The sequence below is a fragment of the Bacillus sp. BS3(2021) genome (assembly GCF_021043345.1).
Classification (GTDB): Bacteria; Bacillota; Bacilli; order Bacillales; family Bacillaceae; genus Bacillus; species Bacillus paralicheniformis.
In genome coordinates this window covers 1-176,984 of the sequence record NZ_JAJNDM010000009.1, presented here as the reverse complement: position 1 = coordinate 176,984, position 176,984 = coordinate 1, and the positions used below count along the sequence as shown (strand labels likewise).

Sequence of the window (176,984 nt, the reverse complement as noted above, 5' to 3'; positions counted from 1 at the left end):
AAATCGATGCAAAGGGTCGCTTCAAACATAAAAGGAATTCAAATACACAACCCTTTTGCGCCGCAAGTTCAGTTTGCTGGTGGGGGGAAACTCCCTTATAATGCTATTGAAGGCAGTAACTTTAAAGAAGAGCTTATTCGACGAATAAAGGAACTTGCTAATGTTGAGAAAGGCGATATCGGAATAAATAAAGCCACTTCCGAAAAAGTCGTTAATGCCTTGTCTAATTTCAAAAGCAGAAAAATGACATTTGGAAATCGACGGTTCTTACTAGATAAAAAAGGGATGAAGCATATTTTGGAAAGGCATCATCCTAAATATTGGGATGGATCAGTTAAAGCGACACAGTCTTTTTTCAAGAAGGATTTGTCTACAGAAGATATAGCTAACGCTATAGAATCTATTTTAAAACAAAACCGAGGAGTTTTGACTGAAAAAGACTTTAGGGGAACAACAGGTAAGCAGCAAATAACAGGAACGTATAACGGAGTAAAATATGTAGTTGGTTTTAAAAAAGGACGAATAGGTCAATTCTATCCAGTAGAGTAGGTGGAAATTTTGTTTTATATTAATACATTAATTCGCAGACCAGATAGAACAATTACTGATTTATCGATATTGAAATCTCAGCAAAATGATTATTTTGTAGATATTAAGAACATCTATGATTTAAAAAATATAGAACGTATATTGGATTTTGACTATCTTGAAGGCGCAATAATAATAAAATTTAATGATCAAATTTTGATGGATGTAACCACATGGGACTTAGTTGATGATTTGTGGGCATATTTATTAAATGTAATCGAGAATGTTTTGAGCACAGGATATGGTGAAACTTACTTTCCAGATCAGCCGTTACGTTTAAGTATGCGATCATTAGCTAATGATTTATTACTTTTTGAACTAGATGCTCCTACTCAAATTAAAGCTGCCGTACCTAAAAGAGATTTCCTTCTTGCTTTAATTGAAGGGGCGGACTATTTTTTTGAAAAAATGAATGAATCCTTTGTAAGTAACGTAGATTATAATGGTGAAATTGATATGATTGAGTCTTTGAGAAAAAAATTTCTTGCTGATATTTAAAATACACCTTCTATAAATTAGATAAGTATTTCGGTGGTTTGTCCGAAAGAAGCTGGTCATAAATGCGTATTATTGTGAAATAAATTTTGATGGGGTACAAAGGCTCTCTGGAAAGAGAGCTTTTTCTTGTGAGCTGGGGATGAGATTGATTAGATCCAAACTATGTCAAACAAAGATATGTAGTATGTGTGTTAGGAGGTAAAACAGTAATGAAGAAGAAAGATATTAATTTCCTCGAAGAGTTGCTTTATAATACAGAAAAAGACAGCACAATAAGTCGGGTAAGAAACATTGATGACCCTTTGTTGCTCCATGTTTTTGCAGCGAATTATAATTGGAATAGTGGTTTTGAAGTTCCAAAAGCAATTCTAGAGAATGAAAATTGCGATTATGGTACGGGGTTATTAATGTTCCATTATGCAGACGGTTATCGTATGCTCGAAAGCCCAGACGATGTTTCAGCATCTGCTTTAGAAGAATGGAAGGATTTTTTAATTCAAACATATCAAAACTTATAAATTTGCAGTTTAATTCTCAAAATATTTCATTCGATCCTGAAATAACAAGGGTTCATAGGTTTAAGTTGAAAAAAAATAACCCGCATATTCCCGATGCTTTACTTGATAAGTCACCAGGGGTTTTGATTGAAGTTCCAAAAATTTAATGCGTTTTTCACCTTGAACGGCAGTGCCTTTCAAGGTTTTTGAACAAATTGGAGAAACCCAGCAAGGAATAGGGCGGAATTATAGGCGTTTTGGGAAGAAGCCGGGTGAGATGTTTTAAATATGGCTACCGGAATGGTTGCTACGTCTGTCGTCGGCACTAAAGGCGCAGCTATAGAAGAGGAGGTAGCTTTATGCAAAAAGAAGAGTTTGTATCACTTTGGGTAGGCAGTATCAGTTCTCCAGAAGAATTAGAAAAGATTCTTAAAACTTCTTATACTGAAGATGGTGATTTTATTCCTTCAATATTTGCTCATAGCTTTAATATAGAAAGGTACGACGAGTCTGTTCGTGAAGCAGATTTTTATGAAGAGTCTAGTAACTCAGTAAGTCGATTATTAGAAGACTTCTCTTACGATCATACGATTATCCCCGAATTTATTTCAGTATGTGGAGAGCACCTGACAAAAAATTATAATGCGGTGGTACTCTTATATAATTTCGACTATAAAGGTGTCAAAAAGAAGGTATCTATTGGTGGCGGTGAATTTAAATTTTTAGGTTCAGTTAAATATATGTAATGAATACTCAAATTTCAATGATGATAAATGAATATATAGAAAAAGATGATTTTTTCGGAGCAGTACCCGATGAAGGTATTTCGAGGGCTGAAGAGAAATTAGGATGCAAATTTCCAAGGCAATATAAAGAGTTTGTTAAAGCATATGGCTCAGGAGGAATATGTGGAGTTGAGGTCTTAGGAGTAGAGGGAAATGGATATGCTTCAGTAGTTGATGCTACAGAAAGATTTAGAAAATTTGGTTTACCTGAGGAATACTTAGTTGTTGAAAATGTGGACGAGTTTGTTTATTGTCTCAATACTGGAGAAAATCATTGTGTAATAAGGTGGGATGACATAAGCAAAAAGGAGATTGAAAGATATTCTAGCTTTGATGATTATTTACAAGACAGTTTTCAAGAAGCAATAGATAACTGGTAAGGAAAAGCCAAGATTTAAAACTCCACCTCTAAAAAAGGCGGGGTTTTTGTTTTAGAAGGGAGACGATTAATTGTGAAAGCCCTTTTTACCTTAATGTTTCTTAAATTATTCCTCTCCTACATTGACCAAGAAACCAAATATAGGATATGCTTTGGTGAGAGACCTGTAAAAATGAGGGATTTTTGTAAGGGGGATTTTTTGAGGAATGAATAGTGGCTCCACTGTGTGGCAAAGAAATTTTTCCTTTCTGTTTGTCTCTAAAATGGTGAAAATAACCGCAGACAGCTTTGCTTTTACTTCTATTTTGTGGTTTCTCATTTTAGATGGAAAAGGGGCTGTCGGAACAGGTATGCTAATAGCTGTCACCCTTCTTCCCCAAGCTTTAATAGGACCGTTGATTTCACCTTTTATGAAACCAAAAACTCTTAAGTTCTGGATGTTCTCCGCAGATATAACAAGGGCTTCATTGATGCTGATCATTCCAATTTTTTATTTTAGTGGATTTTCACCATTATGGTTCATTATTTCACTAATGCTGATACATTCGGCAACTGGGGCTTCTTATGATCCTGCATCCATTTCCATGATTCCGCAAATTGTTAAGAATGAACTTATTCAAAAAGCTAATGCCACCATAGAATCTTCAGCCCAAATTGTAAAATTGGTCTCGTTAATGGTTTGCGGTATATTGATTGCTGTAATAGGCGCTGCTTATACAATGCTTATTATATTTCCATTTTACATCGCTTCAGCCTGTTTAGTTCTGTGTATTAAATTTAGCTTGAAAGAAGAAGGGGCTCAGGAACAGAAACCAAAAGGCGCATATTTTAAAAAGCTAAAAAGAGGTTTTGTACTTGTTCGAAATCATCATATTTTGCTTCCGCTAGCCGTATACTGCATTTTGTTGAATATCGGTTCAGCTCCTTGGGAGGCGCTTTCAGCGATCTATCTGTCAGAAGATTTAGGCGGCGGTTCGGTCATTCATTCTTTCATAAGAGTAGCAACAGCTACCGGAGCCTTTTTAATGGGGTTTATCTTAACTAAAGTAAGAGTGAACCGATATGGACTATTGTTTGTCTCCGCTGGAATTATAGAAGGAATTGCACTTTTCATAACAGGAATGAATTCAGTTTTATTACTACTTCTTCTCGCAGCATTTGTTTTGGGGGCTACCATTAGTGCCATAAACGTACCTGAACACACCATTATTCAAACCTCAGTTGCAGATGAAGATCAGCCGCAGGTATTTGCTGTTATTAGAATGATCTCTCATGTGATGGTACCATTAGGGGCTTTAATTAGCGGCTATGCAGCTGCTGCCTTTGGTGCAGGAAAAGTTATCGCTTTCGGCGGACTGATTGAAATTCTAGCTGGAATTGCGATATTAACTCTTACGAAACTAAGTAAAACCAATCGTTCAGACATGATAAGGGATAAAGAAGAAAGTTTAAAAATGTAAGAAAATTCACACGTTTAAATGCCGAATATTTCAAAATGATTAAGAAAGGGGTTTTTATTTTGGTATATAAAAGCGTAATACCTTATGATCTAGTGGCAACGAAAATGAATTATTGGTATGTAGCTCTTAAAAATGACTGGGTTGATGAAGCTGAAAAAATGAAATCTGAGGTTAAACAAGAGATCGCTATAATGGAAGAAAATCAGGATGTCCTTATATATTTTTCATTGCTTGAATTCCGTCATAAGCTGATGTTGGATTACATTTGTCCAGAAGCAGCAAAAGATATACAGGTTCATTATGAAGAGTTAAGGGAAAAGACTAAAGGCGGGAGAAATTTGAATGGTATGCTCGAATATTATTACTATTTCTTCACAGCAATGTATCATTTTAGACAGAAAGAACTTCTTCATGCTTTAGCTTACTACCAAAATGCCGAAAATCAATTGAATTCATTTGAAAGCGATGATGTTGAAAAGGCAGAATTTTATTTCAAATTGTCAGAAATTTATTACTATATGAAACAAACATATTTTTCAATGTATTATGCTAATCATGCATATAAGATTTATTTAAAACAGCCAACATATGGACAGCGTAGAGTACAATGCCAATTTTTAATGACTGGTAACTGGCTGGATAAAATGAATCCTGAAAAAGCCCTGGAGCATACCAGCAAAGCACTGTCAGATGCAAAGGAATTACAAGTTGATTATTTAATTGGTTCTTCACACTTGAATATTGGAATATGTTATAATCAACTTGAAGAACTTTACAAAGCAGAAAATCATTTTCAAATGGCTGCTGAACTTTATAAAAATGAAAAGCACAGCTTTTTGCCAAAAGCCCTCTTTAATATTTCGCACGTTAAAGCGAAACAAGAGAAGTGGATTGAAGCAGAAGATCGGTACTTTGAGGGTATGGAATGGGCTCAAAAATTTGAGGACCAAGAATTCCTTACAAAGCTGAAAATGATTTACGGGTTGTATTTATCATTTGACCTTGACACAGTTCGAGAATCCTTTGAGTTCTTCAGTGAAAAAGGTATGTATGCAGACATAGAAGAGTATGGAGTCATCACGGCAGAACTTCTACAAGGAAAAGAAATGCTACATGATTCACTTGAGTTTTACCGAAGAGTAGTTGAGGCAAGAAGACAAATACAAAGGAGTGGGACAGTACATGAAAGCTAAGTTGCTAATTTGCTCTATCCTGTTATTAGGTGCAGTTGGTTTATTGGGCACTTCTTACGATCAATCAACAAATACAGCATATCATGTTGCTGACAGGGTAGCAATTTAACTCTGAGACTGCTAAATTAATATATAGAACCTTTAAAAGAGACCAGTACGTGAAACTCACCGTGAGTTTATGGGCTGGTCTTTTTCATTTCTGAAATATCGATTAGTTTTCCGGATTTCACCAATATATTCAAGCCAGTAAAGAAGCGGCTCTCAAATATACTCCCAGCACCAGATTTGCCTCTAGAAAAAATGGGAGGATTGATGCTGAGGAATGCAATTAAAGTAAATCCTAAGTGAAAAGTGATTAAAGTTATGTCTAATCAATTGTAAAAATGTGTATTATTTTTGAATTATTTTTCAATTATACACCATTTGACAATTTTTTCATCCTTTTGGTGTTAAGCTCAAGGTGTCTATTAAATGGACAAGCATTTAATAGTTAAACAAAACGAAAAGGGGATGTGTTTATGTTTAAAAACAAACTCAAAAAAGTAGCGGGAGCGGTTGCAGTTGCTGGGGCTCTGTTGGTATCCGGATTACCTGCAAGCGCTGCGCCGGATTTAACTCCGATTCGAGACAAGTATCCAGACGCCTATCAATTCCAATGGAATGGCAACAATACTGTAACTGTTTTCTTTAGAGACAGCCAAGGTAAATCTTATCATGAAACATATACATGTGTTACGGTTATACAAGGAACTTGCTACGTGTATAAGTAAACCGTAAGACAAAATTCTGTCTCAATCGTTTGTATTCTTATTCTTCCTGAGACAGAATTTTTTTCATTAACCAAATCAGTTACTTTCACCTCTCTGTGTCCAAATCCTCTTTATTTATGCCCCTCTCGTTGATCAATGAAAACAAAGCTGGAACAGTTTTCTGCGGCACCATCAGAATATGCTTGCGCCAATATGAGTTTTTCACAGTTTACATGGGAGAGCTGAACAGCGGCCGCAGCACACCTTCAGACTGACTGGGGCCTAAGGGTCTTGGCAAGCGAATAATGTCGGAGACGCTCTCATAGCATCATTATTGAAAAATAAGTCTGTTTCATGTGGTAATCGATTGATTCCAGATATTTCTGAAGTGAGAGTGTCAATGAAATGGAACATTCCTATCAAAGTCCCGGCATTCCTGTAAGTTTTTAGCTCACCATCGTTTTTCACAAGTTATCATTCATTAATGTCTAAACGCGAGTAGATTCGTATAGTAAGACATCATGGGTTTCTTCCATGACTTTTATTTCTTGCGTAACCACTAAGCGGCTGATTTACATCATCAATAGGCAAAGCTATAAGTTTGGCAGAACCTTTCTTGCACCTAAAAACAGCCATGAACAAAGTACAAACGGCATTGTTAGGGCAGGGAGTCCATATGGCAAAAGATACGTGCTGAGGCCTGCTGTTATAGGCACTGTCAGACAAGCTGAAATGATCCCTGACAAAAATGAAAACCGGTTATGTTCACTTTTAAAAATGGCAGATACGGCCAGGATTGTTAAAATTGCATTATACCCGTAAAGACCCAATGTTATGAGAGAACGCTCTCCTCCTAAAAGGAATGCAATGATGATGGCAACTGCATTTCCGATAACTGCATAAAGTCCCAGTTTTCTTCCTGCCCAAAATACGGCTAGAAAAATTAAAATCCCGGATACTGTGTTATTCAGAAAAAATACTTGTCCAATTCCATGAAAGACCCCGTCTACTAAATTGACTCCCCCTGCTGTCTTTAGTTCCCAGTGTGTTAAATCCTGAGGTATCAGGGCAGAGCTTAATTTAACCCCATTTAATTTGTATGAAGCCAGCAATATAAACCATGTCAGGATAACAAAGGGGAATGTAAGAATTGGAACTTCGGTTCTTTTCGTAAAATGCATCATGGCGGCTGTAAAAATGGCTGCTAAGGCTGATCCAATTAAAGCGACAAGCCACATGTAAGGGCCAGTTAAGAATGATGCCAATGCCATTCCTGTTAACACAGAATTATATCCTAATAGACCCTCATTTATAATCTTTTCATCTGCCGCTCCCAATTTCCCTACTAAAGTACCGATAATAGCGGACAACAAAGCGATTATACCTAAATAATAGGAAAAAATAGTAATGGCTATAAGGATTAGAAAGCCGGTCATAACATTCTCAATCAGGATGACTTGAGAGATGCCTTTGAGAGAAGCTGTTATTAAACGGGAAAACACCCCCTCGCTTAATAAATGATGTTTGTTTTTTCGCATAATGAATATTCTCCTTTCTTTTCAAGGTTATATATCTTCAGTGTATCATATATAAATTTTTGAATATATAAATTGACATATATGTAAAAAATGATATACATTTAAAACAGAAGCAGGGGAATCAAATATATTTTCAGTTTTTTAGTTTTTGCGCTTTCAGCTCAGAATGTTAATGAACTGGCTCCCCCTTATATGAATGCTCACCGTTTGGTCGTAATAAAAATACAGGGAGGTTTTGTGATGCAACTATTACCGCGTGAAGTAGACAAGCTTATGATTGTTGTGGCAGCAGATCTTGCGAAGCGACGTAAAGAACGGGGATTAAAATTGAATCACCCGGAAGCAGTAGCCCTGATAACGTATGAAGTGTTGGAAGGAGCACGGGATGGAAAAACAGTTGCGGAGTTGATGGAATATGGAACAACCATTTTGTCGCGGGAAGATGTAATGGAAGGCATTCCGGAAATGATTGATGATATCCAGGTAGAAGCTACATTTCCAGACGGCACAAAGCTTGTAACTGTACATAGTCCAATTAAATAAAATGGATAGGAGGCTATTGAAATGGAACCGGGGCAACTATTTTTAAAAGAAACGGATATCATTTGTAATGTCGGAAGAGCGGCGTCCAAATTGAATGTAACGAATACAGGTGACCGCCCAGTTCAAGTAGGTTCACATTTTCATTTTTATGAAGCGAATGAAGCGCTTCAATTCAAACGAGAAGAAGCATTTGGAAAGCGACTAAACATTCCGGCAGGAGCAGCTGTGCGTTTTGAGCCCGGGGATGAAAAAGAAGTGGAATTAGTGCCTTACGCCGGCGAACGCCGGGTATACGGATTTAATAATAAAGTGGACGGATCATTGGAAAAAGAGGGGAACCAATCATGAGTTTCAAGATGCCAAGAAAGCAATACGCTGAAATGTACGGCCCGACTACAGGGGACTCTATTCGTCTGGCAGATACAGATTTGCTCATCGAAATTGAGAAAGACTACACGACATATGGAGATGAAGTGGTATTCGGCGGCGGTAAAGTTATTCGTGATGGAATGGGACAACACCCTTTAGTTACACGTGGAGAGGGAATAGCAGATGTTGTCATTACGAATGCTGTTGTCTTAGATTACACTGGTATTTATAAAGCGGACATTGGAATTCGTGATGGCAAAATCGCTGGAATCGGGAAAGCAGGTAATCCGCTAATCATGGACAATGTGGATATTGTGATTGGCTCTGGTACAGAAGTTATTGCTGCTGAAGGTATGATTGTAACTGCGGGCGGAATTGACACTCACGTCCATTTTATTAATCCGGAGCAAATCAGAACAGCATTAGCTTCAGGTCTTACCACCCTAATTGGAGGAGGAACAGGCCCTGCTGCAGGATCAAAGGCTACCACGGTTACACCGGGCGAGTGGCATATGCACCGAATGCTTGAAGCGGCAGAGGGCATGCCGATTAATGTTGGGTTTACAGGAAAAGGACAAGCCGCTTCAGAAGCTCCGCTGGTAGAGCAAATACGCGCCGGCGCCATTGGACTGAAAGTTCATGAGGACTGGGGCGCTACAGCTTCAGCTATCGATCATGCGCTAAGTGTGGCTGACAAATATGATGTTCAGGTTGCCCTTCACGCGGATACATTAAACGAAGGCGGATTTATGGAAAATACAATGGCAGCTATTAAAAATCGCGTCATTCATATGTACCATACAGAGGGTGCAGGGGGAGGACATGCTCCTGACTTAATTAAATCGGCCAGCTTTAACAATGTTCTGCCGTCATCTACGAACCCGACATTACCTTATACAGTCAATACGGTAGATGAGCACTTAGATATGTTAATGGTCTGTCACCACTTGAATCCATCTATTCCGGAAGATTTGGCGTTTGCTGACTCACGTATCAGACGCGAAACGATTGCAGCTGAGGATATTCTCCAGGATATGGGTGTATTCAGTATGACTAGTTCGGATGCCCAAGCGATGGGACGGATTGGAGAAGTCATTTTACGTACATGGCAAGTAGCCGATAAGATGAAAAAACAAAGAGGAACAATGGCGGGCGACAGCGAGCTTTCGGACAACAACCGCGTAAAACGTTATATTGCCAAATATACAATTAATCCTGCCATTACTCATGGTATTTCCGAATATGTCGGTTCTATCGAGAGAGGGAAGATGGCCGATCTCGTTGTCTGGAATCCAGCATTTTTCGGTGTGAAGCCTGAAATGGTGATGAAAAGCGGCTTTGTTGCAGAGAGCTTAATGGGAGATGCTAACGCCTCTATCCCGACACCGCAGCCTGTTATTTACCGCCAAATGTATGGACAGTTTGGCAAGGCGCTGTCCAGCACTTCCATTACGTTTATTTCCCAGGCAGCTTTCGATGACAAAGTGCATGAGAAGCTTGGGTTGCAAAAAATCATTCTTCCGGTTCGCGGTATTCGCAAACTAACGAAAAAAGATATGAAGCTGAATTGCGAAACTCCTGAAATAACGGTCGATCCACAAACATATGAAGTAAAAGTAAATGGCCAATTAATTACATGTGACCCTGTTGATAAGGTGCCAATGGGTCAACGATATTTCCTATTCTGAGGTGAGAGTCATGATCATTGAACAAATCGTAACAAATCTTGAAAACATGGAAAAAGAGGAAATTGAAAAACGCCATATTGAAAAAGTTTACCTTGAAAGTGCTTATTTAGTAAAACGAATCCAACGGGTGAAAACAGATCATGGCAATGAAATTGGAATACGCTTGAAAGAAGCGCGTGACCTTGTCGCTGGTGATGTTTTGTATATGGACGATAAAAATATGATCGTCATCGATGTACTGTCCGATGATTTATTAGTTATCAAACCGCGCACCTTGAATGAAATGGGAACGATCGCTCATCAATTAGGAAATCGCCACCTGCCGGCGCAGTTTGAAGAGGACGAAATGCTTGTTCAATATGATTATCTTGTAGAAGAGTTACTTCAAGACCTGCAAATTCCATATAAACGTGAAGACCGAAAAGTAAAACAGGCTTTCCGCCATATCGGTCATAGCCATGATTAATATTTTATCTTTACTCCAACTATGTGATTCAAATTTCCCTATAGGGGCTTTTAGTCATTCGTATGGTCTTGAGACCTATATTCAAGAAGATAAAGTCCATGATCAAGCAACGTTCGTACAATGGCTTCATACGTATGTAAACGAGCAGCTCATCTATTCAGATGGGTTGGCTTCCCGTCTTGTATATGAAGCTTTAGAGAACGAAGATTTACAAACAGTATGGAAATTAGATCGCATGTTGACTGTTCAAAGTTTGCCGCGTGAAACAAGAGAAGGAACCCAAAGGATGGGCGAGCGGATGTTAAATCTTATTGAATCCCTATATGATATACCCATTCTTTCAACATATCGGGAGCGTATAGATCAAAAGCAATCGTTTGGACATCCCTCCATTGTATTTACGATTGTAGGTCATCATCTTGGTGTCCCTTCATCAACGACTACACTGTACTATTTGTATTCAGCAGTCTCAAATCTTGTTCAAAATGCGGTACGGGCTGTCCCTCTAGGGCAAGTGGCAGGTCAAAAGACAATTCAAGAATTTCAGACTGTTTTAATCGAAGCAACAGAAAAAATTCAAAGTTTAAATGAAGAAGAATTCGGGATTGTTTCTCCCGGTTTAGAATTATCTCAAATGATGCACGAGCGTGTAAATATTCGTATTTTCATGTCTTAATAAAAAAGGAAGTGTTAGGTATGAAACCAATTAGGATCGGTGTAGGAGGACCTGTAGGAGCAGGGAAAACGATGTTAGTCGAAAAATTAACCCGGCATTTGCAAGATGAAATGAGTATGGCAGTTGTGACAAACGACATTTATACAAAAGAAGATGCCAAGTTTTTAATGAACAACGGGGTGCTTCCCGCAGATCGGATTATAGGTGTGGAAACAGGCGGCTGCCCTCATACGGCAATACGCGAAGACGCATCAATGAACTTTGCAGCCATTGATGAGCTAGTGAAGAAGAATCCAGACGTTGAACTTATTTTCGTTGAAAGCGGCGGAGATAATCTGGCAGCTACATTCAGCCCTGAACTTGTTGACTTTTCAATCTATATTATTGATGTGGCCCAAGGGGAGAAAATACCGCGAAAAGGCGGTCAAGGAATGATTAAATCTGATTTGTTTATCATCAATAAAACAGATTTAGCGCCTTTCGTTGGAGCAAATCTGGACGTTATGGCATCTGATACGAAGGTTTTCCGCGGAGACAAGCCGTTCGCTTTTACAAATTTAAAAACGAATGAAGGTCTTGATCAAGTCATTGACTGGATTAAGGAAAATGCACTATTAAAAGGACTGGAGTAAGATGGGGGACTGGACAGGCGTTTTGCGTTTGAGCGCTGAAGAAAAAAATGGAAAGACCATTGCGAAAAATGTGTATTTTCAGGGGGCGTATAAAGTCATGCGTCCTATTTATCATGATGAATCAGGACAAGCCTGTTATTATATTTTAAACCCCGGCGGCGGTTATTTAGACGGTGATCGCTATCAAATGAAGATTTCACTGGAGAAACAAGCAAGATTAACATTAACAACCCAGTCGGCAACTAAAATATATAAGACACCGCATACACATGCATATCAGGAAACGGAATTTAACCTTAAGGAAGGCAGTTATCTTGAGTACATTCCCGATCCGCTTATCGGCTATCAAAATGCACGGTATAAACAAAAAAATATAGTATATATTGAAAAAGGATGTACGTTCCTTTATTCAGATATTGTGACTCCTGGATGGTCTCCTAGTGGAGAAAAGTTTACCTATGAGATGCTTCAATTCATTAATGAAATCTATAAGGAAAATGAGCTGGCAGTCTATGACCATATCAAACTATGCCCAGCCAAACAAAATATAGATGGTCTGGGTTTAATGGAAGGCTATTCTCACTTAGGTTCCATGATTGTGATCAATGAACAAGTAGATCATGACCTTCTTGATCGTTTATATCAGGCCGTGGATACTCAGACAAAAGAATATAAAATAGGCATATCTTTATTGCCTGTCCCTGGGTTTTCCGTACGGGTATTAGCAAATCAAACACAGATCATCGAAAGTCTGTTTTCCGAATTTCATCATCTCCTCAACCAAGTATGGTTTAACAAAACCCCGAGTTTTTTAAGAAAATATTAACGGTTAAAAAACCAGCAACTGTTCAATTGTTGGTTTTTTTCAGATTCAAGAAGGGGCTGTATTTTGTGGAAGGTACATTATTCTCGGTTTTAATGCTGGCATTAATTTTAGGAATCAAGCATGCGATTGAACCTGACCATGTGATTGCGGTATCGACAATTGCAAGTCAAAGTAAAAAGTTATGGCAAGCTTCTTTAGCGGGCATATTTTGGGGCATTGGCCATACTGTAACATTGTTTATAGTTGGAATCATTGTCATTGTAATGAAGGGGCAAATATCAGAAAAATGGTCGATGTCCTTAGAATTTTTAGTAGGAGTCATGCTTGTTTATTTAGGGGTTAAAACGATTCTTTCTTTCAAGAATAGCCCTGTACATACGCATCAACACAAACATCTCCACACCCATCAAAGCAGCGGCGACCATAAGCGCCGCCATAAAAACGTAACGTACTTAAGATCAACATTCATCGGTTTAGTTCATGGTCTTGCAGGAAGTGGAGCCATGGTCTTATTAACGATAAGTACTGTCAAGAGTGTAGAGGAAGCGGCAATATATATTCTTATATTCGGGGCAGGAACAGTTATTGGTATGCTTTTCTTTACAACAATCATTGGAATTCCCTTTGTGCTGAGTAAGAAGCGAGGGGCAATCAGCGGAACACTAGGGATGACGACGGGTGTAATAAGTGCTGTTTTTGGTGTATACTATATGTATAACTTGGGTATTAATGAGGGTTTATTTAACCTTTGGATTTAAAAATAGTATAAAGTAACCGCCATTTAAAGATTGAGGTGAATGATATAAATACTTTAGGGTATGCCATTCTGAGCGTTCTCGGCAGAAGACCTTGTTCAGGATATGAGTTAGTTCAGTACCTGGAGGTAGTGTGGCCGGCAAAACATAGTCAAATATATCCTTTGCTAAATAAAATGGAACAAGAAGAATTTCTTGAATACGAGCATGTAGAGCAAATAGGGAAACCTGATAAAAAAATATACTCCATCACTGAAAAGGGAAAAGAAGCGTTAGAAGATTGGATCGCTGTATCTCCTTCAGATCCAATAAATAGGGACGAATTTCTTATTAAAGTATATTCGATTTGGTTGTTGAAAGAGGAAGATTCTGTAAAATTGATTCAGGATCGAATCAAAAATTTAGAAAAAACAATTGATACCCAATTGAACAAAATGGCGGAGCTAGAAAACAAGGAATCGGATAGCATGTCTAAAAACTTTGGCCGTTATATCTTGATTGATCGCAAATTCAGACTGGCTAAAGAAGAAAAAACATGGTGTCAAAAGGTTTTAAATCTAATAAAAGATAAGAAATTTAATTTTCCCTTTCTGTGTTATGTCAGTGTAGAAGGGATAAATGGAGCGTCACTGCTTATCTAGACTGAAAACGAATGTCACGTACATAAGATAAGGCGCCTCAATATAACACAGTGAGAACGCCGCATGTTCACGCCCGCGTTCACGAATGGTGCAGAAAAACGAAACGTGCCATTTTTGTTAAACAATCGAGGGAACTGCCGGACTGCCCCACAAGATGAGACAAATAAAAAACACCTTCGAGTTTGAAATCGGATCAATCTTATCCGAAATAAGACTTGGAGGTGTTTTTAAATGAGAATCGGGTTACATGGTTTGGTGATGGAAACGTGACTGAAGGAGAACTGAAGATGGTTGGTGAAAAAACATTTGCTGTTCATTGGGATGACGGAAGCTATATTGAGTACCCTAATGATCACCAAATCACGAGTAAAAAGAAGACAACACCAATATATAGATAATCCAATAATCAAATTCGTGGATAAATTAATAGAACTCATAAAAAAAGCGTTTTATGGAATTGCTGGCGTTCTTCTAGCTTTAGCAGTTATAGCAGTCCTTTTCTTACCTGGATCTGGGGGATACAAAGCTGGAGATGAAATCGAGATTCTCAGGAATATTCATGGTGCTAAGTCTATCGAGACGTTAGAGAAGAACTACGGCAGTATATCTGAATTAACAAGTGATGGAGTAAATACAATTGATATACCAAGGTATAAAAGAATAAAAATTATTAAAACCATGGATGATCGTGATTTGGCATTAATAGAAGTTTTAAGCGGGTCTTATAAGGGCACTCACTGGTGGGTAAAAAAATCATCCATTGAAAGAAAGCGTGCCGATCATAGATATTAGAATAAAATTACGAATTTAATCTGAACAAAGAGAGATGTGAACAATGGTAAATGTCTTAACTAATATCTTAAAAAATGACAGATTGGATGTATATCCGTTATTTAAAAAGTTTTGTTCCCTCAAAGAAAAAGGGTTGCGTAAGGAATCCTTTAAATCATTATCTTCCTTTATTGATGAAGCAAAGATGTGGGATGATAATGCACAACAGAATTTTGCTTGTTGGCTGTTTGCTTTATTTGAAACATCAGAAGATATTCACCATGTACTCGTTCATCCATTTGAAAAGGAACTTTTAAAGCCTTTACTTGAGAGATGGATGAAGAGTAATCCCGAAGATCCAAGACCATATAGGTGGTATGGCGTGTTTTTAAATACTGAAAAACGTGTCGATTACTTACACAATGCACTTAGACTTGGTGGCAGCAATGAACAATTATCCTTATTAACGCTAATCGATATTAATTTGAACGCCCTTTGGTATTCATTCCATCATATATCCGAAGATTTATATCTTGGCGATATTAAAGAAGATACAGCACTTCTTGCTAAGTCCCGGGAGTTAAACAACAAGGTAGAGTGTCAACAAACAAGAAAAAACAATAACGAAGCACTCAACTATTATCAAGATCTATTGAATGACTGGGTGATGTTTACAAAAGAACAATCAAAGGGATTTGTTGAATGGTGTGAACATAAGGGGAGAAACTATTATTGGGTCAAAGCTTATTATTACGAAAAATAACAATATGAAAAAGGACACAGCTAAGGAAATGCTGCAACAAGTATCCATTGACTGCACATTTTTTAATTAATTGCAAGCTTTAATTTTAAATAAACGAACTGAATAGGGTCTAAAACATTTTAAGGAGGATTATACGTGATTTGGTGGGCTAAACAAGGATGGCAGCTAATCTTAGGGTTTATTGTTGTTGCTGCGCTTTTTAGTTGACTAGAGATTCCGATTTCTGATTTTCTTGGAAAGATGTTTGGATTAGCGTTCCTTTATTAAGCTTATCGGTCGATACTAAATTTAGCAACTGCTGATGAATACAATGAAAACGGCGAACGGGTATTGTTTTCAAACTTTGGGAAGATAATTACAGCAATTTTTATGCCTGTTATAGTCTTTTATTGTATTAGCATGTTTGTTCCATATTCACTTTTAACTTTGCATTTTTTATATTGTAGCATAGAGCACACCAAGGAAAAACAAAGATGCTAAAGACTTATCCAAAGATTGATTAAGATAATGAAAAAATTGAAATATATGTAAGTTATCTGTTTCCAGTCAAATAACAAACTGGAAGAAGAGAACAAACTTGAAAAGACATCACTTTAGTTACTTTATTCTATTAACATGTCTACACACGTTAGCAGCATGTAGCCAAACAAGTAAAGAAAATGAATCGTCAGACGACCAGGAAACTGTAAGCAGAAAACAGCCTCACAATACACTTTATAATCGTAACAGTGGATGTGTCATATCCTTTTGTTTCAAACTCTTTCTCCATTAAATCACCTTCAGATATAAGTTTCGACTTTACGATGATTTAATCTTTTTGGTGCGATGAGCGCAGGGATAGGAATCATATTATTTGTTTCTCAGTTTGGCCAATAATTCTTTCCTTTGTTGTATAATGGAACCAAAACACAGGTTTCGTATGTCTTACGTTTTAGTTTCTTAAGTGCCCATTGTTTAGACGACTCGAAAATAGGTTCATACTTTGGTTTTGGCGAAAGGGGAGCCTAATAATGAAAATGGATGAGAAGAGGAAAGAGCTTCAAGAAAAATATAGGGAGGAAATGAAAAAGAAGAAAAATCACAGAACCTATACTATCGAAACAATTATTGTAATAGCAATTGTTCTGTTGTTTATTGCTTTAAATTTAATAATTGATGAATTTTAGCTCTAATAATCATTTTACGTAGAGAGGGGTTAATTTTGGTACTCAAAGAAAGAGGGCAAATAGATCAAGAATTTGGTGCTGAAGAAATCGCTGATTATTTAAGATTAAGAGGCTTTAAGCCGAAAGTAGATGTAATGCATTTTGGAGACCATTCCGGGGGAAGCATTACCTTTTGGTACAGACTCAGAAGATATTATATAGCTCTTGTTCAGTTCGATAAACCAGGAGATAAAGATCCATTAAGCAGCAAAAATGGCTTTACTCAATTAGGAATGGATTCTAAAGGACGAGCAGAAGAGATAATGATGCATTTGGTAGCATATTTTAATGGATGGTATCGTACAAATAAGGAGCCATTCCCAGAGGAAGAAGAATGGCTTAACTTATATCTTGAATACAATGAATGCGAATAAAAACCATCGTTTTATCTAGATATTAGAAAGCTTAAAGATATAATGAAAGTAAATACTCAAATCTCAATAATTAATTGTTTCATTAGATTAAAACTAATAATAATAAACAATTGTCATCCTGTTGCTAATCTGTAGTAAAAGTAATTGATCTTGATTTAATATGCGTTAATTGCCACGCATTTCATCACTTAGGATTTACTCAATCAAAAGCTAACAAAGAGAAGATGAAAGAACTGAGCTGAGCAACAGCCGCAACAATCTTCAGACTGACTGGATCCATTTTCCAAAGGACCTCATCATTCATCATTTTCTTCCGATTTAACATGTCAACCCGTTAAGCATTTACCAAAAAGGCAAATAGAAATAAAAAATTGGTTTGTCCGCACAGCCTACCTGAATACAATAAGAAATAAAGTATTTCTCGGGAAAGCGCAGGTTTCAACAAGACCTGCCCCGTCCTTCTCAAAAAACATCGGAATGCGCAGTCATGTGGGCGTCTGTCACGGCTTAAGCGCGCCATGAATAGGATATAAAGAGAGAATGGTGAGGTGAGTGTGTTGGAAAGGGCTGTTACTTATAAAAACAACGGACAAATCAATATCATACTGAACGGTCAAAAGCAGGTTTTGGCCAATTCAGAGGCTGAAGCCGAATATCAGGCCGCACTGCAAAAAAATGAAGCCAAACACAGCATTCTGAAGGAAATTGAAAGGGAAATGAACACGCTGGTCGGGATGGAGGAAATGAAGCGCAATATTAAGGAAATCTACGCCTGGATTTTCGTCAATAAAAAGCGTGAAGAACAAGGCCTTAAAGCCGGAAAACAGGCGCTACACATGATGTTCAAAGGAAACCCGGGAACCGGAAAAACGACCGTCGCCAGGCTGATCGGCAGGCTTTTTTACGAGATGAATGTTCTCTCAAAAGGCCATCTGATCGAGGCGGAGCGCGCCGATCTTGTCGGTGAGTACATCGGTCATACGGCGCAAAAAACGAGGGATTTAATCAAAAAAGCGATGGGCGGAATCCTGTTCATCGATGAAGCCTATTCCCTTGCCAGAGGTGGAGAGAAAGACTTCGGCAAGGAGGCAATCGATACATTAGTCAAACATATGGAAGATAAGCGGAACGAATTTATTTTAATCCTCGCCGGATATTCGCGGGAAATGGATCATTTTCTTTCATTAAATCCAGGCCTTCAGTCAAGGTTTCCGATCAGCATCGATTTTCCCGATTACTCAGTCAGCCAGCTGATGGACATTGCGAAACGGATGATGGCGGAAAGGGAATATCAGTTCAGCCCTGAGGCCGAGTGGAAGCTGAAAGACCATCTGATGGCCGTCAAAAGCACGGTCAGCCCCGCGAAGTTCAGCAACGGCCGCTTCGTCCGCAACCTGATCGAAAAATCCATCCGGTCGCAGGCGATGAGACTGCTGATGGGAGACTGCTATTTAAAGAATGACCTGATAACCATTAAAAGCCAGGATCTCGACTTGAAGGAAGACGCGCCGCACGTATAATGGCGCGTTCTTTTTTTATTTTCGAGGATTTCTAGCAACCGTTCCCTTCGTTTGTTATGATAGTACTGCTTATTGACTAACGTTAAGAAAGGAACATGATCATTTGAACGGACAGGAAGTCATGAAAGAGAAAGCCATATTAGTCGGATGCCAGCTTCCGCACGTATCTGATGAGCGTTTTTCATACTCGATGGAAGAGCTCGCCGCGCTGACGAAAACGGCCGATGGAACGGTTGTTTCCACGGTCACGCAGAAGCGGAACCGTGTCGATGCTGCTACATATATCGGAAAAGGAAAAGTAGATGAATTGTCGGTGCTCTGTGAAGAGCTGTCGCCCGATGTTTTAATTTTTAATGATGAATTGTCGCCGAGTCAGCTGAAAGCGCTTGTCACAACGCTTGACGTGAAAATTATCGATAGGACGCAGTTGATCCTCGATATTTTCGCCAAACGCGCGCGGACAAGGGAAGGAAAGCTGCAAATTGAGCTGGCGCAGCTGCAATACGCCCTCCCGCGGTTAAGCGGCCAGGGAATCAACCTGTCAAGGCAAGGCGGCGGAATCGGAACAAGAGGCCCAGGGGAGACAAAGCTGGAAACCGACCGGCGCCATATCAGAAACCGGATTCATGAAATCAATGTTCAGCTGTCTACCGTCATTCGCCACAGAAGCAGATACAGAGAAAGAAGAAAGAAAAACGGCGTACTGCAAATCGCGCTCGTCGGCTACACCAATGCAGGGAAATCGACATGGTTTAACAGGCTTACAGACGCCGACAGCTATGAAGAAAACCTGCTGTTTGCCACACTTGACCCGATGACCCGCAAAATGACGCTGCCGAGCGGATACAGCGTGCTGCTCTCAGATACGGTCGGGTTTATTCAGGATCTGCCGACGACTTTGATCGCGGCTTTCAGATCGACGCTCGAAGAGGTGAAAGAAGCCGATCTGATTCTTCATATGATCGATTCTTCACACGAAGACTACGAGGGCCACGAAGCGACGGTCAAGCGCCTTCTTGAAGAACTTGAAGCCGATGATATTCCCGTTTTAACCGTCTATAATAAAAGAGACCGGAAGCGGCCGGATTTCATCCCTTCTTCAGGGAGAGGTCATATCATGACGAGCGCCAAAATAGACGGAGACTTGCCGTTGTTTAAGCAGGCGGTTGAAGACTATCTGAAAAAGGAACTGCTCGTTCAGTATGACGTAAGGATTCCTGCTTCAGAAGGAAGGCTGTTGTCGAGAATCAAGTCTGAGACAATGACGAACAGCACCATTTTTGACGAAGATCGCGAAGCATATGACGTGGAAGGATATATTCTCCCTGACCAAAACATTTTGGGAGAGCTGAAGAAGTATATGTAGGAAAGGACACTGCAGAACATGTTTGAGACATTAAAACACGGAGATCTACTAAAGAAAACGGCGGTAGAGGCTGAAGCCGATATCGCTCAAATCCATAAAACAATTGATGAAATCAGTGAACGAAATGAGTGGAGGGTGCTTGAAAGCTACAGAAAGCACAAAGTATCGGATACGCATTTCACACCATCGACTGGCTACGGCTACGATGACATCGGCCGCGATACGCTGGAAAAAGTCTATGCCGACGTCTTCGGCGGTGAAGCGGCCCTTGTCAGACCGCAGATCATCTCGGGAACCCATGCGATATCAATTGCTTTATTCGGCGTTCTCCGCCCGGGGGATGAACTTCTTTACATCACAGGCAAACCGTACGATACCCTCGAAGAGATCGTCGGCGTCAGAGGTGAGGAAAACTCGGGGTCTTTGAAAGATTTCCAGGTCGGATACAGCCATGTCGAGCTGACTGAAGAAGGAGCCGTTGATTTTGACCGCGTGGCAGCTTCCGTCACACCGCAGACAAAAGTTGTCGGAATCCAGCGCTCAAAAGGATACGCAGACCGTCCGTCTTTTACAATTGGTGAGATTGAGAAGATGATTCGCTTTGTTAAAGAAGTAAACGAAAACATCATCGTTTTCGTCGACAACTGCTACGGCGAATTTGTAGAAGAGCGTGAGCCGTGCCATGTTGGAGCGGATCTGATGGCAGGCTCGCTGATTAAAAACCCGGGAGGCGGCCTCGCTAAAACAGGCGGCTATATCACCGGCAAGGAAAAATGGGTGAAAGCCTGCTCCTACAGAATGACGTCACCTGGAATCGGAAGTGAAGCCGGTGCGTCGTTGTACACCCTTCAGGAAATGTACCAGGGCTTTTTCCTTGCGCCGCATGTCGTCTCCCAGGCATTAAAAGGAGCCGTGTTCACAGCCCGCTTTCTTGAAAAGCTCGGCTTTAGGACGAATCCTTCGTGGGACAGCAAGCGGACCGATTTGATCCAGTCTGTCGAATTTTCCACCCCGGAGCAGATGATCGCGTTTTGTCAGGCCATTCAGTACGCTTCTCCTGTCAACGCCCATGTGACACCATATCCGAGCTATATGCCGGGCTATGAAGACGATGTCATTATGGCGGCCGGCACTTTTGTACAGGGAGCAAGCATTGAACTATCAGCGGATGGCCCTATAAGACCGCCTTATGTGGCATATGTCCAAGGCGGATTAACCTATTCCCATGTGAAGAATGCGATATGCAGTGCTGTGGATGCGCTCATGAAGCAGGGATTAATGTAAAGAAAATAAAGAATATTTTCATGTAAAGAATCCTTACATCATGTTGACACATTATATAACATCACATATAATAAATTTATATAAGAAAAGGAGGAAATTGAGATGAGTGATAAAATTCGCCGCTCAATGCCCTTATTTCCGATAGGTATCGTCATGCAGCTGACCGAACTGTCCGCAAGACAAATTCGGTATTATGAGGAAAATGGACTGGTATTTCCTGCAAGAAGTGAAGGGAACAGACGTTTATTTTCATTCCATGATGTAGATAAGCTGCTCGAAATTAAAGATTTGATCGAACAAGGTGTAAACATGGCGGGGATCAAACAAATTTTCGCCAAAACAGAAAACGAACAAAAAGAAGACAAACAAGACAAGCCGAAAAAAGCAGAGAAACACAACTTGTCGGATGAAGAACTGAGAAAACTGCTGAAAAACGAGCTTATCCAAGCAGGCCGTTTCCAAAGAGGGACGACATTCCGCCAGGGAGACATGTCCAGGTTTTTTCATTAATTTGTTAGCAACTGCATTGCTATATACATTTACCTTTTAGAGGAGGAGTTTTACGAATGGCAAAGTATACAAGAGACGATATTGTTAAACTAGTAAATGAGGAGAATGTAAAATATATTCGCCTTCAGTTTACAGACATTCTTGGAACGATTAAAAACGTTGAAATTCCTGTGAGCCAGCTGGAAAAAGCACTTGATAATAAGGTCATGTTCGACGGCTCTTCAATCGAAGGATTCGTCCGCATTGAAGAATCCGATATGTACTTGTACCCTGATTTAGATACATTTGTGATTTTCCCGTGGACCGCCGAAAAAGGTAAAGTAGCCCGCTTCATCTGCGATATTTATAATCCGGACGGCACGCCGTTTCAAGGCGATCCGCGCAACAACTTGAAGCGCATTTTGAAAGAAATGGAAGACATGGGCTTCTCAGATTTCAATCTTGGACCAGAGCCGGAATTCTTCCTGTTCAAGCTTGACGAAAAAGGCGAGCCTACCCTTGAACTGAACGACAAAGGCGGATACTTCGACCTTGCGCCGACTGACCTTGGCGAAAACTGCCGCCGCGACATCGTACTTGAGCTCGAAGAAATGGGTTTTGAAATCGAAGCGTCTCACCACGAAGTTGCACCTGGACAGCACGAGATCGACTTTAAATACGCTGGAGCCATCCGCGCTTGCGATGATATCCAAACGTTCAAGCTCGTCGTTAAAACAATCGCGCGCAAACACGGCCTGCACGCAACATTCATGCCAAAACCGTTGTTCGGCGTAAACGGATCAGGCATGCACTGCAATCTATCACTCTTCCGAAACGGCGCCAACGCTTTCTTTGACAAAGACACTGACCTTCAGCTGAGTGAAACGGCAAAGCAATTCATCGCCGGCATCGTCAAGCACGCAACAAGCTTTACAGCTGTGACAAACCCGACTGTCAACTCTTACAAGCGCCTAGTTCCAGGCTATGAAGCACCTTGCTATGTGGCATGGAGCGCGCAAAACAGAAGCCCATTGATCCGTATCCCGGCTTCCCGCGGCATCAGCACACGCGTAGAAGTCAGAAGCGTAGACCCTTCTGCGAACCCGTACCTTGCTTTGAGCGTACTTCTTGCAGCAGGACTTGACGGCATCAAAAACAAGCTCGAAGCACCGGCTCCGATCGACCGCAACATCTATGTGATGACAAAAGAAGAGCGCCTCGAAAACGGAATCGTCGACCTTCCTGCGACACTCGCAGACGCTCTCGAAGAATTCAAATCAAACGAAGTCATGGCCAAAGCCCTCGGCGACCATCTATTCGAACACTTCGTCGAAGCAAAAGAAATCGAATGGGATATGTTCCGCACACAAGTCCACCCTTGGGAGCGCGAGCAGTATATGTCTCAGTATTAATCTAGGAACCCCCCTGGCACCAGTGGTGCCAGGGGGGTTGAATTTTGGTCAAAAGATTGGGTGACCAAAATATGACCAAAAAAATTTGAAGTTTCAATCTAACTCCATAATCGATGAGACATAACCTTCGTAATCTTCGATTCTATCTTGGTCAAGTTTCTTACTGATATTGGGAGTAAACATCAGCTGCTTTTCTTAATATATTTCATGTCTGTACCTGAATTCCAAGAGTAAAACCACGTGTGTTAGGCGAAAAGTGTGGTCAGCTTGGAATGACGCGGCAAAAGTGACCAAATACTGATTGGAATGAATATGTTATATTTAGGGGAACAATAAGCGAAGGGGAAACTATTAAATGTTTGAGTTGGATAAGATGATAAACAAAGTAAACGGCCTTAAAGAAGAGCACGCAAAGGGAACCCTTAAGGTTATTTGCGGAAAACTGGATAATCTAAAACACGCGGGTGGTCAATATACAGAGAAAGAATTTGTTGAAGATATTCGATCAATGATTGAGGATTTTCCAGACTTGGATAATAAAGAAGAGAATAATGAATAAAAAACCCTTCTTGCAAGAAGGATTTTTTTTATAACAATACCACACCGACGACATATACGATCGATTTAGTTATAAACAATTTTTTTAAAACGGGAGGTTTTGAAAAAGCGAAATAGTAATAACTAAGGTTGATAAAGAGCCCAAAGATATCAAAGATACAATTTTTCGGTTGTTTTGCTTTTTTGGAGATTTACTTAATTCATAGATTAATGCACTCCATAAAAGTATGGATGCCAAAATAATAATACTCATATACACATAATCCTCCTTTTTATGGTTAACATTGTCATCGATTTTACCACATTTAGGATTGAGATGTCGATGAAATAAGCATCTTTATTTCATTCTTTGACTGAAGAACAAAACCGTTTGTTTTCAACTCGGACATTATAGTTCCTTCGGAGTTCTCACTATGAACACTGGCATTCACTTACTCTCTCGTATGAGTTCCTTATTGAAATGTCTTTACTTCTTTTGTTGTCGAAAATGAAATGAAAACCTATCATATCCAGAACAGAAAGAGGCATTGAAACAAAAAGGTTAACAAAATGAGGTTGCAAGCTGCAGCCTTTTTAGTTTGAAAAAAGTTAGTACAAATGGAAAGAAATCATCCAACACGCTGTTGGCCGGCATCTTTAAAGTGACAAACGCATGAAATGAAAGGAGCGGCTGTACGTCAGGTTCAGGAAACGTTGGCTGTTCTTTAGCCCTAAGAGAGCAAGGTATTGACGGCAATACGGTCAGAAAGCGGCGGGACCGTCACTGATGGTATTTACGGGTCTAAGACAAAAAATAGAAAAGTTAAATTACACAACAATTAATAGAATGAAGTATAAGCAGATAAAAATTTTGAAAGAAATCTGTTGAGTTGAAGGGAAATTAAAATTGGTCTTGAGGAATAAAAAGCTGATTTAAGAGGGAAAGAAACAATGCTGCTGAAAAACAACTATTGACATATGTAAGTAAATAGAATAAATTAATTATTGTTATAAAAAACACCTAATTTTATCATAGCACACAAGATATAAAAAGTCAATGTTTTTTTTAAAAAAGATGCTTTTGAAAGGAAGAGAGGTTATGAACTTATCTCGTTTTTTGAATTCCATTCAATTATCCCCTCAATCAAAACCTATGATGGAACTGCTTGAATTAAATGAAAAAACAAAAGAGCATGGCTTGATCTTAACACCCAGCGATATCAAAACATTAATCGTTTATAGAAATAAAGTGCTTCATGATCATGGACGTATAGAGCTGGGGATTGAAGTACTAAAGGAATTAATTGAGGTGTTTGCTGCTTCACCCTATATGGATGAGGATCATGATGTCGAAACGTTAATCGAGCTTCAGGAGATTTTTTATTATCTCAGAAATGAAACAGAAGATAAGATAGGTGACATGAAACTGATTCATCAGATGATGGAGTGTTTTAACGGACCTTCTGCGGGGTCTTTAGAGTTATTAAGAAGTAAAATGGAGGAACTCGCGGAGAGTTTCAGAAGAAATACGATGAGAAGTGAGTCTTTATATAAAGGTGATGAATAACATGGGAAAAGAAAATACTTTAAATCGCTATGATTTGGTTTCAAATTTTACGATTGATAAATCAAAGTTAAAGCAAAGCCAATTTATGTTGTCGCTTCTAAAAGAAGGCCAAAGGGTTGGAGTTATTACCAGCGAAAAAGCTTACAAGATACAGGTAGAGATTATGCAAATCCTGCAACGATTGATAGGCCAGTATACCAAAGGGGAAAGTACGTCGGTTACTACAGAAACGGCGGAAGGGATTATGGTTTCCCTCATGTATGCAATAGATGCTTATGCTCTCCATTTTGAGAAACCTGAAGAGGTTATAGTACATTTACGTTCTGATAGTATAAAAAAAATATATACCAAAGGTGTCGAATTACTTCACTGTTATTTTGAAGAAGCTAAACAATTGTATCAAGACGTAAAAAAATTAAAGTTAGATGTGCCTGTTGATGCTTATAATTTAACCATTGACGAATCGTTACCTGTATTTATGAATCATTATAATATTATTTTTGAAGCTCAAAATACGATGGCGAGCATTGACTATCCTTTAGCTATTGACAACATGGAACTGCAAGGTGTTTTTTATATTAAACAGTATTTAGAGCGACTGCTGATAGAAACGAGATTCTGTCACTTTTTTAACCATCACGATCTAATGTATATCTTGACAAACTTCGGGAGAATATGCCGCTTTAATTATCGCATAGAACTTTTTAATATTTTTGAGTTAATGATAAACAATGCTGTTTTTTCACTGCTATCCGGGGGCGAAGCCAATCAAGTCAGAATTTCTGAAGTTCAATATGACAGGTTGAGTCGGTTGTTAAGTGATTGCCATGCTGATAAAAGGGCAAACTTGATTAACGAAGCATTTGATCGGTTACAGCGGGATTTAAAGACAGATCAAACGATTACTGATTATATCAATTTGTATCGCAATGAATGTATTCAAAGGGTAAATAACGCTGCGGAAATTGATGGCTTCAAAATGTTGATCATCAGAGAAATTGAAGAGAGAGAAAAACCAATAGCGTTAATGTTAAATGAAAATGATCGCATGAGTGATATTGAAATGCGGAAATTGGTGGATTGCATCATGGAAAGAAAAAACACAGCAGAAAAAATATCGCTGATCCGCGATCATTTTGTTTCACTGCATGATTATTTGGATTTGCTAAATTCGGGATGTCTGTTTGACGACGAATATAACGCACTTTTTGCTACGTTTGGGAATTTTGAATTGGCCATTTTTGCGAAAATTGTATTTTATGAAGAATTAAGAGGGGGAATCCTCAATTTCATTGACATTGTTGCTGACTGCTCTGAAGCAAAGAGCGAGTGGGAAACATATTATATGAAATTTATTAAACAATTAGAAGATGAGCGCATTGCAACGATTGGACAGCTCATCAATGATATTGACTATGAGGAGATATCGTTTTATTAAGTTAAAGACGTTTTTATAAGTTCTTTTACAAAGGAGAGTCTAAAGAAAGACGAAGATAAATAACAGCACTCGATAAATGCAATCTAGTTATTTTTCAACACAACTTAAAAGCTTAAAGTAATTCTACTCCAACTTGCTTAGTGAATTTTACTTTTATTCTCTCTTCTTCTCCAATACTTACAACCATGAAATTTTCAACTTTCTTAATGCTAGTTACGTTTTGAAAAACACCTGTAAATACCGCGAAATCTTTATAGGTTATATCCAGGCTGCAAGTTAGTTGATAAACATCCAGCGTCAAAATTAACTTGAAGTTTTGATTATCTTTATAAGTATAAATAAATTCGCCGGCCTCTGGATCATCAGCTATACTGGCTGGCTCACTCTCAAAAAGTTCTAGTAAATCATATTCATTATATTTTATAAACATCCAACTGACTCCTTAAAATTATAGTGATATTAATGAAGTTAAAAAAACCGCAGATCTTTAACTATATCGATCATTACTGGGCAATAAGAATTTCTGATTTTCAATCGCAACTCCAAACGCTGTCTTAAGGAAATAACTCATGTATCAATCGAACTGTATCTATATATAGGTTGATATGTTATTATCTGTATATGAAATAAGGTAGCATGCTAAGCTGCCGACAAATGATTAGATTAAATGAAAGAATTCGAAGCAATGAAAAATTATCAGAAGGGGAGATTGTTATTAGATTTTTGCCGCCGGTTTTCGCGGGTATTGCTGTATTTTTAGTGACTTTTTATATTGAGTATTCTTCCAAAAATTTATCCCTGGAGAATAAACTTATACTCAATGTTGCAGCGGCAATTGTCGGGTGTATTTTGGGAATGTTTATAAGAAAAAGAAATCAATATTAAAGAGACCGATTAATAAAGTTCGGTTTCTTTCTCTATTTTAACATGCAGGGAAAATATTCTTTGGATTAATAAAGGAAGGTAATCATTTCGAATTTCGGATTAAACATAGCTAGATCATTTTTCAAATATCTCTAGTTTATAAAGGATCTTAACGAGTTGTGAGTTTGGGCATCCGAAAAAACTTCAGAAAGAGAGGGACACTTAACAAAGTGTGGGTAGTGAAATGGACAAATGTATATTTTGTGAAATCGTTAGTCAAAAAATTTCAAGTTATGAGGTTTATAAAAATGACGATGTAACAGCATTTCTTGATATAAATCCTGTTACATGTGGCCATACAATAATCATACCAAATAAGCATATTGAAAGACTCGATCATATTAACGATCCCCATCTATCTAATGAAATAATGGATTCTTTAATTAAAGTACCTCAAATATTAATTCATTCAGGTATTTGTGATGATTACACGATACTCTCAGACAACGGTCACTTTGCTCAGCAAGATATTAAGCACCTGCATTTTCATGTCATACCGAGACACATGAATGAAAAGTTTGAATTCAAATTAAACACCGACTTTACTGCAGCTGAGAAAAGTAACTTACTTTCGGTATGGAGAAAGATTACAGGGAGATGATGAGAAAAGATTGTCCTAGAATTTAAAAATGGAAAGATGATTTGATATGATCTCGTGCAGGTTTTGCTGAATTCATCATTTCGTCCAGAAATTCTTTCCTTTGTTGTATAATGGTGATGATTAACAATGGTTGCAAGGGAGTAAATTATGTTTTTAATAGCTTTTGTATTGGCGTATTTTATCAAGCAGCCGATATTAAGTATGGGGACACTTTTTCTTTTCATCTACGGATTTAGATTTTCTTCTAAAGGCATTAATGCTGAAAAATACGATTGTTATATTAATCAATATAGACTTATATTTTGCTTCGTCATCCCTTTCCTTAATTTTTATATGTACTGGACAACGATAGGAGGGAATGCGGGAGTCGGGTTTACGTTTAGTCCACTTACCCTGATGCAAAAGCTGTCTTTCTTGTCCCAAGTTATTTTGATATTATTACCCGAGATTCGCAAATTTTTATCTCGTAAAAACTTCATTCATATTGATGAAAAGAAGCAGAGATTAGCATCGGCTTTGTATCCAATTGCTTTAATCCTAACAGTTTGTATGGCATATCGTTAAGGACCGGAGCAATGGCTTTACTCTACATAAAAGTTGCATCCACTATACTTTAAAGGGGGCTATTGATGAATTTCGAGCCGGAAAAACTAAGGAAATTTCTTAATTGCGCGTCAAACCCATCAAACCCAATGGAGACAAAAGTAAAGAATTACTATGTGAATCAAGAGATTCAAGAGTTTGCATCCTTTGATATTGACTTTGAAAATGTAGACATCGCCCTGCGTATTGCCGGTATGTTGGGGAAATCCGCCACGAAATTTACGATAAATCATTTTCTTTTCCCTGATACGAACAAAATAGATTATATTCAATTTATAATTTTTGAAATTAATGATTCAGAACTATTAGCATTTTTAGAACAACTATAACAGCATTCTTGTTTGAATACAGTTCTCTTGGTGAAAATAAAGCAAGTTCTACCCGATAAACCGCAGCAATCATAATTACCTTTGGTGTTGCGAACAGCCCCTTTTGTCAAGGCAGCTTCGTGAATTCATCAGGCTCAGCCGATTAGATGGCCAATGGTCTGTGTGAAAGGACTTGGCGGAACTGCCTTCAATCAAAAAAGCACCATTACTTATACCAATCAGGAGGACAAAAAGTGTTTTTGGCAAAGATGATCGATCGTTTAGCGTTATATGATTTGCACAGGAAAAGAAGTAAAGAAAAACATTTTTCCGCTTTTTCATTGGATTCGATTGACAGGGACGAATTCTATCAAGCAAGAGCGGCTGATGTCTCCTTTACTCTTCATGAAGCGAGAAAAAACTATTTGGCTGGACATTTCAGCTATGAATCTATCATTCCATCCGGGGACCCTGTCAATGATAGTTTAAAAGGTGAGGTTTTTTTAAATAAGAATGATATAGATCAACCTAATGTTATTTTTGTACACGGCTGGCGAATGGATTCATACGACAGAATAAAAAAGATATTTCATGATCGTATGATGAACGATTTAGGCTGGAACATGTACTACTATTCTCTTCCGTATCATTTTGAAAGAGAGCCGGAACATTCGCTTTACAGCGGTGAATTGATGATAAGTGCGAATTTGAATCGTACAGTTGAATCAACAAGACAAGCTGTCGTGGATTTACGGGCGCTCATTCACTGGATCAAAGCAAATAAAACCGGTCCTGTTATTATTGTGGGCGTCAGTTTAGGCGGGTGGATGACAAATTTAATGGCTACCCTTGAGACTGAAATCGACATCGTGGTATCGATATTTTATGCGAATCGTCTTTCTTACTCGATATGGAATACCATTCCGGGTAAATTCATAAGAGAAGAATTGGAACAGCACGGTGTGACATATGAAGATTTACAAACATATTGGGAAATTACAGATCCCAGCCAAGCTGTGCCGAAAGTTAACAAAGATCACATTTTGCTGATTTCCGCCGTTCATGACCAATATGTTCACTTAGAGGATGCTGATAAGTTATGGGAGAGCTGGGGGAAACCCGAAAGACATCTCTACAATTGCGGCCATGCCGGAATTGTTCTTTGTCGTAAAAAGCTGGCATTAGATACGATTTCTTTCATCCGAAAAAAATTAAAGCAGCTTCATGAGCGATAATTTCTTTAATTTATTAAAAAGCTGGCAATTTTCAAAATGTGCGAATAGGAGGTTTTTTTATGTACTTTGTTTCCGGATTTGTTTCAATTTTGCTGGGTCTATTAACGCTGTTTTTCTTACAGGTGTTATCTGTTGCTTTTCCTCATTATATAATTGATGCAGATGGCAGTAGTGAAGCTTCGGTTTATTTTCAATCATCTGTATTGTTTTATCCTGTATTGCTTCTCATTTTAGGCGTCATCATGATTATTGTTCATTTGCGAACAAATGATAAGGGTTAATTCGAAGGAGAGTATCGAGTTTGACTGCGAAGCGAAAATGAGATGCATCATCTAAAAGAAACGGGTATATCATTGATATGAAAGCTTCTAAAAAAAGGAGAACAAAAACGATGAACTTTTGGCACAAGCGCTTTCAAGATGAGAACTATGTGTATGGAACAGAACCGAATGCGTTTTTGGCAGATTCGCAGAAAAAACTTCAATTGTCGGGTGATGCTTTAGCCATTGCAGAAGGCGAGGGGCGCAATGCGGTTTTTTTAGCAGAACAAGGGATGAACGTCACGTCATGGGATTATGCCGAGTCAGGGTTGGAGAAAACGAAAAAGCTTGCTGAAACCCGTCATGTATCGGTGAAGACGGAGCTTGTTGACTTAAATGAAGCGTCTTGGAATCAAGGGCAGTGGGACGAGATTGTATGTATTTTTGGACATTTTCCAGAAGAGCTGCGTCGAAAAACACTTCTTGGAGTAAAAGAAGCCGTGAAGCCCGGGGGATTTTTCGTGACGGAAGTGTATTCGACGCACCAAATTCCTTACAAAAGCGGCGGGCCGCAGGATCCGGAGCTTTTATATACACCGGAAGAATTTTTACAAACCTTTTCAGATTGGCGTATTGTCCACTTTTTTATGGGGGAAGTCGTTCGTCATGAAGGGGCTTGGCACAACGGCCTGTCTCATGTCATTCAATTTATTGGTCAAAAGCGCTGAATACTCCGGGGAAATATAATTTTAAAAAGGTGCCATTTATGGCGCCTTTTTTGCGTAACTTTTTTCACCGTCATCACTACTATTTTGATGAAAGCGGGGGATATGATTGAAAAACAATAATGGACTCAAGCGGCTGCTGATGTTCAGCGCAATTCTGCTTTTAATTGGCGGGGGGTATGTCAGTGCAATGATCTTCGGAAAGAAAGTGGTGTATGAAGGGGAGGGGGAAAGCGGTCTGTGGCATGCTTCGATTGAGAAATCAGGTAAAACGTCAATCGGGCCTAATTATTTTTTGAATTTATATTGGGATGGCGAGAAAGAAGATGCGAAAAGAACGATTGTGAAAACAATCACCTTATACATAGACGGCAAAAAGTATGATGACAGAGGAGAATACGATCTTTCTGAGTATACTGGAGAGGAAATGGAAGGCGGAGGCTATATGGAAGATCATATCGCAACTTTTGATTTTATGCCTGAAGAGGATGTCATCGGGCATGCGTTATCAGTCAAAGTGGAGTGGAAAACCGGAGATGAAGAGAACGCAGAAATAATGAAATTAACCAAGATTCCGTGGTATAAATGAAACGACAATCACTGAATAAGGAAGTGATTTAAAATGAATGAAATTGAGATCAGAAGGCCGCAAATTGACGACGTTGAAGAGCTGAATCAGTTTTTCAGAATCGTGGTCGAGGATACTTTTGCTAAAGAGGGGATATCCGATCTGCTTGATGATCAAGAAAGTGAAATTGAAAGTAAGAGGCAATACTTGAAAGCAGACTTAGACAGCAAAGGGAAGAGCCGGCATTTTTTTATCGCTTCAGATCAACGTCTGAATAAAATCATCGGTACAATCGAATATGGCCCTGCAAGCGAATTGATCGATATCTGTACGGATGGGGCTTTAAAGGATTTATATGAGGTAGGGACGGTATTTGTCCACCCGGATTATCAAAGACGCGGAATCGGGTCTTTGCTGTTCAACGTTATGTTTTTGACCTTTCTGAATCGGGGAGTGAAGGAATTTTGTTTGGACAGCGGTTATCCCGGTGCACAGAAAATATGGAAGAAGAAATTCGGCGAGCCTGACTATATGCTGAAGGATTATTGGGGGAAAGGATATGATCATATGATTTGGAGGAGACGGACGAAGGATATGCCGATTGATACAAGAACATCAATAACGTAATCATCCTTTATATTCCATATGCGTTTTAACGATAAAAAGAACTTTTCTTGAATTTATTTTTAAATAAATTGTTAAAGTTAAAAAAGTCCTATAAACTATAATGGAATCTTAATTTTAGGATGTGGGAGATATGTTCGACGAAAGAGAAGCGTTGCGTTTGAGACTTGAACAGCTAGGTGATGCGGAGATTCAGGTGATGCGGGAATTGCGGAAAGAACGACAAGACATTTATTCGAAGCTGCGTGAATTGGATCAGGAGAGTGATCCCGCAATTAACAAAAAATCTTCATTAATCGACTTGGCAAGCGCTGCAGCAGAGGAATTAAAACAATCCCAGATTGCCGCTGACAAACATCCGCCCATCAAAACTCCATCTCATACTATTTTCCAATCAAAAACAACCATACAGCGTGAGGCTGCCTTAAACATTTTAAGCCGCTATGAAGAGGGCTTGACAGGCATTAAGCTCAAAACTGAAATCGAGAAAGAAACCGGCTTTCCGATTAAAAACATGACAACATTTATGAAGAGCTTAATGAAACATCGCCCAGATATTAAAAAACCTGCCCGCGGCCATTATATTTTGCAAAAAGAAAAAGACCTTTGAGGTTTTCGTCATAATTCTAGATTCATATATGTCATAAATCAGAGCGGAATCTTTAAAAATTGAAACCAAACAGCACTTATATCGTATCGTGAGCTAAAATCAATGTAAGGGTGTTTTACATGTTGGATAAAAAGAAATACTTCATGATTATGGTACCGGCTTTAATTTTAGCGTTTTTATTTCAATTTTTTGTTCCCTCAGAGCAAGGGCACTTGGGGATTGTGTTTATTTTAGCAGGCGGGGTGATTTATTATCTTTGGGTGCATATAGAAAAGGACAAACAGAAAGATTGAGCGCATCCTTTGATTTGCGAATCCACTAAAAAAACGTCTATATAGACGTTTTTTTGTTATTGATATCCATTGTTAGCCAACCTGCTGGGCGGCAACCGACTGAGCCGGTAAACAAATGCTCAAGCAGCCGTTTCTCCCAGATTTTATCGATCTTTTAACTTTAAGGCGTAAGCTTTGAACTGTTAAGAGCTTTGATACTTAAGCTGTAAACGCTGAACGTTGAGCTTTGAGCTTTTATCTCAATGTTGGCACAGCGTCTCTTTGGCTGTGCAGATGAAATAAAAGGAGGGAGTCACCTTTCCCTCGGAAGGTGTTTAGTTTTATCGGTTTTCGGTTGGCTAACAATCGGCCGTTAATCGATTTTGATTTTGGTGAGTGTATTGCTCTCGGACAATGCAAAGTCAACTTCCATTTCAAAGTCCTCGATCTTTTTTGACAAGGAATCGATCTTCTCTTTTAGGTTCAGCGGATCGATGATTTTTGCTTCATTTTCAGAGAGGAAAGATTTGACGATTTCCTGGTTTTCAGCCGCTTTTACTTTGCCGTCTTTTCCGAAAAGAGTCTCCAGATGTTTGTCTAGTCTTTCTGTTACTTTTTGATTGACGCTCTCGGCCTCGTCGACTAAATCAGCGTACACTTCTTTCAGCTTATCCAAAAGCTGAATGTCGTAGCTGATGGAGGTTTTTCTTTCGATGGCTTCAGCCACAGTCATCTTGACTCTGGCCACTTCGATTTTGGTCGTCGCGTTGGATACAACAATGGCAGACTTAATGGCATTTCGCCTTTTGATTAAGGCTTCAATTGATTGATAATCGGCTTTCGCCCTAGTTTCCAAGTCTTCGGTTGTCCGAAATCCGTTCGGCAGTTTCTTTCCGATCATCAAGCCTCCGAATGTACTCTCATTTACGGCCCGCTTGATTCTTTTATCCAACATTTTGAGTTCGCTTAGTGCTCTGGTGATCGTAAGTTCCATTCTATAGCCCCTTCGTCGTTTATATATTTAAAAAAGCTCTTTATTTACTCATTAGAGTGATGATTATATCATATTGATTTTCCAAGTGTTATATTTTTTGTGCATATTTTCATATAGCATAATAGTCCAAAAAGATTCATAGAAAGCTGTAGGAGGTCTAATCGATTGTTCGATTTCATGATCACTATGCATTGCATTTCTCTTTAAAATGAACAGGGAGATCAACAAAAAAACTTTTAGCAAAAGAAAAGCTTTGCTGAGAACTTTTCCTAATTCCTATTGTTTGTCATTGCTCCGTTTCACTGCAAAATATATTGCGAGGACGGCTGCGATAAGAGAGGCAGCTCCGCATGCCAGCTTGATCAGCGGTTTCAACAATATCAACTCCATCTGTTTTCGGTATATGTGTAAAGTATAAAAGGGATTCATATCCAAAGACAGCTTATGCTTAGGATTTTAAAGAAATTTTAAGGAAATAAGTCCTGCGCCGCCCGGTTGACAATGAAAAGCCGCTCCACTAAAATGAATGATAGTCATTCATTTTTAGGGAGGTCTGCAACATGCCAAAGCAAACGTCCGGGAAATATGAAAAGATTTTGCAGGCGGCCATTGAAGTCATTTCTGAAAAGGGGCTGGATAAGGCGTCGATTTCAGATATCGTGAAAAAAGCAGGTACTGCGCAGGGAACTTTTTATCTTTATTTCTCATCCAAAAATGCATTGATTCCAGCGATCGCGGAAAATCTTCTGACACATTCTTTGGACCATATTAAGAGCAAGGTCGACGGAACCATGTCATTCTGGACCGCCTTGGACATCATGATCGATGAGACGTTTAACATGACGGAACTTCATCAGGATATTATCGTTCTTTGCTACTCAGGTCTTGCCTTTGACCATTCGATGGAAAAATGGGAGGCGATCTATCAGCCTTATTATTCCTGGCTTGAAGGACTTATTGAAAAAGCAGTTGAGAAAAACGAGGTCATTCCGGACATCAATGTGCGCTGGACGGCCAGAACGATTATCAACTTTGTCGAAAACACAGCGGAACGTTATTACATCGGGGCGGAAAAAGACGAAGAGCTCAGTGTGTTCAAAAAAGAAATATTTACTTTTCTGAAGAGAAGCATAGGAACCAAGTGAAAAATGACCGGCTGCAGCTGTTCATTTTTTATCGGCCTAAAAATGACTGACGTTCATTCACAACAGGAAGGGTGTTATCATTGAGTTGGCTCCTCGTCATTATTGCGGGTTTTTTGGAAGTGGTTTGGGCCTCAGGTCTTAAACATGCGGATTCCTTCGCCGATTGGCTGATGATCTTTGTACTGATCGCGGCAAGTTTTCTCATGCTGATACGATCTTACAGGAACATTCCGATGGCGTCGGCTTATACCGTATTTGTCGGAATCGGAACGGCCGGCACATATGTGACGGGTGTTTTTATGGGCGAACCCTTTTCAGGAGGGCAAATATTTTTTTTGATCGTGCTGTTGGGAGGCATTATTGGCATGAAAATGTTTACAAAAGAGAACAATACCCAGTCAGGGGGTGATTGATCATGCCGTGGTTATTTTTGGTGATTTCTGGAATCGAAGAGGTCATTGCCGCCATCGCTATGAAATATGTAGACGGCACAAGAAAAAAATGGCCGATTATTGTCATGGTATTGGGGTTTGCTTTGTCTTTTTTCTGCCTTTCGAAAGCCATGCAGGCACTTTCAGCCGGTGTTGCCTATGCCGTTTGGACCGGGATCGGCAGCATCGGCATTACGGCAGTCAGCTTATTTTGGTTTAAGGAGCGGATTCGCGCTCCGCAGCTCATCTCACTTGGCTTTATTATAATCGGGGTGATCGGCCTGCGCCTTACATCATCTTAAATTTTAATTTATATTGGAGGTTGCTGATATGTTCAATCAGCTTAAATTGCGTCCGCTCGAAAGAGAAGACCTTCCGTTTGTCCACCGTCTTAACAACGATGCGAAGATTATGTCGTATTGGTTTGAAGAACCGTATGAGACTTTTGTTGAGCTGCAGGATTTGTTTGACAAACACATTCATGACCAAAGCGAACGGCGCTTTATCATAGAGAAAGAGACTGAGATGATCGGATTGGTTGAGCTGGTCGAAATTGATTATATTCACAGAAGGGCGGAGTTTCAAATCATCATTGATCCAGAGCATCAAGGGAACGGGTATTCGTCAAGCGCAACGTATTTGGCGATGAACTACGCGTTTTCCGTTTTAAATTTGCACAAATTGTATTTGATCGTCGACGAAGATAATGCAAAAGCGATTCACTTGTATAAAAAGGCAGGGTTCACAATCGAGAGCGAGCTGCAGGATGAGTTTTTCGTTGACGGCTATTATCGTAACGCTATTAGAATGTGCATTTTTCAGGATGAATTTTTATCACTTAAAAAAAGCAAAAAGGAAGGCATGCAAGGATAAACAAAAGAGATGGCGCCGCCATCTCCCGCATGTTTTTTAATTTTTCACACCTAATCGATCTTTGGCTTTGTCGGGAATATCGTCTTTTTCAACCTCTTCCCACGATTTCACGCCTTTATTTTCAGAATAGAAAAGCCGTAAAAACGCGCCTGTACGAAGGTTTTTATCAGCTGTGAATTCCATTGTTTTTTCTTGACCGTCCTCATCAAAACCGGCCAGTTCATATTTGAAGACGGAGTATTCCTCGCCGTCGTCAAACTTCGACGTGTCTTCCTTCCCGTTTCCGGTAATGTGAACATAATATTCGTCTGTTCCCACACGGTTTAAGTTACATCCGCTTAATAATGCGGTAAATATGATCATCAGGCTGATCCATACGATATGCTTTTTCACAATTTCACCTCATTTATCATTCTAAGATTCATTGTCTGATAAAAAAATCGAATAACGTGACATGAACATTACACTTTTGTAAGGGATCGTTCGGCACACTCATCTTGAAACGGGAGATTAAATTTCAATATCCTTTTTATTCAATAAAGTTTATAATATGGAAAAAGGGAGGGGCGCCAATGAAAAAAATTTTATTTTTGATGTTGTTTTCAATCATGACGGCCTTCAGTTTTCATATTCAGCCTGCTGATGCCGCGGTTACAAAAGATGAGAAAAAGACGACCATGACAATGACTGAAGATCAAGTGGGATTTTTTATGGCGGACAGCACCAATGTAAATTACTACCCGACATGGCTGTATTATAAGTTTACGATTTTTAATGCAGAAGGCTGTACACTCAAGATCAAGCTGCAGAGAATCACGTTAACAGGACATGCGATCACTTTAAGCGAGAAAGAATTTACTGGAAATCATCTTCATTTAAGTGCTGCAGATAAAGTGAGCGGGACGCCGCACCGCAATCATTTCCTGGATATCACAAAAGTGTCAGGCTGCGGAGATGTTGGAATTACAGGCTTTTACGGCTTTGAGCATGAAATGCCGGACTACTCATCATAAAGAAAGCCCAGCAGAGGAGAGTCCTTTTTTCATATTAGGGCTAACATATCGGGAGAAAAAAATGAAAAAACAAACGCTGCTTTTATTGAGAGGCGCCATCCTCTTGCTCCTATGTTGTGCGGCTGGTTATGCTCTTTATCAGCATATTGCCGGAGGCCGGAATGAACAGGCAGGCACTGCCCTTCATCAGCAGGCATTACATTTTAAATTATCGACTTTAGAGGGCGGTGACATCGAACTGAAAAAATTACGGGGAAAGGCGGTACTTGTTAACTTTTGGGGGACTTTTTGTACACCGCGCAAAGAGGAGATGCCGGTCATGCAAAAAGCTTATGACCGTTTTAAAGGAGACGGTTTTGAAATCATCGCTGTCAATGTGCGTGAATCGAAAGGTGCGGTAAAGAGCTTTGTCAACCGCCATGGCTTAACTTTTCCGGTCGCTTTGGATCAATCGGCTGAAGTTTACCGTTCTTGGGAAATTTATTATTTGCCTACAAGTATATTCATTAATCGGGAAGGAAGACCAGAGCGGATGTATGTCGGAGGAATGTCTGAGCGGCAAGTTGATATGTGGATTGAAGACCTTCTTAGCGGTTCATAGAAACTCATTTAAAAGGCATAGACAAACACCTATTGTTCTTATCGTTCATAAGGTAGCTCAGGAGAGGAGCGACCTTATGTTTTTTCATATTAAAGAACTGCAGTATCATGCAAAGCCTGAAAAACCCGATCCATTATTTGCGAAAAAGCTGCAGGAAATACTGGGAGGACAGTTCGGCGAAATATCAGTAGCTCTGCAGTATCTTTTTCAAGGCTGGAGTGTCAGAGTAAACGGCAAGTACAAAGATCTGCTGATGGATACAGGAGCTGAAGAGCTCGCCCATATCGAGATGCTGGCGACGATGATCGCAAGGCTTTTGGACGGTGCGCCGGTCGGCGATCTTGAAAAAGCGGCAAAAGATCCGGTGCTCGGTGCCATTCTCGGAGGGATGAATCCGCAGCATGCCATCGTATCAGGATTAGGGGCAATGCCGGCCGACAGCGTGGGAAACCGCTGGACCGCCGATTATATTATTGCAAGCGGAAATTTGCTTGCCGACTTTCGAGCAAATTTAAACGCGGAATCACAGGGACGCCTGCAGGCTGTCCGCCTTTATGAAGAGACGACGGACCGCGGTGTCAAAGATATGCTGTCCTGGCTGATTGCAAGGGATACGATGCATCAAAACCAGTGGCTTGCGGCCATTAAAGAACTGGAAGCGAAAGAAAATGTCGTCGTCCCAAGCACGTTTCCGCGCCATCTGGAAAAAAGGGAAGTCTCCCATGTATTATTTAATTTTTCAAGAGGCAACGAGAGCGCTACAGGCAGATGGGCGAAGGGACCGAGCATGGATGGGGAAGGCGTTTTTCAGTATGTTGAACATCCTCAGCCCCTTGCGAAAAAACCGGTGCTAAAACCTGCGCCTGCATATATTCATGATACGCCGCCATCGGTTATTCAACATCCCCGGGATGACATACTGCCTCCGAATCTTTATTGATCAGCTTCTATTTGCATGATCATATTTCGGGCTTGCAGCGAATAGCCATAGTGAAGAATGGTATTTAAAGGGAGGCGCAAGCTTGAAAACTTATAAGGAGACGGCCGTTTTTGAACATAAATTTTGGCTTCAAGTTTTGGGTGATCATGCGCGTTTTATTTTGGATTCTTTGGCTGAAAGGGAAAAAGAAGATATTCAAAAGGCGAAGCAGTTCAAGCAGACGTTTGATGTTTTGCTGAAAAAAGTGAATGCTTCGCCTGATTTGTATTCATTAACGCTTGAAGCTGAAGAATATGCCCTTCAATTCAGGAAATTTAAACTCTCCATCATTAAAAGGCACCTGACAGGCGATATTAAAATTCACCTTCCTCCGACTTTTATTAACCATATGGTAAATGAACTGGAGGAGTACTTGCTTGTGCTAAAATACTTAAAAAAACGGGAAGTGCCGCCTGTTTTCCACGAGTTGCACCACCATATGCTGTGGCTGATGGATGCCGCCGGACATGCTGGAGCAATTGCCGATGACCTGGATGCGGTGGAAAAACGTTTGAAAGAGAAGAGCAGGGAGTTTGTCAAACACTTTGAACAGTTCTATATTAAATCCGTTGAATTGACGGGGTATCTCAGAGCGAATGTTGAATCTTTTCCCGCTCTCAGAAGGATGAATAAAGACGTGAAGCTTGAGATTGAGCTGTTTCGTACCTTTTTGAAAGAAGTGGAGGAGCTGGAGCTTACAGATCAGATGCTCGGTACGTTCTCCGCGCTGATGGCAGACCACATGATGAGGGAAGAATGCTATTATTTAATGAAAATCGCCGAATCGACAAATACGCAAAAACCTGCGTGCGACCCTGCGAAACCGAGGCTGCTTGAAAAGTAATGCCGACGGTTTTGCTATTTTTTTGATGAAGCCGCGAATCGATCTTGGCACCTGCGGTTTGCACAGCCTTTTTCATGCGATTATAATTCAGAATATATAGATAATCTAAAAACTGTTTGGAGGGCCTTTCTTGCATATCAGAAAATTAACAGCTTCAGATGCAGAAAACTATCTGAAGCTTTGTGAAACGATCGATGAAGAATCTGAATTCATGCTGTTTGAACCGGGTGAACGAAAGCTTCAGGCACAACGTCAAATCAAACAGATCCAATCCGGCGTGTGTGAAGTTTTTGTTTGTGCGGCTGATGACGGAAGCTTAGTCGGATATGTTGCAGCAGTCAGAGGACAGGTTCAGAGAACACGCCACCGTGCCCATATCATCATTGGCATACGCCAAACATATATTGGACAAGGTATTGGAGTAAAGCTGTTTCAGGCATTGGAAAAATGGGCCTGTGAAGAAAAGCTTCACAGACTTGAGCTGACTGTCATGACCCATCATACAGCCGCCGTGCGTTTATACAAAAAAATGGGTTTTATCATTGAAGGCACTAAAAAGCACGCTTTGAAAGTAAAAGGACAATATGTTGATGAATATGTCATGTCCAAATTAATCAACGAATAGCAAATGGAGGTTTCAAATGAAAGACGGGTGCCATCAGGCCATCGCCGCTGTCAGCTACTACAAAACAGAACGGACGATTGATTTTAACCGGCAAACCTATACAAAAAAGCATAATCAAATGTACCTGTACAACGATAAAATTTTAACGGCAAGCCGCCAGTATCGCCTTGAGCACGTCCACGATGTATCATACAGACCTTTTTCCGAGGCCGGTTTGCTTTACCTCCATACGAACCAGGGGGTATTTGCTTATGAAGTGGATGCGGACCCCGGGTATTTCATAGAGGCTTTTAAAAAACAGAAAAATCCAATTAAATAAATTACAATATATATGAAGTTTTTAGCAGTAAATGCTAGAATGAATGTTGGGAATTTTGCAAGGAAAGGAACATACGGCTACCGGCCTGTTAGGGCGATTGGCCTTGTTGACTTACCGGGCTAATGTCACTTGGCGGTGTTTATATGTCACTGCTATGCTTGATGAAAGAACGTCCGCTTAGGCTGCAAGTGTATGTTTGAGCAGAAGATTTTAAGCGTCTTTTTCCAATTTTCTTTAACATAACGAGTCCTTGACGTTCCCAGTATATCTCAATACATAGATGGTCAACTTAATTAGAGAAGTAGAGAGGACAGGACAGCTTAATGAAAAAGAAGACACAGAATACGGTTCAAAAGATCGTAGAAGCCGGATATCATCTGTTCGCCCAAAATGGATATTCGGCAACCTCTGTAGATGAAATTATGAAAGAAGCCGGATTTTCTAAAGCTACGTTTTATTTGTATTTCAAGTCAAAGGAGATGCTGTTTCTCCATATTATGAATGAGCAAATGGAAGATCGCTTTCAAACCAGCATGAATTGTTTTCGAAAAAAGACGCTGAGGGGATTGCTCGCAGGGATTGAACACTTGATTCAAACATCAAATAAAGAGCATTCGACAGCTTTGTTTTTGGAATTTATGGCAAATAGTCATAGATATCCTGAGATTCAAAGAAAAGTAGCCCTTCTGTATGAACAGTGGAGGGAGTTTTTTGTCGAACTGATCGAGCAGCTCCAGGAAGAAGGCATCGTTCAGAAACAGCTCAATCCGAAGGTGATGGCCACCACGCTGATTGCAATCTTTAACGGATACAACCATCAACACCACGCGGATCCCTCGATTAATAAACAGGAACAGCTTCAGTCCATTATTTTCTTGCTGAATCCGAAGCTGCATCTCCAGATAAAAGACAAACTATTTCATGTATGACAAGACTTCTGAAACAGCCGGCGCTGCCGACCTTGAGTCGGCGGTTTTTTGTGTTAGATCCGAATCCTGCTTCGGCAATGGAAATGCATCCGTTTAACAATTCTGTCTCATCTGTTTTAACTCGTAATAACATAAACCGTTTTAAAAAGTTGACAACAGCAAATCGTTATTATACAATTATCTCGAATTCGAGATAATTAAAAAGGATGAATACCGTGGGCAGTCAGGAAATGGAGAGATACGAAGAGGAGTTGTCTTTAAAGGCATTTATTGTGTTGTCTCGTGCACTGCAATCGATTAAAAAGCGTGTGGAAGAGGATATTAAATGTTTAGGACTAAACCCAACTGAGTTTGCTGTTCTAGAATTAGTCTATAGTAAAGGCGATCAGCCGATCCAAAAAATAGGCGAAAAAGTATTAATCGCAAGCAGCAGCATTACCTATGTTGTAGATAAATTGGAGAAGAAAAAGTTAATAGAGAGAAGACCTTGTCCTAAAGATCGCCGTATAACATACGCTGCTTTAACGAATGAAGGAACTGCACTGATGAACAATCTTTTTCCAAAACATAAAACAGCTATGAAAGGCATTTTCGGCGGCTTAGACATAAAAGAAAAGGAAGTTCTAATTGAAAAGTTAAAAAAACTTGGCTTCCATGCCCAAAGCATGTAAATTTTTTTATAATAATATCTCGAATTCGAAATATATGAATTCATGATAATGAGAAATAAATATTGAACTGGGTATTCTATTTCTGAACATGAGCTTCATGACATAACAAGATCCTGGGCTCATCGGCAGTCATCATCGTTATCAAGCAACAGAAATCTACGAAGGTTGAAAACTGCCCGGAGTCCTATAAAGAAAAAGGCAGGGATGCTTGTCCCATTGGTTTTGATCTTTTAAAGAAGGAAAAAATAAAAAGCAGAAAAACCACGGGGATTTAGAAAACCTGTAAATGAATTTGTAACGTATTTCTCATCATAAAGCTATGTTTCATGAAAGAGGAGTGAAGTGGAATGAAAAAGAAAACAAGCGGAATCCATCACATTACAGCGATTGTCGGCCATCCGCAAGAGAACGTGGATTTTTACGCTGGCGTTCTTGGTTTACGTTTAGTGAAAAAAACCGTTAATTTTGATGATCCGGGAACATACCACCTCTATTTTGGCAATGAAGGCGGGAAACCGGGAACGATTATTACATTCTTTCCTTGGGCAGGTGCCCGTCGAGGAGTCATTGGAGATGGTCAAGTGGGAGTGACTTCTTACGTCGTTCCTAAAGGCGCAATGGCTTTTTGGGAAAACAGATTAGCAAAATTCAATGTGCCTTATACAAAAATGAACCGTTTTGGAGAGGAATACTTGGAGTTCGATGATCCTCATGGTCTTCATCTGGAAATTGTCGAAAGAGAACAAGGGGAAAAGAACAGCTGGAAAGTAGGGGAAATAACACCGGACAATGCAATCAAAGGATTTGGCGGAGCAACACTGTTATCCAAACAACCCGAAAAAACGGCTGAATTATTAGTAAAGGTCATGGGACTTGAAAAAGTCGGAGAAGAAGGAGATTTTGTACGTTTTCGTTCTGCTGGTGACATAGGAAATATAATTGATTTGAAATTAACAACTATAGGAAGCGGACAAATGGGGACGGGTACAGTTCACCATATTGCCTGGAGAGCCATTGATGACAATGATCAATTGGAATGGCAAAAATATGTTGCGGAAAACGGATACCGTGTTACACCTGTGCAAGACAGAAATTATTTTAACGCGATTTATTTCAGAGAACACGGGGAAATCTTATTTGAAATTGCAACAGATCCACCAGGATTCGCCCATGATGAATCATATGAAACAATGGGAGAACAGTTAATGCTGCCAGCCCAGTATGAACACTACAGAGAGCAGTTAGAAAGAAGATTAATTCCTGTAACAGTGAAGGCGCTGGATTAATTTTTGTAAGGAAGTGATTCGATGCTGTCCATTGATCCCAATACAAAAACAGAAAGAGAGAACTACAAGTTTTTAATCGGGAGTATTATACCGAGACCTGTTGCATTTGTTACAAGTTTATCAGAGGAGGGCGTCTTAAACGGAGCTCCTTTTAGCTACTTTAATATTGTATCTTCAAATCCTCCGATGATCTCCCTTTCTATTCAACGTTTTGCAGGGAGCCAAAAGGATACAGCGAGAAACATTTTGAACAGCAAAGAATTTGTGGTCCATATCGTTGATGAACAAAACGTTGAAAAAATGAATTTAACGGCCGCCAGCCTACCACCAAGTCAAAGTGAAGTTCAGTTAGCGGAGTTAACCCCCGTTGAAAGTGTGAAAGTCTCGGTGCCGGGCGTGAAAGAAGCAAAAGTGCGTATGGAATGTGTTCTGGAGTATTCATTAGAGTTGGGAGATAAGCACTCTGACGGATGCGATTTCATGATAGGCAGAGTCGTTCAATATCATATCGAAAGCGGCATCTATGAAAATGGAAAAATCGATCCAAGAGGCCTCGGCGCCATCAGTCGTTTAGCCGGGCATGATTACGCAAAGATTGGCGAAATCTTCACCAGAAAAAGACCGAAGTAATATAACCATCCATAATATCTCGAAATTGAGATTTATTAAATTGAAATGTTTTAAGTTTATTCTAGCAAGGAATAATAATGGCAGCGAAACACTTCAAGGGGGTGGTTCTTAAAAGGTTTGCCGAAAAGAAAACAAAAAAGCAGGTGTGAAAACATGGGATTTTTAGACAAACTATTTAGAAAATCAAAGGAGCTGGATCATATGTCAAATGTAAAATTAGCTGTAGTTTTTTATAGTATGGGCGGAACAAACTATCAATTAGCCAAATGGGCTGCAGAAGGTGCAGAAGAAGCAGGTGCTGAAGTCAGAGTTTTAAAAGTACAAGAATTGGCTCCGCAATCAGCCATTGAGGGAAATGAAGTGTGGAAATCCACTGTTGATGCAACAAAGGACATTCCAGTCGTATCCTCAGAAGATATAGAGTGGGCAGATGCTATTATATTCAGTACACCAACACGCTTTGGCAATATGGCATCCCAAATGAAACAGTTTCTTGATACACAAGGCGGACTTTGGGCAAACGGAAAGACAGTAAATAAGGTTGTAAGCGCAATGTCCTCCGCTCAAAATCCACATGGTGGTCAAGAAGCAACAATCTTGTCCTTATATACTTCAATGATGCACTGGGGAGCTATTATTGCTTCTCCGGGATACACTGATCCTGTCCTCTTCGGGGCTGGCGGAAATCCATATGGAACGAGTGTTACAGTCGATCAAAACGGGAAGATGATTGAAGACGTGGAAGCTGCAGTGAAACATCAAGCTAAACGCACAGTGACAGTAGCTGAATGGGTTAAAAAGGGCAATCAACAATAATTGAAATTTAATATTTTTAAAAGAGCCAATCATTTGGCTCTTTTTTTAGTATGTGCCCAGCTGATAGTTGGTTCGGCATGCCGCTTCGTCTTCATTTGACTGCGAACACACCATGATATACGCGGCATAAAGAGTAAGATATCCGACATATCCTTTAACGATGCCATTGATTTCGCAACTGCAATGATAAAATTTTTTCTATTACATTTTAAAAAAATGAAACTTTAAGTTCATATGAACGTAAACATAAGTGAAATGATTTTATTTAGTCATACGATCAATCAACAAATGCAAAAGGGGTGAAACAAAAGTGAAAGTCATGATTGGTTCGATCATATTGCTATCCATTATAGGGTTTGGCGTATGGCTTATGTTAAGCCCGCTTTTTAAAAAAGTCGGAAGCGGGGCGAGCAAAATAAAGAAAACGCTGGAGGATGACAAAGATGAATGAAAAACAACCAAAGAAGAATAAAAACAAAACGCTGCTCGGCGGAATCATTGTCGCTGTTGCTTTAATTATCGGAGGATTCACAGCTTCCTTGTTCATCGAGAAAATTCCGAACGGATATGTCGGCGTCGTTTATTCTCCGAATGGCGGGGTGAAATCGGAAACGCTTGATCAAGGCTGGCATTTAGTCGGACTGTTTGACAAAGTCACAAGATATCCGGTGCGGATGCAGACTGTAAACAATCAGGATATTCAAGTGGCTACTTCTGACGGCAAAAACATCTCAATGGACATCGCCTACAACTATGTCGTTCAGCCTGATAAAGTCGTAGAATTGTTTAATAAATTCGGAGCGGTCGATATTGAATCAATCGAAAACAGCTACTTGAAAACAAGGCTGTGGGACGCTGCAAGAAAGTCGATTTCCAAATACTCCGTCATTGATACATACGGACAAAAATCATCTGATGCCGCCGCAGAAATCCAAAAAACATTTGCAGATGATATGAAGGGGCTCGGCTTTGTCATTGACGATTTAACACTCGGTGTGCCAAAGCCTGATAAAGCGACCCAGGAAGCGATTGACGCGCGCGTGAAGTCTTCGCAGGAACTGGAAAGAACGCAGACAGAGCTGAAGATCGCCGAAGCGGAAGCGAAAAAGAAAAAGATCGAAGCCCAAGGTATTGCCGAGTATAATGAAATTATTAAAAAATCGATGTCAGATGAAATGATCAAGTATCAATGGATCCAAAAATGGGACGGAAAAATGCCTAAAGCGACAGGATCGAATTCCCTGATCCAGATTCCGACTGATGAGAAAGGAAAATAAAACGAAAAAATCCCTTGCTAAGGGATTTTTTTCGTCTCGGTCGCCCGTATATAATAGTGTTAACAATCGCTTCTGGACAGGGGGGGAAGATGATGTTTGCTCCGGATGCCATTCTCCGTACGTGGAGAAGATTCGACGCTTTTCCGATGGAAACGCTGACAAAGGCATGGTTTTATCATCAGGGAGGGGATCAGAAACAGCGGAACGTCTCAATGATGAAGGAACACCACCAAGAGTACGGCATTGCCGGCAATTGCTTTGACCTTTCGATTTGGCTGCTGGACGAGTTTACAAAAGACGGAGTGGAAGCTTTTCCGATCGGCCGTTCGTTCAAAACAGAACGCGCGCATGCCGCAGTCATCGCGCTTGATGAAAGAGGACGGCGCTTTTTATGTGATCTGGGAGACCAATGGCTGCAGCCGATTCTGATCGACTGCGAATGTGAAGATTATACCAGTGAAAAGCTGGAAGGTTTTTTCCCGGCAGCACAAATTCAAGTCAAGCCGACAACCGGCGGAGTTAAGGTCCTTTACCATCGGCCGAACGGAAAGGTGTCAACTCAAGTCTACTCTACAGAGCCTGTTGACATGTCCGTTTTTTGGGAGGCGGCTGAATACTCGCAAGCGGCATTGAAGCCTGCGCCATTACTGGAATGCAGAATTCCGTTTCAACATGAAATTGCGCATTGGGAATTCAGCGGCTGGGACATATATCTTAGCACGAGCAAAGGATTATACAGAGAAGCGAAGCCGGACACAATCGAAGGCTGGACTGAGAAAATCCATGATGTCACCGGATACGATAAAAATGTTATCAAGAAAGCGTTGGAGATCTATCAAACCCGCGCATGATCTTAAACCTTGAAAAAAACTCATTTTATACATATCATGTGGAAAGAGGAGAGGATAAGATGAGCCATTATGACCAGCAATACAATGCAATCATTCAAAAAATTATTGAATCAGGGATCTCCGATGAAGAATATCAGGTCCGGACGAAGTGGGATTCAGACGGAACGCCGGCTCATACGCTGAGCATCATGAGCGAAAAAATGCGGTTTGACAATTCGGAAGTGCCGATTTTGACGACGAAGAAGGTGGCGTGGAAAACGGCCATCAAAGAGCTGCTTTGGATCTGGCAGCTGAAATCCAATGATGTCCAAGTTCTGAACGATATGGGGGTTCATATTTGGGATCAATGGCGGCTTGAAGACGGCACAATCGGAGCAGCCTACGGCTATCAATTAGCGAAGAAAAACAGAACGGTTAACGGGCAGAAAGCCGATCAAGTGGATTATTTGCTCCATCAGTTAAAGCATAATCCGTCTTCACGCAGGCATTTGACCATGCTGTGGAATCCCGATGACTTGGACGGCATGGCTTTGACGCCCTGCGTCTATGAGACGCAATGGTATGTGAAAGAAGGAAAGCTCTCTTTGGAAGTAAGAGCGAGAAGCAATGACATGGCGCTTGGCAACCCGTTCAATGTGTTCCAATATAACGTCTTGCAGCGCATGATCGCCCAAGTCCTCGGTTATGAACTGGGCGAATACATCTTCAATATCGGCGACTGTCACATTTATACCCGTCACATCGATAATTTAAACATTCAGATGAAACGCGAGCAATATGAAGCGCCGAAGCTGTGGATCAACCCGGACATCAAAAACTTTTATGACTTTACAATCGATGATTTTAAATTAATTGACTATAAGCACGGCGACAAGCTGACATTTGAAGTTGCCGTATAAACAGGCGGATTTTCCGCCTGTTTTTTTGTTGTGTGAATGAATCATTTTTAAAAAATACAACGATGAAAAAATTTGCATATCCGGCTGCCGCATGTTTCCTGACGGCAGCCGTGTATACGTTTAGAGCGGACGCAAAAAGCACAGGCAGTTTCACGGGTATGACCCGAGCATTTAACTTACGTTTATTTACACAATCTAAACGTCTTTTTCACAAAGAGCCCGAAAAGCAAAAACAATTCTCTCTTAATCTGTTAGTGACACCAGCATATACAAGAGGAGGTTGTTTTTGTCATGATCAAAAAATGGGCGATTCATCTGCTGTTTTCCGCATTGGTGCTGCTTGGGCTTTCGGGAGGGGCTGCATATTCTCCTCAGCATGCCGAAGGCGTTGCAAGGTATGATGACGTATTGTATTTTCCGGCATCGCGCTATCCTGAAACCGATGCTCATATAAGCGATGCGATCAAAGCGGGCCATTCAGATGTCTGCACAATTGAAAGATCTGGAGCGGATAAGCGCCGTCAGGAATCATTAAAAGGGATTCCGACTAAGCCGGGCTTTGACCGTGACGAATGGCCGATGGCCATGTGTGAAGAAGGAGGAAAAGGAGCGTCGGTCAGATATGTCAGCTCATCGGATAACCGCGGAGCCGGCTCCTGGGTCGGGAACAGGCTGAGCGATTACGCTGACGGGACGAGAATTTTGTTTATCGTTCGATAAAAGGGAGACAATGAAAAATGTTTCCTCAAGGAAACATTTTTGTTGACAAGAAAACTCGTTTGGGGGATAATGGTAATGTAAGCATATGATCAATCCCTCTGTTTCAGGCTCGCATCCTTCATTCCGTCTGGATGTGGGCCTGTTTTTTCGTGCGAAAAAAAACCGCCGACCGGCGGTTTTGCTGATGAGTCCGTTTTTTAATGAACCGTGCGGAATACGCCAATGACTTTTCCGAGAATCGTCACATTCTGGAGGATGATCGGTTCCATCGTCGGGTTTTCCGGCTGAAGGCGGATATGGGTTTCTTCCTTGAAAAACCGCTTAACAGTCGCTTCGTCGTCTTCGGTCATCGCAACGACGATATCTCCGTTGTTTGCGGTGTTCTGCTGTTTGACTATCACATAATCCTGATCAAGAATTCCGGCATCGATCATGCTTTCGCCCATGATCTCCAGCATAAAGACATGCTCATCCGGCGGCGCCAGGCGGTCTGGAAGCGGAAAGTATTCCTCAATGTTTTCGACTGCGGTAATCGGCGTACCGGCCGTCACCTTTCCGATGACCGGGACATTGACAACCTGGTTTTTCGGAATGTGAATTTCTTCCTCTGTATCGAGAATTTCGATCGCTCTCGGCTTCGTCGGATCCCTTCTGATCAATCCCTTCGTTTCAAGCCTTGCCAAGTGGCCGTGTACCGTTGAACTTGACGCCAGGCCGACCGCTTCTCCGATCTCCCTGACGGAAGGCGGATAGCCTTTGCGTTTCACTTCTTCTTTAATGAAACGCAAAATATCAAGTTGTCTTTTTGATAGCTTCGTCATTTTTTGCACCTCAAAACGTCGATTTTAGCTAGATTATAGCATGTTTTTCCTTTGAGTACAAACATAGGTTCGAAAAAAAACGATTGACAGAAACATTTGTTCGTATGTATACTGAAATCATAAAACCGAACAAACATTCTGGGGTGATGGATATGAAAAGAGAATCATTGATTTTTGTCAGTCTGTTTACTGCTGTGATCAGCTGCTGTATTCTGTTTGTGTCTTTTGCCGGTAAAATCGAAGAAAGAAAGCAATATGTTAAAATAGAAGTGCAGGAAGGCGATACATTGTGGGAGCTGGCCGACCGGATCAAAGGCGGAAAACCCGCTGACAAACAAAAATTCATCGAATGGGTCGCCGATAAAAACAATCTGCCGACCTCCGTTATTAAACCGGGCGATGTTTTGGTCCTGCCGGTAGCCAAACAGCACTCCGATCAATATCAGCTTGCAGTTGTAGAATAAATGATTGAGGGGATTTCCATGAATGCGATTATTTACACCAGGGTAAGCACTGCGAAGGAGCAGCAGGAAACCTCATTAAAACGGCAGGCTGAAGAGCTCCAGTCGCTTGCCGCCGAGCACGGGATGAACGTCGTGAACGTCATTTCCGAACAGGCGAGCGGATATGAGATGGACCGCGACGGCGTCTTCGATCTGCTCGAGGAAATCAAAACATCAGACATTGACGCAGTTTTAATACAGGATGATACGCGACTTGGAAGAGGGAATGCCAAAATTGCCCTTCTTCACTGTTTATATAAAGAAGGCGTTCAAATCTACACGCTGGCTCACCGGGGAAAACTTGAGCTTTCCGAAGCGGATTCGATGGTTTTGGAGATTGTCGGCATTGTCGAAGAATACCAGCGGAAAATACATAACCTGAAAATTAAGCGGGGAATGAAGAAGGCGGTCGAAAACGGCTACCGCCCGGAGAGGAATCTGAAACACCGCAATGAAGGCGGCGGGAGAGAGCGGATCGAAGCGCCTCTTTCAGAAATCGTCAGGCTCAGGGAGAACAAGCTGACGTTTGCGGAGATTGCAGCCGTGTTGAGAGGGTTCGGATACAGCATTTCAAAAGCAACCGTTCACCGCCGCTACCAGGAGTATAAGGACGGCCTTGCAGACTAATCTGTTGTCAAACGAAAGCGGATTTAGTAGTATGATGGATATATACCGAATCAAAGGAGTATCTTATGATTTCTAATGAAAAAATAGCCAGAATTAACGAGCTTGCCAAAAAAGCAAAGAGCGGATCTTTAACAGACGAAGAAAAAGCAGAACAGCAGAAGCTTCGCCAGGAATATCTTCAAGGCGTCCGCGCGTCTATGAAAAACACGTTGAAAACTGTGACGATTGTTGATCCTGAAGGTAATGATGTGACGCCTGAAAAGCTCAAACAGGAAAAAAGAAACCGCCGATTGCATTAATTTGGGGAATACGCCGATATCGTATTCCCTTTTTGTATATACTACAATTTAAAATGAAGGCAAAGATTCGTCATTTTTCACTGCTTTTGAGCTGAAATGGTTGTGAAAACCGATGGGTAGATTTATGATAAGAAAGTAGAGTCCATACAGGAAGGGGATCATAATGAAAACGATTGAATTAAAATCTGTCGCAACAATACGAACACTCTCCATAGACGCGATTGAAAAAGCTAAATCCGGTCACCCCGGCATGCCGATGGGGACTGCTCCGATGGCTTATGCGCTTTGGACAAAAATGATGAATGTCAGCCCTGAAAATCCGAATTGGTTTAACAGGGACCGTTTTGTGCTGTCCGCCGGACACGGATCAATGCTTCTGTACAGCATGCTTCACTTAAGCGGATATGACGTTTCAATTGAAGACCTCAAGAATTTCCGCCAATGGGGAAGCAAAACGCCTGGACATCCGGAATTCGGACATACTCCGGGTGTAGATGCGACGACAGGCCCGCTTGGCCAAGGAATCGGAATGGCTGTCGGAATGGCGCTTGCTGAACGTCACCTTGCGGAAACTTACAACCGTGACGACTATCGCGTCGTTGATCATTATACATACAGCATTTGCGGTGACGGAGACTTGATGGAGGGAATTTCATCGGAAGCGGCTTCGCTTGCGGGACATTTGAAACTCGGCCGTCTCATCGTGCTTTATGATTCAAATGACATTTCGCTTGACGGTGAATTAAACCGCTCATTCTCTGAAAATGTGAAGCAGCGTTTTGAAGCGATGAATTGGGAAGTGCTTTATGTTGAAGACGGCAATAACATTGCCGAGATTACGGCGGCCGTCGAGAAAGCGAAACAAAATGAAAAGCAGCCGACATTAATTGAAGTGAAAACAACGATCGGTTTCGGCTCTCCAAACCGCGCGGGAACATCCGGCGTTCACGGTGCTCCGCTTGGCTCAGAAGAGGCGAAATTAACGAAGGAAGCGTATGAGTGGACATACGAAGAAGATTTTCATGTCCCTTCTGAAGTGTACGAACACTTTAACGAAACAGTGAAAGAAGCGGGCAAGAAAAAAGAGGCGGAATGGAACGAGCTGTTCTCCGCATACAAGAAAGCCCACCCGGAACTTGCCGAAGAGCTTGAACTTGCGATGAAGGGCGAGCTTCCTGAAGGTTGGGATCAGAAAGTACCTGCGTATGAGAAAGGAAGCAGCCTTGCTTCGCGTGCATCCTCAGGGGAAGTATTAAACGGAATCGCACAACAAGTGCCGTTCTTCTTTGGCGGATCCGCTGACTTGGCCGGCTCCAACAAAACGACAATCAAAAACGGCGGAGATTTTTCAGCGAGAGATTACGCCGGCAGAAATATCTGGTTCGGTGTACGTGAATTTGCGATGGGAGCAGCTTTGAACGGAATGGCTCTCCACGGTGGCCTTCGCGTATTCGGCGGAACGTTCTTCGTTTTCTCCGACTATCTGAGACCTGCGATCCGTCTTGCTGCATTAATGGGGCTTCCTGTCACATATGTGTTTACACATGACAGCATTGCCGTCGGAGAAGACGGACCGACTCATGAGCCGATTGAACAGCTGGCATCACTTCGTGCGCTGCCGAACTTGTCCGTCATCAGACCTGCAGACGGAAATGAAACAGCAGCAGCCTGGAAACTGGCGCTTCAATCAAAAAGTCAGCCGACTGCGCTTGTGTTGACACGTCAAAACTTGCCGACAATCGATCAGTCTCCTGAAGCAGCTTATGAAGGCGTTGAAAAAGGTGGATATGTCGTTTCGAAAAGCCAAAACGAAAAACCGCAAGCGATCTTGCTTGCGAGCGGATCTGAAGTTGGCCTTGCGCTTGACGCACAAAGCGAGTTGAAAAAAGAAGGCATTGACGTATCCGTTGTCAGCGTTCCGTCTTGGGATCGTTTCGACAAGCAGCCGGCCGAATATAAAAACGCTGTTCTTCCAACTGATGTGACAAAGCGTCTCGCAATTGAAATGGGATCACCGCTCGGATGGGAGAGATATACCGGCACTGACGGGGACATTCTCGGAATCGACCATTTCGGTGCTTCAGCTCCCGGCGAAACGATCATGAAAGAATACGGTTTTACGCCTGCGAATGTAGTTGACCGGGTGAAAAAACTGTTAAATCGCTAATCGGGCATATGAAAGAGAATGATCTGCGGATCATTCTCTTTTTTTCATTTCGACAAAATTAGTCGCTTCTTTTATCATCATCAGACAATTATTTCTAACCCCCTTTTGTATAATAGAAAGCATATATTCTTCGATACAGGGGGATGAGACAGTGATGGAACGCCATTATTATACGTATTTGATAGAAGAGGAATTTGCCAGCCATTATTTTGGAAGAGAGTCTGTCATGTTCAAGCTGTTTTACGATTATCATTGGACGAGCCCCGATCAAAAGTCTCCATTAGCCGCCAAGCAGATCGAGTTCATTACAAAACCGATTCCCGCAGCCCATATACACAAAAGAATGAAAATGAACCTCTGCCGGGAAGACTATACACAAGTTGACTATGTATACAGATTGATTGTTCCAAAAGGAAGCGCTTCTTTTATTATCAAAGACCGACATATTGAGATTTTGGCGAAGGGTCCATTCGATGCCGAAACGGTATTCTTTGAGGTTTTGCGGAAAGTAAGTCCGTGTTTCCTTGCGATGGATTTTAATATGAAACGTTACGGCTGGCTGAACCCTGTGAAAGAAAGAAATTTTGTATAAAAAAAAGAATTTGGACTGTAAATGTTGTATAATAGCGTTTGGTTTAGTACACTTTATACGAGACAACATGAAGGAGGAAATTAAATGGATTTATGGGTTGTCATCCTAGTGGGCGTTTTAGCATTGCTCGCAGGTGTTGCACTCGGATTTTTTATTGCTCGTAAATATATGATGAACTATTTGAAAAAAAATCCGCCAATTAATGAACAAATGCTGCGCATGATGATGATGCAGATGGGTATGAAACCATCCCAGAAGAAAATTAATCAAATGATGAAAGCCATGGAAAATCAAACGAAATAATACGAATGCGATTATGACATAGAAGGAACATGGTTATAAAATAAAAAACCCGCTTCCGGGTTTTTTATTTTGATCTATGATTATTGTGTATGTCCGAGAGATAGTTTTTGGTATTCCAAAAGAAGGATATCCAGCTGCTGGCTGTGCTGAATGGTGATATGTGAAGTCATGCCGTTTGTCATGACGATTTTTAGCAGCTCTTTTCTTTTTTCCTCAATTTCATGAAGCAGATTTTCTTTCATCACAGGAATTTATCCTTTCTTCTGTAAAAATCATCTTTTTGTTGCCTACTAAATGTTATTATATCCATATATAGGTTCCTTTTCAATTCTGAAGGTGATAAGGGTAAATTGTCAAAATTGATTATATAAAGAAATTCGTGAAACCAACATCCTTTTTTGTGATATGTTAGGAAATTGAAATGTAATTGTCATATCAAATGATTTTCTTTCATAGTATTCCAAAAAATAGAAGGGAGAAAGAGATGGCTGATATCAACTATATTCTCGCTTTCGGTGCAGGGTTTCTATCGTTTATTTCGCCATGCTGCCTGCCGCTGTATCCCGCTTTTTTATCATATATTACAGGTGTCAGCATGAGTGAAATCCATTCTGACAGACTTATGTTTCAAAAAAGGAGCCTGATACATACGATCTTTTTCCTGATTGGCTTTTCGATGATCTTTGTGGCTCTCGGCTACAGCACATCGCTTGTCGGGTCCTTTTTTAAGGATTATCATCAGCTCATCAGGCAGCTTGGCGCGGTATTCATCATCTTTTTTGGATTTGTCACACTGGGGGTTTTTAAGCCTGAATTTTTAATGAAAGAAAGGCGCCTCCATTTTAAAAACAGGCCCGGCGGCCTGCTCGGTTCTGTCGGAATCGGAATGGCATTTGCCGCCGGCTGGACGCCCTGCACCGGTCCGATTCTTGCAGCGGTCATCACACTCGCCGGAACGAACCCGATGTCGGCTGTGCCTTATATGGTGCTTTATGCGCTCGGATTCAGCCTGCCGTTTCTGCTCCTGTCTTTTTTCATGACAAAGATGAAATGGCTTCGGAAGCATCAGCTCATCATCATGAAGGTCGGCGGAATTGCAATGATTGCAGTCGGAATCCTGCTGTTCTTTGACTGGATGACGAAAATCATTATCGTACTGTCAGGCCTGTTCGGCGATTTCAGAGGCTTTTAGATACCTGGCTAAGGACCGCCTTGGTTTTTTGTTATAATAGGACTTATTCACAGCAAAATTGAATAATGATGTTGGAGGGGAGTATGACAAGGGTTTTAATTGTTGATGATGCAAAATTTATGAGAGATAAAATCAGAGAAATACTTGAAACAGAAGACTTGCAAGTCGCGGGTGAAGCCGGGAACGGGGAAGAAGCTGTTTTGCTTTATCAAGAGCTGCAGCCGGACTTGGTTATCATGGATATTACAATGCCTGTGAAAAACGGGATTGAAGCTTTAAAGGACATGATCCAGCTGAACCCGAAGGTGAAAGTGATCATGTGTACGGCCATGCGGCAAAAGCGAATCGTTGTTGAAGTGATCGAAGCCGGAGCCAAGGACTTTATCGTCAAGCCTTTCGAGGAGACGAAAGTCGTCGAAGCGATTCGCCACGTGCTGGGAAATCCTTGCACCTGAAAAACCTGAACATGGTTTTTTTCTTCGTTTTGGAGTATAGTAACAAGTAGAGAAATTAGCTTTAGAAAAAGGGATGATATGTATGATGATCGTCGTTTCATCTATACTTGCCGTCGTGATGGCCGTCATTGTCATGGCTGTCAGAATCAAGTCATCTGAAAAACCGGCTACGGCCAAAAAAATTATACTGCCTCCGATTTTTATGAGCACCGGTGCTCTCATGTTTTTATTTCCGATGTTCCACGTGACCGGTGCCGAATTTTTGGAAGCTCTCACAGTGGGCATGATCTTTTCTATTTTCTTAATTAAAACCTCAAAATTTGAAATCCGCGATGATAAAATCTATATTAAACGCTCCAAATCGTTTGTGTTTATTTTAATTGCGCTGCTCGTCATCCGGATCGCGATGAAGAGCATATTAAGCACAACGATCGATTACGGCGCACTGAGCGGAATGTTTTGGATTCTGGCTTTCGGGATGATCGTTCCTTGGCGGATTGCCATGTTTTTATCGTTCAGAAAGCTTTCAAGCCAGATTGAAGCGTCAAATCACATACAGGTCAATTAAAACAAAACCTTTCCTTCTTTCAGGAAAGGTTTTGTTTATTTAAAAAGCTCTTGATAGGAAGAGTGATCAATGTTCTTTTCTTTTAAACGCTTTACGAGGAACTTATGGTCTTTTTTCGGTGTGGCCATAATATAGCCTCTGACGATTAAATCCCGGTCGATTGCACCTGCTTTTTCCTTTAATGCGAGTTCTCCGATCTTTCCGGCGATTTTCGCTTTTGCTACATCGCGAAACAGTTCGGGTACGGGAGAAACTAATTCTTCAAGCAGTTCTTTTTCTTCTTCATTCCACAAATGCCTTGTCTGTTCAATATAATAATCCTGCCAGTCCAGCTCAGATTTCCCATCTTCTTTAGGCAGCCTTTTTAAAAATTTGCGAAACATGAAAAAACCGCCGATTGACAAGAGGACGATCATGATGACGATCCAAGCGAGCATCAGCCATAAAAACCATCCTTCCAGCATCTCTCATCACTCCTTTGTCTATAACCTATTTTACATGAAGGCGTTTTAGAAGAACATAGAAAAAATAATATAAAATGGGACACCGGCCTGATCAAAAGAGGTGCTAGAACATAATCTATTGTATAGCAATTCCCTAATCGGCCATAGAGAATTGCTAGCGGATATTTGACGAACGAACGGAAAAAACCCGGATGGCAAAGTGTTTTACGCGCTGTCCGGGTTCTGCTTGTTGTGCATGTATGATATAAAAGGAATATGAAATGAAAGCGAAACTTCATCTTGGCTTGCTTCCTTATTGATTTTAACTGCAAGAATGCTGTTCTCGCATTCCGCTTCGATCTGTTTGTCATTCAAAAAGAAAGGAAGCATCAGCGATTTTTCGTAATGCTGTTCATCGGTTTTAACCGCAAGCTTGAAATCGTAGCCGGAAAACGTCATGTCAAGGTGCCGGGCATTCAAGCGGCTTAAATCTGCTTCGATTATATATTCAGTGCTCGTTTCATAAAGGTCGATCGGAAAAGTCTCATCATAGAGGAGAAAAGGGTCGTCAACAAACTGTTTCATCCATTCTTTATCAAAATCTGCGGAATCGAAACGTTTTGTATTTGTCATTTGATCATTCCTCCATACCTAGCCTTACCGTTAGATTATGCACAGCTGTGAATTCATGTGAAGGAGGCGATTCGAAGGGGGTTGCATCGCCAGAGAGGTAAAGTAAAAAACCGCGCCGTGAAAGACGCGGAAAATGTTACATATCGTGACTGGAATTATGTTTTTGTCTCGTATGGTTCCGGTTTTTAACTTTTTTGCTTCCGCTCAAAGGCTCTGGCTGCCCAGGCTGAGCTCCTTTCGGTGCGTTTTTGCGCATATCTTTGCCGTCGTTTTTATTTGTCAATGTCTTAACCTCCTAAGCCATTCATGAAGGATTTTTAATATTTATTGATTGGTCTTCCGTTTTTTGTTGTTTTGGCGTTCCGCCTCAGTGAGAATATGCTGGTCATCTTCAATATATCCCGCGCCGTTTCCTTGGCGTTTAGCATTGTTCATTCCATTGATTACATGATTTGCTTTTCGTTTGGCCAATTTCGATCACCTCAGACTGTAGTATAGCCTTAGCGGGTGTATTGTATAAAAAAATGTATTTCCAGTAAAATAAACTTTTTTCCTTATATAAGGCATTCTTATTGAATTTAATAAAAACATTGATATTTACTTATGTTTAAAATTGTTTTAAGATTAAATTGTGAGAAAATTGTGGTGAAATATGCCGATTTTTCTGGCGTATGATCTTGATCTTTAAAGGGGGATTTTGGAGAAATGGCGAATCAGCAACAAGTCGCAAAAAAAGACGCTTTTCAATCAAGAAAAACGTTTACAGTACAAGGCAAAACGTACAGCTATTATTCTTTAAAAGCATTAGAGGATCAAGGAATCGGAAACGTATCAAAACTGCCTTATTCCATTAAAGTTTTGCTCGAATCCGTTCTTCGTCAAGTAGACGGGAGAGTCATTACAAAGGAACACGTTGAAAACTTGGCAAAATGGGGCACTGCCGAATTAAAGGATATTGACGTTCCTTTCAAACCATCCCGCGTTATTTTGCAGGACTTTACCGGCGTTCCAGCCGTTGTAGACCTTGCTTCATTAAGAAAAGCGATGGCTTCAGTCGGCGGAGATCCGGATAAAATCAATCCTGAAATACCGGTAGACCTTGTCATCGACCACTCCGTACAAGTTGACAAAGCGGGTACGGAAGATGCATTGACAATTAATATGGACCTTGAATTCCAACGAAATGCAGAGCGTTACAAATTTTTAAGCTGGGCTAAGAAAGCGTTTAATAACTATCAGGCTGTTCCCCCTGCTACAGGTATTGTTCACCAGGTGAACCTTGAGTATTTGGCAAACGTTGTCCATGCTGTGGAAGAAGACGGCGAGATTGTCGCTTATCCTGACACGCTTGTCGGTACTGACTCCCATACAACGATGATCAACGGAATCGGCGTTCTCGGCTGGGGCGTCGGCGGAATTGAAGCTGAAGCGGGCATGCTCGGCCAGCCTTCATATTTCCCTGTACCTGAAGTAATCGGAGCGAAGCTTGTCGGAAAGCTGCCGAACGGCACGACGGCGACGGACTTGGCGCTTAAAGTAACACAGGTGCTGCGTAAAAAAGGCGTGGTCGGAAAGTTCGTCGAATTCTTCGGACCGGGTGTTGCAGAACTTCCGCTTGCAGACCGTGCGACAATCGCAAATATGGCTCCTGAATACGGCGCGACTTGCGGTTTCTTCCCTGTTGATGAGGAAGCATTGGAATACATGCGTTTAACAGGCCGTGATGAAGAACATATCAATGTGGTGAAAGAATATTGCCGTCAAAACGGATTGTTCTACACGCCTGATCAGGAAGATCCCGTATTTACCGATATCGTTGAAATTGACTTGTCAAAAGTTGAAGCGAATCTTTCAGGTCCGAAGCGTCCTCAGGATCTCATTCCGCTGACTGACATGAAAGAGACATTCCACAAGCATTTGGCAAGCCCTGCAGGGAACCAGGGATTCGGTTTAAACGCGAGTGAGGCTGACAAAGAAATCAAATTTAAGCTTGAAAACGGCGAAGAAGCCGTCATGAAAACGGGTGCGATCGCGATTGCGGCGATCACCAGCTGCACAAATACATCAAACCCTTATGTCTTAATCGGTGCGGGCCTTGTCGCTAAAAAAGCGGTTGAACTGGGATTGAAAGTACCGAACTATGTGAAAACATCCCTGGCTCCGGGTTCAAAAGTCGTAACAGGCTACTTAGTCAATTCAGGCCTGCTTCCATATATGCGCGAGCTTGGATTTAACATCGTCGGATACGGCTGTACGACATGTATCGGGAACTCCGGACCGCTTGCGCCTGAAATCGAAAAAGCGGTTGCCGAAAATGACCTGCTGATTACGTCTGTCCTTTCCGGAAACCGTAACTTTGAAGGCCGGATTCATCCGCTTGTCAAAGGAAACTACCTGGCGTCTCCGCCGCTTGTCGTAGCCTATGCATTGGCGGGCACGGTAGATATTGACCTGAAAAACGAACCGATCGGCGTCGGAAAAGACGGTCAAAACGTATACTTCAACGATATTTGGCCGACGATGGACGAAATCAACTCCGTCGTGAAGCAAACCGTTACTCCTGAGTTGTTCAGAAAAGAATATGAGCGCGTGTTTGATGACAATGAACGCTGGAATGCGATTGAAACAACGGATGAAGCCCTGTATAAATGGGATGAAGAATCCACTTACATTCAAAACCCGCCGTTCTTTGAAAACATGTCAGTTGAGCCTGGTACGGTTGAACCGCTTAAAGGCTTGCGCATTGTCGGCAAATTCGGAGATTCTGTCACGACAGACCATATTTCTCCTGCGGGAGCGATCGGCAAAGACACGCCAGCCGGAAAATATCTGCAGGAAAAAGGCGTTTCTCCTAGAGACTTCAACTCATATGGTTCAAGACGCGGAAACCATGAAGTCATGATGAGGGGAACATTCGCCAACATCAGAATCAAAAACCAGATCGCTCCGGGTACAGAAGGCGGTTATACAACGTATTGGCCGACCGGAGAAGTAATGTCCATCTACGATGCCTGCATGAAGTATAAAGAAGGCGGCACAGGTCTGGTCGTCATTGCCGGAAAAGACTACGGAATGGGTTCTTCCCGCGACTGGGCGGCAAAAGGAACAAATCTGCTCGGCATCAAAACCGTCATTGCAGAAAGCTTTGAAAGAATTCACAGAAGCAACCTTGTGCTGATGGGCGTTCTTCCGCTTCAATTTAAAGAGGGAGAAAACGCTGAAACGCTCGGTTTGACCGGGAAAGAAACGATTGAAGTTGACGTGAGTGAGACGGTTCGCCCGCGCGATCTCGTTCAAGTCAAGGCGATTGCCGAAGACGGCACAGTCAAGTCGTTTGAAGCTGTTGTACGCTTTGACAGCGAAGTGGAAATCGATTATTACCGTCACGGCGGAATCCTGCAAATGGTGCTCCGCAATAAAATGAAACAGTAATTGAATGAGGAGAGAAAGCCTTTAGCTTTCTCTTCTTTTTTCAGCGTGATCCTGAATTGGAGGATGCCGATGATGAAAAAATTGCTGGCTGCCGCGTTTCTTTTCGTTTTGGCCGGTCTTGCGGTATGGAACTTCACAGGGCAAAAGGAAGCCGAAATCGGCATTGCGAAAGGAGACAAGGCGCCTGATTTTACGCTTCCGTCTTTAAAGGATGGAAACGATGTATCTTTATCAGACTTTAAAGGAAAAAAAGTGCTGTTGAATTTTTGGGCCACCTGGTGTAAACCGTGTGAAATAGAAATGCCTGCAATGGAAGAACTCCAAAACGAAAATCAGGACATTGCCGTTTTGGCCGTCAACTTTACCTCTTCCGAGAAAAACGAAGAGTCGGTCAAAACGTTTGCCGAAAGGCACGGTTTACATTTCCCTATCGTCTTAGATCGAACGGGCATCAATGCGAAATACGAGATTTTTTCGTATCCGACAACATTTATTATTGATGAAAACGGAAAGATTCAGGATATCGTCCTTGGGACGATGTCGAAAAAGAATATGGAAGAAAAGCTGGGATTATAAAAAATCCCGGCTTTTTTGCTTATATCGCCCAAAAAATGGTGAAAATGAAAACAAGCTGGAGGTGATTCAACATGAAAAAAACGAAAAGGCGGACATTTGAAGAACTTGTCTTGGAAAACAAAAAGGAGCTCATGACCAACCAGGAGTTTCTTGATCGGCTGGAAGATAAGCTTGAAGAGAAATTTAAGCTGAAGTGACTTTTTAAAAATCGATTCATGTTTACGCTCCTTTTTGAGAATCCTAATGCTGAAAAGGAGGGATAGACATGCCGAGGGAACATGACAAACAGTCTAAATTTGCCCCGAGCCATCTTGGGACAAAACCGGTAGAATATAAGCGCAACAAAGGAAAAAAGATGCATGATAAATCAGGAGAAACGCCGATCATTATGCAGACAAAAGGCGAGTAAAGAAGAAAAGGAGGCAGAGACCCGCATGACACACCAAAAACATCATCCGGATGACAGATCAGACAACGTGGAGAAGCTTCAAGACATGGTGCAGAACACAATCGAAAATATCGAGGAGTCTGAGGAGCAGCTGTCTTTTGCCAACCAGGCGGAACAGGAGCAGATCCGCGAAAAAAATCAACGCCGAAATGAAAGCGTTGAGGCGATGCGCAATGAAATCCATGACGAGGCGGAAGACCGCGAAAACGGATATCATCAATAAACCAGGGCGACCTGGTTTTTTTGCATGAAGCCGTCTGTCGTGTTTTTGCCCATTCTATATGCTAAGATTGGATTATATATATTGTGAAAAGGGAGTAGAGGAATTTGTACGTCTCAAAAAAAGAAATAGAAGTCCGCTATGCCGAAACAGACCAAATGGGCGTCGTCTATCACGCCAATTATTTGATTTGGATGGAGGTTGGACGGACGGCTTTAATTAAAGAACTCGGCTTCTCTTACGCCGAAATGGAGAAAGACGGCATCCTGTCGCCTGTCGTGGATATCAATGTCCGCTACGTTAAACCTCTTCGCTACGGTGAAACCGCGACGGTACATACATGGATTGAAGAATATAACGGCTTTAAAACGGTATATGGGTATGAAATCTTCAATTCCGCTGGTGAAACCGCTGTGAAGGCCACATCGTCCCATATTTGCGTTGACGGGGACAGCTTCAAACCGGTTCAGTTCCGTAAGCTTTATCCAAAGTGGCATGAAGCTTATGAAGAGGCCAAAAAGTAATGGCATTCGGTATTAAAAGAAACGAGCTGAACGAATGGAAGCGCGCCGTTTTAAACGGCGAAGTTGCGTTCCTCACGCATTACTGGCTCGATGACAGGTATCCGGATGTCAATACCGTGACAAAAGCCGGATGCGGCAACATTGATAAGCTTGCAGAGTGGGGCAAACAGTACGGACTGAAAAAAGAGTGGATCCATAAAAGAAGCAAATTTCCTCACTTTGATTTATTGGGAGAGAAGCAGATCGAGATTTTAAAACAAGAAAAGCTCTCAGGCCATATCAAGCGTTTCAGGCTCGAATAATCCGGTGTTTTAGAGAAACCCGGATACCCTTGAAACAAGCAAGCATCGTCCTTGCTTGTTTCATCCTGATGAGCAAACATTGAAGGAGAAAAAGTCGGAACGATATCTTTAGTTTCAATGATGTCGTACCTTAGTGTTTTTCATGCCTTGATAAGGCCGCAGTCATTTTATTTTTCATAAAAATCTCCCTAAAACAAGAAGTTTTAGGGAGCAGAGTAAGCGTCTCATTGACTTTGATTGTTTAATTTGTGCATGATGTCCTGATCTATTTGCTTCTCGCTTGCTTTTTCTTTGCTGGATATGATTTCCCTTCTGTCTTCCCAATGAATAATATAATACTGACCTTTCTGCATTTTTTCCTGAGAAGAGAGTTTTAGGTTTTTGGGTTTTCCATCTTTATCATAACCCGTAACATCATAGTTATAATTTATATATGTGTATCCATCACTTGTTTTTTCTTTAACGACTTTTGGATCTGTTGTAATTTTGACGTAATAATCTTCCGTTGAATAATATCCGGAATATAAAAAATAGCCCCCGGCCAAAATCATCAGTCCTACCGTTAAAATCCCTAAAAACCATTTCATCTTTTATCACCTCGAACCCATCATATATAAAACCTCCAAACGAAACCATTGATTTATCTTACATATTCCTTTCACTGTTGTAAGCATTTAAAGTCCAAGCGCACCAAAAAAACAGCTACTTGAAGCAGGGAGAAGCATTGAGAAAAAAGAATCTGTTCACCATTAGATCTGATAAGGGTAAATTGAGGCTTTAGCATTTGAGAAAATCACTTTTCAGTTGTGGCTTGTTGCAGATAAAAGAAGGGGAGGTTTTTGCGAAATAGGGGGAAAATCGTTTTCCATTCTATCAATCGCTGTTATGCTGACTATTAAAAAGATATTTGAAGCATCAGTGCAGTGAAATTATATTTTCCAAGCAAAAAGACACCTTTTTGGTGAAGATGTCCTTCGAAAATACCCATCATAATCAATTGAGACTGCCATTTTTTAATCAATGAAAAAATTAAATGCGGTCAAAAGGATAGAAATACCCAATATAGTTCCCACGACAATGCTATGCCGTTTACGATTCATCACCACAATAGCGATATATTCACGGATCATGGCGTTCGGCCAATAATAAAAAGCGGTTTTTGAACCGATGCCATCGCTTTTCAAGCCTGCTCGTTTTGCATATAGGCTGGCACGGAACAGATGGAAATTGTTTGTTGTGAAGATGCTGTTATATTTGCCGTCTGTTAATGAGTCCATCAGTTGTTTGGAGAAAAGCATATTTTGATATGTATTTACAGAACGGTCTTCTTTCAAAGTGTGCTCTCCAGGTATCCCTTTTTTTATAGCATATCTTTGCATAGCTTCGGCTTCAGAAAGATTTTCATCAGGTCCTTGCCCGCCGGAGAAAATGATTTTAGGCGGAGAAGCAACAGCTGTCTGTTTCCAATAAAAATCGACAGCCTTATTGATCCTGCTTGCTAAAAGCGGGGGTACTGTATCGTTAATTAATCCACTCCCGAGAACGATGATGTAATCCTGATTAAGCTTCGGTCTGTTAAATTGATATAGAAAATAAGCTGTTAAGAAATTTGTTAAATGAAAAAAGAAATAGACCGTAATAAGCGATGATCCCGCAAACAATGGCTGAACATTTGGCGATAAAAAACGAGCGGGGTCAATCACGGATAATAGGAAAAATATGATAATGCCTAACCCGGAAATTAAAGTCAAACAATTAGACAATCGCCGTCCTTCTCTTTTGATAAGAATTCTCGCATTCAGAAATAACCCGATCATTAAAGCAAATAGACCAAACGTTAGGATAAAGAAAAAGATCAGCAGCGGTACAATGACGAACAGTCTGAAAAAACCGATTCCGACAACGTATGCCAGATAGTAGGATAGAACAAGAAATGAACAAAAAAATAGATTGAATAAAAAACCGTTGATGATCCTTCTTCGGTCCGTTAAATAAAAGATCAGAAAAACAGCTAGCAAAATAAAGGTTATCACACCGTAAACCATGTCAAACACCTCGATATCAATGACTCTGTATAATATGGGAAAATCCTTGCCGCTTTATTTTAGACGAACTGCATTTTAGATATACAGAATCTATACTCACTCGGTTATTCGGGAGGTGTACGCAGCGTACGGTGTGCAGCTGCCGCACACTCAGGCGAGCCAGTCTATGTGTTGGAAGGTTTTTTTCGGTACTTTAATTAAGATGAAAAATAAAAAAACTTGCAGAAAAACAAGAGTTTCTCTGCAAGCTTTATAAAATGCTCTTTTTTACTGATATTCAAAAACAGGCTCTTCCGAAGATTCGTTATAGGTGACAAGCAGATCATGGCCGTCGAAATACCATACATCGCTTTCTTCAACGAAAAACGTAATGCCGTCTTTTTCAGCGCTCACACCGATTTGCTGCGGCTCATCTTTTGAAACCCCAAGGGAGAAGCCTTTTTGAACATTGCTGCAGCCTCCGTAGCGGACAAAGAAACGAACCTGATCTCCTTCTTTTAAATCAAGCTCGTCCTTATACCATTTAAGCGCCTCTTCATTAATTTTCAAATTCACGGGCAAGCACTCCTTCATCATTTGTTTCAAAGCATGCTGAATCTATTTATAGTATATAACGATTTTGTCCGATCATGAAAATATAATGTTTTTCGGATAGGCTCATTTTTTGCCGGACATCCACTTGATTTTGGGCTCGGTTTTATCCATAATGCGTTTAATGTTCGTCCTGTGTCTGTATACGACAAACGCCGTTAGAAAGGCGACGACTGCCACCAATAAAAGATCTTTCGTAAACAGGCTGTAAACCGTTGTATACAAGCCGGTTAAAATGGAAGAAAGCGATACATATTTTGTGATATACAAAAACAGAAAGAACACCGCAATCATTGTGAGAAACAGAAAAGGCTGATAGCAAAGCAATACGCCTCCGGAAGTAGCGACAGCTTTTCCGCCTTTAAATTTGGCGAACACAGGGAACATATGCCCGATGACTGCGGCTACACCGGCCAACAAAGGGTGTACGCCGATGTGGAGGATGGTGGGCAGAAAGGCGGCGAGCGTCCCTTTCAAAATGTCCGCAGCCACCACGATGGAGCCGGCTTTCACCCCAAGTGTCCGGAATGCATTGGTGGCGCCAAGATTGCCGCTGCCGTGTTCCCTGATGTCGATTCCTTTGGCGGCCTTTCCGACAATTAAGCCGGACGGAATGCTGCCGAGTAGATAGGCTAAAAAAAATAATAAAGCAATTAACATTTCATTTCTCCTTTTTAGATGATCCCTTCTCTTTATTTTAACATGAGAGGCGCTTTTCATGACGGCTTTTCTTTAGAAGTACCGTATATATCATACAAGATAATGCGCCCTAATCATATGAAAATTTTGCTTATCGCCTTTGATTTCGTGTAAACTGAACGTAAAAGGAGTGATCGCCATGGAAAACCCTTCTAAACAGGAAATCAAAAGCATTCTTGAAAACAGTAAACGAATCGCGGTAGTCGGCCTGTCCGACAATCCTGAAAGAACATCGTACATGGTATCAAAAGCGATGCAGGACGCGGGATATGACATCATCCCTGTCAATCCGTCCATAGATGAGGCGCTGGGCGTCAAGGCTGTGGCATCATTAAAAGACATTGAAGGACATGTCGATATCGTCAATGTGTTCAGAAGATCCGAACATTTGCCCGATGTCGCAAAGGAATTCCTGGAGATAGACGCAGATGTGTTTTGGGCGCAGCAGGGGCTTGTCAACGAAGAAGCTTATCGGCTTCTGAGCGAAAAAGGCTATACGGTGATTATGGATTTGTGTATAAAAGTGGCACACGCGTTAACAAAATCGGCATAAAAAAGACAAAAATCCTTGTTTATTCAAGGGTTTTTGTCTTTTTTATGCGAGAATATGTTTGCGAATTGCTGTGAAAAACGGCTACAATAAGTCTTGGACAGTTTTTTTAAGAATGATTTTCCAATTGCTGGTGGAAAAGCCTTGTCCTCCAGGGGACGAATCGTGTAAAATGACGGCTGTGCAAAAAAACGGCTTACATTTTAACATTTTCCCGACAATGCTTGAAGCGATTGGAAAAGAATCGGATAATACTTTGCTTTACATGACAGAGTGTGTATTATTCTTTATAAGCAATGTTTGATTTTTGAAAGGGGTTTATGCATTTGGTTAAGAAACAGCAATTTGACTATAATGATGATTCCATACAGGTGCTCGAAGGCCTTGAAGCGGTCAGAAAACGCCCCGGTATGTACATCGGTTCGACAGACAGCCGGGGTCTGCACCATCTCGTATATGAAATCGTCGATAATTCCGTCGATGAAGTCCTTGCGGGCCATGGGAATCATATTATAGTAAAGATACATAAAGATAACAGCATATCGGTGCAAGACAGAGGCCGGGGAATGCCAACAGGAATGCATAAGCTGGGCAAACCGACTCCCGAAATTATTTTGACAGTGCTGCATGCCGGAGGAAAGTTCGGCCAAGGCGGCTATAAAACGAGCGGGGGGCTGCACGGCGTCGGTGCATCCGTTGTAAACGCCCTGTCTGAGTGGCTGACAGTCACAATTGAGCGGGACGGAAATGTTTACAGGCAGCGTTTTGAAAACGGCGGCAAACCGGTGACATCCCTTGATAAAATCGGAACGACCAAAAAGACCGGCACCCTGATTCATTTCAAGCCTGATCCTACGATGTTCAGCACAACGACTTTTAACTTTGAAACGCTTTCAGAGCGTCTGAGAGAATCAGCCTTTTTGTTAAAAGGATTAAAAATCGAATTGATCGATGAACGCGATCAAACAAAAGAAACGTTTTTATACGAAAACGGAATCGAAGCTTTTGTCGCTTATTTAAATGAGGAGAAAGACGCGCTTTCTGAAGTGGTCTCATTTGAAGGGGAGCACAACGGCATCGAGGTGGACTTCGCGTTTCAATTTAATGACGGCTATTCCGAAAACATCCTGTCATTCGTCAATAATGTCAGAACAAAGGACGGAGGAACCCATGAGTCCGGTGCGAAAACGGCGATGACAAGAGCATTCAACGAATATGCGAGAAAGGTGGCCCTTTTAAAAGAAAAGGACAAAAACCTTGAAGGAACGGACATCCGGGAAGGCCTGTCAGCCATCGTTTCCGTCCGGATTCCAGAAGAGCTTCTTCAATTTGAAGGACAGACAAAAGGAAAGCTCGGCACGAGTGAAGCAAGATCAGCCGTTGATGCGATCGTCTCCGAGCAGCTCGCATATTTCCTTGAAGAAAACAGGGAAACGGCAACATTGCTCGTCAAAAAAGCGATTAAAGCCTCCCAGGCAAGAGAAGCTGCGAGAAAAGCAAGAGAAGAGGCAAGAAGCGGAAAGAAAAGAAAGAAATCCGAAGCGACGCTCTCCGGCAAGCTGACGCCTGCACAATCAAGGAATCCGTCCAAAAACGAATTGTATCTCGTGGAGGGTGACTCTGCCGGAGGATCAGCAAAGCAGGGAAGAGACCGGAAATTCCAGGCTGTCCTGCCGCTCCGCGGAAAGGTTATCAATACGGAAAAAGCGAAGCTGGCCGATATTTTTAAAAATGAAGAGATCAATACGATTATTCACGCGATCGGCGGAGGGGTCGGCGCTGATTTTGACATTGAGGACATCAATTACGACAAAGTCATCATCATGACAGATGCGGATACAGACGGCGCTCATATCCAAGTGTTGCTCCTGACTTTTTTCTACCGCTATATGAAGCCGCTGATCGAGCACGGAAAAGTGTTTATCGCGTTGCCGCCGCTCTATAAAGTCAGCAAAGGGTCTGGCAAAAAAGAAATCATTGAATATGCTTGGTCTGATGAAGAAATGGACGACGTCCTCAAAAAAGTCGGAAGAGGATATACGATTCAGCGCTATAAAGGTCTCGGCGAAATGAACGCTGACCAGCTTTGGGAAACGACAATGAACCCCGAATCAAGAACGCTTGTCAGGGTTAAAATCGATGACGCAGCCCGTGTGGAAAGGCGCGTGACGACATTGATGGGCGACAAAGTTGAGCCGAGAAGAAAATGGATTGAGAAAAACGTCGCCTTCGGACTTGATGAAGAAAGCAACATTTTAGAAAACGAGAATTTATCGGTCGCTGAGGAGGTTTAAATAAATGGCACAGCCAGAGATTTATCATGATTTACCATTGGAAGACGTGATCGGCGACCGTTTCGGCCGATACAGCAAATATATTATTCAGGATCGGGCGCTCCCTGACGCCAGGGACGGCCTGAAGCCTGTTCAAAGAAGAATCCTATACGCCATGCATGCGGAAGGGAACACGCACGATAAGAATTTCCGCAAGGCCGCAAAAACGGTCGGTAATGTAATCGGGAACTATCATCCTCATGGAGACAGTTCGGTCTACGAAGCGATGGTGCGGATGAGCCAGGACTGGAAGGTTCGCAACGTGCTGGTTGAAATGCACGGTAACAACGGAAGCATCGACGGTGATCCGCCGGCTGCGATGCGTTATACAGAAGCAAGGCTCGCAGCGATCGCTTCAGAGCTTTTGCGAGATATTGACAAAGAAACGGTCGAGTTTGTGCCAAACTTTGATGATACAAGCAAGGAGCCCGTCGTCCTTCCGGCGATGTTCCCGAACCTGCTTGTCAACGGATCGACAGGGATTTCCGCCGGGTATGCGACTGACATTCCGCCGCATCATCTCGGGGAAGTGATCGATGCCGTGATAAGGCGGATTGACTCGCCGAACTGCAGTGTGGATGACCTCATGGAGCTCGTAAAAGGACCGGACTTTCCGACCGGAGGAATCATTCAGGGTAAAGAAGGCATAAAAAAAGCCTATGAAACCGGAAAAGGCAAAATCATCATCAGGGGCAAAGCCGAGATCGAAACCATCAGAGGCGGCCGCCAGCAAATTGTCATTACTGAAATTCCGTTTGAAGTCAACAAAGCGAATTTAGTGAAAAAAATGGACGAATTCAGGATTGAACGGAAGGTCGAAGGGATTTCCGAAGTCCGTGACGAGACCGACCGGACAGGACTCAGAATCGTGATTGAGCTGAAAAAAGAAGCGGATGCACAAGGTATTTTAAATTTCTTGTACAAAAACTCGGATTTGCAGATTCCGTACAACTTTAACATGGTGGCTATTCATAACAGAAGACCGATGTTGATGAATCTCACATCAATTTTGGACGCTTATATCGGCCACCAAAAAGAAGTCATCACCAACCGTTCTCAGTATGAGCTGAAAAAAGCGAAGGAAAGGCATCATATCGTAGAAGGATTGATGAAAGCACTGTCCATTTTGGATGAAGTCATTGCGACGATCCGCTCCTCCAATGACAAGCGCGATGCCAAAAACAATCTGATCGAAAAGTTCGCATTTACAGAGCCGCAGGCTGAAGCGATCGTTTCATTGCAGCTGTACAGGCTGACAAACACAGATATTACGGCTCTCCAGGAAGAAGCAAAAGAACTCGACCAGAAGATCAAAGAGCTGGAAGAGATCCTTTCCAATGACAAGAAACTCTTGAAAGTGATCAAAGACAGCTTGAAAAAGGTGAAAAAAACCTATGCCGGTCAAAGGCGCTCTGTCATCGAGGAGAAAATTGAAGAAATCAAAATCAATCTTGAAGTGATGGTGGCGTCTGAAGACGTTTATGTGACCGTGACGAAAGACGGTTATATTAAACGAACGAGCCAGCGGTCTTTTGCTGCATCAAACGGCCAGGACTTCGGCATGAAAGATACCGACCGTCTGCTCTGTCAGCTGGAAATGAATACGACAGACGTACTGCTCTTATTTACAAATAAAGGAAGCTATGTGTATTGTCCGGTTCACCAGCTTCCTGATATCAGATGGAAAGACTTAGGTCAGCACATCACGAATATCATATCGATCGACAGCGATGAATCCATCGTCAAGGCGATCCCTGTCAGAGAGTTTACCGAATCTGAATACCTGCTGTTCTTTACGAAAAACGGAATGGCGAAAAGAACTCAGCTGATGCAGTATAAAGCACAGCGCTATTCAAAAGCATTGGTCGCTCTTAACTTAAAAGGCGACGATGAAGTGGTTGATGTTCATGTAACGGACGGAACGAAAGATTTGTTTATCGCGACACATTCCGGCTACGGTCTGTGGTTCTCAGAAGATGAGGTTAGCGTCGTCGGCGCAAGGGCGGCCGGTGTCAAAGGCGTCAATTTGAAAGACGGCGACTTTGTCGCCAGCGGGCAGGTTTTAGAAGAATCGGATGTGCTTGTGCTCGTGACCCAGCGCGGATCTATTAAGCGGATGAACCGCACCGAATTTGAAAAAACGTCACGGGCGAAACGAGGGGTTCTCATGCTGAGGGAATTGAAGAAAAAACCTCACCGCATCACCGGGCTGCTCGCATGCTCATATCATGCTCAAATCACGCTTCAAACCGAAAAAGGCATCACAGAGGAGATGCTTGTCAAAGATATCAAGCTTCATGACCGGTACAGCAACGGTTCTTTCATCATCGACGAAGATGAGGCAGGGGAAGTAACGGATGTATGGATCAGCAAACATGAACGGGAGTGAAATCGACCTGCGCCCAATTCTAGGGATATCACCACATGCCTATCAAGAATAGAGCCATTCTGCAAGACAACGAAGAATGCTGCAGAAAAAGAGCATGCCAGATAAACTTTACACAGTTCACTTTTTAACGCTAGGCTACTTTCTTGTGATACAAGCTTTTTCCCGTATCGGTGAGATTTTCGCTTTCTTTTTGGAGTAAGCGTCAAATACATGAAAGTTCTCTGCTGCTTAATTGATAACAGAGTAAAACAACCCAGTCCGCGTTCACGCCTTTAGTGCACATGGACTGGGTTTTCCTTGATCACACCAAGATTATTGTACATCTAACTCTTTTACGGTTTCACCTTCAATTAACACAGGCTGATAGTAGGTTTCGTTTGGTAAATCCTTCTTTCCTTGCAATTTCTTGATGACCCAATCAGCTGCATCGTGTCCCATTTGTTCTTGAGGATGTGTCAATGTTGTTAGTTTGATATTCGCATTTTTGGCAATATACGAATTGTCCTGTCCAATAATTGACAATTTGTCCGGGACAGAAATATTAAGTTGTCTGCATACATTTGCTACTTCCAATCCTACTTCGTCGTTATAGCAAACAATTGCAGTCAACACGTCTCTCTTTTCATTTAGAAACTTCTTCAGGTTTGTGTATAGATCCAGCTTCGTCTCTGTATTGTACGAAAGCACATGCTCTGGTTGAAATCGTAATTTGGCTTCACCAAGCGCTTTTATATACCCCTTCATTCGATACTTTCCTTGTAAATCATCCATTTTTGAAATGAGACCAATTTGTGTATGTCCTTTTGATATTAATTCTTTTGTTGCGAGATAGCTGGACTGCACATCATCGAGACAAAGAAAAGGAACATCTAATTCTTCATAATAAGCATTGATCATGATGAAAGGAATATCCTGTTCCTTAAACGATAAATAGTAAGCAATATTGGGATTGTATAGATTACTTTTCGTAGGTTCAACAATTAAACCATCGACGCCAAATGACAACATCATTTCCAAAGCTTTTTTTTCTTGTTCGACATCATTATTTGTACTAGCTAATAGTAACGAATAATTAGCCTCATTCAATCTCCCTTCAATTCCGCGAATAATTGAGGGGAAAATGTAATCTGAAATGTAGGTCGTAATTACACCGATTATTTTATTATTGGAATTCCCTCCAGGTTTTGATTGATACTGGTTACTTACATAAGTGCCAGATCCTTTTTCACTTCTTAAAAACCCCTCGTTCGCCAGCTCTAAAATCGCCTTTCGAACAGTGTGCCGGCTGACTTTGTATTCTTCTTGTATGGCGGATTCAGTAGGAATTTGTTCTCCTACCCTGTAAACTCCTGAAAGGATTTTACTTTTTATATCATTAATGATGATCTTATACTTTGGTTTCATTTCACTCACTTCTTTCATAGTTGTTCGCATTCTAATTTTTTTAATTGAATGATTTGTGTGGACATATTTTATCATGGCTTTCAATGAATGAAAAGATTTCACCTTATTTTCGTGAAAATGAATAAGTAATTCTAATTTTTTTCTTTAAATTTCATGTTATACAAATACTTTTTATTATAAGCATGAAGAGAAAAAGAATAGAAATATCGTTGTGATATTTATATGAACATATTATATTATTGATTGACAAATGTACGTACAAAAAATATACTAAGTCTGTAATTAAGTTAAGCGAAAAGGGGAATGCCTTCTTTCGAATAATATTGAAATCGCTATCAGAGGGGGGATAACGTGAAAGCGAATCAAGTAAACATCAAGCAGGCGATAACTGAGGGAGAAACATCGCTTGGAATTGAATTCGGATCCACACGTATTAAAGCAGTGTTGATTGATAGCAGTTTTGAAACAATCGCATCTGGAAGTTATGAGTGGGAAAACCGCTTGGAAGATGGATTTTGGACGTACAACTTAGTAGATATTATCACTGGGTTGCAAACAGCTTATAGTGAAATGAAGAATGATGTTGAACGAAATTATGGCATCACCATTCGCAAAATCGGTTCTATTGGATTTTCTGCAATGATGCATGGATATATGGCTTTTGACAACACAGGGGAGCTGCTTGTTCCGTTTCGAACTTGGCGTAACTCAACAACCGGTGCTGCAGCAAAAGAATTAACTGATCAATTTCAATTCAATATCCCTGAACGGTGGAGTATTGCTCATTTATATCAAGCGATATTAAATGAAGAGAAACATTTGCCTCGCATTGATTATATCACCACTTTAGCTGGGTACATTCACTGGTTGCTGACTGGCAATAAAGCAATTGGCATTGGAGATGCTTCGGGCATGTTCCCAATTGATGAATCAACGCAAAATTACAATGAATCGATGCTCAAGCAGTTTGATGAACTGATTTCGAACAAAGGCTATCCTTGGAGTATAAAGGATATTCTTCCTAAAGTTTATATTTCAGGCGAGCAAGCTGGCGAATTAACCGAAATTGGCGCGAAAATTCTGGATCAGTCAAAAAATTTACAACCGGGCATTCCGGTTTGTCCGCCGGAAGGCGATGCTGGAACAGGAATGGTTGCTACGAATAGTGTGAGGAAACGCACTGGAAACATCTCAGTAGGAACTTCAGTTTTTGCCATGATTGTATTAGAGAAAGAACTTTCGAAAGTATATCCAGAAATTGATTTGGTAACAACGCCAAACGGCAGTCCGGTTGGAATGGTTCATGCGAATAACTGCTCAAGCGATTTGAATGCTTGGCTAGGGTTGTTTCGTGAATTTTTTGAGGCAATGGGACAAAAGGTTGAAATGAATAAATTATTCGAAGTGGTGTTGAATAAAGCATTGGAGGCTGACTCAGACGGCGGTGGCTTACTAAGCTACGGTTATTTCTCTGGTGAAAATATTACAGGACTAGAAAAAGGCCGGCCGTTATTTGTCCGCTCACCAGAGAGTCGTTTCGATTTAGCAAACTTCATGCGGACACACCTTTTTGCAGCTTTTGCAGCTTTGAAAATCGGAATGGATATTTTGACCAAAGAGGAAAATATTGATATTGATAGCATTTTAGCTCACGGCGGTTTATTCAAAACCCCTCTTGTCGGACAAAAAATTGTTGCAGCTGCAATGAATACGCCAGTATCAGTTATGGCAACTGCCGGAGAGGGCGGTGCGTGGGGAATGGCTATTCTTGCATCTTACATGATGAACAAAGATCAACAAGAAAGCTTAGAAGATTTCCTCGACAAAAAAGTCTTTGAAGAGGATGCCGGGCAAGAAATTTACCCTGATCAATTAGATGTTGAAGGATTTGAAGCATTTATCGAACGGTACAAAAAAGGTTTAATGATTGAGCAGGCCGCTGTGGATCATTTGATTTAATGAGTGGAGGGGTTGACGTGCTAGAACAACTGAAAGAAGAAGTGTTACAAGCAAATTTGGACTTGCCTAAATACGGACTTGTGAAATACACATGGGGAAATGCAAGTGCCATTGACCGTGAAACTGGTTTATTCGTTATCAAACCTAGTGGTGTTGATTATGAAACAATGAAAGCTAGTGATATGGTGGTTGTTGATTTAGATGGCAATATTGTTGAAGGAGAGCTGAGACCTTCATCAGATACAGCGACTCACGCGGTACTTTATAAGCATTATCCTGAAATTGGAGGAATTGTACACACTCATTCAACTTGGGCGACAATCTGGGCTCAAGCAGGCCTTGATGTTCCGGCGATGGGGACCACTCATGCAGACACATTCTATGGTTCCGTGCCATGCGCCCGATACTTGACACAAGAGGAGGTTGATCGAGGTTACGAAGTAGAAACAGGTAATGTCATTATCGAAACATTTGAAGAGCGCGGGTTAGATATTTTAGCTGTTCCCGGTGTCTTACTTCATGGTCATGGTCCATTTACTTGGGGCAAAGATGTAAAATCAGCAGTATTGAATAGTGTGGTGTTGGATGAAGTCGCGAAAATGAATTTATTTACCCGAGAATTAAATCATTTTGCAAAAGAATTACCACAATGTATTTTAGATAAACATTATTTACGAAAACACGGTAAAAATGCTTATTATGGTCAAAAGTAAAATCAATTCTATCAAACTATTCATTTAAGAAAAGAGGGTTATGATGTTAACACAAGGAAAAAAAGAATTCTGGTTTGTCGTAGGTTCACAACATCTTTATGGGGAAGAAGCGCTTGAAGAAGTCAGAGCGCACGCGCAAGCCGTGACTGATGCATTAAATGAAAGCGCTGTATTGCCATACCCGCTTGTATTGCAAGATTTAGCTGTTAGTGCAGATAAAATCACAAGCATCATGAAAGAAGTGAACTATCGTGACGAAGTTGCCGGTGTTATCACTTGGATGCATACTTTTTCACCTGCAAAAATGTGGATTCGCGGAACAAAATTATTACAAAAACCGTTACTTCATTTAGCGACACAATTTAATGAAAGTATTCCGTGGACAACGATTGACATGGACTTTATGAACCTAAACCAATCTGCTCATGGGGACCGTGAATATGGTTTTATCAATGCCCGTTTGCAAAAACAAAATAAAGTTGTCGTAGGTTATTGGGAACGCCCTGAAGTGCAACAGCAAATTGCGGAATGGATGGACGTAGCGGTTGCTTATAACGAAAGCTTCAACATCAAGGTCGCCCGATTTGGTGACAACATGCGTAACGTTGCTGTTACTGAAGGGGATAAGGTTGAAGCACAAATTCAATTTGGCTGGACAGTTGATTACTTTGGCATTGGTGATCTTGTTCAATACGTGAATGCGGTTACAGATGAAGAAATTAATCGATTGTTTGCTGAATATGCAGACCTTTATGAATTTGATTATGGTACTTACAGTCAGGAAGATTGGGAGAAGAGCGTAAAAGTACAAGCAAGCTATGAAATCGCCATTAAACGTTTCCTGGATGATGGTGGTTATAATGCCTTCACAACTAACTTTGAAGATTTATATGGGATGAAACAACTTCCGGGTCTTGCCGTCCAACGTTTGATGGCCCAAGGATATGGCTTTGCTGGTGAAGGAGATTGGAAAACTGCAGCGCTCGATCGTTTACTCAAAGTGATGAGCCGTAACCAATCAACCGGCTTTATGGAAGATTACACATATGAATTAGCTGCCGGTCAAGAATCAATCCTTCAATCACATATGCTTGAAGTTGACCCATCTTTAGCAAGCAACAAACCGAAAATTATCGTATCTCCATTAGGTATTGGTGATCGTGAAGACCCGGCACGCTTAGTGTTCGACGGAAAAGCAGGAGATGGTGTGGTTGTTTCGATGGCAGACTTTGGTACGCATTACAAACTGTTGATTAACGAAGTTTCTGCATTTGAACCAACTGTTCCGGCACCAAACCTTCCGGTGGCACGGGTGCTTTGGGAAGTGAAGCCTAACTTTCAGGATGGAGTGAAAGCGTGGCTTGAAAACGGCGGCGGTCACCATACAGTTGTTTCATTGAATTTAACAACAGACCAAATGATCACTTATGCAAAGCTGGTTGACCTGGAATATGTAGTGATTAAGTAATGCCTCTAACCTCCGAGGAGGCTCTGCTTCCTTGGAGGTGAAAAATAGGGATATCAGATATCAAAATATTCATGATTTTGTAAGCGTTATCGTTATGTTCCGGAAAAATTGAAAGCGTTTAATAATAGGCGAATAAAACCATGAGGTTTAGTGAGAAATCCCACCAATATCCTAGCATGTATTTGCAGTTTGGAAACACTTTAATGATTTCTGAAAAAGCCATCGATAATTTTGGTGGCTGGATTACACAATATAATTTCAACCTTGAGGAGGGAACTTAAATGGTTAATGAAAAGAAAATCTCAAGTGGCTTCATTTATTTTTTCGGGGCTTTTGCCGGCATTCTTTTCGGTTATGATATCGGCGTTATGACGGGTGCTTTGCCTTTTCTGCAACACGATTGGAACCTTCAAGACAACGCCGGGGTTATTGGCTGGATTACTTCTTCGGTCATGTTAGGCGCTATTTTTGGAGGCGCCCTGGCCGGACAACTTTCTGATCGTTTGGGACGTCGCAAAATGATTTTAATTTCCGCTGTCATTTTTGTTGTTGGATCCATTTTGTCAGGAATAGCACCTCATAATGGGGTACTGTTTTTAATTATTTCTCGGGTTTTATTAGGATTGGCCGTTGGTGCTGCCTCTGCATTGGTCCCGGCCTATATGTCGGAAATGGCGCCTGCACGTTTACGCGGACGGCTGTCAGGAATTAATCAAACCATGATTTGTTCTGGAATGTTGCTTTCTTACATTGTTGATTTTCTATTGAAAGATTTGCCGGAAACAATGGCATGGCGGTTGATGCTTGGTTTGGCTGCCGTACCTGCTGTGATCTTATATGTTGGAATGTTAAAGTTACCTGAATCACCTCGTTTTTTAATCAAGAACAATAAACTTGATGAAGCACGCAAGGTGTTGAGCTATATTCGCTCTAACAAAGGGGAGATTGATTCTGAAATAGCACAAATACAAGAAACTGCCAGAGAGGAAACAAAGGCAAATCAAAAAGCATCATGGGCTACACTCTTAAGTAATAAATATCGTTTTTTATTAATTGCTGGTGTGGGTGTTGCCGCTTTTCAACAATTCCAGGGTGCTAACGCAATTTTTTATTACATTCCTTTGATTGTAGAAAAAGCAACAGGGAATGCGGCAAGTTCAGCGTTGATGTGGCCGATTATTCAAGGTGTTATTCTCGTGCTAGGTTCATTGCTATTCATCATGATCGCTGATAAATTTAATCGCCGTACTTTATTAACAGTAGGCGGAACCGTTATGGGGCTGTCCTTTATTTTGCCGGCAATATTGAATATATTAATTCCTAATGCAAATCCGATGATGATGGTTGTCTTTTTAAGTATCTATGTAGCACTTTATTCATTCACGTGGGCTCCTTTAACTTGGGTCATCGTTGGAGAAATTTTCCCTCTGGTCATTCGCGGGCGCGCGTCTGGAATAGCTTCATCATTTAACTGGATCGGCTCTTTCTTGGTTGGATTGCTATTTCCTATTATGACCGCTTCGATGTCTCAAGAAGCTGTGTTTGCAATCTTCGGTGTTATTTGTTTACTTGGAGTTGTATTTATCCGGACACGCGTCCCTGAAACTCGAGGTCGCAGTTTAGAGGAAATCGAAAAAAATGGAGGAAATAAACAAATTGGCGGAAAAAGCGCGCAAATAAACCTATGAGGCTTGGAGTGGGGAATCGAAAAGAGCTATCTTGGGTGCCGCTTATCGCAGGGGAAATCTTCGCACTAGTTCATTTTGAAACAGGGGGTTTCAAAAGGGAAGACGCTCTTTGGTCCAAATTTTTAAACGGGGCGTGATTGGACGAACCGTGACATATCAGCTCTAGCTTGTTATTTCAATATGGAGGTGGAAAACTCCGCCCTCCATATTGAATATGATTTTAAAATTAATTAAATACCATTCCGCCATCAATGATAAGAGACTGGCCGGTCATATAATCTGAATCCGGCCCTGCAAGATAAGAAACGCATGCTGCTACATCTTCCGGCTCTGATAAGCGTTTTAATGCAATATTTTTAGCGAATTGTTCCATTCCCCATTCAAATGGCTTGCCTGCTTCATCAGCGGTTTGCTGTGCAATCCCCATCATCATAGGCGTTTTTACGATACCCGGACAAAAGGCGTTAACCGTAATGCCTAATTCAGCTAGATCTTTTGCCGCCGTTTGCGTAATCCCGCGAACAGCGAACTTTGTTCCGCCGTAAACTGCCAAGCCTGGGTTACCGACTTGACCGGCTTGAGAAGAAGCATTAATGATTTTCCCGCCGTGTCCAAGTTCTTTAAAGGCTTTTACAGCTGCTTGAATTCCCCAATAAGTACCGCCGACGTTAACATCATAGATTTTCCGATAATCTTCATATGTAATGCTTTCAATAGGTGTGGTTGGTCCAAGACCTGCATTATTGATCACCACATCAAGACCGCCGAGGCGTTTAACCGTTTCATCGACTGCTTTAAAAACATCGTCCCGATCAGCAACATCCACTTTAACTGCAATTGCCTTACCGTTATGCTGGTTAATGTCCTCAGCAACTTGTGTTGCAGTTTCTACATTATAATCGGCAACTGCAACAGCGAACCCATCCTCCGCCAAACGTTTGCAGATTGCTTCGCCAATTCCTTGGCCTCCGCCAGTAACAAAAGCAATTTTTCCAGATACTTTACTCATATGAACATCTTCTTTCTATAAGTAATTGGTATTTAATTGGTACAGAAACATTATATCTTATATTTGTAGATTTGAAATAAAATCCCGGCAGTTGTTGAAAAAATGTTTAAAATTTTTCGAAAAAATTTAATTGTTTTTGAAGAAGATGGAAAAGCTGTATTTAAGTATAATAGGATTGTTCCGCTTTTACTGCAATCACAAGACGAAGGAAGACCAAATGAAAAGGCATGAATCCGTGCAGTGCCGGACTCATGCCAATCAAACTGTTTCATGAATTTTATTGTCTAGCTTTTTCAAATCGCTTCAAATTCAGCTGTCCTGGCGATTGAAAAGGTCGGTAATCGCGTGCATGAATTCAATTCCTTGAAAAACAAACAAATTGATTGCTGCTAATGAAAATAGTCCAATAATCACCGTTCTTATAATAAATAACATGTTAAAACCTCCCGTTTTTTTCGTATGGTTATGGTTTTAAAACATGCGCTTTATCGAAATAAGAAGAGTGATAGAACACCGCGAGCATAAATGCCTTCAGATGCTCTTTCCGCCTGTTCATCATGAACGCCTGGCCGGAAGCCGCAGCTAAGATGAAGAGAAGGATGGATTCAGCTCCGAAGCCGAGTGAATTCCACAATGATTTCGCCTTTTCTTCACCATATTTGCCGGCTGTCAGTTCATGGAGTTCGTCTCCTGAAACAGCGGCTTTTTGCGTATGGTGATTTGCCGGCATCTGGGGCATTGAGAACGAATGAAGGCTCGCAATGACTAAAAAGAATATGGACAGTTGCAGAAACAATGTCTTTTTCATTGGATCTCATCCCCTTAGTATCTCATCATCTTAGCATATTTTATGTTATAAGAAAAGATGATTATTTTGTGACAGTTGGCAAATATTTATTGACAATATGAGATTTTTCGCAACGCACTTGGAATGAAAGCGCATTTTTATATATGAATAAAGATGATACTCTGCTATAATGAGCATTGGGACTAAAGTAATAATGATGTTAACAGCCTTTATGTTTAAAAGACAGAAAATTCTATCTAGTTTTTCTTGTGTCATTATTATGATATAATCCTATCATGTTAGAAAACTTAACATCAAAACAAAATTCGTTTGTTTCAGGAGGGTGCTATGGAAGAAATTTTAAGCGAAATCATCAATGTCCCAAGCGGTTTTATTTGGACTTATTTAGTCTATATATTAATAGGAATAGGCCTGTTCTTTACTTTTAAATTGAAATTCGTTCAATTCCGCTATTTCTTCGAGATGTTTCGTATCGTCGGACAAAAGGAGGAGAAAGGAAAAGGCGTCTCGTCTTTGCAGGCTTTCTTTATTTCCGCCGCTTCGCGTGTCGGCACGGGTAACCTGACCGGTGTCGCGCTTGCTGTTGCAACAGGAGGACCTGGAGCGGTCTTTTGGATGTGGGTTGTCGCGCTTGTCGGTATGGCTTCCAGCTTTGTGGAGAGTACGCTGGCTCAAGTGTACAAGGTCAAAGACGGCGATCATTTCAGAGGGGGCCCAGCTTATTACATGGAAAAAGCGCTGGGCGCCAGATGGATGGGCATTATCTTTGCCGTTTTGATTACGATTACATTCGGATTGATCTTTAATGCGGTGCAAGCCAATACGATCGTCGGTTCGATGGAAGGGGCTTTCAACCTTGATAAAACAACGGTCGGAATTGTTTTGGCGGTATTGACCGGATTTATCATTTTCGGCGGTTTGAAACGCGTTGTGACAGTTTCGCAGTTGATCGTTCCGGTTATGGCGGTCATTTATCTTGGACTTGCTTTATTTGTCGTGCTGACGAATATTTCTCAAATACCGGCCGTTTTCGCGATGATTGTGAAAGATGCTTTCGGGATCGAGCAGATTGCAGGGGGTACGCTCGGCAGCATCATTATTATCGGTGCGAAGCGCGGCTTGTTTTCAAACGAAGCCGGAATGGGAAGCGCGCCGAACGCAGCGGCGACTGCCAATGTCTCTCACCCGGCGAAGCAAGGTTTTATCCAAACGCTTGGCGTATTCTTTGATACGATGGTTATCTGCAGTGCGACAGCCTTTATGATTCTGCTTTTCAATCTGACGCCGGGCAAAGAGCTTGACGGCATTCAAATTACACAAGCAGCCATGCAGCATCATGTCGGAAGCTGGGCGCCTGCGTTTGTCGCAGTGGCGATTTTCCTGTTCGCTTTCAGCTCAATCGTCGGAAACTACTATTATGGTGAGACGAATATTGAATTTATTAAAAAGAGCAAGACGACGCTTGCCGTTTACCGTACAGCTGTTGTCGCAATGGTCATCTTCGGATCTGTATCCGGTTTTCAACTTGTGTGGGACATGGCGGATTTATTTATGGGATTAATGGCGATCATTAACCTGATTGCGATTCTGCTTCTTTCCGGAATTGCCGCGAAAGTGCTGAAAGACTATACTGATCAGCGTAAAACAGGGAAGAACCCTGTCTTTAAGGCAAGCTCGATTCCAGGTCTGAAAAACACAGAGGCTTGGGAAGACGAGAAGGAAACATTGCAATCGAAATAAACAATATGAAAAAAGGCGTCCTTGGGGCGCCTTTTTCTTGTTTTTTTACTGACAGCTGAATGAGGTAATCTCGTTCAAGTCAATACCGAAGTAAACCCAGCGGAATTGACGCGGTCTCCAGCGGTAGCCCGCAATCGAATAACGTCCGACGAAAACCGGGTAGAACCAAAAGCGGCTGCCGTTTCTTAAGCGGATGAATGTATATTTGAACAGGCATCTTCTGATTCCGCCGGGATCAACGGCAAATACCGAAGGGCCGGTGTCTTGCGGAAATTGGCTCGGCGGCGGGGGGAGAAACTGCTGTTGCTGCTGTCCTCCAACTCCTGGAGGCGGCCCCGGCGGAAATTGCTGGCGATACGGATCATATAGTGAAGGATCGTATGGATACAATAAAAACGCTCCTTTCTGATGGTTTGCTTTATCGTATGATTGATAGGGAATAAGGGTAGCTTGCCTATAGAGAAAAAAATCCCTAAAGCCGTTTTGGCTTTAGGGAAAATGTTTAAATGCTTTTGCGGGGCGCCCGTTTTCGGTAAACAACATAGCTTCTTGTCAAATATTTTAGCGGCATGCTGAATACGTGGACGAGCCGAGTAAACGGCCAGACGATGAAAATGACGTAGCCCATCATAATATGAAGCTTAAACCAGAGGGGCACGCTCGCCATAAGTCCGGCATCAGGCTTGAATAAGAAAATGTTGCGAAACCACGGGCTGATTGTTGTCCGATAGTCGAATCCTTTTGAATCGATGTTCAAGAAGGTTGCCGCAAGCCCAGTCGTCATGACGAATAACAAAGCGACCAGCGTGATGAAATCACCGGCAGAGCTCGTTTTTCGAATTCGTTTGTCCGTGAATCTGCGGTAGGTCAATATGATAAGTCCTGACAGCGCGGCGATGCCCGCGGGCAGTCCGAAACCGATCGCGATTTTATGGTACATATGCTCTGATACGCCGAGCGCTTGATAAAGGCTTTCCGGAATTAAAATTCCCATCACATGCCCGCCGATGACAAAAAAGATTCCCCAGTGAAAAAGGCTGCTGCCAAGCGCCAATTTTTTCTTTTCGAGCATTTCGCTTGATTTGGCCGTCCAGCCAAACTGATCATGTTGATAGCGGTATATATGCCCTCCGATAAAAATGGTGATGACGATATAGGGGAGGATGACCCACAGGATTTGTTCGATCATGGCTGTACATTCCTTTCAACACCAATTTCCTCTAAAATCATCATTAATCCGTCTAATAACGGCGTATAGATGCTTTCATTCTCTGAAAGCTGCAATCTTAATTCTTCCAGGTTCGCTGCGTATTTTTGGAATACAGCCGCAGCTTTTTCATGATCGGCGACTGCAGCAAATTCAAGCATGAGCGGCAGATAATCCGGCAGCTCTTTGTCTGTCGGCTGAAAACCGGACTGCTGATACAGATCTTTCAGCTGCAGCAATTCAATTCCGCGCTCCCTTTGTTCACCGGAGTTGAAATAGGTGACATAAAGGTTCGTTTTTTTGCCGAAATCAAACGTATATACGTACGTTTCGATCAATTCCTCAGACGAATAGGAAGCCGCGCTTTCCAAAAAGGCAAGCAGATGCCCTTTCAGCGCTTCATGTTCGATTTCGCCGATGATCTGCTGCCATTCGGAACGTTCTTTTCTCCACTCTTCATCAGGGTAGGAGAGGAGGTGAGAAAGAGCGGCAAAAACGGTTTGTTTGTCTGTTCCATTCATGAAGCTTCCCTCCAGTGTTATATGTTTTGGCAAGAGCCGGGTCCTCCGGCAAACGATAATCCGCAGCTTCCTTGTTCCATGTACAGATCCGCGACTTCTTCGCGATGGGTTTGCGGAATGACAAAGCGGTCATCGTATTTGGCGATCGCAAGCAGACGGTACATATCTTCAATCTGCTCTTCAGTCAATCCGGTATCTTGAATCAGGGCTGAATCGATCTGTTTGTTTGTTTGAGTCGCTCGCATGTACATACGCATCACAGACATTTTCTTTAATGTCGTTCTTATATGGTGTGTATCACCGGCAGTCAGCAAATTGGCCAAATATTCGATCGGAATCCGCATTTCATCAATGGCAGGGAAGATATCTTCAGCTGATTGGGCCGTTCCTTTTCCTTCAAACATATTCATAATCGGACTGAGCGGCGGAATATACCATACCATCGGCAATGTCCGGTATTCAGGATGCAGCGGCAGAGCGATTTTCCAATCGATGATCATTTTGTAGATCGGAGATTTTTGCGCTGCTTCGATCCACTCCAGCGGAATGCCTTGAGCTTTTGCTTCTTCTGCGACAGCGGGATCATTCGGATCAAGGAAAATTTCCAGCTGGGAGTGATATAGATCTTTTTCATTTTCGGCTGAAGCCGCTTCTTCGACTTTATCTGCATCATAAAGCATGACTCCGAGATAGCGGATTCTGCCGACGCATGTCTCAGAGCAGATTGTCGGCAGTCCTGCTTCAAGACGAGGGAAGCACAATGTGCATTTTTCCGCCTTGTTCGTCTGCCAGTTGAAATACACTTTTTTATAAGGGCATGATGATACACAGTGTCTCCATGAGCGGCACGCATTTTGATCGACGAGAACGATCCCGTCTTCTTCGCGTTTGTACATCGCTCCCGACGGACAGGAGGAGACGCAGGAAGGATTGATGCAGTGTTCGCATATCCTTGGCAGATACATCATAAAGACGTCTTCAAATTCAGTCTTGATCGATTCTTCCATTTTTTTGACGTTTGGATCTTGAAGGCCTGTAATGTGGCCGCCGGCAAGATCGTCTTCCCAGTTCGGACCCCATTCAAGGTTCATGAAGTCTCCCGTAATGGAAGACTTCGGCCTTGCAACAGGCTGGTGTTTTTTCTCCGGACTGTTTGTCAGCGTTTCATAATCATAGTTCCAAGGTTCATAGTAGTCATCGATCGTCGGCTGGTACGGGTTGTAGAATAAATTCATGAGCCGCGTTGTTTTGGCGCCTGATTTGAGCTGAAGTTTGCCTTTTTTCAGCTCCCAGCCGCCTCTGTATTTATCCTGGTCCTCCCATTGTTTAGGGTAGCCGATGCCCGGTTTTGTTTCGACGTTGTTGAAGTACATATATTCTGCACCGGAACGGTTTGTCCATGTGTTTTTGCATGTGACGCTGCATGTATGGCAGCCGATGCATTTATCAAGGTTCATTACCATTCCGATTTGAGCTTTAATCTTCAAGCCAATCGACCTCCTTCAATTTTCTGATCACGACATTGAGGTCGCGCTGATTTCCTGTCGGCCCGTAGTAGTTGAATCCGTAGCTGAGCTGGCCGTAGCCTCCGATCATCTGCGTCGGCTTGACATGGATGCGGGTCGGACTGTTATGGGTTCCACCGCGGTTATTCGTCAGCTTTGTTCCCGGTACATTGATATGCCGGTCTTGGGCATGGTGCATAAAGGCCATTCCTTTTGGAATCCGGTGTGATGTCACGGCCCGTGCGACGACGACTCCGTTTCGGTTGAAGCATTCGATCCAGTCGTTGTCCTGAATGTCGGTTTCTTCCGCATCGTCTTTATTCATCCAGACTGTCGGCCCGCCTCTGAAAAGGGTAAGCATCGGCAGGGAATCAAAATACATGCTGTGAACCGACCATTTATTATGCGGCGTTAAATAGTTTAAAACGATTTCTTTTCCTTCCTGATCCGGACGCTTGTTCAAGAAAGGGCGGTGGATCAGGATCGGCTTGAATGTCGCCATGTTCTCGCCGAATTCCGTCATCATTTCATGATCAAGGTAAAAAGACTGTCTGCCGGTCAGCGTTCTCCACGGAATCAGTTTTTCAACGTTCGTTGTAAACGGCGAATAGCGCCGTCCGCCTTTTTCAGAACCGCTGAAAGCAGGGGAGGTGATCACCGTTTTCGGCTGAGCCGAAATTTGCTCAAATGTAAAGCATTCCTCTTCCCGTTCTTCAGCTAAGTCTTTCAACTCAAGATTCGTTATTTTTTCAAGCGATTCCCACGCTTTAACGGCTACTTTCCCGTTTGAAGTGGAAGAGAGGGTCAATACCGCTTCCGCAGCCTGTCTTGCATCACTGATGTCAGGACAGCCTTTGGCGATCGTGTCGTCTTTTACGACGCCGAGCGTTTTTTTGAGGGAATCATATTCCGCTTCAACAGACCAGTTCATACCTTTCGTACCAAACGGCTGTTTGACAACATTCGGCCCAAGCGATGTCATCTTATTGAAAATCTGCTTGTAATCCCGTTCCACAACATGAATTTGCGGCATTGTTTTGCCGGGAACGGCAGGGCAGTCGCCTTTGCTCCAATCTTTGATTTTCCCGAGCGGCTGCGCCATTTCCTGTGGAGTGTCATGGAGAAGAGGAGTCGCAACAGCCTCTTTTACAGGTTCCATGTCCATTTCTTCAGCCAGATTGGAAACCGCTTTTGCCAATGCTTTGAAAATATCCCAATCAGACTTTGCTTCCCACGGCGCGCTGATTGCCGGGTTAAACGGGTGGATGAACGGATGCATATCCGTGCTGCTGAGATCGTGTTTTTCGTACCAGGTGGCCGCAGGGAGCACGATGTCTGAATAAAGGGCTGTTCCCGCCATCCGGAAATCGAGATTGACCAGTAAGTCGAGTTTGCCTTCAGGCGCTTTGTCACGCCATGTGATTTCTTCGGGACGGACGCTGTCCTGATCATCGTTCATCAGTCCGTTAGTCGTGCCGAGCAAGTGCTTCAGAAAATATTCATGACCTTTGCCGGAGCTCGAGATTAAGTTGGCTCTCCAGACAAATAGATTTCTCGGGAAGTTCTTTTCATTGTCAGGATCTTCAATTGAAAACTTGAGCTTTTTCTCCTCAAGCTGTCTGGCGATATAGCTTCCGACTTGCTGAGCGTTCTCAGCGCCTGCTTTTTCTGCTTCTTTATACAGATCAATACCGTTTTTCTCAAACGTCGGATACGAAGGAAGCCATCCGAGTCTTGCCGCCAGCACATTGTAATCGGCGTGGTGCTTGTAGCGCGATGTTTTTGCGATAGGGGAAGCAAGCCCGCTGATTTCCTGATCTTCATAGCGCCACTGGTCGGTAGCGAAGTAGAAAAATGATGTTCCGTTTTGCAGTTTGGCAGGGCCTCCCCAGTCTTTGGCCGTCGCGATCGTCTGCCATCCTTCGGCCGGCCGGAGTTTTTCCTGGCCGACATAGTGGGCCCAGCCGCCTCCGTTAACCCCTTGAGCTCCGACGAGAAGCACAAGGTTCAGCACAGCTCTGTAAATGGTGTCTGAATTGAACCAATGGTTAATCCCGGCGCCGACAATGATCATTGAACGGCCCTCTGTGTCAATCGCATTTTGCGCGAATTCCCTTGCGATCTTGATCACCATTTCACTTTTAATGCCAGTAATCGGCTCTTGCCAAGCCGGTGTAAACGGTTCAGGATCATCAAATGATGCCGGCGTCTGCCCGTCAATTCCGCGGTTGACGCCATAGTTGGCGAGCGTCAGGTCGAAAACGGTAGAAACAAAAACTTCCTCTCCGTCCAGAATCATTTTTTTGATCGGAAGCGGTCTTTCAAGCACTTTATTGCCGTCATGTGAGAAGTAAGGAATGTTGACCGTGCCGATCATATCTTCGTGTCCAAGCATGGAAAGCCGAGGTGTGATCGGTTTTTCTGAATCCTCATCAACCATGCGCAGATTCCATTTTCCTTGGCCGTCCCAGCGGGAGCCCATCGTGCCCTGCGGAATCGCAAATCCATCTGTGTCTTCGTCCCAAACGGCAGGCTTCCACTCATCATGCTCTGTCGCACGCCCGATATCTTTAGCATGGAGGAAGCGGCCTGCTGTGAACGTTCCGTTTTCCTCTTTCAAAGTCACCAAAAACGGGAAATCGGTATATTGTTTTGCATAATCAATAAAACGCTCCGTCTTCTGGTTGACATAAAAGTCTTGCAGAATGACGTGGCCCATCGCCATGGCCAGTGCGCCGTCCGTTCCTTGTCTGATGCTCAGCCAATCATCGGAAAACTTTGAGGACTCGGCAAAGTCCGGACTGATCGAAATCACTTTTGCTCCTTTATAGCGGGCTTCGGCTAAAAAGTGAGCGTCAGGCGTTCTGGTAAGCGGCACATTAGAACCCCATGTCATGATGTAGCCCGAATTGTACCAGTCGCTGCTTTCCGGAACGTCGGTTTGATCTCCCCAAATTTGCGGTGAAGCAGGAGGGAGGTCGGCATACCAGTCATAGAAGCTCAGCATCGGCCCGCCGATCAGGGACATAAAGCGTGACCCTGCTGCGTGGCTGAGCATCGACATGGCTGGAATCGGCGAGAAGCCGACATTTCGGTCAGGACCGTATTTGGCAATGGTGTACAGAAGGGAAGCCGAAATCAGCTTCAGGACTTCGCTCCATTCGGCGCGGACAAATCCGCCTTTTCCGCGCGCCTGTTTATAGGCCTTTGCTTTTTCAGGGTTTTCGATAATTGATTTCCATGCTTCCAGCGGATTTTTGCTGCTGTTTAGCGCCTCGCGCCACATCTGGATCAGCACACCGCGTACATACGGATATTTCACGCGGAGCGGGCTGTATATATACCAGGAAAAGCTCGCTCCCCTCGGACAGCCGCGCGGTTCAAAGTCCGGCATATCAGGGCCAGTCGAAGGGTAATCGAGTCGCTGCCCTTCCCATGTGACGATTCCGTTTTTGACGTAGATATTCCAGCTGCAGGAGCCTGTACAGTTCACCCCGTGGGTAGAGCGAACCACTTTATCATGCTGCCATCTATTTCTGTATACATCTTCCCAATTCCGGTCTTCATAAGTGGTTTGGCTGTGTTGATTGGAATGGCGTTCAATAGGAGAGAAATAATTTAATCTCCTGAAAATGGGACTCTGTTTCTTTTTTTTCATTGCTGGTTCACTCCTTCTGAGTCAGTGATGCTACCCTCACTATATATGGAGGAGGCGCTGGACCTTGTTAAATTTGTCACATGGTTTCGGGTTTTCACAAATTTGTCACATTTTCAGGAGGGGGAGAGGGAGGACAAAAAAACAGCCTGCATGGAAGCGGGCTGTCGAATGGGTCAATCGCTCGTGTTCAAAATTCTCTTTTCCCCGGTAATCTCTTGAATCGGGGCGATGTTCTGGGTGAATTCCAAAGTTCCGATATAGCGGCCGTTTTCATCGCGTACGGCAAAATAGCGGATGAACACGTATTTGTCTTTAAATTTGATCCAAAAGTCTTCAACGTCTTTTTTGCCTGATTTAAAGTCGTCAAGAAGTTTGTTGACGATGTGGACGCTTGCCGGCGGATGGCAGTTTTGGACGGTCCGGCCGATTACGGCTTTTGTCCTTGCGAAAATCCGTTCCTTTCCGTGTGAAAAATAGCGGACCACATCGTTTTCATCGATGAAGGTGATATCGACCGGAAGATGGTTCATCATGTGCTCAAGCTGGGTCACGGACAGAATACCAGTAGGGAGCCTGACATATCCGTCAGCCGCTTCTTCTGTTGTTTTGAGCTGATGGCGTTCAGGCTTCCACACCGTTTCCGGAGCAGTCAGGCAATATCCGATCTCGTCGCTTTCAGCCGCGATTTTCAGCCATTCGTCTTCTGTCAGCGTTCTGAGCGCCATCGGCAAGAGGATATTTTCTTCTTTATAAATCATTTCCGTGCCTTCTTGAATGATAAACGTTAGCTCGCGGATGACTTCATCTTTTTTGTCCGGCGTATACTCTTCCAACAAACGCTTCACTTCTTTGATGCTCTTGCGGATAAAATCATCGACAGCCCACATTACTTGGCTGGGCCCTGTAATTCCGTACTTTTCTAAATAGGGGAAGAGAAGATTTTCTTTTCTGCTGTAATGTTTGTCGACATCGGCGAGCAAGTTTAAGTCTGTGAGCAGCTTGAGAATGTTGTCGCGGTGATCTTCTTTTTCAAAACGTTCCAAATGAAGCTGCATTTTAAAGTTCAAAAGGAGGTCGATTTCTTTATTTTCTTTCATAAAAGTATGAACGGGATGGCCTAGCTGCTTATCGGCGTCAGCGCGGTGAATGTCTTCAATCGATCCTTTAAACACAGCGGCGTGAACGGAACAAAGCTCTTGAATTTCTTCGGGGGTAATGCCTTCTTCCTTCATTAACGCCTGTTCCAGCTGAGCGATTTCTTCAGCATTGACTGAACCGAACGCCTTTTCAAACCGTTTTTTGACGTCGGCAAGCGGTTTTCCTTTATGAAGGTCGATGATGATTTCTTTCAGAAGCTGCTTTTTTTCCTCTGGCAGACCTTGCTGCGTTTCCCGGTTGTTAATCATTTCGCTCATTGTTTTTCTCCTTTCCAAACGGGGTCAAATTCGTGCGCTTTCAATATGTCTAAGACATGCGGCCATTCGATTTGCATCATTCGTGCGCCTTTCGGAATCGTCACGATACGCCCGGCTGTTTCCAGCATGCCGGGCTTCGTTATGTTTTTAAACCCGGCTTCCTTCATCACGGCTTTTAGTTCAGGATGCAATGTGCAAAGTTCGTATACGGAATCGTTCAAATCAATTTTTTTATTATGCAGAGGGATCACATCCTTTGATAGTGATGATCATTCTCATCTATACCGTAATACAAGTATGCTGAAAAAAATGTGACGTACATCACATTTTTTTCAGCGCAAAGCCTTCGGAATATAAATACAGCTCGGGTCGCTTTCCAGATAATCGCCTGTCAGAGCATAGGCACGTGAGCGCGAACCGCCGCACACATGGCGGAATTCACAGACGCCGCATTTTCCTTTAAATCCGTCCGGATTTCGCAAATCCTTAAAGATCGGTGATTCGCGATAAATCTCAGCCAGCGGCTGTTCGCGGATGTTTCCGGCTTTAAACGGCAGGAGTCCGCTTGGATATACATCGCCGATATGGGAGATAAACATAAAGCCGTTGCCATCGTTCACACCTTTCGGAGCCCGGCCCAATCCGCCGATCGCATCCATTTTCCCTTTCTGCAATGCGTGTTCATAGCGGATTTTCATGTTGGGGTCTTTCGCTTCCCGCATTTTTTGTTGAATAACGACCCGTCGGTAGTGCTGGGCTGCTGTCGTTTTGATGTCAAAAGGCGCTTCTTTTGCCAAACGGCTGAGCCAAAGAAAGACTTTTTCATGGTCCACCGGCGAAATCATATCTTCCCGCTTCGCGCGGCCTGTCGGGACGAGAAAAAATACACTCCATAATACACAGTTCAATTCTTCGATCAGCTTTGCCATTTCATCCAGGTAATCGATGTTATAAGCGGATATAACGGTATTAATCTGCAGAGGCAGATGGCATTCATGAATGTAGCGTATGGCCTTCATGGTCAGGTCAAAGGAACCGTCCGTTCCTCGAAAATGATCATGAATCTCTCGGGTTGGACCGTCCAAGCTGAACGCCCATCGGGATAAGCCGATTTCTTTTGCTGATTGAATCGCTTCTCTTGTAACATTCGGCGTGGCACTCGGGGTCATGGAGACGCGAACCCCTTTTTGGACGGCATACTCAATAATGGCGAATACGTCGTCTCTCATTAAAGGGTCACCCCCTGTCAGCACGAGGAGGGGATTGTCCATCGCATGAATTTGATCAATTAAATCTTTTCCCTCTTTCAGGGTGAGCTCCCGCGGATCGCGTTTATTTTGAGCCGATGCCCGGCAATGAAGGCACTTGAGCTCGCACGCTCTTGTCAGCTCCCAAATGACGATAAACGGAGACTTGTCGAAATCGCAATGTATCATCTTTCATCTGTCCTTTCGTTTGCATTCATGTGTATCGTAGCGGAAATGAAAAAGAAAAAAAGTTAAGTAGATCACATTTAGAAAAGGAAGGGAAAGAAGGGGGAGGCCCTTCTCACGCGTCGTCTTCTGCGGAGGAGTTGAGGTAACGCAAAAAAAGCTGGTAGGAAAAATACAAATTCTGCTGAAGCAGCATGAGAAAGTTCGTCTGTAATTGGCGGTTATAAGTCATCATTTTTTTGAAAGTATGAAATGGAATTTCAAGTACGGCGGTTTCTGCGGCAGTGTTGACTGAAATAAACGGAGATACGAAAGGTTCGCCTTTTTGATCAATAGGGAAAACATCGCCTTTTTCCCACTCGGCGATCGTTCGGGATTCTTCTGGAAGTCTTCTGTCAGAAAAATGAACTTCCCCTTTTAAAACAAAATAGACGGATTGCGAATGAAGGAACGATCGCGAATGCTGAGATGGCTGGATATCGATCACCTTCCCGTTTTTCAGCAGCCTTTTGATGATCGGAAGGGGAACCCCGAGAAACATAGGAAGATTTTTCAGAAACAATAAGTAGTCAAACCGGTCCATGGTATATCCTCCTTCTATATATTAGCATTTAGTATAAAGCGCCGGGCTGGAGGGCGCAGTGATTTATTTCACACGCCTGTATGCAAAATGTCACTGTGTAAAAAAGACGAAACTTTTATAATGTAATAGAAAAGAAGGGAGGATGCGTGATGAAAGTGTTCATACCGAAGCAGCACGGCGCCTGGGCGATGCTTGTCATCCCGTTTGTTCTCGGCATGTTCGCCGGAGGCGCGGGTGTAAAGCATATTCCGCTGTTCTGCGGATGGCTGTTTCTATATCTTGCGGCATTTCCGGCTACGATGATGGTGAAGAAGAAAAATATCGTTTACTATCAAAAATGGGTTCTCATCTACGGCATTCCGGCCATCGTTTTCCTGCTTATTTCGGTCTGGCTGGAGCCGCGGCTCGTTTTTCTCGGGCTGCCGCTGTTTCCGCTCTTTCTCATCAATCTTTATTATGCGAAAAGAAACAACGACAGGGCGCTTTTAAATGATATTGCTGCAATCCTTGTTTTCAGCGCGGGCGGGCTTGCGAGCTTCTGGATGGGAGCGGGGAAGCTTGATGGTGAAGCATTGTTTGTTTTTATCCAGTCCGCTTTGTTTTTCATAGGGAGCGCCTTTTATGTCAAGTCGATGATCCGCGAAAAGAAAAACAATCGGTTTAAACTTTATTCATGGGGATACCACGTATTCCTGCCGTTCATCTCGCTGGCCGCGGGGGCAGGATGGGCCGTGCTTGGTGTAGTGCCGAGCAGTTTCAGAGCGTGGTTTTTACATGGAAGGAAACTGTCGATTAAGACAATTGGAATCTCAGAGCTGGTGAATGCCTGTTTCTTTATGGCCGTGTTGATCGTTTTTCTGCTGCAAACGTAAAAAACAAGGACACTGTGCTTCATGTCCTTGTTTGTTTTCGTTTTTTCAGTCGATATTGCAGATGTCGAGCGGGCAGTTTTCACAGTCGATTTCGCGTTTTAAATAGTTGAGCTGATGAATGACGATTTTTCCCGAGTCCTCAATTGAAATGACACCGTTCTTCCGGAGGTCGCTCAGCATGCGGTTGATGCTCTCCCTTGCGGCGGCACAGAATTTTGCCAGATCCTGGTTCGTCAGCACAATATTGATGAGAATCCCGTCGCTTCTTGTGATGCCGTAGCTGTTTGCGAGACGGATCAAGGTGGAGTAGAGCGCGCCTTTTTTACCATTCAGCAAAAGGTCGCGGATTTTCGATTGAATCTTTCGCAAATGCGTGCTCATCCATTTCATAAACTCAAACGTCAGTGCACCGTTTTGAATGAGTTCTTTTTCAAGCTTATCTTTATTGATGACCAACACTTCGCCATCAGAGAGGATCTTTGCGCTCAGCATATATTTCGCATCTTCTGTAAAAAGCGTAAGCTCCCCGACAATATCATTTTTTTTGCACATTCTGAGTGTCAGTTCTTTGCCATCGGACGTCAATTTGCCGATTTGGACAAGTCCCGACTGAATAAGATACAGTTCCTCCGCATCCATCCCTTCTTGAAAAAGGAATGTGTCCTGCCTGATTTTTCGTCGTGTACTGATTGATTCCAGCAAGTGATGCAGATCGTCTGAGAGCAAATCTGTGTCTGATTTTCTAACAGAAATATTCATTGAGCGTCACCCCTTTAGCAGTTCTTATTTTAACGTTAAATAAGGCTGAGTGACCTTTTAAATATAAACAATATTGTGAACTTATGAATAAAGTCCCAAAAAAGAGCCTGAGCACATCAGCTCAAGGCTCCTTTTGCAGGAAAGGTTTATAAATGGTTCGTCTTCGTTTTGGTCGATGTTTTGTTCACTTCCTGAAAATACATCCAGACCACGATCACAAAGCTGGCAAGGGCTGCTTCTGACAGCGCCATGAATCCGATCGCATAATGGCCGGTTGCCTGAAAAACGCTTGACAGGATGAGTGGCGGGAAGAATCCTCCCAAGCCGCCCATCGCTGATACAATCCCATTGACGATGCCGGCCTGATTTGAAAAATAAAGCGGCACAAGCTTAAAGATGATCCCGTTTCCAAGACCGGCGCACACGGCAACGGTTAATACCCCAAATCCGTAAAGTCCGAGGCTGGGTGAAAAGGCCAATAAAATCCCTGACAAGGTACAGCCGGCAAATACATACATCAACAGCTTCAGCGGGTTGAATTTGTCCGCGAGCCAGCCGCCGACAGGCCTCAGAAAAGTTGCGACAGCGATAAATCCGGCGGTTCTAAGCCCTGAATCAACGGGATCAAGCCCGAAGTGATTAACAAGAAAGTTCGGAAGATAAATCGTAAACGCGACGAAAGATCCGAATGTAATGAAGTAAAACAAGCTTAAAAACCATAATGTCTGATTTCGGTAGACTGCCTTCATTTGCTCTGTTACAGAAACCGTCACTTTTGTTTCTTTTCGATCTCCAAGGATAAAGTTCAATAAAGCGAATACGGCGACTAACACGATGTACATCCGCACCGTATTTTCCCACCCGGCTGTCTTTGCTACGACAGGAGCGGCAAACGTGGTAATCGCTGTACCGACGTTCCCGGCGCCGTAGATCCCATTGACAAACCCGTGTTTTTCTTTAGGGTAGTATTTCGGCAATGATGTGACCCCGATGGAAAAGACCGCTCCGCCGATGCCGAGGAAGAATCCGCCAAGGATCAAGTCGAACAGCGAATCGGCTGTGCTGATCCAAAAAATCGGGAACAGAAGCAGCACAAAGCTGATCATGAACGTGATTCTCGCACCGAATCTGTTTGTGTAGTATCCCAGCGGAATCCTCAGAAGCGAGCCGAGTATGACCGGAATGGCCGTGACAAGGGATATCTCACTGTCTGTCAGGGCGATGTCCTGCTTAATGTGGGGCATTAAAGAGGAAATCAACACCCAAACCATAAATCCTGCGACTAAACTAAATGACTGCAGCGGTAATTGTATTTTTTGACGATTTACCATTGCGTTTTTGCTCCTTTCAAAGGGAAAAATGAATAAATCAATCAGCATGTTTATCTTACAAAAAGTCTTTTTAAAACATTGTGAATTACGTCACACGGTCATTCGTTTGATTCGTGTTTAATATCGGTAAGTGACGGATAGTAAACGGATGTAAAAAATAAATGGTTCATTTGCGGACTTTTTCGTTTATCATGAAAATAAAAAAAGGAGTGCCGCTTTTATGTTTATAAAGCTTACGCAAGAAGAAAAACAAGCGATTATCGAGGAAATCAAACGCTTTTATGTTGAAGAAAGGGGAGAAGAGGTTGGAGACATCGCGGCGATTCAAATGTTTGAATTCGTAAAGGAAAAGCTGGGCCCTTACTTTTATAATCAGGCGCTGAAGGACAGCCGCAGAGTCGTGGAAGAGAAGGCAGCGGCGATTGAAGAAGAGCTCTTTGCGCTGGAGCGCCGCCTGTGACAACGCGCTCTCCTTTAGCAAAACCGAAGGGATTGAAAGACCAATGGAGTTTCTGAAGCAATTTATGATTTTCAGCGGGCTGAATGATGAAGAGTTCAAACAAATCGAGCAAATCGCGGTCAAGCGCACCTATCAGCCGAGAATGTTTGTTTTTATGGAAGGGGAAGAGAGGGAAGCGGTATTCTTCATTAAATCCGGTCTTGTTAAAGCCTTTAAAATCGATGAAGACGGCAATGAGCAAGTGATTTCGATTCTGCAAAGCGGGGATATGTTCCCCCATGTCGGCTTTTTTGACCGCTCCCCATACCCGGCAACAGCCGAAGCCGTTCAGGAAACCGAGTTGATCGTAATCCGCATCGCTGATTTTAATGAACTTTTGATGAAATATCCGGAAATGACAATAAAAGTGATGCAAATCATGGGGAAAAAGATTCTCGATTTGCAAGAGCGGATCCAGGGTTTTATTTCAAAAGATGTCCAGCACCGCTTGACGCATGTATTAATGAAGCTCGCTGCAGAACACGGCATTCCTCAAGAAAAAGGGGTCTACATCAGCCTGCCCATTACCAATCAGGATTTTGCGAACATGGTCGGAACGTCAAGGGAAACAATTAACCGCACATTAAATGAAATGAAAAAGAAAAATCTGTTGACAGCTGACAGGAGCGGAATTTTCATACATGATACAGACTGGCTGAACGGCTGCAATTGAAGAATAAGATGAAGGCTTTCCATTGAACAACAGATGGAAAGCCTGTTTTTATTTTGTTCACAAATCCGCCATTATTTAAGTGATCTGGTTCACAACCGGTGTGCTGCATATCCAGTATCTTAGGACATGCAAAATCAAAAAAGGAGTGAACCGCAATGGAAGTTCAAAGAAAGACGGTGCCCGTTAAAAAAGCATCAAAAAACGGTTTTTTGAAATCTGTTCTCGTCTTTACTTTAATCGTTAGTTTTTCGGTGCTGCTTTTGGGAGGCTATTGGATCTTCAAAGGACTTGCACCAAGACCAGTTGAAGTGTCCGGGCCAAACGGAGAGGTGCTCATGACCAAATCGTCCATTTCAGGCGGTCAGGCCGTATTTCAAAAATACGCGCTGATGGATTATGGCACGATTTTGGGGCACGGATCTTACATGGGGCCTGATTACACGGCCGAAGCCCTGAAAATCTATACGGAAGGGATGCAGGATTTTAAGGCGGAGGCACGATACGGCAAGCGCTTTAAACAACTTTCAGATGAAAAGCAGTCCACCATCCGGAATCAAGTCATCCGCGAAATGAGAAAAAACCGTTATAATCGCGCGTCAGATACATTGAAGCTGACAGATGCGCAGGTTTATGGATTGCAGCAAGTGCGTGATCATTACCGCAATGTCTTTACAAAAGGAGACGGCTGGGGGCTTGAGCCCGGTTTAATTAAAGAAAGCCACATGCCTAAACGCGACAGAGCGTGGGTTGACAGCGAAGACCAAATCACGCAGATCTCCGATTTTATCTTCTGGACGGCATGGCTTTCCAGTACATTAAGGCCTGGCGACGACATTACGTACACGAACAACTGGCCGTATGATGAAGATGCCGGAAACACGATGTCATTTGCCGCCGTTTGGTGGAGCGGCGCAAGCGTCACCATCCTTATTTTATTTGTCGGCATTATTCTATTCGTGTTTTACCGTTACAAGCTTGGAATGAAAGAGGCTTATCAGGAAGGGGCGTTTCCGGTATTTGATCTGGATAAACAGCCGCTTACGGCATCACAGGTTAAAACCGGAAAATATTTCGCCGTTGTGTCGCTGCTGTTTTTTGTTCAGGCCATGTTCGGAGCTTTGCTTGCCCACTATTATATTGAGCCGGACAGCTTTTTTGGGATCGATTGGATCAGGGATATGTTGCCATTCAGCATATCTAAGGGATTTCACCTCCAGCTGGCGATCTTCTGGATTGCGACTTCATGGCTCGGTATGGGCATTTATGCAGCGCCGCTTGTCGGAGGCCGCGAGCCGAAAAGGCAGGGGCTGCTTGTCGATATTCTGTTTTGGGCGCTGATCGTCCTTGTCGGCGGAAGCATGGCTGGCGAATGGCTCGGAGCGAAAGGCCTTTTAGGAAACAACTGGTTCTTATTCGGCCACCAAGGAATGGAATATATTGAACTCGGCCGCTTCTGGCAGGTCATTCTCGCACTCGGCATGCTGATATGGCTGTTTATCGTTTTCAGAGGCATTAAGAGCGGCCTCAAGCGGGAATCTGATAAAGGCGGTTTGATTCATCTGCTGTTTTATTCTTCGATCGCCATTCCGCTGTTTTACGGTGCAGCCTTTTTCTTTAATCCCGGCACAAATATTACAATGTCGGATTTTTGGCGGTGGTGGATTATCCATCTTTGGGTGGAAGGGATTTTTGAAGTCTTTGCCGTCGTGGTCATCGGCTTTTTGCTCGTGCAAATGAACCTGGTTACGAAAAAATCGACCGTCAGAACGCTTTATTTTCAACTGACGATCCTGCTGGGGAGCGGTGTCATCGGGATCGGACATCATTACTATTACAACGGTTCTTCCGAAGTTTGGATCGGCCTCGGTTCCGTCTTCTCATGCCTGGAAGTGATTCCTCTTACCCTGCTTGTATTGGAAGCTTATGAACAATACAAGATGATGAAAGACGGAGGCCATCATTTCCCGTATAAAGCAACGTTCTGGTTCTTGATTTCAACGGCGATCTGGAATCTGGTCGGTGCAGGGGTATTGGGCTTTTTGATCAATCTGCCTGCTGTCAGCTATTTTGAGCACGGCCAGTTCCTGACACCTGCCCACGGGCACGGGGCGATGATGGGCGTGTACGGCATGTTTGCCATTGCTGTCTGGCTGTATACGCTGCGCAATATCGCCAAAAAAGAAGCGTGGAATGATAAATGGCTGAAAATAGCCTGCTGGTCGCTGAACATCGGCTTGTTCGGAATGGTGTTTATCAATTTGTTGCCGGTCGGTTTTCTTCAATTGAAAAAAGCGTTTGAAGACGGGTACTGGAGCTCAAGGGCGCCTGAGTTTTTACAGCAGGATACGGTGCAAACGCTGCTGACTTGGAGGGCTGTGCCGGATACGATCTTTTTAGCCGGAATCGTGATTTTGGTCATATTCAGCATCAGAGCATTATTCCATCTCCGCAAACCGACGCATCAGGAAGGAGAAGCGCTTCCAGTTAAAGACATTGCTTCAGATGAATAGATAAACAAAAAGACAGAGGAAGTGAAATCCTCTGTCTTTTTATTTTATTGATTGGCTTCCGCTTCAAGCCGCGGGAACAAAATATTGTTTTCCAGGTGAATGTGCTGAAAAAGATCTGTTTCCAATTCATCAAGCTTTAAGTAAGTCAGTGTATATGTTGTGCATGCCCCTTCAGGAAGGGTATAGTCATTGGTCACTTTTCTCAGTTCCTTCAAGATGCTGCCTGCGGCTTCATGCTCTTGTTCAAGGACGTCGATCGCCTGAACCGCTTCTGCCAGGCTGTCCATTGATCGCGTCTCTTCATAGGCCGTCACTTTCGGGAAAATGAGTTCCTCTTCCTGAAAGAGATGGTGTTCCAGTTCAGTTTTCAGCTGATGGAACAATTGATGGACCTGGGCGAGTTCCGGATGATGGATGCCGTGAACCCGGTAGACTTTTGTGACAAAGCCTGATAGTTCAGGAAGCACCTCATACAGGTAAGCATGGTGCGTATGAATCACATGGTCGATCAGCTGTGAATACGGGGCTTCACTCCAGTTCGTCTCTTTTGCGTTCAATGCCTTTGTCTCTTGATATAATGTATTGATTTTTGCTAAAATTTCTTCTTCATTTAAATCCTGTTCTTTTATCGCTTCGCCGATCGGGCGGTTGCCCCCGCAGCAAAAGTCGATGCGATATTCTTTCAGCAGCCTGCTGGCTCTTGGAAAACGCGTAACAATATCACCTGTTTTTGTGTTTTGATCAAATACTGCTTCCATTTGTAAAACCTCCTGAAGTGTTTTTTATGCTATGGGTTAAATGTAACGGGTTCACCGATGGAAAATCGTGATCTACATCACATTCGGGAAAAATGACAAAAAAAGCAATAAGTCAGAAGAAATCGGGAAATAGCTATAGATAACTTTTCATGTTGGAGGCCTGCAATGGAGCATTTATCCTGGCTTACATTTACGATGCTGATTCTCGCCAGTTACCGGCTAACTCATTTGATTGTTTTTGACAAGATCACGGAGTTTATCCGGAAACCGTTCATGAAGAAAAAGCAGACGGTTGATGAACAAGGGCATGTAGAAACGAAAAAAGTGCCGAAATCAAACTTCGGCTATTTGCTGAATTGCTATTGGTGCGCAGGGATATGGTGCGCTTTGATCATTGCTGTCGGGTATCTGATTGTCCCAAAAACGATATTCCCGTTAATTTTAATTTTATCGGTCGCAGGTGGACAGGCGATTCTTGAAACGTTTGTCGGTGTCGCAACAAAACTTGTCAGCTTTTTCTCTGATTTAAAGAAATAAACCATTCCAAGCGGATGGTTTTATTTTTTTGACAATAAAGTGACACAAACATCAGAGAGAACATGTCCGCTTTGTGAACTTTTTACAGCGATTTTTTCCCGGTTGCCGCATTTTAGGCAGAGGGAAGACATTATTTTGAAGAAGAATCAGGTTTTAAAATTTCGAATTGAGAGAAAAAGGAAGCACAAAGTCCCCGGTCATACTTTTTTAGCTTTTCATCATTAGCATTCAGACCTCCCATTTCATACGAAAAGAGGAAATAGATAGATTTTCAAAACGAAAAAAACGTGAAATATGGTTGATAGACAATCAATGAATAGTTTTTTTACAATCAGTAACGTGCTACAAGCCAAGAAAGGGGTGAAAATGTCTGCCAGAAAGTGTTTTTGGAAAATAACATCATTGGAGGAAAAAGAATGTCATACATGAAACGTTCCATTTCTGTCTTCATCGCCTGCTTCATGGTAGCAACACTCGGCATCAGCGGTATCATCGCACCTAAAGCGTCTGCCGCTTCTCAAACACCCGTTGCTGTAAACGGACAGCTCACCTTGAAAGGTACGCAGCTCGTCAATCAAAAAGGAAAAGCGGTTCAGCTGAAAGGAATCAGTTCACACGGGCTGCAGTGGTATGGCGATTATGTCAACAAAGACTCGTTAAAATGGCTGAGAGACGACTGGGGCATCAATGTCTTCCGCGCGGCTATGTATACGGGTGAAGGCGGCTATATTGACAATCCGTCGGTTAAAAACAAAGTGAAGGAAGCCGTCGAAGCCGCAAAAGAACTCGGAATCTATGTGATCATCGACTGGCACATACTGAGCGACGGCAATCCAAACCAAAACAAAGCGAAAGCAAAAGAGTTTTTCAACGAAATGTCAAGGCTTTACGGCAAGACGCCAAACGTCATTTTTGAAATTGCTAACGAGCCGAACGGCGATGTCAACTGGAACCGTGACATTAAACCTTACGCTGAAGACATTTTGTCCGTGATCCGCAAAAATTCTCCGAAAAATATTGTGATCGTTGGGACAGGCACTTGGAGCCAAGATGTCAACGATGCGGCGGACAATCAGCTGAAAGACGGCAATGTCATGTACGCGCTCCATTTTTATGCGGGTACGCACGGTCAGTCTTTGCGGGATAAAGCAGACTATGCACTCAGCAAAGGAGCGCCGATTTTCGTCACAGAATGGGGAACGAGCGATGCTTCCGGAAACGGCGGTGTCTACCTCGACCAATCCAGGGAGTGGCTGAAATATTTAGACAGCAAAAAAATCAGCTGGGTAAACTGGAGCTTGTGCGACAAACAAGAGTCGTCAGCTGCTTTAAACTCCGGCGCCTCTAAAAAGGGAGGATGGTCTCAATCCGACTTATCCTCATCAGGTAAATTCGTCAGGGAAAACATCCGCAGCGGATCAAACGGTTCGTCAGGAGACTCTGGATCGGATTCGAAAGGGTCAGATCAAAAAGACCAGAAAAAGGATCAGGATAAACCAGGTCAAGACAGCGGCGCTGCAGCCAACACGATAGCAGTACAATACAGAGCGGGGGACAACAATGTAAACGGCAACCAAATCCGCCCTCAGCTCAACATTAAAAACAACAGCAAAAAAACCGTGTCTTTAAATCGAATCACTGTCCGCTATTGGTATAAAACGAATCACAAAGGACAAAATTTTGACTGCGACTATGCCCAAATCGGCTGCAGCAAAATCACGCACAAATTCGTCCAATTAAAAAAAGCGGTAAACGGAGCAGACACGTATCTTGAAGTAGGATTTAAAAACGGTACATTAGCGCCGGGTGCAAGTACAGGCGAAATCCAGATCCGTCTTCACAATGACAACTGGAGCAATTATGCCCAAAGCGGCGACTATTCATTTTCTTCAGGTTCAAACACGTTTAAAAATACGAAAAAAATCACGTTGTATGAGAATGGAAAACTGATTTGGGGCGCTGAACCTAAATAACGGCACTTTAACGGACACCGAATTTGGTGTCCGTTTTCGTATATATTATAATGGAAGGAATGAGGAATATTTTTGTAAACATGAAAGGAGATGGATGTATGAATGAAACATTGCAGCAATACATGATGCTTGTCAAGGAAAACTACGACACGATCAATGGACCTGATTACGCAGGCAAAGAGGAAGACATTGAAAAGCGAAAAAAACAAATCGAGCTTTACGCCAAAACGCTCCAGCAAGGTTTTTCAACAGATGACGACTATGATGAATTCGCAGATGCCGTGATTAAATGCGCATACGGAGATCTGACAATGGAAGAATTAGAAACGGTTTATCGGGAATTAACGTCTTCATAATCAATAAAATAAGGGGGAGAAGAACCATGAAAGATACGATCATGAAGACAGACCGGATGATTTTGCGAAAAATGAGGCGTGATGACGCGGAAAACCTGCTCGAAATCTTTTCTGACCCGACAGCCATGGAATATTATCCATCGACAAAGAATGAAAAACAGACATTGCACTGGATCGACTGGACGCTTGAAAACTATGAAAAACACGGAACCGGTCTGTGGGTTGCCGAACATAAACAAACAGGCGAATTTCTAGGTCAATGCGGCATCGTGCCACAGGAAGTCGAAGGATCGGACGAAATGGAAATCGGCTATTTGTTTAAACGGAGCTTCTGGAAAAACGGCTATGCAACCGAAGCGGCATCAGCATGCAAACAGTATGGATTTGAGGCATTTCACCTGAAAAAAATCGTATCTTTACCTGATGCGAAAAATCTGCCGTCCAGAAAAGTTGCCGAACGAATCGGCATGACTTTAGAAAAAACGATACATAAATGGGGAAAAGAAATTGCCGTATATTCAGTTTATCGATAAAATTTTTTATTCTGTCTCACTAACTTGAGTATACTTTGAGATCGAGACAGAATTTCTTTTCAATCCTTAACTTCCGAGAATATATATTATGTAAACTAGAAAAAATGAAGGTCATGATTATGCAATGTTCCTCCATCAGCTGTACGACACAAAACCCTTGGTTGCATTAGCCCTTGAACTACTTTCACTAAACAGTTCTTTGACATAAAATGCAGCCATAATTTCCATTCCTATAACCCATTCTTCGCAAACTCCTTTAACTTACATTGTAATTTTGGCTGGTTCTCTCAACTTTACTTTACTGATTTTGAAATGTTCACAACATTATATGTAATAGTTCATTGACTCCAACATCAGCATTCACATGTAATGTATTAACTTCATTCCATACATTAAGCATGCAGTTTGCATATTCATTTAGTTTTAATTGGACGCGATTCTCCCAAATCAACACTCATCTCAGTATCTAGACAAAAGCTTGTATCACTTAAAAACAATGCCTGAAATATGAGAGAGCCGATAACCGCGTAATAGGGTTATCGGCTCTGTGTCTGTACGGCTAGCTCTTTGACATGCGTTTATCAGCAACCTCTCGGCTATGTCACTTGTTGCTGGTCTTCTTGATCAAGTCCACGCCATCGTATGCCAGACTTTCCACATTTGCAGCCTTCTGCAGTATGTAATGATCAAAAAAGTTCTTCGTATAGTTTGTAACAAGATTTCGCATCTCCATAGTATCCCGTTCGCCTCTGAGTTCCTCATTAACACTGGTAAACACGATGTCGCAGTAATCTAAATGCGCAGCACGATCAACAGAGAAATAATAGGTTTCCATGCTGTTGTTAGCGCCAATGATCGCATTCATATTATAGTTAGGTTCAGAAAACAGTAGCAAAAAGGGTTTCTTCAGGTCGCTGTCGCGAAGGCCGAACGCACCGCTATCCAAGCCAATCCCGCAGGCGAACCGGTCGTCGTCCCGGCAAACAATCGCCGTCGTAGGCCCTCCATAAGAATGTCCGACTATGCCCATGCCGATGTCAAGCAACAATCTGCCCTTAAAGATGGAATTCAGTTCTCCAGAGTCCAGTTTGTAAAGATAATCGGCTACATACCTTACATCTTCTGCCTGTAATTCACTATACTCTGTTAACTTGGCAAGTATCGGCAGTGTAAGCACGTTACGGCACATCTCAATGGCAGTTTCATCGTCAGGCCGCATCTCCATCTTACCAGCCAACGCCAGCATCTCCGGATCTTCAGAAAACGCCATAATGGCATCCGAAAAATCCTTTGATACATTAAACAGGCGCCCATCTTTACGCTTATACATCGTGCTATTCTGATGGCCGATGCTTACCACAACATATCCCATGCTTGCCAAGTCTGTACAGATCACTGTACCCCATTCTGGAGAACCGCCCCCGCCGCAAACATAGAATAACACCGGATAGCGCTTTTCCTGCGCGGAGAGAGCAAGGTCGTCGTAACACTGGGTCTTAATATCTATAGAGTAAGCATCCTTCAACGCAGTGAGAAGTGGCTGCTCATCAAGCATTTCGTAGACCTCAGGAAACATGTACGTTGATGCAGTCTTGCCTTCGCTACTGTCGGACGGATAGTACACAAACGCCGTCAGTTCTCTTTTTGAGTGGTCTGATGCCGTGTACTCAAAATCCATCTGGGTTCGACCGACAGTATAGCCGCCAATTGGTTCTGGAAATGCGTCATAAGTTTTCATTTTCTTGTTCCCCCTTAATTAATAAAAGTCAGCAAAGTACTTGCTGAAGATTCAAAGAAAAGCCACAATTAGATATAGACACTTCTTAATGGAGGTAACTTAAAATTAATTTGTTATTATAAAAATGGGGGACGGTAATAGACTAAAGTTAGTGAAATAAGAGCTTCTACAAATGAAATCGAAATGATAATCTTATGATTCACAGGTGATTTTCTAGATATTAACTTTTGACCGATATAGTTTAGGAAATAAAACACAAGAAAGAAGCATACGATTCCAAAAATAACTCCAGACAAGCGGCCTCCCCCCTTCTGCCTTTCAACCATGGATTCCAGCTCTAAATTAAATCAGATGCACCTACAATAGTCCGCGCCAAAAAATATCAAATGATATCTCTAAAGACCGTTCAAATGATTGTTTGTTTTCGTATACCAGTTGAATGTTAAGCCCGTCATAAAGCGTAATAAAGCCTATCGCACATTTCTCCGGCGGACAGTTCACATCCGATTCCTTAAAAACATTCGCTACCCGTTCTTTTAAAGTATGCAGATATAAAAGGTATTGGGCTGAAATAAAATCGCTTACTTCAGCAGGCGCCTTAAAGGACATTGCCTGCAAAAAAGCTACATTTGGCAATGCATGAAAACGGACTTGGGTTTCTTTTAAAAAGTCATATATTTGACTCTTTGCAGGCATATGTTTTCTTGAATCGAAGAATTCGTTGATAAATGAAATTTCCTCTTCCACAATCTCGGGGTATATTTCCATCAGCAGCTCTTTTTTTGACGAAAAATGATAAGCGAGAGATTGTTTTCTGATTCCCAATTCTTTTGCAATATGCGACATTTTGACTCCCTCATATCCCAATTCATTAAATTGGCGAACCGCTGTACGCTTTATATTCTCTCTGGTCAATATACCGTCCTCCCCTATTTTTCAGGCTGTTTTTCTCTTCATGCAGATATATAAAATATATAATAAAAGAAACAGAAGGTACATGAAAATGGCGGTAATATAGATCTCCCGATAGGAATAAACCGTCGCCACCAAACCTAATAATAAGGACCCTCCGCCAATCCCCATATCGAAAAAATTAAAGAACGTTCCCATTGCATCCTCATGTTCATGCTCTTCCACAAGATTGATACACCATGTTTGGATGGCGGGAAAAATTGAGCCGAATCCAAAACCGTAGCATATAGCCGCTGTAAAAAACATTGCATTTGTTTGCGCGAAATATAATATTGACAGCCCTGCTATTGAAAATAGCGAGGCGGGAATAAGGATGGCGGCAGCTCCGTATCGGTCAAATGTTCTGCCGGAAATAAGCCGTATAAAAAAACTGGCTCCTGCAATCAAAAAGAAAAACATCCCGACACTATGAAACCCCTTTTCGATTGCATAGAGCGAAAAGAAAGACATAATTCCAGATGCAGCAATACCAACGAATAAAATAAGTATTGACGGAAACAGTACACGTTTTTCCAATACTTTTAACTTTGCAGTTCCTTTTCCGCCAGTGCCAGTTGTTTCCGGCTGTCTGCGCACGAAAACAGCCATAAGTACCGCCAGCAAAAGAACGGACATCCCGCCTAAAAAAAGTCTTTGAAAATCATAAAGCTCCAGAGCCGCGATACCGATCATCGGTCCAACGGAAACTGCAATTGTCTCACCTACTCCAAAATATCCAATTCCTTCCCCTCTCCGCTCTTTAGGGATAATTTCGGCTGCGATTGTCGCAAAATAGGTCGTCGCCAATCCAAACCCGGCCCCATGTATTAAGCGAATCAATAATAAAACGCTGACATCAGACGCCAGGTAATAGGCTCCTGTTGAGAAAGCGCTGATCACAATTCCTAAAATGAGCAAATATTTTTTATTGAACCGTAAAGCCAATGCCCCTGCAAAAGGACGAACAGCAATTGCAGAGATCATAAAAATACCCGTGACATAGCCGACTTGTTTTGCCCCTCCTCCAATAGCCGTCACAAACAAAGGCAAAGTCGGCAATAACATTTCAAATACCATAAACAAGAAAGCATTTGCAAGCGTCACAAAAACAAATGACAATGACCACATTTTTGCAGTATGTATTTTTTCTACATTCAATTCCATTTGGCTACCTCTTACTTTTTTATTTTTCTTCTCACGCATTCACTTTAACTGACCATGGTCAGTTTGTAAACATAATTTTATGAATTTAAAGCTAATAAGAAGCAGAATCGAAAAAATGATACTTGTTTAAACTGACCATTGACAGATGAAAGTTAAGTCATTTAAAGGATATCTTCCAATAAAAAAGCTACTCTGTTGTGAGTAGCTTTTGTGGTGCGGACAGGCATTGTTTAGACGGCTGGATACTTCCATACGCTTCATAAATTAAACCTGTTTTCCTATGAAATTATTTAACGAGCGGCCAAGCCGGTGAAGCCGGATCTAATGTAAAGTCATAAGACGTCTCGTCGCGATACATCGGATCGGCATAAATCGAGTCTTGATCTTGATTTGTTGCGTTTTGGTATCGCGAAAACGAGTCGTATTCATTCTGTTTCCAAATCCACAGACCGTCTTTGCCGGCTTCCTTGTGGTACACGTTATGATTCACTTTATTTCCTTCATTTTTCGTAAAGTCGTTTGCGATAAATATTCGCGAATCGCTTGCTGTGATGATGTTCTTTTCAATTTTGTTGCTTTTTGTGTCATACTGGAGCAAAAGCTGTCCGCCGTCCAGCCCCTTTGTATCATTGCGGTAAACAATATTGTGCGCAATAACAGAATGGCTGGTGCCTCCCCGCTTTTGGTCGTATCCGCCGATAGAAATGCCCGTGTACGCATTCTCATACACTTTGTTGTCGGTTATTTGAATATCATCAGCATATTTTCCTTTGTGTTCAGACGTTGCTTCTATCCCGATATCGTTGCCGTAGACCGTGTTTTTCTTAATGTCAATGCTTTGTCCTCCGTCAACATAAATTCCGCCCGCAGAGTAATCATCCCCATAGGCGGGATTTCCGTAAGTGGAGTTATTGTAAACCGTGTTGTTTTCTACGATACCGTTGCGCACAAAATCGTTTTGAGCGGCCGTTCCTTCATAACCGATCAGATCAATTCCAATGTTATTATTGTCGCGAACCACATTGCCTCTCACCGTGAAACCGTCAATGTTTCCGTTCAGCACAACCGCTTCACTCGCCCCGAGTGTCAGCTTTTCAACCGTATTGTCCTCGATCTTGATGTCTTTCATGCTGCCGGAGCCATAGACGGCGATCCCGTGGGCATTGCCATCATCCGCTGTTGTTTTTATATCCCGGACGTGATTGTTTTTAATGGTAATATGACTGCTGGAGCCTGAAACATAAATTCCGATGGCGGTTGCTTCTTCCGATGAAACGGAAAGGTCTTGAATCGTCAGGCCGCTGATTGTGATGTACTGTTGATTGTGAATCTGAATGAGCGGTGTTTCATATTCAGCGTCCTGAATAGATTTTCCGCTGATGACGACTTTTTCATTCTCATAGTTTTGAAATGTGATAGGCTTTTCAGCTGACCCGCTCTCCTTCACATCAAGCGTTTCATGATACGTGCCTTCCCGAATCATAACAGTTGTGCCAGGGACAGCTTTTTTTGCTGCATGTCCCAGAGTTCGAAACGGCTTTTCTTTCGTTCCTTCATTTTGATCATTTCCATCGGGGGAAACATACAAGCTGTTAGCCGGTTCTGCTTCTTTTGCTCCGGTCTTATCATAAGCAAAAGCGATGATAACAGAAATTAAAATACACGCTGATAAAATAAAATACCATTTTCTCATACTCAGCTCTCTTTTCTTTTCAAAATGGATAAACTAACACCATTATAGAATATCCATTTATGGAAAACCATCGCAAACATTTTAAAGAAAAAGGCAACCCTGTGATCACAGGGTTGCCTTCATGTTTATGAGTTTATTCAGCACTTGCGCAGTCTATGAATAATATAGCCGCCTATTCCTCCTAGAATCGCCGGAAGCACCCATCCTAATCCGATGTCATACATCGGGAGAAACTGATTGAAAAATTGATTAATAGCTGCAATTTTGAGTCCGGCAGCATTCAGGCCGTCAAACAGGCTGATGATAAAGGTCATTATCAGACTGCCTTGATACACTTCCCTCTTCCCTTTAAATAAGGGATGTAAAAATGTTAAGAATATTAAAGAAATCGCAATGGGATACAAAGTTGTTAAAACCGGCATTGAAACGTTAATCAGCTGTGTTAATCCTATATTTGCTACAAGGGTGCTGAACATTGATAGAATGACAGCAATTTTTTTGTAGGAGATGTTTGGAAACAAGCCGTGGAAAAACGAAGAGCATGCTGTGATGAGTCCCACACTTGTTGTCAGACATGCCACTGTGATCATTAAGCCCAAAAAAACGGAACCATATGGTCCGAAATAATAGGATGAAACCTTCGCTAAAACCTCGGCTCCATTTTCTAATAGACCCAGTTTTTCAACGCTGGAAGCCCCCATGTATGAAAGCGCTGAATAGATCAGAGCCAGGAGCGCTGCTGCAATCGCCGTCGATTTTGCACAAACGATCATGAGCTGTTTTTTGGAGACCGCTCCCTTCTCTTTCATGGCGTTCACAATGATGATTCCAAATACAAAAGCGACAAGGGCATCAAGTGTAAAGTAACCTTCTTTGAACCCTTTAAAAAACACGTGTGATGCATATCCTGCAGACGGAGCTTGAAAGCTTCCGATTGGATGAATAATTGCCGTAACGACGAGTAATCCGATAAATGTTAATTTAATAGGAGTTAAAAATTTTCCGATAACATCAATAATTTTAGTTGGATTCAGAGACAGCAAGCAGGCCACCGTGAAAAATAATACGGTAAATATGATTAAGGCAACAGGGCTTGCATCATGAGATAAAAAAGGTTTAACCCCTATTTCAAACGATACATTACCGGATCTGGGAATCGCGAAAAAAGGGCCGATTGCTAAATAGAGAACCGTCGTAAATACAATGCCGAACAATGGATGCACACGACTGGCCAGAGACTGCAAATCATTTTTTCCTGAAAAAACGAATGCGGTAATGGCGAGTAATGGCAATCCGACTCCGGTCACTAAGAATCCTGCATTGGCTGTCCATACATTCTCTCCGGCCATCTGACCAAGCATAGGCGGGAAAATGAGATTTCCTGCACCGAAAAATAATGCAAACAGCATTAGTCCTATGATTAGGATAAATGAAAAAGGAATTTTTTTTGCCATCATGAGTCCTCCGATTCGGGTTAAGCTATTAGTGTGTTTGTAGTAGTCAGTAGTGTAGCACGATAAAAATTTCATAAATGAATGTCCTGAATTATCAGTAAATATTAAATAAAAGTACTATCTTACTATAGTAGCTGTTGCTTGTATTGTCAAAGGTTTCGTCTGTATATGCTTTTACTTTGAAATGGATTTACAAGTTTGTTACAACATGTAAAAATAATAACGGAAAGGAAATTCACATGTGGGAGGTTGTGAAATGCCATTAGGGCCTGCAATCATTTCGGTATTAATAGTATTCGGCATCGTATATGTCATCATGAGAGCTGTGAGGAAATCTAATTGATGGTAGAACGTCTCAGCTCTGACTCTCTTGTCGCAAACTGCACTTTTTCAGAGATCCAAGCCCGCCAATTTCCAAGCGAGACATATAGAATGAAGCTGTATGTCCATCCGCTCCGCTTAAATTGCCGGATCAGGCGAAAAAAGGCCAGTCAAATAAAATGACTGGCCTATCTGGTATTACATAGGATTTACAAAGTGGAGATATCAATCACGAATCGATAACGCACATCGCTGCGAAGTACGCGCTCATACGCTTCATCTACTTGTTCCGCTCCGATGACTTCAATCTGATGAGTTTTCCACTCAATACTTCAAAGAAAATCCTGTTGACGTAGAACACTTGTTAAATTTTTGGTGATACAATAGATATTGACAACTACATACAAAGTAGTATTGATGACGGAAGCTTCAGTGAGCATGATTTAGGAAATGGTATAAAACTTATCCTTACTATTCTCCAACCTATTTTATTACTTCAGTGAGCGAAACTCCAATTGATGAAAACAAGTTTCAGGTCAAGGCCAGGACAAACAGCTATGGGGTATGTAAGTGTTATAACAGCAATCCTTTTAGTGAGCGCATTATATGGCATCGCAACAGGGGCAATTGCCTATTGGATATTTAATATAATCAAGTTTCTTTCAAAAAAATTCAGTCATGATTAAAGGAATGCAGACTAAAAAGTTTGCAGCCAAATAAAATAGAGAAAAAGCCGTCTCCGGTCTGCGCGGGAAACGGCTTTTTTTTAGAGTTGCAAAGGATATGACTTGTATACGGATAAACGGCCTGTTTACATATCCCACCAAAAGGACTCGGGAAGCGAGTATTGGCCGTTTAACAGGATTGTTTCACCAATCGCGGGAGCAATCATGTTGGCGCCTTTTTTCTCAGCTTCTTTCAAAGCACGTTCAATCGGCTCTTTCCAGCCATGATAGGCGAGGGTGAACGCGCCCCAGTGAATTAACATCATGTTCTTTCCTTTTACATCTTTGTGGGCCTGTACAGATTGTTCGGGTGTCATATGAATCCCGGACCAGCGTCTGTCATATTGACCGCCCTCCATTAAGGTGATATCAAAAGGGCCGTATTTTTTGCCGATTTCCTTAAAATGTTCATCATATCCTCCGTCGCCGCTCGTATAAAAACGCGTATGTTTTCCGAGGATAACCCAGCCGCCCCACAGGGTCGTGTTTCGATTCAACAACCCTCTACCCGAAAAGTGTTTGGACGGTGTCAAGGCTATCGTCAAACCTTGAAACTCCGTTTCATCCCACCAATTGAGCTCTGTGATTTTTTCTTTCTCAACTCCCCACCGTATCAAGTGTGCGCTGACTCCGTGGGGAACGAAGAAATGACCGGCCTTTTCCTTCAGTTTTAAGATGGATGGATAATCTAAGTGATCATAATGATCATGTGTGATCAAGACGGCGTCAATCGGCGGCATATCATCGACCATATGCAGGATGTCTTCGCTGTAGCGTCTGCTTCCGATAAATGATACGGGTGAAGCGATTGGACCCAGCATAGGATCTACGAGTATTTTTTTGCGGTCGATGCTCAGTAAAAAAGCGGAATGTCCAAACCACGTTAAGCTGTCTTCGTTACTTTTAACTGTGCTCCAATCGATCTTAGAAACAGGGATTTGACCGGAAGGGTTGCGTTCCTTGCCGCCGGAAACAGCGTCTCTCATCATCGAGAAAACGCCGGAGATTCCGCCCATATCCATCTTTTGCGGAGCTTGATTGACAAATTTGCCATCTGCATAATTGTCAAAGCTTTGATACAGCTTTTTTTGTTTTTTGCTTGGATTTCCCCCAAACACGGGGTGGAAAATGATGAACAATAAAACAGCCGCGCATAACACGGTGATAAAAATGAATAAAAACATCATGATTTTTTTCATTGTTCCTTCCTTTTTAGGATGATCTCTTGCTTTCTCTTATTCTACCGATTATACCTGCATCATCGCCAGTGTAACGCTGCTGTGTATGGGATCATACCATCGTAAATGTAAAGAACCCTCCCAATTTGGAGAGTTCTTTTTTGATGTAAACTTGACATAGACCAGTCATGTGCCACATTTCTTTTAAATATTCTTATTAAATGAAGGTTTCCATTCTGATAAATCCTGATAAACAAACGTTATATTGTCACATATTTTATCAGCAACTTCGTACATATGTTTTATATCATTAGCTGTAAATAATATATATCCTTTGCGTTGAGTACTGTCTATAATAGTTGGTATGATGTCGCCCTCTTTTACTAATAAATCAATTAATAAGACCTCGGATATGTTAGCTAATCCTTTATACTTGATTTCTTTTAAGCAACCTGGTTTTGGAATCAAGCTTAAAGACATAGCTTGACATTTTGAAGGTACACATCTAAATTCATCTATAGTCTTGGTAGCTAACGCATCATAATAGTATCCAAATTGAGATATGCCGGTTGTTAGTTCCACCATTTTCCATATGTTTCCGCCACCTATCCTAACTTGAGACTCTATGATTATTGGCTTTTTTTGTTTGTCTAACTTTACCTCTGTATGAGTAATGCCGTCTTCCAGTTGCATGTCCTCCAAAAATAGCATTACTTTCTCAATGATTAATTTTTTTTGGGATTCATCTATAGGTGCCGGCATAATAGTATAGTTTATTATAAACGTATCTTCTTTAAATATTTCAGCTGATATAGCTAGTATAGAGTGTTTTTTGTTATAAGAAACGGTTTCGACCGTATAAACTACGTCACCTTCAACGTACTCTTCCACTAAAACAGGTAGTTGAATACCATTATCTTTAATAAATACCTCTACGTTATCTCCCGTGTCTAGCTTAGACACTCCTATACCACCTGCACCAATCGGAGGCTTTATTATAATGCTGCCTTTTTTGTTCAAAAATTCATCAATGTCTTTTATGTTATTGCAAACTGTCGAATCTATCGAAAAGTCTTTGCCTGCTAGAATTTCACGCATCATGTCCTTATTGCGGGTTATCATATTAGCATTGTAAGAAGGTCCTTTAACATTAAAAATCTTTGCAATTATGCAAGCCGTATCTAAGGCTGCTTCGTTGAAAGATACTACCACCTCAAATGGTTTCTCTTTGTACAATTCTTCAGCATAGTATACAGACAAGGGTATATTTGTTGTGTCTATTTCTTTTTTATAGAAACACTTTTCTAAAATAGTTCCATCAAAGTATATGTGTTTAGTGTAAGACCCTATATACGAAACAGTATACCCCCTATCTAAAGCATCTTGTATAGGTTTTGTCCATCCCCCTATAAATAAAATGTGTGGTGTATTTTCTATGTCGATTCCTTTTGATATCTTATACATCATAATCATCTCCTCTATAATGAACTCGTATATTCAATTTCGGTTCCTTTTGATACGCCTCGCCTTAACAACATCATTAAACACAATGTTGTTCCGAAGCCCCCTATAAATAACGTAGTTTGAAGCCCGAATATAGAAACTAAAAATGCACTAGCAAAACTTCCTAATGCCCAAGCTCCCCAATTAAGCGTACGCTGTACAGCATTTACTCTGCCTAGCATGTGACTTGGTGAAGCAAGTTGTCGTATGGTTGCAGAGTAAGGGCCAAATACACCTTCTCCCATGCCATGTATGATACTTGCAGCTACTATACCGTAAACGGTTCCCAAATATCCCATTATCGGTATAAAGGCCAGACCGATAACTGATACAGTAGCGCTATAAATAAGCATTTTTGTATTATTAATTTGTTGACTTTTTTTCATGAGTAATGTATTGCCTATTAAAAATCCCACCGCTGCTGAACCTACAACAAAGCCTATTTCAAGTTCAGATAGACCCATTACCTTATAAAGGAATATTACTAAAATACTATTTAGTATGTATTTAAAAAAACCGTAAACAGCGCCACAGCTTACAATTGGTTCTAATACAGGGTGTTTTTTAAAATATATCAAACCTTCATATATGTCTTTGTATACGGATTTTATATTTGCGTTTTTTAAAGAGCCCTCTGTATGCGGTTTAAACTTTGAAATAAATAATACAAACACAAAACAAACAAAATACGTTACTGCGTCAACAGTGAAAGAGCCTGTTAATCCAACTAGAGTAATAACGATTCCTGCTAGCATAGGACCAATTACTATAGAGAGAGACTCTGAAAGAGCTAGTAGTGCATTTCCTTTTTTTAAGTTGTCTTTATCTGTTAATATTTCAGGCAAGAAAGAGGGAATTGCAATGTTGTAAAACGTAGTAAATACTCCATTCAAAAACATGAGAAACACCAATAAAGGGAACGTTATTATATTTGTTACAGTCAGTATGAATACTGCTAAAAATAAAACGCCTTGACATATACTACAAATTAGCAAAATATTTTTTCTGTGAAGGATGTCTATCAAAGCACCAGCTACTAATCCGAAAATTAGGTAGGGTATGAATATAATCCCACGAAGCATGGCAGCATTTGCCTCACTTGTTTGTAGCACCTCTAATGCAAAAAGAGGCAAAGCTACTATTGTAAACTGGGTACCTAACAAACTTACAGACTGTCCTAGCCAAAGCTTGTAAAAATTAAAATGTATTTTATTTTTCATAATAACCCCCTATTAATTCATATTATTCGAAACCTTGTTATAGGCCAGTTCCCTTATTCAGCATTGTTTTGGGCGTAACCTCCATCCATAGTATATCTCCTATGATGACCCTCTGTACGCGTTTGCGAATGTAAAAGCAAGATATCAAAATTGTAGTTTTTGTTTTGATGTTCAACTACAGGTGTAATTATATTGAAACAAATGACCTCAGTTTTTTTAAAAGCTGAGGTACTCTCCAATGATCCTAATGAATGTACAGCATCAATGATCAACGAATTTATAAAACCATATCATTGAACAGGAAACATTTATCGTTGAGATTAGTGTGGATTATGAGAATCACGTGGAGGAATTGAAAAATACAATTCTAATTTTGGATTACATATCAAATGAATCCTTACGTCGTCGTATCAGTGAAAAAAGGTGAGACCATGAATGGCCTTGCGAGCGCCTTATTTTTGGGAAACGAGGGGAATTGGGATGGGAACATATTAATTTTCTTGGAGTATACACCTTTGATATGAAGAATATCGAAAGCTTAGGTTCACTCAGCCCTCTTAATCAATGAATTAAAGCCGATGGTACCTAAGCATATTGTTGGTGGCCCCCCAGATAAAAACCGTGGGAGGTTTACAAAAAAAAAGCTGACATTAATCGTCAGCTCCCGCTTTTAAAATCGGACAGATTCAGAAGGTTGGAAAAACCGGTCCACTGCTTCATCGGTTACATCTGAAACGTGCCGATACTTGTAGTTCGGTGATTGATCACGGTCGATCAGGACGGACCGGACGCCTTCGAAGAAATCGTCGTGCTTCAAAAAGTTCTTCGCCAGCACCAGATCTGTTGCAAAGCATTCTTCCAATGTTTTTTGACGTCCGTCCGCCAGCTGTTTCAATGTGATTTTCAATGAAAATGGCGCTTTGGAAAGCATCGTTTTTTTCACATTCGAGCTAAAAGTGCTTCCTTCGCTTTCGAGCGATTGAAGGATCTCTTCGAGCTTATCATACTTAAAATGCCGGTCAATCGCTTGCTGATCACGGGCGAGCGTGCTTTCTTGGGAGGGCTTCGTTTTCGATTCGCGGATCAGCTGATCGAGCTTTTCTTCAACGTTTACAAGGTGCCAATCTGTTTGTTCCACTGTTTGGATCAATCGTTCTAAAGCGCCGCTCTCCATGTAGGCGTCTGCCCCATTGATATACAGCACGTCTGCCGCATGGATGACAGATGCCGTTAATCCAAGATATCTTCCTATGTGTCCCGGAGCTCTGTTTAAAAAATAGGCTGCCCCGACATCCGGAAAGAAACCGATATTCATTTCAGGCATCGCCCATTTTGTCCTCTCCGTGACAATCCGGTGGCTGGCCCCGTATGTCAGGCCGACGCCTCCCCCCATGACGATCCCGTCCAAGCAGGCGATGATCGGTTTCGGAAATCGATGGACTGCCATATCGACTTCGTACTCTGTTTCAAAAAAGCACTCGGCTTCTTGCAGGGCCTGTTTTGACGAACGTGCTTCATAGAGTGCCTTAATATCCCCCCCGGCACACAGTCCTTTTGGTCCTGCACCTTTGATGACCACAACAGAAACGTTTTGATCTGTCTCCCACTCGTTTAACTTTTCACCAATCAGACGGACCATGTCGTATGTGAGGGAGTTGAGCGCTTTCGGGCGATTCAAAACAATCGCTGCGGCGCCGTTTTGATTAACGGAAAACAGCACATCATCGGACATCTGGATCCACTCCTTTTATGAATGATGAAAGTTTGGTTTGCGCTTTTCGACAAATGCGTGAATTCCTTCTTTGGCGTCTGAAGTGACAAACAGCTCGGCGAATCTGTTTCGCTCTCTCTCCAGTGCCTGTTCCATGCTTTCAGAGGCGCCCTGTACGACACATTCGACGGCGCGCCTCACGCTGGTCATGCTTTTTCCTTCGATAAAAGACGACGCGACCCCTTCTGCCGTCTTCATCAGTTCCTCCCCCTTTACCGCCATCTGCGCAATTTTCAGCTCTACCGCTTCTTGAGCTGAAAGCGTTCGGCCCGTCAGGATGAGATCGAGTGCTGTCGCTGTATCCGTTATGTTGCGAAGCCGCTGTGTACCTCCAAACGCGGGAATCAAGCCGAGCTTTAATTCGGGAAGGCCGAGTGTTGCATCGTCTGATACGATTCTGAAGTGGCAGCTCATTGCGAGTTCCAGGCCTCCGCCAAGAGCCGGTCCGTTTATCGCCGCAATGACGGGCTTATTGGAAGCTTCGATTTCATCACAGAGCGCCTGGCCCCCTTTTGCGAGTGCCAGCCCTAGTTTTTGGTTCCCGAGTTTTGAAACAAATTCTTTTATATCCGCTCCCGCCACAAAAAATCGTCCTTCTCCTGTGACGATGATCGCTTTTGTCTCCTCGTCGCGGGCCAATTCCCGAAAAAGAGAGCGCAATTCGGCGATACAGGAAGAAGAGAGTGTATTTGCCGGCGGATTGTTCAACGTGACGGTCGTGATGCTATGTTCTGTTTTAAGTGTGGCATATTTCAAGTTCAATATTGATCCCTCCCTGTTGAAATAGAAAAGGCCCCTCTGAAAAAATCTGTTGCGCATGAGAGGGAGCCTTATGTTAAGAATTAGAACCAGCGTTCGGTGACGACCTTTTTGCGCGTGTAAAACTGGACGCCATCTTTTCCGTTTGTCCCAAGGTCTCCATAGAAAGAGGCCTTGTTCCCTGCGAAGGAGAAGAATGCCATCGGAGCTGGTACGTTGACATTGACGCCGATCATTCCGGCATCGATTTTGTCGCGGAACTGCTGGGCGCTTTTCCCGCTCGACGTGTAAATGACAGCGCCGTTGGCAAACTTGGATTGATTGGCGAGCTCGATCCCCTCATCAAGGTCTTGTACGCGGACGACGCTCAAGACCGGCGCAAAGATTTCGTCCTGCCAGATTTTCATCTCCGGTGTTACATGATCGAAAATCGTGGCTCCCACAAAATATCCTTCCTGAACATCCGGATTGCGTCCGTCCACGGCGAGTGCGGCTCCCTCTTTTATACCGCTGTCGATATAGTCAAGAACGCGTTCTTTATGAACTTCGCGGATCAGCGGGCCGACAAAGTGATCCTCTGATCTGCCATCCCCTGTCTTCAGCTTCCGTGTTTCAGACACGAGCATTTCCATGAAGTCATCGGCGATGTCATCAACGACCGCCGCGACGGAGCAGGCCATACAGCGTTCTCCGCTGCTTCCGAATGCCGCCCCGATGATGCCTTGAACCGATTTTTCAAGATGACAATCCGGCATCACAATCGCATGGTTTTTTGCGCCGGCCAGAGCCTGAACGCGCTTCCCGTTGGCTGTGCCCGTTTGATACACATATTTTGCGACCGGTTCTGAACCGACGAAGGAGACGGCTTTAATATCATCGTTCTCCAGTATTCCGTTTACAACATCCTTTCCTCCATGAACGAGGTTCAGCACACCTTTCGGAAACCCTGCTTCATAAAACAGCTCGACAAGCTTTCCGGCAAGAATAGGAGTGCGTTCCGAAGGTTTCAGGACGAACGTGTTTCCGCAAGCAATGGCGAGCGGAAACATCCACAGAGGAACCATCATTGGAAAGTTAAACGGCGTAATACCGGCGACGACCCCCAAAGGATAGCGCCAAATCGATCCGTCGATGCCCCCTGCTATCGCGGGCAGGGATTCTCCCATCATTAAAGTAGGTGTGGCTGTTGCAAGCTCAACAACTTCGATTCCGCGCTGCACTTCGCCTCGGGCGTCTTTTAACGTTTTGCCGTTTTCCGTCGTAATGATGTCTGCCAATTGTTCTTTTTGCTCTTGAAGAAGCTGCAAATATTTATATAAAAGTCTCGCCCGATTGGGGACAGGCACAAGTGACCAGGTCTGATAAGCATGTTTGGCAGCCTGCACGGCACGATCTACATCCGCTCTCACAGATAGAGGCGCATAAGCGATGACGTTTCCGTTTGCAGGATTGACGACTTCTTCAGCTTCCGTACCTGAGGAATTCACCCACTCCCCGTCGATATGGTTCATTATTTTCTTGGCATTCGTTGTGATCATGTGCTTTCTCACCTCTCCTTACCGATAAGTTGTCTTCTGTTCGCTTATTTTTTTGTATAAAACAGACATATCTTTTTCACCATATCCGTTCTGATCGGCTTCTTCATAGATGCCGAAGAGAATCTTGCTCACCGGCAGTTCAACCTCATTTTTCTCAGCCAAATCCAATGCAAAGCCAAGGTCTTTCAGCAGCAGCTTCAAAGAAAAGCCAGGTTCATAGTTTTCATTCGCTATGAAGCTTTTATAGTTGCGCTCATAGATTCGGCTCTGCCCATAGCTGACGTTCAGCATCTCAAACAATTTTTCGAGATCGAGATTGCTGTTTTTGGCAAGATGCAAGGCTTCACTGACGCCGGCTGTATAAAAACCGATTAAGAGGTTGTTGATCAGCTTCGTATTCGTTCCGCTGTCGATGTTTTCGTTCACATGAAAAATATTCTCGCCCAATACGTTGAAAATAGGCAATGCTTTATCAAAAACAGACTTCGGCCCCCCGACCATAAAGGTAAGCGTCCGGTTGACCGCTCCGATTACACCGCCGCTGACCGGCGCCGCAAGAAAATCAATTCCTTTGCTTTTCGCTTCCTCTGCAATCCGGATATTCAGTTCAGGAGCGACCGTGCTTGTATCAATCAGAAGGACGCCTGGTTCAGCTAGGTGTACGAGCCCCTTTTTCCCCAGAAAAACCTCCTCTGCAGCTTTTGATGAAGGAAGGCTTGTCAGGATGGCGTCACACTCTTTTACCATCTTTTCAACTGAAATCCCGATCGTTCCCCCTGCATGATGCAAGGCCAATTCAGCTTCTTTGTTAAGGTCCGTTCCATATACCGCAAAGTTCTCCTGAAGCAAATTTTTCGACATGGGCAGACCCATGTTGCCCAAACCGATAAACCCGATTTTTTTCAAACGGTTTCCCTCCGATCACACCGTATATTTTTCATGAGCGGCTATTTTCTCTGCGATTTCGCGTTTTTGAGCAAACAGATTGCTGAAAAGGGGCAAAGTAAGGCTGTGAACCTCTTCCAATTCGAGCTTTCTTTCAGCTTCATCAGATTCTATGCCTGATAAGGCGGTTACCGCCATCTCTTCGATTTTGCGGAAGCCTTCTTCACAAATAACGTTCGTTATCATTTCTTTCAACCGTGCTTTTTCGCTTCCGTATCTTTTGGTTGCCTTTTCGGTCCGGAGGGCGGCGGATTCCATCACATAGAGTTCTTTTTGCATGTCGGCGAGAATCCGCGCGTATTCCTGCTCCTTTTGAATGTTCACGCGGGAGCGTTTAAGCGCTTTTAATGTTTTGCCGAAAAGCCTGTTGGACAGCTGAATAAACCGCCGGTTTCGGTTTTCCCCGCTGCTTAATTGAGCTTCCGGCTCTGAGATGCCGTTTTGCTTCACTTCTTTCATCATCAGTTTGGCGATCGTCAAACGGTTAATCTCGTTTGTCCCTTCGAAAATCCGGCTGATCCTCGCGTCCCGGTACAAACGTTCGACTTCGTACTCCTGCATGTATCCGTAGCCGCCATGAATCTGTACCGCCTCGTCTGCATTTCGGTCGAGTATTTCGGAGCAGTGAACTTTATTGATCGCGCATTCGGATGCATAGTTTGTGAGTTTTCTCAGTCTGTCGTCTAATGGCTCAGCCGAATTTAAAACATGGTCCAGGCAGTCTGCCGTTCTGTAAGCAGCGCTTTCGGCGCCGAAAATCGAAATTGCCATGTCGGCAATCTTTTCTTGAATCATTGAAAAACCGATGATCGGCTTGTTAAATTGTTTGCGCTGTTTGGCGTAGCTAACGGCAAGGTTCAATGCTTGCTTTGCCATTCCAATGTTCGAAAACGCGAGCTTTAAGCGGGCCATGTTTAAAATGTTCAAAGCGACGTGATGACCTTTCCCGACATGACCCAAAACATTATCGTTTGGCACCTCGACTTCTTCGAGGATTAAGGTTGCCGTCGAAGACCCTTTGATTCCCATCTTCTTCTCTTCAGGTCCGATGGAAACGCCTTTAAACGAACGTTCGACGATAAATGCTGTCATGCCTTCCGCCGTTTTTGCAAAGACAACATATACATCAGCTACTTGCGCGTTCGTAATCCACTGTTTTTCCCCGTTTAAAACCCAGGCTGTTCCTTCCCCATTCAAGACGGCCGTCGTTTTTGCGTTTAAAGCATCTGAGCCTGCGCCCGGCTCTGTCAGAGCATATGCTCCGATCCATTCGCCCGATGCCAGTTTCGGAAGGTATTTTCGTTTTTGTTCTTCTGTTCCATAATAAATATACGGCAATGTCCCGACGCCCGCATGAATATTAAAGGAGACGCTGAACGATCCGCCGGCTCCCATTTTCTCTGCTACTAACCCGGAAAGCTTCTTACTGAGTGAAAGGCCGCCGTATTCCTCAGGAACTTCGATACTGAGCAATCCGAGCTCTCCCGCTTTTTGAAACAATTTTTTCACGCTTTCGTGATCCTGCTGATCGATCGATTCAAGAAGGGGCATGACTTCATTTTTGACAAATGATTCTGTCGTTTTTGAAATCAGTTGATCTTCCTCTGTGAAATCTTCCGGCGTAAATCCTTCAGCAGCCGATTCGTGTTGAGAAATCAAGGGTTCATTCCATCGAATTTTTGCTTTCCCCATTGCTTTCCTCCTCGCTTCCGCTAAAAAGAGTGATAAACTGAGATAAAAAGACGATGAATCCGCTTACATTTTACCTGATACGAATCATCGTCTCCTTTTCTCATCCAGATAAGGACCAACCAATTATGAAGGGCACGGTTGTTTCGGTCATTTAGCAGGCTTTTCTTCTGCCTGTCGCCGGAACACAGCCCCGCTTTTTTGTTTCATGAAGCAACTGTTCCGCGAAAAGCTCCGGGCAGTGCAGCTGATGTGTAAGTTATGAAGCTTTTAATATCAGCTTATCAAATAATTGGAAGATTTCCAAATGTTTTTTTGGTTTACTCTATTTTACTTGTGAAAGCTTGGGAATATGCATTGTCCGCCTTGTGGCGAACGCGTTTTGGCAAGCCGGCATGCTTTTTTTGAAAAAATAAAACAGACCATCGTTTTGATGGTCTGTTTAGAAAGTGTACCGTTGATGGCTTATTCATTTGACAGGCTTGAGACGATACATTCTGCACGGCCGTCGATTGTAAATTCTCCAAAGCCCGCAGGCAGCAGCATGTGATCTCCTTTTTTAAAAGAAAAGTCGTTGCCGCAAGACGCATTGATCTGCCCTTCCCCTTCTATGACGCTGACAAGAAGAAACGGTTTATCCTGTTTGAAACAGGCTGATCCTTTTACATCCCATTTTGCTACTGAGAAATAAGGACACTCAATCATTGCGGCAGTCTTGACATTACCCGATGTTTCATATTGAACGTCTTCGCGGCCAGGCGAAGACGGGACGTCGATCACTTCTATGCTTTTTTGCAAATGGAGCTCGCGCAGGTTTCCTTCAGCATCTTTTCTGTCATAATCATATAGTCTGTAGGTTGTGTCTGAATTCTGCTGCGTCTCCAAAATCAAAATACCTTTTCCGATCGCATGGACGGTTCCGCTCGGCACATAGAAGAAATCTCCCGGCTTCACTTTGACGCGGCGCAAGAGCTCGTTCCATTTCCCGCGTTCGATCATTGAGACCAGTTCTTCCCGCGTTTTGGCATGGTGGCCGTAAATGATCTCCGCGTCTTCGTTGCAATCCATGATATACCAGCATTCCGTTTTTCCAAGCTCCCCGTTTTCGTGCAGTTTTGCATATTCATCGTTTGGATGCACCTGTACGGATAGGTCTTGGTCGGCGTCCAAAATTTTTGTCAGAAGAGGAAAGCGGTCTCCCTTTATATGTCCGAATAAATGGCGATGTTCATTCCATAATTCGCTGAGTGTGAGCCCTTTATACATGCCGTTTTTCACGACGCTTTGCCCATTTTGATGGGCGGCGAAAGCCCAGCACTCCCCCGTTTGTTCGGATGGAATCTCGTAGCCGAAAGAGGCTAAAGCTGTGCCGCCCCAAATTCTTTCTTTAAAAACAGGCTCGAAAAATAATGGTTCAGTCATGACGGGCATCCTCCTTTTTTAGATGATTTCATCCAGAAGTTTGTATGCTTCTACTTTTGTTTGAGCAGAGAGAAGCTTGTCCCTGTAGGTGTCATCCATCAGTTTTCGGGAGAGCATTTGCAGAAGCTTCAGATGCTCGTTTCCCCCGCTTTCTTTCGGGACGGCGATCATAAAGATCAGTTTGGCGTCAGTTCCGTCAAGACTCTTCCAGTCGACGCCCGAACGTTTGATGCCGAATGCTACACTCGGCTTCTTGACGGCGTCAGACTTCCCGTGTGGGATCGCGATGTTCATGCCGATTGCCGTTGTCCCCTCTAATTCGCGGTTCATGATCGCTTGTTTAAATTCGCTTTCCGAATGCAGTGCACCTTTACGGGACAATTTTTGAATCATTTCATCGATAATGTCGTCTCTCGTATCCCCTGATAAATGAGGTTCGATCAAATCTGTATCAATGATGTCTGTGAGCTTTTTAATTTCCGGTATTTCGGATTTTTTGCTTTCCGCTTTTATTTCGATGTTCGGCTGCGGAATGTCATGAACTGCAGCAGTCTCACTTGCCCCTGCAGGAGCGGCTGCGACCTCTTTTTTGAGTACATTGACCAAAAGAGCGGTGACCAGGGATCCGGCAATAACGGCGATGAAGAACATCAACACATGATCGACAGCGCCAAGCACTGCTACAATCGGTCCGCCGTGGGCGACTCTGTCCCCTACATTACCGATCATGGCGATCACAGAACCAGTCATTGAACCCGCCATAATACTTGGTATGACGCGAAGCGGGTCCTGTGCAGCAAACGGTATGGCACCTTCAGTAATACCGAATAACCCCATTGTAAATGCTGCTTTTCCCATTTCTCTTTCTTGCGCCTGAAATTTTCTTTTTCCTAAAAACGTTGCGATGCCAAGCCCGATCGGAGGAATACAAATGGCGACGGCGATCGGACCCATAATTTCATAGTTTCCTTCACCGATCATGGCCGAACCAAACAGGAATGCCACTTTATTGACGGGGCCGCCCATATCAAACGAAATCATCGCCCCTAAAATTAATGCCAAAAGAATCGAACTTGAGCCCTGCATACCAGCCAGCCAAACCGTCAAAGATTCAAAGATTTGCGCGACAGGCGCGCCGATCAGCAATACGAATGCCAAGCCGACAATAAGCGAGGAAACCACCGGTATGATGATGATCGGCATGATCGGCTGAATGGCTTTTGGCACTTTTAATTTTTTGATGGCCAGCGCCGCATATCCGGCTAAAAAGCCCGCGATAATGCCGCCGAGGAACCCCGCACCGCTTCCGCTGCCGTAAAAGCTTCCTGTCGCTGCGATGTATCCGCCGATCATCCCTGGCACAAGCCCCGGTTTATCGGCGATGCTGTAGGCAATATAACCGGCTAAAATCGGGATCATGAATGAGAATGAGGCAGCCCCGATTTGCTCAATCGTTTTCCAAAAAGATTCATCAGGAATCACTAACCCTTTCGGCGTTTTTTCACCTCCAAGCGTCAGTGCGACCGCAATCAATAATCCGCCGACGACGATGAAAGGAACCATAAACGATACACCGTTCATTAAATGCCGGTAAATCGGATTTTGTTTTTTCTCAGTTTGAGCTGAGGCTTCCGTTTTCGCAGCCGGCCGATAGACAGGTATATCGCCGCTGATCGCTTTTTGTATTAATTCTTCCGGTTTTCGGATGCCTTCCTGAACACCGACAGCCAGAAGTTTTTTCCCGATAAAACGGTCTTTGTTGACCGAGCGGTCTGCGGCTATGATAATCGCGTCTGCCTCGCGGATTTCCTGCTCGGTCAGCTCATTTTCCACCCCGATGCCGCCTTGTGTTTCGACTTTCATTTGAACGCCCATTCGATCGGCCGCTTTTTGCAAATTTTCCGCAGCCATATACGTGTGGGCAATTCCGTTTGGACATGATGTAATCGCTAACAGTTTCATGCGAATCCTCCTTCTGAAACTAAAGTAGTGAGCAGCTCTTGTCATTACTTTATAATAAAAACGTGTGTGTAAAAGCGTTGTTTTTTACCGCAGGTTCCGGAAAAACCGGCTTTTTTAAAAAAACCGGACTGCAATAAGGGGCGACTTGTAACACTTGGGACTGATTGTGAAAATGTGCCGTATTGCAACAATTGGGGACTGAAATTTTTCGAAGAGGTGTAAAGTGAGGACATTCCTTTTTAATGAAGGATATCTCGAAATCAAGAAAATCAAGGTTGAACTTGTCAGCAAATCCCTTGCTGAACACGAAGATGTTTCCACTACAATGAAAAACTATGATCTTCGAATCAAATATTTATGTAAAATCACTCTTTTATTCAAAAACCAAGATCCCTTTCTTGAGGGGTTTTGCTTTTGAGTGAAATGTAAAAAAGAAGGTATTTCCTCCTATCATGTCGAGAGGATTAAATTTTGAAACTTATTCTTTAATTTTCCGTATATCAATATAAAAATGGCATCTAATGCGGGGAGGAATATTCGTTGGCTGAAAAGCAAAAAAGGGTTCCATTTTTTAAAAAATTTTGGGTTTCTCAAATTGGTGTATTTTTATTGTCACAGATAATTTTTATTACATTTGAAACAACAGGATGGATACCTAATTATAGAGAGATTGATGGAACACTATTTGGGAGAATTACGGAATCGTCAATTTTTATAGAATGGTTTACTTTTTATGAAACACCACAATTAAATTTACTTACTGTCTTTTTTGGCGTCTTCTTTCTTGTGCCAGGAATAATAAGTGCATTAAAAAACGTATTTTCGCCTAGACACTATAGTAATAGCTCTAAATAACCGTGATTAAAAATAAATATGGTTGATTAAAATGAATAAATTTGGGTTTTGCTTAGACTACTGGGTGCGATACTTCAATAAAGAGGTATCTATAATGTCTGACATTAAATAAGAAACCCATATTATTAAGGGTTCCAATAAATATCTTGACTTTTAATAAAATACCTCGACTTAGACGGCTTGATTTACATACAATAATACTTGGTATCGCAAGGATGAAAGAAATCGAGGAGTCTTTTGACAATTCGAAGACAGTTCCCTGTTTTATAGCGGCAACTGTGTTTTATGCGTACTCAAGTTTTCAATTTTTATACAGATGATGAAAAATTTCAATTGATCTGTATTCAGGTATCATACTTTATTTTCTTCGTGTTTATATTCGTTATTAAAAATGGAAGTGATCATCGATCACGAGCAGCACAATATAGGAGCTTACTTGAACAGATGAAATCGGAGAAAGAAAAGGCATCCTAATGGATGTCTCTTTTATTTTGAAATTGAAGGGGGTGAAAAATCATTGCAGAAACCGGAAATGATTCTGCCAGGATGGAACAAAAAAAGCAGGCCGTCCACCTGCTTAATCTGTCTTAGTTTTCTTCCATCTACTCTTAACAATCACCATGAACAAAATGTAAATCAATACAACGATGATATTATACTTAGGGTCAATTTTTAAAAAGAAAGTATTAAAAGTCATCACTAGAAGCATGAGGAGTGTTGTAATCCACCATACAAACTCATATTCTTTATCACCCTTCTCTTGGCTCTTTTTATGTTTAACCAGGTCAAAAATCAAACAAGCAGTCATAAGAACCACTAAAACAGTTGTTGTCACAGCAGACGAAAAATTTTCTCTAATAGTACTCATTATTATTCCAAACAGAGCACCACCTAAAAAAACCAAAAGAATTCTCATAAAATATCATGCCCTTCTTAATTTCTATTAAAAAATATTTAGGTATATCCAAAGAAGGTTTATATTTAAGCAGATGAGCGAACGACTCCCGTTGGATTGAAAGTCTCCAAGTGTTTACTCTATTGTTAAATTATATCAGAAGAGATGGATGTTAAACAGATCATTGAGGTTGGTGGGTTAAACGAGCCCCTTCTGATTTACGAGAAACAGTTATTACGAACTAAAAAAGAGCAGTTTGCTCTCGATTGGATAAATTCCCCAGTGTGTTTATCTGGATTCTTGCTCAGTTCAGCAATACAAAAAAGAATAGGATAAGCAGAACTGGTCACTGTTCACCTATCCCATTCTGTTGTCATTTATCAAATGCATATCGATATTTTCTTGAATTTTAATGAAGGTCAAGGCAGCGCTCCGCCTTTAATAATCCAAATAAGATAAGAATTTCATCACATTTGTTTCTTTCGTCAGCTTTTGGATGAAAGCCGGCTGCTCGCTTAAGCTGGACAGCTCTTGAAACAATTGTTTTGTCATGTTTTGATCCTCGTGTTTGACAGCCAGCATAAAGACGAGCGATACTTTTTCAGAGCCCCAGTCAAGCGGCTCTTTTAATGTGGCGATCGCAATGGCTGATTGTTTAATCAATTTGGCGTTCGCGTGAGGAATGGCGATGCCCGCTCCGATGTTTGTCGCCGACATTTTTTCTCTCATGACTGCCTGTACAGCATATTCTTTTTCTACATAGCCTTTCTCGTATAAAGCCATCGCCAGCTGTTCAATCAGCTTGTAGCGGTGTTCTGATTCTTGCTGCAGGAAGACGAGGAAAGGAGTCGTGTCATTCAGCACTTTAAACGTTTTTTGTGTTTGCCGGGACGATTCACCGAGCTGATCCATAAAAGCGCTGAGCTTTTTCTCATCGGCCGACTCGAGCAGCGGAGATACAACGATATGGGGAATTGATAAATCCTCCGGGCTGACCGTTGATATGACAAGATCGATATCTTCATGTCGTGCAGTATAGTCCGCCAAATCAGCTTTTGCGATGCAGTCCATCACGGCAATTTGGTAGAATTTCCGTTCAATTTTTGTCCGCAGCAGTTGTGACATCCCGATGCCCATATGACAGACAATGATCGCTTTTTTATGCTTGTCTTTTCCATAGCTGAAGCGCTCGATCGCCGCTTGGAAATGCAATGTCAGATAGGCGGCTTCTTCCTCGGGAATCGAAAGTGAAAACGTTTGGTTGATGTCTTCAAGAACATCAATGACAGTATGAAACAGATATGGGTACATTTTTTTGATATCGTTGAGCATCGGATTTGATACGGAAAGGTCATAGCTCAGCCGGTTTAAAACGGTATTAAGGTGAATTTTCAATCCGTTAATCAAAACCCGGTCCTCGCGGAAATCCATCATTTTCAACTCTGAGACACGCCGGATTAAATATTCGACAACCTTTGGAAGCAAAGGGTTTTCCAGTCCGTTCTCCCCTTCTTTCCCAAATGGATAACGAACTTTGCCGCCTAATATATGCAATGTTAAATAGACGGCCTCTTCTTCAGGAAAGCGGATCGCAAAAACCGCTTCCAGCCGTTTTAAACAAGCAAACGTCCACTGAAATTCTTTTTTCTTTTTGACTGCATCTATTTCTTCCGGAGAAATGGTGATCGGCTGTTTCATTTTGATGCGGCGGATCATCAGCAGTGTATGCAACAGTAAATTTTCGAACGTTTCATCAGTGAAATATAAAGAATGTCGCTTTTGCAATGATCTGATTTCGCTTTTAACAAATTCCACTTCATGGCTTAAAAATTGGCTTTTAATAAATCGGCTTGTAAACTCCGGGTTATCAATCAACTCCGAGATGCGCGCCAGCGCTTTTCTCTTATTTTTTTCACTTCCTTCGATCTTTAAACCGAGGCGCTGCTTGGACACAAGAGTGAGGCCAAACCGCTGGAGCCAAACTTCGATTTGATTCAAATCCCTTTTAATGGAAGACTTATTCAAGAAGTGCTCGGCAGCCATTTCTTTTGCGGAAACCGGCTTTGGATTCATTAATAACTGATAAGCGATTTGCAGCATCCTTTCTTCATCGGATTGCTGCTGTGCGGCGTGATGTTCGGTATATAACTGCCGGCTTAAACGGACCCTTTCATGATCTTCAATATTCAAATAAACGCCCAGTCCCGGTTTGCGAATCAATTGAGCATCAGAGTGCTGATTGAGATAATCTTCAATCGTTTTTAGATCATTTCTGATCGTTTTTTCAGAACACTTTACCCTGTCTGCGAAATCTTGTACGACTAAATAGTCTTCAGGTTCAGATAACAACAGATTCAGAATGTCTTTTTGCCTTGTATTCATATCTCTCTCACCTGTTTTTCTATCCTTCCCTAAAAAGAAATGATAGTATAAGTATACTACAAACGTAACCGTTTACATTATACAGTGAAATAAAAGGGTCAAAAGTTTCGTTTTTTACCGAAACTTCCGGAAAAAATGCTTTTATCAACACGGAAATTTTTCTTTTATAGGAATTTTTTATAATAGATGATAGTGGGAGGAAAGTAAAACAGCCGTACGGTTCTAAGCAACGAAAAAAGGATCAGCGAAAGCTCCTCCCGCTGATCCTTAAACTAAAATTCTCTTTTATTATAAAAGCTGAGCGATATCGCATATGAAACAGAAATCATCACGAGCAGTACGCCAACTAAAAGGATGAATGTGCCCGCATTTGACATTTCACTCAGAAAAGCCGTTAATTTTTGGCTTAGTGCAAGGTTTTCCCCCGCATTTATAAATTTAAAAAAGGCCGTCCCTCCAAATATAATGACGAAAAATATGATGATATTGGCCATTTTGGACTTCAAATAGCCGTACTTAAAAATCAGAGGAAATGAGATCGAGCTAAATAAAGTGACAGCCACAACAGCACCCATGACGCCTGAAAGTGTCAATGGGAAATCAAGCGGCAAGTGCAGCATATGTCCGATTGCATTGATCAAAGAATAGAAGAGAATGGCATAAGCCGCATAGACATAAACCGATACATATTTTGATAAGACGATGATGTTTCTTTTAATGGGCAAGCTGATCAGGATTTTATCACTGTTGTTTTTGTCTTCTAAGGAGCTTGCGCCTAATGCCAGCTGATATGTGACAGCCAAAACCGCCACTGTATATCCGACGAGCTCAAGCTGTGACAATGTAAAAGTAAAAAATATCATCAATAACAGCGATAGTTTCATTGCTCTTTTCTGCATTAAAATATCCTTTTTAATAAGATGATACATGTTGATCACTCCTGCCGGTTGAAAATACCAAAATATCCTCCAAAGTCGGTTTTTCGATCATGACCGAATCCCCGAAATGCTGAACGACTCCCCGCTTATCTTTGGAGAGCGCTTCGAAGCCATAGCTGTTTTTCTTAATGCCGATTAAGGCGTCTTCGTTTCCTTTATGCAGCGTATCGAGGTCTCCTTTTACAATGCAGTACTCCTCCAACAGCTCATCCTTTGTTTTGCTCAGCACGAGCCGGCCGTTATGAATGAAAGTGATATAGTCCGCTACTTTTTCTAAATCAGAGGTAATATGCGTCGAAAAGAAAATCGACTTGTTTTCATCCTGCAGCAATGTTTGCAGCACGTCGAGGAGCTCCGATCTGACAAGAGGATCGAGTCCTGATGTCGGTTCATCCATGATCAATAATTCGGCATGATGGGAAAGCGCGACCGCCAATGAGAATTTCATCTTCATTCCTTTTGACAAGTTTTTGATCTGCCTGTTTAAAGGGAGCTGGAAGTCTTTTGCGTACCGCTGAAAAACAGCCTCATCCCACTTTTTGTAAAACGGTCTGATGATTCCTTTCATTTCGTTCGGTGTCAGTTCTTCGTAAAAATGATTTTCATCGTATACAAAGCCGATCCTCTGCTTGATTTCGATATTGTGCTTTTCATTGTCGAGACCGAAAATGGTGATGTCTCCTTCGTCTTTTTTGATCAGGTTCATGATCAGCTTGATGGTCGTGCTTTTTCCGGCTCCGTTCGGGCCGATAAAGCCCATAATATATCCTTTTTCAAGCGAGAAGTTGATGTTTTTTAAAGAGAAATCTTGATAATGTTTTGATACATTTTTTAATTCCAGTATGCTGGTCATTTTTACCACTCCTCATAAACCAGTTTGAGCATCTCTTGAAGTTCCTCGTATGTAAAGCCGATTTGTTTCGCTTCAGTGACGGCTTCTGCTATGTGTTCTTCGATCAATTTGACTTTTGTTTCTCGAAGCACGTCTTTGTTGATCGCTGCGACATACGAGCCCTTTCCCGCGACTGTGACGATAAACCCTTCTCTCTCCAGTTCGTCATAGGCTCTTTTTGTTGTAATTACGCTAATTTTAAGCTCTTTGGCCAGGTTTCTGATCGATGGGAGCGCCTCTGACTCCGAGAGTTCTCCCTTGACGATTTGATCTTTTAATTGGTTGACGATCTGCAAATAAATCGGTTCATCCGATGAATTTGAAATGATGATATTCAATGCATGACATCCCTCTATTCGTTATAACTGTATATATACAATATAAACAGTTATAGTACTGTTGTCAAACCATCACAAAACAATGCATATTATTTGCGATGGTTTTGTATTACGTAGCAGCAGAAAACCTCCTGTTTCCTGCATGGCAGATCATACAAAAATGTTGTTTATCTTCTTGCCTGTAAAAAGGAAAAATTGAATTAATAAATCCCAATTTCTCAATGTGGCACAGAGAAATTGGGATTTTTATCAGTGTTGAAAATCAGCTTTTTGGAGCAAATCCTCTTAGTTATACTCCAGAATAGGCGGAGAATCCTCCATCGACCGGTATGATGGTTCCAGTGACAAATCGCGAGGCTTTATCGCTTACCAACCATAATAACGTTCCGATTAGATCTTCCGGAACCCCAAATCTATCCAACGGCGTCTGGTTGATAATTTTTTGTGCTCGCTCCGTATATGTTCCGTCTTCATTGAGCAATAGGCTCCTATTTTGGGCGGTAAGAAAAAAGCCTGGGGCAATGGCATTGACACGAATACCGACTTTTGACATATGCACAGCAAGCCATTGTGTAAAGTTACTGACGGCCGCTTTTGCACCGCTGTAGGCTGGTATTTTCGTAAGCGGCGTATAGGCGTTCATGGATGAGATGTTAACGATCACATTTCCGTCGTGATCAGCCATGTCTTTTGCAAATACTTGAGTGGTTAACAGTGTACCAAGAAAGTTTACATCAAATACAGACCTTACTCCCTCTATTTCTAAATCAAAAAACGTAGTCAATTCTTTAGTATTCAAGTCTTTTTTATATAAATATTCTTTATCTGTTGTTCCCATTGGATGGTTGCCGCCTGCACCGTTAATTAGAATATTGCATCTGCCGAATGTTCTGTTAATGAGTTGTTTCGCTTGTTCAAGGCTTTGTTTATCAAGGACGTTTGCTGTAACGGCAAGTGCTTCGCCTCCGTTTTCTTGGATCTCTTTCGCTACTCTGTCTGCCGATTCAGCTCTTCGGCTGACTACTGCTACTTTTGCACCGCATTGAGCTATTGCTTTAGCGAAACAGCTGCATAAAATGCCGCCTCCACCTGTCACTACAGCCACCTTATCTTTCAAGTTGACATGAAAAGGAAACTGCACATTCATCCCTCGTCTCTGCATTTTAGTTAGTGCTTGTTCATTTATTGCATTCAAAGGCTATCCGCTTCTTTTCTTTCGTCAATGTTTCCCACATTCCATTTAAATACACTGCACCCAGCGCACGGTCATATAAACCATAACCCGGTTTACCGGCCTCTCCCCAAATCATTCTTCCATGATCCGGTCTGGCTGGTCCGGCAAAATCTATATCTCTTAATGCTCTTACGATTTCATACATATCTAAAGAACCGTCTTCTGAACGGTGGGAGGATTCTTGAAATGACTTTTCTCCGATGATCTTAATGTTTCTCAGGTGCACAAAGTTGACTTTTCCTTTTTTTCCGAAATAACGAATCAATTCCGGAATATCATTTGTTGAATTCACACCCAGTGACCCGCTGCATAAACACAAACCGTTAAAGGAGCTGTCATAGAGATTAATCAATCGCTCCAAATTCTCTTTGTTCGTTATGATTCGAGGCAGTCCAAAGATAGGCCATGGCGGATCATCCGGGTGAATCGCCATTTTGACTTGTTCATTTTCTGCCGCCGGTATAACCGCTTTAATAAAATACGAAAGATTTTCCCATAAATCCTCTTCCGTCATGTGCTGATATTGTTGAAAAAGATTCTTTAGCTGTCCATCTTCATAGCTTGTGTCCCAACCGGGAAGTTTTAGTTCACCATGTAATGGATTCATTTGTCTAACTTTTTCTTCTTCATAAATTAATGCTGTAGAACCGTCTTCTAGTGCATAGTCTAAAGAAGAACGAGTCCAGTCAAATATAGGCATGAAATTGTAACAAACGATTTTAACTCCCGCTTTTGCCAAGTTGCGTATCGTCGTTTTATAGTTTTCAATATATTGATCTCTTGTCGGAAGACCTAATTTAATATCTTCATGGACAGGTACACTTTCAATGACACTTAACGATAGACCATGATTTTCAATTTTTTCTTTTAACTCTACAATTTTCTCATAAGGCCATGCTTCCCCTACAGGAATATCATAAATGGCCGAAACAATTCCAGTAACGCCGGGAATTTGGCGAATATACTCTAATGTGACCGGGTCGCTGTCTCCGTACCATCGAAACGTCATTTGCATGGTTCTCCCATCCTCTTCCCTCTTATTATTTAACATTCGATATCATCATTTCGCATGACAATAACAATATATTGGAGCGGTTTTTTTCAAAAGAATTTGCCGATTAGTATCCGCTTACATAAATTTTCATGATCATGATTCATGTGTCGTGCTAGATGACAAAATTCAGCTGGCCGGGATGTAACCGCGGACAAAGATTCTTGCTCGATTAATGGAAACATCATCATCATGTGGCCTTAATCTTTTAATCATACGGCAAACTGTAAGAAAACGCTCCGTTCTTGCTTTCCAGCTCTGTGCCATTTACGATCAGTTTTCTCTTTTCTCCATTTGGTACGTGAAAAGTGAGTTGATCATACGATAACTCGTATGTTCCTTCCTTTTGTATTGAAAGATTGATCCCGTCTTCTGTTGTCTCCATATCAACATGTATAAAGGCAAATGTACGAGTATATTCATTTGTTAACCCATCATCTTCATACAAACGATAAGTCGATTTTCCTTTTCCTTTGAATGGGAATAACAAAAATCCTCTTTCATCTTGGTTCTTTGTTTGGAATGTCACTTTTGCACCATTTACCGGAACGATCGCTCCCGCTTTCGCTAATAGCGGAGTATAATGTAATGGTGCCGGCAGAACGACTGTCTTCCCTCCTTCATACCATGTTCCCGTATGGAAATCATACCAGCCTTTTTCATGGTTCGGTAAATATACCTCCCGCTCCGTCATTCCTTTTTCGACGACAGATGCAACCAGCAAAGATTCACCAAGTATAAATTCATCGTTCTCTTCAAATGTTTTCTCATCATGTTCAAAATCATAAAATGTCGGTCGAATGATCGGCTGATAATGTTCGTGCGCATCATATAGCGCGGTGTAAATGTAAGGGATGATCTTATGTCTAAACTTAATGAGTTCACGGATTTCATCGATTGTTTCAGGAAACATCCATGGTTCATTAACTGTCCCGTCATCGTTCCACGAATGAATGGTAAATCTCGGATGCATGATGCCGTTTTGAATCCATCTTACGAATAGCTCCGGTTCAGGGGCCGGTCCTGAAAATCCGCCGACATCATGGCCGAAATTGTAAATGCCTGATAAACTTAGACCGATGCCTGTTTTAATGTTAAATTTTAATGTTTTCCAGCTTGTTCGGTTGTCACCGGTCCAAGTTTGTGCATAACGGTGCATGCCGGGACATCCGGATCTTGAGATCAGGTACGGGCGTAATTCCGGGTTGTATTCTAGCTGAGCTTCGAAAGACGCTTTCATCATCAAAAGCGGATGAAGCGCGCGGATCAGTTCAAACTCCACTTCTTTGCCGAAGCCGTGACACTTGGCGTTTTGACTCCATATTTCAAATTCGTTATTATCGTTCCAAGTTGAATCAATTCCGTATTCCAACAGCTTTTCTGTTATTTGAGCCTTCCACCAGTCGAACGTTTGGCGCTTCGTGAAGTCTAAATAAGCTCCGATATCATCCCAAAATTGGGCCATTTCCGGTTTTTGTGTTTCTCTGTTTACAATGAACATGTCTTTTTCTTGTAGTTCATCAAAGTACGGATGATCCTTTAGCAAACACGGTTTAATGTTGGCGCATAAACGGACGTCCTTCTCATGGAAGTGTTGCACCATCTCTTTTGGAGCAGGGATTTTGCTCTCATCCCAGTTAAAGACATAACGTTTATCACCGATAGATGTGTATCCTGACGATAATTGAAACGAATCGCATAACATATCATGTTCTTCACAAAGACGAACGAAGTTTTTTAATTGTTCCTGTGCATTTGGCGCATCGGTATAGCTCATCGTAGAGCCTGAATAGCCCAGGCTCCATTTTGGCGGCAAGATCGTTTTGCCTGTCAGCCAAGAGAATGTTTCGACTACATCTTTTATTTTCGGACCGGCTATGAAGTAGTAGTCTAAATCCCCCTTTTCAGCCTGATAATAGCGGTACAGTCCATGATAGTTATCAAGCTCTGAACCCATATCAAAAATGGAAGCTGATAGATTATCATAGAACATTCCATAGGAGATGCCTGTTTTCTTATGACGTGTAATATAGAATGGGATATGTTTGTATAGCGGATCTGACCACTCTGCGTCGTACCCCATCGCATCGATATTTAACATCCGGTAGCGTTTTCCGTGTTTATCGACGTTTCCCGTTTTCTCGCCAAATCCAAAATATTGTTCCTGGACATCGCGTTGTAAATAATGGTATACGTCCTTTCCAAAAGCCCCTTCAAAATTATACCCTTGTGTTTGCCGATCGTTTGCAACATTGATCCATTCAGAACCATTGTGATAAAACCAGCTGATTCTAAAGCCGTTCAATTGAACATGAAGCTTGACCTTACCGGTTTTCACGATAAAAACATCTTTGACTTGCTGGAATTCGTATTGAGGCAATGTAAATCCGCTCATGTCTAAACGATGGCGTCCCTCCCATGGCACATCGATCTGTCCAGGCGCGACACTCCACGTTTTTTCAAGCGTTAACGCTTCTCCCTCCGTCAGTAAAATCCGAATTATATCTTCTTCAAGAATGAATATTTTCGCATGTGCATGACCGTCATTTAAATGAAAATGCAGCACATTTTTCTCTTCTTTCATAAATGTAAACATGTAGGTTTCTTTAATTGACATTAAATAGACGCCTCCTGTCTTAAAGTCCAAATAATTGAGGCAGCATTAAGCTGATTTGTGGAATGTAGGTAACAATTAAAAGGACGATCATGATCGCAGCATAAAATGGCAGAATCGGTTTAACCACTCGTTCAATATCAACTTTACCTATGCTGCAGCCCACAAACAGAGCACTTCCCACAGGAGGAGTGATATTGCCGATACAAAGGTTAAATACAATCATAATTCCAAAATGCACGGGATCCATGCCAAAGCTTTGAACAATTGGCAGAAAGATTGGAGTGAAAATTAATACAGCCGGAGTGATGTCCATAAATGTACCGATTATTAATAAGATGATATTCATCAACAGCAAGATCAAAATTGGGTTATCTGTAATCCCTAGAATTCCATTGCTGATTGCCGTCGGTATGCCTGTAAACGCCATGACCAATGAGAGCATCGTTGATGTCCCAACCAAAAACATAATAACGGCTGTGATTTCTACCGTTTCCAGCAGCATTTGGGGGAGCTGTTTCCATTTCAATGTCCTATAAAAGTGCGATAACAATAAGGAATAAGCCACCGCTATTGCCGCTCCTTCAGTTGCTGTAAAAACACCGGCGATAATACCCCCGATTACGATTACAATGAGCAACAGGCTTGGAATCGCATCGAGCAGCACTTTAAAACCTTGACTAATCGTAATTTTTGGCGCAACAGGGTACTTTTTCTTTTTTGCAATCATACAGGCGACAACCATCGTAGCCAGCCCCCACAAGATTCCGGGCAAATAGCCCGCCATAAATAAAGCGGCTACAGATGTTCCGCCGCTGACTAATGAGAAAATGATCAAAAGACCGCTAGGCGGAATAAGCAAACCAGTTGGTGCAGAAGCAATATTTACTGCGGCAGAGTAAGTCCGGTCATATCCTTCTTTTTCTTGCAGCGGCGACATGACCCCGCCGATTGCCGCCGCCGCAGCTACAGACGAACCGGAAATGGAACCGAATAACATGTTTCCGACAACATTTGTATGGGCCAGAGAACCGGGCAGCCTGCCGCTGATCAATTTTGCGAAGTTAATGAGCCGCATTGCAATACCGCCATTATTCATAATAATGCCTGATAAAATGAAGAACGGTACCGCTAATAAAGCAAAGCTGTCGATTCCAGTGACCATTTTTTGCGCCGAAGTGAAAATGGCAACATCAAAAGGAAAAATGGTAAGCATTGTTACAATGGATGCCGCCGCAATACTTACAGAAATCGGAACGCCGAGAAACAACAATATGAAGAATACTGCCGATAAAATGAGACCTGCTGCTATGGCCATATCATTTCACCTCTTTTTTAGTTTTCAAAAAGCCTCAGTCACATCTTTGCTGCTTTTTTTACATCATTACCTGACTTTTGTTTTGAATTGAATTCATGTAAAGATTCATATAAACCGGCCAAGTTGTATCCAATGATGAGTATGCCTGCAACAGGAAGTGATAGATAAACAAATCCCACCGGTATCCCTAATGCTGCTGAAGATTGCTCCATTGTGGTGATCACTGCTTTCGAACCTCCTAAGACCAACACAATCAGAGCAAAAGCAATCAAAAGAATCTGAATGAAAGTATGAACGAAAACAGCTGCTTTTATTGGAAGTTTTCGAACGATAAATTCAATCGCCAAGTGCTTTTTTTTCCAAAATGCATAGGCACCGCCCAACATAGAGATCCATATCAGTGAATAGCGTAAAAATTCTTCTGAAAACGTACTGGGAGAATTTAGTACATATCGCGTAAATACTTGCCATATCGCAACCAAAACCATGATGGCCATTAGTGTGCAAGTCAAACATTCAATCGTTTTATTCACTGCTTTTTTTAAAGCTAGCATATACATCCCCCCTTATCGAAACATATTCGAGTCCCTCATTCATCTAGAGTCATTTTACTTTTTTAGCTTTCGCACAATTTTCCTATAGTATTTTCCGATCAATTCTTTTTTGGCAAACTCATCATGAAGCGGGCTTACCGCTTCCCGGAATGGAGTCTTGTCTGGTTTGTGGAACTTCACTCCCATTTCCTTTGCTTTCTTAACCGCATTTTCAGTTTCTTCAGCCCAAACGATTTTGTGATACTCAGTAGATTCTTTCGCCGCTTCGATCACCGCATGCTGCTGCTCTTCGCTTAATTGATCCTTTTTGTCCAAATTCATGATTAAAATATCCGGAACGATCGCATGTTCTGAGTATGAATATTCTTTTGCCACTTCCCCGTGATTGCTGCTTGTTAAAGCCATTTCGTTGTTTTCGGTGCCATCGATTACACTTGACTGCAATGCTGTATACACTTCTCCATAAGCCATTGGAGTAGGTGCTCCACCCATGAGTTCCACCATTCGAATCGCTGTAGCACTCGGCTGCACCCGAATTTTTAAACCTTTAAGGTCATTTGGGTGCATAATCGGTTTGTTCTTTGTGTAAAAGTTCCGTGAACCGGCATCATAGTAGGTTAATCCAATAAAACCTATGTTTTTCGTTGTATCATACATTTCTTTTGCAATATCACTGTCCATGGCTTCATAGAAATGATGTTTGCTGTCAAATAAATAAGGCAGGCTGAAGATGGAGTAGACCTCTGAAAAACTTTCTAAAGCGCTCGCACTTACTTTAGCCAGATCGACAGCCCCGGTTTGTGTCAATTCAATCACTTCACGCTCTGAACCGAGCTGAGCATTTGGATACAATTGTACTTTAACGGTGCCATTGGTTTTCTTTTCTACGTCTTTTGAAAATTTGAGTAAAGACTTGTGGACGGGGTGCTCCTCATTATGGTTGTGAGCAAGCCGTAACGTTACGGTTTTATCGGCGCCTATTACATCGCTGCTTTTACATCCCGTAAGCATCCCAAAGATTAAAGCGCATACAAAAAACACGGATAGCATTTTTCTCATGAACTACCCTCCTTGAATCTCATGACCGTTGCTTTCTAAGCAATGATTGATTGCGATTCATGATTTCTTTCATCGTCATATTTTTTGATAGCGTTTACAATTTCGCTCAAATAGTGAACGAATAAGTAAAATTATTGCATTGTATGTTTCGGTTTATCCCCTGAATCCCGTTTCCGATGATGTTCAGTAACAATTTGTGTAATATTTTAGCGGTGCAAGACATTAGATGATCGTCTTTCTCACCCTTCCCCTCCTTTACGATAAGTTTAACAACGTTGTTAAAAATAAACGTTGCTTCATCATCCGAAAAACTCCTTTAACAACGTTGTTATTTTATTCGGAAGATGTATATGATTGTTATTTTATAATGTATCATTTATAATAACAACGTTGTTATTTATTATCATAAAATCATTTTCGAAAATTTGCAATATTATATTTTTAAGGATTTTTTGGAGGTCCAAAATGACTGTAACTATTAAAGACATCGCCCATGCTTCCGGAGTAAGCTATTCAACAGTCTCAAAGGCTTTAAGAAACAGCCCTCTTGTAAAACCGGATACAAAGAAAAAGGTCTTGCAAGTTGCCGAACAATTAGGGTATACTCCGAATTTTGCAGCGAGAAGCTTGGCATCTAAAAAAAGTCAAACGATCGGACTTGTCTGGCCTACAATTGAAAGAATCGCTTTATCGGCACTTGTTACAAAAATAAATGAAGTGGTCGAAAAGAACAGCTATTCAATGATTTTATCCGTTAACAGAGCTAAAGAGGCAGTGGAATTGTTCAAGAGTTTTCGCGTGGATGGGATCATGATTTTTGAAGAAGGCGGCGAAACTCAGCTCAGTGATGATACTGGATTAACGATTCCTATCTTATCTTACGGAGTGTCAGGTGAACATACACATCCTATTATCGATGTCAATCATAAAAAAGCAATTTACAAAGCCGTTGCGTATCTGTATCAACTTGGCCACAAAAACATTAGCTACGTCGGCGACCTTTCCCCTGCCGATAAGCGTCAGATTGAAAAAAGCAAAGGGTTTGAAGAGGTTATGATTGAAGCCGGTTTAAAGTTAAGTCGAAACAGTATTTTAAATACTAATGGGTTAAGCTGGTATAACGGTTACACCGCTGCGAAAAAACTGTTACAACAAACCTCAAAACCTACAGCTATTATTAGCGGAAGCTACGATATCAGTGTAGGGATTTTACGAGCCGTAAAGGAACAACAGCTCAGCATACCCGAAGACCTATCTTTAATTTCTTATGATAATATTCCTCAAATGGCAAGCCTTGAAACCCCGCTGACGAGCGTAGGGGTTCCAATCGATCAATTGGCTCACAAAATGGTCGATTCTCTGCTGTCTCTTATTCGTGAGCCGGGCTCAATACCATTAACTCAAAAAATGGACCCTGAATTAAACGTCAGAATGTCATGCGCTTCTCCAGCAGTTTTAGGTAAAGAAAACAATTAACATTTAAAACGAGTCTTTCAGGTCATCTTTTCTTATTAAAGTGAAAAATCCCCGGCCTGGGGGTTTTTTAGTGTTTGCCGGGAATCCCTTGGTACTCATTCAGCCTCTGGCAATGGATTTTACAGAATTTCTCGGTAAATTGATTTTTGAATTTTTACATGAACGGCCGCATGCCTTTTGGTACGTTCTTTCTTTATCAAAAATAGATGTTTCTAAAAAATACAAAGCTCAGGTAACAATACCTGAGCTTTGTATTTATTCGCCTGTCTCCGCAAAACGCTTGACCCGCTCTCCAATTTCATCGCGTACACGCTGAAAGAATGCCCATTTTTCTTCTTCTGTCCCTTCTGCTTTGGCGGGATCGTCAAAACCCCAATGCTCGCGCTTGACGTGCGGCGGTGTCATCGGGCATTTATCAGCCGCGTCCCCGCACAGCGTAATGACGAGGTCTGCGTTGTGTAAGATATCGGGATCAATGATATCGGACGTCTGCTCAGAAATATCGATGCCTGCTTCTCGCATGGCTTTGACCGCGTTCGGGTTTAAACCGTGCGCTTCAATCCCTGCACTGTAGACGTTCCACTCGTCTCCGAGGTGTTTCTTCGCCCAGCCTTCAGCCATTTGGCTGCGGCAGGAGTTGCCTGTGCATAAAAAATAGATGGTCTTTTTTGACATTGGTCATCGTCTCCTATCATGTTTAGTGGATAATCAGCAGCCACACATAAAGTCCGGCAAGCGTGATGAACAGGGTTGGAATGGTCAAAATGACACCTGTTTTAAAATAGGTTCCCCAAGAAATCTTTACGCCTTTCAGTGAAAGGACGTGAAGCCACAAAAGCGTCGCCAGGGAGCCGATCGGCGTGATTTTCGGACCGAGATCAGAGCCGATGACATTGGCGTAAATCAGCGCTTCTCTGAGAATCCCGTGTGTGTCGGTATTGTGAATCGCAAGCGCATCAATCATCACCGTCGGCATATTATTCATGAATGAAGACAGGGTGGCTGCGATAAAGCCCATTCCGATTGTTCCGGCAAACAGCCCTTGATCACTGACGGTCTGGATGACCTGTGAGAGAATATCTGTTAAGCCGGCATTTCTTAAACCATATACCACGACATACATCCCGATTGAGAAGAAAACGATCGCCCAAGGCGCTCCCTTCAGCACTTTCTTCGTTTGTACCGCGGGGCTGTTTTTCGCTGTAATTAAGAAAATGACGGCGATCACGCCTGCGATGATCGAGACAGGGATCGAGAACAGCTCGCTGATAAAGTAACCGGCCAACAGAACGGCTAATATGAGCCATGACAAGCGGAATATTTTCCTGTCTCTAATCGCTTCCGCCGGCTGTTTTACATTTGTCATGTCATAATGCCGCGGAATGCTTTTTTTGAAAAACAAAAAAAGCACGATGATGCTTGCAATAAGCGAAAACAGGTTTGGAACAATCATTCTTGTTGCATATTCGATAAATCCGATGTTGAAAAAGTCTGCTGAGACAATATTGACAAGGTTGCTGACAACAAGCGGCAGCGATGTTGTATCCGCGATAAATCCGCTTGCGATAATAAAAGGAAAAACGAGCTTTTCTTGAAAATGTAACGCGCGTACCATGGCAAGCACAATCGGCGTCAAAATTAAAGCAGCTCCGTCATTGGCAAACAGCGCGGCTACTATGGCTCCCAGCAGGGAGACATAGACGAACATCCGAATGCCGTTTCCTTTCGCTGCCTTGGCCATGTGCAGGGCGGCCCACTCGAAAAATCCGATTTCATCAAGAATCAGGGAGATGATGATGATCGCGACAAAAGCCAAAGTCGCATTCCATACGATTCCCGTCACATCTAATACATCCTGAAAATTGACGACCCCGGCAATTAAAGCCAGCACCGCACCTCCGCAGGCCGACCAGCCGATGGATAGATTTTTCGGCTGCCAAATGACAAGCGTGAGGGTCAGCAGAAAAATCAAAATGGCTAAGACTGTCGTCATCGCGTGTACGCCTCCTTCATAGGTTTCCTCTCCGGACACATCTTATAATAAAATCGTTATATAAGTCAATGCTTATATAAAAAGTGAAATGAAAAAGAGGGAACCGTCCTCCCTCTGCTTTTTTATTGGCACGAAACGGGTCTTTCTTTTCTTTTAACGGTTTGAAGAACCTCATCGTGTTCATCGATCTGATTGAGAATGGCAAGGACCAATTCGCGTTCCGGAAAGTTGTCATGAAGCGAATAAAAGCGCCATTGCTCCCTTCTTTCTTCCTTGATCATATTTGCACTTTTCAGCTTTCGTAAATGCTGGCTGATGGCGGGCTGGCTTGTTTCAAACATATCGACAAGCTGGCAGACGCAATAAGGTTTCTCCTGAAGCAGTTTCAGGATCAAGAGCCGGGTCGAATCGTTCAATATCTTCATGCAGCTCACCGTGCTTTTCGAATCAAGCTTCGTTTGTACGATCATGACATTCCCTCCAATCTCAGGCGCTTTGCAGCCGGTATATTGCCTCCATTATATAAATGTCTTTTTATATAATCAAGCGGTGATCATCAAGGTATGGATCTCGTGCCATTCGAAAAATTGAGCGGCCCTTCACTAATCAATTCACCGCTTCTTCGGCCATATGGTTATGATTCGCCTCTCTCATGAAAACGGTAGTTGCGAAATAGACTAGTCATTCAATCCCTTTCCATCAAGAATTTGCTTTGTATATTTTTCAATCCTCGATTCTCGGGTTTTGGATTGTTTTGGTTTAGAAAAATAAAGAATATATGCTCTTTGCCGTCCCGGCGTCAATTCTTCAAACGCCGTTTTTAAAGCTGGGATTTCAGCGAATTTTTTTTGAAGCTCTTCTGGAATCGTATATTCCGCAGCCTTTTTAAACTCTACTTCAAGACCGGCTTTTTCCACTTCAATCGCTTCATTGATGTAAGCTTTCAAGATGGTTTCCATTTCAGCTATTTCTTGTACATTGGTGAATCGAATCTGCCGCGCGGCTTGTACATTCTCCGTCTGCTGGATAAGAATCCCGTTGGGGTCCTTTAACAAGGCGCCTTTATGAAACAAGAGCGCACAATATTCTTTAAATCCATGGATTAATACGATGTTTTTATTCTCGAACGTATAGCAAGGATGCTTCCACTTGAAATCTTCGTTCAGCTCACAGTCAAGAACGATTTGACGCAGCTTCTCAAACTCTTCCTTCCACTTCTCGGCTTTGCTTAAAAATTCATCAACCTTTGGATTCGTTCTGCTATTTGTCATCAAGGAACACTCCTCTTTATATCATAATGTCATTTTAACCTAATCTCGCTCCGCCGACAGCAGAAATATTTTAATCGTTCCGGAGGTACAATATGCTTAGCTTAAAGAAGAGGCGGGTTGATTATGAAATTTGGCATCATGACATTTAATATTCATCATGGAAAAGGAAGGGACCGTCGCGTTGATTTAGAGAGAACAGCCGGTGTGATCGCCGAGAGCGGCTGCGACATCGTCGGCCTTAATGAAGTAGATCAGCATTTCTCCAATAGAAGCGATTACGAAGACCAAATCGGCTCGTTAGCAGAACAATTGAACATGCACTATGCGTACTGCCCCTCCCTTTCATTGAGTTCCGGTGATTCTTCAGTGAACAGGCAATACGGGAACGCTCTCTTAACGCGTTTTCCGATTGTGAAAGAACGGCATCATTCATTCAACTTTGTCAAAGGGCTGATCGAAGGAAGGTCTCTTCTTGAGGCTGATGTCCGGATCGGTGATCGGCTCCTTCGCGTTTTTGTTACGCATTTGAGCCTGAATCCGTGGCTTCACGGCAAGCAGACGGATTTTTTAATCGAGAGGGTTCAAGAGAGTGATCTGCCTGTGATCGTCATGGGAGACTTTAATATGAAACCTCATTCACGGGGGTGGAAAAAGGTCGCGGAAAAACTGGCCGACCTGTGGGATGAAAGACAATACGGACAGGGGTTCACCCACCCTTCGCACCGCCCGAGACGACGCTTGGACTACATCTTCCTCAGCCGGTCTTTTCATGTGTCAATGGCTGAAGTTGTCGCCGTTGATCCGAACGCTTCCGACCACCTGCCGCTTAAGGGCATTGTCACATATTAAAGGACGGCTTGAGAAGCCGTCCTTAAGCTTTTGCAATGCCCAGCAAAACGCCGGCTGTGACGATTAATATAATGCCGATGGCGATACCGATCAGCTGCCGCTTCGTTTTCTTTTCGCCGAGCAAAATAATGCCGCCGAGCGTTGAGATGACGATTCCCATCTGCGATAGCGAAAAACTGGTCGCTACGCCGACCCGCGGCTGGGAAATGAATAAAAACATGTTTCCGGCTGCCCAGATTAAACCCGGAATGATATTTTTGATGACGTAAAAATTAAACGGCTTATGCCTGAATGTCAAGATCAAGCCACCGGCTACCATGCCGATAGCCTGAGGAAAAAGAGCCGCCCAGCCACTGACATCGAAAAGCCGTACGACGACGACATACACGAGATAGCCGAATGTGGAAATCAGCAAAATCACGATTCCCTTTTTCATGTCGCCGGTTTTTTCCTCCGATTTTTGGCTGCGGTCTTCCAGCGATGTCAGCACGATTCCCACGATGATGAAAATCAGCGCCAGAATCCCGAGAACAATCGAGATTGTCGTCGCCCACTCGCGAAAAACAAGCACGCCGAACAAAGAAGTGGTTACAAGCTGAAGTCCCGTTGAGATCGGCATCGTTTTAGACACGCCGATCAACTTGATGCTTTTCAGCTGATTGGTCTGACCGAGCGCCCAAAATAGTCCGGAGACGACGCCGACGGCAAATATACGGGGGGATAATTCAGGCTGGACGACGAAGTAGATTCCGATTGAAAAAATTAAAGCGCCGAATGTCGTACCGAGCACCTGGCTGTACGGTCCGCCCCCAAGCTTTACATTAAAGAGCACAATGCTTCCCCAGAAAATCGCTGGTAAAATCGCTAAGAAAATGTCCATTTGATGTAAACCTTTCTTTCCTTGTTTTTATCTATTAAGGTGCTCTATTCATGCGATTTTTAACACAAAAAATCCATTTTGAACATTGTCAAAATGGATTGGTACTGTTACCGGCGGCCGTATCACTAAAATATCAGTTTTCACTGTTTGCTGTTTACGCTGTCAAGCCAAGGCATACCGGGAATAGCTGCCGGTTTTTTGTACAAGTCCTGGATCAGCCTGTCTTTTATGCCGAGCGGGTTCCGGTTTAAATCTTTCAGGCTGAAATGGATGCTTCCCATCACCATTGAGTCGCGGTTTAAGGCGATCTGTCGCGGATATTCTTCAGGGTCTGACCAGGCAGGATCTGAGTTTTGATTGATTTTATAGGCTGCTTGTCCGATGTATAAATGAACGGGGCGTTGGCTGACTTCATTTTTCCACCAGTCTACTAAAATGTCGTAGGAAGCCGGGGCAAAGCCGATGCTCCAGTAGATTTGCGGGGCGATGTAATCGATGTATCCCTGCCTGATCCATTCCCTCGTGTCAGCATAAAGGTCGTCATAGTTTGTCATTCCAGCGGCTGTATTTGATCCCGTCGGATCATCTGCTATATTGCGCCATACACCAAAGGGGCTGATTCCAAATTTGACCGATGCTCTTTCTTTTTTGACGGCGGCGTTGATCTGTTTGACAAGCTGGTTGACGTTGTCCCTCCGCCAATCTTCAATATTTGAAAAACGGTCCTTTCCATATTGTTCATACGTGCTCAAGTCGGGAAATTCGACGCCCGCAATTTTATACGGATAAAAATAGTCATCCATATGAACGGCGTCGACTTGGTAATTCTTGACGACCTCTGCTATGCCTTGGACAATGAATTCCTGTGCCTCAGGAATGCCGGGATTGTAATACAGCTGTCTGCCGTAGGCAACGACCCAATCGGGGTGCATTCTAGCCGGGTGATCCTGTGAGAGCCTGTTCAAATCCGTATGATTCATCGTGATCCGATAAGGGTTGAACCATGCATGAAATTCAAGCTTTCTCCGGTGGGTTTCTTCGAGCAAAAATGACAGCGGATCGTAGCCGGGGTCTTTTCCTTGAACGCCTGTTAAGTATTCCGACCACGGCCCGTATGCGGAAGGGTAAAACGCATCCGCCGCCGGCTTAATTTGAACGACAACTGCGTTCATCCCCATGGCTGTCACAGCATCCAAAAGCTTCACATATTCTGTTTTTTGCTCTTCGATTGTCAGCCCTTTTTTCGAAGGCCAGTCAATGTTTGTAACGGTGGCGATCCACACGGCCCGAAATTCTTTTGTTTCGCAGCTTGTGTTCTTTTCTTTCATGAACATCTCCCCTTTTGGAAAAATCGGAACTTTCTGTTATTATATGCCGGCTGTTCTTTTTTGTATATAAAAAAACAGGCCAAGACTGTCGAAGTCTTTAGCCTGTCGTTTGGATCGCCTGTTTCACCTGCTGCATCAAATATTGGACAAATGCTTCATCCCTTGCGAGCCATGCAGCATAATTTCTTTTAATAAACCGTTCTGCCTCTTCGAATGAAGTAAATGTCTCATGCTGAGTCACGCCGTTTAATTGAATGTTCCAGCCGTGTTCTCCAGGAAAGAGAAAAAACTGGTCTTCGTCCCTGTTGATATAAAGGCTGCCGTTGTCCGACTCTTTTACATTATAGACGTTTTTAAAGGCATCCGCTCTCAAGGGCTCCAGCGGAAACGGTTCAGTCACATACAGCTTGAATGCTTCATCTGTCAGCGGGCACCCCGCTGCCTTGGCATGGCCGCCTCCGCCGAACGTGCCGGCGATTTCTGATACATCTGTTTCATCATGGATGGTGCGAAGGCTCACTTTTTTGCCGCCCATATTTAAGATGGCGATATAGTCAAGGTGCGGATACGTTTTTCCGAGTTCGTTCCCTACTTCGGAATGATAGGATTCCGCATGCACGATGCCGACGCAGTGTGCATTGATGAAGGTCTGAACGATTTCCCGCCGTTTCCTGCGGATATACCGTTCAATTTTTTCTTCTTCCATATCCAAGATTTTTTCTTCGAATTCATCAAATGAAAACGCGTCGCTTTCTTTAAGGCGCCGGACCATTTTTTCCTCAAATTCGTCAATGGAGACCATAAAAAACAGGTCATTCAGGCGCTTTGCTTCGAGCGCGTCCGTCTGTTCCCATTCCCATGTATCATAGAGGCGTACGAGTTCGACGAACTGATCCATCGCTTTTGTCTCTTGAATATGGCCGTTGTCTATTAAGTATTCATAAAAAAGAGAAGTCGCTGAAGCGAGCCTGCCGTCCTCATATTGAACTTTTACCATGCCCCAAGAGCGTTCATTCAAATGAAGCGCAGTTTTGTGGTGGTCGATGAGTTTGACCTTTCCGCCCGCTTCAGCATATTGGTCCAGCCTTTCTTCATTTTCTTGATGAACGGACAAGTCCGTAATAAACAGGCCTTCATGCTGTTTTTCTTTTCCTTTTGTCCGTTCCAGAAAACGTCCGACTTGCATATCAAGTCCGGTGACCGAATTGTAGCGGACCTCGACCCGTTCGCCAAAGGCCACCTTTGCGAGAATTCCGCAGCCGACTCCGTCCAAGTCGTTGTGAGAATACAAATGATACATGCTTCCCGCCCACCTTGCTGTTTTATTGTCGGCCTGCCGCAGCAGGCGCATCTTTCTCATCTTACTATTGTAAAAAAAGGGATTTTTTATACGGTTGTGCGGTAAGACAAAAAGGACAGCTTTTTGTTGGAAAAAGTCTGTCCGGTTAAAAGGGTTTATGTTTCTTGCAGCATGGCTCCGCCTTGCAAGTGGGCGGTGAGTAGTCTGTATGCGTTTTCGGCCCTGGCGGCACTTGGCGGTTCAACCCCTTTTAATGGATAATCCAGGCCAAGCGCTTCCCACTTGTAGACGCCGAGTTTGTGATAAGGAAGAACCTCCACCTTCTGAACGTTCGCCAGTGTGCCGATAAACGTGCCGAGGGCTGCTAAATCGTCATCGATATCAGAGATCCCCGGAACCAGTACATGGCGGATCCAGACGGGGACTTGATGATCAGCGAGAAACCGGGCAAAATCCAATATGTGGTCATTCGGCATTCCTGTCAGGTTGATATGTTTTTTCCTGTTGATATGCTTGAGATCAAGCAAAACAAGGTCTGTATACTGGATCAGCTCTTTGATCTGCTCTTGAAATGCCGGCGCCGCCGAATAGCATCCGCCGGACGAATCGAGCGCCGTGTGTATGCCATGGCTTTTACAGGCTTTGAACAGCTCGATTAAAAATGGCAGTTGTAAAAGCGGCTCGCCTCCGCTAACGGTGATGCCTCCGCCTGATGATTGAATAAACGGGAGATATTGCTGGACATCCTGAACGATTTCGGAAACCGTCATTTGTTTTCCGGTTCCGATTTCCCATGTATCAGCATTATGGCAAAATTGACAGCGCATCAGGCAGCCTTGTGTGAAGACGACATATCTGATGCCCGGACCGTCAACGGTGCCGAATGTTTCGATCGAATGAATATTTCCATCCATGATGAAGATCACCTCTTTTTATGGGGCGGAGCGCCTCGGCCGCGCTCCGCTTTATGCTCGTTACATCGATTCATGGAAGGTACGGCTGATAACGTCTAACTGCTGTTCTTTCGTCAGCTTAATAAAGTTGACCGCATAGCCTGAGACGCGAATCGTTAACTGCGGATATTCCTCCGGATGTTCCATGGCGTCGAGCAATGTTTCTCTGTTAAATACGTTTACATTTAAGTGATGCCCTGTTTTTGCGGCGTAACCGTCAAGGATGCTTGATAAATTGACGGCGCGGCTCTCTTCGTCTTTGCCAAGCGCTTTCGGGACGATCGAAAAGGTGTTGGATATGCCGTCGAGCGCATAGCTGTAAGGCAGCTTTGCCACTGAAGACAGCGATGCAAGCGTTCCTTTAGTATCGCGGCCGTGCATCGGATTCGCGCCTGGAGCAAACGGTTCTCCCGCCCGGCGTCCATCCGGCGTATTTCCGGTTTTCTTGCCGTAAACAACGTTTGACGTGATCGTTAAAATTGACATGGTATGAACAGACTGGCGATATGTCTGGTGCTTGCGCAGTTTTTTCATAAAGCGCTTGACAATGTCAACGGCGATCGCGTCGACGCGGTCATCATTATTTCCGTACTTAGGAAAGTCGCCTTCTGTTTCAAAATCGACCGCAATGCCGTTTTCATCGCGGACAACATTGACTTTGGCATATTTGATAGCGCTTAACGAATCGGCCACAACGCTCAAGCCGGCGATCCCGGTGGCCATCGTCCGCAAAATGTCCGTGTCGTGCAGCGCCATTTCAATTCTTTCATAGCAATATTTATCATGCATGTAGTGAATGACATTGAGCGTATTGATGTACAAGCCTGCAAGCCATTCCATCGTCTGATCGAATTTATGCATGACCTCGTCATAGTCCAGCACATCGGAAGCAACCGGAGGCATTTCCGGACCGACTTGCATTTTATGCTTTTCGTCTTTTCCGCCATTAATCGCATATAAAAGCGCTTTCGCCAAGTTAGCGCGTGCTCCGAAGAACTGCATTTGTTTGCCGATTGCCATTGCCGATACACAGCAGGCGATGCCGTAGTCATCCCCGTATTCAGGACGCATGATATCGTCATTTTCGTATTGAATCGAGCTCGTTTTAATCGACATTTTGGCACAGTAGTTTTTAAACTTTTGCGGCAGCCTGACAGACCAAAGGACGGTTAAATTTGGTTCCGGTGCCGGACCTAAATTGTCAAGCGTATGCAGGAAACGGAACGAGTTTTTCGTGACGAGTGCGCGTCCGTCGTGCGCTATTCCGCCGATTGATTCTGTCACCCACGTCGGATCGCCGCTGAACAGTTCATTGTAGTCAGGTGTGCGCGCAAATTTGACCAAGCGCAGCTTCATGACAAAATGGTCGACAAGCTCTTGGGCCTCCTGTTCTGTTAATGCGCCCGTTTTTAAATCTCTTTCGATGTATATATCAAGGAACGTCGACACGCGGCCAAGGCTCATTGCTGCTCCGTTTTGCTCTTTAATGGCAGCCAAATAGGCAAAATACAGCCATTGAAATGCTTCTCTTGCATTCGCCGCAGGCTCGGAAATGTCAAAGCCATAACTTGCTGCAAGTGCTTTAAGTTCGTTCAATGCCCGGATTTGTTCTGACAATTCTTCACGCAGGCGGATGTTTTCTTCAGACATCACGCGAGAGGTGCCGGCCGCATCTTTTTTCTTTTCATCGATCAGGAAATCTACGCCGTAAAGCGCCACTCTCCGGTAATCGCCGATGATGCGTCCGCGCCCGTAAGCATCAGGCAGTCCGGTAATGATTCCGGCCTTTCGGGCGAGTTTCATTTCGTCCGTATACGCGTCAAACACGCCTTGGTTATGGGTTTTGCGGTAATCGGTAAAGATTCTTTCCACTTCTCCATTCAATTCAAAACCATAGGATTCACATGCTTGCTTCGCCATGCGAATGCCTCCGAAAGGCTGAAGCGACCGTTTAAACGGCTCATCGGTTTGAACGCCGACGACTTTTTCCAAGTCTTTGTCCAAATAGCCGGGACCGTGCGAGGTAATCGTTGAGACGATCTCTGTATCCATATCGAGGACGCCTCCGTTTTCACGCTCTTTTTTTGTCAAGTCCATTACATGATCCCATAATGCCGATGTAGCTTCCGTCGGAGGTTCGAGAAACGATTCGTCACCTTGATATGGCTCAAAGTTCGAGAGAATAAAATCGCGGACATTGACTTCTTTTTGCCAAACGTTTGTGGTGAAACCTTTCCATTGTTCCATTTAAATCCCCCTCTTTTCAAGTTGAAATGATATAACAGTTGTTGCATTTATATCTTATGTTTAATATAACAGTTTTGAATGTGATAAAAATCACATATTTTGTGAAATAGTTAACAAATTTAAGAAAGTTCTTTGAACATCGCGTTTTTCCTAATATAGGATGTTGTTTGAAGCAATTTTCTTATTTGAATCTGTATTATAATAAAGTCAAATAAAACGAAAACTGTTATATAAAAAACCGGCTAAACAGCCGGCTTGCGCAGAAGTATTTATCATCAGTCGAGGGATACGAACTGATTGCCGAATGCTTCGATAGTGCTTTTCAAGACATAGCTGCCTCGGGGGAGCTGGTGAAATTCATAGCACCCTTTCGAATCGACCGCTTTTGTCTGCAGTAAAACGCCTGACAAATCATAAACATGAATGTAATGGTCCTCTTTTTTAAGTTGGCTTTTGAGATGTTCCGGGATTTCCCCGGCAATCGTGTACTCCGCTTCTGACGTTTTCTTTTCACCGATTTGTTCGAGGATTTCCAGGTCAAGCCCCTGCTCTTTTCGATGATTTTTGCAGGACCGCACTGCTCTTTTTTGTGTCTCGAATGTTTGATACAGGTTTTCGATCGACCTCATGTGAAAGCTGATATCCCAATGTTTCATAGCTTTTTGATACGCTTGGCGCCCCAATTTTTGCCGAGTTTTGTCATCGTCGAGCAACAGGCGCAGCTTTTCAGTAAGCGCTTCGCTGTCTGCCGGGGGAACAAGCAATCCGTTCGCACCGTCATCAATGATTTCTTTTACCCCGCCTACGTTTGCCGCCAGCACAGGTTTTGCGGAGAACTGCCCTTCCAGGATGACGAGCGGAAATGTATCGTGAAGCGACGGCAAAACAATGACATCACTAATATTCATTAAGTCGGGTATATCTTTTCGCTTTCCGAGAAAAGAGACCGCCGACGCGATACCGAGCTTTTCGGACAGGCTTTGCAGAGTTTCGAGCTCCGGACCCTCGCCTGCGAGAAGGCAGTGAAAATCATCCCTTTCGCACCGCAGTTTATAAAGCGCTTCGATCAAGTAGCGGTGTCCTTTCACCGGAACGAGCCGCGCCGGACAGAGAATGATCTTTTTTCCTTGATGCGGGAGGCTTTTAGGGAGATTATTTTTCTTTTCGATAAAGGGTGTTTTTACAATTCCATACGGGATGACTCGGATGTTCGAAGGCGTCACACCAATTTGAATCAGCTCGTGTTTCAGCCATTCGCACGGAACGGCCACAACGTCTCCGGACATTGCGCCCAAACATTCTTCGATTTTCATGTATTGCTGTTCCTGGCCGCTTTTCTCGTTATATTCCCCGGTAATCTTTGCTTCATGATATTTAAAGTTATGGAGGGACACGATTAAAGGCGTGTGCTGAGGTTTGGAACGGGCCAGTGCTCTTGCCGTCATAAAATCGTGGCAGTGGATCAAATCATACTTCTTAAGATCAAACTGTTTAACAGCTTGTTCCAAACTGTAGCGCTCCATTTCACGCCAATATATCCACAGGGGATATTTTTCGGTATAAGCTGTTTGAAGGCGGTGAATGAGCTCATGTTTTAACCGGTGTTTATCGGCCGGCTGCTGATCGGCGACCTGAATGTTGAGCCATCGGGTATCGTGCGACATTAAATCGACAGAATGCCCTTCTCCTTCCAAGCTTTTTCTAAGGATATCAATATAGGTAGACGGGCCGTTTGTATGTGGAGAGTATCGATAATAAGCCAGCAAAATGTTCATATATTTCCCCCTGCCTGCTGTTAAACTTATAGAAAATGAAATCTCTTAGCATTATATGGCCTCAGCTGAAAAACGTACGAAGTGAATGGAAAGCCTTTTCAATAAAGAAAACCCATTGCCTTCAGCAATGGGAGATGTCATGAAGAAGCTAATATTTGAACGATTTTATCTTCAATATCCTTTCCTTTTTCATCATCTGCGAGCTGATTGAGAAGAATGGAGAAAATCAATGTCTCGCCGCTTGCAGTATCGATATAGCCCGATAAGGTACTGACGGTTGAAAGAGAGCCTGTTTTCGCTCTGACTTTGCCTTTAAGAGCCGGGTCTTTCAGCCGGTTTCTTAATGTGCCGCCGACCATTCGGTCGCTTTCCCCCGCAACCGGGAGTGAACGGGCAAACGACGGAAACCATTTCTCCTCTTGAACGGAATACAATAGCTTTGTGATCTGGTCGGCAGAAATCAAATTGATATGCGAGATGCCTGAGCCGTCTCTGAGAACGATCTTCTCTGTGTCCATTCCAAATCCCTGCAGTTCTTTATTCAACACTTCCAGACCTTGATCCCAGCTTCCTTCACGGCTCGCGGCTTTTCCCATTTCCTTGATCAGTGTTTCGCCATGGCCGTTGTTGCTGAGCTTCATAAAGGGGATCATCAGCTCTGAAAGCGGCATGGATTGATGTGCGGTGATGCGGCGCGCTTTTTTTGGCGCTTTGCCGGTTTTAGTCTTTCCCAGGATTCGAATGCCTTGTTGCTGTAAAGCCTGTTTAAATAAATCGAGTGCATATTCTGACGACTCCCAAACCGCAACCCATTGTCTGACCCTTGAAGCGCCTTGTGGAATCGTCCCTTTGATTTGGATGGTATTTCCGCCGTGTTCCCTTTTAATCGTGATATCTTTTTTTCCGTCTGCAGCAACGGTCTTGGCACCGTTTTCGATTTTGACATGATTAGTTTGCGGGGTAAGCGATACAACGGGTTTTTTTCCGGTTTTGCCGTCAGGTTTCACGTCGATGATGACCGTTCCGGCATCATAGTCTTCGTTTGGCGAAGCTGTTAAAGCCGAGATCTGCGCTCCGTAGTATGCGTCTTCATCGCTCCAGGAAAGGTCTGGAGAGTAGCGGACCTCATCATACCAGGAATCATCGCCGACCAAGTCTCCCCGGATGACAGTGATCCCTTGTTTTCGGATTGCCTTGGCCATTTGCTGAAAATCGGCTTTCAAAAGCGTCGGATCGCCTTTTCCTTTTAGATAAAGGCTGCCTTTGAGTGTGCTCGCGGATCGTGCGCCGTCTGTCATCACCTCTGTGGGAAAGGTATAGTCCTCACCCAGGACGGAAAAGGCAGCTGCTGCCGTTAAAAGCTTCAGATTGGACGCCGGTCTCATCCGTGTATCGCCCATATGGCCGTATATCATTTTCCCGCTTTCCGCGGACCTGACGCTGATGCCTGCGAGCGCTCCTTTTAAATCAGGCTCGGTCTTTAACAGCTGATCGATTTGCTCTTTGAGCCCGGCGCCTTTTTCCCCGGCGGCCAAGCCGTCTATGCTGCCGGCCAACGTCAATACAAAGATCATCATCATACACAGACAAAGCTTCATATTTTTCTTCATAGAATATCCCGCCTCCCGCTGATGGTTTTAATACTTTATTGCAAAACGCGGCGGGATATACTCCTATTGGTCGGTTTTCACCAAAAACCTCCGGTATAAAAGCAGCAGTATCATTACATGCAGCACAACTCCGATGAACCCGAAAACGAAAACAAGCCCTTCATGAGAAGTTCCTGCCAAGTACGTTTTCGCTGTCCAGTAGGTCGGCGTGAAAACGCCGAAAAGCTGCCACGGCAAAGGAATAAAATAAACCGCGGCCGGCATGAAAGTGAGCAGGCTGAACCCTTTCATTAAAGCGAGCCCTTCCACTTTGTTCGAAGCGTAAGCGGCTAAAAGCAGCGTGTAAATCGGGGCTTCAAGCGTGACCATGATCAGGATGAACAAAAGGTACACAGAGCCGGGCGCCATTAAACCGCCGGATGCAAACAGCAAAATGCTGTAGCAAAAAGTCAGCGCCATTGGCAGGATGAGGCGTATCAAGACATATCCGCGCTTCGACAAGGGCGTCACGGCAAAATACTGAATCATATTTTCGTCGCGCTCATCAAGCAGGATAAACCCCGACATGATACCGAGAATCAGGGGGATGAAAAGCATGGCAAAGCTCATGATCAAATGACGGTATGGGGTGATATTGAATGCCGCCAGTTCCGCTGACAAAGGAATGCCAGCGGCTGTCACGATGATGAGCAGAAAAGGCGCCAGACCGTAAAAAGCAAGCATTGAATCACGTTTGATCTGTTTCATATCTCCGCGTATCAGCTGAATGATTTTCATCATCGTGTATCACCTCCGCCAAGCTTTAATGTGATGAACGTTTGAAGTGAATGCCTCGCCCAGAAATACGCGGCTCCGTTCCACAACAAGAGAGTGGAAATCGCGTAGACGAGCTCCCACTGCTGAAGGCCGGTAAAGGCGGAACCTAACAGCATTAATGAGGCCTTTGACGGCAGAGCGTAAAACAGCGGGCTGCTCCAAATGCCCGCTGTTTCAAACAAAGGCAGAACGAACACAAAGGTGCTCAAAGAAGACAAAAAGAAAAATCCGTTTAAGGTTTCACACCGCACCGCCAAACCTAAGCCGATCATCGTGAAGAAAAATGAAGTAAAAAGCACGCCGCAAGCGAACAAACCGGAATTTGTTCCATAGCCAAACACACTGCTGTGGATGAAAATGCTCGATCCAAGAGACAAAACGGACAAGGACGCCGTTTTGGAAAAAATATACTCACTCGGACTTAGCGGCGTTACAAACAGGCTGTCATGGATGTTTTGCCCTTTCTCCAGTAAAACAAGACCCCCGATGAAGAAAAACCCCAGGAAGCTCGGATCTGAAAACGTCAAGGCAATGTTGGCCGCCTCCCTGTAATCAGCCGGAAGAAACTGCAACACAGCGATATACACCGCGCTGATCAGCAAATAGGCATAATAAAAACCGTGCTTGAACTGAAGTTTGATATCATGGGAAATCGCTGATAAGATCCTCAACTTAAACGCCTCCCCGTCACATCGATAAAGATGTCTTCAAGCGATGCTTCTTGGGAATGAATGGTTTCCACAGGGTGCTCCTTGATCAAGTTCAAAAATTCCGGGCTGCTGCCGATCTGATCAAGGTCGAATTGAGCAGTTTCCAGCTGCCTGCGGCTGCGGTACTCCACTTTTACGTGCCTTTTTCCTTTTTGCACTTTCAAGGCGCGTGGAGAATCAATCAAAGCCACCCTGCCGTCAACGATGAAAGCTACGCGGTCGCAGATTTCTTCAGCTGTTTGCATGTGGTGCGTTGTGATCAGGATCGTCTTCCCTTCCGCCTTTTTGTTCAGGATAAGCTGTTTTAATTTTTTGGCATGCACGGGATCGAGCCCCGAGGTCGGTTCGTCTAGAAATAAAAGATCAGGCTGATTGATCAGGGCTCTCAAAAAATTCAGCCTCATTTTCATGCCTTTTGAGTAAGCGGATACCTTTGTCCGGCCGTACTCTTCAAGACCCGTTAAAGCGAGCAGCGTTTCCGGCTCCTCGGTTTCAGATGCATACAAGGAACGGAACAAATTTAAGTTTTCCAGTGCCGTTAATCGTTGATAGAAATTCGGAAATTCAAAGGCGACGCCGATTTTCTCATAAAAGGAGCTGTCGGCTTGACTCAATTCTTTCCCCATCACAGAAACCCGGCCTTCATATTGCTTTAAAATACCGATTAATATTTTTTGAATCGTGCTTTTTCCAGCACCGGACGGGCCGAGAAATCCAAAAATTTCACCCTTTTGAATCGAAAAGTCGATTCCTTTCAATACGGGCGTTTTTTGTCCGGGGTATGTGAAGCGAAGCCCGCTGACTTCAATCATGGGATGCATCCTCCTTGGCCGAAAGCCCCTGTCCGATCAATTCGATAAGCAAATCCATCGTTTCGTCGTAGCGGTCTTCCCCAATATTTGTTTTTTGAAGGGATAAAAGAACAATGGCGCGAATCACACTGACGATCGTCTCCGGTTTTTTTCTGACAAGCCAGCCTTTTTCCTGGCCCATTTCAATTAAAGGCTTGAAAAAATCTTCGTCGCTGTCGAAATGCGCCTGCAGCTTTTCTTCGGGGAGTTTGCGGAAGAGTGTCTCGAGTAAGTTGTCATCGTAAACTTGGCGAATGTACGGGTTATCTTCCACCACCGCCAATGCTTCACGCAAAAACTGTGCAAATGTTTTCCCGCTTTCAGAAAATGATGCCTCAAGCTGGGCGCGGATCTTACTTTCTTCCTGCTGCAAAATCTCAAAATAAAGCTCCTCTTTCGAGTCGAAAAATGTATAAAATGAGCCTTGGGCAATTCCGGCCGAGGCTGTTAGCTCACCAACGCTCGTTTTTTTCAATCCAAGCTGCGCAAAAAGCTCTCTTCCGCTTTGCACTAAAGCTGAGCGTATCGCTTCCTTTTCTTTTTCGGTAAATTTCGGCATGTCAGTCTCTCCTTGTTTTATAAACATATGAATATTTTTATTTTATATTCATATAATGCAATGAGACCGTCTTTTTGTCAATGTATTTTGGTTCAAATTTACCACAATATTTTCATTTGCCCGTCAAATTTAAAGCAAAAAAAAGCACCACTTATAGTTTAAACTATAAGTAGCGCTTCATTTCAATTAATAAGCAAGGCTGAACAGACCTTTAATATGAGTCAGATAACGGACGTTGCTCGCTTCTTTCATCAATGAAGCAGGCAGGCCTTTAAGAGATGTACTGTTCGCGCCGATAACGGCAACTGCGTCTTTGCGGCCAAGGCTTGCAAGCGTGCCTGAGTTGACAGGGCTGAATGTTTCCATTGATTTGTTTTCTAAGTATGCATACAGGTTGTAGCCGATCAGCTCGCCCATTTGCCAAGCGATTTGAGCTGTCGGAGGGTACGGACGGCCATCCGGACCGAAGACAACGGCGCTGTCTCCTGCAACAAATACGTCTTCATGTGATGTGGATTGAAGGAAATCGTTTACAGTTGCGCGTCCGCGGTTCACTTCAAGACCTGACTCGCCGATCAGCGGATTGCCTTGAACACCGCCGGTCCAGACAAATGTATTTGTGACGATTTTTTGCCCGTCTTTCAAATCAACAACGTTTCCTTCTACATTTGTGACAGGCAGTCCTGTCAAGAATTCAACGCCGCGTTTTTCAAGGCTCTTTGTCGCACGTTCGATCAGCTCATCCGGAAGAACCGGCAGGATTTTCGGACCGGCTTCAACAAGCTTCAGCTTGATTTCTTTCGGATCGACACCGTAGCTTCTCGCAAGGTTCGGCATGATATCGGCGAGTTCACCGACAAGCTCGACGCCTGTTAGTCCGCCGCCGCCGATTAGGATCGTAGCATCCGCTTCGTTTTTCGTTTTAGCGTATTCGCGCACGCGCTCTTCAACATGCTTGAAGATCTTGTTTGCATCGTTTGCAGATTTGAGCACCATGCTGTTTTCTTGAAGGCCAGGAATGCCGAAGTAAGCAGTGACAGAACCAAGACCGACGACAAGCGCGTCATACGTCAGGGTAGAGCCGTCAGAAAGAGCGACTTCTTTTTTGTCAACTGAGAACGAGTTGACTTTGGCGATTTTAAGATCGATGTCTTTTCCTTTGAAAAGCTTTGCAAGCGGCATCGCAATGGCCTGTTCTGACACGTTGCCCGCAGCAAGGCGATGCAGTTCTGTGATGATTTGATGTGTCGGGTATTGGTTAACCACTGTGATTTTTGCTTCTTCTTTTGTGTAGTGTTTGCGAACTGTTAAAGCAGACAGTAATCCGCCGTAACCAGCGCCTAAAATGACGATATGTTTTGACATCGTGAATCCTCCGTCCTTATTCTGAATGTATAGTGATTATTTTTGTTTTTCGCGTTCTGACATGATTTGCAGGTAGCTTTGAACAAAGCGGAACATCTTTTGGGCCTGCGGATCTTTAAGCATTTTCAGCAAACCGAAAAGTCCGATGACTTCATTGCTTTCGTCAGCGCGGTCTTTTGCTTCAATGGCGGTAGCCGCGATTTCTTTTGCCGTATCTTTGACAGGCTCAAGAATTTCTGTGATGGCACCGACCGTATCATTTTTTAATACTTCATCAGTTGCAACGGATTGTGCGAAATCGTAAGACTTTGTCAAAATGTTGACCAGTTCTGTCAGCTTTGGAAGCTGGTCGACTAAAACAGTCAAAGACTCCTGTACTTCAGGTTTTAGCAGTTGATCGATAAGATCGCGTTGGCTTTGGCTTACAGATTCGTTTGTTTGATCAGCTGTTTGATCGATTGTTTCCGGCATAACCAATTCTCCTTTTCAATAAGCGATGTGCTGTTTTTTGAAGGAACCCCTTTTTCACAGTTTGTGAATTTGTGCACAAACAAGTCCGCAAAAAGGTTCTCCCCTTTTGTGTTTGTTTTGCTGTTTTCAGTCTGGAATTCCCGAAAACCCGCAATCTCAAAACACGCTGTATTTTTTACTACTAAATGATAACACTTTTTGAACAAAAAATGAACGTGATTGTTTCGGAAATGAAATAAAATCATAGAAAACTTTATATATAGGGCTTCTTTCATCCCTTTCATTTCCTATATTGTGTCTTTTTTTACGAAACGTCCCATTCACACGTCATGATAGAGTCGTGCGAATATTTCCTAGAAACGCATCTAGTTTACATAATGAAATTATCGTTATCTCGGTTAATCTTCATCTTTAACATCCGGATCTTCGGGGATGGGTTCGTTCAGAACGGATTCCGCCCACTCTTTATACTTTTCCATCTGTTCCATATGGGTATTGAATTGATCTTTGTTGATTAAATGCTGCTGTCCGTCGAAGACGGTGCGGATTTTCTTTTCTCTCACAAGCTGTTCAACATATGCTTCTGAAAGCGTTAAATATTCTGCGGTTTCCTTTATCGTCAAGTACATGTTTTAGTTCCTCTCGTTTTGATTTAGGCGAACGTTGCGATTTTAGGATCATACGATAAGATATATCAGTTTAGATGATGGAGGCCTATTTCTATGTATTCAAAATGGAATTCTGAAACGTCTTATCCGCCTTCAGCCCCGCACATGCACACCGGCCAATCTTCTCAGCAGATGAATCAAAGGCTGAAAAATCTCGAAGATCAAATGGAATTGCTGATCAAACTCATGGAATACAACAATCAGCTGCTGCGTTCAATTGAAGAGCAGCAAAACCGCGTCTGCGCGGCCGGCGGCGGTTCGGTTATCGTCAGAATGTGAGTTTTTGGTCTTAAAATAAAAAGAGGAAGGACGTGTCCTTCTTCTTTGTCTGCAAGCCTTATCCAGTATACTACAGATTTTTTTGCGCTGAAAGGCCGGCAATTTCATCGTATGTTTGACGATTTTCCAATGTTGACAAATCGCCTGCCGGCTCGTTCAAATAGGCAGCTCTGATCAGCCGTCTCATCACTTTTGCATTTCTCGTCTTCGGCAGACCGCTGACAAAGTAAACCGCTTTTGGCTTGATCGCTTTACCGATCGCATCAGAGGCGAGGTTCAGCAAATCATCTTTTAGTTTTTCCGACGGCTTTTCCGACTGTGTGAGGACGACAAAGCAGACGGCAGCCTGACCTTTGAGCTGATCCGGAACGCCGATAACGCCTGCTTCCGCCACCGCTGGATGGCCGACCAGTACGGACTCTATTTCGGCGGGCCCGATCCTTTTCCCAGCAGTATTGATCACATCATCAGAACGTCCGCTGATCGTCCAGTAGCCGTTTTCATCACGTTTTGCCCAATCGCCATGCACCCAGACGTCAGTCCAGCGGCTCCAATATGCTTTTTCATATCTGGACGGCTCCTTCCAAAAACCGTTCGTCATGCCGACCCACGGCTTTGTCAGGACAAGCTCCCCGACTTCATTGACGACTTCCTCCCCTTTTTCGTTGAAGACATTGGCCGCCATGCCAGGCAGAGGCGAATTAAACGTCATCGGCGTGATCGGCCGCAGGAGCACATTGCCCAAAATGCCGCCTGAAATTTCCGTTCCTCCTGAATAATTAAAAATAGGAATCCGCTCTTTTCCAGCATGGCGGAACAGCCATATCCACGGTTCATAATTCCAAGGTTCTCCCGTTGAGCCGATTGCCTTCAGACTGCTCAGGTCGCATTGAAGAAGAAAATTTTCGCCGTGCTGCATCAGTGAGCGAATGAGCGTCGGAGAGACGCCGAGATGCGACACCTGGTGTCTGCTGACAAGCTCCCACAGCCGACCCGGGGCCGGGAAATCCGGTGCTCCGTCATACAGCAAAACTGCCGCTCCGTTTATGAGTCCCCCGAATATTAAAAACGGTCCCATCATCCAGCCCATGTCTGTAAACCAGAAAAACGTGTCCCCTTGTTTGACATCCATCCCGAAGCCCGCATCAAATGCAGCTTTCAGCGGAAAACCGGCGTGGGTATGAACCGCTCCCTTCGGCTGTCCTGTCGTGCCCGATGTGTAAAGCAGCATGAGCGGATCTGAACTGTCCATTTCTTCTGTCATCTGGAGAGGATCGCTTTTCATCAATTCATTCCAGTCTATATCTCTCTTATGATTCCAATCTTGTTCGCCATCGTGAAGCCGGCAGACGACAACTTTTTGGACAGTGGGGGCGCGGTCTGCTGCTTTGTCAGCTTCTTTCTTCATACAGACCTTCTTTCCCCTTCGCAAAAAGGCATCTGCCGTGACAAGAATTTTTGCTCCGGCAGCGCTGAGTCTCGCGGCTGCCGCATGGGCCCCGTAGCCTGAAAAAACCGGGGAGAATACCGCGCCCATTTTAGCGGCGGCAAGCATGGCGATGACCGTTTGCGGGATCATCGGCATGTAAATCGCAATGACATCCCCTTTTGATATGCCTTGTTTTTTAAAGCCTGCTGCCGCACGGGCGACTTTTTGATGTAAAGAAGAATAGGTGATCCGTTCTGTTTTTCCGTCTTCACTTTCCCAGATGAGGGCTGTCCTCTCGGCCGTATCAGGCTGTCGGGACCATTTTTCCACGGCGCTGCAAACGGCATTTAAGCGTCCGCCGGAAAACCATTTCGGCCATTTTATGCCTTTATCGAGATTCAATGTTTGGCTGTACCGCTTGTACCAGCTGATGCCGAGCGCTTTTTCGGCCTCTTCCCAGAACCAGGCGATATCGTCTGTACTTGCTTTCAAAAAATCATCATAGTCGGAAAAACCGAGAGCTGTCATCCATTGAAACAGCCGGGTCGCTTTTACAAATTCCGGATCAGGCTGCCAAACCGCTTTTTCGGCCATACCGTTTCCCCCTTTTCGTTTCATTGGCCTTTAGACGGGATAAACAGGATGCTTCCGTTCCGTAAATATCATGTATTTGGTCATATATGCATTCAGCCGTTTGATGAGTTCCGTACGAAGCGAATCGGCCGGAATGACCCCGTCGACAATCATTTCTGAAGCAAGCCGGTAAATGTCTATGTCTTTTTGGTACTCTTCCCGTTTTTCGGCAATGAAGGCGGACCGCTCTTCTTCAGGCAATTGTGCGATTTTTTTGGCATAAACGGCATTTACCGCTGCTTCCGGACCCATCACAGCAATCTGAGCCGTAGGCAGCGCCAGACAGCAGTCAGGCTCAAAGGCCGGTCCCGCCATCGCATACAAGCCTGCGCCATAAGCTTTCCTGACGATGACGGATATTTTCGGCACGGTTGCTTCGGCCATCGCTGAGATCATTTTCGCTCCGTGTCTGATAATACCCGCCCTCTCGACTTTTGTTCCGATCATAAAGCCGGGGATATCAGCCAGAAACAGCAGCGGGATATGATAGGCATCGCACAAATTGATAAACTTTGCGGCTTTGTCTGCCGAATCGTGAAACAACACACCGCCTTTGACACGCGGCTGATTGGCGATGATGCCGACAGGCTGCCCGTGAATCCTCGCCAAACCGGTAATCAGCTCTGGCGCGAACAATTTTTTGATCTCATAAAAAGACGCTTCATCAATGATCCGGTCGATTAAATCCATCATTTGAAACGGTGCGTTTTGGTTTTTCGGAATGATCTCCTCCAACGGCCGGTCAAACGGACGAGCGGGTTTTGCTTCAATAACAGGCGCTTTTTCGGTGTAATTCGGCGGAAAGTAGGAAAGATACCGGCGCGCCGACTTGATCGCATCTTCTTCCGTTTCGGCAAGAATGTCTCCGCAGCCTGAAACAGAACAGTGCATTCGCGCTCCGCCCATTTCTTCAAGCGACACTTTTTCGCCGATCACCATTTCCGCCATGCGCGGCGAGCCTAAATACATCGAGGCGTTACCTTCGACCATGATAACGATATCGCAAAAAGCCGGTATGTAGGCGCCGCCTGCCGCTGAAGGACCGAACAAAAGACAGATTTGCGGGATGCGCCCGGATAATTTGACTTGCTGATAAAAAATCCGCCCTGCTCCTCTTCGCCCCGGAAACATGTCAACTTGATCCGTAATCCTTGCGCCTGCTGAATCGACCAAATAAAGAAGCGGACAATTCAGCTTTTCGGCTGTTTCCTGGATGCGGATGATTTTTTCGACGGTTCTCGCTCCCCATGATCCTGCTTTCACCGTTGAATCATTAGCCATGACGCAAACGGTTCGGCCGCCGATTTTTCCGATTCCCGTGACGACTCCGTCTGCTGGAAGCCCGTCTGCCATGCAATTGGCAAAAAAAGCGTCCTCAAGGTCGAGGCCTTCGTCAAGCAGCAGCTTTAATCGGTCTCTGACAAATAATTTTCCTTTTTTCTCATTAGCTTCATGGTATTTTTGCGCTCCGCCTTCCTGAATCCGGCGAATGCGTTCATACAATTCCTTTTCGGCCGGCATCGGCTGTCCCCCCGTTCGTTTTATTCTCCCGTATAATACGGCTTCCGCTTTTCTGTAAAAGCTTTCAGCCCTTCTGTTCTGTCTTTCGTCGGAATCGTCAGTTCGTAGGCTTTTTGTTCAATCACGAGTCCAGTTTCGATATCTGTCTCAAGCCCTTGATTGATAGCGAACTTCGCCTGTCTGACGGCAACCGGTCCGTTCGCCGCAATGTTCGCTGCGATATTTTCGGTTGTTTCCTTTAACTTTTGAAGCGGAACGACATGTTCAACTAGGCTGATCTTTTGCGCTTCTTCGGCGCTGATGCGGCAGCCGGTATAGATCATTTCTTTTGCCTTTCCCCTGCCGATCAAGCGGGGCAGCCGCTGTGTTCCCCCTGCCCCGGGAATAATCGCGAGCGTTGTTTCGGGGAGGCCGAGTTCAATATGTTCGGCTGCGATCCTGATGTCGCACGCCAATGCAAGCTCCAGCCCCCCTCCCAAAGCGCTTCCGTTTAATGAAGCGATGACGGGCTGCGGCAGTTTTTCCGTCTGGCTGACCACTTGTTGAATCATGGAAACGGCCTGCTTCGCTTCTGTGGGGCTCATGCGGGCTCTTTCCTTTAAATCGGCACCTGCACAAAACGTCCTGTTCCCTACTCCCGTTATAATGACACAGCGGACGGCCGGGTTTGAACGGATATCGCGAAGGATATGCTGAAGGTCGTCGAGAAGTCCGAGCGAGAGGGCATTTGCAGCTTGCGGTCTGTTCAACGTCAACACGGCGACCGCCTGCTCGTTTATGGAATAAAGAACATTGGGCTCCATTCGGTCTTCCTCCTCCTCAATCTATGAAAAGCAATTCTTTGATTTCGCCGCCTGCAAATTTCGGCTTGGTAGCTCTCTCCCGGTTTTGTCTTCGATCCATTTGGCAGCTGAAAGCAGCTTGCTGAGATCAACTCCGGTTTCGATGCCCATCTGGGCGCACATGTAAATCAAATCATCAGTTGCCGCATTTCCCGTGGCTCCAGGGGCATAAGGACAGCCGCCCAGCCCGCCGCATGATGCGTCAAATACGGTGATTCCCATATCCATCGCTGTGATCATGTTGGCGAGCGCCATCCCTCTCGTATCATGAAAATGAAGGGCGAAACTCTCTTTCGGAAAGCGTTTTAAAAGTACGTCAAGCACCTGTTGAACTTGCACGGGATTCGCTGCGCCGATTGTATCTCCGAGAGAAAGTTCGTCGATGCCCATGTCGAACAACGCATCACAGAGGCGTATGATTTGTTCTAATGGCACATGATGTTCATAAGGACAGCCAAATACGGTGGACAGGTAGGCTCTGGTGGTGAGGCCTGCTTGTTTTGCTGTCCCGGTGACTTCCTGCAAGACTGGAAGCGTTTCGCCGATCGATTTGTTAATATTTTTCCGGTTGTGTGTCTCGCTTGCCGACATAAAAACAGAAGCTTCATCGATCCCTCCTTCGAGAGCCCGTTCCAGCCCTTTTCGGTTCGGAATGAGGGCTGCGTAGGTGACGCCCGGCTTCCGGTTAATGCCTTTGGCGACGTCAAGGGCATCAGACAGTGCAGGAATCCATTTAGGATGAACGAATGAAGTGATTTCGATATATGAAAGCCCTGTTTGGGAAAGCATGTCGATCCAGGTTATTTTATCGGCTGTCGAGAGTGCGGTTTCTTCATTTTGCAGACCGTCGCGCGGCCCGACTTCTTTAATGAAAATTTTCTTCGGTACATTCATTTGCCATCCTCCAGACCTTATTGAAGCTCCAATAAGACATCTCCTTCATCGGCAAAATCACCTTCGTTTTTTCTGACGGTTTTGACGGTGCCGGCCGTTTCGGCGACAATCGGAATCTCCATTTTCATCGATTCTAAAATGGCGACTTCCTGCCCTTTTTCGATTTTGTCTCCTGCTTTCACTAATATTTTCCACACGTTTCCCGCCATATTGGTGACAACAGTATTCATGGCACGCCTCCTTAATTTCATTTTGACTGATAACGACTGATAAAATCGGTTTGGACCCCGCCTTTTCGGAATTCGTCAGAACGTACGATGTCTTCAAGCAACGGAATATTTGTCTTAATGCCTTTCACTTGATATTGTGAGAGCGCTTCGGCCAATGTCCGGATGGCTTCATCTCTGCTATTTCCTTTGACGATCATCTTGGCGATCATCGGGTCGTAATACGGTGTGATGTTCATACCTGGGGCTGCTGCGCATTCATGACGGACATTCGGGTGCTCAGGCAGCTTAAGGTCAGTGATCCGTCCCGGCGAAGGGAAAAATGTTTTCGGATCTTCGGCACAGATTCTGACTTCGATCGCATGTCCGTCACGCCGAATGTCTTTCTGCTTATACGGAAGCGCTTTGCCTGCTGCGATATTGAGCTGTTCTTCGACAATGTCGAGCCCTGTAATTTCCTCTGTCACCGGGTGTTCGACCTGCAGGCGGGTATTCATCTCGAGAAAATAAAAATGATTCTTGCTGTCTACTAAAAACTCGATTGTCCCGGCGTTGGCATAGCCGATCGACAGCGCGGCTTTCACGGCCGCTTCACCGAGCTTCGCGCGCATGTTTTCATCGAATAACGGAGCAGGTGCTTCTTCGATGATTTTTTGCTGGCGTCTCTGAATCGAACAGTCCCGTTCCCAAAGATAGACGGCATTTCCGTATTCGTCTGTTAAAATCTGAATCTCGATATGTCTTGCATCTTCGATATATTTCTCGATGTACATAGCCCCGTCTCCGAAAAAATCGGCGGCTCGTTTTTGGCTGCCTTCATATGCTTTTGCTAATTCGCCTTCATTGCGAATCAGCTGCATTCCGATGCCTCCGCCTCCAAAAGAAGCCTTGAGCATCACGGGATAGCCGATGGATTCGGCAAGAGCCTTGGCTTCATTCAGACCGGCCAAGCTTTTTGTCACGCCGGGAACGACGGGAATCCCGGCTTGTTCCATCGCTAGCCTTGCTTCAATTTTGCTCCCCATTTTGGCGATCACATCGGACGGCGGACCGATAAACGTGATATTTTCCTGCAGGCATCTTTCGGCAAAACGGCTGTTCTCGGAAAGCAGGCCGTATCCCGGGTGGATGGCACAGACCCCCGCTTTTTTAGCGGTTTCGATGATTTTTTCGATATTTAAATAGCTTTCACTGACCCGCGGTTTGCCGATCAGCCAGGCTTCATCTGCAGCTTTAACGTGCAGGGACTCAGCATCCGCTTCAGAGTAGACGGCAGCTGTCTGAATACCGAGCCGTTTACAAGTTCGGATGATCCGAAGTGCGATTTCGCCACGATTGGCGATAAGCAATTTTTGAAACAAAAAAATGCCCCCTTTCATATTCAAAAGTGTCTGAAATAGAATTTGAAAGCGCCTTCATTTATTTATTGTGCGAATTCGAAAGTGAAGTAGCTTATCCTGTTTCCTGCCATAGGTTCAGACGGGTCTTGTCTGTTCTTTACAGCTTATGATGATTTGAAAGAAAAAAGTCCTAAAGCTTAAGAAATCGCTTTAGAACTCTCAATGTTTTGGCTCGGGCCTGTTGGTGTTTGGACGGCTTTTACCGAGAATGCTCTGCATGTTTGCCGCTGTTTGTGAGGATATGTTGAATGATCTCGGCGTTTTTTGACAGAAAGGCAGTTTCGAACATATCCTGATGCGGCCCGGCTCCTTTATACTCTTGATAGTTTCTTGTTGTGGCGTCGGCCCATTTTTGCAATATGAATCTGTCAATTTGATCCGTCTGAATGCCGGCTTCAATAAAGTGGATGTTTGCGTTGATTTGGCCGCCATTGATTAATTGTGCCCAATATTTTTGATAGTTTGCCGTCTTTTTGATGACTGCTTCCCTGAGGTGAGCGGGAACATGTTCTGCCGAGGTGCTGCTTGGCTGTGGCGGCAATGCTTGTTTCTTTTGATATGCATCGACAATAATGAGATCGCTGACCTCCAAACCACGGTTTTCCATTTCTTTGACAGTCTCAAATGCCGTGTTGCCTCCCGCTGAATATCCCAGCAGGATATAAGGACCCCGAGGCTGTTTTTGGATGATGTTGTTCACGTATTGTTCCATACGGCTGTCTTCTTCAATAAAGTTAAATCCGTACACAGTCGCTTTGCCGTTTAGCTTGGCAGCGAGATCTTTATAAAATATCCCGAAGCCCGAAATGGGAGGAAAGCAGAAAAGGTTCACTCCGGTCGGCGGATTCAGTCTGCTGACATGCTGTACGGCCGAGGCGCGCAGCTCATGTGAAAACAGCTTTTCGGCCAATTGTTCGATTGTTGGATTCTCGAATAATAATTCAATCGGAATATCGATCCCCTGGCTGTTTTTCAGCTGGTGAATGACTTGAAGAGCCTTTAGCGAATGACCGCCAAGTTCGAAAAAGTCATCTTCAATACCGAGCTCCTTCACGCCAAGGATAGGTCTCCATATGTCAATCAGTTCTTTTTCGACCCAGTTTCTTGGCGGCACAATCTGTTTCAAAGCCGTTTTTTGATCAGGTGCAGGCAGCGCGCGGCGGTCGATTTTGCCGTTTGCCGAAAGAGGCATGCGGTCCAGTTTAACCCAATCATGAGGAATCATATAGTCGGGAAGCTGCCTTGATAGTAATGAACGGATCGTTTTTTCCTCTGTTTGATCATCGCTTACATAATATGCGATAAGGAATGCTTCTTCGTTTTTTTCTTCAATGATGACAGCGGCTTCTTGAACGCCTTCAATCTCGATGAGCCGCGCTTCTATTTCAGCCGGTTCAGTTCGTTTGCCGCGAATTTTGATTTGCCGGTCCATCCGGCTGATATATTCTAAGTTGCCGTCTGGCAGCCAGCGCGCCAGATCGCCGGTTTTGTACATTTTTTCCCCTGGTTGAAACGGATGCTCTACAAATGCTTGACTCGTCAAATCAGGTCTGTGCAAATATCCTTTTGCAACCCCATCGCCGCCGACGCAAAGTTCGCCGGGAACGCCGATCGGCGCGAGCTGACCGCTCTCGTCAACAATAAAGGCATTTGAATTGCTGATCGGTTTTCCGATGGGAATCGCTTGTGAAAAATCTTGCTTGACTTCATAAAATGTAGAGAATGTTGTATTTTCCGTCGGACCATATATGTTATAAAGCTTCAGGTTTGGGCACCGATGTCTGACCGTATTCATCAGTGCAGGCGTCAAAGCTTCCCCGCCGACATATAAAGTGGAGAGCCCTGAAAACATGTCCGGCTGGGCTTGTGCCAGCTGGTTAAAGAGAGCCGTTGTTAAAAACAGCACTGTGATATCATGGTGAAGCAAATAGCTGCCAAAACGGGCAGGAGTCAACATCGTCGAGCGGTCGATAACATGAAGAGATGCTCCTTTCAGGAGCGCTCCGAATATTTCAAATGTGATGGCGTCAAAGCCGAGTGAACCGGTTAAGATTAATCGGTCATTTGTATCGGCTGATGTGTAATTGCTGTTTGAGATCAGTGATACGACATTGCGGTGCGAAATCATTACGCCCTTTGGTTTGCCTGTCGAACCTGATGTATACATGATATAAGCCAGATCATCCGGACGCGTATTTATGTTGATATCGCTGACAGGTGCCAATTGCGCTTCCTTGGATATCAACACTTTTTTCGGAAAATCAATGTCCGTCTTGAGTCCTTTCTGAACGGCCAATACGTCCGCCCCGCTTTCTTTCAGCATGCAGCTGATCCGTTCAGGCGGCAGTTCGGCATCGATCGGGAGATAGGCGCCGCCTGCTTTCAAAACGGCAAGAACTCCGATGATGAATTCAGGTGAATGCTCTGCTAAAATGCCGGCAATTCCGTTTTTCTTTAAGCCTTGTTCTTGGAAGATGCGGGCCCATGCAGTGGATGTTTGATCCAGCTCCCGGTATGTCATCGTCAAGCCGCCGGCATGTAGTGCGATATGCTCCGGCGTTTTCTCTACTTGATTGGAAAACAAGTCAGTGATTGTTTTGTTCGTATCGTAATCTGTTTTTGTATCGTTGAATTCCCCGATGATCCGGGCTTTTTCGTCAGGCGCGATCATCGGCAGCCTGGAGGCGGGGATATCGGTGTCCTCCGCCGCTCTTCGCAAAGCTTCCAGCAGGTGGCCCCTCACACAGTCAATCCATGATTCATCATAAACGTTTGCATTGTAGATGAACTTGATGACAAGTTCATCATCCGGGGCAATCATGAGGTTGAAGTTGTAGCCTGATTGTTCCGACACTTTTACATTTTCGATCTGAAGCGGTGATTCGGCGCGGTTTGCCGAGTCTTGCATTTGCTGCAAAGGGTAGTTTTCAAAAACGAAAATATGGTCAATCGCATGCTGTTTGAAAGCGATATGCGACTGAATGTCAGCCAATGGATAAAAGTTGAACATGTCTTGAGCGAGCCTTTCTTTTTGGGAGCGGCGAAGCAGCTCTGAAAAGGTTTCATTTTCGCTCTCGGTCTTGATTCGCACCGGCACAGTATTGATAAATAAACCGATGATCTTCTCAACGCCCGGAATCACGGAAGGACGACCGGAAACGACAGAGCCGAACACGACATCATCTGTCCGGTTATAGCGCTGAAGCATTAAGCCCCACACGGTTTGTATGAGAGTGGCGAGTGTGGCTCCATGCTGTTTGGCGATTGTTTTGAGTCTGGCCGTCAACTTTCGGTCTAATGAAAACATCAGCTCTTTCTGCCGATATCCCTTTTCAGCAGGTTTTGCAGACACTTTCGGAAGACCTGTTGGCGCATTGAAGTCTGTCAAGTAGTTCTTCCAATATTCCTTGGCTTTGTCTTTGTCCTGATCATACAACCAGGAAATATATGCGCTGTATGGCTGAACAGGATCTAAAGGCACAGATTCACCCGTATAGATGGCTTCGTACAACTGCATAAATTCTTGCAGCACGATCCCGAGACACCAGCCGTCCATTAAAATGTGGTGATGGCTCCATACACATACGTGTTGTTCCGGCGCCGTTTTGAACAGAGAAATACGCATCAGCATATCTTTTTGCAGATTGAAGCCTTTCTGCCGATCCCGCTCTTTAAACTGGCTGATATATGCGGTTTGATCGGTCTCCGGCATTTCGGTCAAGTCTTCAGCATGCAACTGAAAGGATCGATCGCGTAAAACGACCTGGCGCGGTTCTTTCAGCCCGGCAACATGAGGCAAAAAAACCGTTCTGAAAATATCGTGGCGGTCAATGATCGATTGGACACTTTGTTGAAACCAGTCTAAATGGAGCTGACCCCTTATTGTGAAGACGGACTGTTCAATATATGCGGTTCCTTCGTCTTGCAGGAAAGAATGAAAAAGCATTCCTTCCTGCATGTGGCTTAAAGGATAAATGTTTTGGATTTTTTGTGTATGATCCATTGTTTCCCTCCGCTCGTTTAATGAAATCCGAGTAAGTCGGTTATATTTTTAAAAGCTTCCTCGGTCAGCTCGCGATCATCAAAGTCGCTGACGGTCTTTTCTGTTTCAGTTTTGCCGAGGCAATGGTTCATCAGCTTTCTGAGATAGTACTGACAATCTTGGGAAAGCCGCTCAATGGTTTCTTTTTGAAAACGCCCTGTTTCATATGTCATGTTAACGGTCAGTTTGCCTTCGGCTACGAGTGCGCTGATATCCAGCGACTGTTCACGCTTCCAAGTGCCGGTGATATCTTCGCCGCCCCCCAAAGGAGAAAATGTAAATGCATCAAGCTGTTCTGTTTCGGTTTGCGCACGGTTTCCGATTTCAAATTGTCCTAAATAGTTAAAGGTGATATCAGGTGCTTTGCCGAATTTGATCTTTGCTTTTTCAGGCGGTGTCATATATTTGAGAACACCGTATCCAAATCCTTTATCAGGTATCCGCCTTAACGTATCTTTTGTTATTTTTAATGCGCGGATCATATATTCTTCATGATGGTCATCCCATGTATTGGGTTCAAGTTGAAGCAATACTGGATATATGGAAGTAAACCACCCTACGGTTCGGCTGATATCGTGATATGCCGCCTCAGATTGACGGCCATGCCCTTCAAGCGCGATTTTTAGCGCCTTTTGCGGCACCCATTGCCATATAGCGAGTACCGCTGACGCCAATAGCAGGTCTTGGGTATCCGTATTGTAAGCATTGTGCACATCTTTTAGAATCGCGTCTGTTTCTTGTTGAGCTAAAGTAAATGATACGGTGTTACGTTTTTTCAAAGCGGTTTTGTCGATATGTGTCTGATCTTTTGGCAGTGCAACTGTTTCATGTTGTTCGATGGCGCGCCAATAGTCTGCTTGCTGTAATAACCGCCGGCTTTCTGCATACTTGGCTAATTGCTCGGTATATGTCTGGAATGATGCGGTTTTTGGCGGGAGTGCTATGTCATCTCCGCGAATCGCCTGCTCATAGACGGATGCCAAGTCTTCCAGGATAATCCGCCATGATATGCCGTCGACGGCCAAGTGATGGATAGCAAGAAACAGGTCATCTCCTTCGCTTGAGCGGAAAAGCCCGACTTGCACCAGCGGCCCGTTTTCCAAGTCCATTGCTTTTTGCAGCTCACGAACTTGGTGTTTGATAATGTGTTCATGATCTTTTGGTTCGCCGGCCAGATTGAAGATTCGCAAGTTGTAAAGCTGGTCCTCTCCGATGTTCGCTGGACGATTGTACAGGCGCAAGTTCCCTTGTTCATCTTTGACGCATATGAGCCTGAGTGCATCGTGATGGACGGTTATCGCTTTTAGCGTTTTCCTCAATGCATCTTCATCTAACGGATTTGACCGATGCAGCATAACCGACTGATTAAAATGGTGGGCTTCTTTTATATCTTGAGACAGGAACCATTTTTGCACCGGTGACCATGTCATCTCGCCTTCTACAGATGCTTGGCTGATCGGTTGTTGTGATAAACGGACATATGGCGCCAATTCTTGGATTGTCGGATGGCTGAAGATATCTTTTACGGCCAATTGCTTTCCTGATTGATGCAATCTCGCGGAGACTTGCAATGCCTTAATGGAATCTCCGCCAAGCTCAAAAAATGATTCATCAATTCCGATCTTGTCCACACCGAGCACCCCGCGCCAGATGGCAGCCAATTCTTTTTCAATATCAGTGGCCGGAGCCGTAAATGTTTGCCTAGTCTCTCCCTTGTGCGGGATCTTTGCCAGTGCGGGCTTATTCAGCTTCCCGTTTGGCATGGTAGGCAATGCATCAAGCGTTTGGAAAAACGCCGGTACCATGTAAGACGGCACTTTTTTGGCCAAAGCTTTGCGCACCATGCCGCAATCTGCGCCGTCTTCAACAACAATATAAGCGCACAGTTCCTTATGACCTGCTGCGGTAACAGAATCCACCACTGCCGCTTCTTTTACTACGGCAAGGCCGGAGAGTGCCGCTTCCACTTCTTTTATCTCGATTCGGTAACCTCTGATTTTGACTTGTTCATCCATCCTGCCGACATACTGCAATGTGCCGTCCGGCAGCCATTTCGCCAAATCCCCCGTCCGATACATGCGCTGATCTGGATGGAACGGATCTTGAACGAAAGCTTTTGCCGTTTGCTCAGGAAGATTGATATATCCTCTTGCAAGCCCCGGTCCTGTAATGCAAAGTTCTCCGGTGACACCGATAGGCTGCAAGTGATCTCCTTTTAAAATATAAACATTTGTATAACCGATCGGCCGGCCGATCGTGATGTTTTCTTCTCGTTTCAATCTTCTGGCCGCAGTGGCCGTGATGCTGCTCTCTGTCGGCCCGTATTCATTGGAAATTTCTATGTCAGGGCGGAGCGAGAAACTGCGCTCCAGCAAATTCGGTTCAATCGCTTCGCCTCCTAATGTGACAAGTCGCAGTGTTTGTACATCTTCCGGCTGCAATACGTCAAGCAGTGTCCGGTATAGAATCGGAACGAGATTCATATGCGTAATGCCGTAATCGGCTAGATATTGTTTAATAGCGAGAATGTCTTTCGCTTCTTCCTCAGCCGGGATAACGGTCTGCACTCCTGATATAAGCGGCGCAAACATACTTGTGACAAATGCGTCAAAAGAAAATGAGGAAAGCTGAAGCGCGATATCATGATCATGAAATTCATAAAAAGCACTGCGCCACTGAACTGTATAAGCGACTCCTCTGTGTTCCACCATGACGCCTTTTGGATTGCCCGTCGTACCTGATGTATAAATGATATAAGCCAAATGATCAGGCCCGGAAGCAGTTAGAATAGGTGAGGTGTCCTGTTCCTGTACATCTTCAATCAGAAGCACTTCGCCTTTAAAACCATCAGGTACTTGATGAATTGCTTTTTTATCGGTGATCAGCAGTTTAGCTCCGCTGTCGGCTAATACATATTGTTTGCGCTCGTCCGGATATCCAAGATCAATTGGGACATAGGCGCCCCCTGCTTTCCAGGTTCCGAGAACGGCTGCGATCAAGCCTGTTGATTTAGGAATCATAATACCTACAGGTAGATCCGGACCAATCCCTTGATTTTGCAATGTTCTCGCTATTTTGTTGGACCATTCGTCTAATTCTTGATAAGTGAGCACCCCTTCCCGAGTGATGAGTGCAGTTGCACCCGGCAATTTTGCCGCATGACGGGCGAATAATTCGTGAACGGTTATGTTAGGGCCGTGTTGTTCCGGCATCCTGTTAAAGTTTGTCATCAGCAGCTGTTGTTCTTTAGCTGTCAGCATGCTGATGGCAGGCAACGCTGTCTGCGGTGCGTGGACAATGTGCTGAAGCATTGTCGTGAAATGTGATGCCCAGCGTTCGATCGTATCTTGTTTAAATAAAGATGATGCATATTCAAATCGAAAATGTATGCGTTCATCCCCTTCTGAAACTTGCAGCGTCAGATCAAACTTCGCCCCAGTTTGAGGCATATCGGCAGGCTGAATATGCAGTCCATCCAGGAAAAGCTCTTGGCGATCCATATTTTGTACGACAAGCATAGCGTCAAACAACGGATTGCGGCTCATATCACGGACGACATTAAGCCGGTCGACAAGCTCCTCAAACGGATAATCCTGATGTTCAAATGCCTCAAGCACCGTTTCGCGGACCTCCTTTAAGAAATCGCTGAAACATTTGTTTCCGGCCGGCTGCGTTCTGATCGCCAATGTGTTGACAAACATGCCGATGACAGATTCTAAGTCTTTGTGCGGCCTTCCGGCGATCGGCGAACCGATGATGATATCCTCCTGTCCGCTGAGCCGGGCAAGAAGCGTGCTGTACGCGGCGAGAAGAACCATATACAGGGTGCATCCGTTGTCGCGGGCGATCTTGTAAAGGCCGGATGAAGTGTCCGCATCAAGTGAAAAGGACACATGATCTCCGGCAAAGCTTCGCACCGCCGGGCGGGCGTTGTCGGCCGGAAGCTCCAGCACCGGCAGCTCTCCGTCGAGCTGCTTCAGCCAATAGGCTTCCTGTCTGTTGTACGCCTCTCCTTGTTTGAATGCCTGTTGCCAGACAGCGTAGTCTTTATATTGAATCCGCAGCGGGTGAAGCGTCCGGTTGGCGTACAGCTCGCTGAATTCGCTGATTAAGGTGCCGACAGACACCCCGTCGGAAATGATGTGATGCATGTCCACCAACAACAG

176 protein-coding genes and 4 pseudogenes are annotated in these 176,984 nt (G+C 43.2%); 97 read left to right on the top strand and 83 right to left on the bottom strand.

Features of this window, described 5'->3' with window-relative positions; genetic code table 11:
* The 8 genes and pseudogenes from LQ247_RS18765 to LQ247_RS18730 form a co-directional block, all read left to right on the top strand.
* On the top strand, positions 1-549 hold a 549-nt coding region (locus LQ247_RS18765), incomplete at its 5' end, for an EndoU domain-containing protein (RefSeq protein WP_231006409.1).
* A gap of 9 nt (positions 550-558) precedes the next feature.
* A complete protein-coding gene (locus LQ247_RS18760; RefSeq protein ID WP_216920643.1) occupies positions 559-1,086 on the top strand; it encodes a hypothetical protein in 528 nt (175 codons plus the stop codon).
* Between the two features lie 209 nt (positions 1,087-1,295).
* A pseudogene (locus LQ247_RS18755) lies at positions 1,296-1,750 on the top strand (DUF4274 domain-containing protein).
* A 192-nt stretch (positions 1,751-1,942) separates the two neighbouring features.
* Positions 1,943-2,329, top strand: coding sequence for an immunity 22 family protein (locus LQ247_RS18750; protein WP_026579688.1), 387 nt, complete (start codon positions 1,943-1,945; stop codon positions 2,327-2,329).
* Complete coding sequence (locus LQ247_RS18745; RefSeq protein ID WP_231006407.1) at positions 2,329-2,748, top strand: SMI1/KNR4 family protein; 420 nt, start codon at positions 2,329-2,331, stop codon at positions 2,746-2,748. Before LQ247_RS18750 ends, LQ247_RS18745 begins: the two co-directional genes overlap by 1 nt.
* A 205-nt stretch (positions 2,749-2,953) precedes the next feature.
* Positions 2,954-4,207, top strand: coding sequence for an MFS transporter (locus tag LQ247_RS18740; RefSeq protein WP_144497662.1), 1,254 nt, complete (start codon positions 2,954-2,956; stop codon positions 4,205-4,207).
* Positions 4,208-4,266: 59 nt separating this feature from the next.
* Positions 4,267-5,400, top strand: coding sequence for a Rap family tetratricopeptide repeat protein (locus LQ247_RS18735; RefSeq protein WP_025811520.1), 1,134 nt, complete (start codon positions 4,267-4,269; stop codon positions 5,398-5,400).
* Between the two features lie 518 nt (positions 5,401-5,918).
* The gene (locus tag LQ247_RS18730) at positions 5,919-6,170 is read left to right on the top strand and encodes a hypothetical protein (protein ID WP_020451531.1); all 252 of its coding nucleotides are present in this window, start codon (positions 5,919-5,921) and stop codon (positions 6,168-6,170) included.
* Between the two features lie 572 nt (positions 6,171-6,742).
* On the opposite strand, the gene LQ247_RS18725 is transcribed toward LQ247_RS18730, so the two are convergent.
* Positions 6,743-7,687, bottom strand: coding sequence for an urea transporter (locus LQ247_RS18725; protein WP_231006406.1), 945 nt, complete (start codon positions 7,685-7,687; stop codon positions 6,743-6,745).
* A gap of 240 nt (positions 7,688-7,927) precedes the next feature.
* Between LQ247_RS18725 and LQ247_RS18720 the strand changes: the two genes are divergently transcribed.
* The 21 genes from LQ247_RS18720 to LQ247_RS18620 all read left to right on the top strand — a co-directional run bounded on the left by LQ247_RS18720 (position 7,928) and on the right by LQ247_RS18620 (position 27,009).
* Positions 7,928-8,230 carry an urease subunit gamma gene (locus tag LQ247_RS18720; protein ID WP_020451534.1) on the top strand — a complete coding sequence of 101 codons (303 nt, stop codon included), beginning with the start codon at positions 7,928-7,930 and terminating at the stop codon, positions 8,228-8,230.
* 21 nt (positions 8,231-8,251) lie between these two features.
* Entirely contained in the window at positions 8,252-8,578 is a 327-nt protein-coding gene (gene ureB, locus LQ247_RS18715) for an urease subunit beta (protein WP_020451535.1), read from the top strand.
* Positions 8,575-10,287: an urease subunit alpha gene (ureC, locus tag LQ247_RS18710; protein WP_105978853.1), complete on the top strand. Its 1,713-nt coding sequence runs from the start codon at positions 8,575-8,577 to the stop codon at positions 10,285-10,287. The genes ureB and ureC overlap by 4 nt, the downstream gene beginning before the upstream one ends.
* A 10-nt stretch (positions 10,288-10,297) precedes the next feature.
* The gene (gene ureE, locus LQ247_RS18705; RefSeq protein WP_020451537.1) at positions 10,298-10,753 is read left to right on the top strand and encodes an urease accessory protein UreE; all 456 of its coding nucleotides are present in this window, start codon (positions 10,298-10,300) and stop codon (positions 10,751-10,753) included.
* Positions 10,746-11,429, top strand: a complete 684-nt coding sequence (locus LQ247_RS18700; RefSeq protein ID WP_026579680.1) for an urease accessory protein UreF — start codon at positions 10,746-10,748, stop codon at positions 11,427-11,429. Before ureE ends, LQ247_RS18700 begins: the two co-directional genes overlap by 8 nt.
* A 20-nt stretch (positions 11,430-11,449) precedes the next feature.
* Positions 11,450-12,061: an urease accessory protein UreG gene (ureG, locus tag LQ247_RS18695; RefSeq protein WP_020451539.1), complete on the top strand. Its 612-nt coding sequence runs from the start codon at positions 11,450-11,452 to the stop codon at positions 12,059-12,061.
* A gap of 1 nt (position 12,062) precedes the next feature.
* Positions 12,063-12,887: an urease accessory protein UreD gene (locus LQ247_RS18690; protein ID WP_039072724.1), complete on the top strand. Its 825-nt coding sequence runs from the start codon at positions 12,063-12,065 to the stop codon at positions 12,885-12,887.
* 65 nt (positions 12,888-12,952) lie between these two features.
* Entirely contained in the window at positions 12,953-13,645 is a 693-nt protein-coding gene (locus tag LQ247_RS18685; protein ID WP_020451541.1) for a HoxN/HupN/NixA family nickel/cobalt transporter, read from the top strand.
* Between the two features lie 35 nt (positions 13,646-13,680).
* Positions 13,681-14,283 carry a PadR family transcriptional regulator gene (locus LQ247_RS18680; protein ID WP_101560868.1) on the top strand — a complete coding sequence of 201 codons (603 nt, stop codon included), beginning with the start codon at positions 13,681-13,683 and terminating at the stop codon, positions 14,281-14,283.
* A 291-nt stretch (positions 14,284-14,574) separates the two neighbouring features.
* Positions 14,575-15,075 carry a hypothetical protein gene (locus LQ247_RS18675; protein ID WP_144497667.1) on the top strand — a complete coding sequence of 167 codons (501 nt, stop codon included), beginning with the start codon at positions 14,575-14,577 and terminating at the stop codon, positions 15,073-15,075.
* Between the two features lie 43 nt (positions 15,076-15,118).
* Positions 15,119-15,817, top strand: coding sequence for a hypothetical protein (locus tag LQ247_RS18670; protein ID WP_216920654.1), 699 nt, complete (start codon positions 15,119-15,121; stop codon positions 15,815-15,817).
* Positions 15,818-16,827: 1,010 nt separating this feature from the next.
* Positions 16,828-16,983, top strand: coding sequence for a hypothetical protein (locus tag LQ247_RS18665; RefSeq protein ID WP_023857627.1), 156 nt, complete (start codon positions 16,828-16,830; stop codon positions 16,981-16,983).
* Positions 16,984-17,018: 35 nt separating this feature from the next.
* A complete protein-coding gene (locus LQ247_RS18660; protein WP_103750441.1) occupies positions 17,019-17,396 on the top strand; it encodes a hypothetical protein in 378 nt (125 codons plus the stop codon).
* 554 nt (positions 17,397-17,950) lie between these two features.
* A complete protein-coding gene (spoVK, locus tag LQ247_RS18655; protein WP_003182136.1) occupies positions 17,951-18,916 on the top strand; it encodes a stage V sporulation protein K in 966 nt (321 codons plus the stop codon).
* 103 nt (positions 18,917-19,019) lie between these two features.
* Positions 19,020-20,282: a GTPase HflX gene (gene hflX, locus LQ247_RS18650; RefSeq protein ID WP_106070743.1), complete on the top strand. Its 1,263-nt coding sequence runs from the start codon at positions 19,020-19,022 to the stop codon at positions 20,280-20,282.
* Positions 20,283-20,300: 18 nt separating this feature from the next.
* Complete coding sequence (locus tag LQ247_RS18645; RefSeq protein WP_231006405.1) at positions 20,301-21,566, top strand: methionine gamma-lyase family protein; 1,266 nt, start codon at positions 20,301-20,303, stop codon at positions 21,564-21,566.
* Between the two features lie 102 nt (positions 21,567-21,668).
* Complete coding sequence (locus tag LQ247_RS18640; RefSeq protein ID WP_003182143.1) at positions 21,669-22,076, top strand: MerR family transcriptional regulator; 408 nt, start codon at positions 21,669-21,671, stop codon at positions 22,074-22,076.
* Between the two features lie 56 nt (positions 22,077-22,132).
* The gene (gene glnA / locus LQ247_RS18635) at positions 22,133-23,467 is read left to right on the top strand and encodes a type I glutamate--ammonia ligase (protein ID WP_231006404.1); all 1,335 of its coding nucleotides are present in this window, start codon (positions 22,133-22,135) and stop codon (positions 23,465-23,467) included.
* A 355-nt stretch (positions 23,468-23,822) separates the two neighbouring features.
* Complete coding sequence (locus tag LQ247_RS18630; protein WP_231006403.1) at positions 23,823-24,026, top strand: hypothetical protein; 204 nt, start codon at positions 23,823-23,825, stop codon at positions 24,024-24,026.
* 1,077 nt (positions 24,027-25,103) lie between these two features.
* The gene (locus LQ247_RS18625) at positions 25,104-25,571 is read left to right on the top strand and encodes a DUF6323 family protein (protein ID WP_020451555.1); all 468 of its coding nucleotides are present in this window, start codon (positions 25,104-25,106) and stop codon (positions 25,569-25,571) included.
* A 1-nt stretch (position 25,572) separates the two neighbouring features.
* Positions 25,573-27,009, top strand: a complete 1,437-nt coding sequence (locus tag LQ247_RS18620) for a DUF6179 domain-containing protein (protein ID WP_025810909.1) — start codon at positions 25,573-25,575, stop codon at positions 27,007-27,009.
* Between the two features lie 112 nt (positions 27,010-27,121).
* Here LQ247_RS18620 and LQ247_RS18615 read toward each other — a convergent pair whose 3' ends face one another.
* Positions 27,122-27,439, bottom strand: coding sequence for a hypothetical protein (locus LQ247_RS18615; protein WP_039072731.1), 318 nt, complete (start codon positions 27,437-27,439; stop codon positions 27,122-27,124).
* A 666-nt stretch (positions 27,440-28,105) separates the two neighbouring features.
* Here LQ247_RS18615 and LQ247_RS18610 point away from each other — a divergent pair.
* From LQ247_RS18610 to LQ247_RS18565, 10 genes are all read left to right on the top strand, one after another.
* Complete coding sequence (locus LQ247_RS18610) at positions 28,106-28,534, top strand: HIT domain-containing protein (RefSeq protein ID WP_026579666.1); 429 nt, start codon at positions 28,106-28,108, stop codon at positions 28,532-28,534.
* A 147-nt stretch (positions 28,535-28,681) separates the two neighbouring features.
* On the top strand, positions 28,682-29,098 hold the full coding sequence (locus LQ247_RS18605; RefSeq protein WP_026579665.1) for a hypothetical protein: 417 nt from the start codon (positions 28,682-28,684) through the stop codon (positions 29,096-29,098).
* Between the two features lie 65 nt (positions 29,099-29,163).
* Positions 29,164-29,466: a hypothetical protein gene (locus tag LQ247_RS18600; protein ID WP_026579664.1), complete on the top strand. Its 303-nt coding sequence runs from the start codon at positions 29,164-29,166 to the stop codon at positions 29,464-29,466.
* A gap of 233 nt (positions 29,467-29,699) precedes the next feature.
* Entirely contained in the window at positions 29,700-30,680 is a 981-nt protein-coding gene (locus tag LQ247_RS18595; protein ID WP_231006402.1) for an alpha/beta hydrolase family protein, read from the top strand.
* 59 nt (positions 30,681-30,739) lie between these two features.
* Positions 30,740-30,961 (top strand): hypothetical protein, encoded by a 222-nt coding sequence (locus LQ247_RS18590; protein WP_105978849.1) that lies wholly within the window; start codon positions 30,740-30,742, stop codon positions 30,959-30,961.
* Between the two features lie 110 nt (positions 30,962-31,071).
* Positions 31,072-31,668: an SAM-dependent methyltransferase gene (locus LQ247_RS18585; RefSeq protein WP_231006400.1), complete on the top strand. Its 597-nt coding sequence runs from the start codon at positions 31,072-31,074 to the stop codon at positions 31,666-31,668.
* A 106-nt stretch (positions 31,669-31,774) separates the two neighbouring features.
* The gene (locus tag LQ247_RS18580; RefSeq protein ID WP_231006398.1) at positions 31,775-32,254 is read left to right on the top strand and encodes a DUF4944 domain-containing protein; all 480 of its coding nucleotides are present in this window, start codon (positions 31,775-31,777) and stop codon (positions 32,252-32,254) included.
* A 33-nt stretch (positions 32,255-32,287) separates the two neighbouring features.
* The gene (locus LQ247_RS18575) at positions 32,288-32,860 is read left to right on the top strand and encodes a GNAT family N-acetyltransferase (RefSeq protein WP_095290608.1); all 573 of its coding nucleotides are present in this window, start codon (positions 32,288-32,290) and stop codon (positions 32,858-32,860) included.
* Between the two features lie 130 nt (positions 32,861-32,990).
* Positions 32,991-33,467 (top strand): Rok-like winged helix domain-containing protein, encoded by a 477-nt coding sequence (locus LQ247_RS18570; RefSeq protein ID WP_144497675.1) that lies wholly within the window; start codon positions 32,991-32,993, stop codon positions 33,465-33,467.
* 119 nt (positions 33,468-33,586) lie between these two features.
* Positions 33,587-33,760, top strand: a complete 174-nt coding sequence (locus LQ247_RS18565; RefSeq protein ID WP_165389276.1) for a hypothetical protein — start codon at positions 33,587-33,589, stop codon at positions 33,758-33,760.
* 352 nt (positions 33,761-34,112) lie between these two features.
* Here the strand turns inward: LQ247_RS18565 and LQ247_RS18560 are convergent, their stop codons facing one another.
* Positions 34,113-34,733: a hypothetical protein gene (locus LQ247_RS18560; RefSeq protein ID WP_231006396.1), complete on the bottom strand. Its 621-nt coding sequence runs from the start codon at positions 34,731-34,733 to the stop codon at positions 34,113-34,115.
* 560 nt (positions 34,734-35,293) lie between these two features.
* Here LQ247_RS18560 and LQ247_RS18555 point away from each other — a divergent pair.
* From LQ247_RS18555 to speG, 4 genes are all read left to right on the top strand, one after another.
* Entirely contained in the window at positions 35,294-35,878 is a 585-nt protein-coding gene (locus tag LQ247_RS18555; protein WP_020451571.1) for a TetR family transcriptional regulator, read from the top strand.
* A gap of 80 nt (positions 35,879-35,958) precedes the next feature.
* The gene (locus tag LQ247_RS18550) at positions 35,959-36,291 is read left to right on the top strand and encodes a DMT family transporter (RefSeq protein WP_020451572.1); all 333 of its coding nucleotides are present in this window, start codon (positions 35,959-35,961) and stop codon (positions 36,289-36,291) included.
* Between the two features lie 2 nt (positions 36,292-36,293).
* Complete coding sequence (locus LQ247_RS18545; RefSeq protein ID WP_020451573.1) at positions 36,294-36,611, top strand: DMT family transporter; 318 nt, start codon at positions 36,294-36,296, stop codon at positions 36,609-36,611.
* A 28-nt stretch (positions 36,612-36,639) separates the two neighbouring features.
* A complete protein-coding gene (gene speG, locus LQ247_RS18540) occupies positions 36,640-37,182 on the top strand; it encodes a spermidine N1-acetyltransferase (RefSeq protein ID WP_020451574.1) in 543 nt (180 codons plus the stop codon).
* Between the two features lie 36 nt (positions 37,183-37,218).
* Here the strand turns inward: speG and LQ247_RS18535 are convergent, their stop codons facing one another.
* The gene (locus LQ247_RS18535; RefSeq protein ID WP_217626321.1) at positions 37,219-37,545 is read right to left on the bottom strand and encodes a YxeA family protein; all 327 of its coding nucleotides are present in this window, start codon (positions 37,543-37,545) and stop codon (positions 37,219-37,221) included.
* 209 nt (positions 37,546-37,754) lie between these two features.
* On the opposite strand from LQ247_RS18535, the gene LQ247_RS18530 reads away from it, so the two are divergent.
* From LQ247_RS18530 to LQ247_RS18455, 16 genes are all read left to right on the top strand, one after another.
* A complete protein-coding gene (locus LQ247_RS18530) occupies positions 37,755-38,195 on the top strand; it encodes a hypothetical protein (protein ID WP_231006394.1) in 441 nt (146 codons plus the stop codon).
* Positions 38,196-38,256: 61 nt separating this feature from the next.
* A complete protein-coding gene (gene resA / locus LQ247_RS18525) occupies positions 38,257-38,796 on the top strand; it encodes a thiol-disulfide oxidoreductase ResA (protein ID WP_231006392.1) in 540 nt (179 codons plus the stop codon).
* A gap of 76 nt (positions 38,797-38,872) precedes the next feature.
* Positions 38,873-39,736, top strand: a complete 864-nt coding sequence (locus tag LQ247_RS18520; protein ID WP_231006390.1) for a manganese catalase family protein — start codon at positions 38,873-38,875, stop codon at positions 39,734-39,736.
* An 82-nt stretch (positions 39,737-39,818) separates the two neighbouring features.
* Positions 39,819-40,619, top strand: a complete 801-nt coding sequence (locus LQ247_RS18515; protein ID WP_020451579.1) for a DUF2935 domain-containing protein — start codon at positions 39,819-39,821, stop codon at positions 40,617-40,619.
* A gap of 130 nt (positions 40,620-40,749) precedes the next feature.
* Entirely contained in the window at positions 40,750-41,244 is a 495-nt protein-coding gene (locus LQ247_RS18510; protein ID WP_020451580.1) for a GNAT family N-acetyltransferase, read from the top strand.
* A gap of 16 nt (positions 41,245-41,260) precedes the next feature.
* Positions 41,261-41,563 carry a hypothetical protein gene (locus LQ247_RS18505; protein WP_020451581.1) on the top strand — a complete coding sequence of 101 codons (303 nt, stop codon included), beginning with the start codon at positions 41,261-41,263 and terminating at the stop codon, positions 41,561-41,563.
* 323 nt (positions 41,564-41,886) lie between these two features.
* Positions 41,887-42,492, top strand: coding sequence for a TetR/AcrR family transcriptional regulator (locus LQ247_RS18500; protein ID WP_020451582.1), 606 nt, complete (start codon positions 41,887-41,889; stop codon positions 42,490-42,492).
* Between the two features lie 215 nt (positions 42,493-42,707).
* Positions 42,708-43,163 carry a MarR family winged helix-turn-helix transcriptional regulator gene (locus LQ247_RS18495; protein WP_020451583.1) on the top strand — a complete coding sequence of 152 codons (456 nt, stop codon included), beginning with the start codon at positions 42,708-42,710 and terminating at the stop codon, positions 43,161-43,163.
* 347 nt (positions 43,164-43,510) lie between these two features.
* Positions 43,511-44,449, top strand: coding sequence for a ring-cleaving dioxygenase (locus LQ247_RS18490; protein ID WP_231006388.1), 939 nt, complete (start codon positions 43,511-43,513; stop codon positions 44,447-44,449).
* Positions 44,450-44,470: 21 nt separating this feature from the next.
* Entirely contained in the window at positions 44,471-45,079 is a 609-nt protein-coding gene (locus LQ247_RS18485) for a flavin reductase family protein (RefSeq protein WP_231006387.1), read from the top strand.
* Positions 45,080-45,280: 201 nt separating this feature from the next.
* Complete coding sequence (gene wrbA / locus LQ247_RS18480; protein ID WP_020451586.1) at positions 45,281-45,895, top strand: NAD(P)H:quinone oxidoreductase; 615 nt, start codon at positions 45,281-45,283, stop codon at positions 45,893-45,895.
* 310 nt (positions 45,896-46,205) lie between these two features.
* Positions 46,206-46,346 (top strand): hypothetical protein, encoded by a 141-nt coding sequence (locus tag LQ247_RS18475; protein WP_023857597.1) that lies wholly within the window; start codon positions 46,206-46,208, stop codon positions 46,344-46,346.
* Positions 46,339-47,172: a prohibitin family protein gene (locus LQ247_RS18470; protein WP_020451587.1), complete on the top strand. Its 834-nt coding sequence runs from the start codon at positions 46,339-46,341 to the stop codon at positions 47,170-47,172. The genes LQ247_RS18475 and LQ247_RS18470 overlap by 8 nt, the downstream gene beginning before the upstream one ends.
* Before the next feature lie 89 nt (positions 47,173-47,261).
* A complete protein-coding gene (locus LQ247_RS18465) occupies positions 47,262-48,023 on the top strand; it encodes a hypothetical protein (RefSeq protein WP_231006386.1) in 762 nt (253 codons plus the stop codon).
* Between the two features lie 59 nt (positions 48,024-48,082).
* Positions 48,083-48,922, top strand: a complete 840-nt coding sequence (locus LQ247_RS18460; RefSeq protein WP_026579651.1) for a thymidylate synthase — start codon at positions 48,083-48,085, stop codon at positions 48,920-48,922.
* Positions 48,923-49,213: 291 nt separating this feature from the next.
* Complete coding sequence (locus tag LQ247_RS18455; RefSeq protein ID WP_269146033.1) at positions 49,214-49,642, top strand: NucA/NucB deoxyribonuclease domain-containing protein; 429 nt, start codon at positions 49,214-49,216, stop codon at positions 49,640-49,642.
* A 197-nt stretch (positions 49,643-49,839) separates the two neighbouring features.
* On the opposite strand, the gene lexA is transcribed toward LQ247_RS18455, so the two are convergent.
* A complete protein-coding gene (gene lexA / locus LQ247_RS18450) occupies positions 49,840-50,463 on the bottom strand; it encodes a transcriptional repressor LexA (protein WP_020451591.1) in 624 nt (207 codons plus the stop codon).
* A 152-nt stretch (positions 50,464-50,615) separates the two neighbouring features.
* Here lexA and yneA point away from each other — a divergent pair, with 152 nt between their 5' ends.
* The 6 genes from yneA (at position 50,616) to LQ247_RS18420 (ending at position 54,954) form a co-directional block, all read left to right on the top strand.
* A complete protein-coding gene (yneA, locus tag LQ247_RS18445; RefSeq protein ID WP_020451592.1) occupies positions 50,616-50,927 on the top strand; it encodes a cell division suppressor protein YneA in 312 nt (103 codons plus the stop codon).
* Between the two features lie 18 nt (positions 50,928-50,945).
* Positions 50,946-51,593, top strand: coding sequence for a YneB family resolvase-like protein (locus LQ247_RS18440; RefSeq protein WP_020451593.1), 648 nt, complete (start codon positions 50,946-50,948; stop codon positions 51,591-51,593).
* A 65-nt stretch (positions 51,594-51,658) separates the two neighbouring features.
* Positions 51,659-51,892 carry a DUF896 domain-containing protein gene (locus LQ247_RS18435; RefSeq protein WP_020451594.1) on the top strand — a complete coding sequence of 78 codons (234 nt, stop codon included), beginning with the start codon at positions 51,659-51,661 and terminating at the stop codon, positions 51,890-51,892.
* A gap of 163 nt (positions 51,893-52,055) precedes the next feature.
* Positions 52,056-54,059: a transketolase gene (tkt, locus tag LQ247_RS18430; RefSeq protein WP_023857593.1), complete on the top strand. Its 2,004-nt coding sequence runs from the start codon at positions 52,056-52,058 to the stop codon at positions 54,057-54,059.
* A gap of 154 nt (positions 54,060-54,213) precedes the next feature.
* Positions 54,214-54,651, top strand: coding sequence for a sporulation inhibitor of replication protein SirA (gene sirA, locus LQ247_RS18425; RefSeq protein ID WP_020451596.1), 438 nt, complete (start codon positions 54,214-54,216; stop codon positions 54,649-54,651).
* An 84-nt stretch (positions 54,652-54,735) separates the two neighbouring features.
* Positions 54,736-54,954, top strand: a complete 219-nt coding sequence (locus tag LQ247_RS18420) for a YneF family protein (protein WP_003182236.1) — start codon at positions 54,736-54,738, stop codon at positions 54,952-54,954.
* A gap of 80 nt (positions 54,955-55,034) precedes the next feature.
* Here LQ247_RS18420 and LQ247_RS18415 read toward each other — a convergent pair whose 3' ends face one another.
* Complete coding sequence (locus LQ247_RS18415) at positions 55,035-55,196, bottom strand: aspartyl-phosphate phosphatase Spo0E family protein (RefSeq protein ID WP_020451597.1); 162 nt, start codon at positions 55,194-55,196, stop codon at positions 55,035-55,037.
* Positions 55,197-55,438: 242 nt separating this feature from the next.
* Here LQ247_RS18415 and LQ247_RS18410 point away from each other — a divergent pair, with 242 nt between their 5' ends.
* The 3 genes from LQ247_RS18410 to LQ247_RS18400 all read left to right on the top strand — a co-directional run bounded on the left by LQ247_RS18410 (position 55,439) and on the right by LQ247_RS18400 (position 57,169).
* Positions 55,439-56,146 (top strand): cytochrome c biogenesis protein CcdA, encoded by a 708-nt coding sequence (locus LQ247_RS18410; protein ID WP_231006385.1) that lies wholly within the window; start codon positions 55,439-55,441, stop codon positions 56,144-56,146.
* Between the two features lie 83 nt (positions 56,147-56,229).
* A complete protein-coding gene (locus LQ247_RS18405) occupies positions 56,230-56,601 on the top strand; it encodes a response regulator (protein ID WP_231006384.1) in 372 nt (123 codons plus the stop codon).
* Between the two features lie 73 nt (positions 56,602-56,674).
* A complete protein-coding gene (locus tag LQ247_RS18400; RefSeq protein WP_020451600.1) occupies positions 56,675-57,169 on the top strand; it encodes a CcdC family protein in 495 nt (164 codons plus the stop codon).
* Positions 57,170-57,204: 35 nt separating this feature from the next.
* Here the strand turns inward: LQ247_RS18400 and LQ247_RS18395 are convergent, their stop codons facing one another.
* The 4 genes from LQ247_RS18395 to sspO all read right to left on the bottom strand — a co-directional run bounded on the left by LQ247_RS18395 (position 57,205) and on the right by sspO (position 58,716).
* Positions 57,205-57,633, bottom strand: coding sequence for a DUF2621 family protein (locus LQ247_RS18395; RefSeq protein ID WP_020451601.1), 429 nt, complete (start codon positions 57,631-57,633; stop codon positions 57,205-57,207).
* Between the two features lie 204 nt (positions 57,634-57,837).
* Entirely contained in the window at positions 57,838-58,245 is a 408-nt protein-coding gene (locus tag LQ247_RS18390; protein WP_020451602.1) for an Hsp20/alpha crystallin family protein, read from the bottom strand.
* 136 nt (positions 58,246-58,381) lie between these two features.
* On the bottom strand, positions 58,382-58,528 hold the full coding sequence (locus LQ247_RS18385) for a small acid-soluble spore protein P (protein ID WP_003182250.1): 147 nt from the start codon (positions 58,526-58,528) through the stop codon (positions 58,382-58,384).
* A gap of 41 nt (positions 58,529-58,569) precedes the next feature.
* A complete protein-coding gene (sspO, locus tag LQ247_RS18380; protein ID WP_020451603.1) occupies positions 58,570-58,716 on the bottom strand; it encodes a small acid-soluble spore protein O in 147 nt (48 codons plus the stop codon).
* A gap of 234 nt (positions 58,717-58,950) precedes the next feature.
* Between sspO and acnA the strand changes: the two genes are divergently transcribed.
* From acnA to LQ247_RS18345, 7 genes are all read left to right on the top strand, one after another.
* Positions 58,951-61,677, top strand: a complete 2,727-nt coding sequence (acnA, locus tag LQ247_RS18375) for an aconitate hydratase AcnA (RefSeq protein WP_231006383.1) — start codon at positions 58,951-58,953, stop codon at positions 61,675-61,677.
* Positions 61,678-61,746: 69 nt separating this feature from the next.
* Positions 61,747-62,253, top strand: coding sequence for a redoxin domain-containing protein (locus LQ247_RS18370; RefSeq protein ID WP_231006382.1), 507 nt, complete (start codon positions 61,747-61,749; stop codon positions 62,251-62,253).
* A 71-nt stretch (positions 62,254-62,324) separates the two neighbouring features.
* Positions 62,325-62,450 (top strand): FbpB family small basic protein, encoded by a 126-nt coding sequence (locus LQ247_RS18365; protein WP_023857590.1) that lies wholly within the window; start codon positions 62,325-62,327, stop codon positions 62,448-62,450.
* A 68-nt stretch (positions 62,451-62,518) separates the two neighbouring features.
* The gene (locus tag LQ247_RS18360; RefSeq protein ID WP_003182261.1) at positions 62,519-62,662 is read left to right on the top strand and encodes an acid-soluble spore protein N; all 144 of its coding nucleotides are present in this window, start codon (positions 62,519-62,521) and stop codon (positions 62,660-62,662) included.
* Positions 62,663-62,687: 25 nt separating this feature from the next.
* Positions 62,688-62,924 (top strand): small acid-soluble spore protein Tlp, encoded by a 237-nt coding sequence (gene tlp, locus LQ247_RS18355; protein ID WP_095290622.1) that lies wholly within the window; start codon positions 62,688-62,690, stop codon positions 62,922-62,924.
* A gap of 104 nt (positions 62,925-63,028) precedes the next feature.
* Positions 63,029-63,445, top strand: coding sequence for a YbgC/FadM family acyl-CoA thioesterase (locus LQ247_RS18350; protein WP_020451607.1), 417 nt, complete (start codon positions 63,029-63,031; stop codon positions 63,443-63,445).
* The gene (locus LQ247_RS18345) at positions 63,445-63,747 is read left to right on the top strand and encodes a hypothetical protein (protein WP_231006381.1); all 303 of its coding nucleotides are present in this window, start codon (positions 63,445-63,447) and stop codon (positions 63,745-63,747) included. Before LQ247_RS18350 ends, LQ247_RS18345 begins: the two co-directional genes overlap by 1 nt.
* 224 nt (positions 63,748-63,971) lie before the next feature.
* Here the strand turns inward: LQ247_RS18345 and LQ247_RS18340 are convergent, their stop codons facing one another.
* The 4 genes from LQ247_RS18340 to plsY all read right to left on the bottom strand — a co-directional run bounded on the left by LQ247_RS18340 (position 63,972) and on the right by plsY (position 67,043).
* Positions 63,972-64,334 (bottom strand): YxeA family protein, encoded by a 363-nt coding sequence (locus LQ247_RS18340; protein WP_020451609.1) that lies wholly within the window; start codon positions 64,332-64,334, stop codon positions 63,972-63,974.
* A 426-nt stretch (positions 64,335-64,760) separates the two neighbouring features.
* Complete coding sequence (locus LQ247_RS18335) at positions 64,761-65,792, bottom strand: YdcF family protein (protein ID WP_231006379.1); 1,032 nt, start codon at positions 65,790-65,792, stop codon at positions 64,761-64,763.
* Between the two features lie 267 nt (positions 65,793-66,059).
* On the bottom strand, positions 66,060-66,347 hold the full coding sequence (locus LQ247_RS18330) for a HesB/YadR/YfhF family protein (RefSeq protein WP_020451611.1): 288 nt from the start codon (positions 66,345-66,347) through the stop codon (positions 66,060-66,062).
* Positions 66,348-66,449: 102 nt separating this feature from the next.
* Positions 66,450-67,043: a glycerol-3-phosphate 1-O-acyltransferase PlsY gene (gene plsY / locus LQ247_RS18325; protein WP_105978843.1), complete on the bottom strand. Its 594-nt coding sequence runs from the start codon at positions 67,041-67,043 to the stop codon at positions 66,450-66,452.
* Between the two features lie 178 nt (positions 67,044-67,221).
* On the opposite strand from plsY, the gene LQ247_RS18320 reads away from it, so the two are divergent.
* The 3 genes from LQ247_RS18320 (at position 67,222) to parC (ending at position 72,354) form a co-directional block, all read left to right on the top strand.
* Positions 67,222-67,635 (top strand): CoA-binding protein, encoded by a 414-nt coding sequence (locus LQ247_RS18320; RefSeq protein WP_075754574.1) that lies wholly within the window; start codon positions 67,222-67,224, stop codon positions 67,633-67,635.
* A gap of 323 nt (positions 67,636-67,958) precedes the next feature.
* Entirely contained in the window at positions 67,959-69,926 is a 1,968-nt protein-coding gene (parE, locus tag LQ247_RS18315) for a DNA topoisomerase IV subunit B (RefSeq protein WP_020451614.1), read from the top strand.
* Between the two features lie 4 nt (positions 69,927-69,930).
* The gene (gene parC, locus LQ247_RS18310; RefSeq protein WP_020451615.1) at positions 69,931-72,354 is read left to right on the top strand and encodes a DNA topoisomerase IV subunit A; all 2,424 of its coding nucleotides are present in this window, start codon (positions 69,931-69,933) and stop codon (positions 72,352-72,354) included.
* Between the two features lie 312 nt (positions 72,355-72,666).
* Here the strand turns inward: parC and LQ247_RS18305 are convergent, their stop codons facing one another.
* Positions 72,667-73,758 (bottom strand): GntR family transcriptional regulator, encoded by a 1,092-nt coding sequence (locus LQ247_RS18305; RefSeq protein WP_195536447.1) that lies wholly within the window; start codon positions 73,756-73,758, stop codon positions 72,667-72,669.
* 351 nt (positions 73,759-74,109) lie between these two features.
* On the opposite strand from LQ247_RS18305, the gene LQ247_RS18300 reads away from it, so the two are divergent.
* From LQ247_RS18300 to LQ247_RS18285, 4 genes are all read left to right on the top strand, one after another.
* A complete protein-coding gene (locus LQ247_RS18300) occupies positions 74,110-75,717 on the top strand; it encodes a xylulokinase (protein WP_231006378.1) in 1,608 nt (535 codons plus the stop codon).
* A gap of 17 nt (positions 75,718-75,734) precedes the next feature.
* Positions 75,735-76,430: an L-ribulose-5-phosphate 4-epimerase gene (locus LQ247_RS18295; protein ID WP_039072737.1), complete on the top strand. Its 696-nt coding sequence runs from the start codon at positions 75,735-75,737 to the stop codon at positions 76,428-76,430.
* A 43-nt stretch (positions 76,431-76,473) separates the two neighbouring features.
* Positions 76,474-77,898 (top strand): L-arabinose isomerase, encoded by a 1,425-nt coding sequence (gene araA, locus LQ247_RS18290; RefSeq protein ID WP_020451619.1) that lies wholly within the window; start codon positions 76,474-76,476, stop codon positions 77,896-77,898.
* Between the two features lie 281 nt (positions 77,899-78,179).
* Positions 78,180-79,586 carry a sugar porter family MFS transporter gene (locus LQ247_RS18285; RefSeq protein ID WP_026579648.1) on the top strand — a complete coding sequence of 469 codons (1,407 nt, stop codon included), beginning with the start codon at positions 78,180-78,182 and terminating at the stop codon, positions 79,584-79,586.
* A gap of 226 nt (positions 79,587-79,812) precedes the next feature.
* Here LQ247_RS18285 and LQ247_RS18280 read toward each other — a convergent pair whose 3' ends face one another.
* The 3 genes from LQ247_RS18280 to LQ247_RS18275 all read right to left on the bottom strand — a co-directional run bounded on the left by LQ247_RS18280 (position 79,813) and on the right by LQ247_RS18275 (position 81,403).
* Complete coding sequence (locus tag LQ247_RS18280) at positions 79,813-80,595, bottom strand: (S)-acetoin forming diacetyl reductase (protein WP_020451621.1); 783 nt, start codon at positions 80,593-80,595, stop codon at positions 79,813-79,815.
* Positions 80,596-80,904: 309 nt separating this feature from the next.
* The gene (locus LQ247_RS22100) at positions 80,905-81,030 is read right to left on the bottom strand and encodes a hypothetical protein (protein ID WP_020451622.1); all 126 of its coding nucleotides are present in this window, start codon (positions 81,028-81,030) and stop codon (positions 80,905-80,907) included.
* A gap of 28 nt (positions 81,031-81,058) precedes the next feature.
* Complete coding sequence (locus tag LQ247_RS18275; RefSeq protein WP_020451623.1) at positions 81,059-81,403, bottom strand: hypothetical protein; 345 nt, start codon at positions 81,401-81,403, stop codon at positions 81,059-81,061.
* Positions 81,404-81,730: 327 nt separating this feature from the next.
* Between LQ247_RS18275 and LQ247_RS18270 the strand changes: the two genes are divergently transcribed.
* Positions 81,731-83,143, top strand: a complete 1,413-nt coding sequence (locus LQ247_RS18270; RefSeq protein ID WP_023857575.1) for an alanine/glycine:cation symporter family protein — start codon at positions 81,731-81,733, stop codon at positions 83,141-83,143.
* 45 nt (positions 83,144-83,188) lie between these two features.
* On the opposite strand, the gene LQ247_RS18265 is transcribed toward LQ247_RS18270, so the two are convergent.
* The 9 genes from LQ247_RS18265 to LQ247_RS18225 form a co-directional block, all read right to left on the bottom strand.
* Entirely contained in the window at positions 83,189-83,533 is a 345-nt protein-coding gene (locus LQ247_RS18265; protein ID WP_020451626.1) for a hypothetical protein, read from the bottom strand.
* A gap of 112 nt (positions 83,534-83,645) precedes the next feature.
* Complete coding sequence (gene narI, locus LQ247_RS18260; protein ID WP_020451627.1) at positions 83,646-84,332, bottom strand: respiratory nitrate reductase subunit gamma; 687 nt, start codon at positions 84,330-84,332, stop codon at positions 83,646-83,648.
* Entirely contained in the window at positions 84,329-84,871 is a 543-nt protein-coding gene (gene narJ / locus LQ247_RS18255) for a nitrate reductase molybdenum cofactor assembly chaperone (RefSeq protein WP_020451628.1), read from the bottom strand. Before narJ ends, narI begins: the two co-directional genes overlap by 4 nt.
* 17 nt (positions 84,872-84,888) lie before the next feature.
* A complete protein-coding gene (gene narH, locus LQ247_RS18250) occupies positions 84,889-86,358 on the bottom strand; it encodes a nitrate reductase subunit beta (RefSeq protein ID WP_020451629.1) in 1,470 nt (489 codons plus the stop codon).
* Positions 86,348-90,034: a nitrate reductase subunit alpha gene (locus tag LQ247_RS18245; protein WP_023857571.1), complete on the bottom strand. Its 3,687-nt coding sequence runs from the start codon at positions 90,032-90,034 to the stop codon at positions 86,348-86,350. The genes narH and LQ247_RS18245 overlap by 11 nt, the downstream gene beginning before the upstream one ends.
* 173 nt (positions 90,035-90,207) lie before the next feature.
* Complete coding sequence (locus LQ247_RS18240) at positions 90,208-91,449, bottom strand: DUF438 domain-containing protein (protein ID WP_039072739.1); 1,242 nt, start codon at positions 91,447-91,449, stop codon at positions 90,208-90,210.
* Positions 91,446-91,676, bottom strand: a complete 231-nt coding sequence (locus LQ247_RS18235) for a DUF1858 domain-containing protein (RefSeq protein ID WP_425332689.1) — start codon at positions 91,674-91,676, stop codon at positions 91,446-91,448. The genes LQ247_RS18240 and LQ247_RS18235 overlap by 4 nt, the downstream gene beginning before the upstream one ends.
* Before the next feature lie 105 nt (positions 91,677-91,781).
* Positions 91,782-92,885: a TIGR04053 family radical SAM/SPASM domain-containing protein gene (locus LQ247_RS18230; RefSeq protein WP_023857568.1), complete on the bottom strand. Its 1,104-nt coding sequence runs from the start codon at positions 92,883-92,885 to the stop codon at positions 91,782-91,784.
* A 112-nt stretch (positions 92,886-92,997) separates the two neighbouring features.
* Positions 92,998-93,465 carry a Crp/Fnr family transcriptional regulator gene (locus LQ247_RS18225; protein ID WP_020451634.1) on the bottom strand — a complete coding sequence of 156 codons (468 nt, stop codon included), beginning with the start codon at positions 93,463-93,465 and terminating at the stop codon, positions 92,998-93,000.
* 149 nt (positions 93,466-93,614) lie between these two features.
* Between LQ247_RS18225 and LQ247_RS18220 the strand changes: the two genes are divergently transcribed.
* Positions 93,615-94,337, top strand: a complete 723-nt coding sequence (locus LQ247_RS18220) for a YwiC-like family protein (protein ID WP_095290639.1) — start codon at positions 93,615-93,617, stop codon at positions 94,335-94,337.
* A gap of 45 nt (positions 94,338-94,382) precedes the next feature.
* Here LQ247_RS18220 and LQ247_RS18215 read toward each other — a convergent pair whose 3' ends face one another.
* Complete coding sequence (locus LQ247_RS18215; RefSeq protein ID WP_020451636.1) at positions 94,383-95,096, bottom strand: Crp/Fnr family transcriptional regulator; 714 nt, start codon at positions 95,094-95,096, stop codon at positions 94,383-94,385.
* 146 nt (positions 95,097-95,242) lie between these two features.
* A complete protein-coding gene (locus LQ247_RS18210; protein WP_095290642.1) occupies positions 95,243-96,427 on the bottom strand; it encodes a nitrate/nitrite transporter in 1,185 nt (394 codons plus the stop codon).
* A 220-nt stretch (positions 96,428-96,647) separates the two neighbouring features.
* Between LQ247_RS18210 and LQ247_RS18205 the strand changes: the two genes are divergently transcribed.
* The 3 genes from LQ247_RS18205 (at position 96,648) to LQ247_RS18195 (ending at position 100,109) form a co-directional block, all read left to right on the top strand.
* Positions 96,648-96,887 carry a DUF2164 domain-containing protein gene (locus tag LQ247_RS18205; RefSeq protein ID WP_020451638.1) on the top strand — a complete coding sequence of 80 codons (240 nt, stop codon included), beginning with the start codon at positions 96,648-96,650 and terminating at the stop codon, positions 96,885-96,887.
* Positions 96,888-96,930: 43 nt separating this feature from the next.
* The gene (locus LQ247_RS18200; RefSeq protein WP_023857565.1) at positions 96,931-97,599 is read left to right on the top strand and encodes a Crp/Fnr family transcriptional regulator; all 669 of its coding nucleotides are present in this window, start codon (positions 96,931-96,933) and stop codon (positions 97,597-97,599) included.
* A gap of 155 nt (positions 97,600-97,754) precedes the next feature.
* Positions 97,755-100,109 (top strand): nitric-oxide reductase large subunit, encoded by a 2,355-nt coding sequence (locus tag LQ247_RS18195; RefSeq protein WP_020451640.1) that lies wholly within the window; start codon positions 97,755-97,757, stop codon positions 100,107-100,109.
* Between the two features lie 44 nt (positions 100,110-100,153).
* Here the strand turns inward: LQ247_RS18195 and ric are convergent, their stop codons facing one another.
* Complete coding sequence (gene ric, locus LQ247_RS18190) at positions 100,154-100,867, bottom strand: iron-sulfur cluster repair di-iron protein (protein WP_075213281.1); 714 nt, start codon at positions 100,865-100,867, stop codon at positions 100,154-100,156.
* Between the two features lie 165 nt (positions 100,868-101,032).
* On the opposite strand from ric, the gene LQ247_RS18185 reads away from it, so the two are divergent.
* The 4 genes from LQ247_RS18185 (at position 101,033) to LQ247_RS18170 (ending at position 104,266) form a co-directional block, all read left to right on the top strand.
* On the top strand, positions 101,033-101,404 hold the full coding sequence (locus LQ247_RS18185) for a DUF1360 domain-containing protein (protein WP_020451642.1): 372 nt from the start codon (positions 101,033-101,035) through the stop codon (positions 101,402-101,404).
* 425 nt (positions 101,405-101,829) lie between these two features.
* A complete protein-coding gene (locus LQ247_RS18180) occupies positions 101,830-103,377 on the top strand; it encodes a cellulase family glycosylhydrolase (RefSeq protein WP_041817446.1) in 1,548 nt (515 codons plus the stop codon).
* Positions 103,378-103,475: 98 nt separating this feature from the next.
* On the top strand, positions 103,476-103,733 hold the full coding sequence (locus LQ247_RS18175; RefSeq protein ID WP_023857562.1) for a YnfE family protein: 258 nt from the start codon (positions 103,476-103,478) through the stop codon (positions 103,731-103,733).
* A gap of 26 nt (positions 103,734-103,759) precedes the next feature.
* Positions 103,760-104,266 carry a GNAT family N-acetyltransferase gene (locus LQ247_RS18170; protein WP_231006376.1) on the top strand — a complete coding sequence of 169 codons (507 nt, stop codon included), beginning with the start codon at positions 103,760-103,762 and terminating at the stop codon, positions 104,264-104,266.
* Between the two features lie 601 nt (positions 104,267-104,867).
* Here LQ247_RS18170 and LQ247_RS18165 read toward each other — a convergent pair.
* The 9 genes and pseudogenes from LQ247_RS18165 to LQ247_RS18125 form a co-directional block, all read right to left on the bottom strand.
* Complete coding sequence (locus LQ247_RS18165) at positions 104,868-106,004, bottom strand: alpha/beta hydrolase (RefSeq protein WP_231006375.1); 1,137 nt, start codon at positions 106,002-106,004, stop codon at positions 104,868-104,870.
* 357 nt (positions 106,005-106,361) lie between these two features.
* The gene (locus tag LQ247_RS18160) at positions 106,362-106,919 is read right to left on the bottom strand and encodes a TetR/AcrR family transcriptional regulator (protein ID WP_128822479.1); all 558 of its coding nucleotides are present in this window, start codon (positions 106,917-106,919) and stop codon (positions 106,362-106,364) included.
* Between the two features lie 21 nt (positions 106,920-106,940).
* Positions 106,941-108,119 (bottom strand): MFS transporter, encoded by a 1,179-nt coding sequence (locus LQ247_RS18155; RefSeq protein WP_231006374.1) that lies wholly within the window; start codon positions 108,117-108,119, stop codon positions 106,941-106,943.
* Between the two features lie 286 nt (positions 108,120-108,405).
* On the bottom strand, positions 108,406-109,812 hold the full coding sequence (locus LQ247_RS18150; protein ID WP_231006372.1) for a right-handed parallel beta-helix repeat-containing protein: 1,407 nt from the start codon (positions 109,810-109,812) through the stop codon (positions 108,406-108,408).
* Between the two features lie 137 nt (positions 109,813-109,949).
* Entirely contained in the window at positions 109,950-111,266 is a 1,317-nt protein-coding gene (brnQ, locus tag LQ247_RS18145) for a branched-chain amino acid transport system II carrier protein (RefSeq protein WP_095290657.1), read from the bottom strand.
* A gap of 530 nt (positions 111,267-111,796) precedes the next feature.
* Positions 111,797-111,898, bottom strand: a pseudogene (locus LQ247_RS18140) (NADP-dependent alcohol dehydrogenase); the annotation flags it as partial.
* A 500-nt stretch (positions 111,899-112,398) separates the two neighbouring features.
* Positions 112,399-113,499, bottom strand: coding sequence for an MBL fold metallo-hydrolase (locus tag LQ247_RS18135; protein ID WP_075213303.1), 1,101 nt, complete (start codon positions 113,497-113,499; stop codon positions 112,399-112,401).
* Positions 113,500-113,694: 195 nt separating this feature from the next.
* Positions 113,695-114,954 (bottom strand): ATP-grasp domain-containing protein, encoded by a 1,260-nt coding sequence (locus LQ247_RS18130; protein WP_231006410.1) that lies wholly within the window; start codon positions 114,952-114,954, stop codon positions 113,695-113,697.
* A gap of 14 nt (positions 114,955-114,968) precedes the next feature.
* Positions 114,969-116,213 carry an MFS transporter gene (locus LQ247_RS18125; RefSeq protein WP_023857547.1) on the bottom strand — a complete coding sequence of 415 codons (1,245 nt, stop codon included), beginning with the start codon at positions 116,211-116,213 and terminating at the stop codon, positions 114,969-114,971.
* Between the two features lie 352 nt (positions 116,214-116,565).
* Between LQ247_RS18125 and LQ247_RS22365 the strand changes: the two are divergent.
* Positions 116,566-116,781: pseudogene (locus LQ247_RS22365) on the top strand (Tn3 family transposase); the annotation flags it as partial.
* A gap of 102 nt (positions 116,782-116,883) precedes the next feature.
* Here the strand turns inward: LQ247_RS22365 and LQ247_RS18120 are convergent.
* From LQ247_RS18120 to LQ247_RS18090, 7 genes are all read right to left on the bottom strand, one after another.
* Positions 116,884-117,945, bottom strand: a complete 1,062-nt coding sequence (locus LQ247_RS18120; RefSeq protein WP_144497693.1) for an enoyl-CoA hydratase/isomerase family protein — start codon at positions 117,943-117,945, stop codon at positions 116,884-116,886.
* A 15-nt stretch (positions 117,946-117,960) separates the two neighbouring features.
* Positions 117,961-118,746, bottom strand: a complete 786-nt coding sequence (locus tag LQ247_RS18115; protein ID WP_039072741.1) for an enoyl-CoA hydratase-related protein — start codon at positions 118,744-118,746, stop codon at positions 117,961-117,963.
* 80 nt (positions 118,747-118,826) lie between these two features.
* Positions 118,827-120,281 carry a CoA-acylating methylmalonate-semialdehyde dehydrogenase gene (locus LQ247_RS18110; protein WP_144497694.1) on the bottom strand — a complete coding sequence of 485 codons (1,455 nt, stop codon included), beginning with the start codon at positions 120,279-120,281 and terminating at the stop codon, positions 118,827-118,829.
* 18 nt (positions 120,282-120,299) lie between these two features.
* Entirely contained in the window at positions 120,300-121,187 is an 888-nt protein-coding gene (locus LQ247_RS18105) for an NAD(P)-dependent oxidoreductase (protein ID WP_023857543.1), read from the bottom strand.
* A 15-nt stretch (positions 121,188-121,202) separates the two neighbouring features.
* Positions 121,203-122,918 (bottom strand): acyl-CoA dehydrogenase family protein, encoded by a 1,716-nt coding sequence (locus LQ247_RS18100; RefSeq protein WP_231006370.1) that lies wholly within the window; start codon positions 122,916-122,918, stop codon positions 121,203-121,205.
* A 462-nt stretch (positions 122,919-123,380) separates the two neighbouring features.
* Entirely contained in the window at positions 123,381-124,337 is a 957-nt protein-coding gene (manA, locus tag LQ247_RS18095) for a mannose-6-phosphate isomerase, class I (protein ID WP_425332688.1), read from the bottom strand.
* A gap of 18 nt (positions 124,338-124,355) precedes the next feature.
* A complete protein-coding gene (locus LQ247_RS18090) occupies positions 124,356-126,299 on the bottom strand; it encodes a PTS fructose transporter subunit IIABC (protein WP_023857540.1) in 1,944 nt (647 codons plus the stop codon).
* A 253-nt stretch (positions 126,300-126,552) separates the two neighbouring features.
* On the opposite strand from LQ247_RS18090, the pseudogene LQ247_RS22215 reads away from it, so the two are divergent.
* Both LQ247_RS22215 and LQ247_RS18085 read left to right on the top strand, forming a co-directional pair.
* Positions 126,553-126,717: pseudogene (locus LQ247_RS22215) on the top strand (hypothetical protein); the annotation flags it as partial.
* A gap of 122 nt (positions 126,718-126,839) precedes the next feature.
* The gene (locus tag LQ247_RS18085) at positions 126,840-127,154 is read left to right on the top strand and encodes a YfzA family protein (RefSeq protein ID WP_231006366.1); all 315 of its coding nucleotides are present in this window, start codon (positions 126,840-126,842) and stop codon (positions 127,152-127,154) included.
* 577 nt (positions 127,155-127,731) lie between these two features.
* Here LQ247_RS18085 and LQ247_RS18080 read toward each other — a convergent pair.
* The 11 genes from LQ247_RS18080 to LQ247_RS18030 all read right to left on the bottom strand — a co-directional run bounded on the left by LQ247_RS18080 (position 127,732) and on the right by LQ247_RS18030 (position 140,429).
* On the bottom strand, positions 127,732-128,070 hold the full coding sequence (locus LQ247_RS18080) for a hypothetical protein (protein ID WP_224146076.1): 339 nt from the start codon (positions 128,068-128,070) through the stop codon (positions 127,732-127,734).
* 417 nt (positions 128,071-128,487) lie between these two features.
* Complete coding sequence (locus LQ247_RS18075) at positions 128,488-130,431, bottom strand: BglG family transcription antiterminator (RefSeq protein WP_231006363.1); 1,944 nt, start codon at positions 130,429-130,431, stop codon at positions 128,488-128,490.
* 272 nt (positions 130,432-130,703) lie between these two features.
* Positions 130,704-131,360, bottom strand: coding sequence for an ABC-2 transporter permease (locus LQ247_RS18070; RefSeq protein ID WP_023857535.1), 657 nt, complete (start codon positions 131,358-131,360; stop codon positions 130,704-130,706).
* Complete coding sequence (locus tag LQ247_RS18065; protein ID WP_023857534.1) at positions 131,344-132,222, bottom strand: ABC transporter ATP-binding protein; 879 nt, start codon at positions 132,220-132,222, stop codon at positions 131,344-131,346. Before LQ247_RS18065 ends, LQ247_RS18070 begins: the two co-directional genes overlap by 17 nt.
* A 2-nt stretch (positions 132,223-132,224) precedes the next feature.
* A complete protein-coding gene (locus LQ247_RS18060) occupies positions 132,225-132,599 on the bottom strand; it encodes a GntR family transcriptional regulator (RefSeq protein WP_020451666.1) in 375 nt (124 codons plus the stop codon).
* A 289-nt stretch (positions 132,600-132,888) separates the two neighbouring features.
* The gene (locus LQ247_RS18055) at positions 132,889-133,761 is read right to left on the bottom strand and encodes an SDR family oxidoreductase (protein WP_391509649.1); all 873 of its coding nucleotides are present in this window, start codon (positions 133,759-133,761) and stop codon (positions 132,889-132,891) included.
* A gap of 16 nt (positions 133,762-133,777) precedes the next feature.
* Positions 133,778-134,848: a mannonate dehydratase gene (gene uxuA / locus LQ247_RS18050; protein WP_103750454.1), complete on the bottom strand. Its 1,071-nt coding sequence runs from the start codon at positions 134,846-134,848 to the stop codon at positions 133,778-133,780.
* Between the two features lie 244 nt (positions 134,849-135,092).
* Positions 135,093-137,501, bottom strand: a complete 2,409-nt coding sequence (locus LQ247_RS18045; protein WP_020451669.1) for a glycoside hydrolase family 31 protein — start codon at positions 137,499-137,501, stop codon at positions 135,093-135,095.
* Between the two features lie 19 nt (positions 137,502-137,520).
* A complete protein-coding gene (locus tag LQ247_RS18040) occupies positions 137,521-138,816 on the bottom strand; it encodes a TRAP transporter large permease (RefSeq protein WP_023857530.1) in 1,296 nt (431 codons plus the stop codon).
* A 38-nt stretch (positions 138,817-138,854) separates the two neighbouring features.
* A complete protein-coding gene (locus tag LQ247_RS18035; protein ID WP_103750455.1) occupies positions 138,855-139,370 on the bottom strand; it encodes a TRAP transporter small permease in 516 nt (171 codons plus the stop codon).
* Between the two features lie 54 nt (positions 139,371-139,424).
* Positions 139,425-140,429 carry a TRAP transporter substrate-binding protein gene (locus LQ247_RS18030; RefSeq protein WP_065643163.1) on the bottom strand — a complete coding sequence of 335 codons (1,005 nt, stop codon included), beginning with the start codon at positions 140,427-140,429 and terminating at the stop codon, positions 139,425-139,427.
* 465 nt (positions 140,430-140,894) lie between these two features.
* Between LQ247_RS18030 and LQ247_RS18025 the strand changes: the two genes are divergently transcribed.
* Complete coding sequence (locus LQ247_RS18025; RefSeq protein WP_103750456.1) at positions 140,895-141,905, top strand: LacI family DNA-binding transcriptional regulator; 1,011 nt, start codon at positions 140,895-140,897, stop codon at positions 141,903-141,905.
* 255 nt (positions 141,906-142,160) lie between these two features.
* Here the strand turns inward: LQ247_RS18025 and arsC are convergent, their stop codons facing one another.
* From arsC to LQ247_RS18005, 4 genes are all read right to left on the bottom strand, one after another.
* The gene (arsC, locus tag LQ247_RS18020) at positions 142,161-142,580 is read right to left on the bottom strand and encodes an arsenate reductase (thioredoxin) (RefSeq protein WP_023857526.1); all 420 of its coding nucleotides are present in this window, start codon (positions 142,578-142,580) and stop codon (positions 142,161-142,163) included.
* A gap of 22 nt (positions 142,581-142,602) precedes the next feature.
* Entirely contained in the window at positions 142,603-143,898 is a 1,296-nt protein-coding gene (locus tag LQ247_RS18015; protein ID WP_079289101.1) for an arsenic transporter, read from the bottom strand.
* A gap of 122 nt (positions 143,899-144,020) precedes the next feature.
* Entirely contained in the window at positions 144,021-144,368 is a 348-nt protein-coding gene (locus LQ247_RS18010; protein WP_101560945.1) for an ArsR/SmtB family transcription factor, read from the bottom strand.
* 207 nt (positions 144,369-144,575) lie between these two features.
* Positions 144,576-145,169, bottom strand: coding sequence for a YdeI/OmpD-associated family protein (locus LQ247_RS18005; RefSeq protein ID WP_103750458.1), 594 nt, complete (start codon positions 145,167-145,169; stop codon positions 144,576-144,578).
* A 123-nt stretch (positions 145,170-145,292) separates the two neighbouring features.
* Here LQ247_RS18005 and LQ247_RS18000 point away from each other — a divergent pair, with 123 nt between their 5' ends.
* Complete coding sequence (locus LQ247_RS18000; protein ID WP_101560947.1) at positions 145,293-146,018, top strand: endonuclease/exonuclease/phosphatase family protein; 726 nt, start codon at positions 145,293-145,295, stop codon at positions 146,016-146,018.
* A 22-nt stretch (positions 146,019-146,040) separates the two neighbouring features.
* Here the strand turns inward: LQ247_RS18000 and LQ247_RS17995 are convergent, their stop codons facing one another.
* From LQ247_RS17995 to LQ247_RS17930, 14 genes are all read right to left on the bottom strand, one after another.
* Positions 146,041-146,898 carry a RhaT/GlcU family sugar-proton symporter gene (locus LQ247_RS17995; protein ID WP_103750459.1) on the bottom strand — a complete coding sequence of 286 codons (858 nt, stop codon included), beginning with the start codon at positions 146,896-146,898 and terminating at the stop codon, positions 146,041-146,043.
* 140 nt (positions 146,899-147,038) lie between these two features.
* The gene (locus LQ247_RS17990; protein ID WP_373367296.1) at positions 147,039-148,232 is read right to left on the bottom strand and encodes a glycoside hydrolase family 10 protein; all 1,194 of its coding nucleotides are present in this window, start codon (positions 148,230-148,232) and stop codon (positions 147,039-147,041) included.
* A 91-nt stretch (positions 148,233-148,323) separates the two neighbouring features.
* Positions 148,324-149,526: a DHH family phosphoesterase gene (locus LQ247_RS17985; protein ID WP_025810777.1), complete on the bottom strand. Its 1,203-nt coding sequence runs from the start codon at positions 149,524-149,526 to the stop codon at positions 148,324-148,326.
* A 155-nt stretch (positions 149,527-149,681) separates the two neighbouring features.
* Positions 149,682-150,440, bottom strand: coding sequence for a pyruvate formate-lyase-activating protein (gene pflA / locus LQ247_RS17980; protein ID WP_026579623.1), 759 nt, complete (start codon positions 150,438-150,440; stop codon positions 149,682-149,684).
* Positions 150,441-150,500: 60 nt separating this feature from the next.
* On the bottom strand, positions 150,501-152,726 hold the full coding sequence (gene pflB, locus LQ247_RS17975; RefSeq protein ID WP_231006362.1) for a formate C-acetyltransferase: 2,226 nt from the start codon (positions 152,724-152,726) through the stop codon (positions 150,501-150,503).
* Positions 152,727-153,001: 275 nt separating this feature from the next.
* Entirely contained in the window at positions 153,002-154,501 is a 1,500-nt protein-coding gene (locus tag LQ247_RS17970; protein ID WP_103750461.1) for a glycosyltransferase family 4 protein, read from the bottom strand.
* 137 nt (positions 154,502-154,638) lie between these two features.
* Positions 154,639-156,111, bottom strand: a complete 1,473-nt coding sequence (gene dacB / locus LQ247_RS17965) for a D-alanyl-D-alanine carboxypeptidase/D-alanyl-D-alanine endopeptidase (protein WP_103750462.1) — start codon at positions 156,109-156,111, stop codon at positions 154,639-154,641.
* 63 nt (positions 156,112-156,174) lie between these two features.
* Positions 156,175-156,891 (bottom strand): hypothetical protein, encoded by a 717-nt coding sequence (locus LQ247_RS17960; protein ID WP_103750463.1) that lies wholly within the window; start codon positions 156,889-156,891, stop codon positions 156,175-156,177.
* On the bottom strand, positions 156,888-157,598 hold the full coding sequence (locus LQ247_RS17955; protein ID WP_103750464.1) for a fluoroquinolone export ABC transporter permease subunit: 711 nt from the start codon (positions 157,596-157,598) through the stop codon (positions 156,888-156,890). Before LQ247_RS17955 ends, LQ247_RS17960 begins: the two co-directional genes overlap by 4 nt.
* Positions 157,595-158,449, bottom strand: a complete 855-nt coding sequence (locus LQ247_RS17950) for an ABC transporter ATP-binding protein (protein WP_079289105.1) — start codon at positions 158,447-158,449, stop codon at positions 157,595-157,597. The genes LQ247_RS17955 and LQ247_RS17950 overlap by 4 nt, the downstream gene beginning before the upstream one ends.
* On the bottom strand, positions 158,442-159,047 hold the full coding sequence (locus tag LQ247_RS17945; protein WP_103750465.1) for a TetR/AcrR family transcriptional regulator: 606 nt from the start codon (positions 159,045-159,047) through the stop codon (positions 158,442-158,444). The genes LQ247_RS17950 and LQ247_RS17945 overlap by 8 nt, the downstream gene beginning before the upstream one ends.
* A gap of 186 nt (positions 159,048-159,233) precedes the next feature.
* Positions 159,234-160,412, bottom strand: coding sequence for an NAD(P)/FAD-dependent oxidoreductase (locus LQ247_RS17940; RefSeq protein WP_020451688.1), 1,179 nt, complete (start codon positions 160,410-160,412; stop codon positions 159,234-159,236).
* 36 nt (positions 160,413-160,448) lie between these two features.
* Positions 160,449-160,883, bottom strand: coding sequence for a DUF1641 domain-containing protein (locus LQ247_RS17935; RefSeq protein ID WP_020451689.1), 435 nt, complete (start codon positions 160,881-160,883; stop codon positions 160,449-160,451).
* A 398-nt stretch (positions 160,884-161,281) separates the two neighbouring features.
* On the bottom strand, positions 161,282-161,512 hold the full coding sequence (locus tag LQ247_RS17930) for an excisionase family DNA-binding protein (protein ID WP_020451691.1): 231 nt from the start codon (positions 161,510-161,512) through the stop codon (positions 161,282-161,284).
* A gap of 93 nt (positions 161,513-161,605) precedes the next feature.
* Between LQ247_RS17930 and LQ247_RS17925 the strand changes: the two genes are divergently transcribed.
* The gene (locus LQ247_RS17925) at positions 161,606-161,830 is read left to right on the top strand and encodes a hypothetical protein (RefSeq protein ID WP_103750466.1); all 225 of its coding nucleotides are present in this window, start codon (positions 161,606-161,608) and stop codon (positions 161,828-161,830) included.
* 70 nt (positions 161,831-161,900) lie between these two features.
* On the opposite strand, the gene LQ247_RS17920 is transcribed toward LQ247_RS17925, so the two are convergent.
* From LQ247_RS17920 to LQ247_RS17885, 8 genes are all read right to left on the bottom strand, one after another.
* Entirely contained in the window at positions 161,901-163,853 is a 1,953-nt protein-coding gene (locus tag LQ247_RS17920; RefSeq protein ID WP_103750467.1) for an AMP-binding protein, read from the bottom strand.
* A gap of 30 nt (positions 163,854-163,883) precedes the next feature.
* The gene (locus tag LQ247_RS17915) at positions 163,884-165,413 is read right to left on the bottom strand and encodes an acyl-CoA carboxylase subunit beta (RefSeq protein WP_026579615.1); all 1,530 of its coding nucleotides are present in this window, start codon (positions 165,411-165,413) and stop codon (positions 163,884-163,886) included.
* A gap of 20 nt (positions 165,414-165,433) precedes the next feature.
* Positions 165,434-166,216 (bottom strand): enoyl-CoA hydratase, encoded by a 783-nt coding sequence (locus LQ247_RS17910; RefSeq protein WP_095323549.1) that lies wholly within the window; start codon positions 166,214-166,216, stop codon positions 165,434-165,436.
* A 21-nt stretch (positions 166,217-166,237) separates the two neighbouring features.
* On the bottom strand, positions 166,238-167,149 hold the full coding sequence (locus LQ247_RS17905; protein ID WP_103750468.1) for a hydroxymethylglutaryl-CoA lyase: 912 nt from the start codon (positions 167,147-167,149) through the stop codon (positions 166,238-166,240).
* A 17-nt stretch (positions 167,150-167,166) separates the two neighbouring features.
* Positions 167,167-167,379: an acetyl-CoA carboxylase biotin carboxyl carrier protein subunit gene (locus tag LQ247_RS17900; RefSeq protein WP_003182452.1), complete on the bottom strand. Its 213-nt coding sequence runs from the start codon at positions 167,377-167,379 to the stop codon at positions 167,167-167,169.
* A 17-nt stretch (positions 167,380-167,396) separates the two neighbouring features.
* Positions 167,397-168,737 (bottom strand): acetyl-CoA carboxylase biotin carboxylase subunit, encoded by a 1,341-nt coding sequence (locus LQ247_RS17895; protein ID WP_020451697.1) that lies wholly within the window; start codon positions 168,735-168,737, stop codon positions 167,397-167,399.
* 238 nt (positions 168,738-168,975) lie between these two features.
* Positions 168,976-172,779 (bottom strand): non-ribosomal peptide synthetase, encoded by a 3,804-nt coding sequence (locus LQ247_RS17890; protein ID WP_103750470.1) that lies wholly within the window; start codon positions 172,777-172,779, stop codon positions 168,976-168,978.
* Between the two features lie 17 nt (positions 172,780-172,796).
* On the bottom strand, positions 172,797-176,984 hold a 4,188-nt coding region (locus LQ247_RS17885; RefSeq protein WP_231006361.1), incomplete at its 5' end, for a non-ribosomal peptide synthetase.

Coding starts and splice junctions, on each gene's coding strand:
- LQ247_RS18135 (WP_075213303.1), bottom strand. CDS start 113,499: ATGATGTTTTTATTCATTTTTATCACCGTGTTATGCGCGGCTGTTTTA.
- LQ247_RS18530 (WP_231006394.1), top strand. CDS start 37,755: ATGAAAAAAATTTTATTTTTGATGTTGTTTTCAATCATGACGGCCTTC.
- acnA (WP_231006383.1), top strand. CDS start 58,951: ATGGCGAATCAGCAACAAGTCGCAAAAAAAGACGCTTTTCAATCAAGA.
- narI (WP_020451627.1), bottom strand. CDS start 84,332: ATGATCGAACAAATCCTGTGGGTCATCCTCCCCTATATCGTCATCACC.
- LQ247_RS18740 (WP_144497662.1), top strand. CDS start 2,954: ATGAATAGTGGCTCCACTGTGTGGCAAAGAAATTTTTCCTTTCTGTTT.
- LQ247_RS17950 (WP_079289105.1), bottom strand. CDS start 158,449: ATGATTGAAGTCAGCGGGCTTCGCTTCACATACCCCGGACAAAAAACG.
- LQ247_RS18120 (WP_144497693.1), bottom strand. CDS start 117,945: ATGTCCGATGATGTGCTGTTTTCCGTTAATCAAAACGGCGCCGCAGCG.
- LQ247_RS18280 (WP_020451621.1), bottom strand. CDS start 80,595: ATGAGTAAAGTATCTGGAAAAATTGCTTTTGTTACTGGCGGAGGCCAA.
- LQ247_RS18180 (WP_041817446.1), top strand. CDS start 101,830: ATGAAACGTTCCATTTCTGTCTTCATCGCCTGCTTCATGGTAGCAACA.
- manA (WP_425332688.1), bottom strand. CDS start 124,337: ATGACTGAACCATTATTTTTCGAGCCTGTTTTTAAAGAAAGAATTTGG.
- LQ247_RS18065 (WP_023857534.1), bottom strand. CDS start 132,222: ATGACCAGCATACTGGAATTAAAAAATGTATCAAAACATTATCAAGAT.
- speG (WP_020451574.1), top strand. CDS start 36,640: ATGTTCAATCAGCTTAAATTGCGTCCGCTCGAAAGAGAAGACCTTCCG.
- LQ247_RS17910 (WP_095323549.1), bottom strand. CDS start 166,216: ATGGAGCCCAATGTTCTTTATTCCATAAACGAGCAGGCGGTCGCCGTG.
- LQ247_RS18000 (WP_101560947.1), top strand. CDS start 145,293: ATGAAATTTGGCATCATGACATTTAATATTCATCATGGAAAAGGAAGG.
- LQ247_RS18150 (WP_231006372.1), bottom strand. CDS start 109,812: ATGAGAAAATGGTATTTTATTTTATCAGCGTGTATTTTAATTTCTGTT.
- LQ247_RS18365 (WP_023857590.1), top strand. CDS start 62,325: ATGAAAAAAACGAAAAGGCGGACATTTGAAGAACTTGTCTTGGAAAAC.
- LQ247_RS18730 (WP_020451531.1), top strand. CDS start 5,919: ATGTTTAAAAACAAACTCAAAAAAGTAGCGGGAGCGGTTGCAGTTGCT.
- LQ247_RS18045 (WP_020451669.1), bottom strand. CDS start 137,501: ATGTCAATTAAAGAAACCTACATGTTTACATTTATGAAAGAAGAGAAA.
- LQ247_RS17995 (WP_103750459.1), bottom strand. CDS start 146,898: ATGGACATTTTCTTAGCGATTTTACCAGCGATTTTCTGGGGAAGCATT.
- tkt (WP_023857593.1), top strand. CDS start 52,056: ATGAAAACGATTGAATTAAAATCTGTCGCAACAATACGAACACTCTCC.
- LQ247_RS22100 (WP_020451622.1), bottom strand. CDS start 81,030: ATGTTATTTATTATAAGAACGGTGATTATTGGACTATTTTCATTAGCA.
- LQ247_RS18395 (WP_020451601.1), bottom strand. CDS start 57,633: ATGCTGGAAGGATGGTTTTTATGGCTGATGCTCGCTTGGATCGTCATC.
- LQ247_RS18130 (WP_231006410.1), bottom strand. CDS start 114,954: ATGTATAAGATATCAAAAGGAATCGACATAGAAAATACACCACACATT.
- LQ247_RS18405 (WP_231006384.1), top strand. CDS start 56,230: ATGACAAGGGTTTTAATTGTTGATGATGCAAAATTTATGAGAGATAAA.
- LQ247_RS18360 (WP_003182261.1), top strand. CDS start 62,519: ATGCCGAGGGAACATGACAAACAGTCTAAATTTGCCCCGAGCCATCTT.
- ureG (WP_020451539.1), top strand. CDS start 11,450: ATGAAACCAATTAGGATCGGTGTAGGAGGACCTGTAGGAGCAGGGAAA.
- LQ247_RS18245 (WP_023857571.1), bottom strand. CDS start 90,034: ATGAAAAAAAAGAAACAGAGTCCCATTTTCAGGAGATTAAATTATTTC.
- LQ247_RS18665 (WP_023857627.1), top strand. CDS start 16,828: ATGAAAATGGATGAGAAGAGGAAAGAGCTTCAAGAAAAATATAGGGAG.
- LQ247_RS17925 (WP_103750466.1), top strand. CDS start 161,606: ATGTATTCAAAATGGAATTCTGAAACGTCTTATCCGCCTTCAGCCCCG.
- LQ247_RS18455 (WP_269146033.1), top strand. CDS start 49,214: ATGATCAAAAAATGGGCGATTCATCTGCTGTTTTCCGCATTGGTGCTG.
- LQ247_RS18670 (WP_216920654.1), top strand. CDS start 15,119: ATGGTAAATGTCTTAACTAATATCTTAAAAAATGACAGATTGGATGTA.
- LQ247_RS18545 (WP_020451573.1), top strand. CDS start 36,294: ATGCCGTGGTTATTTTTGGTGATTTCTGGAATCGAAGAGGTCATTGCC.
- LQ247_RS18035 (WP_103750455.1), bottom strand. CDS start 139,370: ATGCTAGCTTTAAAAAAAGCAGTGAATAAAACGATTGAATGTTTGACT.
- LQ247_RS18305 (WP_195536447.1), bottom strand. CDS start 73,758: ATGAAACCAAAGTATAAGATCATCATTAATGATATAAAAAGTAAAATC.
- LQ247_RS18335 (WP_231006379.1), bottom strand. CDS start 65,792: ATGGTTTACGGTGTGATAACCTTTATTTTGCTAGCTGTTTTTCTGATC.
- parC (WP_020451615.1), top strand. CDS start 69,931: ATGGCACAGCCAGAGATTTATCATGATTTACCATTGGAAGACGTGATC.
- ureC (WP_105978853.1), top strand. CDS start 8,575: ATGAGTTTCAAGATGCCAAGAAAGCAATACGCTGAAATGTACGGCCCG.
- LQ247_RS18620 (WP_025810909.1), top strand. CDS start 25,573: ATGGGAAAAGAAAATACTTTAAATCGCTATGATTTGGTTTCAAATTTT.
- LQ247_RS17900 (WP_003182452.1), bottom strand. CDS start 167,379: ATGAATACTGTTGTCACCAATATGGCGGGAAACGTGTGGAAAATATTA.
- LQ247_RS17940 (WP_020451688.1), bottom strand. CDS start 160,412: ATGTCAAAACATATCGTCATTTTAGGCGCTGGTTACGGCGGATTACTG.
- LQ247_RS18630 (WP_231006403.1), top strand. CDS start 23,823: ATGTTTGAGTTGGATAAGATGATAAACAAAGTAAACGGCCTTAAAGAA.
- LQ247_RS18390 (WP_020451602.1), bottom strand. CDS start 58,245: ATGACAAATACAAAACGTTTCGATTCCGCAGATTTTGATAAAGAATGG.
- LQ247_RS18690 (WP_039072724.1), top strand. CDS start 12,063: ATGGGGGACTGGACAGGCGTTTTGCGTTTGAGCGCTGAAGAAAAAAAT.
- LQ247_RS18165 (WP_231006375.1), bottom strand. CDS start 106,004: ATGAAAACTTATGACGCATTTCCAGAACCAATTGGCGGCTATACTGTC.
- LQ247_RS18520 (WP_231006390.1), top strand. CDS start 38,873: ATGTTTTTTCATATTAAAGAACTGCAGTATCATGCAAAGCCTGAAAAA.
- LQ247_RS18400 (WP_020451600.1), top strand. CDS start 56,675: ATGATATGTATGATGATCGTCGTTTCATCTATACTTGCCGTCGTGATG.
- LQ247_RS18100 (WP_231006370.1), bottom strand. CDS start 122,918: ATGGGGAAAGCAAAAATTCGATGGAATGAACCCTTGATTTCTCAACAC.
- LQ247_RS18500 (WP_020451582.1), top strand. CDS start 41,887: ATGAAAAAGAAGACACAGAATACGGTTCAAAAGATCGTAGAAGCCGGA.
- LQ247_RS18485 (WP_231006387.1), top strand. CDS start 44,471: ATGCTGTCCATTGATCCCAATACAAAAACAGAAAGAGAGAACTACAAG.
- tlp (WP_095290622.1), top strand. CDS start 62,688: ATGACACACCAAAAACATCATCCGGATGACAGATCAGACAACGTGGAG.
- LQ247_RS18185 (WP_020451642.1), top strand. CDS start 101,033: ATGGAGCATTTATCCTGGCTTACATTTACGATGCTGATTCTCGCCAGT.
- uxuA (WP_103750454.1), bottom strand. CDS start 134,848: ATGCAAATGACGTTTCGATGGTACGGAGACAGCGACCCGGTCACATTA.
- LQ247_RS18170 (WP_231006376.1), top strand. CDS start 103,760: ATGAAAGATACGATCATGAAGACAGACCGGATGATTTTGCGAAAAATG.
- LQ247_RS17970 (WP_103750461.1), bottom strand. CDS start 154,501: ATGAACATTTTGCTGGCTTATTATCGATACTCTCCACATACAAACGGC.
- ureB (WP_020451535.1), top strand. CDS start 8,252: ATGGAACCGGGGCAACTATTTTTAAAAGAAACGGATATCATTTGTAAT.
- LQ247_RS18720 (WP_020451534.1), top strand. CDS start 7,928: ATGCAACTATTACCGCGTGAAGTAGACAAGCTTATGATTGTTGTGGCA.
- LQ247_RS18205 (WP_020451638.1), top strand. CDS start 96,648: ATGTTTATAAAGCTTACGCAAGAAGAAAAACAAGCGATTATCGAGGAA.
- LQ247_RS18210 (WP_095290642.1), bottom strand. CDS start 96,427: ATGGTAAATCGTCAAAAAATACAATTACCGCTGCAGTCATTTAGTTTA.
- LQ247_RS18110 (WP_144497694.1), bottom strand. CDS start 120,281: ATGATCACAACGAATGCCAAGAAAATAATGAACCATATCGACGGGGAG.
- LQ247_RS18585 (WP_231006400.1), top strand. CDS start 31,072: ATGAACTTTTGGCACAAGCGCTTTCAAGATGAGAACTATGTGTATGGA.
- LQ247_RS18565 (WP_165389276.1), top strand. CDS start 33,587: ATGTTGGATAAAAAGAAATACTTCATGATTATGGTACCGGCTTTAATT.
- LQ247_RS18010 (WP_101560945.1), bottom strand. CDS start 144,368: ATGATCGTACAAACGAAGCTTGATTCGAAAAGCACGGTGAGCTGCATG.
- brnQ (WP_095290657.1), bottom strand. CDS start 111,266: ATGGCAAAAAAAATTCCTTTTTCATTTATCCTAATCATAGGACTAATG.
- LQ247_RS17930 (WP_020451691.1), bottom strand. CDS start 161,512: ATGTACTTGACGATAAAGGAAACCGCAGAATATTTAACGCTTTCAGAA.
- LQ247_RS17915 (WP_026579615.1), bottom strand. CDS start 165,413: ATGCCGGCCGAAAAGGAATTGTATGAACGCATTCGCCGGATTCAGGAA.
- LQ247_RS18370 (WP_231006382.1), top strand. CDS start 61,747: ATGATGAAAAAATTGCTGGCTGCCGCGTTTCTTTTCGTTTTGGCCGGT.
- LQ247_RS18535 (WP_217626321.1), bottom strand. CDS start 37,545: ATGATCATATTTACCGCATTATTAAGCGGATGTAACTTAAACCGTGTG.
- LQ247_RS18040 (WP_023857530.1), bottom strand. CDS start 138,816: ATGGCCATAGCAGCAGGTCTCATTTTATCGGCAGTATTCTTCATATTG.
- LQ247_RS18555 (WP_020451571.1), top strand. CDS start 35,294: ATGCCAAAGCAAACGTCCGGGAAATATGAAAAGATTTTGCAGGCGGCC.
- LQ247_RS18080 (WP_224146076.1), bottom strand. CDS start 128,070: ATGAGAATTCTTTTGGTTTTTTTAGGTGGTGCTCTGTTTGGAATAATA.
- LQ247_RS18700 (WP_026579680.1), top strand. CDS start 10,746: ATGATTAATATTTTATCTTTACTCCAACTATGTGATTCAAATTTCCCT.
- LQ247_RS18640 (WP_003182143.1), top strand. CDS start 21,669: ATGAGTGATAAAATTCGCCGCTCAATGCCCTTATTTCCGATAGGTATC.
- LQ247_RS18465 (WP_231006386.1), top strand. CDS start 47,262: ATGATGTTTGCTCCGGATGCCATTCTCCGTACGTGGAGAAGATTCGAC.
- LQ247_RS18725 (WP_231006406.1), bottom strand. CDS start 7,687: ATGCGAAAAAACAAACATCATTTATTAAGCGAGGGGGTGTTTTCCCGT.
- lexA (WP_020451591.1), bottom strand. CDS start 50,463: ATGACGAAGCTATCAAAAAGACAACTTGATATTTTGCGTTTCATTAAA.
- LQ247_RS18590 (WP_105978849.1), top strand. CDS start 30,740: ATGTACTTTGTTTCCGGATTTGTTTCAATTTTGCTGGGTCTATTAACG.
- pflA (WP_026579623.1), bottom strand. CDS start 150,440: ATGGATGGAAATATTCATTCGATCGAAACATTCGGCACCGTTGACGGT.
- LQ247_RS18005 (WP_103750458.1), bottom strand. CDS start 145,169: ATGACAAATAGCAGAACGAATCCAAAGGTTGATGAATTTTTAAGCAAA.
- LQ247_RS18075 (WP_231006363.1), bottom strand. CDS start 130,431: ATGAATACAAGGCAAAAAGACATTCTGAATCTGTTGTTATCTGAACCT.
- narJ (WP_020451628.1), bottom strand. CDS start 84,871: ATGAATGGAACAGACAAACAAACCGTTTTTGCCGCTCTTTCTCACCTC.
- LQ247_RS18230 (WP_023857568.1), bottom strand. CDS start 92,885: ATGATACATTGCGATTTCGACAAGTCTCCGTTTATCGTCATTTGGGAG.
- LQ247_RS18420 (WP_003182236.1), top strand. CDS start 54,736: ATGGATTTATGGGTTGTCATCCTAGTGGGCGTTTTAGCATTGCTCGCA.
- LQ247_RS18615 (WP_039072731.1), bottom strand. CDS start 27,439: ATGTTTATAAAATATAATGAATATGATTTACTAGAACTTTTTGAGAGT.
- dacB (WP_103750462.1), bottom strand. CDS start 156,111: ATGAAGAAAAATATGAAGCTTTGTCTGTGTATGATGATGATCTTTGTA.
- wrbA (WP_020451586.1), top strand. CDS start 45,281: ATGTCAAATGTAAAATTAGCTGTAGTTTTTTATAGTATGGGCGGAACA.
- plsY (WP_105978843.1), bottom strand. CDS start 67,043: ATGTTAATTGCTTTATTATTTTTTTTAGCCTATCTACTCGGCAGCATT.
- LQ247_RS18055 (WP_391509649.1), bottom strand. CDS start 133,761: ATGCAGAGACGAGGGATGAATGTGCAGTTTCCTTTTCATGTCAACTTG.
- LQ247_RS18505 (WP_020451581.1), top strand. CDS start 41,261: ATGAAAGACGGGTGCCATCAGGCCATCGCCGCTGTCAGCTACTACAAA.
- LQ247_RS18220 (WP_095290639.1), top strand. CDS start 93,615: ATGAAAGTGTTCATACCGAAGCAGCACGGCGCCTGGGCGATGCTTGTC.
- LQ247_RS18750 (WP_026579688.1), top strand. CDS start 1,943: ATGCAAAAAGAAGAGTTTGTATCACTTTGGGTAGGCAGTATCAGTTCT.
- LQ247_RS18560 (WP_231006396.1), bottom strand. CDS start 34,733: ATGGAACTTACGATCACCAGAGCACTAAGCGAACTCAAAATGTTGGAT.
- LQ247_RS17945 (WP_103750465.1), bottom strand. CDS start 159,047: ATGCCGAAATTTACCGAAAAAGAAAAGGAAGCGATACGCTCAGCTTTA.
- glnA (WP_231006404.1), top strand. CDS start 22,133: ATGGCAAAGTATACAAGAGACGATATTGTTAAACTAGTAAATGAGGAG.
- LQ247_RS17905 (WP_103750468.1), bottom strand. CDS start 167,149: ATGAATGTACCGAAGAAAATTTTCATTAAAGAAGTCGGGCCGCGCGAC.
- LQ247_RS17985 (WP_025810777.1), bottom strand. CDS start 149,526: ATGTATCATTTGTATTCTCACAACGACTTGGACGGAGTCGGCTGCGGA.
- LQ247_RS18745 (WP_231006407.1), top strand. CDS start 2,329: ATGAATACTCAAATTTCAATGATGATAAATGAATATATAGAAAAAGAT.
- LQ247_RS18195 (WP_020451640.1), top strand. CDS start 97,755: ATGGAAGTTCAAAGAAAGACGGTGCCCGTTAAAAAAGCATCAAAAAAC.
- LQ247_RS18320 (WP_075754574.1), top strand. CDS start 67,222: ATGGAAAACCCTTCTAAACAGGAAATCAAAAGCATTCTTGAAAACAGT.
- arsC (WP_023857526.1), bottom strand. CDS start 142,580: ATGTCAAAAAAGACCATCTATTTTTTATGCACAGGCAACTCCTGCCGC.
- LQ247_RS18415 (WP_020451597.1), bottom strand. CDS start 55,196: ATGAAAGAAAATCTGCTTCATGAAATTGAGGAAAAAAGAAAAGAGCTG.
- LQ247_RS17890 (WP_103750470.1), bottom strand. CDS start 172,779: ATGGATCATACACAAAAAATCCAAAACATTTATCCTTTAAGCCACATG.
- LQ247_RS18625 (WP_020451555.1), top strand. CDS start 25,104: ATGAACTTATCTCGTTTTTTGAATTCCATTCAATTATCCCCTCAATCA.
- LQ247_RS18645 (WP_231006405.1), top strand. CDS start 20,301: ATGTTTGAGACATTAAAACACGGAGATCTACTAAAGAAAACGGCGGTA.
- LQ247_RS18605 (WP_026579665.1), top strand. CDS start 28,682: ATGTTTTTAATAGCTTTTGTATTGGCGTATTTTATCAAGCAGCCGATA.
- resA (WP_231006392.1), top strand. CDS start 38,257: ATGAAAAAACAAACGCTGCTTTTATTGAGAGGCGCCATCCTCTTGCTC.
- LQ247_RS18030 (WP_065643163.1), bottom strand. CDS start 140,429: ATGAGAAAAATGCTATCCGTGTTTTTTGTATGCGCTTTAATCTTTGGG.
- LQ247_RS18285 (WP_026579648.1), top strand. CDS start 78,180: ATGGTTAATGAAAAGAAAATCTCAAGTGGCTTCATTTATTTTTTCGGG.
- LQ247_RS17990 (WP_373367296.1), bottom strand. CDS start 148,232: ATGTTCATGAAAGAAAAGAACACAAGCTGCGAAACAAAAGAATTTCGG.
- LQ247_RS18440 (WP_020451593.1), top strand. CDS start 50,946: ATGAATGCGATTATTTACACCAGGGTAAGCACTGCGAAGGAGCAGCAG.
- ureE (WP_020451537.1), top strand. CDS start 10,298: ATGATCATTGAACAAATCGTAACAAATCTTGAAAACATGGAAAAAGAG.
- LQ247_RS18200 (WP_023857565.1), top strand. CDS start 96,931: ATGGAGTTTCTGAAGCAATTTATGATTTTCAGCGGGCTGAATGATGAA.
- LQ247_RS18215 (WP_020451636.1), bottom strand. CDS start 95,096: ATGAATATTTCTGTTAGAAAATCAGACACAGATTTGCTCTCAGACGAT.
- LQ247_RS18575 (WP_095290608.1), top strand. CDS start 32,288: ATGAATGAAATTGAGATCAGAAGGCCGCAAATTGACGACGTTGAAGAG.
- LQ247_RS18435 (WP_020451594.1), top strand. CDS start 51,659: ATGATTTCTAATGAAAAAATAGCCAGAATTAACGAGCTTGCCAAAAAA.
- LQ247_RS18090 (WP_023857540.1), bottom strand. CDS start 126,299: ATGAAACTGTTAGCGATTACATCATGTCCAAACGGAATTGCCCACACG.
- LQ247_RS18070 (WP_023857535.1), bottom strand. CDS start 131,360: ATGTATCATCTTATTAAAAAGGATATTTTAATGCAGAAAAGAGCAATG.
- sirA (WP_020451596.1), top strand. CDS start 54,214: ATGGAACGCCATTATTATACGTATTTGATAGAAGAGGAATTTGCCAGC.
- LQ247_RS18340 (WP_020451609.1), bottom strand. CDS start 64,334: ATGAAATGGTTTTTAGGGATTTTAACGGTAGGACTGATGATTTTGGCC.
- LQ247_RS17960 (WP_103750463.1), bottom strand. CDS start 156,891: ATGATGAAAATCATTCAGCTGATACGCGGAGATATGAAACAGATCAAA.
- araA (WP_020451619.1), top strand. CDS start 76,474: ATGTTAACACAAGGAAAAAAAGAATTCTGGTTTGTCGTAGGTTCACAA.
- LQ247_RS18470 (WP_020451587.1), top strand. CDS start 46,339: ATGAATGAAAAACAACCAAAGAAGAATAAAAACAAAACGCTGCTCGGC.
- LQ247_RS18155 (WP_231006374.1), bottom strand. CDS start 108,119: ATGGAATTGAATGTAGAAAAAATACATACTGCAAAAATGTGGTCATTG.
- LQ247_RS18175 (WP_023857562.1), top strand. CDS start 103,476: ATGAATGAAACATTGCAGCAATACATGATGCTTGTCAAGGAAAACTAC.
- LQ247_RS18570 (WP_144497675.1), top strand. CDS start 32,991: ATGTTCGACGAAAGAGAAGCGTTGCGTTTGAGACTTGAACAGCTAGGT.
- LQ247_RS17920 (WP_103750467.1), bottom strand. CDS start 163,853: ATGGCCGAAAAAGCGGTTTGGCAGCCTGATCCGGAATTTGTAAAAGCG.
- LQ247_RS18275 (WP_020451623.1), bottom strand. CDS start 81,403: ATGAAAAAGACATTGTTTCTGCAACTGTCCATATTCTTTTTAGTCATT.
- LQ247_RS18600 (WP_026579664.1), top strand. CDS start 29,164: ATGAATTTCGAGCCGGAAAAACTAAGGAAATTTCTTAATTGCGCGTCA.
- yneA (WP_020451592.1), top strand. CDS start 50,616: ATGAAAAGAGAATCATTGATTTTTGTCAGTCTGTTTACTGCTGTGATC.
- LQ247_RS18225 (WP_020451634.1), bottom strand. CDS start 93,465: ATGGACCGGTTTGACTACTTATTGTTTCTGAAAAATCTTCCTATGTTT.
- LQ247_RS17935 (WP_020451689.1), bottom strand. CDS start 160,883: ATGCCGGAAACAATCGATCAAACAGCTGATCAAACAAACGAATCTGTA.
- LQ247_RS18125 (WP_023857547.1), bottom strand. CDS start 116,213: ATGAAAAATAAAATACATTTTAATTTTTACAAGCTTTGGCTAGGACAG.
- LQ247_RS18240 (WP_039072739.1), bottom strand. CDS start 91,449: ATGAGCGAAATGATTAACAACCGGGAAACGCAGCAAGGTCTGCCAGAG.
- LQ247_RS18025 (WP_103750456.1), top strand. CDS start 140,895: ATGACTGTAACTATTAAAGACATCGCCCATGCTTCCGGAGTAAGCTAT.
- ric (WP_075213281.1), bottom strand. CDS start 100,867: ATGGAAGCAGTATTTGATCAAAACACAAAAACAGGTGATATTGTTACG.
- LQ247_RS18460 (WP_026579651.1), top strand. CDS start 48,083: ATGAGCCATTATGACCAGCAATACAATGCAATCATTCAAAAAATTATT.
- pflB (WP_231006362.1), bottom strand. CDS start 152,726: ATGGAACAATGGAAAGGTTTCACCACAAACGTTTGGCAAAAAGAAGTC.
- LQ247_RS18410 (WP_231006385.1), top strand. CDS start 55,439: ATGGCTGATATCAACTATATTCTCGCTTTCGGTGCAGGGTTTCTATCG.
- LQ247_RS18015 (WP_079289101.1), bottom strand. CDS start 143,898: ATGACGACAGTCTTAGCCATTTTGATTTTTCTGCTGACCCTCACGCTT.
- LQ247_RS18270 (WP_023857575.1), top strand. CDS start 81,731: ATGGAAGAAATTTTAAGCGAAATCATCAATGTCCCAAGCGGTTTTATT.
- LQ247_RS18345 (WP_231006381.1), top strand. CDS start 63,445: ATGGCATTCGGTATTAAAAGAAACGAGCTGAACGAATGGAAGCGCGCC.
- LQ247_RS18490 (WP_231006388.1), top strand. CDS start 43,511: ATGAAAAAGAAAACAAGCGGAATCCATCACATTACAGCGATTGTCGGC.